At 64.7% G+C, this 224496-nt stretch carries 205 protein-coding genes, 1 pseudogene and 2 riboswitches (2 of these 208 cut by a window edge); of the genes and pseudogenes, 116 read left to right on the top strand and 90 right to left on the bottom strand.

Features of this window, described 5'->3' with window-relative positions:
• Positions 1–156: the 3' portion of a CsbD family protein gene (locus IEI94_RS20775; protein WP_191169112.1), read on the top strand. The gene continues 24 nt to the left of window position 1, outside the view; only the last 156 of its 180 coding nucleotides appear in the window; its start codon lies beyond the left edge, outside the window; its stop codon occupies positions 154–156.
• 73 nt (positions 157–229) lie between these two features.
• Here IEI94_RS20775 and thiC read toward each other — a convergent pair whose 3' ends face one another.
• From thiC to IEI94_RS20760, 3 genes are all read right to left on the bottom strand, one after another.
• Complete coding sequence (gene thiC / locus IEI94_RS20770) at positions 230–2119, bottom strand: phosphomethylpyrimidine synthase ThiC (RefSeq protein ID WP_318153432.1); 1890 nt, start codon at positions 2117–2119, stop codon at positions 230–232.
• An 80-nt stretch (positions 2120–2199) separates the two neighbouring features.
• Positions 2200–2309: riboswitch (TPP riboswitch) on the bottom strand.
• A gap of 221 nt (positions 2310–2530) precedes the next feature.
• Entirely contained in the window at positions 2531–3199 is a 669-nt protein-coding gene (tenA, locus tag IEI94_RS20765) for a thiaminase II (protein WP_191169111.1), read from the bottom strand.
• A gap of 82 nt (positions 3200–3281) precedes the next feature.
• Positions 3282–3416: riboswitch (TPP riboswitch) on the bottom strand.
• A 39-nt stretch (positions 3417–3455) separates the two neighbouring features.
• Positions 3456–4184, bottom strand: coding sequence for a CDP-alcohol phosphatidyltransferase family protein (locus tag IEI94_RS20760; RefSeq protein WP_191169110.1), 729 nt, complete (start codon positions 4182–4184; stop codon positions 3456–3458).
• Between the two features lie 192 nt (positions 4185–4376).
• Between IEI94_RS20760 and IEI94_RS20755 the strand changes: the two genes are divergently transcribed.
• The 5 genes and pseudogenes from IEI94_RS20755 to IEI94_RS22710 all read left to right on the top strand — a co-directional run.
• Entirely contained in the window at positions 4377–5360 is a 984-nt protein-coding gene (locus IEI94_RS20755) for a zinc-dependent alcohol dehydrogenase (RefSeq protein ID WP_191169109.1), read from the top strand.
• A 29-nt stretch (positions 5361–5389) separates the two neighbouring features.
• On the top strand, positions 5390–5788 hold the full coding sequence (locus IEI94_RS20750) for a 6-pyruvoyl trahydropterin synthase family protein (protein WP_191169108.1): 399 nt from the start codon (positions 5390–5392) through the stop codon (positions 5786–5788).
• Positions 5788–6855, top strand: coding sequence for a glycosyltransferase family 4 protein (locus tag IEI94_RS20745; protein ID WP_191169107.1), 1068 nt, complete (start codon positions 5788–5790; stop codon positions 6853–6855). The genes IEI94_RS20750 and IEI94_RS20745 overlap by 1 nt, the downstream gene beginning before the upstream one ends.
• On the top strand, positions 6852–7751 hold the full coding sequence (locus IEI94_RS20740; protein ID WP_191169106.1) for a class I SAM-dependent methyltransferase: 900 nt from the start codon (positions 6852–6854) through the stop codon (positions 7749–7751). Before IEI94_RS20745 ends, IEI94_RS20740 begins: the two co-directional genes overlap by 4 nt.
• A pseudogene (locus IEI94_RS22710) lies at positions 7751–8632 on the top strand (lysylphosphatidylglycerol synthase transmembrane domain-containing protein); the annotation flags it as partial. The gene IEI94_RS20740 and the pseudogene IEI94_RS22710, both read left to right, overlap by 1 nt.
• A gap of 60 nt (positions 8633–8692) precedes the next feature.
• Here IEI94_RS22710 and IEI94_RS20735 read toward each other — a convergent pair.
• Positions 8693–9577: a RibD family protein gene (locus tag IEI94_RS20735; RefSeq protein WP_191169694.1), complete on the bottom strand. Its 885-nt coding sequence runs from the start codon at positions 9575–9577 to the stop codon at positions 8693–8695.
• Positions 9578–9729: 152 nt separating this feature from the next.
• Here IEI94_RS20735 and ribA point away from each other — a divergent pair, with 152 nt between their 5' ends.
• Positions 9730–10866, top strand: coding sequence for a GTP cyclohydrolase II RibA (gene ribA / locus IEI94_RS20730; RefSeq protein ID WP_191169105.1), 1137 nt, complete (start codon positions 9730–9732; stop codon positions 10864–10866).
• A gap of 258 nt (positions 10867–11124) precedes the next feature.
• Here the strand turns inward: ribA and IEI94_RS20725 are convergent, their stop codons facing one another.
• Genes IEI94_RS20725 through IEI94_RS20710 form a run of 4 tightly spaced genes read right to left on the bottom strand, consistent with a single transcriptional unit; the run spans position 11125 to position 16208 of the window.
• Positions 11125–11931, bottom strand: a complete 807-nt coding sequence (locus IEI94_RS20725) for a creatininase family protein (RefSeq protein WP_191169104.1) — start codon at positions 11929–11931, stop codon at positions 11125–11127.
• Positions 11928–12737 (bottom strand): FkbM family methyltransferase, encoded by an 810-nt coding sequence (locus IEI94_RS20720; protein WP_191169103.1) that lies wholly within the window; start codon positions 12735–12737, stop codon positions 11928–11930. The genes IEI94_RS20725 and IEI94_RS20720 overlap by 4 nt, the downstream gene beginning before the upstream one ends.
• On the bottom strand, positions 12737–14659 hold the full coding sequence (gene mdoH / locus IEI94_RS20715) for a glucans biosynthesis glucosyltransferase MdoH (protein ID WP_224750219.1): 1923 nt from the start codon (positions 14657–14659) through the stop codon (positions 12737–12739). The genes IEI94_RS20720 and mdoH overlap by 1 nt, the downstream gene beginning before the upstream one ends.
• Positions 14646–16208 (bottom strand): glucan biosynthesis protein, encoded by a 1563-nt coding sequence (locus IEI94_RS20710; protein ID WP_224750218.1) that lies wholly within the window; start codon positions 16206–16208, stop codon positions 14646–14648. The genes mdoH and IEI94_RS20710 overlap by 14 nt, the downstream gene beginning before the upstream one ends.
• 109 nt (positions 16209–16317) lie before the next feature.
• Here IEI94_RS20710 and IEI94_RS20705 point away from each other — a divergent pair, with 109 nt between their 5' ends.
• Both IEI94_RS20705 and IEI94_RS20700 read left to right on the top strand, forming a co-directional pair.
• Positions 16318–17943, top strand: coding sequence for a sulfatase-like hydrolase/transferase (locus tag IEI94_RS20705; RefSeq protein WP_191169101.1), 1626 nt, complete (start codon positions 16318–16320; stop codon positions 17941–17943).
• A complete protein-coding gene (locus IEI94_RS20700) occupies positions 17940–19385 on the top strand; it encodes a mannose-1-phosphate guanylyltransferase/mannose-6-phosphate isomerase (RefSeq protein ID WP_191169100.1) in 1446 nt (481 codons plus the stop codon). Before IEI94_RS20705 ends, IEI94_RS20700 begins: the two co-directional genes overlap by 4 nt.
• Before the next feature lie 3 nt (positions 19386–19388).
• Here the strand turns inward: IEI94_RS20700 and IEI94_RS20695 are convergent, their stop codons facing one another.
• On the bottom strand, positions 19389–20321 hold the full coding sequence (locus tag IEI94_RS20695; protein WP_191169099.1) for a lysophospholipid acyltransferase family protein: 933 nt from the start codon (positions 20319–20321) through the stop codon (positions 19389–19391).
• A gap of 4 nt (positions 20322–20325) precedes the next feature.
• Positions 20326–20703, bottom strand: coding sequence for a DUF4870 family protein (locus IEI94_RS20690; protein WP_191169098.1), 378 nt, complete (start codon positions 20701–20703; stop codon positions 20326–20328).
• Between the two features lie 79 nt (positions 20704–20782).
• Between IEI94_RS20690 and IEI94_RS20685 the strand changes: the two genes are divergently transcribed.
• The 9 genes from IEI94_RS20685 to IEI94_RS20645 all read left to right on the top strand — a co-directional run bounded on the left by IEI94_RS20685 (position 20783) and on the right by IEI94_RS20645 (position 30183).
• On the top strand, positions 20783–21475 hold the full coding sequence (locus tag IEI94_RS20685) for a class I SAM-dependent methyltransferase (RefSeq protein WP_191169097.1): 693 nt from the start codon (positions 20783–20785) through the stop codon (positions 21473–21475).
• Between the two features lie 21 nt (positions 21476–21496).
• Positions 21497–22627 carry an MlaE family ABC transporter permease gene (locus tag IEI94_RS20680; protein WP_191169096.1) on the top strand — a complete coding sequence of 377 codons (1131 nt, stop codon included), beginning with the start codon at positions 21497–21499 and terminating at the stop codon, positions 22625–22627.
• The gene (locus tag IEI94_RS20675; protein WP_191169095.1) at positions 22627–23439 is read left to right on the top strand and encodes an ABC transporter ATP-binding protein; all 813 of its coding nucleotides are present in this window, start codon (positions 22627–22629) and stop codon (positions 23437–23439) included. Before IEI94_RS20680 ends, IEI94_RS20675 begins: the two co-directional genes overlap by 1 nt.
• 3 nt (positions 23440–23442) lie before the next feature.
• Positions 23443–24384 carry an MlaD family protein gene (locus tag IEI94_RS20670; protein ID WP_191169094.1) on the top strand — a complete coding sequence of 314 codons (942 nt, stop codon included), beginning with the start codon at positions 23443–23445 and terminating at the stop codon, positions 24382–24384.
• On the top strand, positions 24381–24971 hold the full coding sequence (locus tag IEI94_RS20665) for an ABC-type transport auxiliary lipoprotein family protein (protein WP_191169093.1): 591 nt from the start codon (positions 24381–24383) through the stop codon (positions 24969–24971). Before IEI94_RS20670 ends, IEI94_RS20665 begins: the two co-directional genes overlap by 4 nt.
• Positions 24972–24987: 16 nt before the next feature.
• On the top strand, positions 24988–26616 hold the full coding sequence (locus tag IEI94_RS20660) for a BCCT family transporter (RefSeq protein WP_191169092.1): 1629 nt from the start codon (positions 24988–24990) through the stop codon (positions 26614–26616).
• Between the two features lie 195 nt (positions 26617–26811).
• Positions 26812–28218 carry an MFS transporter gene (locus tag IEI94_RS20655; RefSeq protein ID WP_191169091.1) on the top strand — a complete coding sequence of 469 codons (1407 nt, stop codon included), beginning with the start codon at positions 26812–26814 and terminating at the stop codon, positions 28216–28218.
• A 330-nt stretch (positions 28219–28548) separates the two neighbouring features.
• Positions 28549–29397 (top strand): 3-hydroxybutyryl-CoA dehydrogenase, encoded by an 849-nt coding sequence (locus IEI94_RS20650; RefSeq protein WP_191169090.1) that lies wholly within the window; start codon positions 28549–28551, stop codon positions 29395–29397.
• 12 nt (positions 29398–29409) lie between these two features.
• Positions 29410–30183 carry an enoyl-CoA hydratase-related protein gene (locus tag IEI94_RS20645; RefSeq protein WP_191169089.1) on the top strand — a complete coding sequence of 258 codons (774 nt, stop codon included), beginning with the start codon at positions 29410–29412 and terminating at the stop codon, positions 30181–30183.
• Between the two features lie 15 nt (positions 30184–30198).
• Here IEI94_RS20645 and IEI94_RS20640 read toward each other — a convergent pair whose 3' ends face one another.
• The 5 genes from IEI94_RS20640 to IEI94_RS20620 form a co-directional block, all read right to left on the bottom strand.
• Positions 30199–30792, bottom strand: a complete 594-nt coding sequence (locus IEI94_RS20640) for a nucleotidyltransferase family protein (RefSeq protein WP_318153431.1) — start codon at positions 30790–30792, stop codon at positions 30199–30201.
• 22 nt (positions 30793–30814) lie between these two features.
• Positions 30815–31804 (bottom strand): XdhC family protein, encoded by a 990-nt coding sequence (locus IEI94_RS20635; RefSeq protein WP_191169087.1) that lies wholly within the window; start codon positions 31802–31804, stop codon positions 30815–30817.
• Positions 31805–31806: 2 nt separating this feature from the next.
• Complete coding sequence (locus IEI94_RS20630; protein WP_191169086.1) at positions 31807–34125, bottom strand: xanthine dehydrogenase family protein molybdopterin-binding subunit; 2319 nt, start codon at positions 34123–34125, stop codon at positions 31807–31809.
• Entirely contained in the window at positions 34122–34589 is a 468-nt protein-coding gene (locus IEI94_RS20625) for a (2Fe-2S)-binding protein (RefSeq protein WP_191169085.1), read from the bottom strand. Before IEI94_RS20625 ends, IEI94_RS20630 begins: the two co-directional genes overlap by 4 nt.
• Positions 34590–34726: 137 nt before the next feature.
• On the bottom strand, positions 34727–35791 hold the full coding sequence (locus IEI94_RS20620) for an NAD(P)-dependent alcohol dehydrogenase (RefSeq protein WP_191169084.1): 1065 nt from the start codon (positions 35789–35791) through the stop codon (positions 34727–34729).
• A gap of 190 nt (positions 35792–35981) precedes the next feature.
• On the opposite strand from IEI94_RS20620, the gene IEI94_RS20615 reads away from it, so the two are divergent.
• Positions 35982–36884, top strand: a complete 903-nt coding sequence (locus IEI94_RS20615; protein ID WP_191169083.1) for an AraC family transcriptional regulator — start codon at positions 35982–35984, stop codon at positions 36882–36884.
• Between the two features lie 16 nt (positions 36885–36900).
• Here the strand turns inward: IEI94_RS20615 and IEI94_RS20610 are convergent, their stop codons facing one another.
• A complete protein-coding gene (locus tag IEI94_RS20610) occupies positions 36901–37326 on the bottom strand; it encodes a VOC family protein (protein WP_191169082.1) in 426 nt (141 codons plus the stop codon).
• A gap of 102 nt (positions 37327–37428) precedes the next feature.
• Here IEI94_RS20610 and IEI94_RS20605 point away from each other — a divergent pair, with 102 nt between their 5' ends.
• Both IEI94_RS20605 and IEI94_RS20600 read left to right on the top strand, forming a co-directional pair.
• Positions 37429–38313 (top strand): LysR family transcriptional regulator, encoded by an 885-nt coding sequence (locus IEI94_RS20605; RefSeq protein WP_191169081.1) that lies wholly within the window; start codon positions 37429–37431, stop codon positions 38311–38313.
• 65 nt (positions 38314–38378) lie between these two features.
• The gene (locus IEI94_RS20600) at positions 38379–39167 is read left to right on the top strand and encodes an SDR family oxidoreductase (protein WP_191169080.1); all 789 of its coding nucleotides are present in this window, start codon (positions 38379–38381) and stop codon (positions 39165–39167) included.
• Positions 39168–39180: 13 nt separating this feature from the next.
• Here the strand turns inward: IEI94_RS20600 and IEI94_RS20595 are convergent, their stop codons facing one another.
• Complete coding sequence (locus tag IEI94_RS20595) at positions 39181–40074, bottom strand: DMT family transporter (protein WP_191169079.1); 894 nt, start codon at positions 40072–40074, stop codon at positions 39181–39183.
• Between the two features lie 207 nt (positions 40075–40281).
• Here IEI94_RS20595 and IEI94_RS20590 point away from each other — a divergent pair, with 207 nt between their 5' ends.
• A complete protein-coding gene (locus IEI94_RS20590; protein ID WP_224750217.1) occupies positions 40282–41955 on the top strand; it encodes a C69 family dipeptidase in 1674 nt (557 codons plus the stop codon).
• Positions 41956–42043: 88 nt separating this feature from the next.
• Here IEI94_RS20590 and argC read toward each other — a convergent pair whose 3' ends face one another.
• Complete coding sequence (argC, locus tag IEI94_RS20585) at positions 42044–42991, bottom strand: N-acetyl-gamma-glutamyl-phosphate reductase (protein WP_191169078.1); 948 nt, start codon at positions 42989–42991, stop codon at positions 42044–42046.
• A 70-nt stretch (positions 42992–43061) separates the two neighbouring features.
• Positions 43062–43829, bottom strand: a complete 768-nt coding sequence (locus tag IEI94_RS20580; protein WP_191169077.1) for a class I SAM-dependent methyltransferase — start codon at positions 43827–43829, stop codon at positions 43062–43064.
• Between the two features lie 185 nt (positions 43830–44014).
• Between IEI94_RS20580 and IEI94_RS20575 the strand changes: the two genes are divergently transcribed.
• A complete protein-coding gene (locus IEI94_RS20575) occupies positions 44015–45094 on the top strand; it encodes an NAD(P)-dependent alcohol dehydrogenase (protein WP_191169076.1) in 1080 nt (359 codons plus the stop codon).
• Between the two features lie 63 nt (positions 45095–45157).
• Here IEI94_RS20575 and IEI94_RS20570 read toward each other — a convergent pair whose 3' ends face one another.
• From IEI94_RS20570 to IEI94_RS20560, 3 genes are all read right to left on the bottom strand, one after another.
• Positions 45158–46156, bottom strand: a complete 999-nt coding sequence (locus IEI94_RS20570) for an NADP-dependent oxidoreductase (protein ID WP_191169075.1) — start codon at positions 46154–46156, stop codon at positions 45158–45160.
• 178 nt (positions 46157–46334) lie between these two features.
• Positions 46335–47825 (bottom strand): CoA-acylating methylmalonate-semialdehyde dehydrogenase, encoded by a 1491-nt coding sequence (locus tag IEI94_RS20565; protein WP_191169074.1) that lies wholly within the window; start codon positions 47823–47825, stop codon positions 46335–46337.
• Between the two features lie 35 nt (positions 47826–47860).
• Positions 47861–49204, bottom strand: coding sequence for an aspartate aminotransferase family protein (locus IEI94_RS20560; protein ID WP_191169073.1), 1344 nt, complete (start codon positions 49202–49204; stop codon positions 47861–47863).
• 157 nt (positions 49205–49361) lie between these two features.
• Between IEI94_RS20560 and IEI94_RS20555 the strand changes: the two genes are divergently transcribed.
• Positions 49362–50282, top strand: a complete 921-nt coding sequence (locus tag IEI94_RS20555; protein ID WP_191169072.1) for a LysR family transcriptional regulator — start codon at positions 49362–49364, stop codon at positions 50280–50282.
• Positions 50283–50303: 21 nt separating this feature from the next.
• Here IEI94_RS20555 and IEI94_RS20550 read toward each other — a convergent pair whose 3' ends face one another.
• The 4 genes from IEI94_RS20550 to IEI94_RS20535 all read right to left on the bottom strand — a co-directional run bounded on the left by IEI94_RS20550 (position 50304) and on the right by IEI94_RS20535 (position 54509).
• Positions 50304–51359, bottom strand: coding sequence for a DctP family TRAP transporter solute-binding subunit (locus IEI94_RS20550; protein ID WP_191169071.1), 1056 nt, complete (start codon positions 51357–51359; stop codon positions 50304–50306).
• Between the two features lie 40 nt (positions 51360–51399).
• Positions 51400–52686: a TRAP transporter large permease gene (locus IEI94_RS20545; RefSeq protein WP_191169070.1), complete on the bottom strand. Its 1287-nt coding sequence runs from the start codon at positions 52684–52686 to the stop codon at positions 51400–51402.
• Positions 52683–53210 (bottom strand): TRAP transporter small permease, encoded by a 528-nt coding sequence (locus IEI94_RS20540; RefSeq protein WP_191169069.1) that lies wholly within the window; start codon positions 53208–53210, stop codon positions 52683–52685. Before IEI94_RS20540 ends, IEI94_RS20545 begins: the two co-directional genes overlap by 4 nt.
• A 381-nt stretch (positions 53211–53591) precedes the next feature.
• Positions 53592–54509: a MurR/RpiR family transcriptional regulator gene (locus IEI94_RS20535; protein ID WP_191169068.1), complete on the bottom strand. Its 918-nt coding sequence runs from the start codon at positions 54507–54509 to the stop codon at positions 53592–53594.
• 147 nt (positions 54510–54656) lie between these two features.
• Between IEI94_RS20535 and IEI94_RS20530 the strand changes: the two genes are divergently transcribed.
• From IEI94_RS20530 to IEI94_RS20505, 6 genes are all read left to right on the top strand, one after another.
• Complete coding sequence (locus IEI94_RS20530) at positions 54657–55880, top strand: diaminopropionate ammonia-lyase (protein WP_191169067.1); 1224 nt, start codon at positions 54657–54659, stop codon at positions 55878–55880.
• Entirely contained in the window at positions 55873–57102 is a 1230-nt protein-coding gene (locus IEI94_RS20525; protein ID WP_224750216.1) for a Zn-dependent hydrolase, read from the top strand. The genes IEI94_RS20530 and IEI94_RS20525 overlap by 8 nt, the downstream gene beginning before the upstream one ends.
• Before the next feature lie 48 nt (positions 57103–57150).
• Entirely contained in the window at positions 57151–58089 is a 939-nt protein-coding gene (locus IEI94_RS20520; RefSeq protein WP_191169065.1) for an N-carbamoyl-D-amino-acid hydrolase, read from the top strand.
• Positions 58090–58230: 141 nt separating this feature from the next.
• Entirely contained in the window at positions 58231–59004 is a 774-nt protein-coding gene (locus IEI94_RS20515; RefSeq protein ID WP_224750215.1) for a MipA/OmpV family protein, read from the top strand.
• Between the two features lie 24 nt (positions 59005–59028).
• Entirely contained in the window at positions 59029–60018 is a 990-nt protein-coding gene (locus tag IEI94_RS20510; protein WP_224750214.1) for a lipid A deacylase LpxR family protein, read from the top strand.
• 57 nt (positions 60019–60075) lie between these two features.
• Complete coding sequence (locus tag IEI94_RS20505) at positions 60076–60516, top strand: YtoQ family protein (RefSeq protein WP_191169064.1); 441 nt, start codon at positions 60076–60078, stop codon at positions 60514–60516.
• A 9-nt stretch (positions 60517–60525) separates the two neighbouring features.
• Here the strand turns inward: IEI94_RS20505 and IEI94_RS20500 are convergent, their stop codons facing one another.
• From IEI94_RS20500 to IEI94_RS20490, 3 genes are read right to left on the bottom strand one after another with little or no spacing between them, the layout of a single operon-like run.
• The gene (locus IEI94_RS20500) at positions 60526–61179 is read right to left on the bottom strand and encodes a 2OG-Fe(II) oxygenase (RefSeq protein ID WP_191169063.1); all 654 of its coding nucleotides are present in this window, start codon (positions 61177–61179) and stop codon (positions 60526–60528) included.
• Between the two features lie 7 nt (positions 61180–61186).
• Complete coding sequence (locus IEI94_RS20495; RefSeq protein ID WP_191169062.1) at positions 61187–61519, bottom strand: hypothetical protein; 333 nt, start codon at positions 61517–61519, stop codon at positions 61187–61189.
• An 8-nt stretch (positions 61520–61527) separates the two neighbouring features.
• The gene (locus IEI94_RS20490; RefSeq protein WP_191169061.1) at positions 61528–62181 is read right to left on the bottom strand and encodes a CoA pyrophosphatase; all 654 of its coding nucleotides are present in this window, start codon (positions 62179–62181) and stop codon (positions 61528–61530) included.
• Positions 62182–62311: 130 nt separating this feature from the next.
• On the opposite strand from IEI94_RS20490, the gene IEI94_RS20485 reads away from it, so the two are divergent.
• Entirely contained in the window at positions 62312–62869 is a 558-nt protein-coding gene (locus tag IEI94_RS20485) for an NUDIX hydrolase (protein ID WP_191169060.1), read from the top strand.
• A 12-nt stretch (positions 62870–62881) separates the two neighbouring features.
• Here IEI94_RS20485 and speB read toward each other — a convergent pair whose 3' ends face one another.
• From speB to IEI94_RS20455, 6 genes are all read right to left on the bottom strand, one after another.
• On the bottom strand, positions 62882–63862 hold the full coding sequence (gene speB / locus IEI94_RS20480; RefSeq protein ID WP_224750213.1) for an agmatinase: 981 nt from the start codon (positions 63860–63862) through the stop codon (positions 62882–62884).
• Positions 63863–63872: 10 nt separating this feature from the next.
• Entirely contained in the window at positions 63873–64592 is a 720-nt protein-coding gene (locus tag IEI94_RS20475) for a DUF1989 domain-containing protein (protein WP_191169059.1), read from the bottom strand.
• 43 nt (positions 64593–64635) lie between these two features.
• Entirely contained in the window at positions 64636–65466 is an 831-nt protein-coding gene (locus IEI94_RS20470; protein ID WP_224750212.1) for an amino acid ABC transporter ATP-binding protein, read from the bottom strand.
• Entirely contained in the window at positions 65453–66151 is a 699-nt protein-coding gene (locus IEI94_RS20465) for an amino acid ABC transporter permease (RefSeq protein WP_191169058.1), read from the bottom strand. The genes IEI94_RS20470 and IEI94_RS20465 overlap by 14 nt, the downstream gene beginning before the upstream one ends.
• A 23-nt stretch (positions 66152–66174) precedes the next feature.
• Positions 66175–66831, bottom strand: coding sequence for an amino acid ABC transporter permease (locus IEI94_RS20460; RefSeq protein ID WP_191169057.1), 657 nt, complete (start codon positions 66829–66831; stop codon positions 66175–66177).
• A 67-nt stretch (positions 66832–66898) separates the two neighbouring features.
• A complete protein-coding gene (locus tag IEI94_RS20455) occupies positions 66899–67729 on the bottom strand; it encodes a transporter substrate-binding domain-containing protein (RefSeq protein WP_191169056.1) in 831 nt (276 codons plus the stop codon).
• Between the two features lie 159 nt (positions 67730–67888).
• Here IEI94_RS20455 and IEI94_RS20450 point away from each other — a divergent pair, with 159 nt between their 5' ends.
• Positions 67889–68821 (top strand): LysR family transcriptional regulator, encoded by a 933-nt coding sequence (locus IEI94_RS20450; RefSeq protein ID WP_191169055.1) that lies wholly within the window; start codon positions 67889–67891, stop codon positions 68819–68821.
• Position 68822: 1 nt separating this feature from the next.
• On the opposite strand, the gene IEI94_RS20445 is transcribed toward IEI94_RS20450, so the two are convergent.
• Positions 68823–69578, bottom strand: coding sequence for an SDR family NAD(P)-dependent oxidoreductase (locus IEI94_RS20445; RefSeq protein ID WP_191169054.1), 756 nt, complete (start codon positions 69576–69578; stop codon positions 68823–68825).
• Positions 69579–69651: 73 nt separating this feature from the next.
• Between IEI94_RS20445 and IEI94_RS20440 the strand changes: the two genes are divergently transcribed.
• The 11 genes from IEI94_RS20440 to tal all read left to right on the top strand — a co-directional run bounded on the left by IEI94_RS20440 (position 69652) and on the right by tal (position 81303).
• Positions 69652–70650 carry a sugar-binding transcriptional regulator gene (locus IEI94_RS20440; RefSeq protein WP_224750211.1) on the top strand — a complete coding sequence of 333 codons (999 nt, stop codon included), beginning with the start codon at positions 69652–69654 and terminating at the stop codon, positions 70648–70650.
• Positions 70651–70812: 162 nt separating this feature from the next.
• Positions 70813–72123 (top strand): ABC transporter substrate-binding protein, encoded by a 1311-nt coding sequence (locus tag IEI94_RS20435; RefSeq protein WP_191169052.1) that lies wholly within the window; start codon positions 70813–70815, stop codon positions 72121–72123.
• Between the two features lie 61 nt (positions 72124–72184).
• Positions 72185–73072 carry a carbohydrate ABC transporter permease gene (locus IEI94_RS20430; RefSeq protein WP_191169051.1) on the top strand — a complete coding sequence of 296 codons (888 nt, stop codon included), beginning with the start codon at positions 72185–72187 and terminating at the stop codon, positions 73070–73072.
• A gap of 14 nt (positions 73073–73086) precedes the next feature.
• Positions 73087–73905 carry a carbohydrate ABC transporter permease gene (locus IEI94_RS20425; protein ID WP_191169050.1) on the top strand — a complete coding sequence of 273 codons (819 nt, stop codon included), beginning with the start codon at positions 73087–73089 and terminating at the stop codon, positions 73903–73905.
• A gap of 13 nt (positions 73906–73918) precedes the next feature.
• Positions 73919–75082 carry an ABC transporter ATP-binding protein gene (locus IEI94_RS20420; protein ID WP_191169049.1) on the top strand — a complete coding sequence of 388 codons (1164 nt, stop codon included), beginning with the start codon at positions 73919–73921 and terminating at the stop codon, positions 75080–75082.
• A complete protein-coding gene (locus tag IEI94_RS20415) occupies positions 75079–75786 on the top strand; it encodes an HAD family hydrolase (protein WP_191169048.1) in 708 nt (235 codons plus the stop codon). The genes IEI94_RS20420 and IEI94_RS20415 overlap by 4 nt, the downstream gene beginning before the upstream one ends.
• A complete protein-coding gene (locus IEI94_RS20410) occupies positions 75783–76571 on the top strand; it encodes an L-iditol 2-dehydrogenase (RefSeq protein ID WP_191169047.1) in 789 nt (262 codons plus the stop codon). Before IEI94_RS20415 ends, IEI94_RS20410 begins: the two co-directional genes overlap by 4 nt.
• A gap of 97 nt (positions 76572–76668) precedes the next feature.
• Entirely contained in the window at positions 76669–77289 is a 621-nt protein-coding gene (locus IEI94_RS20405; RefSeq protein ID WP_191169046.1) for a nucleoside/nucleotide kinase family protein, read from the top strand.
• Positions 77290–77334: 45 nt separating this feature from the next.
• On the top strand, positions 77335–78822 hold the full coding sequence (locus IEI94_RS20400) for a mannitol dehydrogenase family protein (RefSeq protein WP_191169045.1): 1488 nt from the start codon (positions 77335–77337) through the stop codon (positions 78820–78822).
• The gene (gene xylB / locus IEI94_RS20395; RefSeq protein WP_191169044.1) at positions 78822–80312 is read left to right on the top strand and encodes a xylulokinase; all 1491 of its coding nucleotides are present in this window, start codon (positions 78822–78824) and stop codon (positions 80310–80312) included. The genes IEI94_RS20400 and xylB overlap by 1 nt, the downstream gene beginning before the upstream one ends.
• A gap of 34 nt (positions 80313–80346) precedes the next feature.
• Positions 80347–81303 (top strand): transaldolase, encoded by a 957-nt coding sequence (gene tal / locus IEI94_RS20390; RefSeq protein WP_191169043.1) that lies wholly within the window; start codon positions 80347–80349, stop codon positions 81301–81303.
• Between the two features lie 4 nt (positions 81304–81307).
• Here tal and IEI94_RS20385 read toward each other — a convergent pair whose 3' ends face one another.
• Positions 81308–81619, bottom strand: coding sequence for a YqfO family protein (locus tag IEI94_RS20385; RefSeq protein ID WP_191169042.1), 312 nt, complete (start codon positions 81617–81619; stop codon positions 81308–81310).
• Positions 81620–81745: 126 nt separating this feature from the next.
• Here IEI94_RS20385 and IEI94_RS20380 point away from each other — a divergent pair, with 126 nt between their 5' ends.
• Complete coding sequence (locus IEI94_RS20380; protein ID WP_191169041.1) at positions 81746–82591, top strand: fructosamine kinase family protein; 846 nt, start codon at positions 81746–81748, stop codon at positions 82589–82591.
• Positions 82592–82595: 4 nt separating this feature from the next.
• On the opposite strand, the gene cynS is transcribed toward IEI94_RS20380, so the two are convergent.
• The 4 genes from cynS to IEI94_RS20360 are packed head-to-tail and all read right to left on the bottom strand — an operon-like array spanning position 82596 to position 86269.
• Positions 82596–83036 (bottom strand): cyanase, encoded by a 441-nt coding sequence (gene cynS, locus IEI94_RS20375; protein ID WP_191169040.1) that lies wholly within the window; start codon positions 83034–83036, stop codon positions 82596–82598.
• Positions 83029–83976 (bottom strand): ABC transporter ATP-binding protein, encoded by a 948-nt coding sequence (locus IEI94_RS20370; protein ID WP_191169039.1) that lies wholly within the window; start codon positions 83974–83976, stop codon positions 83029–83031. The genes cynS and IEI94_RS20370 overlap by 8 nt, the downstream gene beginning before the upstream one ends.
• A gap of 16 nt (positions 83977–83992) precedes the next feature.
• Positions 83993–84853, bottom strand: coding sequence for a nitrate ABC transporter permease (ntrB, locus tag IEI94_RS20365; protein ID WP_191169038.1), 861 nt, complete (start codon positions 84851–84853; stop codon positions 83993–83995).
• 3 nt (positions 84854–84856) lie between these two features.
• A complete protein-coding gene (locus IEI94_RS20360; RefSeq protein ID WP_191169037.1) occupies positions 84857–86269 on the bottom strand; it encodes a CmpA/NrtA family ABC transporter substrate-binding protein in 1413 nt (470 codons plus the stop codon).
• A 291-nt stretch (positions 86270–86560) separates the two neighbouring features.
• Between IEI94_RS20360 and IEI94_RS20355 the strand changes: the two genes are divergently transcribed.
• Complete coding sequence (locus tag IEI94_RS20355; RefSeq protein ID WP_191169036.1) at positions 86561–88465, top strand: sigma 54-interacting transcriptional regulator; 1905 nt, start codon at positions 86561–86563, stop codon at positions 88463–88465.
• 273 nt (positions 88466–88738) lie between these two features.
• Here IEI94_RS20355 and IEI94_RS20350 read toward each other — a convergent pair whose 3' ends face one another.
• The 7 genes from IEI94_RS20350 to IEI94_RS20320 all read right to left on the bottom strand — a co-directional run bounded on the left by IEI94_RS20350 (position 88739) and on the right by IEI94_RS20320 (position 99174).
• Entirely contained in the window at positions 88739–89686 is a 948-nt protein-coding gene (locus tag IEI94_RS20350; protein WP_191169035.1) for an alpha/beta fold hydrolase, read from the bottom strand.
• 65 nt (positions 89687–89751) lie between these two features.
• Positions 89752–91362, bottom strand: coding sequence for an ABC transporter ATP-binding protein (locus IEI94_RS20345; protein WP_191169034.1), 1611 nt, complete (start codon positions 91360–91362; stop codon positions 89752–89754).
• Positions 91363–91371: 9 nt separating this feature from the next.
• Positions 91372–92268 (bottom strand): ABC transporter permease, encoded by an 897-nt coding sequence (locus IEI94_RS20340; RefSeq protein ID WP_191169033.1) that lies wholly within the window; start codon positions 92266–92268, stop codon positions 91372–91374.
• Complete coding sequence (gene oppB, locus IEI94_RS20335; protein ID WP_191169032.1) at positions 92258–93184, bottom strand: oligopeptide ABC transporter permease OppB; 927 nt, start codon at positions 93182–93184, stop codon at positions 92258–92260. Before oppB ends, IEI94_RS20340 begins: the two co-directional genes overlap by 11 nt.
• 61 nt (positions 93185–93245) lie before the next feature.
• Entirely contained in the window at positions 93246–94820 is a 1575-nt protein-coding gene (locus tag IEI94_RS20330) for a peptide ABC transporter substrate-binding protein (protein ID WP_191169031.1), read from the bottom strand.
• A gap of 229 nt (positions 94821–95049) precedes the next feature.
• Complete coding sequence (locus IEI94_RS20325; RefSeq protein ID WP_191169030.1) at positions 95050–98112, bottom strand: efflux RND transporter permease subunit; 3063 nt, start codon at positions 98110–98112, stop codon at positions 95050–95052.
• 9 nt (positions 98113–98121) lie between these two features.
• Complete coding sequence (locus tag IEI94_RS20320; protein ID WP_191169029.1) at positions 98122–99174, bottom strand: efflux RND transporter periplasmic adaptor subunit; 1053 nt, start codon at positions 99172–99174, stop codon at positions 98122–98124.
• Positions 99175–99576: 402 nt separating this feature from the next.
• Between IEI94_RS20320 and IEI94_RS20315 the strand changes: the two genes are divergently transcribed.
• The 3 genes from IEI94_RS20315 to IEI94_RS20305 are packed head-to-tail and all read left to right on the top strand — an operon-like array spanning position 99577 to position 105420.
• Positions 99577–100815 (top strand): efflux RND transporter periplasmic adaptor subunit, encoded by a 1239-nt coding sequence (locus IEI94_RS20315; protein ID WP_191169028.1) that lies wholly within the window; start codon positions 99577–99579, stop codon positions 100813–100815.
• Positions 100815–103961 carry an efflux RND transporter permease subunit gene (locus IEI94_RS20310; RefSeq protein ID WP_191169027.1) on the top strand — a complete coding sequence of 1049 codons (3147 nt, stop codon included), beginning with the start codon at positions 100815–100817 and terminating at the stop codon, positions 103959–103961. Before IEI94_RS20315 ends, IEI94_RS20310 begins: the two co-directional genes overlap by 1 nt.
• On the top strand, positions 103954–105420 hold the full coding sequence (locus IEI94_RS20305) for an efflux transporter outer membrane subunit (protein WP_191169026.1): 1467 nt from the start codon (positions 103954–103956) through the stop codon (positions 105418–105420). The genes IEI94_RS20310 and IEI94_RS20305 overlap by 8 nt, the downstream gene beginning before the upstream one ends.
• A gap of 74 nt (positions 105421–105494) precedes the next feature.
• Here IEI94_RS20305 and IEI94_RS20300 read toward each other — a convergent pair whose 3' ends face one another.
• On the bottom strand, positions 105495–106106 hold the full coding sequence (locus tag IEI94_RS20300) for a TetR family transcriptional regulator (RefSeq protein ID WP_191169025.1): 612 nt from the start codon (positions 106104–106106) through the stop codon (positions 105495–105497).
• 164 nt (positions 106107–106270) lie between these two features.
• Between IEI94_RS20300 and IEI94_RS20295 the strand changes: the two genes are divergently transcribed.
• Positions 106271–107302: a succinylglutamate desuccinylase/aspartoacylase family protein gene (locus IEI94_RS20295; protein ID WP_191169024.1), complete on the top strand. Its 1032-nt coding sequence runs from the start codon at positions 106271–106273 to the stop codon at positions 107300–107302.
• A gap of 11 nt (positions 107303–107313) precedes the next feature.
• Here the strand turns inward: IEI94_RS20295 and dusA are convergent, their stop codons facing one another.
• Positions 107314–108270: a tRNA dihydrouridine(20/20a) synthase DusA gene (gene dusA, locus IEI94_RS20290; protein ID WP_412030918.1), complete on the bottom strand. Its 957-nt coding sequence runs from the start codon at positions 108268–108270 to the stop codon at positions 107314–107316.
• 183 nt (positions 108271–108453) lie between these two features.
• Between dusA and IEI94_RS22905 the strand changes: the two genes are divergently transcribed.
• Both IEI94_RS22905 and IEI94_RS20280 read left to right on the top strand, forming a co-directional pair.
• Positions 108454–109530 carry a tyrosine-type recombinase/integrase gene (locus IEI94_RS22905; protein WP_191169022.1) on the top strand — a complete coding sequence of 359 codons (1077 nt, stop codon included), beginning with the start codon at positions 108454–108456 and terminating at the stop codon, positions 109528–109530.
• Positions 109517–110209 (top strand): hypothetical protein, encoded by a 693-nt coding sequence (locus IEI94_RS20280; protein ID WP_191169021.1) that lies wholly within the window; start codon positions 109517–109519, stop codon positions 110207–110209. The genes IEI94_RS22905 and IEI94_RS20280 overlap by 14 nt, the downstream gene beginning before the upstream one ends.
• 162 nt (positions 110210–110371) lie before the next feature.
• Here IEI94_RS20280 and IEI94_RS20275 read toward each other — a convergent pair whose 3' ends face one another.
• The 3 genes from IEI94_RS20275 to IEI94_RS20265 form a co-directional block, all read right to left on the bottom strand.
• Positions 110372–111424: an IS481 family transposase gene (locus IEI94_RS20275; RefSeq protein WP_191169020.1), complete on the bottom strand. Its 1053-nt coding sequence runs from the start codon at positions 111422–111424 to the stop codon at positions 110372–110374.
• A gap of 94 nt (positions 111425–111518) precedes the next feature.
• Positions 111519–112811 carry a Y-family DNA polymerase gene (locus IEI94_RS20270; RefSeq protein WP_191169019.1) on the bottom strand — a complete coding sequence of 431 codons (1293 nt, stop codon included), beginning with the start codon at positions 112809–112811 and terminating at the stop codon, positions 111519–111521.
• A 2-nt stretch (positions 112812–112813) separates the two neighbouring features.
• Entirely contained in the window at positions 112814–113254 is a 441-nt protein-coding gene (locus tag IEI94_RS20265) for a LexA family protein (protein WP_191169018.1), read from the bottom strand.
• 640 nt (positions 113255–113894) lie between these two features.
• On the opposite strand from IEI94_RS20265, the gene IEI94_RS20260 reads away from it, so the two are divergent.
• A complete protein-coding gene (locus IEI94_RS20260; protein ID WP_191169017.1) occupies positions 113895–114482 on the top strand; it encodes a hypothetical protein in 588 nt (195 codons plus the stop codon).
• A 16-nt stretch (positions 114483–114498) separates the two neighbouring features.
• Here the strand turns inward: IEI94_RS20260 and IEI94_RS22700 are convergent, their stop codons facing one another.
• The 6 genes from IEI94_RS22700 to IEI94_RS20230 all read right to left on the bottom strand — a co-directional run bounded on the left by IEI94_RS22700 (position 114499) and on the right by IEI94_RS20230 (position 122829).
• Positions 114499–115095: a helix-turn-helix domain-containing protein gene (locus IEI94_RS22700; RefSeq protein ID WP_224750210.1), complete on the bottom strand. Its 597-nt coding sequence runs from the start codon at positions 115093–115095 to the stop codon at positions 114499–114501.
• Positions 115096–115162: 67 nt separating this feature from the next.
• Positions 115163–116920 (bottom strand): EAL domain-containing protein, encoded by a 1758-nt coding sequence (locus IEI94_RS20250; RefSeq protein WP_191169016.1) that lies wholly within the window; start codon positions 116918–116920, stop codon positions 115163–115165.
• Positions 116921–116927: 7 nt separating this feature from the next.
• On the bottom strand, positions 116928–119531 hold the full coding sequence (locus IEI94_RS20245; protein WP_191169015.1) for a GAF domain-containing protein: 2604 nt from the start codon (positions 119529–119531) through the stop codon (positions 116928–116930).
• 120 nt (positions 119532–119651) lie between these two features.
• The gene (locus tag IEI94_RS20240) at positions 119652–120494 is read right to left on the bottom strand and encodes a carbohydrate ABC transporter permease (RefSeq protein WP_191169014.1); all 843 of its coding nucleotides are present in this window, start codon (positions 120492–120494) and stop codon (positions 119652–119654) included.
• Entirely contained in the window at positions 120491–121381 is an 891-nt protein-coding gene (locus IEI94_RS20235; RefSeq protein ID WP_191169013.1) for a carbohydrate ABC transporter permease, read from the bottom strand. Before IEI94_RS20235 ends, IEI94_RS20240 begins: the two co-directional genes overlap by 4 nt.
• Before the next feature lie 86 nt (positions 121382–121467).
• Positions 121468–122829: an ABC transporter substrate-binding protein gene (locus IEI94_RS20230; RefSeq protein WP_191169012.1), complete on the bottom strand. Its 1362-nt coding sequence runs from the start codon at positions 122827–122829 to the stop codon at positions 121468–121470.
• Positions 122830–123311: 482 nt separating this feature from the next.
• Between IEI94_RS20230 and IEI94_RS20225 the strand changes: the two genes are divergently transcribed.
• A complete protein-coding gene (locus IEI94_RS20225) occupies positions 123312–124397 on the top strand; it encodes an ABC transporter ATP-binding protein (RefSeq protein WP_191169011.1) in 1086 nt (361 codons plus the stop codon).
• On the opposite strand, the gene IEI94_RS20220 is transcribed toward IEI94_RS20225, so the two are convergent.
• The 6 genes from IEI94_RS20220 to edd all read right to left on the bottom strand — a co-directional run bounded on the left by IEI94_RS20220 (position 124394) and on the right by edd (position 131815).
• Entirely contained in the window at positions 124394–125353 is a 960-nt protein-coding gene (locus IEI94_RS20220) for a carbohydrate kinase family protein (RefSeq protein ID WP_191169010.1), read from the bottom strand. The two genes, IEI94_RS20225 and IEI94_RS20220, sit on opposite strands and share 4 nt — an antisense overlap.
• Complete coding sequence (gene pgi / locus IEI94_RS20215) at positions 125350–127008, bottom strand: glucose-6-phosphate isomerase (protein WP_191169009.1); 1659 nt, start codon at positions 127006–127008, stop codon at positions 125350–125352. Before pgi ends, IEI94_RS20220 begins: the two co-directional genes overlap by 4 nt.
• A gap of 120 nt (positions 127009–127128) precedes the next feature.
• Positions 127129–128010 (bottom strand): aldo/keto reductase, encoded by an 882-nt coding sequence (locus tag IEI94_RS20210; RefSeq protein WP_191169008.1) that lies wholly within the window; start codon positions 128008–128010, stop codon positions 127129–127131.
• Positions 128007–128942: a D-hexose-6-phosphate mutarotase gene (locus IEI94_RS20205; RefSeq protein ID WP_191169007.1), complete on the bottom strand. Its 936-nt coding sequence runs from the start codon at positions 128940–128942 to the stop codon at positions 128007–128009. Before IEI94_RS20205 ends, IEI94_RS20210 begins: the two co-directional genes overlap by 4 nt.
• Positions 128943–128956: 14 nt before the next feature.
• Positions 128957–129925 (bottom strand): glucokinase, encoded by a 969-nt coding sequence (gene glk, locus IEI94_RS20200; RefSeq protein ID WP_191169006.1) that lies wholly within the window; start codon positions 129923–129925, stop codon positions 128957–128959.
• Positions 129926–129928: 3 nt separating this feature from the next.
• Positions 129929–131815: a phosphogluconate dehydratase gene (gene edd, locus IEI94_RS20195; RefSeq protein ID WP_191169005.1), complete on the bottom strand. Its 1887-nt coding sequence runs from the start codon at positions 131813–131815 to the stop codon at positions 129929–129931.
• 186 nt (positions 131816–132001) lie between these two features.
• Here edd and gap point away from each other — a divergent pair, with 186 nt between their 5' ends.
• From gap to IEI94_RS20120, 15 genes are all read left to right on the top strand, one after another.
• Positions 132002–133003, top strand: coding sequence for a type I glyceraldehyde-3-phosphate dehydrogenase (gene gap, locus IEI94_RS20190; RefSeq protein ID WP_191169004.1), 1002 nt, complete (start codon positions 132002–132004; stop codon positions 133001–133003).
• Positions 133004–133185: 182 nt separating this feature from the next.
• A complete protein-coding gene (locus IEI94_RS20185; protein ID WP_191169003.1) occupies positions 133186–134352 on the top strand; it encodes a GNAT family N-acetyltransferase in 1167 nt (388 codons plus the stop codon).
• Positions 134353–134428: 76 nt separating this feature from the next.
• The gene (locus tag IEI94_RS20180) at positions 134429–134776 is read left to right on the top strand and encodes a septum formation initiator family protein (protein WP_191169002.1); all 348 of its coding nucleotides are present in this window, start codon (positions 134429–134431) and stop codon (positions 134774–134776) included.
• Positions 134773–135510, top strand: coding sequence for a 2-C-methyl-D-erythritol 4-phosphate cytidylyltransferase (gene ispD / locus IEI94_RS20175; protein WP_191169001.1), 738 nt, complete (start codon positions 134773–134775; stop codon positions 135508–135510). Before IEI94_RS20180 ends, ispD begins: the two co-directional genes overlap by 4 nt.
• Before the next feature lie 2 nt (positions 135511–135512).
• Entirely contained in the window at positions 135513–135998 is a 486-nt protein-coding gene (ispF, locus tag IEI94_RS20170) for a 2-C-methyl-D-erythritol 2,4-cyclodiphosphate synthase (protein WP_318153442.1), read from the top strand.
• Entirely contained in the window at positions 135991–137037 is a 1047-nt protein-coding gene (truD, locus tag IEI94_RS20165) for a tRNA pseudouridine(13) synthase TruD (RefSeq protein ID WP_191168999.1), read from the top strand. The genes ispF and truD overlap by 8 nt, the downstream gene beginning before the upstream one ends.
• A gap of 22 nt (positions 137038–137059) precedes the next feature.
• The gene (gene surE, locus IEI94_RS20160) at positions 137060–137806 is read left to right on the top strand and encodes a 5'/3'-nucleotidase SurE (protein ID WP_191168998.1); all 747 of its coding nucleotides are present in this window, start codon (positions 137060–137062) and stop codon (positions 137804–137806) included.
• Positions 137793–138473: a protein-L-isoaspartate(D-aspartate) O-methyltransferase gene (locus IEI94_RS20155; protein ID WP_191168997.1), complete on the top strand. Its 681-nt coding sequence runs from the start codon at positions 137793–137795 to the stop codon at positions 138471–138473. The genes surE and IEI94_RS20155 overlap by 14 nt, the downstream gene beginning before the upstream one ends.
• Complete coding sequence (locus IEI94_RS20150) at positions 138470–139426, top strand: DUF368 domain-containing protein (protein ID WP_412030917.1); 957 nt, start codon at positions 138470–138472, stop codon at positions 139424–139426. The genes IEI94_RS20155 and IEI94_RS20150 overlap by 4 nt, the downstream gene beginning before the upstream one ends.
• Positions 139419–140612 carry a peptidoglycan DD-metalloendopeptidase family protein gene (locus IEI94_RS20145; RefSeq protein ID WP_191168996.1) on the top strand — a complete coding sequence of 398 codons (1194 nt, stop codon included), beginning with the start codon at positions 139419–139421 and terminating at the stop codon, positions 140610–140612. The genes IEI94_RS20150 and IEI94_RS20145 overlap by 8 nt, the downstream gene beginning before the upstream one ends.
• Positions 140613–140715: 103 nt before the next feature.
• Positions 140716–141696, top strand: a complete 981-nt coding sequence (gene rpoS / locus IEI94_RS20140) for an RNA polymerase sigma factor RpoS (protein ID WP_191168995.1) — start codon at positions 140716–140718, stop codon at positions 141694–141696.
• Positions 141697–141918: 222 nt separating this feature from the next.
• Complete coding sequence (locus IEI94_RS20135) at positions 141919–143382, top strand: TolC family outer membrane protein (protein ID WP_191168994.1); 1464 nt, start codon at positions 141919–141921, stop codon at positions 143380–143382.
• Between the two features lie 136 nt (positions 143383–143518).
• A complete protein-coding gene (gene alr / locus IEI94_RS20130; RefSeq protein ID WP_191168993.1) occupies positions 143519–144619 on the top strand; it encodes an alanine racemase in 1101 nt (366 codons plus the stop codon).
• A 19-nt stretch (positions 144620–144638) separates the two neighbouring features.
• Positions 144639–145553, top strand: a complete 915-nt coding sequence (gene lpxL, locus IEI94_RS20125) for an LpxL/LpxP family Kdo(2)-lipid IV(A) lauroyl/palmitoleoyl acyltransferase (protein WP_191168992.1) — start codon at positions 144639–144641, stop codon at positions 145551–145553.
• A gap of 382 nt (positions 145554–145935) precedes the next feature.
• Positions 145936–146091, top strand: a complete 156-nt coding sequence (locus tag IEI94_RS20120; protein WP_076746934.1) for a DUF1328 domain-containing protein — start codon at positions 145936–145938, stop codon at positions 146089–146091.
• An 84-nt stretch (positions 146092–146175) separates the two neighbouring features.
• Here IEI94_RS20120 and ettA read toward each other — a convergent pair whose 3' ends face one another.
• The 4 genes from ettA to IEI94_RS20100 all read right to left on the bottom strand — a co-directional run bounded on the left by ettA (position 146176) and on the right by IEI94_RS20100 (position 150196).
• Positions 146176–147837: an energy-dependent translational throttle protein EttA gene (ettA, locus tag IEI94_RS20115; RefSeq protein ID WP_191168991.1), complete on the bottom strand. Its 1662-nt coding sequence runs from the start codon at positions 147835–147837 to the stop codon at positions 146176–146178.
• A 112-nt stretch (positions 147838–147949) separates the two neighbouring features.
• Complete coding sequence (locus tag IEI94_RS20110) at positions 147950–148168, bottom strand: PA3496 family putative envelope integrity protein (protein ID WP_191168990.1); 219 nt, start codon at positions 148166–148168, stop codon at positions 147950–147952.
• 174 nt (positions 148169–148342) lie between these two features.
• On the bottom strand, positions 148343–148774 hold the full coding sequence (locus IEI94_RS20105) for a PAS domain-containing protein (protein ID WP_191168989.1): 432 nt from the start codon (positions 148772–148774) through the stop codon (positions 148343–148345).
• A gap of 105 nt (positions 148775–148879) precedes the next feature.
• A complete protein-coding gene (locus IEI94_RS20100) occupies positions 148880–150196 on the bottom strand; it encodes an MFS transporter (protein ID WP_191168988.1) in 1317 nt (438 codons plus the stop codon).
• 56 nt (positions 150197–150252) lie between these two features.
• Between IEI94_RS20100 and IEI94_RS20095 the strand changes: the two genes are divergently transcribed.
• On the top strand, positions 150253–150522 hold the full coding sequence (locus tag IEI94_RS20095; protein ID WP_191168987.1) for a SelT/SelW/SelH family protein: 270 nt from the start codon (positions 150253–150255) through the stop codon (positions 150520–150522).
• 41 nt (positions 150523–150563) lie between these two features.
• On the opposite strand, the gene IEI94_RS20090 is transcribed toward IEI94_RS20095, so the two are convergent.
• The 4 genes from IEI94_RS20090 to IEI94_RS20075 form a co-directional block, all read right to left on the bottom strand.
• A complete protein-coding gene (locus IEI94_RS20090) occupies positions 150564–151457 on the bottom strand; it encodes a DMT family transporter (RefSeq protein WP_191168986.1) in 894 nt (297 codons plus the stop codon).
• Positions 151458–151531: 74 nt separating this feature from the next.
• Complete coding sequence (locus tag IEI94_RS20085) at positions 151532–152218, bottom strand: GntR family transcriptional regulator (RefSeq protein ID WP_191168985.1); 687 nt, start codon at positions 152216–152218, stop codon at positions 151532–151534.
• Between the two features lie 161 nt (positions 152219–152379).
• Positions 152380–153327, bottom strand: coding sequence for a dihydrodipicolinate synthase family protein (locus IEI94_RS20080; RefSeq protein WP_191168984.1), 948 nt, complete (start codon positions 153325–153327; stop codon positions 152380–152382).
• A 117-nt stretch (positions 153328–153444) separates the two neighbouring features.
• Complete coding sequence (locus IEI94_RS20075; protein WP_191168983.1) at positions 153445–154380, bottom strand: 4-hydroxyproline epimerase; 936 nt, start codon at positions 154378–154380, stop codon at positions 153445–153447.
• Positions 154381–154698: 318 nt separating this feature from the next.
• Here IEI94_RS20075 and IEI94_RS20070 point away from each other — a divergent pair, with 318 nt between their 5' ends.
• The 4 genes from IEI94_RS20070 to IEI94_RS20055 all read left to right on the top strand — a co-directional run bounded on the left by IEI94_RS20070 (position 154699) and on the right by IEI94_RS20055 (position 159326).
• Complete coding sequence (locus tag IEI94_RS20070; protein ID WP_191168982.1) at positions 154699–156024, top strand: NAD(P)/FAD-dependent oxidoreductase; 1326 nt, start codon at positions 154699–154701, stop codon at positions 156022–156024.
• A gap of 216 nt (positions 156025–156240) precedes the next feature.
• Positions 156241–157227, top strand: a complete 987-nt coding sequence (locus tag IEI94_RS20065) for a tripartite tricarboxylate transporter substrate binding protein (protein ID WP_191168981.1) — start codon at positions 156241–156243, stop codon at positions 157225–157227.
• 92 nt (positions 157228–157319) lie between these two features.
• On the top strand, positions 157320–158831 hold the full coding sequence (locus IEI94_RS20060; protein ID WP_191168980.1) for a tripartite tricarboxylate transporter permease: 1512 nt from the start codon (positions 157320–157322) through the stop codon (positions 158829–158831).
• Between the two features lie 15 nt (positions 158832–158846).
• Positions 158847–159326 carry a tripartite tricarboxylate transporter TctB family protein gene (locus IEI94_RS20055; protein WP_191168979.1) on the top strand — a complete coding sequence of 160 codons (480 nt, stop codon included), beginning with the start codon at positions 158847–158849 and terminating at the stop codon, positions 159324–159326.
• 45 nt (positions 159327–159371) lie between these two features.
• Here the strand turns inward: IEI94_RS20055 and IEI94_RS20050 are convergent, their stop codons facing one another.
• From IEI94_RS20050 to IEI94_RS20040, 3 genes are all read right to left on the bottom strand, one after another.
• Positions 159372–159707 (bottom strand): type II toxin-antitoxin system RelE/ParE family toxin, encoded by a 336-nt coding sequence (locus IEI94_RS20050; RefSeq protein WP_191168978.1) that lies wholly within the window; start codon positions 159705–159707, stop codon positions 159372–159374.
• Positions 159704–159982: a type II toxin-antitoxin system Phd/YefM family antitoxin gene (locus IEI94_RS20045; RefSeq protein ID WP_191168977.1), complete on the bottom strand. Its 279-nt coding sequence runs from the start codon at positions 159980–159982 to the stop codon at positions 159704–159706. The genes IEI94_RS20050 and IEI94_RS20045 overlap by 4 nt, the downstream gene beginning before the upstream one ends.
• A 62-nt stretch (positions 159983–160044) precedes the next feature.
• Positions 160045–160731, bottom strand: coding sequence for an arylesterase (locus IEI94_RS20040; RefSeq protein ID WP_191168976.1), 687 nt, complete (start codon positions 160729–160731; stop codon positions 160045–160047).
• Here IEI94_RS20040 and IEI94_RS20035 point away from each other — a divergent pair.
• From IEI94_RS20035 to IEI94_RS20020, 4 genes are all read left to right on the top strand, one after another.
• A complete protein-coding gene (locus IEI94_RS20035; protein ID WP_191168975.1) occupies positions 160730–161446 on the top strand; it encodes an ABC transporter ATP-binding protein in 717 nt (238 codons plus the stop codon). The genes IEI94_RS20040 and IEI94_RS20035 overlap by 2 nt on opposite strands.
• Before the next feature lie 47 nt (positions 161447–161493).
• Positions 161494–164013 carry an ABC transporter permease gene (locus IEI94_RS20030; protein ID WP_191169686.1) on the top strand — a complete coding sequence of 840 codons (2520 nt, stop codon included), beginning with the start codon at positions 161494–161496 and terminating at the stop codon, positions 164011–164013.
• 173 nt (positions 164014–164186) lie between these two features.
• The gene (glyA, locus tag IEI94_RS20025; protein ID WP_191168974.1) at positions 164187–165455 is read left to right on the top strand and encodes a serine hydroxymethyltransferase; all 1269 of its coding nucleotides are present in this window, start codon (positions 164187–164189) and stop codon (positions 165453–165455) included.
• A 124-nt stretch (positions 165456–165579) separates the two neighbouring features.
• Positions 165580–167589, top strand: a complete 2010-nt coding sequence (locus IEI94_RS20020) for an adenylate/guanylate cyclase domain-containing protein (RefSeq protein ID WP_318153430.1) — start codon at positions 165580–165582, stop codon at positions 167587–167589.
• A gap of 1 nt (position 167590) precedes the next feature.
• Here the strand turns inward: IEI94_RS20020 and IEI94_RS20015 are convergent, their stop codons facing one another.
• The 5 genes from IEI94_RS20015 to IEI94_RS19995 form a co-directional block, all read right to left on the bottom strand.
• Entirely contained in the window at positions 167591–169171 is a 1581-nt protein-coding gene (locus IEI94_RS20015; protein ID WP_191168973.1) for a FecR domain-containing protein, read from the bottom strand.
• 37 nt (positions 169172–169208) lie between these two features.
• Positions 169209–169859 carry a hypothetical protein gene (locus IEI94_RS20010; RefSeq protein ID WP_191168972.1) on the bottom strand — a complete coding sequence of 217 codons (651 nt, stop codon included), beginning with the start codon at positions 169857–169859 and terminating at the stop codon, positions 169209–169211.
• A 53-nt stretch (positions 169860–169912) separates the two neighbouring features.
• Positions 169913–170524: a tetratricopeptide repeat protein gene (locus tag IEI94_RS20005; protein ID WP_191168971.1), complete on the bottom strand. Its 612-nt coding sequence runs from the start codon at positions 170522–170524 to the stop codon at positions 169913–169915.
• Between the two features lie 117 nt (positions 170525–170641).
• Positions 170642–171403 carry a 3',5'-cyclic-nucleotide phosphodiesterase gene (locus tag IEI94_RS20000; protein WP_191168970.1) on the bottom strand — a complete coding sequence of 254 codons (762 nt, stop codon included), beginning with the start codon at positions 171401–171403 and terminating at the stop codon, positions 170642–170644.
• Positions 171404–171472: 69 nt separating this feature from the next.
• Positions 171473–172165, bottom strand: a complete 693-nt coding sequence (locus IEI94_RS19995; protein ID WP_191168969.1) for a cyclic nucleotide-binding domain-containing protein — start codon at positions 172163–172165, stop codon at positions 171473–171475.
• A gap of 247 nt (positions 172166–172412) precedes the next feature.
• Between IEI94_RS19995 and IEI94_RS19990 the strand changes: the two genes are divergently transcribed.
• The 9 genes from IEI94_RS19990 (at position 172413) to IEI94_RS19950 (ending at position 180615) form a co-directional block, all read left to right on the top strand.
• Complete coding sequence (locus IEI94_RS19990; RefSeq protein ID WP_191168968.1) at positions 172413–173297, top strand: HAD-IIB family hydrolase; 885 nt, start codon at positions 172413–172415, stop codon at positions 173295–173297.
• Complete coding sequence (locus IEI94_RS19985) at positions 173294–174514, top strand: glycosyl transferase (RefSeq protein WP_191168967.1); 1221 nt, start codon at positions 173294–173296, stop codon at positions 174512–174514. The genes IEI94_RS19990 and IEI94_RS19985 overlap by 4 nt, the downstream gene beginning before the upstream one ends.
• A gap of 88 nt (positions 174515–174602) precedes the next feature.
• Complete coding sequence (locus tag IEI94_RS19980; protein WP_191168966.1) at positions 174603–176012, top strand: MBL fold metallo-hydrolase RNA specificity domain-containing protein; 1410 nt, start codon at positions 174603–174605, stop codon at positions 176010–176012.
• Between the two features lie 123 nt (positions 176013–176135).
• Positions 176136–176597 (top strand): hypothetical protein, encoded by a 462-nt coding sequence (locus IEI94_RS19975; protein ID WP_191168965.1) that lies wholly within the window; start codon positions 176136–176138, stop codon positions 176595–176597.
• Between the two features lie 94 nt (positions 176598–176691).
• On the top strand, positions 176692–176883 hold the full coding sequence (locus tag IEI94_RS19970) for a DUF2892 domain-containing protein (protein WP_191169684.1): 192 nt from the start codon (positions 176692–176694) through the stop codon (positions 176881–176883).
• Between the two features lie 182 nt (positions 176884–177065).
• Positions 177066–177947 carry an MBL fold metallo-hydrolase gene (locus tag IEI94_RS19965; protein WP_191168964.1) on the top strand — a complete coding sequence of 294 codons (882 nt, stop codon included), beginning with the start codon at positions 177066–177068 and terminating at the stop codon, positions 177945–177947.
• 9 nt (positions 177948–177956) lie between these two features.
• Positions 177957–179723, top strand: a complete 1767-nt coding sequence (locus tag IEI94_RS19960; RefSeq protein ID WP_191168963.1) for a SulP family inorganic anion transporter — start codon at positions 177957–177959, stop codon at positions 179721–179723.
• Positions 179724–179749: 26 nt separating this feature from the next.
• A complete protein-coding gene (locus IEI94_RS19955; protein ID WP_191168962.1) occupies positions 179750–180214 on the top strand; it encodes a YeeE/YedE family protein in 465 nt (154 codons plus the stop codon).
• Positions 180211–180615 (top strand): DUF6691 family protein, encoded by a 405-nt coding sequence (locus IEI94_RS19950; RefSeq protein WP_191168961.1) that lies wholly within the window; start codon positions 180211–180213, stop codon positions 180613–180615. Before IEI94_RS19955 ends, IEI94_RS19950 begins: the two co-directional genes overlap by 4 nt.
• Before the next feature lie 13 nt (positions 180616–180628).
• Here the strand turns inward: IEI94_RS19950 and dsbG are convergent, their stop codons facing one another.
• A complete protein-coding gene (gene dsbG, locus IEI94_RS19945) occupies positions 180629–181384 on the bottom strand; it encodes a thiol:disulfide interchange protein DsbG (protein ID WP_191168960.1) in 756 nt (251 codons plus the stop codon).
• A gap of 112 nt (positions 181385–181496) precedes the next feature.
• On the opposite strand from dsbG, the gene IEI94_RS19940 reads away from it, so the two are divergent.
• Complete coding sequence (locus IEI94_RS19940; protein WP_224750208.1) at positions 181497–183686, top strand: heavy metal translocating P-type ATPase; 2190 nt, start codon at positions 181497–181499, stop codon at positions 183684–183686.
• On the opposite strand, the gene IEI94_RS19935 is transcribed toward IEI94_RS19940, so the two are convergent.
• Positions 183676–185466 carry a sugar phosphorylase gene (locus tag IEI94_RS19935; protein ID WP_191168959.1) on the bottom strand — a complete coding sequence of 597 codons (1791 nt, stop codon included), beginning with the start codon at positions 185464–185466 and terminating at the stop codon, positions 183676–183678. The two genes, IEI94_RS19940 and IEI94_RS19935, sit on opposite strands and share 11 nt — an antisense overlap.
• A gap of 98 nt (positions 185467–185564) precedes the next feature.
• On the opposite strand from IEI94_RS19935, the gene nrdR reads away from it, so the two are divergent.
• The 12 genes from nrdR to IEI94_RS19875 all read left to right on the top strand — a co-directional run bounded on the left by nrdR (position 185565) and on the right by IEI94_RS19875 (position 198936).
• Positions 185565–186044, top strand: coding sequence for a transcriptional regulator NrdR (nrdR, locus tag IEI94_RS19930; protein ID WP_191168958.1), 480 nt, complete (start codon positions 185565–185567; stop codon positions 186042–186044).
• 18 nt (positions 186045–186062) lie between these two features.
• A complete protein-coding gene (gene ribD / locus IEI94_RS19925) occupies positions 186063–187214 on the top strand; it encodes a bifunctional diaminohydroxyphosphoribosylaminopyrimidine deaminase/5-amino-6-(5-phosphoribosylamino)uracil reductase RibD (protein ID WP_191168957.1) in 1152 nt (383 codons plus the stop codon).
• A gap of 210 nt (positions 187215–187424) precedes the next feature.
• Positions 187425–188576, top strand: a complete 1152-nt coding sequence (ribBA, locus tag IEI94_RS19920) for a bifunctional 3,4-dihydroxy-2-butanone-4-phosphate synthase/GTP cyclohydrolase II (RefSeq protein ID WP_191168956.1) — start codon at positions 187425–187427, stop codon at positions 188574–188576.
• A gap of 63 nt (positions 188577–188639) precedes the next feature.
• Positions 188640–189122, top strand: a complete 483-nt coding sequence (gene ribE, locus IEI94_RS19915; RefSeq protein ID WP_191168955.1) for a 6,7-dimethyl-8-ribityllumazine synthase — start codon at positions 188640–188642, stop codon at positions 189120–189122.
• The gene (gene nusB / locus IEI94_RS19910) at positions 189119–189616 is read left to right on the top strand and encodes a transcription antitermination factor NusB (RefSeq protein WP_191168954.1); all 498 of its coding nucleotides are present in this window, start codon (positions 189119–189121) and stop codon (positions 189614–189616) included. The genes ribE and nusB overlap by 4 nt, the downstream gene beginning before the upstream one ends.
• A gap of 13 nt (positions 189617–189629) precedes the next feature.
• Positions 189630–190577, top strand: coding sequence for a thiamine-phosphate kinase (gene thiL / locus IEI94_RS19905; RefSeq protein ID WP_191168953.1), 948 nt, complete (start codon positions 189630–189632; stop codon positions 190575–190577).
• On the top strand, positions 190574–191047 hold the full coding sequence (locus IEI94_RS19900) for a phosphatidylglycerophosphatase A (protein WP_089657056.1): 474 nt from the start codon (positions 190574–190576) through the stop codon (positions 191045–191047). The genes thiL and IEI94_RS19900 overlap by 4 nt, the downstream gene beginning before the upstream one ends.
• 38 nt (positions 191048–191085) lie before the next feature.
• Positions 191086–192330 carry a DUF945 family protein gene (locus IEI94_RS19895; RefSeq protein ID WP_191168952.1) on the top strand — a complete coding sequence of 415 codons (1245 nt, stop codon included), beginning with the start codon at positions 191086–191088 and terminating at the stop codon, positions 192328–192330.
• A gap of 129 nt (positions 192331–192459) precedes the next feature.
• Complete coding sequence (gene lon, locus IEI94_RS19890) at positions 192460–194883, top strand: endopeptidase La (protein ID WP_191168951.1); 2424 nt, start codon at positions 192460–192462, stop codon at positions 194881–194883.
• A gap of 39 nt (positions 194884–194922) precedes the next feature.
• A complete protein-coding gene (locus tag IEI94_RS19885; RefSeq protein WP_191168950.1) occupies positions 194923–195597 on the top strand; it encodes a hypothetical protein in 675 nt (224 codons plus the stop codon).
• A gap of 125 nt (positions 195598–195722) precedes the next feature.
• Positions 195723–197567, top strand: coding sequence for a dihydroxy-acid dehydratase (ilvD, locus tag IEI94_RS19880; RefSeq protein ID WP_191168949.1), 1845 nt, complete (start codon positions 195723–195725; stop codon positions 197565–197567).
• Positions 197568–197895: 328 nt separating this feature from the next.
• Positions 197896–198936 (top strand): oxidoreductase, encoded by a 1041-nt coding sequence (locus IEI94_RS19875; RefSeq protein WP_191168948.1) that lies wholly within the window; start codon positions 197896–197898, stop codon positions 198934–198936.
• A 7-nt stretch (positions 198937–198943) separates the two neighbouring features.
• On the opposite strand, the gene nudE is transcribed toward IEI94_RS19875, so the two are convergent.
• The gene (gene nudE / locus IEI94_RS19870) at positions 198944–199522 is read right to left on the bottom strand and encodes an ADP compounds hydrolase NudE (protein ID WP_191168947.1); all 579 of its coding nucleotides are present in this window, start codon (positions 199520–199522) and stop codon (positions 198944–198946) included.
• Positions 199523–199613: 91 nt separating this feature from the next.
• Here nudE and yrfG point away from each other — a divergent pair, with 91 nt between their 5' ends.
• The 5 genes from yrfG (at position 199614) to msrB (ending at position 204055) form a co-directional block, all read left to right on the top strand.
• Positions 199614–200279, top strand: a complete 666-nt coding sequence (yrfG, locus tag IEI94_RS19865) for a GMP/IMP nucleotidase (protein ID WP_191168946.1) — start codon at positions 199614–199616, stop codon at positions 200277–200279.
• Positions 200280–200684 carry a ribosome-associated heat shock protein Hsp15 gene (gene hslR / locus IEI94_RS19860; RefSeq protein ID WP_263574651.1) on the top strand — a complete coding sequence of 135 codons (405 nt, stop codon included), beginning with the start codon at positions 200280–200282 and terminating at the stop codon, positions 200682–200684.
• 26 nt (positions 200685–200710) lie between these two features.
• The gene (hslO, locus tag IEI94_RS19855; protein ID WP_191168944.1) at positions 200711–201586 is read left to right on the top strand and encodes an Hsp33 family molecular chaperone HslO; all 876 of its coding nucleotides are present in this window, start codon (positions 200711–200713) and stop codon (positions 201584–201586) included.
• A 250-nt stretch (positions 201587–201836) separates the two neighbouring features.
• Positions 201837–203417, top strand: coding sequence for a phosphoenolpyruvate carboxykinase (locus IEI94_RS19850; protein ID WP_191168943.1), 1581 nt, complete (start codon positions 201837–201839; stop codon positions 203415–203417).
• A 140-nt stretch (positions 203418–203557) separates the two neighbouring features.
• The gene (msrB, locus tag IEI94_RS19845) at positions 203558–204055 is read left to right on the top strand and encodes a peptide-methionine (R)-S-oxide reductase MsrB (RefSeq protein ID WP_191168942.1); all 498 of its coding nucleotides are present in this window, start codon (positions 203558–203560) and stop codon (positions 204053–204055) included.
• Between the two features lie 9 nt (positions 204056–204064).
• Here msrB and IEI94_RS19840 read toward each other — a convergent pair whose 3' ends face one another.
• From IEI94_RS19840 to IEI94_RS19830, 3 genes are read right to left on the bottom strand one after another with little or no spacing between them, the layout of a single operon-like run.
• Complete coding sequence (locus IEI94_RS19840) at positions 204065–205291, bottom strand: MFS transporter (RefSeq protein WP_191168941.1); 1227 nt, start codon at positions 205289–205291, stop codon at positions 204065–204067.
• Positions 205292–205316: 25 nt separating this feature from the next.
• Positions 205317–206957: a thiamine pyrophosphate-binding protein gene (locus IEI94_RS19835; RefSeq protein WP_191168940.1), complete on the bottom strand. Its 1641-nt coding sequence runs from the start codon at positions 206955–206957 to the stop codon at positions 205317–205319.
• Between the two features lie 51 nt (positions 206958–207008).
• On the bottom strand, positions 207009–207791 hold the full coding sequence (locus IEI94_RS19830; protein ID WP_191168939.1) for an SDR family NAD(P)-dependent oxidoreductase: 783 nt from the start codon (positions 207789–207791) through the stop codon (positions 207009–207011).
• A gap of 271 nt (positions 207792–208062) precedes the next feature.
• On the opposite strand from IEI94_RS19830, the gene IEI94_RS19825 reads away from it, so the two are divergent.
• The 4 genes from IEI94_RS19825 (at position 208063) to IEI94_RS19810 (ending at position 212746) form a co-directional block, all read left to right on the top strand.
• On the top strand, positions 208063–209166 hold the full coding sequence (locus IEI94_RS19825) for a tripartite tricarboxylate transporter substrate-binding protein (RefSeq protein WP_191168938.1): 1104 nt from the start codon (positions 208063–208065) through the stop codon (positions 209164–209166).
• Between the two features lie 106 nt (positions 209167–209272).
• Positions 209273–210745: a tripartite tricarboxylate transporter permease gene (locus IEI94_RS19820; RefSeq protein WP_318153429.1), complete on the top strand. Its 1473-nt coding sequence runs from the start codon at positions 209273–209275 to the stop codon at positions 210743–210745.
• Positions 210745–211242 carry a hypothetical protein gene (locus IEI94_RS19815; RefSeq protein ID WP_191168937.1) on the top strand — a complete coding sequence of 166 codons (498 nt, stop codon included), beginning with the start codon at positions 210745–210747 and terminating at the stop codon, positions 211240–211242. The genes IEI94_RS19820 and IEI94_RS19815 overlap by 1 nt, the downstream gene beginning before the upstream one ends.
• 25 nt (positions 211243–211267) lie before the next feature.
• Positions 211268–212746 carry an aldehyde dehydrogenase gene (locus tag IEI94_RS19810; RefSeq protein WP_191168936.1) on the top strand — a complete coding sequence of 493 codons (1479 nt, stop codon included), beginning with the start codon at positions 211268–211270 and terminating at the stop codon, positions 212744–212746.
• An 8-nt stretch (positions 212747–212754) separates the two neighbouring features.
• Here IEI94_RS19810 and IEI94_RS19805 read toward each other — a convergent pair whose 3' ends face one another.
• Positions 212755–213444: a GntR family transcriptional regulator gene (locus IEI94_RS19805; RefSeq protein WP_191168935.1), complete on the bottom strand. Its 690-nt coding sequence runs from the start codon at positions 213442–213444 to the stop codon at positions 212755–212757.
• A 115-nt stretch (positions 213445–213559) separates the two neighbouring features.
• Here IEI94_RS19805 and tcuA point away from each other — a divergent pair, with 115 nt between their 5' ends.
• Both tcuA and tcuB read left to right on the top strand, forming a co-directional pair.
• The gene (tcuA, locus tag IEI94_RS19800; RefSeq protein ID WP_191168934.1) at positions 213560–214984 is read left to right on the top strand and encodes an FAD-dependent tricarballylate dehydrogenase TcuA; all 1425 of its coding nucleotides are present in this window, start codon (positions 213560–213562) and stop codon (positions 214982–214984) included.
• Positions 214971–216080, top strand: a complete 1110-nt coding sequence (gene tcuB / locus IEI94_RS19795) for a tricarballylate utilization 4Fe-4S protein TcuB (RefSeq protein ID WP_191168933.1) — start codon at positions 214971–214973, stop codon at positions 216078–216080. The genes tcuA and tcuB overlap by 14 nt, the downstream gene beginning before the upstream one ends.
• A 168-nt stretch (positions 216081–216248) precedes the next feature.
• On the opposite strand, the gene IEI94_RS19790 is transcribed toward tcuB, so the two are convergent.
• A complete protein-coding gene (locus tag IEI94_RS19790) occupies positions 216249–217109 on the bottom strand; it encodes a LysR substrate-binding domain-containing protein (RefSeq protein ID WP_412030925.1) in 861 nt (286 codons plus the stop codon).
• A gap of 100 nt (positions 217110–217209) precedes the next feature.
• Here IEI94_RS19790 and IEI94_RS19785 point away from each other — a divergent pair, with 100 nt between their 5' ends.
• The 6 genes from IEI94_RS19785 (at position 217210) to rsd (ending at position 223344) form a co-directional block, all read left to right on the top strand.
• Entirely contained in the window at positions 217210–217485 is a 276-nt protein-coding gene (locus IEI94_RS19785) for a DUF1127 domain-containing protein (protein WP_224750207.1), read from the top strand.
• A 69-nt stretch (positions 217486–217554) separates the two neighbouring features.
• A complete protein-coding gene (locus IEI94_RS19780; protein WP_191168931.1) occupies positions 217555–219900 on the top strand; it encodes a Tex family protein in 2346 nt (781 codons plus the stop codon).
• Positions 219901–220055: 155 nt separating this feature from the next.
• Positions 220056–221681 (top strand): glutamate--cysteine ligase, encoded by a 1626-nt coding sequence (gene gshA / locus IEI94_RS19775; protein WP_412030924.1) that lies wholly within the window; start codon positions 220056–220058, stop codon positions 221679–221681.
• A gap of 43 nt (positions 221682–221724) precedes the next feature.
• Positions 221725–222246 (top strand): disulfide bond formation protein B, encoded by a 522-nt coding sequence (locus tag IEI94_RS19770; RefSeq protein ID WP_318153428.1) that lies wholly within the window; start codon positions 221725–221727, stop codon positions 222244–222246.
• A gap of 70 nt (positions 222247–222316) precedes the next feature.
• Complete coding sequence (locus IEI94_RS19765; protein WP_191168928.1) at positions 222317–222742, top strand: hypothetical protein; 426 nt, start codon at positions 222317–222319, stop codon at positions 222740–222742.
• Between the two features lie 98 nt (positions 222743–222840).
• Positions 222841–223344 (top strand): sigma D regulator, encoded by a 504-nt coding sequence (gene rsd, locus IEI94_RS19760; RefSeq protein WP_191168927.1) that lies wholly within the window; start codon positions 222841–222843, stop codon positions 223342–223344.
• Between the two features lie 26 nt (positions 223345–223370).
• Here the strand turns inward: rsd and IEI94_RS19755 are convergent, their stop codons facing one another.
• Positions 223371–224496: the end of an efflux RND transporter permease subunit gene (locus IEI94_RS19755; protein ID WP_191168926.1), read on the bottom strand. Its footprint extends 1943 nt past the window's final position; the window shows 1126 of its 3069 coding nt (coding positions 1944–3069); its start codon lies beyond the right edge, outside the window; its stop codon occupies positions 223371–223373.

Below are 224496 nucleotides of genomic sequence, written 5' to 3'. Positions count from 1 at the left end.
CTCAAGGGGTCTGCGAACAAGGCCGCAGGCAAGGTCAAGGAAGCGACTGGCAAGGCCACCGGCAGTACCGAGACCGAGCTTAAAGGCAAGGCACAGCAGGCCAAGGGCGAGCTGCAGAAGGGCAAGGGCGAGGTCAAGGACAAGCTCAAGAAGTAGTCTGTGCCAGACTTCGCACTCGCGTTGCCAAATCGCAGGGGCCAGTAGGCCCCTGCGTCGTGTCTGGCGCTCGTCATACTTCCTTATAAAGTTCGCCTCCCGTCTTCCTGAACTTCTCCGCCTGCTCTTCCATGCCTTTCATGACGGCTTCCTGATCGCCGTTCAGCCCGTGTTCGTTGGCGTAGTCGCGGACCTCCTGGCTGATCTTCATGGAGCAGAACTTCGGTCCGCACATGGAGCAGAAGTGGGCCACCTTGGCGGAGTCCTTGGGCAGGGTCTCGTCGTGGTACTCCCGGGCGGTATCCGGGTCCAGGCCGAGGTTGAACTGGTCCTCCCAGCGGAACTCGAAGCGCGCCTTGGACAGTGCGTTGTCGCGCCGCTGGGCAGCCGGGTGGCCCTTGGCGAGATCTGCCGCGTGGGCGGCGATCTTGTAGGTGATGATACCGGTCTTGACGTCGTCCTTGTTGGGCAGGCCCAGGTGCTCCTTGGGGGTCACGTAGCAGAGCATGGCGCAGCCGTACCAGCCGATCATGGCGGCGCCGATGCCGGAGGTGATGTGGTCGTAGCCGGGGGCGATATCGGTGACCAGCGGGCCGAGGGTGTAGAAGGGCGCCTCGTCGCAGTACTCCAGCTGCTTCTCCATGTTCTCCTTGACCAGGTGCATGGGCACGTGGCCCGGCCCCTCGATCATCACCTGGACATCATGCTTCCAGGCGATATGGGTCAGCTCACCGAGGGTCTTGAGCTCGGCCATCTGTGCTTCGTCGTTGGCGTCGGCCACCGAACCGGGGCGCAGGCCGTCGCCCAGGGAGAAGGCCACATCGTACTGCTTGCAGATCTCGCAGATCTCCTCGAAGTGGGTATAGAGGAAGCTCTCCCGGTGATGGAACAGGCACCACTTGGCCATGATCGAGCCGCCCCGGGAGACGATGCCGGTGACCCGCTTGGCGGTGAGCGGCACATAGCGCAGCAAGACGCCGGCGTGGATGGTGAAGTAGTCCACGCCCTGTTCGGCTTGCTCGATGAGGGTGTCGCGGAACACCTCCCAGGTGAGGTCCTCGGCCACGCCGTTGACCTTCTCCAGCGCCTGGTAGATGGGCACCGTGCCGATGGGCACCGGGGCGTTGCGGATGATCCACTCGCGGGTCTCGTGGATGTTCTGGCCGGTGGAGAGGTCCATGATGGTATCCGAGCCCCAGCGGATCCCCCAGGTCATCTTGTCGACCTCCTCCTCAATGGAGGAAGTCACCGCCGAGTTGCCCAGGTTGCCGTTAATCTTCACCAGGAAGTTGCGGCCGATGATCATCGGCTCGGACTCGGGGTGGTTGATATTGCAGGGGATGATCGCCCGGCCCGCGGCCACTTCCGCACGCACGAATTCCGGTGTGATCTCCTCCGGCAGCCGGGCGCCGAAGCCTTCGCCCGGGTGCTGGTGCCCCAGTATTCGTTCGACCTCTGCCGTCCCCAGGGCTTGTCTGCGCTGATTTTCCCGAATGGCAATAAACTCCATCTCCGGGGTGATGATTCCCTGTCGGGCGTAGTGCAGCTGGGTGACGTTCTTCCCCGCCTTGGCGCGCCGCGGCGTGCGCTTCAGGTCGAAGCGCAGCTTGGCCAGCATGGGATCGTTGGCGCGGCGCTTGCCATAGTCGGAGGTAGGGCCGTCGAGGAACTCGGTGTCGCCACGCTCCTCGATCCAGGCACGGCGCAGCTCCGGCAGGCCGCGGCGCAGGTCGACGCTGATCGCGGGGTCGGTATAGGGGCCGGAGGTGTCGTAGACCAGCAGCGGCGGGTTCTCCTCATCGGCGCCGGAGGTCTTGGTCGGCGACAGCGAAATCTCGCGGAAGGGTACGCGGATATCGGGCCGCGAGCCTTCGATATGCACCTTGCGCGAGCCGGGTAGCGGCTGGATGGCGGCCTCGTCGACCATGGCGGTCTCGGCCAGAAAATGGGTGGTCTTGCTCATCGCTGTTCTCCCTTGGTCAAGCGTTGTGGTTGTCAGGGAGGACCGCTGGGAAGGACAGGGGCCGCCAGGCGGAGTGCCGTGGCGGCGTGTCGCTTGATCCCTACGCTGGTCCTAGCCAGTTCAGGTTCAACGGGATCCATGCTTGGGCGCATGATCTCAGCCGTCGGTAACGGCACCCCGTCAAGCGTGGTGGTCGGCGATACCGGAGTATCGCGGTGAAGCGTGTCGCCTTGACCAGAGGCGACGCGTGGTTACTGCTCGAAGGCTGGCACGAGGTGAGCCGAGCGCCGGGGACAAGGCGGAGCGAGGGTTTTTTGCCATGGATGGCAAAAGTAGCGCCCAGGGAAGGGTTTACAGCGCCCTCGCGCAGGCTTGTCCCCGGCATAGCTCGGCGATAGCGTGGCCACTGCCTTAGTCCGCACCATCCAGCCCCATCTGCCAGAAGTCGATCTCGAGCCGCGTCGCGTCGCGGAAGATCCGCGTCAGCTCCTCGAAGCGCGCCGGGGTGACGTCGGCCAGGCGCGCATCGAGCCATTCGAGTTCGGCACGCATGGCGGCCTGGAACTCTTCGCCCTCGTACATGGCGATCCAGGCGTCATAGGGGTTGGCATCGCCGCGCAGGGTATCGGGCTGGGCATTGAGCCAGTTGGCGATCTCGCCATAGCCGATCAGGCAGGGGGCGAGCGCCACATGCAGGTCGAGCAGGTCGCCGCGGTTGCCGGTATCCAGCACGTAGCGGGTATAGGCGAGGGTGGCGCGGGCTTCGGGGAGCTCGGCCAGCTGCTGCTCACTGATGCCCCACTCCCGGCAGTAGCCGACGTGCAGCTCGAGCTCGACGTCGACGATCGCCTTCAAGCCTTCATACGCCTGGCGCAGATCGGCCAGGGTCGGGCTCTTGTAGGCGGCCAGCGCATAGGCACGCGCAAAGTGGATCAGAAACAGGTAGTCCTGCTTGAGGTAGTGGCGGAAGGCCTCATCGGCGAGGCGGCCCTGGCCCAACTGACGAACGAAGTCGTGCTCGATATAGGCGCGCCAATCGTCCTGGCAAGCGGCGGTGAGGTCGGTAAAGCGATAGCCCATCTTTCCTCCGGTATCAGATCGGATCCGGAGCGGGCGGGAGGAAGAAAGAGGTGGCCGGGTCAGGTGGCGGGCAGATGCCGCGTCAGGGCCACCGCTTGATCCCTACGCCGGTACGAGCCGGATCAGGTTCTACGGGCCCCGCCGTGATGACTGTTGCACTGCCGTGCGTGTCATATGGCGATCTCAGCCGGTTCCACCGGCACCCCGTCAAGCGATGCCAGGAGTGTAGCAGCCTGCCGGGCTTAACTCTAATCGACTATTTTGCGGCTGGCTTGCCAGCCAGCCAGTGAACATCGAGGGCAAAGGAGAGGCTTAACAGCAGCAGCGCCAGTGCCGTCAGCAGGCTGGCCTGGGCGGCTGACACCGCGGGCAGCAGGGCGATCATCAGGGCGACCACCTGGACGACACACACCGCCTTGCGGCGCAGACTCTCCGGCAGCGGCGCCCGCAGCCAGGGCCACAGATGCCCGCTGACCACGAAGACGTAGCGCATCGCGCCGATCAGCAGCACCCAGCTGCCGACCTTGCCGAGCACCACCAGCGCCAGGCATAGCAGCAGAATAAAGCTGGCGTCCAGTTCCATATCGAAGCGTGCACCAAAGGCGCTGCTGGATCCGGTGCGTCGGGCCACCCAGCCATCGATACCGTCGAGCAGCAGTGCGGCGCCAGCGATAGCGGCGAGCGCAACGGCGTGCTGCTGCCACAGGGCCGGCCACCACAGACTACCAGCGAGCAGCGCGATCAAAGTGCCGCGCAGCAGCGTTACACGGTTAGCCCAGCCAAACCGGCGCAGCTCCCCGGTCCAGGCAGCTGCCACCAGCCCCGCGATGATGAGATAGCTCAGGCCGCTGGTAAGTGCCAGCCACCCCGGTGCGGTCAGCGCATGCTGGGCGAGCTGCGCTAACACCAGCACCACGGCCAGCCCGGCTGCCAGGTCGGCAAAGGGGCGCTGAACGGTGGCGGAGGGAGAGAGTATCCGGCTCATGCTGGTCTCTTATGCGCTATAGCTAAGGGGAGCTGTGTTGTGGAATAGCCATGGCTATTAGGCTAGCTCAGTGCAGCGTCAGTGGCGAAAAATGATGCAAATTTTCCTTCTGGTACATATATTGTACAGATATTGAAACCTTAATGCCTAAAAGGCGTCTTGAGTACAGCGACTCACCACCGGGACCGCGATATGCCTTATACGACCAGCATGGCCTTTTGGACGTTGGCCCCCGGGCACGGGGTACTGCGCAGTCAGCCCCTGGAGGCACCAGGCCCGCAGGATGTGCTGGTCGAAGCGCTTTACAGCGGCGTCAGCAGGGGCACCGAAGCGCTGGTGTTCACCGGCCGAGTGCCGCCCAGTGAGTATCAGCGCATGCGGGCGCCGTTTCAGGAGGGCGATTTCCCCGGCCCGCTGAAATATGGCTACGCCAGCGTCGGGCGGGTGGTCGAGGGGCCAGAGGAGCTGCGTGAACGTAGGGTGTTTTGCCTCTACCCCCATCAGCAGCGCTATGTGGTACCGGCCAGCGCCGTGCATCTGCTGCCCGATGACGTGCCCGCCGAGCGTGCCGTGCTGGCGGCCAATCTCGAAACCGCCATCAACGGCGTGTGGGACGCCGCCCCCGGGCTCGGCGACCGGATCTGCGTGATCGGCGCCGGGGTGGTGGGCGCGCTAGTGGCCTGGCTTTGCGACGGCATTCCCGGCACCCAGGTATGCCTGGTGGACATCGAACCTGGTCGTGCCAGCCTGGCCCAGTCGTTAGGCGTGAACTTTGCCCTCCCCGAGGAGGCACCCCTCGACAACGACCTGGTGATCCATGTCAGTGGTCACCCTGCGGGGCTGGAGACGGCACTGCGTGTGGCCGCACGGGAGGCCACGCTGGTCGAGATGAGCTGGTACGGCGAGCAGCCGGTGGCGCTGTCGTTGGGAGGTGCCTTCCACTCCCAGCGACTAACCCTGCGCTCCAGCCAGGTGGGTGGCATTGCGCCGCAGCGTCAGCCGCGCTGGGACTTTCGGCGTCGCCTGGAGCTCGCGTTGCGTCTGCTGGCCGAGCCGCGCCTGGACGCCCTGATCAGCGGTGAGACGCCGTTTGCGTCGCTGCCTGACGAGATGCCGCGCCTGGTGCAGGGCGGCGGCAGGGTGCTCTGCCACCGAATTCGCTATGCACCGACCTGAACTGATTTGCCCCGATCGAGGAGCCAAGCATGTATCGCCTGACCGTCCGTGACCACTTCATGATCGCCCATAGCTTTCGTGGCGATATCTTCGGCCCCGCCCAGCGTACCCACGGCGCCACCTATGTGGTCGACGTCACTTTCCAGCGCTGCGAGCTGGATGACGACGACCTGATCGTCGATATCGGCCTGGCCAGCGAGACGCTGTCGACCCTGCTGGCAGAATTCAATTTCCATAATCTCGACGACCTGGAGGAGTTTCAGGGACGCAATACCACCACCGAGTTCATGGCGCGGGTGATTTTCGAACGCCTCGCGGCGGCGATTGCCGAAGGGCGCCTGGGCGACAGCGGGCGTGGATTGGAGGCGCTGACGGTAACCCTCCACGAATCGCATATCGCCTGGGCTAGCTACGAGGGGCAGCTGTAATGGCGGCGCCGCACACCCTTTGCCTGATCGTCGCCGGCGATCCCGGTCAGCTGACCGGGGGTTATGTCTACGATGCCCGCATCGTGGCCGCCCTGGAGGCGCGCGGTTGGCAGGTATCGGTGGTGGGACTGGCGGGGCGCTTTCCTGACCCCGATGCCCAGGCTCGAGACGCCCTGGAGACGGCGCTGGCCGCCCAGCCCGACGATAGCCGTGTGGTGATCGACGGCCTGGCCATGGGCGGCCTGCCCGAGGTCGTCCAGGCCCACGCCGAGCGTCTCGATCTCACCGCCCTGGTGCATCACCCGCTGGCCGACGAGACTGGCCTGGATGAGGCCAGCCAAGTGCGGTTTCTGGACAGCGAGGCGCGCGCCCTGGCCGCGGTGGCGAGGGTGATCAGCACCAGCGCCTTTACCGCCCGGCGGCTGCGCGACATGGGGATTGCCACGGCTCAGGTGGTGGAACCTGGCGTCGAGCCGGCGTCGCTGGCGCCCAGCGCCCTCGATCTGGAAGATAGCCAACGCCCCCAGAGGCTGCTGTGCGTGGCCACGCTGACCCCGCGCAAGGGCCACGACCTGCTGGTCGAGGCGCTGGCCGGGCTGGATGCGACTCGCTGGACCTGTGACTGCATCGGCGGACTAGACCGCGACCCGGACCACGCCGCACGCGTGGCCGCCAGCATCGCCGAGCATGGCCTGACGGAGCAGCTGCGGTTGCTCGGCGAACGCGACTCCGAGGCGTTGGACGCTGCCTACCGCAGCGCCGACCTGTTCGTGCTGCCCTCCCACTATGAAGGCTACGGGATGGTGGTCACCGAAGCGCTAGCCCGCGGCCTGCCGGTGATTACCACCACCGGCGGTGCGCTGCGTTTCACCTTGCCGGAGGGGGCTGGCCTGGCGGTAGCGCCTGGCGATGCGTCTGCCCTGCGCGGGGCGCTGCGCAGCTGGCTGAATGATGCCCGTCTGCGGCGGGAACTGCGCCGCGGTGCCATCGCAGCCCGCGAACGGCAGAGCGACTGGCAGGCGGCCGGCGATGCCTTCGCCGCTGCCCTCGGAGCGCCGCATCTATGAATGCCCCTGATAACAGTGCTGTTGGCAGCCGCTTTGCCAGCGACTGGTTGGCGCTTCGCGAGTCTGCCGACCACGCCGCGCGCTGCGCCGAGCTTACCGCCGAAGCGGGCGCCTGGCTGACCCGTATCCGGGCCTCGAACAGCGCGCCGCTGACCCTGGTCGATCTGGGCTGCGGGCGTGCCAGTAATCCCGCCTATCTGGCATCGCGCTTGCCCGGCCCCCAGCGCTGGCGGCTGGTCGATCACGATCCGGCGCTACTGGAGAGCGCTCGCCAGCGGCTGGCAGGCTGCCAAGACGCCGCGGGCAAGTCGCTTGATAGTGAGCGTCGCCAGGTCGATCTGGCCGACGCCAAGGCACTGCCTGGTCTGCTCGATGGCGCCGAGCTGGTGTGCGCCTCGGCGCTGTTGGATCTCTGTTCGGCAGCCTGGATCGAGACGCTGGCCGAGGCCTGCGCGGCTCGCCAATTGGCGGCGCTGTTCACCCTCAGCGTCGATGGCCACTGGCAGTTTATCGATGCCGATGGCGCGCGCCGGGACGCCGAGGATGAGTGGGTGCGCGGTCAGTTCGTTGACCACCAGCGCCGCGACAAGGGGCTCGGTGCCGCGCTGGGCGGTGAGGCCCCGGCGGCGCTGGTCAGTGCCTTCGAGAAGCGTGGTTATCGGATTGCGCGTGCCGTTAGCCCGTGGCAGCTGGCGCCGGGCAGCGACGCGGCATTGACCCTGGGGCAGGCGCTGGTGGCCGGCTGGGCCGCGGCGGCTGTCGAACAGTGCCCTGCTCAGGCGGCGCGTATCGAGGCCTGGCAGCTGGCCCGCCAGCGCGATCTGGCAAACGGGCGCTGCGGGGTCTGGGTTGGTCATGTCGATCTGCTGCTGCTGCCCCCCGGGAGCGACGACTGATGGTCGGCGCCTCGCGGCGGCGCAGCCTGCTGCGCCTGGCGGTCAGCCTGGCGCTGCTGGTCGGTGTTGCGGTGTGGCTGGACGCTGGGGAAGTGGTCGCCGAAGTACAGCGGCTTGCCCCCGGCTGGGTGCTGCTGGCGCTGCTGCTGAGCCTGCCCCAGGTGGTGATCTCGGCGTGGCGCTGGCGCTTTACCGCTTCTCGTCTGGGGGTGGGGCTGAGCTGGCGCCATGCCATCAACGACTACTATCTGGCCAGCTTTCTCAACCAGGTGCTGCCCGGAGCGGTATTGGGTGATGCCACCCGCGCCTGGCGCCACGCCCGTGCCAGCGGCAGGCGCGCGGCGGCCTGGCGCGGGGTACTGATCGAGCGCGCGTCCGGGCAACTGGTACTGGCGGTGGTCACGCTGGCCATTCTGGCGCTGTCGCCGCTGTGGCATACGGCCTTCGGTCGGCTGCTGACCCGCCCCGGCGTGGTCATAGGCGCCGTCGGCGCGCTGGGACTGGCCGTACTCGGCGCCGTGCTGTGGCGGAGGCTGTATCGATCAAACCTCAATATGCCGCTATGGGCCAAGGGGCTGGGTGGCGATGTGCATCGCGCGCTATTCAGCCGGCGTGCCTGGCCGGCGCAGTTGGGAGGCTCGCTGCTGGTGCTGGCGAGCTATGGAGCGATCTTCGTCTGCGCGGCTCGCGCCATCGGCGTCGAGCTGCCGGCCACCACGCTGCTGGCGCTGCTTCCGCCGGTGCTGCTGGCGATGCTGATCCCGCTGTCGGTGGCCGGCTGGGGCTTTCGCGAAGGCGCTGCGGCCCTGGTCTGGCTCGGCGTCGGCTTGCCGCCGGCCCAGGGCGTGGCGGTGTCGGTGAGCTACGGGCTGTTGGTGCTGCTGGCCAGCCTGCCCGGGGCGCTATGCTGGTGGCAGCGTAAGCGCAGCGCGGCGCCTGGCTCAGCCAACGGAGGCTCGCAAGGCGATATCGAAGAGGGTGTCGTCGCCGCAGTCGAAACGCCGCATCGACGGGCGCAGCGCCTGGTCGAGGGTGTCGATGAGCGGCAGCGTCAATCCGGGGCGGCCGGAGCCGATCAGCAGCGGCGCCACCAGCAGATGCAGGCGGTCGACGCAGCCGGCGGCGATAAACTGCGATACGGTCTGGCCGCCGCCCTCGATCAGCACGCGGCGGCAGCCCGCCTGCTGGAGGGCGTCGATCACCGCCTGGGGAGCCACTCGCCCCTCGGCGTCACGCGCCAGCCAGCGCTGGCCGACATGCGCGCCGACGCCGACAGGCGGGGCCATGCCCTCGCCGAGCAGATGCAAGGTGGGCAGCGTCGGGTCCTGAAATACACGCCGCGCGACCGGCACCCGGCCGCGCGGATCGAGCACCACGCGCAGCGGCTGGCGCCCCTCGATGTGGCGCACGTTGAGCTGCGGGTCGTCCTCGTCGGCGGTGCCGGCGCCGACCAGCACTGCGTCGACCAGGGCGCGCAGCCGATGCAGGTGAACCCGGCTCTCGAATCCATTGATGTAGTGGGAGTGACCGCTATGGGTGGCGATACGCCCGTCGAGGCTCTGGCCGAGTTGGGCGATGACCCGCGGTCCACTATCGCAGACCAGCGGCAGCAGGCTGTCGAGCAGGGCCGCGGTGGCGCTGTCCAGGGCCGGCTCGGCATGCCAGTGTCCGCCGCGGTGCAGCGTCAGACGCGCACTATTACGGTGGATGACAAGCTCGGTAACATCCTCCCAGGAGTGGTCGCGCGCCGTCAGCAGCGCCTTCCAGGCGAACGCCAGGTCGGCGTCGTCACGGCGCGGCGTTGGGGGCTTGGCGGCTTCGCTCATGCACGGCCTCTCTCGATCAAAAACGTTTCTTATCATGGGCAGCCCCCTCGGGCGGCACAAGTCCAACGCACCCGCGGCGCCGTCGCGCCCGTATGTCGATTTACTACCCTCAGTGCCATACGCCTACCCGGTTGAGGCGACAAGGAGGCTATATGCCACGCATAGGACATCACGTCGAGCGCGCCATCTTCGATCTACGCCGCGGGGTGCCGGTGGTGCTGCAGGACGCCGACACGGCGACCCTGATTCAGCCGCTGGAGGGGCTGCAGGCAGCGCGGCTGGAGGAGCTGCAGCCGGAAGCTGCGCTGGTGGTCAGCCGGCATCGCCTGGCGGTACTCGGTGCCAGCGCTGACGCCCACCAGGCCGAGGCATTGCGACTGCCGCTGAGCAGCTGCGGACCGCTCGATCTGGCTCGTCTCGAGCGCCTGGCGTTCGGCTCTCAGCCCGAGCCGCGGGTGGCGACACTGGCCCAACCTGCCGATGCTGGCGAGCGCGGTGCCCTGGCGCTGATGCGCCGTGCGCTGCTGATCCCCGCGGCGCTCACCGTCAAGCTGAGCGGAGAGGCGCGTGACGTGGCACAGGCGCGTATCGATAGCGGGGAGTGGCTGAGCGTCGAGGCCGAGGCGGCGATCGGTTGCTTCGACAGTGCGGCGGGGATGCTGACCCGAGTCAGCGATGCGCGGATACCGCTGGCCGACGCGCCAGAGAGCCGCTTTATCCTGTTTCGCGAGCCGGACGGCCTGCGTGAGCATGTGGCGGTGGTCATCGGCCATCGCCGTGACTGGCCGTCGGCGGTACCGCTGCGCCTGCACTCGGCGTGTCTGACCGGTGACCTGTTCGGCAGCCTGCGCTGCGACTGCGGCGAGCAGCTGCGCAACGCGGTGGCGGATATCGAGTCGCTGGGCGGCGGGGTACTGCTCTATCTGGCGCAGGAAGGGCGCGGCATCGGCCTGGCCAACAAGCTGCGCGCCTACACCCTGCAGGATGGTGGCCTGGATACCGTGGACGCCGATCAGGTCCTGGGCTTTGGCGACGACGAGCGCCACTACCGCGCCGCGGTGGATATGCTCGGCGCGCTCGAGATCCAGCGTATCCAGATGTTGACCAATAACCCGCAGAAGATTGTGGCACTGGAGGCGGGCGGCATCGAGGTGGTGGAGCGTCAGGCGCTGTATGGCCAGCTCAACGATCACAACCGTCGCTACCTCAGCGCCAAGGCGGAACGTTCCGGCCATCTGCTGGATGATGTGCTTCACGCCGATACATCACGCTCCTCGGCCTGCAAGTAGCCCCGTTGACTCCCCGGCCCTTTTGCAGATAGCGACAAGGGCGGGGGGGGGCCGTCGAAAGGCCTTCGAGGAGGCGCTGTAAACCCTCCCTGGGCGCTACCGATGCCCTGCTGCACTCTCGCATCCTGCTCCGTTTGCAGGACCGGTGCTGGCCATCCATGGCCAGCCCGTTCGGAGCAGTGCTCCTCACCCCTGGCATCGACACCTCCTCTTCGGCCTTCCCCCGGTCTCCGTTGTCTTGTCAGCCCTGGCTTAGTGCTACTTAGCCCAGCCGGATAGCGATAGCGCCTGGGTCTCGATCACCACCTCGGCCAGGCCCTCGGCGTAGTGCGCCACCAGCCGCTCGCCGAGTGCGGCGTCGGCCAGGGTGGCGTTGCCGGCGACGCCGTCGGCGTGCAGGTCCTCGGCCAGCCAGGCGAAGGCGGCCTCGCCTTCGGGGCCCAGGCGCTTGCCGGCGGCCGCCAGGGACTCCCCGCTCGATGGAGGGTGCCCGGCCAGCGACATCTCGACCTTGTGCGGCGCCAAGTGCAGCATCATGGCGGTTTCCAGGGCGCCACCGTGGAGGCCGTGGCGCAGCTCCTGGGCAGGCAGCCAGTCGCTGGGCGGTGGTGCCAGCCGGGTATAGGTGGCCTTGACCACCAGCATGGCGTGGCGGCGACGCAGGGTCAGTGCAGCGAGATCCATCACTGCCTTGTTGCCGCCGTGGCTATTGAGCAGCAGCAGGCGGCGAATGCCGGCTCGGGCGATGCTGTCGCCGTAGGCTTCGAGGGTGGCGATGGCCAGCGGGGCGGGCAGGCTCAGGGTGCCGGGATAGCTGGCGTGTTCGTCGCTGGCGCCCACCGCGAGGGGTGGCAGGCAGAGGGTGCATACCTTCGCCTGGCGGCGCTGCAGGGCCTCCAGCGTTGCCTGCTGCAGGCCCAGAGCAATATCGAGATCGGTGGAGAGGGGCAGGTGGTGACCGTGCTGCTCGATGGCACCGAGGACCAGAATCGCTACCGGGTCCTCGCCGGCGAGGGCGCCGAGCCGGCAGTGGCTGAGGTCGGCCCAGTGGCAGAGGGTGGTCATGACATCTCTCCGAAGTCTCGGGTGGCCTTGGGCTGAAGGCGCGCATAGAGGTCGCCTGAGGCGAGACCGTCGGCACCGCCTGCCAGCCAGTCGTGAGCCTGGGCGGGGCTGCGCCACTCATCCCAGAGAAACTCGCGACGCTCGCCCTGAATGGCATTGAAGCGGTAATCACCCAGCGCTTCAAGGCGCGTGACGCAGGCCTGGGAGACGTCCAGCGCGCCGGCGACGAACTCCACCGATAGCGCCTCCACCGGCTTGCTAAGACCGCTCAGCACCTCGGCTTCGAAGCCCTCGACGTCGATCTTGATAAAGCGCGGCACGCCGAAACGCTGGATCAATACGTCCAGGGTAGTGACCCTCACGGTGATCCGACGCTCCCAGCGTACCTGTCGAAAGCCGGGGTTGTCGCGCCCGATGCGCTCCCGCCAGCGGCGCGCCAGGGTCGAGACGCTGGGGTTGGCGGCGCTGATGGCAATCTCGGCCTCGCACTCTTCGGGGCCTGCAGCCAGCGGCATCAGCACTAGCCCGCTGCGCTCGCCCATCAGTCGCACCAGCCAACGAAACAGCGCCGGTTGTGGTTCCAGTGCCACCACCTCGGCGCCCAGCGCCTGGAAGGCGGCGGTACGGTCGCCGAGGTGTGCGCCGATATCGAAGGCCAGATCACCGGGGGCCAGGAACTCTTCGTAGAGTCGCTGCAGGCCGCGCTGACGACCGGGGCGCCAATAGACGACCAGCGAGCGAGCGACGCCGAGCAGGGATTTGCCGCGCTCCTGCAGTGATGGCGGGGAGTCGTGAGTGTGCGGCATCAGTGCGGTTCCTTGAGGGGCGGACGCTGTCGTGCGGGTTGCCGGCGACGCCGGCTAAGGCTTTGAGCCGGCATGTCGCCCGGTTGTTCCGGCGGAGCAGTGGCCGCGCCGCTATCGGCCAGCATCGGCGTGGGGCGATGCAGCGCCTGGTCGAGGCGCGTCAGCACCGCGGCGGGAGATACCTCGCTGGGTACCGCCAGCAGTCCAAGCCTCGCCAGCCAGGCGCCAAGGCGACGGTTTCCCGACAGCCTCACCAGCAGCGGGGCGACGATCAGCCCCGCCCATACCGGCGTCAGCCACCAGAAGAAGGCCGGCGTGAACTGGTACATGGCCAGCGCCCAGCCGCCGCCGAGCAGGGTGGCCGCACGGCTGTGGGTAAACGCCTGGCGCCAGGGCACCGGGCGCCCCTCACGTAGCTGCGGATCCCAGCCGACGCTGCGGCCGAGCACAATGCCCAGCACGAAGACGCTGTGGTAGGCCATCATCAGCGGTGCGATCAGGATCGCGTGGAGCATTTCCAGCAGCGCGCTGATGCTCAATCGCCAGCGCCCGCCGAAGGCCGCAGGAGTCTGCCAGAGTGCCAGCAGCAGACCAAACAGCTTGGGCAGCAGCAGCATGGCGGCGGTCAGCGCCAGCAGCGGCATGACCATGGCGCTGGTATCCAGCGGCCAGTCGGGAAACAGCTGGTAGCTGTCGCCGAAGAAGCGCTCGCGGCTGAAGACGTCGAGCATGGCGGCGGCGCTGCTCAGCGCCAGCATCATCACCCATAGCAGCGAGGAGAGATAGGCCAGTGCCCCCATGGCGAAATGCAGGCGGCTGATGGGGTGCAGGCCTGCAGTCGCCAGCAGGCGCAGGTGCTGCAGGTTGCCCTGGGTCCAGCGGCGGTCGCGCTTGGCGTAGTCGAGCAGGTTGCCGGGCAGCTCCTCGAAGCTGTCGTTGAGGCGCACATCGAGCCTCACCCGCCAGCCGCCGCGCCGCAGCAGCGCCGCTTCGACGAAGTCGTGACTCATGATATCGCCGCCCAGCGGTGGGCGGCCTGGCAGCGTCGGCAGCCCGCAGTGAGCCATGAAGGCGCGGGTGCGCAGGATGGCGTTATGGCCCCAGTAGTTGGCGCAGTCGCCCTGCCAGAAGGCCTGGCCGGTGGCCAGCATGGGGCTGTAGAGGGCCGCGGCGAACTGCGTGAATCGCCCGAACAGGGTGGATTGCCGCACCGGGATCGGGACCGTCTGCAGCAGACCCAGGTCGGGCTCGCGCTGCATGGCGCCGATCATCGCGAGCAGGCTCTTGCCGCCCATCAGGCTATCCGCGTCGAGTACTATCAGGTAGTCGTAGCGGTGCCCCCAGCGGCGGCAGAACTCGGCCAGGTTACCGGCCTTGCGCGCGGTGTTGTCGGCGCGACGACGATAGTGCACCTCGAGCCGGCCGGCCAGGCGCTGACGTAGCGCCACCACATGGCGTCGCTCATCGCCGGCGATGGCGTCGTCACGAGTGTCGCTGAGGATGAAGGCTTCGATATGGTCGTCAAGAGCGTGATTGGCGCTGGCCAGCAGATCCTGACAGGTGGCTTCCAGGCCGGCCAGGGCGCGGGCCGGAGATTCGTTGTAGATCGGCATGACCAGCGCGGTGCGCGAGCTCAGCGGCGCGACGACCGGTGGCGTCTGGCGTGCCAGGCTCAACGGGTCGCGTCGGGTCAGGCTAAGCAAAAATCCGATGACAGCGGTCCAGAAGGCCAGGGCGATCCAACCGAAGGTGACGGTGAACAGCCCCAGCACCGCGACCTGCAGCATGCTCAATCCGCCGTCATGGAGGATACGGAACATGGTCGCTACGCCCAGCGCGGTGCTGCCCAGCACCACGCCAGCGAGGCCCAACCGGCGCAGCCACAACAGCGGCTGGCGGGGCGCGGGCTCAGCGTAGCTCATCGGGGTACCAGACATAGCTCCAGGTTTCGCTGATTCGCTGGCCGCGCAGGCTCAGATAGAGGCGCATGTCGGCGGCGCTGCGCCCTTCGGGCTGCACGCGGAAGCTGGCGCGCCAGGTATCGCCATCGGGGAGCTGCTGTACCTGCAGCTGGTGAATCTCGCCGTCGCTGGTGGTGAGCTCGGCGTCCACCGGCTGGCTGGCGTCGAGGCCGGCGAGTTCTCCGCCATGAAAATCGACCATGAACTGTCGGCGGCTGCGCGGTGGCGGGTTGCTCTGGCCGGGGATGGCGGCCCAGCCGGTGCGAGTGCGCACCACGCTGGCGACCTGCTGAGCCTCTGGCTGTGAGCCGAAGGTATGGGTGCGGTAGTGGAAACGCCGCGACTCGCCGGCATTGAGCGGCTCATCCGGTACCCAGTAGGCAACGATGTTGTCGTTGGTTTCGGTGTCGGTGGGGATCTCCACCAGCTCGACGCCGCCGCTGCCCCAGTCGCCGCCCAGCGCCTCGACCCACTGGCTGGGACGACGATCGTAGCGTGCTTCCATATCCAGGTAGGCATCGAAATTGCGCTCACGCTGGGCCAGACCAAAGCCGGAGAGCTCGCCGTCGAGCAGCCGTGAGAAGCGCAAGCGACGCGGATTGGTCAAGGGCCGCCAGATCCACTCGCCGGCGGTGGTGCGCATGGTGAGGCCTTCGGAGTCATGGACGCGTGGCCGAAAGTCATCGGCGGGGTAGGCGCTGGTATCGCCATGGGCAAACATGCTGGTCAACGGCGCCACGCCAAGCTTGTCAACGTCGCGGCGGGCGAACAGGCGGGCGTCGACCTCGACCTCCACATCGCGGCCGGGGCGGATATCGAAGCGGTAGGCGCCGGCCAGCGAAGGGCTGTCGAGCAGCGCCAGCACGCTCATCTCGTTGGCATCATCGTCTGGCTTGACCAGCCAGAACTCGCGAAAGGCGGGAAACTCCTCCCCCTGGGAGCCGCCGGTATCGATGGCCAGCCCGCGGGTGGAGAGGCCGTAGCCTTGGTCTCGGCCGACCAGGCGGAAGTAGCTGGCGCCGAGAAATACCAGGAATTCATCGTCGTAGTCGCCGCGGTTGAGCGGGTAGTGAAGCCGGAAGCCGGCATGGCCGGCGCCGTCGAGGTCGGCCTCGAGCAGGCGTTCGGCGTCGCCGTCGTAGGAGTAATAGTCGCTGGAGAACTCCAGGGGACGGACTTCACCATCTTCGATCAGATTGAGCGTTACCGGCGTCTCGAACAGAAAACCGCTGTGGAACAACTGCACCGAGAACAGACCAGCGTCGCGCCAGATCGCCCGATCACCGCGGAAACGGATCTGGCGGTAAGTGTCATAGTTCAGGTCGCGGAGCGCGGTGGGCAGCTCGCCGCGGCGACTGTCGTGGGGCTCTCCAGCCAGCGTTTCGGCGCGCTCGATCACCGCCTCGAAGTGCTCCTCGGTACTCTGGGCGGCGCTCACCAGCGGCAGCAGGAGTAACCAGCAGGCGCAGCCCAGAGCCACGGTGCGTCCCGTATTTGTCAGGGGAGTCAACGGCGTTTCCTCGCGAAGAGTGATAGTATAAAGCGAGACATAACTTGTACATATTTCAATTACAGTACATGTTTTGGCGGGTCGCCACCATTCAAAAGGATCTGTGCCCATGCGCTGGCTGATCAGCGGTTTGCTACTCAACATCCTAGTGCTGATTCCCCTGTGGTGGCGGTTTACCGAGATCACACCGCGACTGGTGGCCTGGGAGGCCTGGTGGCTGGCGGCGCTGTTCGCGTTGCTGCCGCTGGCCGCCTGGAGTCTCGCCCTGCGCTGGGTGGCGGTGCTGGTGGTACTGTTGGGCGTGCTGGCCGGGCTTGGCGAGGCCGCCGCCCAGATGGCGCTGGGGCGCTCGCTCAACGTCTACCTCGATCTGCCGCTGCTGCGCGCCATCTATCACCTGCTGCAGGGCAATCTCGGCGATCTCGCCGCCGTGGTGGCCATGATCTTGGGCGTGCTGCTGATCGTTGCGGTGGCCTGGGGGCTGCTGCGCATGTTGGCAGCCCTGCTGGCCCGGCCGCAGCGCGGCGTGGCGCGCGGCATCACGCTGGTGGCACTGGCGGTCACCACGCTGCTGGGCGCTCTGGAAATTGCCGGCACCCGGCTGGTATCCGCGGCGCGCACGCCGCTGGTGGACACCTGGCGCTACCAGGCCGAGCAGGTCGTGGTGACCCATCAGGCCCGTCAGGCCTTCAGTGAGCGCCTCGCCGAGTCGCCGAGTCCCGCGCGGCCGCTGCCGGGTCTGGAAGGGCGCGACGTGATCCTGGCCTTCGTCGAGTCCTACGGCGTTGCCGCCGTGGAGGATGATCGCTACTCCCATGTACTGCTGCCGACCCTGGCCGAGATGGAAGAGAGACTGGCCGCGGCCGGGCTGGACGTCGTGTCCGGTGTGCTCGATGCGCCGATTCGCGGCGGCCAGTCATGGCTGGCGCATGCCACGACGCTGAGCGGGCTGTGGATCGACAATCAACTGTGGTATCGGCTGTTGCTCGACAGCGATCAGGCCACCCTGATCGACGACTTTCGTGCTACCGGCCAGCGCACCCAGACGGTGATGCCGGCGATCACCATGCTGTGGCCGGAGGGTGAGGCCTACGGCTTCGACGACATCTATGCCGCCGCCGACATCGACTACGCCGGCCCGCCGCTGCACTGGGTGACCATGCCCGACCAGTTCGTGCTCGACTACTATCAGCGCCAGATTCGCGAGCCGCAGCAGACGCCACTGTTTACCCAGATCGCGCTGATCTCCAGCCATGCCCCCTGGACGCCGATTCTGCCGGTGCTCGAGGAGTGGGAGCTGATCGGTGACGGCAGCCTGTTCGCCCCCTGGGAGCACGCCGGTGACCCGCCCGAGGTGGTGTGGCAGGATATCGAACGTATCCGCGACCACTACGCCTGGTCGGTCGACTATTCGGTCAAGGCCACTGCGCGCTGGGCCGAGTGGGCGGTCGATGACAATACGTTGCTGATCATGCTCGGCGACCATCAGGCCGCACCGCTGATCACCGGTGAGGGCGCCAGCCTCGGCGTGCCGGTGCATATCATCAGCGGTGACCCAGCCCTGTTGGCGCCGTTTCTCGAGCGCGGCTTCGTGCCGGGTACCCAGCCGCCGCCGTCACAGGGCGCGGCGGGGATGGACCGCCTGCGCGGCTGGCTGCACGAGGATTTCGGCGAGCCGGGTGCCGAGTTCGAGCCGCTGGACGACGCTCAACGCCTGCCGGACGCTTCGCCATGAATGAGACATTGACGCCAGTAGTGCTCGCCGGCGGCAGCGGCAGCCGGCTGTGGCCGCTGTCGCGCCAGCACTACCCCAAGCAGTTCCTGGCCCTGGGCGGTCAGGGCGACGATGCCGTGCCGGCCAGCCTGCTGCAGCAGACCCTGAGACGCCTGCATGGCCTGCCTCTGGCACCACCGGTGGTAGTGGGCAGCGAGTCGCACCGCTTTCTGCTCGCCGAACAGCTGCGCGAGGCTGGGGTCGGGGATGCGACCCTGCTGCTCGAGCCGGAGGGGCGCAATACTGCGCCGGCGATCGCCTGTGCGGCCCTGCACGCCCGCCTAGGCGGCGGCGACCCGCTGCTGCTGGTGCTGCCCGCCGATCATCTGATAGAAAATGTATCGTCCTTTCAGGACAGCGTGGCGGCAGCCACGACGCTGGCGGCGGCTGGCGAGCTGGTGACCTTTGGCGTGGTACCCGAATACGCCGAAACCGGCTACGGCTATGTGCAGCGCGGCGAGGCGCTGGGGGCGGCGGGGTATCGGCTGATGCGCTTCGTCGAGAAGCCCGATCGGGCCACCGCCGAGGGTTACCTGGCCAGCGGCGACTACCTGTGGAACAGCGGCATGTTCATGTTTCGCGCCTCGCGCTACCTCGATGAGCTGGCCGCGCGTCATCCAGCAATGCTCGCCGCCTGCCGCGTCGCGGTGGAAGGGGCCCGCGAGGACCTCGATTTCCTGCGCCTCGATGCCGAGGCCTTTCGCCAGAGTCCTGCCGACTCCATCGACTACGCGGTGATGGAGCACGCCAGCCGCGCCGCCGTGGTCCCCCTGGACGCCGGCTGGTCCGATATCGGCGGATTCCAGGCGCTGTGGGAGGCGAGCCCCAAGGACGCCTGCGGCAATGCCGTGCGCGGCGATGTGCAGCTTCACGACTGCAGTGGGCTGCTGGTACACGCCGAGGAGCGTCTGGTCAGTGCGCTGGGGGTCGAGGATCTGGTGATCATCGAGACCCAGGACACGGTGTTGGTGGTGGATCGCCGACGCAGCCAGGAGGTCAAGACGCTGGTCGAGGGGCTGCTGGCGGCGGGGCGCGAGGAGCCCGTGCATCACCCGCGAGTGCACCGGCCCTGGGGAAGCTACCAGGCCATTGAGCGAGGGCAGCGCTATCAGGTCAAGCACATCACGGTGGCGCCCGGGGGGCGGCTATCGCGACAGCTGCACCACCACCGCGCCGAGCACTGGGTGGTGGTCAGCGGCACCGCCCGGGTCTCGCTGGGCGAGCGGGTCTTCATGCTCAGCGAGAATGAGTCGACCTATATCCCTATCGGCGAGCCCCACCGCCTGGAGAACCCCGGCAAGATCCCGCTGGAGCTGATCGAAGTGCAGTCGGGGAGCTACCTGGGCGAGGACGATATTGTGCGTTTTGAGGACAGTTACGGTCGCGACGGCAGCAACAGTTAATACTCAGTAAAGCCGGAATGAGGGGTGGTCGGGATGCCCCTCCTGCTCCTGAATCACCTTGCGGTAGCGCTTGTATTCCCACTGGTACTGGGCTGGTTCCAGGGCAATGGCGGCCTCTACGCAGGCGTTGACGCCGGCCGCCGAGGCGGTTTCGTCGGTCTCATAGACCCGCGCGTCGGCGGCCAGGAAGTGGATTACGAATCCCTTGCCCGGCACCCGCTGCGCCACGCCGGTGACAACCCGCGCCTGAGTGCGGGCGACCAGCTTGGGCAGCAGGGTGGCGGTGTAGGCCAAACGGCCGTAAAAGGGCGCGAAGACGCCGCTGCCCCAGTCTGGCTCCTGATCGGGCAGGATGCCTATCGCTTCGCTGCGCTTGAGCGCCTTGAGCAGCGCTGCCACGCCGCGGGGATTGGTCGGCACCAGGCTGGCGCCCATGCGCTCGCGTCCGTGGCGGATGATCGGGTCGAGGCGCTCGATCTTGGGCGGTTCGTACATGGCGGTGAAGGGGAAGTGGCTGGATAGCCAGAAATTGAGCACCTCCCAGTTGCCGAAGTGGGGCGCCAGCACGATCACCCCGCGACCCTCGGCGCGGGCTTCATCGAGCAGTTCGCGGCCGTGGACGTCAACGATCGAGCGCTCGACGCGGCCCGGTTCGGCCATCCACGCAAAGCCCAGCTCGAGCATGGTAGCGGTGGAGTGGGAGAGACTGTGGCGGGCCAGCTGGCGCCGCTCGGCATCGCTCTGCCCAGGGTAGACCTCGGCCAGGTTGATCTCGGTGACCTCTCGTTCGCGGCGACTGAAGCGGTGGACCAGGGGGCCGGAGATGCTTGCCAGCCGCCATAGCGTGCCCAGATGGCGGCCGGCCAGGCTGCGCCAGAGGCCGGCGATGAGAGTGGCTTGTAGCGACGAGGCGCTGGAGCGTGGCTTGCGGCTCATGATCTCAGAACAGCCAGGTGTCGACGTTATCCGGCGCGTGTTTGGCCTGTAGCGCCTTGATGCCCTTGACGCAGCGGATCACCAGCCACACCACCACCACCAGCCACAGCACGAAGCCGATTGCGATCAGCGTCAGGATGCCGGCCAGCAGGAAATAGACCAGCGAGATCCAGAAGGTGCGGATCTGAAAGCGGTAGTGCTCGTCGAGCCACTCCGGCCCCTTGCCACGGTAAACGTAGGCGATCACCACGCCGATCAGCGAGGTCAGGCCGCCGGTGGCGATCCCCGCCAGGAGCAGCACATAGACCACGATAGGGATGGTGGTGTCCGGCCCGTTGGGCGGCTCGACCGGATTGGGCTCGGGGGTGACGGTGTCATTCATCGGTTCATCCTTGAGGAGTTACCATATGGCCCTTCATGATACCTGCCACAACCGCCGATGACAGCACCGAGCCGCCGCCATGACCGATAGTCCGACCTGCCCGCTGTGTGCTGGTGCAGACTGCACGCACTACCACCGCGACGCGCGGCGCGTCTATCTGCAGTGCCCGCGCTGTGCGCTGATCTTCGTGCCGTCTGCCTTTCATCTGGGGCCGGCGGAGGAGCGCGCGGTCTACGACCAGCACCAGAATTCCCCCCAGGATGCCGGCTACCGGCGTTTTCTATCGCGACTTTTCACACCGCTGTCTGCCAAGCTATCGCCCGGGGCCTGCGGTCTCGACTTCGGCAGCGGCCCGGGGCCGACGCTGTCGGTGATGTTCGAGGAGGCCGGCCATTCGATGGCGATCTACGATCCCTATTACGCGCCGGATACCGCGGTGCTCGCCGACGCGTACGACTTTATTACCGCCACGGAGGTGGTCGAGCATCTATCGGCCCCGGGGCATGAGCTGGCGCGGCTGGTGGGGCTGCTGCGTCCGGGCGGTTGGTTGGGACTGATGACCAAACGCCCGACCAGCCACGCGACCTTCGTCCACTGGCACTATATCCTCGATCCCACCCATGTGAGCTTCTACAGTGACGCAACGTTCACATGGTTGGCCGAGCATCTGGGGATGCAGGTGGAATTTCCGGCAGACGATGTCGTGCTGCTGCACAAGAGTGCGCAGGGGAATAAGCCGGTGCGCTGGGCCGGCATGGTAGAGTGGAAGTAGCTAACGCCTAAAGGAATAGCGATGCAATCGGAAGGCAGTCCAGGGGCACTGCAAGGGGGGGAGAGTGAGGATTCCAAGTCCCTGGTAGCGACCGGCGACTGGACACTGGCCCACTACGCTACGCTGTGTGGAGAAGTCGAGCGCTGGCGAGGCGCCGAGGCCCTTGAGCTCGACCAGGTACTGCGGCTCGACACCGCAGGAGTGGTGCTGTTTGCTCGCCTGCTCGGCGTAGAGCGGTTGAGCGTAGTGGCCGATAGCGATACCTCGCTCAGCGCCGAGCGGCGCGCGCTGCTACGCACGGTGTGCGATGCGCTGGCCAAGGTCGCGCAGCAGCCCGTGGCGCGAGAAACCTCGGCGCTCGCCGACTGTCTGGCGCGTATCGGCCAGGGGGTGCAGCAGCACCTGCAGAACCTCGTCGGCCTGCTCGGCTTTATCGGCCTGACATTGGCCATCGGCGCCCAAGTGGTATGGCGTCCCCGCCGCTGGCGGATCAACGCCCTGATGAGCCAGATTCAGAACACCGGCTTGAATGCGTTGCCGATAGTCGCCCTGCTGACCTTCATGATCGGCGCCGTGGTGGCCTTTCTCGGCGCCACGGTGCTCGAGGCCTTTGGTGCCAGCGTCTACACCGTGGATCTGGTGGCCTACTCCTTTATGCGTGAGTTCGGCGTGCTGCTGGCGGCGATTCTGGTGGCCGGCAGGACCGCCAGCGCCTTTACTGCCCAGATCGGCTCGATGAAGGTCAACGAGGAGATCGATGCGCTGCGCGTCCAGGGCTTCGACCCGGCGGAGTGGCTGATACTGCCGCGGGTGCTTGCGCTGCTGATCACGCTGCCGCTGCTCGCCTTTGTCGGCCTGCTCTCGGGCCTGCTGGGCGGCGGCCTGGTGGCGCTGCTGGCCCTCGAGGTCCCGCTGGGGCGGATCATCGCCATCTATCGCGACGTGCCGCTGCAGCACTTCCTGGTGGGCATGGGCAAGGCGCCGGTGTTTGCGTTTCTGATCGCCGTGATCGGCTGCCGGGAGGGCTTTCGGGTCGGCGGTAGCGCCGAGTCGGTGGGCCAGCACACCACCTCGAGTGTGGTGCAGAGTATCTTCGTGGTGATTCTGGTCGATGCGCTGGCGGCCCTGTTCTTCATGGAGATGGGCTGGTGATGAGCGAACCAAGCGAACGGCCGGCTACGCTGGAGGAAGCGATCATCCAGGTACGGGGGTTGCAGAATCGCTTCGGCGACCACGTGGTGCACGACCAGCTCGACCTGGATGTCATGCGCGGCGAGATCCTGGGCGTGGTAGGCGGCTCCGGCAGCGGCAAGTCGGTACTGCTGAGAAGCATCGTCGGCCTGCTCAAACCCAGCGGTGGCGAGGTGAGGATGCTGGGCGAGCGTCTCGACCAGCTCTCGGAGCGCCAGCGAGTGCTGCTGGAGACCCGCTGTGGCGTGCTCTTCCAGCAAGGCGCGCTGTTCTCGTCGCTGACCGTCACCCAGAACGTGGCGCTGCCGCTGAGCGAGCACCTGAAGCTGCCGCGGGCAGATGCCGAGCACCTGGCTGAGGTCAAGCTGGCGCTGGTCGGGCTGCCACCCCATGCCGGCAAGCTATCGCCATCGGAGCTCTCCGGGGGCATGATCAAGCGCGCCGCCCTGGCCAGGGCGCTGGCCCTGGACCCCGATATCCTGTTTCTCGATGAGCCCACTGCCGGGCTCGACCCGATCGGCGCCGCCGCCTTCGATCAGCTGCTGCTGACGCTGAGAAATGCTTTCGGATTGACGGTCTTCCTGGTGACCCACGACCTGGATACCCTCTACACCGCCTGCGACAGGATCGCCGTCCTCTCCGACAAGAGGGTGCTGGTCGCCGACACTCTGAGCGTCGTCGAACAGACCGATGACGAGTGGATTCGTGACTATTTCCATGGTCCGCGTGGGCGCAGTGCCCAGTCGGCCGCACACTCAGCGAGGGAGGCTTGAGCGATGGAGCCACGTGCCAATCACATCATGATCGGTGGCATTACGCTGCTGCTGATCGCCGCCATCGCCCTGTTTGGCCTATGGCTGGCGAGGTTTGGCGATGAGCGCGAGACGCTGATGATCGATGTGGTCTTCCAGGAGGCGGTGAGCGGCCTCTCCGACGGCAGCCGCGTCGAATATAACGGCCTGCGCGTCGGCTCGGTGAGCCGCCTGCGCCTCGATCCCAGTGACCCGACCCAGGTCATCGCACGCATCACGGTGGCCGCCGATACCCCGGTGACGACCGATACTCAGGCGCGCATCGCCATGACCAATATTACCGGCTCGTCGCATATCCAGTTGAGTACCGACTCCCTGAGTGGGCCGCCGCTAGTGGCCAGAAGGGAAGGTGGGGTGCCGGTAATCATTGCCGAACCGTCGCCGTTTTCACGCCTGCGCACCAACTGGGAAGAGTCCATGGGGGGCGTCAATTCTCTGGTCGACAATATCAATCAGATGTTCTCCGAGGAGAACGTCGGAAGCATTACCTCGATTCTGCACAATGTCGAAGAGGTCAGCCGTTTCGCTGTCGAGCACCAGGAGCAGGCGGGAGTGGCGATGGACAACCTGGCCCAGACCACTGCGTCCGCCAACCGGGCGTTCGAGAGTCTCGACGGCTTGATAGTGGATGCCAACCGGATGTTGGACGTGCATGGCGAAGAAGCGATGCGCAGCGTGTCGGATGCCATGCGGCGGCTCGACGCCGTGATGGCCTCGGTGGATGAAATCATCAATGACAATCGTGGCTCCCTCGAGCAGGGCTTGCAGGGCGTGCATGCCCTGGAACCGGCGATTCGCGATTTTCGCAATGCGGTCAATACGATCGAACGCACCACCCGTCAATTCGATGGCGACCCGGCCGGCTATATGCTGGGACGCGAGCGCTTACCGGAGTTCAATCCATGAGGGCTGTCACCGCTACACTCTGCGTCCTGGCGACGCTGCTGCTCGTCGGCTGTACCGTGTTTCCCGAGCGCGAGCCACGCCAGGTCTATCAGCTGCCCGGCTCGCAGCTCCCGGCAAGCCAGGCGCCTGTCAGCGAGAGGGTGCTGAGGGTAGCCAGGCCCGCCGTGGATGAGGTGCAGGGCGGCACGGACATCGTGGTGGCGCCGGATGCGATCACGCTGCAGAGCTATGGCCAGGCACGCTGGAGTGCCCCGGTGCCGGTGCTGCTGCGCGACCACCTGATGGAGGCCTTCCTGCGTGACGGACGCCTGGCCCGGGTGGTCTCTGACCAGGAGGGCATCTCGGCGGATCTGCAGTTGGGAGGCCAGCTGCGTACCTACCGGATCCAGTATGAGCAGGGCGAACCCTTCGCCATGATCGTGTTCGACGCCCATCTGATCGATCTCTCAGCTAACCGGCTGGTGGGCAGTCAACGCTTCGAGGTGCGCGAGGCGCTCGTGGGGACCTCCGTCGAGCAGGCCGTGATGGCGCTGTGGCGTGCTACCGAGCGGCTCTCCAGCGAGCTGGTCGAGTGGGCTGTCGACTGATAATCAAGGAGCTGTGATGTATCGCCAAGCCACGTCAGGGCTGTTCAAGGGGATGAATGCTCGCGTCACGCTGATCGCCATCATCATGGTAGGGGCCGCCTTGGTGTATGGGGCCTTTTTTACCGAACACCTCTCCGACGTTCTTGACCGTGTGCGCGGCGTAGTGAATCCCTTTCTGGAGTGGTACTACGTCCTGCTCGTCGCATTTCTACTGTTTTTCATGATCTGGCTGGGGGTAGGGCGCTTCAAGAATGTGCGCTTGGGTGGTGATAACGAACAGCCGGAGTTCACCTTTTTTTCGTGGATCTCGATGCTGTTTGCCGCCGGTACCGGCGTGGGCATTCTGTTCTGGGCGGTGGCCCAGCCGATCCTGCAGTTTCAGGAGAACCCCTTTGTCGCCGATGGCATGAGTCCCGAAGCGGCACGGGTAGCGATGCGCCTGACCTACTTCCATTGGGGGCTGAATGGCTGGGCGATCTTCTCGTTCGTGGCGCTGGTACTGGCCTACTTCGCCTATCGCCGCAACCTGCCGCTGACGGTGCGCTCCGGGCTGGAGCCGATTCTGGGTGAGCGCACCCATGGCATATTGGGTGATCTGGTCGACCTGCTGGCGGTGTTCGGTACGGTGTTTGGTATAGCGACCACCCTGGGGCTCGGTGTACAGCAGATGAATGCCGGTCTGGATGCGGTATTCGGGTTGTCGTCGTCGATCACGCTGCAACTGGTGATCACTGCCGTGATCATGAGCGTGGCAACCCTGTCGGTGGTCTCCGGCGTCAAGCGCGGCGTGCGCCTGCTCTCGGAGGCTAACTTCTGGCTGAGTATTGCGGTGGTGATCTTCATGCTGCTGTTCGGCCCGACCCAGTATCTGATTGCCCTTACCATCGAATCCGCCGGCGACTATTTGCAGCACCTGCTGGGCATGACCTTTCACACCAATGCCACCATTGCCGATGGCTGGCAGTCAGAATGGACGGTCTTCTTCTGGGGCTGGTGGCTGGCCTGGTCGCCCTTCGTCGGGATGTTTATCGCCCGCGTCTCCCGGGGGCGTACCTTCCGCGAATTCGTGATGGGCGTACTGCTGGTGCCCACGGTGATTACCATTATCTGGATCGGCCTGTTTGGCGGCACCGCGCTCTATCACGAACTCTTTGGCGCCGGGGGGATCATCCAGGCCGTGGACAATGATGTGGCCACGGCGCTGTTTGCCACGGTGGCGGCCATGGATCTGGGCATGCTGGGCGTTGGCGTCTCGGCAGTGCTGGTGGTGCTGATCGCGACCTACCTGATTACCTCCGCCAATGCCGGAACGCTGGTGATCAATACCATTCTTGCCGGCGGTGATCCCGAGCCGCCCACCGGGCATCGCATCCTTTGGGGCGCTGTACTGGGGGTGCTGACAGCGGTGCTGCTGCTGGCCGGCGGGTTGGAGACCCTGCAGTCCGCGGTGATCATGGCGGCCTTGCCGTTCTCGGTGGTGATAATACTCATGGTGGTAGGGCTGCTCAAGGCGCTGCACGGTGAGCGTTTCGCCGCGCGTACCGGGTCACGTACCGAAGCGCCGCGTGAGCCCTGGGTGGATCTGGATGATGCCGGGATCCAGGCAACGCCGGTGTCGCCGGATGAACGTCACCTGCGCCACTGAGGCGGTCAGATTGGCGCTGGGCCACGCCGATAGAGTGCCACGATGGGCGCCTGCCCAATAGTAGATTGACTTCTCTATCGCCGGGTGTATATTGCCCCGCGTCTCCCTGCGTGCGGATAGCATGGCAGGCGCTCTTCGGCAGGTCCTGCCATTCACTTTTCCCCTGTCGATTCACAAGCCTGTGAGGCTGATTTCATGTCGCGGCAACTGCTCTCCATGGCGCTAGCGCCGCTGCTGGGGTTGTTTATCCTCGGCATCGGCAACGGCTTCCTTGCCACCCTGATTACCCTGCGTCTGGACGATGCCGGCTACTCACCGGTAGTCATCGGCTGGGTCTCCTCGGCCTACTTCATCGGCCTGGCGCTGGGCGCGGTGTTCAACGACCGGCTGTTGCTGCGCATCGGGCATATCCGCGCCTACGGCTGCTTCGCCTCTATCGTCGCGGTTACGGTGCTGCTGCAGGGCCTGTGGCTGGATGCCTACGCCTGGTTCGTGCTGCGTCTGATCGGCGGCTGGGCCACGGTGGGGGTCTATCTGGTCATCGAGAGCTGGCTGCTGACCTCCGGCGAGCAGAAGGTGCGCGGCCGGCTGCTGGCGATGTACATGATCGCGCTCTACGCCGCCGGCGCCATTGGCCAGCTGCTGCTGGGTGTTACCGATGCTGCGGGGGTTACCCAGCCGTTCATGGTAGTGGGCATGCTGGCGGCACTCTCGGTGCTGCCGATGGCGATGATTCCGCGGGTCTCGCCGCTGATCGAGCACGCCGAGCCGCTCTCGCCGTGGCGCCTGATGATCGTCACACCAACCGGGGTGGTGGGCAGCTTCGGCTCGGGCCTGCTGGTGGCGGCGATCTACAGCCTGCTGCCGCTCTATCTGCAGCGGGTGGGCCTGTCGGTCAACCAGATCGGTCAGATGATGGCGGTGGTGATACTGGGGGCCATGCTGCTGCAGTACCCCATCGGCCGCTGGTCGGATCGCCACGACCGCCAGCAGGTACTGATCCTGATCGGCGTGTTCTGCGTGGTGATCTCGGCCGGCATGCTGTGGCTGCCGTTGAATACCTGGCTGCTGGCCGGACTGCTGTTCCTGCTCGGTGGCGGTGTCTTCGCACTCTACCCGGTGGCGGTGAGCCATGCTGCCGACCGCGCGCCGGCCGGCGCCCTGGTGCGTATGAGCCAGGGCCTGCTGCTGATCAACGCACTCGGCTCTACGCTTAGCCCGCCGCTGATCACGCCGGTGATGAGCGCGGTGGGCGACAGCGGCCTGTTCTGGTCGCTGGGCGGGCTGGGGCTGATACTGGTGGCGTTCTTCTGCTGGCGGCGCAGCGTGCGTCCGGCGCCGCTGCCGGTGGCGCCGTTCGCCCCCAGCACGCCGATGACCTCGGTGGGGGCCGAGCTTGGGGTCACCGAAGAGCAAGTGCAGGGGGCCACCGAGCACGAGCATGTCGAGGACCTCTCAGACTGGGTACCTGATATTGACGTGGCCGAGCCGCTGGTGGGCCCGCCCCGTGAGGACGCGGCGCATATCGAGTACTTCGACGTCGATGCCGAAGCCGGCCCTCACGGCGACGACGCCCAAGGGAAATCAGACACGCGGAGCTGAGTGCGTTAGTCGCTCTTTCGTTGCCTCGAAGCGAAGAACGCCGGGGACAGGCCGAAGAGGAGGTTCTACGCCAGGGGTGAGGAGGATTCCTCCGAACGGGCTGGCCATGGATGGCCAGCACCGGTCCTGCAAGCGGAGCAGGATGCGAGAGCGCAGCAGGGCGTAGGTAGCGCCCAGGGAAGGGTTTACAGCGCCTCCTCGTAGGCCTGTCGACGGAGCAGTTCTGAGCGGTGCTGTCTATCTGCGATAGCGCTAATTGGTCGCTGCCTGGGCAAGGCGTTGCAAAGGGCTTATGTTAGGGCCTTATGTGCAGCGCAACAGGAGCGAGTGATGAGCGATATGACGATCGGCGTAGTCGGCGCCGGTACCATGGGCCAGGGGATTGCCCAGGTGGCCATTACCAGCGGTTTCGAGGTCGTGATGTGCGACGTCGCCGAGGCGTCCCTCGAGCGCGGCCAGGCGGCCATCGACAAGCGCCTGGCCAAGCTGGTCGACAAGGAGAAGCTCGATGACGCCGACCGCCAGGCGGCCCTGGCGCGCCTGACGACCACCACGCAGTTGGATGCCCTGGCCGGCTGCCAGGTGATCATCGAGGCGGCCCCGGAGAACCCCGAGCTCAAGGAGCGCCTGTTCCGTGACCTCGACGCCCTGGCGCCAGACGCCATTCTCGCCTCCAACACCTCGTCGCTGTCGCTGACCCGCCTGGCTGCAGTGTGCGAGCGCCCCGAGCGGGTGGTCGGCATGCACTTCTTCAATCCGGTGCCGGTGCTCAAGCTGGTCGAGGTGATCCGCGCCGAACAGACCTCGGATGCCACCGTCGAGGCGGTAGAGGCGCTCGCCGAGCGCCTCGGCAAGACCGCGGTGCTGATCGCCGATGCCCCCGGCTTCGCCGTCAACCGCCTGCTGGTGCCGATGATCAACGAGGCGGCCTTCCTGCTCCAGGATGGCGTGGCCAGCGCCGACGATATCGACGCCAGCATGAAGCTCGGCGCCGCCCACCCGATGGGGCCACTGGCCCTCGCCGACCTGATCGGCCTCGACGTCTGCCTGGCGATCATGGAGGTGCTGCAGCAGGGCTTCGGCGATCCCAAGTACCGCCCCTGCCCGCTGCTGCGGCGGATGGTGGCCGCCGGCTATCTGGGCCGCAAGAGCGGCCGCGGTTTCCATGTCTACCAATAAGCGGAGTGCTCCATGAGTGATGCCCTGATCCAACGCAGCGAGCGCCACGGCCTCGCCTGCCTGACCATCAATCGTCCCAAGGCGCTCAACGCCCTTAACAGCGCGCTGCTCGACGCTCTGGCCGCCGAGCTCGACGCCCTCGAGGCCGAGCCCGACCTGCGCGGGGTGCTGATCACCGGCGCCGGCGACAAGGCCTTCGTGGCGGGAGCCGATATTACCGAGATGCGCGAGCTGAGCGCCGCCCAGGCGCGGGATTTCGCCCAGCGTGGCCTGGCCACCCTGAAGCGCCTCGAGCGGCTACCGGTGCCGGTGGTGGCACTGGTCAACGGCTTCTGCCTGGGCGGCGGCTGCGAACTGGCGCTGGCCTGCGACTGGGCGGTGGCCAGCGACAACGCCATCTTGGGCCAGCCTGAAGTGGCGCTGGGGGTGATCCCCGGCTTCGGCGGTACCCAGCGCCTGCCGCGCCGGGTCGGCCCGGCCATGGCGCTGGATCTGGTTACCACCGGGCGCAAGATCGATGCCCAGGAGGCGCTGCGTATCGGCCTGGTCAACCAGGTGATGCCCCAGGCCGACCTCGACGCCTACGTCGAGCGGCTCGCCAAGCAGCTCAACGGCAACGGCCCCCAGGCGGTGCGCGGCGCCAAGCAGGCGGTCCACGACGGCCACGACCAGGACCTGGATAGCGCCCTGGCGCTGGAGACCGGGCTGTTCGCCCTGGCGTTCGCCGGCGACGAGCAGCGCGAAGGCATGAGCGCCTTCGTCGATAAGCGCAAACCGGACTTCTGATCAGCCGCGAGCCGCCTACCGGCGATCTTGCGGCATAACGCCTTGCAGCTCGGCGGGGGTGTCGATATCGCAGTGAATGCCGCCATCGGCGACGGCGATCTCGCGGTAGCGCGCGGGGTGCTGGCGGATGATCTCGCGGGCGCCCTGGTCGCCGTCCAGCAACGCCAATTCGCGCCACAGCTCCCGCCCGAACAGCACCGGATGACCGGGCCGGCCGGCATGGCGGGGGCGCAGGATGGTCGAGGCGTCGGCCAGGCCCTGTAGTCGCCTCAGTGTGGCGAGCGAGATCGCCGGCATATCGCCAAGCAGCACGGCAGCGGCGGCCACTTCGGCCAGGTCGGGATCGCGGCTCACCGTTGCGATGGCATCGCCGATGCTAGCGCCAAGACCGCGTGCGGCGCGGGGGGCGCGGATGATCGGCGTGGTCATGGCTAGCCCCAGGGCCTGCGGGTCGTCGTCTTCGCGAAGTACCACCCGCATCAGAGGAAAGGCCTGCTGAGCGCGCGCCAGGGTCGCGGCGAGCAGGGTCTGCTCGTCGGTCAGCTGCGCGCGGCGCTTGTCCTGGGCGCCGAAACGCCGCGAATAACCTGCGGCCATAAGGATGGCCACGCATTGTCTGTGGGGAGTCTGCTCAGAGTTCATCGCGCGCCTTGCCGCGCTGCACGCGGAGGATATCGGCCATCACTGCGAGGGCGATCTCCGCGGGGGCCTTGCTGCCCAGGTCGAGTCCGATGGGCATATGCAGGCGGGCGATATCGGCGTCACTCAGGCCGCCGGAGCGGCGCAGGCGCTCGGCGCGCGCCTGGGAGGTGCGCTGCGAGCCCATTACGCCGATATAGAACGCCGGGGTGCGGACTGCCTCGATCAGCGCCAGGTCGTCGATGCGCGGATCATGGGTCAGGGCGACGACGGCAGTGGCGGCGTGGCAGGCGCCGGAGGCGATAAACTGCGACGGCAGTACTCGCTGCCGCTCGATGCCGTCGAGCGCGGTATCGCGATGTGGCTCGTCTCGGGGATCACACACTATCACCTCGAAGCCGAGACTCTGGGCGAAGCGCGCGCAGGCCTCCGAGACCGGCGACAGGCCGGCAATGATCAGGCGTGCCGCGGGGCCGATGCGCAGCTGAACGGTGCGCCGCTGCAGATCGCGCACCACCCGCGGCCCGGTGCCGTCATCGCTCAGGAAGTGGCGGCGTCCATCGTCGAGATCGACGCAGCGCAGCAGCGGGCGCTGCCCCAGCAGGGTGGCGTGGAACACCTCCAGATGGACCAGGGTCTCGGGAGTGGCGGGTAGACGCTCGACCAGCACGTCGAGGATGCCGCCACACGGCAGGACGACATGGGGGGCATGAACGCCGCCGTCCTCGCTGCCGCCGCCGTAGCGCAGGGCGGTCACCGGGGCGTCGAACTCGCCGCGCTGGAGGCGCTCGAGGAAGTCCTCCTCGACGCAGCCGCCGGACAGCGAGCCGACGTGGCGACCGTCGCCGCACACCGCCAGCAGTGCCCCCGGGGCACGCGGCGCAGAGCCGTAGGTGGCGAGCACCGTGCACAGCCATATGCTCTCGCCGTCGCGGGCCCAACTCAGGGCTCGCTCGATCACCTGCAGGTCGAGGTGCTGCATGCTCACCCCGCTAGCTGGTCGCCTACCGGCAGGCGCCGGATGCGCTTGCCGGTAGCGGCGTAGATCGCATTGCACAGCGCCGGTGCTATTGGCGGCAGCCCCGGCTCGCCCACGCCACCCAGCGGCACCTCGGGGTCGTCGTTGATCAGATGCACGCGTATCTCGTGTGGGGTGTGGGAGAGGCGCGGAATCCGGAACTGATGGAAGTTGTCCTGTTCGATGCGCCCCTCGCGGGCGGTGATCTCGCTATGTAGGGCGATGCCGATGCCCATCAGGCAGGAGCCCTCCATCTGTGCGCGAATGCGGTCCGGGTTGATCTGCGGGCCGCAGTCGAAGGCAATATCGGCGCTGTGAATCGTCACCTCGCCGTCATCGTTGACCTCCACGTCGAACACCACGGCGGCATAGGAGGCGAAGCTGTGGTGAACGGCCAGCCCCAGGCCGCGACCCGCAGGGCGTTCACGCTGCCACTCGGCCGCTTCGGTGGCGCTCTCGATCACGCCGCACAGGCGGCCGATATCGATGGGGTAGCGCTCCGGGTCTTCGCCGTAGTTCCAGCTGTCGTTGACGTCGCGGGGATTGATCTGGCGCGCTGGTCCCAGCAGCTCGAGCAGGTAGTCGCGATGATCGCGGTCGGCGGCGGCGGCCATCTCGGCGGTGAAGCTCTGGATGGCGAAGGCGTGGGGCAGGTTGTAGACGGCGCGGAACCAGCCGATGCGCACATGTGCCGAGGCGTCGGGATTCTCCAGGCGCATGGCGGGAATATCGAAGGGCACGGTAGTAAACCCCATGCCGAGTTCGAAGTCCTGCTTGTGCTCCGGATCCGGGGCGAACAGCGAGGCGATGCTCGGCGAGAGGGTGCGGTGACGCCAGCCAATCGCCTTGCCCTCGGCGTCGAGGCCGGCCTCCAGGCGGTCCACCGAGACGGCGTGGAAGTAGGCGTGGTGCAGGTCGTCTTCGCGGGTCCACTGCACGCGCACCGGCTGGCCATCCAACGCCTGGCTCAGGTAGCTCGCCTCGAGCATGAAGTCGGGCTTGGACTTGCGCCCGAAACCGCCCCCCAGCAGGGTGGCATGGACGGTCACGTCCTCGAGGGCGATGCCGAGCTGCTCGGCAATGCCCTCGCGGGCGGCCTGGGGGTGCTGAACCGGGGCCCAGACTTCCGCCTTGCCGTCGACTATCCGGGCCAGCGCCACCGGCGGTTCGATGGGTGCCTGGGCCATATGCGGCATATAGTAGGTCGCCTCCAGGCGCTGCTCGGCCTGGTCCAGGGCGGCGTCGATATCGCCGCGTTCGCGGACCACCCTTCCGGCTGCCGAGGCGGCCTGCTCCAGCGCCTCACGGTAGGCGTCGCTGTCGTAGCTGGCGTTGTCTCCGGCGGCGTCCAGATCCCACTCGATCTCCAGCGCATCGCGCCCCTGAATCGCCGCCCAGGTGTTCTCGGCGATCACTGCCACGCCGCCTAGCGGGGCGAAGCCGGCCGGCTGTCCCACGCCCGGTACCTCGACGACTCGCACCACGCCGGGTATTTCCAGCGCGGCGGTGTCATCGACGCTGGCGAGCTGCGCGCCGTAGACCGGCGGCCGGGCGATCACCGCATAGCGCATGTCGTCGAGATGAACATCGGCGCCGTATAGAGCGCGGCCGGTGACGATATCCTCGCCGTCGATCGCCAGCGGCGCGTCGTCGGTGACGTTTTCCCGGCCGATATAGCGCCACTCGTCCCGTGGCTTGAGAGTCAGGGTGTCACGCTCGGGCACCGGCAGCTGGCTGGCCGCGGCGGCCAGTTCGCCGAAGCCGAGCTCGCGCCCGCTGGGGTCGTGACGGACCACATGCACGCCGGCCTGGCACTCCTCGGCCGGCACCTGCCACTGCTCGGCGGCGGCCTGTTCGAGCATGGTGCGGGCTGCGGCGGCAGCGCGGCGCATCGGGTCGAAGGAGTGGCGCATGCTGCGCGAGCCGTCGGTGTTCTGGTTGCCGTAGGTTTCTTCATCGCCGGGGGCCTGCTCGACGCGGACGCGCGGCCAATCGGCGCCGAGCTCATCGGCGGCGACCATCACCAGGCTGGTGCGGATGCCCTGACCCATCTCGGCACGGTGGTTGACCACGGTGACGGTGCCATCCTCGTCGATACGAATAAAGACGTTGGGGTCGTCGACCCAGCCGTGGGGCATGGCCTCGGCGCCATAGCGCTCCGCTTCGTCGGCGAGCAGCGGCGACCAGCGGGCGGCGATGACCAGAGCGCTGGAGGCGGCCAGCCCCTTGAGCACATGGCGGCGACTGACGTTGGCCAGCAGTAGGGGGTTGCGATGAGTGGTCATGCCTGCTCCTCCCCACGCTCGGCGGCGCGATGGATGGCCTGGCGGATACGCGAGTAGGTCCCGCAGCGGCACAGGTTCCCGTCCATGGCCTCGACGATCTGCTCGTCGCTGGGCGTGGCGGTCTGCTTGAGCAGCGCCGAGGCGCCCATGATCTGGCCGCTCTGGCAGTAGCCGCACTGAGCCACGCCGAGCTCCAGCCAGGCGCGCTGCACGCGGCTGCCGACGGCGTCATCGGCGATCCCTTCGATGGTGGTGATCTCGCGGTTCTGGGCCTGGGAAACCGGGGTGACGCAGGAGCGTACCGCCTCGCCATCAAGATGCACGGTGCAGGCGCCGCACTGGGCGATACCGCAGCCGAACTTGGTGCCGGTCAGTCGCACCACATCGCGCAGCGCCCACAGCAGGGGCATCTGGTCGGGCACGTCGAGCTCGTGCTGCTGACCGTTGATCGTCAGGGTGACCATGGGGCTATCTCCTCACAGCGTCGTTATTATATGGGTCATGGCGGAGTACTTTGCTCCTGCGCATGGGGGTAAGCCAGTCCTGGCAAGGGTAGCCGATGCCCGGCACTACGCCTATTGCCGGGCATCGCTCGGCCCTTTCAGGCAGTCTGGTCAGCCTTCAGGGTGGCCATGTCGATCACGAAGCGGTAGCGCACGTCGCCCTTCTCCATGCGCTCGTATGCCTGGTTGATGTTGTGGATATCGAGCATCTCGATGTCGCAGGTGATGTCGTGCTCGGCGCAGAAGTCGAGCAGTTCCTGGGTCTCGGGGATACCGCCGATCAGCGAGCCGGCCAGCACGCGGCGCTTGAACACCAGGTTGAAGGCTTCAACGGCGGGCTCGATGGGATCGAGCAGCCCCACCAGGATATGGGTGCCGTCGTACTTCAGCGCCGCCAGGTAGGGGTTGAGGTCGTGTTGCACCGGCACGGTGTCGAGCATGAAGTCGTAGGTCTCGGCGACCGCCTCCATCTGTGCCGGGTCGCCGGAGACGACTACATGGTCGGCGCCGTTGCGCTTGGCCTCCTCGACCTTGGCCTCCGAGCGGGTGAAGACCGTGACCTCGGCACCCAGCGCCTTGGCCAGCTTGACGCCCATATGGCCGAGGCCGCCCATGCCGATGACGCCGACCTTGTGGCCGGCCCGCACGCCGTGGTGCCTGAGCGGCGAATAGGTGGTGATACCGGCGCACAGAATCGGTGCCGCGGCCGCCGGGTCGAGGCCCTCGGGCAGTCGCAGCACGAAGTGCTCGCTGACCACGATGCTGTCGGAGTAGCCGCCCTGGGTGAGGGTGCCGTCCTGGCGGTCTTCGCTGCCGTAGGTCATGGTAAAACCGTTGAGGCAGAACTGCTCGACGCCGTCGTGGCAGGCCTGGCAGTCACGGCAAGAGTCGACCATGCAGCCGACACCGACCATGTCGCCGGCCTTGAAGCGCGTCACCTGGTCCCCCACCGCGGTCACGCGACCGACGATCTCGTGGCCGGGCACAATGGGAAAGGTGGTCATGCCCCAGTCGTTGCGGGCGAAGTGCAGGTCGCTGTGGCAGACGCCACAGTAGAGAATCTCGATGGCCACATCGTCGGGACGCGGGGCGCGGCGCTCAAAGCTGAAGGGGGCCAGCGGCTGGTCGTCGGCATAGGCCGCATAGGCGCGGGTCTGGCTCATGTGCATCTCCTCTCGATCGGTCATGCCTCGTGGCGAGGCCATGGCGCCATTATTGGCCCAGGAGGGGTAGGGTACGACCGCCGTTTCTCCGGGGTTTTTGCCTATTTCTCCAGAAAGCCGGTTTTGCATGGCGTAATGCTGCGGAAAATCGGCATAATTTCGTGGTTTCCGACACCGAGAGGAAGGGCTCATGGCGCACCCACAGACGGCATCCGCGGAGCTGGTCGCACTGCTCGCGCCGCTGATCGAGGAAGATGGCTATACCGCCACGCCGCTGCCGGGCGTCTCGCTGATGGCCCTGCATCGTGCCCACGGGCCGACCCCGCTGATCTATGATCCCAGCCTGATCATCGTTGCTCAGGGACACAAGGTCGGCTATCTCGGCGCTCGCGAGATCCACTACGGGCCTGGCCACTACCTGGTTCAGACCCTGCCGCTACCCTTCGAGTGCCTGACGTTGGCCAGCGCCGAGGCGCCGCTGCTCGGGGTGTCGGTGCGTCTGGAGCCGGCGCTGCTCAGCGAGATGGTGGCGGCGATGGGAGATGCGGTGGCGGCGCAGGCGATGGAGGACCCGGTACCCATGGCCTCGGTAGCGATGACCAGCGGTATGCACGGGGCGGTGCTGCGTCTGCTGCAGGCCCTGCATGAGCCTGGCGCGGCGTCGGCCATGGGCGAGGCGCGGGTGCGTGACGTGGTGTTCGAGGCGCTCAAGGGCGAGCAGGGGCCGGCGCTGTGTGCCCTAGTGCAGCACCAGGGCCACTATGCGCGGATCGTGCAGGTGCTGTCGCGGCTGCAGGCGCACTATGCCGAGGAGATCTCGGTGGAAGAGATGGCCCGCCAGGCCAATATGAGCCCCTCGACGTTCCACCAGCACTTCAAGCAGATCGTCCACGCCTCGCCGCTGCAGTACGTCAAGCGGCTGCGGCTGATCAAGGCCCAGCAGCTTTTGGTGCAGGAGGCGTGCAACGTCAATCAGGCCGCGGCGGCGGTGGGCTATCGCAGCGTGTCGCAGTTCAGCCGCGACTACAAACGCTACTTCGGCGCCTCGCCGCTGCAGCATCGCCGCGAGGAGCGTGCGCTGCAGGCGTCCTGACCCGCCGACCTACTTGCTACTTGGCGAACAGCTGGCTCATGTCCTTGAAGGCCTTGAACTCCAGCGCGTTACCGCAGGGGTCGAGCAGGAACATGGTGGCCTGCTCGCCGACCTCGCCCTTGAAGCGCACATAGGGCTCGATCACGAACTCTGTGTTGCGGCTGCGCAGGCGCTCGGCCAGCGCCTCCCACTGATCCCACTCGAGGATGATGCCGAAGTGCGGTACCGGCACGTCGTGGCCGTCCACCGGATTGGTGTGGGCACCCTCCTGGGTGGAGGTCTTGGGGTGCTCGTGAATCACCAACTGGTGGCCGTAGAAGTTGAAGTCGACCCACTGCTCGCTGGAGCGCCCCTCTTCGAGACCGAATACCTCGCCGTAGAAGGTGCGTGCGGCGGGCAGGTCGTGAACGGGGATGGCCAGATGGAAGGGCGAGAGGCTCATGGTCGGCTCCTGTTGGAAATAAAGATCAGTCCACAGCCTAGGAGAGCTGAAGCTATAATAAAATCAATATATTTTTGTATAAAGCACAAAGAGTATTGATCAATGCTTCGTGAGCTGCAGACCTTTATCGCCGTGGCCGAGGCCGGAACCTTTGCCGCCGCCGGAGAGCGTATCGGCCTCACCCAGGCCGCGGTGAGCGCTCAGATGAAGCGCCTGGAGTCGTCCCTCGGCGTTGCGCTGTTCCAACGCCAAGGACGCAATGCCCGGCTCAATGCGCGTGGCCGCCACACCCTGCAGCAGGCCCAGGAGTTGGTGCGGCTATATCGCACCCTGGGCGCCGGCGGCGATGATCAGCAAGCGGCGACCCTGGTCAGCGTCGGCGCCATCGCCTCGGTGCAGCGCGGCCTGCTGCCCGGCGCCCTGGCCCGCTTTCACCGCCACTATCCCGGCTGTCGAACCCGGGTGATGCCGGGGCTGTCGATGCAGCTGGTCGATCTGGTGGATGCCGGTGAACTCGACATGGCGCTCAGCATCCGGCCGCCGTTCTCGCTGCAGAGCGACCTGCGCTGGACGACCCTGGCCCGGGAGCCGTTTCGACTACTGGTGCCCGCGGGGCAGTCAGCTTCAGGCTGGCGTGAGGGGCTCAGCGGCCAGCCCTTCGTGCGTTACGATCGCGCCTCCTTCGGCGGCCGCCAGGTCGAGCGTTTCCTGCGCGAGCAGCGTATCGACGTGCGCGAGGTGTGCGAGGTCGACGAGCTGGAGGCGATCGTCGAGCTGGTCGCCAAGCGCGTCGGCGTGGCGCTGGTGCCGGAAACGGCGGCGCTGCGCCGCTGGCCCGCCGAGGTGCACGCCATCGATCTGGGCGGCGATACCTTCCACCGCGATATCGGGCTGGTGCAGCGCGCCGGCGGCCAGGCCAGCGAGCCGGCCTGGGCGCTGGCCGAGCTGATCGAACAGGCGGTTAGCGCAATGGAGGATTGTCGCTAGGCGGTGTTAAGGGGCAGGCTCGGCTATCGATAGTGTGACACTCATTACCATGACAGGAGAGCAGCATGGATCTAGGCATAGCCGGCCGTTGGGCCATCGTCTGTGCGGCCAGCCAGGGACTGGGGTTCGGCTGCGCCGCAGCGCTGGCCCGCGAGGGCGTCAATTTGGCGATCAATTCACGCGACCCGGAGCGGCTCGAGTCAGCGGCGCAGCGGCTACGGCGGCTCCACCCCGGTATTGAGGTACACAGCGTGGCCGGTGATATCGGCACATCAGAGGTGCGCGATGCGCTGCTCGCCGCCTGCCCGCAGGTGGATATCCTGGTCAACAACAACGGTGGCCCGCCGCCCGGGGACTTCCGCGACTGGCAGCGCGATGACTGGGTCGGGGCGGTGGAGGCCAACATGATCACCCCCATCGAACTGATCAAGGCCTGCGTGGATGGCATGGCCGCGCGCGGCTTCGGGCGGGTGGTCAATATCACCTCGTCGGCGGTCAAGGCGCCCATCGATATCCTCGGACTTTCCAACGGCGCGCGCTGCGGTCTGACCGGCTTCGTCGCCGGCTTGGCCCGCCAGCCCCAGTTGGCCGGCAACAATGTCACCATCAACAACCTGCTGCCAGGCGCCTTCGATACTCAGCGCCTGGCCGGCACCCTCGACAAGGTCGCGGCCGCTTCCGGTGAGCCGCTGGCGGCGGTGCGTGAAAAGCGCGCCCAGGCCATCCCCGCCCAGCGCTTTGGCAGTGCCGATGAGTTTGGCAGCTACTGTGCGTTTCTGTGCAGCGCCCAGGCCAGCTATATCACCGGCCAGAACCTGCTGATTGATGGTGGTAACTACCCGGGTACCTTTTGAGTGATAGCGCCCGTCAGGGCGGCGGCGTCGGTACCGCACGCCGCCTGAACCGCACCATCCGGGTGGCCACGGCGGTGCCGGTCAGGGTGATCGCCATGCCGATCAGGATCTGCATGCTGAGCACCTCGCCGAGCAGCAGAAAGCCCCACAGCAGGGCGCTGACCGGCACCAGAAAGGTCACCGTGGAGGCGGCGGTGGCGCCGGCGCTGGAGAGCAGTCCGAAGTAGAGCAGGAAGGCCACGGTGGTGCTGAACACGGCCAGCGCCAGGGCGTTGGCCCAGGCCAGGCCGCCGATCGGCTCGCTGGGCCATAGCAGCAGGCCGGGGACCAGAAGGATCAGGGCCGACATCGCCGAGCTGCCCGCTGCCAGTACCCGCACCGGCAGGTGTGAGAGGTAGGTCTTGGAGTAGTTGCCGGCGATGCCGTAGCAGAAGGTGGCGCCGAGCACCGCGAGGATAAACCAGCCGTCACCGCCCAGCGCGAAGTCGAGGCGGTTGGCGGAGAGCACGTAGACGCCGGCCAGCGCCAGCGCAAGTCCCAGGTACTGCTGGCGGCGCACCGGGGTGGTGAAAAACAGCGCGCCGATCAGCGCCGTGAAGATCGGTGTGGTGGCATTGATCAGCGACGTAAAACCGGCCTCCAGCCGCGTGGTGGCCAGCGCCAACAGGCTAAAGGGCAGCACGTGGTTGATGAAACCGAGCATGAATAGCTGGCGCTTGTACTGCCATACCAGGCTCAGGTAGCGGGCGCCGAGCAGCAGCGGGATCAGCAGCAGGGCACCGATGCCCATGCGCACCAGCACCAGCGGCACCGGGCCGAATTCCGGCACCGCCACGCGCATGAAGATGAAAGACAGTCCCCACAGCGAGGAGAGCAGCAGCAGGCGCAGGGTATCGGCGGGAGACATGCGACGTCCTTGTGAATCGGTAGCGATCCAGCTTACGACTGCTGCGATGGGAAAGGAAGCGCGCTAACGAATGCGTGTTGCTAAGGTGCTGGTTCTTGGCTTAGCCGATGCATGCTATGGGGCATGATTTGACAAGCCGAGTGGGATTGCTGACGGTAAAAAGCCTGCAGGCCTGTATCGACTAATACCGACAAAGGGAGGTAGCCCATGGGGTTTGAGCGAAGAGGGGGACTCGCCTGGATGGTGTCGTTAGGTGTCATGCTGCCTATTGGCTACGCTCAGGCAGATACGCCTTCCCCCGGCGAGATGGGGCACCCGAATCAGAAAAGTATCGGGATCTATATCGGCAGTGAACTGACCGAGGATGGCAGTACCTATCTGACCGGCTTCGGCCACGAGCCCTCTAGTCACTGGCTCGAGATCATTCCCCGGCAGCAGCATCCGGAGGGGGCGACCTGGCAGGTCGGTGTGACCGATCAGGCGCGCATCCCCGGTGAGCTGATCGATATTCCCCAAGTGTCGACGACCTACAAATACATTTCCTCGAACTATTCCGAGTTTGCCGGTTTCCCGCCACCGCTGACCAATGGTGGGCTGAATGAAAAGGGGGTAGCGGCTCGCGATATCTGGTCGCCATCCCGGCCGGAGCTGGTGGCAATGTCGGAGGAGGCTGCCGAGCAGACGCCCCAGACCGGCCCCCAGTACAGCGATCTGGCCAAGGCCGCGATGGAGAGAGCGTCAAGTGCCCGCGAGGCGGTGGAGATCATTGGTGGCCTGATCGATGAACACGGCTTCTCTACCTATGGTGGCAACTCTCATCTGATTGCCGACGCTGAGGAGGGCTGGGTCTTCATCAACTTTGCCGGTGGCCAGGGGCTATGGGCGGCCGAGCGACTGGGCGCCGATCAAATACGGGTCTCGTATCCGGGATACATCCATGACTTCCCCGCCGACCCCGGTCAGTCTGACGACTACATGGCCTCGGACAATTTTGTCGACTTTGCCATCGAACAGGGCTGGTGGGACGGCGAGGGCGATCATTTCAACGTCCAGGAGACCTATGGCCAAGCGTTTCCCGCCGATGACCCGGGCGACTTTTATCCGGCCTTCTACACCGAGGCGCGTAACCCGCCGGCGCTCGAGAGCGAGCTGGAGGAGATGGGCCCGCTGACACTTGAGGACATGCTGGCCTATGTGCGAGACCCTCGCTGGTCTACCGACTTCAGCGGCTACGGCCAAGTCGCCGAACTGCGCCCCCAGGCCCATCCGGAGTTACAAACCCTGTGGGTAGCGGTGACCAGCGCCATTACCACACCGTTCGTGGGAATCCCGATCGGCGCCGAAGATGTGCCGCCGGAGTTCAAGCAGCATCGCTATATGACCAAGGATGCCGATTCGCACTTTCTGGATCCGGACTACGGCCCCCTGGAGGCGACTCGCTATGCCACCCGCACCTTCAAGCGACTGCTCTATCATACCTGCGAGCATCCTCAAGACTTCCTGCATCCGGTGACCGGTGAGATTGAACGCTTCGAACGCCAGCTGCTGGATGAGCGAGGCGACGTCGAGGCAGAGGCGCTGGCGCTGTTCGAGGCGGGGGACGATGCCCAGGCGCGTGAGTTCATCACCGCACGTATTGCAGAGCATCTACTGGCCAGTCTGGAATTGGGCGAGGACCTGGTACGCGAGGTGGAGCGCCAGACTCGCGAGACTTACGGCATTCGTATGCCCGAAGGTGACGTCGCCGAAGGTGAAACGGCCCCGGCCACCAGCCAGCCGATGGCACGCCATGGCTGGGGGGCGATGATCCACTGCTATGCTGACGAGCTCGATGAGTATCCTCGCCGGCACGGCGACTACGCCGGATCGTCGCTCGATTGATGGGGTAGGCGAACAGCGTGGACCGGCTCCGAGCAGCGGGCCGCGGCCGCAAAGCTCGCGGCCCGACCACACGTCTAGCGAGGGCGGCTTAGGCGTCGAGGCCGATGCTCTCGTCGAGGCCGAGGTGGATATTCATGTTCTGCACTGCGGAGCCCGCCGCGCCCTTGCCGAGATTGTCGAGGCGCGATACCAGACACAGCCGCTCGGCGCTGCCGAATACGAACAGGTCGACGCGGTTGGTCTCGTTGCTGCCCTCGACGTCGAAGAAGCCGCCGTCGAGGTTGGCCATATCGTCGACGCCGTGGACGCGGACGAAGGGCTCGCCGGCGTAGCGCTCACGGTAGGCATCGAGCAGCTGCTCGGCGCTGACCCCGGCTTTGAGGTGCGAGCACTGCAGGGGCACCGTGACCGCCAGCCCCTTGAGGAAGGGACCGACCACCGGTGAAAACACCGGCGGCTGGGCCAGGCGGCCATGCTGCTGCATTTCTGGCAGATGCTTGTGGGCCAGGCCCATGGCGTAGGGGCGCGGCGCCTGCAGCCGGCCATCATGGTCGGCCTCGTAGGTGGCGATCAGCTGCTTGCCGCCGCCGCTGTAGCCGGTCAGCGAGAAGGCCGACAGCGGATAGTCGGCGGGCAGCAGGCCGGCGTCCACCAGCGGGCGCACCAGCAGGATAAAGGCGCTGGCGTGGCAGCCGACGTTGGCGATGCGCTTGCTGGCGCGAATGGCGTCGCGCTGGCCAGGGGCCAGCTCGGGCAGGCCGTAGGCCCAGTCAGGGTCGGTCCGAAAGGCCGTGCTGGCATCGATCAGGCAGGTATCGGGGTTGTCGACCATCGCTGCGGCCTCGCGGGAGGCCGCGTCCGGCAGGCACAGGAAGGCCACGTCGGCGGTATTCAGCAGGCGTGCGCGCTCGACGGGGTCCTTGCGTTTGTCGCTGTCGATGCGCAGCAGTTCGATGTCGCTGCGCGCGTTGAGATACTCGAACAGCCGCAGGCCAGTGGTGCCTTCCTGCCCGTCTACGTAGACCTTGAATGCCATGCCGTGGGGTGCCTCGCTGAGAACCAATCGATAACTAGGGCCAGTATTGTGCGCATTTCGCGCCGCCTTGTCACACCCGGGCGCGCACTCTCAGGCGCACATAGTCGGCGCTCCAGTGGCCGGTGTCATCGCGCAGGCTATGGGCGAGCAGCGTCATGGTGTTCTCCAGAACCGCCTCGCGCACGTCCTCGTCGAGACCGTGCAGGAAGGGGTTGGCGAAGGTCTCGAGCCAACCCGACATGCCGGTAGACAGCGGTGTGGGCCGCGGTATCAGGGCGATCTCCTCGACCCGGAAGCCGGCGTTCTCCAGCAGTTGGCGGTACTCCTCGGCGGTGGGAAAGTACCAGGGGTGGCGGCCGCGGGCGCTGATGCCGCGAAACTGCAGCGAGGCCAGCAGCGCGGTGCAGATGGCGGCGACGTTGCCGTGGCCGCCGAACTCGGCGACGAAACGCCCGCCGGGCTTGAGCGCCCGCTTGACCCCGGCGATCACCGCCTGGGGCTCGAGCATCCAGTGCAGCGCAGCGTTGCTGAAGACGGCGTCGAACTCGTGGTCGAACGGCAGCCGGTGAGCGTCGATCACCTGTGCGGTGATGCCCCGCTCACGGGCAGCCTCGACCATCGCCTCCGAGGCGTCAACGCCAACGATATCGACGCCGAGCTTGGCCAGGCGCTCGCTGAGCGCACCGTCGCCGCAGCCGAGGTCGAGTATGCGCTCGCCGGCCTGCGGGGCCAGCAGCTTGACCACCTCGCTGCCAAGGCTCGGCACGAAGTCGGCGTGGTGGGCGTAGTCAGCAGCATTCCAGTGCTGGCCGGGGGCGTTATGCGGCGGTGTGGTCATGGGCCAGTCTCGTCGGCGGTGTCGTCGAGGCAATATAGCAGTTCCGTGGAAAAGCTGGCTATGGTGGGGGCCCCTTCGACCCCCTCTGCTCTTAACCCCCGGCCTTGATCCAGGACAATAACCGTTGCATGTGGGTGTGGCCTGATGGAGCAGTGCCCTGATCTACCGCGCAGAGGAGTTGCCCCATGCCAGCCATGATGAAAGCCGCTATTTTCGTCGAGCCCGGTCGTATCGAGATCGACGACAAACCGATTCCCGAGATCGGCCCCAACGACGCCCTGATGCGGGTGACCACCACGACCATCTGCGGCACCGACGTGCATATCCTCAAGGGTGAGTATCCGGTGGAGCGCGGCCTGACCATTGGCCATGAGCCGGTGGGGGTGATCGAGAAGCTCGGCGCCAACGTCAAGGGCTACCGCGAAGGGCAGCGGGTGATCGCCGGCGCGATCTGTCCCAGTTTCACCTCCTACGCCTGCCAGGACGGCTGCAGCGCCCAGGACGGCGGCCACCACAGCCACGGTTACAAGCCGATGGGTGGCTGGCGCTTCGGCAACACCATCGACGGTGCCCAGGCCGAGTATCTGCTGGTGCCGGATGCCGAGGCCAACCTCTCGCCGGTACCGGATGGTCTGACCGATGAGCAGGTGCTGATGTGTCCGGATATCATGTCCACCGGCTTCGCCGGGGCGGAGTCCGCCGGGATCAAGATCGGCGATACGGTGGCGGTCTTCGCCCAGGGCCCGATCGGGCTGTGCGCTACCGCCGGAGCGCGGCTGCGCGGTGCGGGCATGATCATTGCAGTGGATGGCGTCGACGAGCGCCTGGCGATGGCCAAGCAGATGGGCGCCGACGTGACCCTGGATTTCCGCAAGGTCGACGTGGTCGAGGAGATCCTCAAGCTTACCGGGGGGCGCGGCGTGGATGCCGCCATCGAGGCGCTCGGCTTGCAGCAGACCTTCGAGTCAGCGCTGCGGGTGCTAAAGCCCGGCGGTACGCTGTCGAGCCTCGGCGTCTACTCCGAGGATCTGACCATTCCGCTGGGGGCCTTTTGCGCCGGCCTCGGCGATCACAAGATCATCACCTCGCTATGCCCCGGCGGCAAGGAGCGCATGCGCCGGCTGATGAGCATTATCGCCGCCGGTCGTCTCGATCTCGGCCCCATGGTCACTCACCGCTATGCGCTGGAGAATATCGTCGAGGCCTACGAGCTGTTTTCCCATCAGCGCGACGGGGTACTCAAGGTGGCGATCCAGGCGGCCTGAGCAGCAAGATGCGGGCGACCCAAGGGCCGCCCGCTGGTATGAGCGTTGCCTGCCGGGTCGTGGTTACAGCTTGACCAGCATCTTGCCGTGGTTGGCGCCCTCGAACAGCTTGAGGAAGGCGTCCGGGGCACTCTCAAGACCGCTCTCGACGGTCTCCTGGTAGTCGATCTCGCCCTTGGCGACTTGGGGGCCGACCTCGTCGAGGAAGCGTGAATACTCATCCCAGTGGTCGAAGACGATAAAGCCCTGCATCTTCGCCCGCCGAATCAGGATCATCGCCAGGTTGCTCGGCCCGGGCTGCGGCGCCTCGGCATTGTAGCGGGCGATCATCCCGCACACCGCGATCCGGGCGCCGACCTTGAGGTTGTTGAGCGCCGCTTCCAGGCAGTCGCCGCCGACGTTCTCGTAGTAGACATCGAAGCCCTCCGGACACGCTTCCTTGAGCGCCTGGCTGAGCTCATCGGCGCTCCTGCCGCGGTAGTTCACCGCGGTGATCCCGTGCTGCTCGAGCCACTCGAGCTTGTCGGCCGCGCCGGCAATACCCACCACCTTGCCGCCTTTGGCCTTGGCAAGCTGCACCGCCAGCGAGCCCACCGCACCACCGGCGGCACTGACCAGCACATTATCGCCGTCGCGCATCTCGGCGATGCGATTGAGGCCAGTCCAGGCGGTCATGCCCGGCATGCCGAGTACGCCAAGATAGGCCTGCTCGGGGACCTCGATGCCGGGCAGTGGCTCGAGCATATCGCCTGGCAACTGAGCGATATCCCGCCAACCGCCCATATGGCGTACCTTGTCGCCCTCGGCGAAGCGGGCATCGCGGGAGGCGGTCACCTCGCCTACTGCCGCCCCCTCGAGGGGGGCGTTGAGCTCGAACGGGTCAATATAGGTCGTCACGCCGCTCATGCGGCCGCGCATATAAGGATCGACCGAAAGCCAGGTGTTGCGTATCCGCACCTCGCCGTCGCCGAGTGGTGGCAGCTCGCGGCTATGCAGCTCGAAGAGGTCGCGGGACGGGGTGCCCTTGGGGTAGTCGTTGATAGTGAAGTAGCGTGATTGCATTCGTGCGCTCCATTGCCGTGAAATGCCAATCCCGCCCAGAGTAGGGCAGGGAGACGCTGAATTCGATGCTAGCGGAGGTGTCGCTTAACCCGTCGCTGATAACAAGACAGCCGAACCGGTCTCCCGGTTCGGCTGTTATCGGCGGCGGTTATCCGTTACTGCCGCTGGTCTGGTCCGTTCACGACGGGAAGGAGAACTGCGCGCCTTCGCGCACCCCTGCAGAGGGCCAGCGCTGGGTGACGGTCTTGCGCTTGGTGTAGAAGCGCACCGCATCCGGCCCGTAGGCGGCCAGGTCGCCAAACAGCGAGCGCTTCCAGCCGCCAAAGCTGTGGTAGGAGACCGGGACCGGCAGCGGCACATTGATGCCGACCATGCCAACCTGAATGTTGTCGCTGAAGTAGCGCGCCGCTTCGCCGTCGCGGGTATAGATGCAGGTGCCGTTGCCATACTCGTGATCGTCGATCAGCTGCATCGCCTCCTGCATGGTGTCGACGCGGACCACCAGCAGCACTGGCCCGAAGATCTCCTCCAGATAGCAGGTCATCTCGGGGGTAACCCGGTCGATCAGTGTGCCGCCGACGTAGAAGCCGTTCTCATGGCCGGGAACCTCGACGCCGCGGCCGTCGACCACGATCTCGGCGCCCTGCTCCTGAGCGCCGGCAATATAGCCACACACCTTTTCCATGTGTGCCTTGGTGATCACCGGGCCGAAGTCGTTATCGCCGTCGTGGTAGGGGCCGACCTTGAGGGTCTGCAGCTGCGCCTGCATCTTGCTGATCAGGGCATCGGCGGCGGCATCGCCCACCGCGACGGCCACCGATAGGGCCATGCAGCGCTCACCGGAGGAGCCGAAGGCGGCGCCGGTCAGCGAGCTGACCACGTTGTCCATGTCGGCATCCGGCATCACGATGGCGTGGTTCTTGGCGCCACCCAGTGCCTGGCAGCGCTTGCCGTTGGCACTAGCGCGGCTGTAGATGTATTCGGCGATGGGGGTAGAGCCGACGAAGCTCACCGCCTTGACCCGGCTGTCGTCGAGCAGGGTGTCGACGGCTTCCTTGTCGCCGTTGACGACGTTGAGCACGCCGGCGGGCAGGCCCGCCTCCAGTGCCAGTTCGGCAATATAGAGCGTGGAGCTGGGGTCGCGCTCGGAGGGCTTGAGCACGAAGGTGTTGCCGGTGGCGATGGCCATGGGGTACATCCACAGCGGCACCATGGCCGGGAAGTTGAACGGGGTGATGCCGGCCACCACGCCCAGCGGCTGAAATTCGCTCCAGGAGTCGATACCGGGCCCGACGTTCTTGCTGTGTTCGCCCTTGAGCAGTTCGGGGACACCGCAGGCGTACTCGACGTTCTCGATGCCGCGCTGCAGCTCGCCCTTGGCATCGTGGACGATCTTGCCGTGCTCTTGACCGATCAGGCGGCAGATCTCGTCGGCGTTATCCTCCAGTAGCTGCTTGAAGCGGTACATGACCCGGGCGCGCTTGGCGGGGGGCGTGTCGCGCCACGCCGGAAAAGCGGCCTCGGCGGCGGCGATGGCCTCTTCGACGGTGGCCTTGCTGGCCAGACTGACCTGGCTGCCCACTTCGCCGGTGGAGGGGTTGAAGATATCCTGGGTGCGACGGCCGTCTGCGACCCGTACCCCGTTGATCAAGTGGCCAAGCGTGGTCATGACAATACCTCTAGCAGAAACGTGTGTAAGTATGTTCAGTCGAGTTCGCCGATGGCATCGCCCAGAACATTCATCAGGCGGTCGATCTCTTCGTGCTCGACGATAAACGGCAGGCCGAGCTGGATGGTGTCGCCGCCGTAGCGCACATAGACACCTTTCTCCCAGCACTTCATGGCGATCTCGAAGGGCCGCCGGGTCGGCTCGCCGGGATAGGGCTCGATCTGCAGGGCGCCGGCCAGGCCGTAGTTACGGATATCGCTGATGTAGCGCGTGCCCTTTAACTCATGCAGGGCCGACTCGAACACCGGGCTCATCTCGCGCACGCGATCGATCAGACGGTCATTCTCGAGCACATCCAGTGCCGCCAGCGCCGCGGCACAGGCCACCGGGTGACCGGAGTAGGTGTAGCCGTGGGGCAGTTCGAGCATGTAGTCAGGCCCGCCCTGCTCCATAAAGGTCTGGTAGATCTCGCCCTGAACGATTACCGCCCCCATGGGCACCGCACCGTTGGTCATCTGCTTGGCAGTGTTCATGATATCCGGCACCACGCCGAATGCATCGGCCCCGGTCATTGCACCCATGCGGCCAAAGCCGGTGATGACCTCATCGAAGATTAGCAGGATGTCGTGGGCATCGCAGATCTCACGCAGGCGTTGCAGGTAGCCGACCGGTGGTGGAATCACTCCGGCCGACCCGGCCATCGGCTCGACGATCACCGCTGCTATGTTGGAGGCATCGTGCAGTGCGATCAACTCCAGCAGCTCCTCGGCGCGTTCGGCGCCGCGCTCCGGCATGCCGCGGGTGAAGGCGTTCTCTGCCAGCAGGGTATGGGGCAGGTGGTCGGCGTCGACCCCCTGACCGAACAGCGCACGGTTGGCGCCGATACCACCCAGACTGATGCCGCCGAAGTTGACGCCGTGATAGCCCTTCATGCGGCCGATCAGTTTGGTCTTGGTGGGCTTGCCCTTCTTGCGCCAGTAGGCGCGGGCGATCTTCAGGGCGGTGTCGGCGCTCTCGGAGCCGGAACCGGTGAAGAAGACGTGGTCGAGCCCTTTGGGGGTCATCTCACGCAGCCGATGGGCCAGTTCGAAGGCCTTGGGGTGGCCGAACTGAAAGGCCGGCGAATAGTCCAGTTCGCCCAGTTGGCGACTTACCGCCTCGGTAATTTCCGGGCGGCAGTGGCCGGCGCCGCAGGTCCAGAGGCCGGAGAGGCCGTCAAAGATCTGGCGCCCCTCGGCGTCGGTGAAGTAGCTGCCCTTGGCGCCGACGATGATCCGCGGGTCGCGCTTGAACTGGCGGTTGCCGGTGTAGGGCATCCAGTAGGCATCCAGCTGCTCTGCGCTTAGCCCGGCGGTGGGCGATAACTCTCGCTGTGACATGACGGTAACCCCTTTTCGTGGCCGCTATTATTGGCATTCTGACTAGCAGCCTAGACCCGGCCGGTGATAAGTTAAATCTAGAAGTTTTTAAGCTTATGCAAGCATATGGTTAACTTTCACCGTGACGGCCATGGCCGTCGAGCGAGAGGCTGAATCGATGTCGCGGCGCAAAGCGGCCCTGAGCGGTCAAGTGAGTGATGCCGATCTGCGCCTGCTGCGGATCTACCGCAAGGTGGTGGAGTGCGGCGGTTTCTCTGCCGCCGAGGTGGAGCTCAATATCAGCCGCGCGGCAATCAGCATGGCCATGAACGACCTGGAGACCCGGCTCGGTCTGCGGCTCTGCCAGCGGGGGCGCAGCGGCTTTTCGCTTACCGATGAAGGGGCTGAGGTGTATGAGGCTGCCCAACGGCTGCTGGCCGCGGTGGAGGGGTTTCGTACCCGGGTCAACGGCCTGCATGCCTGGCTCAAGGGGGAGCTCAATATCGGCATCACCGATAACCTGGTGACCATGCCCGAGATGCATATCACCCATGCCCTGAGCGCCCTCAAGGAGCGCGGACCGGAGGTACATATCCATATCCGCATGATGCCCCCCAGCGAGATCGAACTGGCGGTGCTGGATGGCCGCCTGCATACCGGGGTGATTCCGGCGCTCAAGACCCTGGCCGGGTTGAACTATCTCTCCCTCTACGAGGAGCACTCGCAGCTCTACTGCGCGGCTGAGCATCCGCTGTTCACGGCGGATGCGCTGACCGAGCAGCAGCTGGCCGAGCATGACGCCGTGGTGCCTGCGTATGCGCAGACGCCGGAGGTCAAGGCGCTGCATGAGCCACTCAAGGCCGCCGCTTCGGCCACCGACCGCGAAGGCATCGCCTTCCTGATCCTCTCCGGGCGCTATATCGGCTACCTGCCGACCCACTATGCCGAGCGCTGGGTGCGCGACGGCCGAATGCGACCCCTGCATCCCGAACGCTGGCACTATCTGACCCGCTACTGCGCCATCACTCGCAAGGGAGCGCCCCCCAATCTGGTCATGGAGGGCTATCTGGAGGAGCTGCAGCGACTGATCACGGCGTGATCAGTCGCCGTACTGGTCGATTTACTCTTGAGCTGCGCTGATGGCATCCAGCATGGCGTCGAGCAGGGCGACGCCGTCGTCACCATAGCGATCGACGATCACCTCACGAACGGCGGGCTGGGCGGCCTCGACAAAGGCTTCACGCGCCTCGGGGGTAATGGTATTGACCTCCATGCCTTGAGAGAGCTTGGGCAGGCCGCCATCCGAGGCCTCGATGATCCTCGACATGGCGCGACCGGCATCCACCGCCACCTTGCTGGCCCAGTCGATGATCTGCTGGTGCTCCTCGGACAGACCGTCGTAGAAGTCGTCATTGATCAGCCAGAGATAGGGCGTGATCAGGTGGTTGCTTATGGTCAGGTACTCCTGAACCTCATCGAAGTTGGCAAACGCGGTCTGCTGGATCGGGTTCATCTGGCCATCCGCCACACCGGTCTGCAGGGCGGTATAGACCTCCGACCATGCCAGCGGTGTGGCCCGGGCGCCCAGCGAGTTGATCATCGCCTCATGGGTCGGCAACGTCATGGTGCGGATCCGCAGCCCCTCCATATCGGCAGGCGAGGTGATCGGCCGCTCCGAGTTGGTGAAGTGGAAGAAACCGCCGCTGTCGAGCAGGCCAAGCAGTTTCAGGCCGTCGGTCTCGGCTTCCAGGTCGGCGGCCAGCATCTGGCCGAAGTCGCTGGAAAGGTCGATCACTTCGGTGGCAACCCCGATGTTGGGAAAGGCAAAGGGGATGTCGAAGATACCGATCCGTGGATAGTGCTCGGCGATACCGCCCGCAGAGGAGATCGTGGATTCGACGATGCCCTGGCTGACCTGGTTGATGACGTTGGCATCCTCGCCGAGCTGGCCGGCGGGATACACCTCGATCATGAGTTCACCGTTGCTGGCGGTTTCCACCAGCTGCTTGAACACCGCGGTCATGGCGCCTGAGTTGCTTGCTGTGGCTTCCGGCGGATTGAGGTGGGCGATGCGCATGGTAGTGGCGGCGTGAACTGAAACGCTGGCGAGCAGGGTCAGCGACAGGGTGGCGGTGGCCAGGGCACAGCGTGTGGTAGGGAAGGGGCGAGTTGTCATGCAGGACTCCTTGGATACGAAGGTCCGCCAGGCGCCGGCGCTAGCCGGCCAGCCCGAGCAGACGGGGGACGAACAGGGTGATGGGCTGCCAATAGGCCGCCAGGATCAGCACCAGTAGCTGCACCACGATGAATGGCCACAGCGAACGGGTGATGGATTCGATGCGTTCGCCGGTGACCGAGGCCAGCACGAACAGGCAGGCCCCGACGGGTGGCGTCATCAGCGAGATGGTCAGCGAGAGAATGATGATCATGCCGGCATGCACCGGCTCCATGCCGATCGCCAGGGTCAGTGGTGCCAGCACCGGCGCCAGGATGATCAGCGCGGCGTTGATGTCCATGAACAGCCCGATGAACAGCAGCAGGGCGATGATCATGCCCACCACCACCGCCGGATTCTCGGAGATCGACAGAAAGCCGCTGGCGATCAACTGGGGGATCTGGTTGAAGGTCATCCACCAGCCGAGAATCGATGCCGAAGCGATGATCAGGAAGATCACCCCGGTGATCAGGGTGGTGCGGGCAAGCATCTCGTAGAGGTCGCGCAGGCTGATGTTGCGATAGATCACGCAGCCTACGAACAGCGCGTAGAACACCGCCAGCGCCGCGGCTTCGGTGGGCGTGGTGATGCCGGTGAGAATCGCGGTCAGGATGAACACCGGCAAGATCAACGCCAGCACGCTGTAGCGAAACTCCCTGAGGATACGGGTCAGGCTCGGCCGGCGGTCGTCCTTGGGCAGGTTGAGACGGCGTGCAGTCGCGGCGATCAGGCACATGCAGACCAGGCACAGCAGCAGCCCAGGAATGATTCCCGCGGCGAACAGCCCGGCAATGGAGACCCCCATCAACGAGCCGTAGATGATCGCCAGGGTAGAGGGGGGAATGATCGGGCCGATGATCGAGCCGGCGGCGGTCACGGCACAGGCGTAGGACCCCGAATAGCCGGCCTTCTTCATGGCCGGCACCAAGGTGTTGCCGAAGGCCGCGGCGTCGGCGGTGGCCGAGCCGGTGAGCCCGGCGAACATCACCGAGGCGAGCATGTTGGAGTGGGCCATGCCGCCGCGTAGCCAGCCCACCAGCGCCTGGGCGAAGTTGACCAGGTTCATGGTCAGGCCGGAGCGGTTCATGATCTCGCCGGCAAGAATGAAGAATGGCATGGCCAGAAAGGGGAACAGATTGAGCCCCGAGAAGAAGCGATCCGGCACCATGGAGAGGAAGCCTGTGCCGCCCGTATCGAAGATCCCGATCATGCCGGCGACGCCCAGCACGATGCCGACCGGCATGCCGAGGAACAGCAGAATGAAGAAAGCTGAAGCGACAATGATCATGTGAGAGTCCTTTCCGACGCGTCCAGGGCTGGCCGCGGTGACCTGGCCAGCAGGTCACGGGCAGCGGCCAGTGCGAGCTGTATGCATGCCATGCCCGAGGCGATGGGGATGATCAGGTAGGGGTAGCCCCGGGGAATGCCGAAGATCATGGTGGACTGGTTGAAACCGCGTTCCACATAAGTTAGCCCGTAGAAGAACATGACAGCGAAGAACAGTATGCCGATCAGGTCGAAAGAGAATGCGAGAGTCTTGCGTAGCGTTCTGGGCAGGCGATCGAAGATCACCAGCATGCCGACATGCTGGCGCTTGCAGATGCCGATTGATATTGCCAGCAGGGCAACCCAGATCATCAGGTAGCGTGCCAGCTCCTCGGTGAAGGTCAGGTTCCAGGGCAGCGCGTAGCGGGAAAGAATACCCAACCATACGGTCACTACCAGTACTGCCAGGAGTGCCACGGCACAGCGTTCCACCCAGAGATTGAGAGATTCACTGATGCGAGTGAGTCGGTGGTGAAGGGTGTTCATAGCGAAGGGGAGCTCACGGTGAATTATCTAGGTATCCACATTCAATAAGCGTTCCATTCATGATGTGTGTTCTTTAAAAACAAATAGATAGCTATGATCTATGGAGAGAGTTGTGAGTCGAGTTTTTCTTTAATGGGTTATAATGGTGCAACGATGCACTGATATAATGCTTTAGCTATAAGTGTATTATCCGATGAAGGTTATGAGGAGGTGGAGAGGAGCCAGGGAGGTAATTGAGGTAGTGGAGAGGAAGGGTTTTTACGAATAAGAACGAAGAGTCTGGCGATCAATATTGATTGATCGCCGTAGGTAATCGTGAAGAGTGGTGTTGATTGAAGAGGGAGTTGATCGTGAGGTTTTTGTTGTGTTGTACCTCTTTAGTTACGATTTTGCGCTGGGGACTCGTTGGGAAAGCCAGCTGAAGGCATCAAGCTCATCGAGCTCGTCATGCAGTGTTTCGATTCGTCTCAAGCGTTCCTGCCCCTGGTGTAACTCGTGGTGGAACAGAGAAGTGAACAGCAGGTTTATCACGCTCATGGTGGCCGAATAGCTATCGAAGAGCGATTCTGAACGCACCTGGCAGGCAAAGGTCCAGGTGGCATCACGCGTCGATTCTGTCGCCGAAGGGTCGGTCAGCAACAGGGTGCGAGCACCCTGTTGGCGAGCAATCTCCAGAATGCGCGAGACCATGCCCACGCGACGGCGCATGCCGACCATGATCAGCACGTCCTGCTCGCCGATGTCGACAAGGTCCTCGGCCAGGGTCTGGCCCGATTTCGGCAGCAGGGCCACGTCGGGGCGCACGATCTGCAACTGCCGCTGCAGATAGCTGGCGAGCATATGGCTGTTGCGAAATCCGGCCACATGGACGCGTCTGGCGTGGGCAATGGCGTCCACCGCATCACGCAGGCGATCCGGGCGAATGGCCTCAAGGGTGCCGGTCAGGTTGTGGATCTCCTGACTCAGATGGTCGGCAATCGGCTGGCTCGGCATGCCATCGCCGGACTTTACGCCGGATGAGGTGGCGGATGAGAGATAGACCGGCGACCCCCAGCGTTTGGTCTCTCGTGCCTGCTGGCGGGCCTCATTGAAATCCTTGTATCCGAGACGCTGGAAGAAGCGCGATGCCGCGGCGCGTGATGTGCCGGCTGCCTCTGCCAGTTCGCCGGCACTGTAGGTGGCGATATCTCCGGGAAAGCTCAGCAGCAGGTCGCCCAGACGCTTCTCCGCCGGTGGCAGAGCGTCGTAGTGCACATGAATCCGCGCTTCGAGCGGCTGGGCATCTTGGATCGTGGTCATGTGGCGATGATGCCATCCTCAGAAGAAATTGAAAACCCATTTCCAATCGTTGACAGAATGAAAATAATATTTCAGATTGGATGGCAACTGATCAACCCCGTTCAACCCGCTTTCGGGCCCCGTTTGCGGTCTGCTTCAAGGATGCCCATGCGCCCCCTGATCCTTCACGACAGCGTGCTTCACTTCGCCAACCCGCGTGCCAGGCGCGGGGAGCCGATCGGCCCGCGGCCTCGCGCCGTGCTCACCCAGGACGCGATGATCGCCGCCCGCGACGAGATTCGCCGCTGGCCGGGTTATGCCCCCACGCCGCTGGTGGAGCTCGAAGGTTTGGCAGCGGCGGCCGGGGTCGGCCAGGTATTCTACAAGGACGAGGCCCACCGCTTCACGCTCAACAGCTTCAAGGCGCTGGGCGGTGCCTATGCCGTGCTGCGCCTGCTGTTGTCACGGCTGCCCTCGGGGGTGACCGCCGACGATCTACTGGCGGGGCGCTACCGCGAAGCGGTTGCCGGCATCACGGTCTGTTGTGCCACCGATGGTAACCATGGCCGTTCGGTGGCCTGGGGTGCCCAGCAGTTCGGGGCGCGCTGCGTGATCTATCTGCATGCCACGGTGTCGCAGGGGCGCGAGGAGGCCATTGCCCATTTCGGTGCGGAGGTGCGCCGGGTGGGCGGCAACTACGACGACTCGGTTCGCCAGGCGGCGCGGGATGCCGAGGCGAACGGCTGGTTCGTGGTATCCGATACCTCCTATCCCGGCTATATGACGGTGCCGCGGGATGTGATGCAGGGCTATACGGTGATGATCGATGAGGCGGTGCAGCAGCTCGAGACGCCGCCGACCCACTGCTTCATCCAGGGCGGCGTGGGTGGACTGGCAGCGGCCACCCTGGCCCAGCTCTGGGAGGCCTATGGGACCGAGCGTCCTCGGGTCGTGGTGGTCGAGCCCGAGCGCGCCGCCTGCCTCTATGCCAGCGCCCGTGCCGGCGTGCCCACCGCGGTGGAGGGGGAGCTGGAGACACTGATGGCGGGCCTGGCCTGCGGTGAGGTCTCCCTGCTTGCCTGGGAGGTGCTGGACGAGGGCATCGATGACTTCATGGCCGTCAGCGATGCCGCTGCCGTGGATGCCATGAAGCTGCTGGCCGATGGCGTCGGCGATGATGCCCCGCTGGTGGCGGGCGAGAGTGCGGTGGCCGGCCTTGCCGGGCTGCTGATCGCCCGGCAGAGCCCTGAGCTTAGCCGGGCGCTGGGCCTGGATGGCCAGAGCCGGGTGCTGCTGATCGGCAGTGAGGGCGCCACCGATGAGGCGGTCTATCGGGAACTGGTCGGACGTTCGTCGGCCGAGGTAATCGGGGAGGTACATGCCCATGGGTGATTCACTCACAATCAGTGGCCCGCGTCTGATGGCACGCCTGCAGACTCTTGGCGAGATCGGTGCCTTACCGGGTGGCGGAGTGTGCCGGCTTGCGCTCAGCGAGGAGGATCGCCAGGGGCGCGAGCGCGTCCTGGCCTGGATGCATGACCTGGGGCTCGAGGTCAGCAGCGATGCCATGGGCAACCTGTTCGGTCTTCGCCCCGGCTTGGAGGCGGGCCCACCGGTGATGACCGGCTCGCATATCGACACCGTTCGTACCGGTGGGCTCTACGACGGCAACCTGGGCGTGCTGGCTGGCCTGGAAGCGATCGAGACCCTGAACGATGCCGGTATCACCACCCGCCGTCCGCTGTGCGTGGCTGTCTTCACCAACGAGGAGGGGGCCCGTTTCGCCCCGGACATGATGGGGAGCCTGGTCTACGTCGGCGGCATGCCATTGGAGGAGGCCCTGGCGACCCGGGGCATCGATGGGGAGCGGGTGGGCGACTGCCTGGATGCTATCGACGCCCGCGGCAGCGACCCGGTGGGCGCCCCGGACGTTCATGCCTTCGTGGAACTGCACGTGGAGCAGGGGCCGGTGCTGGAGGAGACCGGCGTGACCCTTGGTGCCGTGGAAAAGGTGCAGGGCATCTCCTGGACGGAGTTCACGTTCACCGGCACCTCCAACCATGCCGGCACCACGCCGATGCGGTTGCGCCACGACGCAGGCTACGCCGCCATGGCTACCGCCACCTTCGTGCGCGAGCTGGTGACCCGCATCGGTGGCGATCAGGTCGGCACCGTGGGCTCGCTGGAGATCGCCCCCAACCTGGTCAATGTGGTGGCCAACCACGCCCGCTTTACCGTGGATCTGCGCAACACCGTCAACCAGCAGCTGGCAATGGCCGAGCAGGAACTGGCCGATTTCGTGGCACGACTGGCGGGGCAGGAAGGCATCCAGGTCGAACGCCGCACCCTGGCGCGCTTCGATCCGGTGCCCTTCGACCCGGCCATGGTGGACCTGGTGGAGAAGCAGGCCCATGCCCTCGGCCACTCGGTGATGCGCATGCCCAGCGGTGCCGGCCACGATGCCCAGATGCTGGCCAGGGTCTGTCCCACCAGCATGATCTTCGTGCCCAGCGTCGGCGGTATCAGCCACAACATCCATGAATTCACCTCGCCTGAAGACCTCGAGGCCGGCGCTAACGTGCTGCTGCAGGTTCTGCTGGCCTTGAGCGAATGACGTCAGGCTGCGTGGCCGTCGTCAGTCCGCTCCCCACAAGGAATTCCCATGAGCCGTAAAGTGATCGTAGGCGCCGCCCAGCTGGGCCCCATTGCCCGCCAGGAGACCCGCCGCCAGGAGACCCGCCGCCAGGCCGTTGCCCGGATGATTGCGCTGATGCGCCAGGCCCATGCGCGTGGCGTGCAACTGGTGGTCTTCCCGGAGCTGGCGCTGACCACCTTCTTCCCGCGCTGGTACTTCGATGACCCGGCGGAGCTGGATGCCTTCTTCGAGCGCGAGATGCCCGGTCCGGAGACCCGGCCGCTGTTCGATACCGCCCGCGAACTGGGTATCGGCTTCTATCTGGGCTATGCCGAGCTGGTCTGGGAAGCGGGGCAGGCGCGCCACTTCAATACCTCGATTCTGGTCGATGGCCGCGGCGACATCGTCGGCAAGTACCGCAAGGTGCACCTGCCCGGGCACCATGAACATGAACCCTGGCGCCCGTTCCAGCATCTCGAGAAGCGCTATTTCGAACCCGGCGATCTGGGGTTTGGCACCTGGCAGGCCTTCGGCGGCACCATGGGGATGGCGTTATGCAACGATCGGCGTTGGCCGGAAACCTACCGCATGCTGGCCCTGCAGGGGACGGAGCTGATGATGCTCGGCTACAACACCCCGATTCACTATCCGCCGGTACCGGCCCATGACCACCTGCAGGGCTTTCACAACCACCTTTGCATGCAGGCCGGCGCCTACCAGAACGGCATGTGGGTGGTGGGCGTCGCCAAGGCGGGCCGGGAGGAGGGCTGCGACCTGCTCGGCCAGAGCTGCATCATCGCCCCTACCGGCGAGATCGTTGCCATGGCCGATACGCTCGAGGATGAACTGATCACCCACGAATGCGACCTGGATCGCACCCGCGAAATCCGCGAGCATATCTTCAATTTTGCGCTTCATCGTCGCCCGGAAACCTACGGCTTGATCACTCAGCCGACGCCTGGTTGAAACCGCCCCTGCCATGGTGGCGCTTTGACCCTCCCGCGTATCCCTCTTGAGCGTAGGGATCTGCCAGCGACTCCGACGTTTGTCTCTTGCATTATTGCTGCACGATTACATACAATCAAAAATGTTTGTAGGCTTGCAAGAATGACCAAGAAAAAGGATATGGCGATGCGCGGATGGTGGCTGGGGCTGGCGGCTGGGCTGGCGGTGACGCCGGCGATGGCGGAGGACTTGTGGCAGGGAAGCGTCGGGGCGGGAGTGCTGGTAACGCCGGAGTATCTGGGCAGCGATGATATGCGCACCCGAGCCTGGCCGTCGCTGGAGCTGCGCTACGGCGATGCGTTCTATTTCAACCCCCGCGAGGGGCTGGGCTGGAACGCCATTCGCGAGGGCAACTGGGTAGTGTCGCCTTATCTCGGCTATACCTTCGGGCGCGATAATCGCGGCGAGCTAGCGGCGTTCGAAGAGGTCGACGGTGGCGCAACGCTCGGCCTGAGGGTGAGCTATGACCAGGGGCCATGGCGCTACAGCCTGTCCGGGGAGTCTGCCGTAACCGGCGACGTCAACGGGTCGGATTGGCAGGCGCGTGCTACCTGGAGAGCGCCCCTCGACGAGCGCACCTTCGTCACCCTTGGCCCCAGTGTCAGCTACTCCAGCGCCAGCTGGACGCGAGCGATGTTCGGCGTCTCCGCCGAGGATAGCGCCCGCTCCGGGCTGACGGCGTATGAGCCCGGCAGCGGCTACCTGCGCTATGGGCTGAGCGGCACCGTCAGCTATGCGCTGACCCCGGCCTGGTCGCTCACCGCCTTGGCAGGCGTCACCTATCTGAGCGGCGACGCCGCCGACAGTCCCATCGTCGACGATGTTGGCGATTCGCTGCAGCCGGTGGTCGGGGCTTTTATCAGCTATCGTTTCTAAGGTTACGTTCTCAAGGATCGAGACATGCTCTACCGTAATGTCATGACCTGGCGCCGCTGGGTCGCGGCCGCTGCATTGGTCACCCTCCCCGGGTTGGCCATGGCCGCCGATGGCATGCTGACCGTCAAGGTCGAGAATGACTTCCTGGCCAGCAGCGATGACGGTCATTTCACCAGTGGCGCTGAGCTCAACTGGGCCTTCGCACCCGACGCGGAGCACTGGAGTCAGCGGGTAGCTGCGCTGTTGCCCGATACGCTGATCGGCCAGGCCGACAGCGTGGCCTACCGGCTGATCCACCAGATCTATACTCCTGACGACATCGAGCAGCGCGCGTTGATCGAGGACGACCGCCCCTATGTCGGGCTGGTATTTGGTGGGGTATCCTTCTACGAGGACGTGGCCCGCGGCGACTGGCGCCAGGCCACTGACCTGCACCTCGACGTGGGCATGGTGGGGCGTTCGTCCCAAGCTGAGCGCATCCAGCGCGAGGCGCACCGTTTCTCGCGCAGCGACCGGCCACGGGGCTGGAATAATCAGCTTGCCGACGAGCCGATCGTCAACGCCGCGCTGCGCCGCCAGTGGTGGCATGAATCGCCGCTGGCCGGCAAGACCCTGGCCCACGGCCCCAGCGCAGGACTGGCGCTGGGCAACCTCTACACCTATGCCAGCGGCGGCTATGGGGTGCGCTTCGGCGATGACGCCGCTGGCATTCCTACGGTCACGCCCAATCCGGGAGGGCGCCAGGCGTTCACGCAGGCGTCGGGCCTGCGCTGGTACCTGTTTGCCAGTATCGAGGGCTACTACATGGCCCACAACCTGACCCTGGACGGCAACACCGTCAAGGGCAGCCACTCGGTGGAGCGCCGCGAGTGGGTCGGCGATCTGGCGGGCGGCGCGGCGTTGGCCTGGGATGCCTGGCAGCTGAGCTATACCGCGGTGCGGCGCAGCCATGAGTTCGAAGGCCAGACCAGCCACGACCTGTTTGGCGCCGTCACTCTGTCGCGGGATTTTTGATCGCCTGCCGCGCTGGGCTATCATGGCCGACCTTTTCGATTTGCCATGGAGCCTCTGATGAGCTTTTACGTCTACCTGTCCGGCGAGATCCACACCGACTGGCGCGATGAGATCCAGCGCGGTGCCGAGGCGCTGGGCCTCGACGTGGTGTTCACCTCGGCGGTGACCGATCACGCCGCCAGCGACGCCGCCGGCGACCATCTGGGCGAGGAGAGCCGCCAGTTCTGGCGCGACCACAAGTCCTCCAAGGTCAATCTGATCCGTACCAAGACCCTGATCGAGCAGAGTGATCTCGTCGTGGTGCGTTTCGGCGACCAGTACAAGCAGTGGAATGCGGCCTTCGACGCTGGCTACTGTGCGGCACTCGGCAAGCCCTACGTGACCCTGCACGCCGAGGAGATCGTGCATCCGCTCAAGGAGGTCGATGCCCAGGCGCTGGCGTGGGCCACTTCCACCGACCAGGTGGTCGAGATACTGCGCTACGTGCTCAAGGCCTGAAGTCAGCGCCTAGCGCGCCGGATCGACGCGACCGCCCAGTGAGGCGTTGCGCCGGAACCAGCCGGCAATGCTGGCCCGTGGCAGGCGGGTCGGCAGCACCTCGTGGGGCACCGATTCGGAGAGGAAGCAGACGAAGGTGCCGGCCTCGGGGCGCACCCGAGTGAGCTCGCGGCTGGCGTCTTCGCCTGAGTAGATGACCATCTCACCGCCAGCGTCGACGGGCCAGTCGGGGTTGAGATAGAGCACCGTGGAGATCATGCGGTTGGCGCGGCCCTGGAAGCTGTCGACATGGGGCTTGTAGAAACTTCCCGGGGGGTAGTGGGCGAAGTGCGCCTCGAACTCGAACAGACCCAGATAGAGCGCCCGGTTGAGGCTCTGCTGCAGCTCGCCCATGGCCGTCAGGTAGCGGCGCTGGGCCAGGCTCTCGCGGTCGAGCCAGTGGATGGCGTCGCCGCGGATATCGCGGCGCAGGTGATGCGCGCTGCCGCGGCCGATACCCGCCGCCGCCAGCGCATCCTGCTCGGCGAGCCGGCACACCTCGGCGTAGAGGGCCTGGCTCAGCTCGGCGTCGATAAACCCCTCGGCCAGGTACCAGCCGCGCTCGACCAGCGCATCGACCATCGGGGTCAGGCGCTGCGGGTCGAAGACGGGCCTGGCGCTCATGCCGTCATCACTCGGGGAAGCCGTGAGCGCGGGCGCGGGCCAGCATCACGCTCTTCTTGTTGCCATAAGCCTTGAGCTGGGCCTGGGTGACGTGCACGCAGTAGGCCTGGCCCTGGCGGGTGGCCATGCCGGCAAACTCTTCGCGGGCGGTCTGGTAGGCCTGTTCCGCCTGCTCGCGGGTGACTACCAGATTGTCGTCGCCGGGGTGACCGTCGATGACGTCCTGAAGATTCTGCAGGTAGAGGGCGCAGCGCATCAGTTGAAAGCCCTTGGCCTTGGTACGCATGAAGAACCATACCAGCGGGGCAGCAATAGCGAGGATAATCAGAACGGCTTGCATTATACGGCTCAATCTTGTCGATGGTGGGGGGTGGGGGGTGTCTGCCGCGGCCCGAGCCGGGGTGGACGATGGCGCAGCGGACCGCCATCCGGTGCGCGGTCGAGGCTCACCGAGCAGCCGAACCCCTCGCTGAGCAGCTCCACCAGCATCATCGCCGAGAGTCCCCAGATCACCTGGCCCTGAGCCTGATAGCTGGGAACGTAGTAGGGGCGGCCGTCGACGGTGATCACGTCGGTGTGGCTGCGACAGTCGTCGAGAAACAGCGCCAGCGGGACTTCGAAGATGGCGTCCAGCTCGTTGGGGTCCGCGATCAGCGGCAGATCGGGCGGAATCAGCCCCACATAGGGGGTGACCTTGAGGCCGTGCAGCGAGACCACTTCGCTGAGCTGACCGAGCAGTTCGACCTGCCCTCGCGGTAGCGCGATCTCCTCTTCGGATTCGCGCAGTGCGGTCTCCAGCAGGTCACGGTCGTGCTCCTCGCGCTTGCCACCGGGGAAGGCTACCTGGCCGCGATGAGTATTGAGGTGGTCGGCGCGCCGGGTGAACAGCAGCGTCGGCTCTTGCCGGTTCACGATCGGGATCAGCACCGCCGCCTCTGGCATGGCAAGCCTCAGGCGTTGAGGATGGTGTGCTTGCAGGCGCTCGCGCAGTTTCTCTAACATGGGGTATCCGCTGGGTTTCATGTGTTGTACCCAGCTCCCGCACAGGCGTCAAGGCATGCTCCGCCCCGGTGGCGGACTACCCTCCCGACCACGCCGCTGCTGGCCTCATCCCGCGCCATCAAGGAGAGCCATGAACTTCTGTAGCCACTGCGGCCATACCGTCCGCTTCGCGATTCCCGAGGGCGACGACCGCCCGCGCTATCTGTGCGATGCCTGCGGCACCATTCACTACCAGAATCCGCGTATCGTCGCCGGTACCCTGCCGGTAATTGGTAGCAAGGTGTTGCTGTGTCGCCGCGCCATCTCGCCGCGCAAAGGCTACTGGACGCTGCCGGCGGGCTATATGGAGAACGCCGAGACCACCGTCGAGGCGGCCGCCCGCGAAACCCGCGAGGAGGCCTGCGCCGAAGTGGCCATTCACGGCCTCTACACCCTGATCAATCTGCCGCATATCAATCAGGTCTATATGATGTTCCGCGCCGATCTCGAGGGCGGTTTCGACGCCGGCCCCGAGAGCCTCGAGGTGGCGCTATTCGAGGAGCACGAAATCCCCTGGGAGGAGCTCGCCTTTCCGACCATCGAACGTACCCTGCGCCACTTCTACCAGGACCGCCGCGACGGCGACTATCCGCTGCATATCAGCGATGTCACCCCCGAGGATCGCGAGCGCTACTTCGGCTCGGCCTGAGAAGGGAGGCGCTCAGGCCGTTGCACGCTGCTCAGCGAGCAGGCACAGCAGTTCATACATCAGGGTGGCGCCGAGCAGGGCGGTATTGCCGCTGGGGTCGAACGGCGGCGCCACCTCCACCACGTCGGCGCCGATCAGCGGCAGGCCGCGAAAACCGCGCACCAGCTGCAGCGCCTGCAGGCTGGTCAGCCCGCCGACTTCCGGGGTCCCGGTGCCCGGCGCGAAGGCCGGATCGACGCTGTCGATATCGAACGACAGATAGACCGGGCCATCACCCACCACCCGCCGTGCTTCGGCGATCACCGCTTCGATGCCCAGCGCATCGACCTCCTCCATGAACATCACCCGCATGCCGCTGGCGTCGGAGTAGTCCCAGCCCTGGGCGGTGTTCTGGGCGCCGCGAATGCCGATCTGCACGGTGCGCTTGGGGTCGATGAGGCCGGCTTCGCAGGCCAGCCGGAAGGGGCCGCCGTGGTGAAATTTCGAACCCTGAAAGTCGTCCCAGGTATCGGTGTGGGCGTCGATCTGGATCAGCCCCACCGGGGCGTCGGCAGCCAGGCCGCGCAGGATCGGGTAGGTCACCGAGTGGTCGCCGCCGGCGCTGAGGGGGATCACGCCGGCCTGGTGAATGGCGCGATAGTGGGTGGCGATGTCGTCGGAGACCCGCCCGAGGTCGTAGATCGAGGAGAAGCGCACGTCGCCGATGTCGGCGATGCGCGCCTGGGCGAAAGGGTCCTGGCGGGTCACGTGGTGGATGCTGCGCATCAGGCTCGACTGGTTGCGTATCTCGCGCGGGCCGAGGCGGGCGCCGGGGCGGTTGCTGACGCCACCGTCGAAGGGAATGCCGACCAGGGCGATATCCAGCGCGTCGAGGCGCTCGGCCAGCGGCGCGCGCAGAAAGGTGGCGATCTCGCGGTAGCGCGGCTCGAGGTGCGGGGCATAGGTTTCGCCGGTGGCGGCGTTGCGGCGGGTGGCGTCGGTCATCTTGGCCATCAGCGTCTCCTCACTCGTGAACTTCGAAGTGAACCTCGACGGGCACACACCCCTCGCCGTTGATGGGGATGATGTCCTGGGGGCAGGACGACATGGCGACGATGCAGTCCATCTCGGCGCGCAGTTCGACATAGTCGCCGGGCTTGGAGACCGGCGGGCACCAGTCGACCTTCATCTGCTCGTTGACCGGGATGTTCATCCACAGATTGAGCGGTTGCGGCACTTCCGGGGCATCGATGCCGATTGCCTTGACCGCCATTCGCAGGTTGTCGGCGCAGTTGTCATGATAGCCCTCGACGCCGAGGGTCATGTAGCGGAACAGGTCGCAGGCTGCCATCAGGGTGTCGTGAACCCCGGGGGAGGTGTCGGCGGTGAGGGTCATGATCGGACGCCGGCGGTTGCTCATCAGCGGGTCGCCGACCTGGGGAATCAGCCCGCTGAGCCAGGCGCGGCCGTGCTCCCAGGACATGAACTCGTTGAGGTTGTCGCTGCTGAAGGCCCAGGTGTCGCAGACCTGGGTGCCGTGGGTATTGATGATGCGGATGATCTGGCCCTTCTTGAGGCGTACCGCGCGGCCGCCGCGGGCTGCCACTTCGTAGCGCTTGCCGAGCACCGGCGTGCCGTCCGGGGAGATCGGCGTCTCGAGGGTGTGATTGTGGCCGCAGGGCTCGCTATTGCTGCGCGGCAGCTGCTCGATCTGGGCGTGGTCGAAATGGGGCTGGGGGCTCATGATGTTCTCCTTGTGATGATCAGCCACCGGTGGCTGAAGTGCGTCAATCGATATGGCGCTCGCGCCAGGTGTTGAGGAACTGCTGGAGTCGCACGCTGTGCGGCGTGCGGAACAGCGTCTCGGGGGAGCCGCTCTCGACGATCCGGCCCTGGTCCATGAATACCACGCGATCGGCGACCTTGGCGGCGAAGCCCATCTCGTGGGTGACGATGGCCATGGTCATGCCGTCCTTGGCGAGACGCTTCATAACATCGAGCACCTCACCGACCAGTTCGGGATCCAGCGCCGAGGTGGGCTCGTCGAAGAACATCACCTGTGGCTTCATGGCCAGCGCACGGGCGATGGCGACGCGCTGCTTCTGGCCACCGGAGAGGCTTTCGGGGAAGTGCCCGGCGCGATCGGTCAGGCCGACCCGCTCGAGCATTGCCATGCCCTCTGCCTCGGCGTCACGGCGGGAAAGGCCGTTGACCAGTCGCAGCGCCTCGGTGACGTTCTCCAGTGCCGTGCGATGCGGCCACAGATGAAAGTGCTGGAAGACCATGCCCACCGGCGCGCGTACCGCGTCGACGCGGGACTCCCTGGCGCGCACGCGCATGCCGCCACGCTCCTCATAGCCGAGCAGCTGGCCGTCGATATGTACGCTGCCGTGGTCGTAGGGCTCGAGAAAGGCCAGGCAGCGCAGCAGGGTCGACTTGCCGGAGCCGGAGGGACCGATCACGCAGACCACCTCAGATTCGTCGAGGCGAAAATCGATGTCGCTCAGCACCTCCAGCTCACCGAAGCGCTTGCTGATGCCGCGGGCCTCGACGATCGGCTCGCCGCGGGTCCGGGGCGAGTCAGCGGTGGGCGTGGTGATAGCGTCAGCCGTTGGCATGAGCGGACTCTCCTTGATGGACAGTGTGGCGCGGTTGGCGGTTGGCCAGGCGCTTCTCCAGGGCATAGCCGCCGCGGGCGATCAGTTCGATGATCATCCAGTAGAGCAGGGCGACGGCCAGGTAGGGCTCGATCACATTGAAGGTCTGGTTGACGATGGTGGTGGCATTCTTGGTCAGGTCGTCCACCGAGATGATCGAGATCAGCGCCGACTCCTTGACCAGGATGATCAGCTGGTTGGTGCCGGGGGGCACGATCAGGCGCAGCATCTGCGGGATCTGGATGCGGGTCAGCGCGTGCCAGGGCGAGATGCCGAGCATGCGCGCCGCCTCGAGCTGGCCCTTGGGAATCGACTTGAAGCCGCCGCGGTAGATTTCGGCGAAATAGCCGGCGCCGTAAAGGCCGATGCCGGTGACGCCGGCGATCTCGGCATCGAGCCGCAGGCCGATACTGGGGCCGCCGTAGTAGAGCAGAAACAGCAGCACCAGCAGCGGCGTGCCGCGGCATATCTCCACATAGCAGGCCACCGGGTAGCCGAAGATTCGCGGGCTGGAGAGTCGCAGCGCGGCCAGCACCAGGCCCAGCGAGAGTGCTACCAGACAGCCCAGGAAACAGATCCAGACGGTGTTCCACAGGCCTTGCAGGATCAGCTCGCGGGTCTCCCAGAGCAGGGCAAGATCAAACATGACGATAGCTCCTCGGGATGTCCCTATTCGGTTGCCAGGCCGCCGGCCATACGGCGTTCCAGATGGGCGCTAATACGAGCCAGCACCAGATTGACCGCCAGATAGAGCACTGCCGCGGCAAGATAGGTCTCGAGCGGCTGGAAGGTGCGCGAAGCGATCTGCTCGCTGACACGCATCAGCTCGGTAACGGCAATCACCGAGATCAACGACGAGTTCTTGAGAATGGTGATGATCTCGTTGGTCAATGGCGGCAGAGTGAGGCGCAACACCTGGGGCATGACGATACGCCGCCGCGTCTGCCAGGCCGAGATGCCGGCCATGCGCGCGGCCTCGATCTGGCCGGCGGGAATATGTGCGATGCCGCTGCGAAATATCTCCGACTGGAAAGCGGTGGTGTTCAGCGTCAGGGTCAGGATGGCGGCGGTGATCGGCGCCACTTCGATGCCGATTTCCGGCAGCAGATAGTAGACCAGCAGCAGCTGCAGCAGGATCGGCGTGCCGCGCCAGAAGCTGCGGTAGAGGCCGCAAGGCCAGCGCACCCAGCGGCTGCGGCTGGTCAGCCCGAAGGCCAGCAGCACGCCGAATAGCAACCCCAGAGCGATGGCCGAGAGCGAGACCACCAGGGTGGTGGTCAGGCCCTTGATCAGCACCGGATAGTGGTTGAGCAGGATCTCGAACATGGGGCACCTAATCGGTCAAACCCGACAGACTCCTGGGAGCGGCCCACGGCCGCTCCTCAGGACGCGATCACTCAGCGGCGGGCAGTTCCAGGGGGACGTCCATGGGTGCACCAAACCACTTTTCCTGCAGCTCGTTCAGGGTGCCGTCCTCATTGAGACGCCGGATCTGCTCGTCCATGAAGGCGTTTAGTGAAGCGCTCTCATCATCGCGGCGGCCGGCCCAGCTGAAATAGACCGGCTCACCGAAGGTGCCGACCACTTCGAAGACGTCGGGGCGAGTCCGCTCGGCCTCAAGCAGGTTGGGCAGGCTGTTGATCACCACGTCGACGCGACCGGTGCCGAGATCGGCGTAAGCCTCATCGACGCCGGTGTAGGTGCGAATGTCGGAAAGCGGCGTACCGGCCTCCTCGAGCTCCGCGGCCAGGGCTTCAAGCGCTTCGAGCTGGGCCGAACCGGCCTGGGCGGCGGCGACCTTGCCGCCGATATCCTCGGGCGAGCCGATCTCCTCTTCGCCGGCGCGCTTGAGGATTGCCATGGTGGCATCGGCGATGGGCGCGCTGAGGTGGTAGCGCTGCATGCGCTCGGGGGTGGCGGTGACCGAGGTGATGACATAGTCAAAGCGCTCACGCTCGAGCCCAGGCAGGATCCCCTGCCACGGCAGGTCCATGCGAATCAGCTCGACGCCTTCGAGCTCAGGCATGATGTATTCCATGAGGTCTGCTGAGTAGCCTACGATCTCGCCATCTTCAATGAACTCATGGGGGGCGTAGCGTGCTTCGGTGCCTACCGTAAAGACACCGTCAGATTTGATACTTTCCAGGAGGTCGGCATGAACGCTGCCGGCCACGAGACCGGAACCCAGGAGCAGGCCGGCGGTAATGGAAGTCATCCGGTTCATGAAGCAGTCCTCTTGTGGTTGAAGCCTTAGGCTCGTTGCACATAGCGCAGCGAAACGTACGGCTTGAGTAAAGCAGAGGACTTACAGCAACAAAATTGTTATCTTTCGATGTATATACCCAGATTTTTGATGTGATTCGCACCAAAGTAGGACATTTTAATGAAGCTTTCTGCGGCGGATCTCAAGAGCCTGTCGGTGTTCCTCGCGGTGGCCGAGCACCGCGGTTTTGCCGGTGCCCAGACCGCGCTGCATATGAGCCAGTCGGCGGTCAGCTTTCATATCCGCGCGCTGGAGGAACGGGTCGGCTTCACGGTCTGTCGTCGCGGGCGACAAGGCTTTGAATTGACCGAGCGGGGCGCGGTCGTGCATGAGCGCGCGAAGTCGCTGCTGGCTTCGGTGGATGACTTCGACAGTGAGATGAGCGAGCTGCGTAGTTCGGTCTACGGCACCCTGCGGCTGGGGGTGGTGGATAACACCATCATGGACGAGGTTCTCGACCTGCAGGGGGTGATCGGCGAATTTCTGCGCAAGAATGCTCGCGCCCGTCTGAACATCACCGTAGGCAGCCCCGACCGACTGATCGGCGAGATCGCCAACGGCGAGGTGCAGCTAGGCATCCTGCCGGAAACTGCGCAGATGGAGGGGCTGCAACATCGTCAGATTTATACCGAGATGCACGGCGTCTACTGTGCGCGCATGCACCCGCTGTTCGAGCGCCCGGCCGAACAATTGAGGGTGGCGGAGATCGTCGAGCACCCCTTCGTGGTCCGCCCCTACGCCAACCTGCAAGAACTGCGCAGCTTTCCCGACGCAACGGTGGGCGCCCATGCCTCCAATATGGAAGCCCAGGCGCTGCTGATCCTCAGCGGCCACTTCATCGGCAACCTGCCGCACTACTACGCTGAACATTGGGTAGCCCGCGGTGAGCTCAAGGCGCTGCTGCCGGAGCAGATCGAGATCGCCTCGCCGTTCTGCGTGGTAACCCGGGCCGGGCGACGCCCGGCGCTGATCGTGCGCAACTTCATTCAGGAGCTGGTATCGCGGCTGTGGCAGCAGTCACATCGGGTCGACGAGGCGCCTCCCGGAGCCTGAGTCACTCCCTTTCGATGCTGAACGGCGACCAGCTCTGGCTGGTGGGCATGATCTCCAGACGATTGATATTGATATGCTCGGGCAGGGTGGCGACGTAGAAGACCTGGGCGGCGATATCCTCGGCCTGCAGCGGATTGGCGCCGGCGTAGAGCTGCTTGGAGGCCTGCTCGTCGCCCTTGGAGCGCACCAGCATGAACTCGGTCTCGGACAGGCCCGGGGCAACGTCGGTAACCCGCACGCCGCTGCCCTTGAGGTCGCAGCGCAGGTTGTAGCTGAACTGCTGCACGAAGGCCTTGGTGGCGCCGTAAACGTGGCTGCCGGGATAGGGGTAGCTGCCGGCGACCGAGCCGATATTGACGATGCTGGCGCCCTTGCCGGTGTCGATCAGCAGCGGCAGCGCGGCGTGGGTGACGTTGACCAGACCGGTGATATTGGTGTCGATCATGGTGTGCCAGTCGTTGAGGTCGACGCGCTGGGCCGGCTCCAATGCCAACGCCAGACCGGCGTTATTGACCAGGCAGGTGATTCCGCGCCATGGGCCCTCGAGGCCATCGATGGTGGCTTTTACCGCCTCGGCATCGCGTACGTCGAGGGGCAGGGTGAGCACCTCGACCTTGCTGCCAAGCTCGGCCTCGAGCTCGGCCAGGCGCTCGCTGCGCCGGCCGGTGAGAATCAACGACCAGCCCGCCTCGGCGAAACGATAGGCGGTGGCGTGGCCGAAACCGGAGGTGGCGCCGGTGATCAGGGCAATAGGCATGCAGGGCTCCTTGATTGAGGTGGTGCGCCAGAGGTGACTGGCACCTTTGGCGCGTTGTGGATACCGATCAGCTTTGTATGATGACGATAATGCTTCCACCGGCCTAGAGGGTAATCGATCCGTGGACAAGTTCGAGGTGAAACTGGATCAAGCGGCTCGCGCCGCCTGGATGTCATATGTCGGTGGCATCACGCAGGACGAGATCGCCAGCCAACTGGGCGTGTCGCGTCCGGGGGTGCAGCGGCTGCTGGCCCTGGCGCGTCAGGAGGGGCTGATCAAGGTGCATATCGATCACCCCATCGCCGCCTGCATGACCCTGGCCAGCGCGATCCGCGAGCGCTTCGGTCTCGACTACTGCGACGTGGTGCCTGCCGAGGCCAGCGCCCCGGAGGGGGCGGCCTATTACCTGGCGGTGGCCGGAGCCGAACGGGTGTCGCGGCTGGTCGAGCGCAGCGATCCGCTGACCCTGTCGCTGGGCACCGGGCGCTCGGTGCGCGCCACGGTGGAGTCGCTGAGCCGCATCGAGCGTCCCCAGCACCGCTTCGTGTCGCTGGTCGGTAACGTTGCCCGGGACGGCTCCTCCAACCGCTACGATGGCGTCATGGTGCTGGCCGACAAGACCGGCGGTCAGCGCTTCCTGCTGCCCTCGCCGGTGGTGGCGAGCACGGTGGAAGAGAAAGCCTCGCTGCAGCAGCAGCCACTGTTTCAGGCCATCACTCAGGTCGCTCTGGAGGCCGAGGCGGCGTTTATCGGGGTCGGTCAGATCGACCGCCAGGCCACACTGTTCCAGGACCACTTCATTTCCGAGGCCGAGCTCGATGAGCTGCTCGGGAGGCAGGCGGTGGGCGAGCTGCTTGGCTGGCCGATGACCGCCGACGGTGACGTGGTGGAGTGTTCGATCACCCGGCGCGTCACCAGTCTGCCGCTGGAGATGTTTCGCGACCAGCCGATCGTCGCGCTAGCCGGCGGGGTCGCCAAGGGGCCGGCAATTCTGGCCGCGCTGCGAGGCGGCTGGCTCAAGGGACTGGTGACCGATCAGCTGGCGGCCCGTCATATCGTCGAACATTTTTGATGCATTGCAGTATGAACGGGCCTGCATAAATGCACCCAAAGTATAAGCCTCCGGGCTTTGCTTTTTTTGGCACCGCATACGATCATTTGATCGATAGATGATCAATTTGATCAAAATGACTTGAGCAGAACAACAATGCCAAGCGTTACCAAGGAGCACTCCATGAAACTCTCCCACGCCTTGCCATTGGCGACCCTGGCGGTGGCGGTCTCGGCCGCCGCCCACGCGCAGGAAATCACCGTCGCCACCGTCAACAACAACGATATGGTGATCATGCAGAGCCTGACCGATGAGTTCGAGCAGGCGCATCCCGGCATTAGCGTCAACTGGGTAGTACTCGAGGAAAACGTGCTGCGCCAGCGTCTGACTACCGATATCGCCACCGGTGGCGGCCAGTTCGATGTGATGACCATCGGCACCTACGAGGCACCGATCTGGGCCGAGCGTGGTTGGCTGGTGCCCCTCGACGACCTCGCCGATGACTACCAGGTCGATGACCTGCTGCGCCCGGTGCGCGAGGGCCTCAGTTACGACGGCACCCTGCACGCGCTGCCGTTCTACGGCGAGAGCTCGATGCTCTACTACCGTACCGACCTGTTCGAAGAGCACGGCATCGAGATGCCCGAGCAACCTACCTGGGATCAAGCCTACGAGTGGGCAAGCCAGATCCACGATCCCGATAACCGCGTCTACGGCATCTGCCTGCGCGGCAAGCCGGGCTGGGGCGAGAACATGGCCTTCGTCTCGACCCTGGTGAATACCTACGGCGGCCGCTGGTTCGACGAGGAGTGGGCCCCCGAGATCAACTCCCCCGAGTGGCAGGAAGCGATAAGCTTCTATGTCGATCTGCTCGGCAACTACGGTCCGCCGGGTGCCAGCTCCAACGGCTTCAACGAGAACCTGGCGCATTTTGCCGGCGGTCGCTGCGGCATGTGGGTCGATGCCACCTCGGCAGCGGGTCGCCTGTTCGATCCCTCGGAGTCGGACGTGGCCGATGTGCTCGGCTTCTCCCAGGCGCCGGTCGCCGAAACCCCCAAGGGCTCGCACTGGCTGTGGTCCTGGTCACTGGCGATCCCCGCCTCCTCGGAAGAGCCGGACGCCGCCGAGCAGTTCATCACCTGGGCAACCTCTCAGGCGTACATCGAACTGGTCGGCGAGACCCAAGGCTGGACCAGCGTGCCGCCGGGCACACGCACCTCGACCTATGAGGACGAGCGCTATATCGAGGCGGCGCCCTTCGCCAGCTTCGTGCTCGAGGCGATGCAGAACGCCGATCCCACTGACTCGACGGCCAAGCCGGTCCCGTATACGGGCGTGCAGTTCGTCGGCATTCCCGAGTTCCAGGCGATTGGCACCCAGGTCGGTCAGTCGATCGCCGCGGCGCTGACCGGGCAGATGCCGGTCGAGCAGGCGCTGGAGTCGGCACAGCGTAGCGCCGAGCGCGCCATGCGTCAGGCGGGCTACTACGATTGATCGCCAGTCGGCCGGGTAATCCCCGGCCGACCTCCGTGTCTCAACTCCGAGTGGTAATACCATGCGTACTCGAACTTCCGGGCGCACCGTAGGCGGCCTGCGTTCGCTGTCGCTGCAAGCGCCTGCGGTCACGCTGCTGCTGATCTGGATGCTGATCCCACTGGGCATGACCCTGTGGTTCTCCTTCCAGCGCTACAACCTGCTGATGCCGGGCATGGAGCAGTTCGCCGGCCTGGAAAACTATCGATATCTACTCTCCGATCCGGCGCTATGGCGGGCCATGGGCAACACCCTGGTGCTGGTGGGTTCGGTGCTGGCGATCTCGGTGATTGGCGGCACCCTGCTGGCGGTGCTCTATCAGCAGGATTTCTTCGGCCGCGGCGTGGCCCGGGTGCTGGCGATCTCACCCTTCTTCATCATGCCCACGGTCAGCGCGCTGGTCTGGCAGAACATGATGATGCACCCGGTCAACGGCGTGCTGGCCTGGTTTCTGGGGCTGTTCGGGCTGCCGGCAATAGACTGGTTCTCCTCCTTCCCGCTGCTGTCGATCATCATCATCGTCGCCTGGCAGTGGCTGCCGTTTGCGCTGCTGATACTGCTCACCGCCATGCAGTCGCTGGACGAGGATCAGGTCGAGGCGGCACGCATGGACGGGGCCGGCCCGGTGGCGGTGTTCTTCTTTATCACCCTGCCGCACCTCAAGCGCGCCATCAGCGTGGTGATCATGATCCAGATGATCTTCCTGCTGACCATCTTCGCCGAGATCTATGTCACCACCTCGGGTGGACCGGGGCTTGCCACCACCAATCTGGCGTATCTGATCTATATCCGCGCACTGCTGGAATTCGACGTGGGGGGTGCCTCCGCCGGCGGGGTCATCGCCATCATCCTGGCCAATATCGTGGCGATCTTCCTGATCCGCATGGTCGCGAAGAACCTCGAAGACTAGCCGAAGGAGCCCTCATGAATACGTCACGCTTACAGCGCTTCATCCTGGCCGTACTGGCCTGGAGCATCACCTTCGTGATCTTCTTCCCGATCCTGTGGATGATCCTCACCGGCTTCAAGACCGAGGCCCAGGCGATCGCCGACCCGACCCTGTTCTTCACCCCGACGCTGGACAGCTACGCCGCGGTGCAGGGCCGCGCCGACTATTTCCGCTTCGCCTATAACAGCGTCTACGTCGCCTTCGGCTCGACCCTGCTGGCGCTGATGATCGGTATTCCGGCGGCCTACTCGATGGCCTTCCTGCCCACCAAGCGCACCAAGGGCACCATGCTGTGGATGCTCTCCACCAAGATGCTGCCGCCGGTGGGCGTACTGGTGCCGATCTATCTGATTTTTCGCGATCTGGGCATGCTCGACACGCGTATCGGCCTGACCGTCATCTACACCCTGATGAACCTGCCGATCGTGATCTGGATGCTCTACACCTTCTTCAAGGATCTGCCCAAGGACATCCTCGAAGCGGGGCGCATGGATGGTGCCAATACCCGCCAGGAGATGCTCTATCTGCTGATCCCGCTGACCCTGCCGGGCATCGCCTCCACCGGTCTGCTGTCGGTGATCCTGAGCTGGAACGAGGCTTTCTGGAGCCTCAACTTGACCAGTTCGCGGGCGGCCCCTCTGACCGCTTACATCGCCTCCTTCTCCAGCCCCGAAGGCCTGTTCTGGGCCAAGCTGTCGGCGGCCTCGACCATGGCGGTCGCACCGATCCTGATCTTCGGCTGGCTCACCCAGAAACAGATGGTACGCGGCCTGACCTTCGGCGCCGTCAAGTAACAGGACTCTTACCATGGCTACCTTACAGATCAAGCAAGTCGTCAAACGTTTCGACGATACCGAGGTGCTCAAGGGCATCGACCTGGAGGTCAACGACCGCGAATTCGTGGTCTTCGTTGGCCCCTCGGGTTGCGGCAAGTCGACCCTGTTGCGGATCATTGCCGGACTCGAAAGTGCCACCACCGGCGATCTGCTCATCGACGGTGAGCGCATCAATGAGGTCGGCCCCGCCGACCGCGGCCTGGCGATGGTGTTCCAGAGCTATGCGCTCTATCCGCATATGACCGTCGAGGACAACATGGGCTTCAGCCTGCGTCTGGCCGGGGTCGGCAAGCAGGCGCGGCGCGAGAAGGTGCTCGAAGCGGCGCGGATCCTGCAGCTCGAGCCGCTGCTCGATCGCAAACCCAAGGCGCTCTCCGGGGGCCAGCGTCAGCGGGTGGCGATCGGCCGCGCCATCGTCCGTAACCCCAGCATCTTCCTGTTCGATGAGCCGCTCTCCAACCTCGATGCGGCGCTGCGGGTGCAAATGCGCATCGAGCTGGCGCGGCTGCACGAAGAGCTCGACGCCACCATGATCTATGTGACCCACGACCAGATCGAAGCCATGACCATGGCCGACAAGATCGTGGTGCTGCAGGGCGGCGAAGTAGAGCAGGTCGGCTCGCCGATGGAACTCTATCACCACCCCTGCAACCGTTTCGTGGCCGGTTTCATCGGCTCGCCGAAGATGAACTTCCTGCCGGTCACGGCCCAGGCGGTGTCTACCAGCGGGGTGCGCGTAGCGCTGCCCGGGGGCGGCACCAGCGAGGTGGCGGTGAACGGCGAGGGCGCCCAGGCGGGCGATGCCCTGGAGTTGGGCATTCGCCCCGAGCACCTGCTGCTCGACGATCAGGGGCCGCTGTCGGGTCAGATCAAGGTCATCGAGCGGCTGGGCGGCCAGACCTCGCTCTACGTCGAGATGGACGACGGCATCATCACCATCACTGCCGACGGTGATGTCACCTATCGCGTTAATGAGCAGGTGAACTTCGGCTTCGAACCCTCCCGGGCACACCTGTTCGACGGCCAGGGGCTGGCCCTGGCGAGTCTGCAGCGCCATCCGCTCTCGGGGCTGGTGCGTCAGGACAGCCGTGAGCGAGTGGAGAATAGCCGTGAGCGCCCCGAGGGCGGCGCATGAGCTCGACGCCGACCCTGATCTTCGACTGCGACGGCGTGCTGGTGGATAGCGAGGCAATCGCCGAGGCGACGCTGATCGAGCTGCTCGGCGAGTGGCTGCCCGACCTGGAGACCGAGACCGTGCTGCGCCAGGCGCTGGGCATGACCACCGCCAATATCCTGCGTCATCTCGAAGCACAGAGCAGCCACCGGCTGCCCACGGATGCCACCCGGCGGGTCGATACTACCATCGAGGGGCGGCTGGCCGAGGAGCTGCAGGCCATGCCCGGGGTTGCGGCGGCGATCAGCGCCATTGCGCTGCCCAAGGCGGTGGTCTCCAACAGCCGCCGCCAGCGGGTGGTGGCCTCGCTGGCCAGCACCGGGCTGGATACGCTGCTCGGCGAGGCGCCGATCTTCACTGCCGATGAGGTCGAGCACCCCAAGCCCGATCCGGCCCTCTACCGGCTGGCCGCTAATCGGCTGGGCGTGGCGGTCGATGCGTGCCTGGTGATCGAGGATAGCGTTGCCGGGGTTACCGCGGCGCATGCCGCGGGCATGACGGTGGTCGGTTTTACCGGCGCCAGTCATATCGAGGCGGGGCAGGCGGCGCGGCTGGAAGCCGCCGGCGCCTGGCGGGTGATCGAGCACATGCAGCAACTGGCCGCTCTGGTCCATGACTGGCAAAGCGCCGTGCCGCGCATCCCCTCAAGGAGACACGAGACATGAAACTCAATCACAAGGTGGCGGTGATCACCGGCGGCGCCCGCGGTATCGGCCTGGCCATCGCCCAGGGCTATCTGGCCGAGGGCGCCAAGCTGGTCATCGCCGATATCGACCAAGTCGCCATCGACGCGGCGCTGGCGACCCTCGATGCCGATGGCCAGGCCGGCACGCGGCTGATGGGGGTGCGCCTCGACGTCTGCGACATCAAGGCCATCGAGGCCATGGTGGCCCAGGTCAGCGAGCGTTTCGGCGGTATCGACATCCTGGTCAATAACGCCGCGCTGTTCGATATGGCCCCGGTGCTGGAGGTGACCGAGGCCAGTTACGACAAGCAGTTCAACGTCAACGTCAGGGGGCTGTTCTTCACCCTGCAGGCGGTCGCCAGGGCGATGGTGGCCCGTGGGCAGGGCGGGGCGATCATCAATATGTCATCCCAGGCGGGGCGCCGCGGCGAGGCACTGGTGAGCATGTACTGTGCCACCAAGGCGGCGGTGATCAGCCTCACCCAGTCCTGTGCCCTGGACCTGATCAAGCACGGCATCCGCGTCAACGGCATCGCGCCCGGGGTGGTCGATACGCCGATGTGGGCGGAGGTCGATGCGCTGTTCGCCCGCTATGAAGGGCGGCCGCCGGGCGAGAAGAAACGCCTGGTCGGCGAGGCGGTGCCCTACGGGCGCATGGGACGGCCCGAGGACTACGTGGGCCCGGCGCTGTTCCTGGCCAGCGACGACAGCGACTACGTGGTCGCCCAGACGCTGAACGTCGACGGCGGCAATTGGATGAGTTGAAACGCAGATATGACAAGACTACGGGACGGCGAGAGTTGCACACAGCACGGCACGAGCGATGATGTCGACTCGCCATACCAGACATGAGGACGTCTTGATGAGTCATTCAACGACAGAAATTGCCCAGGAGATCATCACCGCCGCGGCAGATGCCGAGCGCTTCGTGGTCGCCCTGGCCGGCCCGCCGGGGGCCGGCAAGTCGACGCTCGCCGAGTACCTGTGGCAGGCCATCGACGTCGAACTGCCCGGGGAGGTGGTAGTGGTCCCGATGGATGGCTATCACTTCGACAACGCGGTGCTTGGTGCCGAGCTGATTCCGCACAAGGGTGCGCCGCACACCTTCGACGTGGACGGCTTGCATGCCGATCTGCTGCGCATCCGCCGCGCCGACGCCGCGGTGGCGGTGCCGGTGTTCGACCGTCCCCTCGACCTGGCCCGGGCCGGCGGGCGCATTGTGAGTCTCGCGCACCGCATCATCCTGGTCGAGGGCAACTACCTGCTGCTGGATCAGTCGCCGTGGCGCGACCTGGCACCGCTGTTCGACTTCAGCGTGATGCTGGAGGTCGATGAAGCCGAACTCGAGCGCCGCCTTATCGAGCGCTGGCAGGAGATGGGCCTGGCACCTGCGGCTGCAACCGACAAGGCGCGCAACAAGGACATGCTGAATGCCCGTCTGGTCAAGCGGCATTCGCGAACCGCGGATCTGGTGTGGTGCTGACGCCGGATCTGGTGGGCCGATTTTTTTTGCCACTGGAGATGCCCCATGACAGCCCTCAGCAACAAGACGCTGCACAGCCTGCCCGCCGAGGTAGCCCGCCCACACTATGATCGTGGTGCGGTCACGGCGGGGATCGTGCATATCGGCGTGGGCGGCTTCCACCGCGCCCATCAGGCCATGTACCTGGATGACCTGATGAACCAGGGTGAGGCGCTCGATTGGGGGATCGTCGGGGTCGGGGTGATGCCCGGCGACAAGCGCATGCAGCAGGTGCTGACCGCCCAGGACCACCTCTATACCCTGGTGGTCAAGCACCCCGACGGTCGCCATGAACCGCGGGTGATCGGCAGCATGATCGACTACCTGTTCGCGCCGGACGACCCCGAGGCGGTGATCGAGCGCATGGCCGACCCGGCGATCAGTATCGTCTCGCTGACCGTTACCGAGGGTGGCTACAACTTCCACCCGGTGAGCGGCGAGTTCGACCTCGACAACCCCCAGGTGCAGGCCGATCTGGCCGCGCCGAGCCGGCCGAGCACGACCTTCGGGCTGGTAGTGGAGGCGCTGGTGCGGCGTCGGGCCCAGGGAATTGCGCCCTTCACGGTGATGTCCTGCGACAATATCCAGGGCAATGGCGATGTCGCCAAGCGCATGTTCAGCGCCTATGCCCGGGCCCGCGACGTCGAGCTGGCGGCGTGGCTCGAGGGCGAGGTGGCGTTTCCCAACTCGATGGTCGACCGCATTACGCCGGTGACCGCTCAGTCCGACATCGACGAGCTAGCGGCGCAGTTCGGTGTGGTGGATGCCTGGCCGGTGGTGTGCGAGCCCTTCACCCAGTGGGTGCTGGAGGATCACTTCGCTGCCGGGCGGCCTGCCTTCGAGAAGGCCGGGGTGCAGGTGGTCGAGGACGTCGAGCCCTATGAGCTGATGAAGCTGCGGCTGCTCAACGCCAGCCATCAGGCGCTGTGCTACTTCGGCTATCTGGTCGGTTACCGCTACGCCCACGAGGTGTGCCAGGACCCGCTGTTCGTCGAGTTTCTGCTCGCCTATATGCGTGAGGAGGGCAGCCCGACCCTGGCGCCGGTACCCGGCGTCGATCTCGAAGCGTACCGCCTGACGCTGATCGAGCGCTTCGCCAACCCGCAGATCAAGGACACCCTGGCGCGGCTGTGCGCCGAGAGCTCCGACCGGATTCCCAAGTGGCTGGTACCGGTGATCCGCGAGCAGCTGGCTCGCGGCGGCGAGATCCGCCTCAGCGCGGCGGTGGTGGCAAGCTGGGCGCGCTACGCCGAGGGCCGCGACGAACAGGGCCAGCCCATCGAGGTGGTGGATCGCCTCAAGCTGCCACTGATGGCGCTGGCGGCCAACAACCGTGAACGGCCCAGCGCCTTTATCGAGAACCGCGAGCTGTTCGGCGATCTCTCCGACCAATCGCGATTTCGCGAGGCGTATCTGACGGTGCTGGCATCGCTGCACGAACGCGGCGCACGCGCTACCCTCGAAGCACTGGTTCAGTCGAAAGGGACGGCGTGATGTATATCGGGGTGGATTGCGGAACCCAGAGTACCAAGGTGGTGGTGGTCGACGTGGAGCGTGGCGCGATCCTCGCCGAGGCCAGTCGGCCGCACTCGCTGATCGAGGACGATCACGGCCGTCGCGAGCAGGACCCCGGCGAATGGATCAGCGCCCTGCGCGGCGCCCTCGGCGAGGCGCTAGGCAGTGTCGGGATCGACCCGATGGCGATACGTGCCATCGGCGTTTCCGGTCAGCAGCACGGGCTGGTGGCACTGGACGACAAGGGCGAGCCGGTCTATCCGGCCAAGCTGTGGTGCGATACCGAGACGGCGGCCCATAATGCGGCCCTGGTCGAGCGGCTGGGCGGCGAGGCCGGCTGCCTCGACAAGCTCGGCCTGGTGCTGCAGACCGGTTACACCGCCTCCAAGCTGGCGTGGCTGCGCGAGCGCGAGCCGCAGGCGTATCGACGCATCGAGAGCCTGCTGCTGCCCCACGACTACCTCAATTTTTGGCTCACCGGCGAGCGGGTCACCGAGGCCGGCGACGCCTCGGGCACCGGCTACTTCGACACCCGGGCGCGTGCTTGGCGTGAGGACGTATTCGCCGCCATCGCCCCGGAGCTCGACCCGGACCGAGTGCTGCCGCGGCTGATCGAGGCCAGCGAGCCGGCCGGCACGTTGCGCCCGGCGCTGGCCCGGGAGCTTGGCCTCTCCAGCGACGTGCTGGTCTCCAGCGGTGGCGGCGACAATATGCTCGGCGCCATCGGTACCGGCAATATCACCCCCGGGCTGGTAACCATGAGCCTGGGAACGTCGGGCACGGTGTGTGCCTACTCACCGGCACCGGTGATCGCCGACAGCGCCATGGTCGCCAACTTCTGCTCGAGCACCGGCGGCTGGCTGCCGTTGATCTGCACCATGAACGTCACCTCGGCGACCACCCGAGTGCGTGAGCTGTTCGGGCTCGATCTCGAGACCTTCGGCGAGCGGATCGCCAGCGCTTCGGTGGGCGCCGAAGGGGTCACGGTACTGCCGTTTTTCAACGGCGAACGGGTACCGATGTTGCCTGAAGCCAGCGCCAGCTTTCTCGGCCTGAGCGGTGCCAATGTTACCCAGGCCAACCTGTGCCGCGCGGTGATGGAAGGGGCGACCTTTGGGCTGCGCTACGGCCTGGACCTGTTCGGCTCGCTCACCGAGGGGGCCAGCCAGATCCGCTTGATCGGCGGCGGCGCCAAGAGCCCGGTATGGCGGCAGATGGTCGCCGACGTCACCGCCACGCCGGTGATCTGTCCCGAGGTCACCGATGCGGCGGCGCTGGGCGCGGCGCTGCAGGCCGCCTGGTGCCACCAGCACGCCCACGGGGTGACGCTGGAGGCGCTGTGCACGCGGCTGGTGCATCTCGATGCCGCCTCGGTAGCCGAGCCGGACGCCGGCGCTACGGCGGCGTACCGCGAGGTCTATGCGCGCTACCACCGGGCGCTGGCCGAGCGCCATGGCCTGGCGCCTTGACCCGCTTACTCTCTTGCAGCAGGAGCAATGCCACATGACATTCACGAGCCAACTCGACCATCTCAAACGCCACTCGCTGGTGGTCGCCGACACCGGCGATCTCGAGGCGATCCGCCGCTACCAGCCACACGATGCCACCACCAATCCCTCGCTGCTGCTCAAGGCCTTCGAGCTGCCCGGCTATCAGGACCTGATCGACGCCGAGCTTGCCGCCGTCAAGGCGGAAGGGGGCGCGCAGGAGACGCGTCTTGCCCATGCGGTGGACCGCCTGGCGGTAGCGATCGGCAGCGAGATCAGCGGACTAGTGCCGGGACGTGTCTCCACCGAGGTGGCGGCGCGGCTGTCGTTCGACGAGGAGGCCAGCGTGCGCAAGGCCCACGAGCTGATCGAGCTCTATGACCGGCGCGGCGTGGGCCGTGATCGCGTGCTGATCAAGCTGGCCTCGACCTGGGAGGGTATCCGCGCCGCCGAGCGGCTGGAGCGCGAGGGTATCCAGTGCAACCTGACGCTACTGTTCAGCGATGCCCAGGCTCAGGCCTGCTTCGATGCCGGGGTCTTCCTGGTCTCACCCTTCGTGGGGCGGGTCACCGACTGGTACAAGAACGCGACCGGCCGCGACTACGCGCCCGATGAAGACCCCGGCGTACAGTTCGTGCGTGGCGTCTGCGAACGCGTAGGCCGCGGTGGCTATGACACCGTGGTGATGGGGGCCAGCTTTCGCACCACCGGCCAGGTGCTGGCGCTGGCCGGCTGCCCGCGGCTGACCATCTCGCCGGCGCTGCTCGAGGAGCTGGCGGCGGCGCAAGGCGACGTTGCCCGGGCGGTCGAGATCCCCGCTGCCGGCGAGCGGCCGGCGCCGCTGGATGAGGCCGCCTTCCGCTGGGGGCACAATCAGGACGCCATGGCCAACGACAAGCTGGCCGAGGGCATCCGCCGCTTCCATGAGGACCAGGCCGCGCTGGAAGCGCTGATCGACGAGCGCCTGGCCTGACGACTCAGAGCTCCTCCAGCCGCCATACGTCGTAGGCCGGCTCCTCATAGGGGTGGGCCAGCTTGAGGGCGGCCACGGCGGCTTGGATGACGCCGTCGTCACACACCAGTTCGACCTTGAGCTCCTCGACCTGCTCGAGATCACCGACCCGGCCGATATGCGGGTCGGCGCCGTCCAACGGCCTGAACTGGCCGCGGCCGCGGGTCTCGAAGCAGCACGCCTCGTAGTCGCCGATGCGCCCGGCGCCGGTCTCGAACAGCGCCTCCTTGACCGTCTCGGCGGCATCCAGTGGGACGAAAAACGCCAATTTGTACATGCTCGCGCTCCTGTAGGCTGTTGTACTGTCCTGGCTGCCCTTGTGCCATAGCGGCGGGCGCTTTGCCAGCCACGGGGGAGGCCATGGCATGATGGCGATGAAGCGGCAATATCAAGGGAGAGGATCATGGACGCATCGTTGGAGAGAGTGCTGACGTCGCTGTCGCTGACGCCGCGAGGCGAGCTGAGGCCCATGTCGGGTGGCGATATCGCCGCCGTCTACTGGCTCGACACCGACCAGGGCGCGGTGGTGGTCAAGCGTGACGACGGCCAGCGGCTGGCCGGCGAGGCCGATGGTCTGGAGGCGCTGCGCGCTTCCGGTTGCGGGCTGATAGTGCCCGAGGTGCTGGCTCAGGCGGGGGAGTGGCTGGTCATGGAGGCGCTGCAGCCTTCGCGTCGCGAGGCGGGGGACGCCTTCGCGCTGGGCCAGGGGCTGCGCACGCTGCATGCCGATACCGGCGATGCCCATGGCTGGCCCCACGACAACGCCTGCGGACGCACGCCGCAGCCCAATGCGCCGCTCGCCGACGGGCGGGTGTTTCAGCGCCAGCGGCGACTGCTGCCGCTGGCGGCTGCCTGCCATGAGCGCTGCCTGCTGGATGCCGCCCTGCGCCAGCGCATCGAGACCCTGGCCGACGACCTGGAAAGCTGGCTGCCTGATGCCCCGGCGAGCCTGCTGCACGGTGACCTATGGAGCGGCAACCTGCTCTATACCTCGCGTGGGCCGGCGCTGATCGATCCGGCGGTGTATCGCCACTACCCGGAGGTCGACCTGGCCATGTTGACGCTGTTCGGCTCCCCGGGTGAGGCCTTCTTCGAGGCCTACTGGAACGGCGACGCCCCGGCCGATTGGCCGAGGCGCGAGGCGTTGTTCCAGCTCTATCCGCTGCTCAACCACCTGCTGCTGTTCGGCGGTGGCTATCTTGGCGGGGTCGAGCGAGCGGTGGTGCGGGTCGAAAGTTACCAGGACTAGCTCTTTACCAAGACTTATAGGGCAGGAACTTGCCGTTGAGAGTCAGCAGCACCCGGTCGCCCTTGGGATCCTCGACCTTGTCGACCTCCATGGTGAAGTCGATGGCGCTCATGATGCCGTCGCCGAACCGCTCCTGGACCACATCCTTGAGGGTCTCGCCGTAGACGCCGACCACTTCGTAGAGCCGGTAGATGAACGGGTCCTGGGGGATCGCCTCATCCCAGGCCTTGGTGGGGAAGGCCTTGAGCGCCTCGGCCGCGTCGCTGTCGACGCCAAGCACGTCGCACAGCTTGTGGGCCACCTCGTGGCTGGCACTGTTCATGCCGTAGCAGGCCGAGGCGACCCACACCGGCGACATACCGACGGCGCTGCCGATATCGTCCCAGCTGAGCTGTTTGCGGGCCTTGGCGGCGAGCAGGGTGTGGCGCATTTCGAGCTTATCCATGATGCGTCTCCTTGGGAGTGAAGTTGACGAGCTTGTCGTCGGGTGCGTCCTTGCTGGACGCGCTGGCAGGGGTGGTGGTGTTGGCGTCCTCACCAACGGGATTGACCGACTTGGGGTAGTGCAAGCCGCTGCGATCGAGATCGGCGGGACTCATGGTGGCGGAGCGCTTGACCAGGAACTCCACCAGGTAGTTACGAATCTTGTAGAAATGGGGGTGTTTGACGATCTCCGCACGCTCCCTGGGGCGCGGCAGGTCGATCTCTACCGCCTCGGCGATGCGTGCTTCAGGGCCGTTGGTCATCAGGAAGATGCGATCGGCGAGCAGGATCGCCTCGTCGACGTCGTGGGTGATCATGAATACCGTCTGCTGATCCTTGCTCCAGATCTTGACCAGCTCGTCCTGGATCACCCCGCGGGTCAGGGCGTCGAGGGCGCCGAACGGCTCGTCGAGCAGCAGCAGCTTGGGTTTGGTGGCAAAGGCCCGGGCGATACTCACTCGCTGGCGCATGCCGCCGGAGAGCTGCGCCGGTTTGCGATCCACCACGTCCTTTAGCCCGACCATTTCCAGGTATTCGAGACTGTGCTCGGTGACCCTGGCTTCGTCCCACTCCTTCCAGCGGGCGCGCACGCCGAAGCGCACGTTTTCCAGCGCCGTCAGCCATGGCAGCAGGCTGTAGTTCTGGAACACCACGCCGCGCTCGAGGCCTGGGCCATCGATCTCCTTGCCCTCCATGACCATGGCGCCATCGCTGAACTGATCGAGTCCCGCCAGGGAGTTCATGATCGTCGATTTGCCGCAGCCGGAGTGGCCGATAATGCAGACGAACTCGCCTTTTTCGAGCTGGAAGCTGACGTTCTCGAACACCGTCAGGTCGGGCTCGCCCTTGGCGCCGGGAAAGCGTTTGGCGGCTTGCTGGACTTCTACGAAGGCGTGACTCATGTCTCTCTCCTGAAGGTTATTCCTGGTAGGCGACCAGCTTGGCAACGGCACCGAGGGCCATATCGAGCAGCATGCCTACCACCCCGATCAGCAGGATCGAGAAGATCACGCTGGTCAGGTCGAGGTTGTTCCACTCGTTCCACACGTAGTAGCCGATGCCGGTGCCGCCAACGAGCATCTCGGCGGCCACGATGACCAGCCAGGCAATGCCGATGGAGATGCGCATGCCGGTGAGGATGGTCGGTGCCGCGGCCGGCAGGATCACCTGGAAGGCGGTCTTGAGCGGCGATAGCTCATGGGTGCGCGCCACATTGACCCAGTCCTGTCTGACCCCGGCCACGCCGAAGGCGGTATTGAGCAGCATTGGCCAGATCGAGCAGATGAATATCACGAAGATCGCCGAGGCCTGGGCGTCGCGTATGATGAACAGCGCCAGCGGCATCCAGGCCAGCGGCGAGATCGGTCGCAGCACCTGGATAAAGGGGTTGAGTGCCTTGTAGGCCAGCGGTGACATACCGATCAGAAAGCCGATGGGAATCGCGATCAGCGCCGCGGCGAAGTAGCCGGTCAAGACCCGGAACAGCGAGTAGCCGAGCTGAATGCCGATGCCCTTGTCGTTGGGGCCGGCATCGTAGAACGGATCCGAAAGCTGCTCCCAGGCGCGCACCATGATCGCCGAGGGCGGCGGCACGCCGGCGGTCTCGTCGGCGCCGGCCATCATCTGCTCATACTCGCTGAGCTCGGCGCTGGCACCGCCAAGGATCGGGGCGCGATTAAGGCCCTCCCACAGGCCGACAAGCAGCGCTAGCAGCAGCACCGCAAGGATGCCGGCGCGCACGTTGGTACTGAAGTTCCACTCGGTGGTCGTGCGGTCCATGAGTTAGCTCCTGCGAATATCGAAACTATCGAGATAGGCTTCGGGGTCGGTGTAGTCGAAGGTCTTGCCCATGATCTGGTAGTTGCGCGAGGTCTCTTCAGGGGCGTCGTAGCCCAGTTCGCGCATCACGTCGCCGGCCTCGCTGGCGAGGAACACGTCGCGGGCGACCTGCTGGTAGTCGACGTCGCCGTCGATATAGCCCCAGCGCTTCATCTGAGTCAGGATCCACACCGCCATGGAGTGCCAGGGGAAGGGGTCGAAATCGATGCGGTCTGGGACGTCGCGCACCTCACCCAGGCCGTCGGCGAAACGCCCGGTAAGGACCTGCTCGATGACGTTGACCGGCTGGTTGAGGTAGTTGGTGGGGGCGATGGCTTCGGCAATCTCCGAGCGGTTGGCGGGATCCGAGGAGTACTGGGTAGCATCGATGATCGCCCGCAGCAGCGCACCGTAGGTGTTGGGGTTCTCGCGGGCGAAGGTGGCGCTGGTGGCAAAGGCGCAGCACGGGTGACCGTCCCAGATCTCCTGGGTCAGCAGATGAATGAAGCCGATGCGCTCGTAAACCGCGCGCTGATTGAACGGGTCCGGCGACAGGAAGCCATCGATATTGCCGGCACGCAGGTTGGCGACCATCTCGGGAGGCGGAATCACGCGGATCTGGATGTCCTGGTCGGGATCGAGGCCGTGCTCGGCGACGTAGTAGCGCAGCAGGAAGTTGTGCATCGAGTACTCGAAGGGCACGCCGAAGGTGAAGCCCTTCCACTGCTGCGGGTCGCGCTTGTCCTGGTGGTCGAGGTGCAGCACGATCGCCTGGCCGTTGATGTTCTCGATGGCCGGGGTAATAAAGGAGCGGCGGCTGGAACCGGCACCCAGGCTCATCGCCAGCGGCATTGGCGACAGCATATGCGCCGCATCGAAGGTATCGTTGAGCGAGTTGTCGCGGATCAGTGCCCAGCCGGCGGTCTTGATCACGTTGACGTCGAGGCCATAGCGCTCATAGAAGCCCATCGGGTGGGCCATGATGATCGGCGTGGCGCAGGTGATGGGGATGAAGCCGACGTCCAGTTCGGTCTTCTCCAGCGGGCCGAGGTCCTCCTTGACCGCCGCCTTGATGGCGTCCATCGGGAACAGGCTGGCCAGCGCGGCCGCCACGGTGCCGCCGCCGACCAGTTTCATGAACTGGCGGCGATGCATGTCGCTATGGCCGAACATGCCGCGCACCAGCGCGCTCTCGACCACACGATCCATCATGTCGTCGCTGCTGGCCGGCAGGGCGTCGCGCTTGGCGCTGTCGGAGGCGATGCTTGCAGCGGCGTCGTGGCGGCAGTCGTGGCAGTCGCAGTGGCGGCCATGAATCAGCGACTGGCGATGGTCGAAGGGGTTGCCCAGGCTGTTGTGGTCGTTGTGATCGGTCATGTTGTTGTTCACCTCACGGAAGCAGTGGGACGTCGGGATGCGCCGCAGTGGTGCAGTGTCGGGAGTCACGGCGACGCTATAACAAGCACTGCCAGGGACGTGCCAGTTGCCGCGAGAGAAGGGATAACTCTTTTAATACAGATGGTTAGTAGTGTGTGTTGCGGACTGAAAGAGAGGGGGTGTCAGTGACGATATTTCGGCATTAACGATATTTCGTTGGTTTTTATACGATATTTCGTCACTGGCGTGGGTTTTGTATGGCGTAGGGCATGCGCTACATAGGAGCCCGCCATGACCCTTGCACTGCCACTGCATCAGCGCGTTTTCCAGCAATCGCCCCAGGCCATGCTGGTCATCGATCCCGTAGGCGACCGCCTGCTGGATGCCAATTCCGCCGCCTGCAGCCTGCTGGGAGGCGAGGTCGAAGCGCTCTCGGCACGCCCGTTCAGCCACTGCCTGGGGGCATCGCTGCCGCTGTGGGTGAGTTTTACCGATGAGGTGCTGACCCGCTCGCCGGGTTGGTCGGATGACCTGGTGGTACTCGACCTGGCCCGCCAACCGCACAATGTCGAGGTGTTTGGACAGCGCCTGGATGATGCTCAGACGCTGCTGCTGACCCTGACCGACCGTGACCAGGCCGAACAGCGGCGGGCCAAGGCCGATCTGCGTCGCCAGCACCGCCGCGGCCACGTCGGCTGGGAGCGGGTCGAGCAGGTGTTCGAACGAATCGAGCGCCAGAATCAGCTGATCCTCGGCGCTGCCGGGGAGGGCATCTACGGCCTCGACGCCGAGGGCAAGACCACCTTCGTCAATCCCGCCGCCGAGCGCATCCTGGGCTGGAGCAGTGACGACATGGTCGGCCACGATGCCCACCTGATGTTTCACCATACCCACGCCGACGGCAGCCACTTCCCGGTCCAGCAGTGCCCGATCCACGCCTCGTTCAGCGATGGCCAGGTGCATCGCGTCGACGACGAGGTGTTCTGGCACAAGAACGGCGAGGCGATCCCGGTGGAGTACACCAGCACGCCGATCTTCGAGATGGGGCGACTGGTGGGTGCGGTGGTGCTGTTCCGCGATATCCGCGAGCGCAAGCGGGCCGAGCAGCGGCTGCGCGACGCCCTGGCCGAGGTCGAGTCGCTCAAGCAGCGCCTCGAACTCGAGAACCAGTACCTGCAGGAGGAGATCAAGGCCGAGCTCAACCATCGCGAGATCGTCGGCGAGAGCCCCGCGGTGGCGCAGCTGATTCGTCAGATCGCGCTGGTCGCTCCCACCGATGCCAACGTCCTGATCAGCGGCGAGTCGGGCACCGGCAAGGAGCTGATCGCCCGCGCCATTCACGTCGGCAGTGAGCGCAGCGACCGGCCGCTGATTCGCGTCAACTGTGCAGCGATTCCCCACGATCTGTTCGAGAGCGAGTTCTTCGGCCATGTGAGGGGCGCCTTCACCGGCGCGGTGGGTGACCGGCCGGGGCGCTTCGAGTTGGCCGACGGCGGCACCCTGTTCCTCGACGAGGTGGGCGAGATTCCGCTGGCGCTGCAGAGCAAGCTGCTCAGGGTACTGCAGGATCAGCAGTTCGAGCGGGTCGGCGACAACCTGACCCGCGAAGTCGATGTGAGGGTGATCGCCGCCACCAACCGCGACCTGAGCGAGATGATCGAAGCCGGCGAGTTTCGCGAGGATCTCTACTTCCGCCTCAACGTCTTCCCGATCGAATCGGTGCCGCTGCGCAGCCGCATCGAGGACGTGCCGCTGCTGGCGCGGCACTTCCTGCAGCGAGCCTGCCAGAAGTTCAACAAGCCGGGGGTGCGGATCCCGCCGGCCCAGCTGCAGATCCTGCAGCGCTACCCCTGGCCGGGCAATATCCGCGAGCTGGAGAACGTCATCGAGCGCCAGGTGATCGTCACCCAGGATCGCCGCCTGATGTTCGATGACCTGCTGCTGAGTGAGCCACCCAGCCCTCGCAACGAGCCAACTATCGCGGATATGACCACGAACGACGAGGGGGCTCCGCTGCCGGAGCAGGAGCTCTGCCGCCGCCAGCGCGACAACGCCATCGCCGCCCTGCAACGCTGTAGCGGCAAGGTCTCGGGGCGCAGCGGTGCCGCCGAACTGCTGGGCCTCAAGCCCACCACGCTATTCTCGCGACTGCGCAAGTGGGGCATCGAGCCGCGCGACTATCGCAGCACCCTCTAGGGAAACGCTGAACAAATCGCCGAGCGAGATGAAGCGGCTAGGTTCGTTCCCGACGAACCAACGCACTCCCCACATCCCTGTGGGTCGCAAAGCGCCCGGAGCACAGTACCGAGCGAAGCGACAAACATCCGAAGGATGGCTCCGAAGGAGCGAGAAACCGAAGGTTTCGAGTCAACCGGAGCATATGGGGTATATGTGAGGATCCGCCGGTCCGACGCTTCGGCACCGCGCAACGCAGCGATTCGCTCGTGTAGGCATTTGTGCAGTATTTCCCTAAGGTGACGAGTCGCTGTCCTTGAGGGGCTTATCCCGCCTCGCCCAGGCAAGCAACCGCCGCCACCAACGTTTCAAATAGCGCCCGGGCTGGAGAGGCAGACGTTTGCGGTGGGGGCGGGTGAGAAATGCGGCGATGGGTGCGACCTGGCTATCGCGGTCGAGCATCGGGGCGTGTCCGCAGCCGGGCACTTCCAGGCTAACCAGTGCGGGTTGAACGTCGGCCATCTTCACAAGGCTCTCGGCATCCAGCAACGGCGAGTCGGCACCGCGTATCACCATCAGCGGGCACTGGATGGCTCGCCAGTCTGCCCAGGTGTCCCGGGGTGTGTCGTGGATGAATTGTTCGGCAATGCGGGGGTCGTAATGATAGGTCCAGCTGCCATCAGGCAGGCGCCGTGCGCTGCCAAGTGCCAACTGACGCCAGGCTTCCTCGCTCTCGATGCCGAAACCGGCATAGTGTTCGGTCAGCTCTGCTTGTAACTGGGCGAAGGTGGTGAAACGATGCGGCCTGCCGAAATAGAGGGCCAGTTGCGCGAGACCGTCGGTATTCAACTCGGGGCCCACGTCGTTGAGCACCAAGCGTTCGATACGATGCGCGCTCTCGGCGTCGGCTGCCAGCAGCATACCCAGCAATCCCCCCATGGAGGTGCCGACCCAAGGCACTTTCTCCAGCTCGAAGTGGTCCAGCACGGCCAGCGCCACTCTCTTGTAGCTGCGATAAAGGTAGTCCTGCGCTGGAATGAGCGACCAGCTTGAAAGCCCACGCCCCGGCGTGTCCGGGGCCAGCACCCGCCACTCGGGGCCAAGTGAGCGGGCAAAGCCTTCGAAATCGCCACCGTGGCGTGCCAAGCCATGCCAGACCACCACGGTTCTCGGTGCGTCGGGGTGCCAGATGCGCACGGCTATTTCCATGCTTCCCAGCGGAACCAGCTCCAGTGCATCCATTCAAGCCTCCGTCATGGCACCTATGCTGCTTTGCAGCATAGCCTGTTTTACCTGCCTTTGCTCTATCATGAGGCCTCGTCGAGGAAGGCTGCCCGCATCAGCTCGCGGGTGTAGGTCTCGCGTGGGGAGCGGAACAGCGCCTCGGTCTCGCCCTGCTCTATCACCTCGCCCTGACGCATCACGATCACGCTATCGGCCAGGGCACGCACCACCGCCAGGTCGTGGCTGATAAACAGGTAGGTGAGGCCATGCCTGGCCTGCAGCGTGCGCAGCAGGTCGATCACTGTGGCTTGCACCGAGCGATCCAGCGCCGAGGTGGGTTCATCGAGCAGCAGGAACTCCGGCTTGAGCACCAGCGCACGGGCGATGGCGATACGCTGACGCTGTCCTCCCGAGAACTCGTGGGGATAGCGTTGGCGCATATCGGGATCCAGGGAGACCTCCTCGAGCGCTTCGATAACCCGAGCCACGCGATCACGGCGCGTCAGCAGAGGATAGTGCACGCGCAGGCCTTCGCTGACGATCTCGCCCACCGTCAGACGCGGCGACAGAGATCCGAAGGGGTCCTGGAACACCACCTGCATACGTGAGCGGATCGGGCGCATGGCATTGCCGTCGAGGTGGGTCAGCTCCGTCTCGTCGAAGCGGATATCGCCAGAGCTCTTGAGCAGTCGCAGCAGGGCACGGCCGAGCGTCGACTTGCCTGAGCCCGACTCGCCGACGATACCCACGGTCTGGCCGCGGCGGATATCGAGGTCGATGCCGCGCACCGCCTCGAAATATTCACTGGGGCGAAACAGACGCTTCTTGAGGGGAAAGCGTACCTTTATGTTCCGCGCTTCGAGAAGCAGCGGTTCGCTCTGGGCAACAGGCGCCTTGCGGCCGCTGGGTTCGGCGTCGATCAGCATGCGTGTGTAGGGGTGCTGCGGAGCGCTGAAGAGGGCCTTGGTCGAGGCTGCCTCGACGACCTCGCCGTGGCGCATCACGCAGACCCGGTCGGCGAAGTGACGCACGATCCCCAGGTCGTGGGTGATAAACAGGATCGCCATGCCGTAGCGCTGCTGGAGGTCCTTGAGCAGACGCAGGATCTGCGCCTGCACGGTGACATCGAGTGCGGTGGTCGGCTCGTCAGCAATCAGCAGCTCGGGCTCGCAGGCCAGCGCCATGGCGATCATCACCCGCTGGCGCTGGCCGCCGGAGAGCTCGTAGGGGTAGCTGGCGATGCGCCGCCGCGGCTCGGGTATCCCGACCTGCTCGAATAGCTCGATGACCCGCTCGTCGGCGGCCTTGCCACGCAGTGCGGTGTGCTTCTTGAGCACCTCACGCACCTGAGCGCCGATGCGCTGCAGCGGGTTCAGCGAAGTCATCGGCTCCTGGAAGATCATCGATATCTCGTTGCCGCGGATCTGGCGCATGCGGCGCAGAGGTACGTCGAGCAGCAGCTCTTCGCCCTGCTTGCCGCGCCAGCGAATGGTGCCGCTGGGCTCAGCCAGCTCCGGCAGCAAGCGCATGATCGCCAGCGAGGAGATCGACTTGCCGGAGCCCGACTCCCCCACCAGTGCCAGGGTTTCGCCCGCATGGATATGCAGGTCGAGTCCCTTGACCGCCGAGACGCTGCCCTGCGGTAGCTGGAAGTCGACCTGCAGTCGCTCGATTTCAAGTAAAGGTGCAGTCATCGGGCTACCTCAGCGCGTCTTGGGGTCGAGGGCGTCACGTAGACCGTCGCCCAGAAAGTTGAGACATAGCAGGGTGATGGCCAGGAAGGCGGAGGGCACGAGCAGCATCCAGGGCGCGCTCTGCATGATGTCCTTGCCCTCGCTGATCAGCACCCCCCAACTGGTCATCGGCTCCTGCACGCCGAGGCCGAGGAACGACAGGAAACTCTCCAGCAGGATCACCTTGGGTACCGTCAGGGTGACGTAGACGATCACCGGCCCCAGGGTATTGGGGATCAGGTGACGGGTGACGATGGTGGTGCTCTTGACGCCGAGGGCATGCGCCGCCTCGACGAACTCGCGGCGCTTCAACGCCAGGGTCTGGCCACGCACGATACGCGCCATATCGAGCCACTCTACGGCACCGATGGCGGCATAGATCAGCAGGATGTTGCGGCCGAACACCACCATCAGCAGGATCACCAGGAACATGAAGGGCAGCGAGTACATGATGTCGACGAAGCGCATCATCAGGTTGTCGACGCGGCCGCCCATATAGCCGGCGATGGCGCCGTAGAGTACGCCGATCACCAGCGAGACGAGGGTCGCGACCAGCGCCACCGAGAGCGATATCTGTCCACCGTAGAGGGTGCGGGTGAGCAGGTCGCGGCCGTTGGCATCGGTGCCTGCAAAGTGGCCATCGGTAATGCTGGGGGGCGCGGTGAAGGCGTTCCAGTTGACTTCATTGAGCCCCCATGGCGTCAACCAGGGGCCGGCCACGCAAGCGATGACGATAATGCCCAGCAGATAGAGGCTGACAATGGCGGCGCGGTTCTGCTTGAGTCGCCGCCAAGCCTCGCCGGCCAGACTCTCGCCCGCGGCGTTGCCATCGAGAGGCGTCGTTGTGGGAATCGGTTTAGTTGTCATAGCGAATCTGCGGGTCGAGGGCGGAGTAGAGGAGATCGACGATCAGGTTGACCAGCACGATCAGTGCGCCATAGAACACCACCGTGCCCATCACCAGGGTGTAGTCGCGATTGAGCGCCCCCTGGACGAAGTAGCGGCCGATACCGGGAATGCCGAAGATCTGCTCGATGACCACTGAGCCGGTGATGATGCCGGCGATGGCCGGGCCGAGGTAGGAGGCCACCGGCAACAATGCAGGGCGCAGGGCATGCCCCCAGATCACCTCATGCTCGGCGAGCCCCTTGGCGCGAGCGGTACGGATATACTGGCTGCCGAGCACTTCGATCATGCTGGCGCGCATCATGCGGGCGATATAGGCGATCTGCTGAATCGACAGCGCCACCACCGGCAGCACCATGTTGCGCCAGTGGCCATCGTTCCAGCCGCCTACGGGTAGCCAGGCGAGCAGCACGCCGAACACCAGTGCCAAGAGGGGGGCGATCACGAAGTTGGGCACGGCCACGCCCGCCAGGGCGGTCCCCATGACCATATAGTCGACCGTGGAATTGCGCTTGATGGCGGCGATGATGCCAAGGGGCATGCCGATCAGCAGCGCCAGGCCGATGGCCCACAGGCCGAGCTCGAGACTGACCGGAAAGCCCTGCATGATCAGCTCGGTGACGCTGAAGTCCTTGTAGCGGAAGGAGGGGCCGAAATCGCCTTGCAGCAGGTTGCCCATGTAGAGCAGGTACTGTTTCCACACCGGCTGGTCGAGATGATAGGTGGCCAGCAGGTTGGCCTCGATTTCGGCGGGCAGCTGGCGCTCGCCGTCGAAGGGGCCTCCCGGGGCCATATGCATCAGGAAGAACGACACGGTGATGACGATCAATAGGGTAGGAATGGCCTGTAACAGGCGTTTGAAGACGTAATACAGCATGCAGGTATCCCCAGGCCCCGGGAGTCCAGGGCCTTTTCGATGCATTCAGGAGAAGTGGAGCTCAGTCCTCGAAGGAGACCCAGCGTGAGCGGTGGATATCCTCGATATTGTTCTCCCAGCCCTGTAGCGCTGGGTTCACCAGATTGCGCGAGACGTAGTAGTAGATGGGCAGTACGGCGGCATCGTCGAGCGCCAGGCGCTCGGCTTGGGCCATGATCTCGCCACGCTCGTCGAGGTCCTGGGTGTCGGCGGCCTGAGCCATGAGGGCGTCGAACTCCGGATTGCTGTAAGCGCCATAGTTGTTGGCGACCCCGCTCTCCAGCAGGCTCAGGAAGTTCTGGGCATCGTTGTAGTCGCCGATCCAGCCGGCGCGTCCGACGTCGAAATCGCCCTGGCGCAGATCGGTGTAGTGGACGGCGACCTCGGAGTTGTAGAGGTCGACCTCGACACCGAGTGGCTCCCACATCGCGCCCAGGGCGATGGAGACGCGGCGGTGATCCTCGCTGGTGTTGTAGCGCAGCATCAGCTCCAGCGGGTTATCGGGGCCATAGCCGGCGTCCTGCATGAGCTCACTGGCGCGGGCCATGCGCTCGTCCTGACTCAGCTCGACCCACTCGGGCTGCTGGGGTTCGTAGTGGCTGACGCCGGGGGGCACGAAGCTATAGGCGGGCTCTTCGCCGGTACCGAGAATCTGCTCGGTGATCACTTCGCGACGAGTGGCCAGGCTCAGCGCCTCGCGCACCCGTGGGTCGGCGGTGGGGTGGCCGTCGCGAGAGTTGACCACGAAATAGTAGATGCCGAGGAAAGGGGCTGTCTGGGTAGCGTCGGGGAGGTTGTCCTGCAGCCAGCCGTACTGCTGGGTGGGGAAGTCTCGGGCGACATCGATCTCGCCGGCCCGGAAGCGATTCAAGGCGGTGTTGCGCTCCTCGATGGGGAAGTAGATGACACGATCCAGGGCGACGTCGTCATGGCTGTGATAATGGGCGTTGCGCACCGCTTCGATACGCGTCTGGGACTGCCAGCGTTCCAGGGCGAAGGGGCCATTGGACACCATGTTGCCGGGGCGCGACCAGGCGTCGCCGTGCTCCTCGACCACATGGCGCGGCACCGGATAGGCGGTGTAGTGGGAGAGCTGGTCGAGGAAGTAGGGAGTCGAGCGCTCGAGGGTGATCTGCAGCGTGTGGTCGTCTAGCGCCTCGATGCCCAGCGTCTCGGGATCCGCCTCGCTGGTGTACACCGCTTCGGCATTCTTTACTGGATAGAGCAGATAGGCATAGTCGGCGGCGGTGGCCGGGTTCAGGATGCGCCGGAACGCGAACACGAAATCCTCGGCGCTGACGGGCTCGCCATCTGACCAGCGGGCGTTCTCGCGCAAGTGGAAGGTATAGACGGTGCCATCGTCGGAGATCTCCCAGGACTCGGCCACACCGGGGATGCGTTCGCCGTCCGCGGCTTCGGTGATGAGGCCTTCGAACAGATCGCCGGCCACATCGTTTTCCCAGGTGCCGCTGATCTTGTGTGGATCGAGGGAGGCGGGCTCGCCCATGATGGAGATGCGCAGGGTGTCGGCATATAGCGGGGTAGACAGCAGTCCGAGGGTAATGCAGGCCCCGAGCAGGGCACGTTGCTTAAGCATAGAGGATCTCTCCTTAGCTTGTCGTTGTTGTGAAAAGCAGCGGCAGGATCACTGCCACCGAGTTGCTACTGGTTACTAGACTAGAACATTCGTTTGAATGGAAGTGATATTATTTGTATCTAAAGTAGGATTCATGATGCTGCGTCGCAACCTCAAACACTGCTGGTGCTAGTGCGACGCTGTTTGCTTGAATCGTCGACCGGCCCTCGTGTGGGGCCGGTCGGTGGTGTTACGGGTGGGGAGTCTCGGCCTGGGTTTCATCCTGGCCAATCCGGAACAGCAGCGCATAGAGCACCGGCACGGCGACCAGGGTGAGAATGGAGGCGAAGGCCAGGCCACCCATGATGGTCACCGCCATGCTGTTGAAGAAGGCGTCGGTGAGCAGCGGCAGCATGCCGAGGATTGTAGTGCTGGCGGCCAGGAATACCGGCCGCAGACGACTGACGCTGGCCTCGATCAAGGCGCTGAGGCGCGCCTTGCCCGAGGCGATCTGGTCGTCGATCTCGTCAACCAGCACGATGGCGTTCTTCATCAACATCCCCGACAGGCTGAGCATGCCGAGCAGGGCGGTGAAGGAGAACGGCAGTCCGGTCAGCAGCAGGCCGATGACTACCCCGCATACCGACATCGGAACCACCAGCCAGATGATCAGCGGCTGCCGGAGTTTGCCGAACAGCAGTATCGAGGTCAGCAGCATCACCAGCAGGCTGATGGGCAACTGGGTGGCCAGTGCCGCCTGGGCTTGGCTGGAGTCCTCGTGCTCGCCACCCCACTCCAATTGATAGCCGGGGGGAAGGGGGATGGCTTCGATGTCGTCACGAATGGTGGCCAGGGCGGCGTTGGCGGTGTAACCCTCGGCAGGGTCGGCTTCGGCGGTGAGGGCACGCACCCGGTTGTGGCGCATGATCAGCGCCTCTTCGCTGCGGGTTTCGAAGGCGTCGACGACCTGGGTGATGGGGATGAAGCGCTGTTCAGTACCGCTCCACACCATGCGGTCAGCAAGTGCCGCCACATCGTGACGCTCATCCTCTGGCGGACGGGCAACGATCGGAATGAGATTGTCCCCTTCGCGATAGGTGCCTGCGCGGATACCCGAGGAAGAGAACTGCAGGGTCTGGGCGATATCGTCACGATTGATGCCGGCGATGCGGGCGCGCTCTTCGTTGATCGCCGGCGCGACAACCAGCTCCTGCTCACGCCAGCTGTGACGCACGTCGATCAGTGCTGGCGCATCCCGCATGCGCCGCTGCGCCTCCTCGCTCAGTTCGCGCAGTACCTGCGGGTCATGGCCCTTGAACCGCGCCTCGATCTTGGCGCCGTCACCGGGGCCGAACTGCAGCCGCTGGGTGCGGACTTCGGCCTCTGGATAGGCGTCGCTCAGCTCACGGTAGATGGTGCGGTCGAGTTCGGGAATCTTGTCGAGGCTTTCGGCGCGAATGATGAACTGGGCATAGGCGGGGTTGGGTTGTTCCGGCGCGTAGGTCAGCATGAAGCGTGTTGCCCCCTGGCCGATGAAGCTCGAGACCGACTCGACACCTTCCTGAGCCTGCAGGTAGCGGTCGATCTCGATGGCATCGCGCTCAGTGGCTCGAATGTCGCTGCCCTGGGGCAGGCTGTAGTTGACATAGAAGAGTGGCGTATTCGAGTCGGGAAAGAACGACTGTGGAATGGCGCCAAAGGCCCACATGCAGGTGCCGGTGACGATCACCAGCGCCGAGATGGTCAGCGTTCGGGCGCGTAGCGCCAGCCCCAGGCATTTCCGGTACAGGCGGTAGACCTTGCCGCGGTAAGGGTCGCGCTCGCTGCTCTCGACGCGGTTCAGCAAGTAGTAGCCGAACAGCGGGGTGACGGTGATGGCAAGCAGCCAGCTGAGCAGCAGTGACACCAGAATCACCATGAACAGCGAGAACATGAACTCGCCGGTGACGTCATCCGACAGGCCGATGCCGGAGAAGGCCATGATGCCGATCACGGTGGCACCAAGCAGAGGCAGCTGGGTGCGCTTGGCGGCCTTGCTTGCGGCCTCCCTGGCCGATAACCCGCGCTTGATGTTGATCAGCATGCCCTCGGCGACGACGATGGCATTATCGACCAGCATGCCCATGGCGATGATCAGCGCACCCAGCGAGATGCGCTCCATCTCGAGCCCGAAGAGGCCCATGAACAGCAGGGTGCCGAGTACCGTCAGCAGTAGCGTGGAGCCGACCACCACGCCGACGCGCCAGCCCATGAACAGGCAGAGCACGCCGATCACGATGGCCACCGACATGGCGAGATTGATCAGGAAGTCGTTGATGGCATCGTCGACGACGCGGTGCTGTTCATAGATCGGTGACAGCTCCACGCCCAGCGGGATGCGCTCCTCCAGGCCATCGAGATGGGCCTCGACGGCGGCGCCCACCTCGATGATGTTCTCGGTCTCGATACCCGCCACCGCCAGCGTGAAGGCCTGCTCTCCGTTGTGACGTATCAGGTGGTTGGGCACTTCCGTGGGCTGGCGGTAGACGTTGGCGATGTCCACCAGCGAGATCTGTTCGGTCGTGCCTGGGCGCCCGACGCGAAGCGCCTCGATATTCTCCACGCTGTCCACCTGGGAACGGGCCACGATGCGCACATGGCGGTCATCGACGCGCAGTGAACCGGCATCTTCGACGCTGTTTTCGGTCTGGATGGTATTGACGAGCTGGTCGACGGGAATGCCTAGCGTCGTCAGGCGCTCGTTGGGGATATCGATATAGAGGGTTTCGTCGCGCACGCCGGCGGTCGTCACCCGCGCCACGCCCGGCACGGTGAGCAGCTCGCGCTGCAAGAAACGCGCGATATCGCTGATCTCATGCTCGTTGTAGCCGTCGGCGGTGACGGCATAGAACAGGCCATAGACCTCGCCGAAGTCGTCATTGACCTGCGATGCCGAGGCGCCATCCGGCAGCTGGCCCTGGGCGTCATTGACCTTGCGCCGCAGTTCGTCCCAGATCTGCGGCAGCTCGTGGCCGCGATAGGTGGACTTGACCTCGACCTCGATCTCGGAGCGCCCGGGCATCGAGGTCGACTCGATGACATCGATCTGCTGCATCTCCTGGATCGCACGCTCGAGTCGCTCGGTGACCTCCTCCTCGACCTCTTGGGCGGTAGCACCGGCGTATTGGGTGGTGATGATGGCGTTGGGAATGGTGAACGAGGGATCCTCGAGCTTGCCCACGCTATTGAAGCCCCACAAGCCGCCCAGCAGACAGACGGTGACGATCAGCCAGGTATAGAGGGGCCTGTCGATGGCGTATCTAGCGATATCCATATCGCGCTCCTAGAGTGCGTCTTGCATGGGTCTGACACGCATGCCATCGCGCAGCGCATGCACCCCGGCGGCGACGATGGTGTCACCGGCATCGAGTCCCGACAGCACGGCGATGCGGCTGCCCTGAATCTCGCCGACCACCACCGGCTGCGGGTGTACCGTGCCGTCCTCTTCGGCGTAGCGCCAGACCCGGAAGTCGCCGGCGTTGTCCTTGGCAACAGCGCTGACGGGAATGCTCACGCCGGGCAGTTCGACGACCTCCCGCGGCGTCACGCTGACGCTGGCGGTCATCCCCGGCAGAGCGATCACGGCGTCCTGGTCCTGGAAGGCCAGCGATACCTCGTAGGTCTGAGCGACCTCATCGGGCTCGGTGACGTGCTCGCGATAGACCAGCGGCAGTCGCTGGCCGGGCATCGATACCAGCTGCGCGTCGATGTCGAAGCGCTCCGGCTCGTCGATATAGCGGATCAGCCCTTCGGGGATATTGATTCTGACCCGGAGTTCGCCGATATCCTGCACCCGCACGATCTCCGTGTTGGGCTGCACATTGGTGTGGTTATCGACCATGCGGCGGGTAATCAGGGCGTCGAAGGGCGCTTCGATCACGCTGTAGGAGAGCTCCTGGCGGGCGTTGTCGAGCTGCACCTCGGTCAACGCATACTGTGTCTCGGCTTCCTCGAAGACCGAGCGCGACACGGCATTTTGTTCGAGCAGGTTACGCTGGCGTGACAGCGTGCTGGTGGCCTGCCGATGCTCGGCTTCGGCGCGGCGTTCGGCCAGTTGATAGTCGGTGGGGTCGAGCCGGGCAATCATCTCACCCTGGGGAATCACGGTGCCGGGCGTGGCCGGAAGTTCACTCAACTGACCGCCGACCCGAAAGGACAAGTCGACCGTCTGGCGAGCATCCACTCGGCCCACGAAGCGCCGACTGAGCGGCTGCTGTGCCGAGGTGGCGTCGACCAGCTTGACGACCCGAGCGCTATCGGCGGGCGTGTCCTGTTCTCCGCCGCAGCCGGACAAGCCCAGCGTGACGATCAGCATGAGTCTGCAGGCGGATCTCATCACTACCTCCTTGTAGATGCCATGGTCGAGCGTAAGCGCCAATATGGCAGTGTTAATTCAAACGTTTGTACCGTCGGGAGTTCCGCATCCCCCCGGCAGAGAGCCAGGGCAGCGGGGATCAGGTGTGTTGCATCGATTCAAAACATTCGTGATTGTATGTTAGCGTCGGCCAAGTTTCCAGCTATGCTGTGCTGCATTGCATCAATGCGCAGGTCAGACAGCGCTGGATCGACGCTTGACCTCAACATTGGTTGAGGTATTAGCCTTGCCCGCGTTGCGCTGTCCACGTTTCTCGAGTGGGCGCAAGACTTCCATACATACATGAATGTAACTATAATGCGCACCTTTCCAGGTGACTCGAGGGATGGAGTCGCTGACACGTTTCACACTTGGAGGCACCTCATGCAACCGGCATTCCGAGCGGGCGCAACCCCGATGCGAATCCTGCTATTGGCAGGCCTGATGAGCGTTGGCCTGACCGCCTGCGGTCAGAATGGTGAGGATGAGGGGCCTCCAGGTGGAGGAGCAGACGGCCAGCCGCCGACCACGGTGTCGGTGGTAAGCGTCGAGCCGCGCGATATCGAGGTGGTACAGGAGTATGCCGGGCGCGCTCGCGGGTCGCGTGCCGTTGAGGTGCGGGCCCGGGTCGAGGGTATTCTCGAGGAGCGTCTGTACACCGAAGGGCAGGTAGTCGACGAGGGGGATGCGCTGTTTCGCATTGACCCGGAGCCTTACCAGATCGCCCTGCGCCGCGCCGAGGCCGAGCGTGCCAATGCCCAGGCCGATCTCAATCAGGCGCGCCGTGAGTGGCAGCGGATCTCGTCGCTGTTCGAGCAGAATGCTGTCAGCGAGCGCGAGCGGGATACCGCGCTGTCGGGGCGCGAGCTGGCTGAGGCGCGCTATGCGCTGGCGGAAGCCGGCGTCGCTGATGCCGAGCTCAACCTCGACTATACCGAGGTTACCGCGCCGCTGGCCGGGGTGACCGGCCTCGAAAGCTTCCCCGAAGGCAGTCTTATCGAGCGCGGCACCCTGCTGACCAGTGTGACGCAGCAGGATCCGATTCATGTGCGCTTCTCGCTGCCGGAGAATGACGCTGCCCTGCAGCGCACCGCGCGCCGGGCGATGGCCGCCAACGGCGATGAGTCGCCGCGTCAGGCGACACTGATACTGCCTGACGGCAGCGACTACGGTGAGACTGGCCAGGTCGACTTCACTGACAGCACCATCGATCCGCGTACCGGCAGCGTCTCGGCGCGGGCGGTGTTCTCCAACGCCGATGGTGAGGTGGTTCCCGGTCAATTCGTACGCGTGAGAGTGGTGGTGCAGACCCTCGAAGATGCCTTCCTGATTCCGCCCCAGGCGGTGGGGCAGGGCAGCGAGGGGCCGCAGGTGTTCGTGGTCGACGACGAGGATAAGGCGCGTTCGCGCACCGTGCAGCTGGGGGCGGTGCAGCAGGGTCAACAGATCGTCATCGACGGCCTCGAGGCCGGTGACCGCGTGGTGGTCAACGGCCAGGTTGCCTTGCGGGACGGCATGGATGTGTCGGCGTCTGAGGTCGAAGACGACGAGGAAGCCGCTGAAGAAGCCGAGCAATCGGCATTCGACGCCGAACAGCAAGTCCCCGATGACGAGGAGGCGTGATGCTAAGGTTCTTCATTGACCGGCCGATCTTCGCCTCGGTCATCTCCATCGTCATCGTGCTGGCCGGCCTTGCCGCACTGCGCGCGCTGCCGGTGGAGCAGTATCCTGATGTAGTACCGCCGCAGATCGTGGTGCAGGCAAACTATCCCGGTGCCAGCGCCGAGGTGCTGGCCGAATCGGTGGCGGCGCCGCTGGAGCAGGAGATCAACGGCGTCGATGACATGATCTACATGGAATCGAGTGCCACTGACGCCGGCAGCCTGCAGATTACCGTCTCCTTCGAGATGGGCACCGACCCTGACCAGGCGGCGATCAACGTCAACAACCGCGTGCAGGCCGGCCTGGCGCGAGTGCCGCAGCAGGTCCGCGACCAGGGCGTGAGGGTCGAGGCGCGCTCGACCAATATCCTGATGGTACCGGTGATGTACTCGCCGGATGGTAGCCAGGACCCGCTGTTCATCTCCAACTATGCGCTGCTCAACGTGCTCGATGAGCTGGTGCGGATTCCTGGGGTCGGTGATGCCTCGCTGTTCGGCGCCCAGGACTACTCGATGCGGGTGTGGCTCTCCCCGGACAAGCTGTCGCAGTTCGATCTCACCCCGTCTGACGTGGCCGCGGCGATTCGCGAACAGAATGCCCAGTTTGCCGCCGGCCAGCTGGGCGCCGAGCCTTCGGTGGATGACCAGGCGTTTACCTTCACGGTGACCACCCGCGGTCAGCTCTCCGACCCGGAAGAGTTCGAGAACATCATCCTGCGCGCCGACGAGGATGGCGGCAGCCTGCGCCTGGGCGATGTGGCCCGCGCTGAGCTGGGCTCTCAAAACTACGCTTTTACCGCCACCTACAACGGCCAGAACGCCGTACCCATGGGCATCTACCTGCAGCCTGGCGCCAATGCCCTGGAGACCGCCGACGCGGTGCGCGATGCGCTGGACGAGATATCCGAGAGGTTCCCGGAAGGGGTCGAATACACGATTCCCTACGACACTACCGAGTTCGTCGAGATATCGATCCAGGAGGTGTTCATCACCCTGCTGATCGCGGTGGCGCTGGTAGTCGTGGTGACCTTCCTATTCCTGCAGCATCTGCGCGCCACGCTGATTCCGGTGGCGGCGATTCCGGTGTCGCTGATCGGTACCTTCGCCGGCATGCTGGCGCTGGGCTTCTCGGTCAATCTGCTGACCCTGTTCGGGTTGGTGCTGTCGATCGGCATCGTGGTCGATAATGCCATTATCGTGCTCGAGAACGTCGACCGCCTGATGCGCGAGAAGGGCCTGCAGGCGCGCGAAGCGTCGATCCAGACCATGCAGCAAGTATCCGGGGCGGTGCTCTCCTCGACCCTGGTGCTGGTCGCGGTATTCGCGCCGGTGACCTTCCTTGGCGGCCTGACCGGCGAGCTCTACCGTCAGTTCGCCGTCACCATCGCCATCTCGGTGGTGGTCTCCGGGGTGGTGGCCCTGACCCTGACTCCGGCGATGTGTGCGCTGCTGCTGGATGGTCAGAAGCACAAGGTGGCCAAGCCCTTCCAGCTCTTCAACCGCGGCTTCGACAAGTTCACCAGCGGCTTTGCCTGGTTGGTCAACAAGCTGCTGCGCCATGCGCTGATCGGCTGCGTGCTGTTCATCGGGGTGCTGGCCGCGACGCTGTTCTCGATGAGCCGCATGGCCCCCGGCCTGGTGCCCCAGGAGGACCAGGGCGTGGCACTGGTGGTCTACCAGCTGCCGGCGGTATCCGCGCTGTCGCGTACCGAAAGTGTGCGTGACCGGGTCTCGGCGATGCTCACGGACATGGACGAGGTCGATCAGTTCACCAGCTTCGCCGGTTTTGACATCATCGCCGGTTCGCTGCGTAGCAATACCGGGGTCGGCTTCGCCAACCTCGCCGATTGGAGCGAGCGTACCGGTGAAGGCCAGGACGCGGCTTCACTGGCGGGTCGGATCATGGGCATGGGGGCGGGCATCCCCGATGCCAACGTGCTGGCCTTTACGCCCCCGCCGATCCAGGGCCTGTCGTTGACCGGCGGCGTCGAGGGCTATCTTGAGGTGCGCGGTGACAGCACTCCGGACGAGATCGCCGAGCTGGCTCAGCGGCTGGCCGCTGCCGCCAATGAGCGCCCTGAGCTGGTCAATGCGCGGACTACCCTGGATACCAACATTCCGCGTTTCAACGCCGAGGTCGATCGCGAAAAGGCGCGCGCCATGGGCGTGCCGATCAATCAGATCTTCGAGACCATGCAGAGCACCTTCGGCTCGCTGTACGTCAACGACTTCACCCTGGCCGGGCGCAACTGGCAGGTGAATCTGCAGTCGGAAGCGGAGTTCCGCGGTCAGCCGGAGGATCTCAACAAGGTGTTCGTGCGCTCCGACAGTGGCGAGATGCTGCCACTGTCGACGCTGGTAACGCTGGAGCGCCAGCCGGGGCCGGACATCATCAACCGCTTTAACGTCAACAGCGCGGCCAAATTCCTCGCCGACGCCGCGCCGGGCTATACCACCGGTCAGGCCAAGGAGGCTATGGATGCGGTGGCCGCCGAGGTGCTCACCGACGGTGACAGCTCGCTGGGCTGGACCGGCGAGGCTTATCAGCTCGATGCCGCGGCGGGGGCTGGCGGCTTGGCCTTCGGCCTGGGGCTGGTGATGGTATTCCTGATCCTGGCTGCCCAGTATGAGCGCTGGACGCTGCCGCTGGCGGTGGCCTCGGCGGTGCCGTTCGGGGTGCTGGGCGCCTCGCTGGCGGCGATGCTGCGCGGCTTCCCCAATGACATCTATTTCCAGGTGGGGCTGCTGGTACTGATCGGTCTGGCGGCCAAGAACGCCATCCTGATCGTCGAGTTTGCGGCGCAGAACCGTCGCGCCGGAATGTCCTCCTTCGATGCCGCCCTGTCTGCCGCCAGGCAGCGTTTCCGGGCCATCATCATGACCGCGCTGACCTTTATCATCGGCACCCTGCCGCTGGTGTTTGCCAGCGGTGCGGGGGCAGCCAGTCGTCAGGAGATCGGTACCGTGGTGGTAGGGGGCATGATCTTCGCCAGTACACTGGCGCTGCTGTTCGTGCCACTCTTCTATAAATTGATGGATGATCTGGGCTCGCGTGGCCGTGAGCGTCGTGCCCAGCGTCTCGAGCAGGGAGAGCAGAAGCATGTCTGATCCCAATCTCGCGTCAACCCGGTGCATCACGCGCCTGGCGGTGCCGCTGGTCTTCGCCGCCGTGCTGGCTGGCTGCGCCGTGGGGCCCGACTATCGGGCCCCGGACATCGCCCTGCCCGACGAGTGGCCTGAACATGTGCTGCTGGCCGAGGAGGAGCGCAGTGAGTGGCGTCACTGGTGGCGCCAGTTCGAGGACCCGCGGCTCGACGCGCTGGTCGAACGGGCCGCCGCCGAGAACCTGGATATTCGCCTGCAGCTGGCGCGGATTCAGGAGGCGCGGGCGCAGCTGGGCCTGTCACGGGCCGAGCAGTTGCCTTCGGTGGGTGCTCAGGCCGAGGCCTCCCGCGACCGCACGCCGGCGACCGCCTCACCATTGGGCGTCGAGTCCACCGCCAATACCTTCTCTGTGGCTGGCCAACTGAGCTACGAGATCGACCTGTGGGGGCGCCTTGCGCGCGAGCGTGAGGCCTCCGAGGCGCTGCTCGAGGAGAGCGTGTTTGCCCACGATGCGGTGCGCCTCAATGTGATCACCGATGTGGTGGCGACCTACTTCGACCTCAAGAGCGCCGAGCAGCAGCGGCGGATTACCGAGAGCACCCTGGAGTCACGGGAGGAGACCTTCCGTCTCGAGCAGATTCGCTTCGACTCCGGTGAAACCGATGAGCTGGCGCTGCGCCAGGCACAGTCGGAGCTCGAGACCACTCGCGCCCAGCTACCGGCACAGGTGCAGCGTGTGCGTTCTCTGGAAGGCGCACTAGCGGCGCTGGTGGGGCTCTCGCCGGCGGAGCTGTTCGATGAGCTCGACTTCGGTGACACTCGCCTCGACGATATCGCGTTGCCCACCGGTGTCCCCAGCATGCTGCCGTCGACTCTGCTCGAGCGGCGACCGGACATCCGCTCCGCCGAGGCTGGGTTGGTCGCCGCCAGTGCCGGCATCGGCATCGCCGAGGCCAGCCGACTGCCGAGCCTCAATCTCAGCGGGCTGCTCGGCACCGCTGCCGGCGACGCCAGTGATCTGTTCACCTCTGCAGCCCAGACTTGGGGGCTGGGGGCCACGGTAATGGGGCCGATCTTCGATTTCGGCCGTTCCCGCTCGCGTGTCGACACTGCTGAAGCGCTGGCCGAGCAGGCCGAGGCGCAGTATCTGGCGACCGTGAATCTGGCCTTCAACGAAGTGCGCGATGCCCTGGTCAGCTACGAGACCAGCGGCGACCGGGTCGAGGCGACCCGCGAGCAGGTCGAGGCGATCCGTCGCACCCAGGAGCTCGCTGAGGTGCGCTATCGCGAGGGCTTTGTCGGCTTTATCGAGGTGCTCGATGCTCAGCGCGCGCTGCTCTCCGCCGAGCTGGCGCTGGCCGAGGCGGTGCGCGACCGACTGACCGCGACCGCCACGCTATTCAAGGCGCTGGGCGGTGGCTGGGAGAGCGATCTTCCCGGTGAGCAGCCTGCCGACGTGTAATGTGCCGGCTAACGTAGCAGCGGAATGCAGCGGGCCGCCCCTTGGGGCGGCCCGCTGCTATGTATGGAGGAGGGTTAGCGTCGCATCATGTGCAGCAGGGTTCCCAATAGTTCCTCGCCGCGCTCGCGGATCGAGTAGCGCTCAGGGTCACGCAGCCAGTCGTGGAAAAGGCCGCCGAGGGTTGCCTGGAGCATGCGTGCGGCCGTCTCGGGAGAGAGGTCGTCGCGCAGCTGACCGAGTTCATGGGCGCGCTGCAGCTGTGCGCAGAACTCCTGGTAGCACTCCTGGGCTAGCCGGTTCTGCATCTCCAGCGGATTGATATCGCTGAAGAACTCGCAGCGGTGCAGAAGAATTGAGTGAACACGGTGACTGCGTGGCTGTTCGAGCCGCGTGAAACCGTTGTTGAGGGCGAGGCGCAGTGCATCGAGAGGTTCGTCGAGGAGGTGGGGGTTGTGCAGGGTATCGACGAGCTCTTCGAATGGCATGCGCACGCGCTCTATCAGGGCCATGAAGAGGTCGGCCTTGTTCTTGAAGTGCCAATAGAGGGCGCCGCGGGTCATCCCGGCGTGGCGGGCGATCTGCTCGAGCGAAGTGCGCGCCACGCCGTGTTCAAAGAAGACATCCTCGGCGGCATCCAGGAGGGCTTCACGGGTGGCTTCTGCTTCGGCTTTGGTTCGTCTGGCCATGTAGCGGCGTTCTCGCAACGGTTACGTTCGTGAAACGATTATACCCCAATGCCAGCTTACTTACATTCATGACTGTATACTTATGGTCCACCTCAACATAATTCGCCAAGCGCCACCCAGCACGGTATAACAGGCCGCATCGTTTCCCCGCACAGGATAGTGGTATGGCTCGCGCGCCCTTTGAGATTGCCGGTACCCACGTGGCGCCCGGTGACCGGCTACAGATCGACGTGCCGGTGGCCCGGCTGTATACCCATGCGCCACTGCATATTCCTGTCGAGGTGGTGCATGGCCGCCAGGCCGGACCGGTGCTGCTGGTGTGTGGGGGCATTCACGGTGACGAGATCAACGGCGTCGAGATCGTGCGCCGTCTGCTGCGCTCCAAGCAGCTGCGGCGATTGCGCGGTACGCTAATTGCCGCGCCGATCGTCAACGTGTTCGGCTTCGTTCAGCACACCCGCTACCTTCCCGACCGTCGTGACCTCAACCGCTGCTTTCCGGGTAGCGAGTCGGGCTCGCTGGGCGGCCGGGTGGCGGCGCTGTTCCGCGAGCAGATCGTCGATCACGCCACCCATATCATCGACCTGCATACCGGGGCGATTCATCGCACCAACCTGCCGCAGATCCGTGCTCAGCTGAAGACTCACCCCGAGACCGAGGCCATGGCCGAGGCGTTTGGCGCGCCGGTAATTCTCAATGCCGAGCTGCGCGAGGGTAGCCTGCGCCACTATGCTCAGAACCGTGGGGTACCGGTGCTGACCTACGAGGCCGGTGAAGCGCTTCGCTTCGACGAGTGGGCCATCGCCCCAGGGGTGCGCGGTGTGCTGCGGGTGATGCGGCGCATCGGCATGCTGACGGGCGAGCATCGCCGGCGCACGCCGGCGCCTGCTGAGGTGGCCAACGGCTCGGGCTGGGCGCGGGCGCCGATCGACGGAATCCTGCGGCCGCGAGTGCGGCTGGGCGCGCGGGTGGCCAAGGGCGAGGTGCTGGGCCTGGTGGCGGATCCGTTCGGCAATGCCGAAGATGAAGTGCTGGCACCGGCTGATGGCATCGTGATCGGCATGAGCAACCTGCCGCTGGCCAACGAGGGAGAGGCGCTGTTCCACGTCGCGCGTTTCGACGCTATCGAAGAGGCCGAGAACGCGGTGGAGTCGTTCCAGTCCGACTATGACCCCCAGCCGTTACCGGCCAAGTAAACGCCTTGGGCTCAGGCGCTGAGCGCGGTGGGTTCCGGTACCAGGCTCAGGGCGTCATCGAACACCCGCAGGCAGGCGCCGTCGAGGTGGCCGTGCTCGGAGAGATGGCGACGGAAGCGGCGGCCCCCCGGCTGGCCCTGGAACAGCCCCAGCAGATGCCGGGTGACGTGGTTGAGCTTGGCGCCTTGCGCCAGGCGCCGGGCGATATAGGGGCGGAACGCCCGGGCCGCCGCATGGCGGCTGCTTGCGGGGCCCGGCTCGCCGTATAGCGCCTCGTCCACGCCGGCCAGCAGCCAAGGATTCTGGTACGCCTCGCGGCCGACCATGACACTATCCACCCGCGTCAGGTGCTCGCGGCATGCCTCCAGGGTCTTGATTCCACCGTTGATGCCGATATGCAGCTCGGGGTGCTGCTGCTTGAGGCGCTCTACCCGCGGGTAGTTGAGTGGCGGCACATCGCGGTTCTCCTTGGGCGAGAGACCCTGCAGCCACGCCTTGCGCGCGTGGACGATAAACACCTCGCAGCCGGCATCCGCCACCGTGGCAATAAAGCGCGCCAGATCGGCGTCCTCGTCCTGGTTGTCGATGCCGATCCGGCACTTGACCGTGACCGGAATCGAGACCGCCGCCTGCATCGCCTTGATCGCCGCCGCCACTGTGTGCGGGTGCCCCATCAGGCAGGCACCGATCATATTGTTCTGCACACGGTCGCTGGGGCAGCCGACGTTGAGATTGACCTCGTCATAGCCCCACGCCTCGGCCATCGCCGCGCACTCGGCCAGCTCGCCGGCGTCGCTGCCGCCCAGCTGCAGCGCCAGCGGGTGCTCCACCTCGTTATAGCCGAGAAAGCGCTCACGCGGGCTGCCGTGGATCAGCGCCCCGGTGGTGACCATCTCGGTGTAGAGCAGCGCACGACGCGTCAGCGTCCGCGCAAAGGCGCGGTAGTCGCGGGTCGTCCAATCCATCATAGGCGCGACGGAGAATGTCCTGTCCAGCGCAGGGCGCGTGATGTCAGTATCCATGCGGGTTGTGGCGTTTGGCTTGTCAGTCATAGCTGTTCATATTTACAGTAGTTTTGCGTAGTATTACACCATGCGTTGGTACTTTTTTGGTACCCGGCGCGACTTCAATTTGGTACCAGGAGAGGACTGGTGGCAACGATCCGCAAGCGTAGAAAGAAGGACGGCAGTTTCTCATACATTGCGCAGGTGCGCATGACCAGGGGAGGACACCGCCACGCGGAGTCGCGTGCCTTTCCGAAGAAAGCGATGGCCGAGGAGTGGGCCAAGCGCCGCGAGCTTGAGCTGATGCAGCCCGGCGGTATTCTGACAGCCAAGTGGCGTGATGTGTCCCTGCAAGATGCCTTCGAACGCTACCTTCATGAGTTCGCCCAAAACGCTGGACGCAGCAAGCGTGCGACGATCGAGCAGTTGAAGCGCTTCCCGATCGCCAGGGTGCAGATCACCGAGCTGACCAGTCAGCAGATCGTTGAGCATGGTTTGATGCGCAGCAACAGCGGGATCAAGCCGGCTACCATCAACCAGGACATCGTGTGGTTGGGCATCATTCTGAAGACGGCCGTGGCAGCTTGGAAAATGCCGGTGAACCTCAGTGAGTTCGAGGCGGCTAAGCTATTGCTGCGCTCGAAGGGCTTGATCGGTAAATCGAAGTCGCGAAATCGGCGGCCGACGCAGGCGGAGATCGAGCGGCTGCGTGCCTACTTCCAGCGCTCCCAGCGCATCCGGCCGAGCGCAATCATCCCCATGGAAGACATCATGGACTTCGCTATTGTCTCCTCGAGACGCCAAGAGGAGATTACCCGGCTGCTGTGGTCCGACCTCGACGAGCAGGCCTCGACCTGCTGGGTGCGAGATGCCAAGCACCCAAGGCAGAAGTGGGGCAACCACAAGCGCTTTAAGCTCACGGCTGATGCGATGGTCATCATCCAGCGACAGCCCAGGGCAAAAGGGGAAGACAGGATTTTCCCTTATAATGCTTCGTCGATCGGCACCAGGTGGCGGGCGGCCACGGCCGCCAGCGGCATCGACGATCTGCGCTTTCACGATCTGCGCCATGAAGCGACCTCGCGATTGTTTGAGGCTGGGTACGAGATTGTTGAGGTCCAGCAGTTCACTCTGCATGAAAGTTGGGATATGTTGAAACGCTATACACACTTAAAACCAGAAGCATTGAAACTTAAAGGGAACCATAATCATGAATGCACATGATATGTTAATCTCTCTAGCTCCTGTGTTGTCGGGTCTGGTGACAGGTGCCGTAGCTCTATTAGTACTTTGGAGGACAAATCTCTCAAATGAACGGAGAACTGAGAGACAGATTATTCATGATGATCGGGTAAGAAGTAGAGATCTAAAGAGTACGATTTATGCTCAAGCCCTAGAAGCAATAGACGAGTGTTTTGGATTGTTAACTAATTTACATAAAGAACATAGTCTCGAGGGAAGTGGTCCTGACGATTTTTGCCAGAAAAAAATGATTTGCTTGGCTAGGATTCCCTTGGTTGCAGATGAGGAAATACACCTGGTAGCTACTAGTGTTCGAAAAGAATTAATAATGTGCGGATTTAATATTTATAATTATGCCGTTCCAATCCATGAAATGTATGATGAAATTAATGAAATTAAAAAAGATTTTGATAGGAATAGATCTGATCTGGCAGAGATAAGAAATGCACGAAATTTATCTGGTGCTACCGGTGTTGTGGACTGGCGTGTAAATATTAGGGAAGATGAATTGTTAAACAGGTTGAAAGTCGTGAGGGAGCGGCAAGAAAAATATGTAAAGGAGTACCTTGAGAAAATAGATGAAATGCTTGTCGAGCCTATTAAAAAAAGAAATAACCTTGTGGCTCTTATGCGGAGTGATGTTGAGTTAGGTTATAAGTGAATGTATCCGGTTGCTATTTCTAGCAACCGGGAAAGTTTAGCTGTTAATTTTGTGCCAGTTTTTTCTAGCCTCTTTTTTCTTTGTATCCAGATATTCAGCGAGATCCACTGCGTGTACAGTGATGGTAATCACCTGACACATGCCCCCGTGGGGCCTCTATAGTTAAGCAGTGTTCTCTACCGTTTTCCTGGTCTCCTTCTTCGCCGCTTTCGGGAGTCCTTTCTTGAAGACGGCATAGGGTGTCATCCCCTTCATGTTGCGGCCTTGGTGGGGGCGCTTGGTGTTGTAGATGATCAGGTAGTCATCCAGATCCGTCTGCATCTCTTCCAGGGCTTCGTACCACTTGGTGCGGCCCTGGATGCGAAAGTGCTCGTCTAGGAGCGTGCGGTGCAGCCGCTCGACGAACCCGTTGCTCTGCGGCCGGCGCACTTTGGTCGTACGGTGCTCGATCTCTTCGAGCTGGAGGAATAGCTCATACGGGTGATGATCCTTGCGCCCGCAGAACTCTCGGCCATTGTCGCTGAGCACTGTGCTGATCCTGGCATTGTGTGACTCGAAGAAGGGCAGCACGTCATTGTTGAGTACATGGACTGCCGTGACAGGCAGTTTGTTGGTGTACAGTCGGCCCCAAGCATAGCGGCTGAAGCAATCGATGACCGACTGTAGGTAGACCTTGCCAACGCCTTTGAGCGTGCCGACGAAGAAAGTGTCGACGGCGACCAGCTCACCAGTGTGGTGGACCTCGATATGGCGCTCGCGGAACTCAGGACTGAAGCGCTCTAGGTGACGCACCTGATCATCGGTCAGCTCGATCTTCTGCTCGCGTGTGGCCCGTTCGAGGCGCAGGAGGCGCTCATGGCGCGTCAGCAAATCATGGCGCCCCCACACACCTCTGACGCCCGTAGAGCTCACCTGAATGCCACGTAGAGCCAGTTCTTGAGCCACTCGAACAGGGCCGTGGGTAGGGAAGGCCAGGCTGTGCTCGAGAATAGCGGTTTCGATCTCTTCGTTGACGCGATTGGGGTGTGGTCCCCGTGGCCCAGGGAGCTTGTCGATTAGCCCCTCAGAGCCGAAGGTTTGATAGTTGCGACGGATCTCATAGAACTGCTGTCGGGAGTAGCCCATCACCTTGCAGGCCTTGCTAACGTTCTGCAGGTCCTTGGCCAGTTCTAGGAGACTGAGCTTGCGTCGTGCTACCTTTTCTTCGGTGGTCATAGTCGTTTCCTCATGGTGTTACAGACGAGCGTCAGACACTCGTTCTATAACCCACGGGGAGCACTATGGCCACTTCGCTTTCAATGGCCGACTGTCAGGTGAATACCGTCACATCACAGTTTATGGTCTTAATTTCTTCCCATCGTGTTGTAAATCTATTGGAGCGCTTAGCACAACGCAAATGCCACGCAGCTCCAGGACTGGGCGTACCGAGTTTGACGGTGCCTCGGCCCATCTTCTTGTTTAGATCATCCAGCGTGGCCATCAACTTATGGCTACGCTCGCGCTGGGCTTCGTTTTGTGGGGTGTCGAGTAGCGAGAGCTGCTGCCGGTTGGCGTCGACCAGGTCGAGCAGCATGACACCGGCTTTCATGAACTGGTAGTTGGGCCGGTAGATCTCGTTGAGCGCGTGGCTGGTGGCGTGGAGTATCTCGCGGCTGTCGTCGGTGGGTCGTTCCAGCTCCACAACCACGCTGGGAGAGTACTGTGGTAGGTCCGGCCGGTGGCGGTTGGTCTTGAGGAAGACCATCACGGCGCGGGCGAGACTGTCCTGGCTGCGGAGTTTCTCGGCGCTGCGCTGGCCGTGCTGGCGTATGGCTTCGTGGATCTCGGCCTTGTTGCCGGTGAGGCGCCCAAAGCTGCGCGAGGTCATGATGCGCTGGCGTGGCTCGGTGGGGTCGTTCATGTCGATGGCGGGTATGCCCTGGAGCTCGAGCACGGTGCGCTCTAGGGTGGTGCTGAATTTGCGCTTGATGGCCTTGTGGTCCTGCTGGGCCAGGTCCCAGGCGGTGCGCAGGCCCATGACAGCGAGACGCTCACGCAGCCGGCCGCCTACACCCCAGATGTCGTCGAGGGGCGTGCGCTGGAGGATCCCTTTCATCTCAGCGGTGCCGGCGTTGAGCACGCAGACGCCGCCGTAGCCGTCGATTTTCTTAGCAGCACGGTTGGCGAGCTTTGAGAGCGTGCGAGTCGGTGCGATACCCACACAGACAGGGATGCCGGTGTATTGCCGCACCTTGTGATGCACGTCCCGAGCGTGCTCCAGCAGCGCGCTCGGGGTGAAGCCTTCAAAGTGGGCGAACATCTCGTCGATGGAGTAGGGCTCCACCTCGGGGGTGAACTCCTCAAGCACGGCTTGCACCCGGCGGCTCAGGTCACCGTAAAGCTCATAGTTAGATGACAGCAGATGGATCTGCCCGCTGCGCACCAGGTGCTGCAGCTGGAAGGCAGGAGCACCCATCTCGACCAGTGGTTTGATCTCGTTGCTGCGGGCGATGACGCAGCCGTCGTTGTTGGACATGATGCCGACCGGGCGGCCGTTGAGGCGAGGGTTAAAGGCGCGCTCGCATGAGACGTAGAAGTTGTTGCAGTCGATCAGTCCGATCATGGCTACACCTGGAATTCGTGAATGACGGAGCGGACGACGCCCCACACCTGGCAGTCCAGGTCGGTAAGGGCGATGGGCTGGTAGCGCTGATTTCCTGAGCAGAGGTAGGGGCGCTGGCCTAGCAGTTGATAGCGTTTAACGGTGATCTCGCCCTCGACCAGGGCGACGAGGATGTGGCCGGGGCGTGGGTCTAGCGAACGATCTACGACCAGAGTGTCGCCGTCGTAGATACCGAAGGCCTCCATGCTGTCGCCGGTGACGCTCATGAAAAATGTGCTGGCGGGACGTTTGATGAGGTGTTCGTTGAGGTCAAGCGTGCGGCCCTCGTAGTCCTGTGCCGGGCTTGGAAAGCCGGATAGCCCGGCGCGGCCCAAGGCCAGCGGGTGGGGCAGGGCCAGGTGCGGCGGTGCTATGTGAGCGCAATAGGGGATGTTGGGATGCATGGTTAGGTGCCTCTTGCTAGATGCTGATGTTTTATACAGTATTGGCCTGTGCCGCTGCCACAGGTAAGCGCTAATGGAGCAACGGCAGGTGATGGACTGGTAAGAGGGGGAGCTGATGCGAGTGAACTACCTGGGGCCATTCGTGGGCGACATCCATCCGGCGGTGAAGGGGAAGAGCCGACGACGGTACCCATCCAGTTGCTACCTGGTAGAGGTGAGCGACGAAGCTGGCATTTACCGTCATGGTCGCAAAGGGTGAGGTCGAACTCGATCTGTGCGGCGCCGTCGCGGAAACAGCGCGACCTGCGACGTGGGCCAATGAAAATTAGTCTACTAGGTGTTGATGTCTGTATAGGTATGGTATAAATTTAGAGGCGTGACACATGGGTCACACCTTGTGACTGGCACGACTCACTCTCCCGTCTGGGGTCGTACCAGCCACCGATGCAGCTCCCGTCTGCATCTTTCGACAGAGTAGTCCGTTGTATGCCCCCTACCCCGGGGGCTTTTTTTTGTGTTGGTATTAGCTCTGAACCCCATCCGGTTGAGGCCCTCCAATGCACCAATGTTAGGCGTTGGCGGTGTGTCCATGGCCGACAGGTGGTAGGGTTTGCACAGGATGCATTGTGGGAGGATACGCATGACGCTGCAGCGAGCTGTTCAGGTAATTGGGGTGGTACTGATGGCGCTCGTACTGCTGGGATGTGGCAGTGATGGCGATAATGACAACGGCGGGGCCGTTGTCGAAGAACAGGACGCCGCGGAGGACACCGCAGAGGTCGAGGAGCCCGAGGCTGCCCCCGCGGTAGAGGTGATGAATGAGGCTGTTGAGATCGAAACCGATGCGCGTCTGGATAACCGCCGTCAGATGCAGATCAGCGGTGTCACCAACCTGCCCGAAGGGACGCAGCTGCAAATAGTGGTAGAGCGCGAGTCGAGCCGGGTTCGCTGGCGTTCGAGTGCCAATGTCAGTGCCGAGGGCAGTTTCGAGGCCGGCCCGTTTGGCCCCGGCAGCGGGTTACCCGATGGCACCTACCTGATCGAGGTCAACATGCCGCCGGCCAACGTGCAACCAGCATCAATACGCGAGCGCATCGGTGAACGTGGCGAGCATCTCGAGGGCGAGCTGGTACGCGAGGCCAATCACGGCTTGGGCAATGAGGTGCGCTATCGCTCTCAGGTCGAACTGGGCGATCAGCGCAGCATTCGCTACATCGACGGTAGCTAGTGAGGAGGGGGATCCTTCAGGTGGCCTGCAGCTGCCAGCGGGCCTGAAACTTGCCATAGAGACGCAGGCTGGCATCGGCCGTGGCGGCCTGGTCGAGAGATTGGCCGTCGCACAGCAGTAGCAGCTCGCCCGTCGGCCCTTGTTGCACATGACGAACCAGCAGAGACTGCTGGTACTCGAGCAGATAGAGCCCCGGGCGCTGAAAGGTGGTGAGCGGGGTGATGGCAGCCAGGTCCCCCGGTGCAAGGAATTCGATATTCTCGCCTTCACCGGGTGTCAGCAGATAGCAATCCGCACCGAGATGGGCATCGCCAAGCAGGTTGTCCGGTAGGCTGACGTGCTGGCGAGGATGAGGGTGCCAGGGCGCCGGCGGCGTGGTTGTCAGGGTAAACACCTGGGCCGTTTCGGGGGAGCGTTCGCTGAGCAGTTCATCCAGCGGACAGCCGAACGCATTGGCCAGTGCAACCAGTCGCTCATGGCCGATCTGCTTGATGGCACCCGACTCCCAGTAGGAGATGGTGACGTCGGATACGCCGACCAATCTCGCCAGCGCGGCCTTGTTGAGGCCGGCCTTGAGTCGTAGTTGCTTGATTCTGGGCCCGAGAGCTTGCATACCGGTATCCATCGCTGAGTGGCCAATGATGCTCGACCAAGCGCCAGCTTCGGGCAACGCAGCATCGTCAACGTTGCAGTAACGCTTGGTTGTCTTGTTGACCACAATACCAGTCGGCGAATTCCTCGGCAGGCATGGGCCGAGAGAAATAATATCCCTGTGCGACCTCACAGCCCATTCCCGCGAGCATGGTGGCCTGGCCGGCACGCTCGATCCCTTCGGCTACCACATCGCAACCAAAGCCGTGTGCCATGGCGATGACGGTGGCGGCCAGATTGCGATTCTCGGCGCTATTTTCGAGATCATTGACGAAGGCACGGTCGATTTTTAGCGTGGCGACCGGCAGTGTCCTGAGATAGGCCAATGAGGAGTAGCCGGTGCCGAAATCATCAATGGCGACCTTGATGCCAGCGCTGGCCAGCTGCGTGAGCAGATGTCTGGCCAGGCTGACGTCGTGCATCAAGCCTGATTCGGTAACCTCGAGGCTGAGACGCTGCGTTGGCAGGCTGAGTGCCTCGAAGCGGGTCAGCAGTCGGTCGGCGAAGTCTCGTCGTCCGAGCTGGCGAGCGGCGATATTGACGGCGATCTCGAACCCTGCATGAGCATTTGGTAGATCCTGCCAGGCGGCCGCCTGTCGCATCGCCTCGTCGATCACCCAGTCGCCGATAGCGAGAATATCGCCGCTGGCCTCGGCCAGCGGAATGAATTCGGCCGGCGAGATGGCGCCCAGTATAGGGTGTTGCCAGCGTAGCAGCGCTTCGGCGCCAACGGTTCTGCCGCTGGCCAGATCGACCTTGGGCTGATAGACGAGCTGCAGCTCGCCACGGTGCGCCGCGCCCTTTAGGGCTTGCTGCAGTCGCAAGCGTTGTAGCTGAGATTCTTCCAGCGCCGGACTGTGGCTGCGAATACGCAGCCCCGGTGGGGTGGTAGGCAGGGCCAGCGCGGCCATATGGACCAGTCGCTCCGGATCGACGCCACGCTGGGTGCAGTAGCTGATGCCGATGCGCGCTTCTATCCTGAGCAGCAGTTCGTCGAGGGAGAGATCCTCATCGAGTAGCGCCAGCAAGCGCTCGGCGAGTCCTTGAAGTGCGGCCTCCGAACGGGGCGTGGGGTCCACGACCAGGAATTCGCTGCCGCCCCATAGGCCGATGCGCTGGGGGGCATTGAGTTCGGCGTTGAACCGACGTCCGACCTGGCGCAGGATCGCCTCAGAGGTGCTGTAGCCGTGCAGGCGAATGATGTCGTCGAGGCCATCGAGACTAACGAACAGCAAGCCGACTGCCTGGTGGGCAATGCTGCTGTCACGCAGTAACTTCAGCAGGCCGCGGCGGTTGGGTAGCTGGGTGATGGGGTCGGTGCGCGACTGCTGCTCAATGGCCTGAGTGCGCTTGGCCACTAGCCGCTCGAGCGCTTCGGCCTGTTTGTCGCGTACCTCGTAGCGGTGCTGGACGGAGAGAATATTGCGAATCCGTTGTAGCACCTCGTCGTGCTTGAACGGTTTGGTCAGGAAGTCGCGAGCCCCAAGGTCGAGGGCGCGGTAACGGGTTTCGTGGTCGACCTGGGCGGTGAGCACGATCACTGGCGGAACATGGTCGCCGTAGGCCTTCCGCAGCTGCTCTATCACGGCATGGCCGCTGAGGTAGGGCATACGGATATCCAGCAGGATCAGGTCCGGCTTACAGGCCTCACAGCTGGCCAGTACCTGGCGTGGATCGGTGAGTCCCTCGAGGTTGTCGAAACCATGATCGTCGAGCAGGTCGAGCAGCATCTCGACGTTGATGGGGTTGTCGTCGACGACCAGCAGGCGCTTGCTCTCTACGTGCATGGGGCGATTATTCCTGACGCGGGGCGGTGGCGCTGAGCTGCCGCGCGATTTCTTGACTCAGCTGTTCGAGGTCGAGGGGCTTGGTCAGATAGGCGGCGAAGCCGACATGCAGCGCACGGCGGATGTCCGATGCATGGACGCTGGCCGATACCGCGACAACCGGAATGCCTTGGGTGGGCGCATGTCGTTGCAGCTGCCGATACGCCTCGAAACCGCTCATGCCCGGCAGGTCGATGTCCATCAGGATCAATGCCGGTGGTCGGCCGCGTGTTATTTCGAGGCCGATTTCGGCAGAGGGGGCAGTCATCAACTCCAGATCGGGACGTTCGTGAAAGACGTCGGTCATCAGCCGCTGATTGGCCGGATTGTCCTCAATATACAGCACTCGGCGGCGGGTGCTGGCCGCGACCTCGTGATCGGCGTCGCCACCGCTATCGGATGAGTCGGCAGTATGCGGTGCAGTGCTGATTGGCAGCTCGAACCAGAAACGGCTGCCTTCGCCCGGCGTGCTCTCGACGCCCAGCGCACCGTTCATGCGCTCGACCAGTTCCTTGGTCAGCGCCAAGCCGATGCCGGTGCCCTCGATAGTGGAGTTTTCGGCATCGAGTCGGTTGAAGGGCTCGAACAGCTCTTTCTGCCGCTCTTGAGCAACACCGATACCGGTGTCGCTGACGATCACGCGGAGACGCTGGTCATGTGGTTCGATGGAGATATCTACCCGCCCGCCCGGATGGTTGTACTTGATCGCATTGGAGAGCAGGTTGAGCAACACTTGCTTGACCCGGGTGTAGTCGGCTCGCACCGCAAGGGTGCTGTTGGCAGTCGGCGAGTCGAGGGTAATGCCAATCGTCTCGGCGGAGGCGTCGAGGATTTCGATGGCGTCCTTTATCACGTCGTCGATGAGGATGTCTTCCAGCGACAGATGCAAGTGTCCCGCCTCGATCTTGGCCAGGTCCAGCACCTCGTTGATCAGGCTGAGCAGGTGGTTGCCGCTATTCTGGATCTGTACGACCTGGCGCAGCTGGCGCTCGTTGAGGGTTGATTTGCGGCCGTTGGCGAGCAGTTGGGCAAAGCCGATGATGGCATTGAGCGGCGTGCGCAGCTCATGGCTCATCGACGACAGGAATTCGCTCTTGGCACGGTTGGCTTGCTCAGCCTGGTCGCGGGCCTGGGAGAGCTCCTGAGTATGCCGATAGAGGTTGATCAGTAGCGAACAGGTGGCGGTGAAAGGCTGCAGCCATTCGAGCGTCTCTCGGCTGTAGTCGCTGCGCCCATTGGCGATGGCATACATGCCGATGACCTTGTCGCCATCGAAGATCGGTACACCGAGATAGTTATGTAGCGCCGGGTGGCCAGGAGGAAAGCCGCCACGATGGGGGTGGTGGGGCAGATCGTTGGTAAGCACTGTCTCGCCGTAGGCGAAGACTCGGCCAAGCAGGGTGTCGGGCCGGGTCAACAGCATGTCCCCGGAGCGCAGCTTTTCCATTAGCTGGCGTGACTCGTCGCTCCACGACAGGTCGGTAATGGCGTGTATCTTGAGCGCTGGCGCCTGGCGCTTGGGCAAGACCTCGCCGATCAGTGCATAGTCGCTGTCGGTGAGTTCACGTAGCGCTTCCATCAGGAATGTCCACAGACGGTCGCCTGAAATCAGCGCCTGGTAGTCGGTGATGCCCTGATGCAGGATCTTGAGCAGCGACGCTTGGCGGTGAGCCTCGGTGATGTCGTGGGCGATGCTTATCACCCCGCTGGGCTGATCCCGGTCGTCGTAGAGAGGCGACTTGGTGATCTCGAAGCGGCGACCGTCAATCGGCAATAGCGTGACACGCTGCGTGTTGTTCTCGGCCATGACCCTGATATCGGTGTCGCGCAGCATGTCCACCACCTGCCGGGGCAGGTAGTGTGCGATATCGAAGTTCCCGCGCTGCTCCGGCGATAGCGACTCCACCAGTGCGCGGTAGTCTTGCGGTGTGATGCCTAGCAGCTGATAGCAGGCCTGGTTGGCGACCAGATAGCGGCCGCTACTGTCGCAGGCATAGATGGGGTCGCGACTGCCTTGCAGAATCGAGCTCAACAGCCCCGACAGCTGCTGACTGCGGCGCTGCTGCTCGCGCTCCTGGTGGCGCAGGGCGTGCAATCGTAGCAATTCTTCTGCCTGGGTCGCCAGGCGCGCCAAACGGCGCTGCTGGGCGATATCCAGACCACGCGGTCGGGAGTCGATCAGGCACAGGGTTCCCACTACCTGGCCGTCCAGGGGACGCAGTGGGAAGCCGGCATAGAAGCGAATGAACGGCTCGCCGGTCACCAGCGGATTGTCGGCAAAATCGGGGTGCTCGAGGGTATCCTCGATGATCAGTGGCGCATTGGCTGCCACCGCATGACCGCACAACGAGATATCCCGGGGCGTTTCGCGGCTACCAAGGCCGCGGCACGACTTGAACCACTGTCGCTGTTCGTCAACCAGTGACACCAGGGCAATCGGTACGTTGAAGAGATCGCGGGCCAGGTCGGTGAGATTGTCGAAGCCCTCGTCGTCGGGGGTGTCCAGCACCGCGAGGGCATGCAGGGCGCCGAGTCGCAGCGCTTCGTCTTCGGGGGGTTCTGGCGGGCGCATGGCCTCTCCTGTCGACTCTCCCGGTCGGCCGATGAGGCCGACCCTTACGCTGGATCGCGCAGCGTAGTAGGAGATATCGACAGTTTACCGTAATTCTTTATCCCTTCGGACGCCTCTTTCTCAGCCCTTGACCGCACCGGCGGTCATGCCGGAAACGATATAGCGATTGGCCAGCAGGGCGAAGATGATGACCGGCAGCACGATCAGGCTAGCATAGGCGGCGATAACGCCATACTGAGCACCGGCTTCGACGCCACCCATGAAGCGGGTAATCCCCACCGTCAGGGGTTGCGCATCACTGCCGGCCAGGAAGAGCGCGAACAGGTATTCGTTCCACGACATGATGAATACCAGGATTGCCAAGGCGTTGAGTCCGGGGCGCACCACCGGCAGCGAGATGCTCCAGAACAGCCGCCACGGGCTGCAGCCGTCGACGATTGCCGCCTCTTCCATCTCCTTCGGCACGTTCTCGAAGAAGCCGACCATCATCCAGGTGGCGAAGGGGATGTGAATCGACAAGTGTGCCAGAAGCAGCCCGATTCGCGAGCCAGACAGCCCCAGGTTGACGAAGATCAGAAACAGCGGCAGCGCCAGCACCACATGGGGCAGGAAGCGCATCGCCAGTACCGCGAACGACAGACTCGAGCGTACCTTGGGTCGCAGTTTGGTCAATCCATAGGCCATGGGCACGCAGACCACCACCGAGATGATCACCGCGGCCACGGAGATGAACAGGCTGTTGCGGAAGAAGAACCAGAAGTCACCGGCACTAAAGGCCACCGCAAAGTTGTTGAGGGTGAAGTCCTGCATGGTCAGCAAGGCTAGCGGTGAGCGGAACATGGCCGTTTCGTTGAAGGCGGCCGCCAGCAGCACCACTGGGGGGAGCAGGGCGACGACCAGCCACAGCGAGAGGCCAGCGTACTGGCCGCCGAGCAGCAGGCGAGACTTTTGCCGATCATTCATTGGCTGGCCTCCTTGTTGACCTTGTAGACCTTGATATAGAGCCAGGCGACCACGGCCATGATCATGAACATGGTGAAGGCAATGGTATTGGCCATGCCCATGTCCTGATTGGCGATGCCGCGGTTGTAGGCGAGTATGCTCAGCACAGTGGTCGAGCGCCCGGGGCCGCCGCCGGTCATGGTGAAGACCATGTCGAACTCGCGGAAAGCGCTGGTCATGATGATGATCGAGACGAACAGGATATGGGCGCGGATCATCGGCAGCACCACATGCCACAGCGTCTGGAAGGGACCGGCACCGTCGACGCGTGCGGCTTCATAGAGTTCGTCGGGGATGGTGGTCAAGGCGGCGTAGAACACCAGGATCGCCATCGGAGTGAGATGCCAGGCGTTGGTCAGGGCGGTGGCGAACAGCGCCGTGGAACGGTCGGTAAGCCAGTACGGACCGCTTACGCCGAAGAAGCCGAGGACCTGGTTGATGACACCGAAATCGGGCTCCCACATGAACAGACGCCAGGTGATACCCACGATGACCGGCGTCATGACGAACGGCATCAGGAACAGCGCCATCCAGCCGGCCTTGAAACGGATCCGCTTGCCGCTGAGCAGGAAGGCCACCAGCATTCCGACCACCAGGCAACCCAGGGTGTTGGCCAGGGTAAACAGCGCCGTGACGCGCACCGAGTTGATGAACAGCGGGTCGCTCAAGGCATAGGCATAGTTCTCCAGCCCGACGAACCACTGATTACCGAAATCGTAGAGGAATACGTCATGCAGGCTGAAACGAAAGGCGATCGCCAAGGGAAAGACGACAATCAGCAGCATGGCGATCAGGCCTGGTAATACGAAGTACCAGCCCCGTGTATAGCGGTTGAGACTGTTATGCATGGAACTTGCCTCGAGGGAAAAAAGGAAACAGGGGGCAGGCTAGCGCAGGCCGGCGCGCAGGGCGCCGGCCTGTTAGCCGCTCGATCTCAGTCGAGGTAGCCGGCGCGACGGAAGGTGCGCTCCATATTCCTTACCCAGCGGTCCTGAGCCTGTTCAGGCGTCATGTCGCCGCTCAGCACGTCGGTGGCAAAGTCGACGGTGCCCTGCCACATCACGGTGCCGTATTCGGGGATCCCCTGGCGGACGAAGACCTGCTCGAGCACCTGCTCATAGGCGGGCAGGAAGGCGTCGTAGTGATCTTCGAGCCCACGCAGCTCCTCGCTCGAGAAGTGCGCTTCACGTGAGAACTGCTGAGTCAGCTTGCCCCACTCGATCTCGTTGTCCTGAAGCATCCATTTCAGGAACTTGAAGGCCTCTTCCGCGTTCGGCGTGTCGAGGATAAAGACCCCACCACCGCCGAGGAATGGCACACCCTGCTCATAGCCCTTGAGGTTGCCCTCGTACATCGGCAGCGGGCGGTAGTGGACATTGCCAGCAGCGACGCCGCTCGGGTCCTCCACGGTACCCAGCCCCTGCGGCCACATGGTGGCCATGGCCAGCCGACCGTCACGGAAGTAACTCAGGCCCTCGAGGAAGTCCCAGTTGCGCGCGGCCCGCGGGGCCACGTCGTTGGCGAGATCGACAAACAGCTCCGCGGCTTCGACCAGAATCGGATTGTCGAGATCGGTCTGATACTCCTCGTTCCAGCCTTCGAGTCCGGTGGAGTAGAGCATGACGATGAAGCTACGCGCCACGCCACTGCCTGAGCCCAGCGCATCGGCCCAGCCGTAGAGATCATGTTCAAGCACTTCACCGGCCACTGTCTCGCCGGCCTCACGAGTGAAGAACTCGGCGACCTCGTAGAGCTCCTGCCAGGTATTGGGAACCTCCAGTGCGCGCCCGTATGCCTCCTCGAAAGCCGCCTGCTCCTCGGGATGCTCGAAGAAGTCTTCGCGGGCAATCAGCATCGGTGCCGCTGGCGTAGTGGGGAGTGCAATGATCTCGCCGGGGCGGGCGTCGCTTTCCATGTGTGAGCGTCGGATCAGCTCGGGGTAGGCATCGAGATCGAAGCCGTGCTCCTCGATATAGGGCGTCAGGTCAACGACATGGTCGCGAAAGGTGCCGAACCAGCCGGGGCTGTGGTAGCCCATGTCCCACCGCCCGGTACCGCCGATGGCTTCGATGGACATGCGATCGCGCAACTGGTCGGGGGGCAGGATCTCGCCCTCGATGCGAACACCGGTCTGGCGCTCGTACTCCGGGGCAAAGTGCTCGATGACGGCATCGGCTTCCTCGCCGGGGTGGAGTGCCCAGCGAATGGTGATGTCGTCGGCGAGTGCCGGGGCCAAGCCGCCACTCGCGGCGACCAGGCCGGCGCTGGCCAGGGTGAAGAGGCGTGTTCTGGTCATCTACTGTTCTCCCTGTGTCACGATGAGTGGTTGATGTGTTTCTGCATCGCGATTCGGTGGATGATTGTTATGAGTGTCAGGCGACTATCCGCCAGTAACGGCGAGAGGATTAGCTCGCTGATTAGCCAGCTTGCACTCAACATAGCCGAAAGGGAGAATCGTGTCACCTAAGTGGCAAAAAATGCGCTAAGGTTAGGGAAAGCGCGCTCAGGCGTGTTGTGCATTGCGATGCGGGTTGATGCAGTACAAAGGCTCAAAAGGGCATGAGGATTTTTTATAACGTCATGATATTTAGTGGTTTTTATAAATAAAGGAAGGTGTGTTTTGCGCCGGACAATCAGGATGTCATACACAAGAAAGAATAAATAAATAATACTAAAGGTTAACCGGATGTCTGGGCTCTGGGCATCCAATAAGGTGACATTTTGGGGCGACACTACCTTTGCAAAGCTAAATTTATACCAAAGTAGGATATAACAAGTATGGCAACCATATCTCTCGATAACGTGGAAAAATCTTTCGGTGAAACCCGCGTCATACATGGGGTCGATATCGACATTGCCGATGGCGAGTTCGTGATCCTCGTCGGCCCGTCTGGATGCGGCAAGTCAACGCTGTTGCGCATGATTGCGGGGCTAGAGTCGGTGACGGCCGGGGATGTGCGTATTGGCGACAAGGTCGTCAACGACATGCCCCCCAAGGCGCGCGACATCGCCATGGTTTTCCAGAGCTATGCGCTCTACCCCCATATGACGGTGGCCGAGAACATGGGCTTCTCGCTCAAGCTGTCGAAGGTCGACAAAGCCAAGATCGCCGAGCGGGTGCAGGCGGCCTCGGATATCCTCGACCTGGGGCCCTACCTGAAGCGCTATCCGCGGGAGCTCTCCGGCGGGCAGAGACAGCGAGTGGCCATGGGGCGCGCCATCGTGCGTGACCCGCAGGTGTTCCTGTTCGATGAGCCGCTGTCAAACCTCGATGCCAAGCTGCGCGTCTCGATGCGCACCGAGATCAAGGAGCTGCATCAGCGCCTCAAGACCACCACGGTCTACGTTACCCACGACCAGGTAGAGGCCATGACCATGGCCGACAAGATCGTGGTGATGCATGACGGCGTGGTGCAGCAGATGGGCACCCCCCTGGAGCTCTACGACACGCCGGCGAACTTGTTCGTTGCCAGCTTCATCGGCTCGCCGGGGATGAACCTGATCAAGGGCCGTATCGGCGATGATCGGCGCTTCGCGGTCGACGGCGGCGGCGAGCTGGCGCTGGGGGAGGTGCGCGAGGGCTGGGCGTCACGTCAGGCGGTACTCGGCGTACGCCCGGAGAACCTGACTCTGGTAGAGCAGGGGCTGCCGGCCAAGGTGGTCTCCATCGAGCCCACCGGCGCTGAGATCCATGTCGTCGTGCGACTCGGTGAGCAGGACATTACGGTGGTCTTCCGCGAGCGTCACCCGCTGTCACCAGGGGATACCATTCAGCTCGCCGTCGACTCGGAGCACGTTCACCTGTTCGATCCGCAAAGCGGCAGGCGCCTGGAAGACCTCGAGCGCTTCCAGGCTGCCTCCTAACTGCGCAGCGCCTCGAGGTCCTGGCGTGTCGGCAGGGCGGCATAGGCGCCTGGGCGGGTCACCGCATGGGCGCCGCAGCGGCAGGCCACTTCGAGCTGCTGCCGTAGCCGGTCCTGATCCTGCCACCAGGCGTCATCCTGAGTCTCGGCGAGCATCGCCAACAGGCCGCCGATAAAGGCGTCACCACCAGCGGTGGTATCGACCGCCTGGACCTGTGGCGGCGTCACCACTAGGCGCTGCCCGGCACTGAATGCCTCGACATTGCCCGGGCCGTCGGTGATCACGGCCAGTTTGACGCCGGCGGCCAGTCGCTCGTTTAGCCAGGCGTCGGCGGGGTGGTCGGCGCGCAGGTAGTCGAGCTCGTCGCGGGACAGCTTGATCAGTTGGGCACGGTCGAGCAACTGGGTGACCAGGCTGATATCGGCGCTGCCCGTCTCCCACAGGCTGTGGCGCAGGTTGGCATCGACGCTGACCAGGGCGCCGACCTTGGCCGCCATGTCGGCCATTGCCAGGGTGGTGTCGGCGATCTCGGGCTCGGTGAGGCTGTTGGTGCAGACATGCACGATGGCGGGGTCGGCGAAGACCCCCGGTGGCAGATGCTCGAGGCGATAGAGCAGGTCGGCAGCGGGGGGGCGGTAGAAGTCGAAGGTGCGCTCTCCCGCGGCATCCCGGGACACGAAGGCCAGCGCCGTGCGCGCCGCGCGGGTGCGCACCACGCCGCTGGTGTCGACGCCGTGGGCAGCCAGCTCGCCGGCCAGAAAATCACCGAAGTAATCGGCGCCCAGCATGCCCAGGAAGCGGCTCGGCACGCCCAGCCGCGCGCAGGCCACCGCGACGTTGGCGGGGGCGCCGCCAGCGTAGGGAGTAAAGGTTTCCGCGGTGCCGTCATCGGCGTCGCCGAGGCGGCTGGAGAGCATGTCGACGAGCGCTTCACCGAAGGTGATGATGGGCATCATGAGGAGGCCTCCTGTTTGCCACGCTTGCCTTTGGCCTTGCCCTTGGCGGGGCTGGCGTGATCGGGAAAGTGTCCGCGGACCAGCTGCAGCAGCCCCTGGGTCGAGGCGTCGAAATCGCTGGCATTGGTATCGATGCGCTCGCTGATCTCGCCGGCGATGCGCTTGCCGAGCTGCACGCCCCACTGGTCGAAGGAGTTGATGTTCCAGATCACCCCCTGGACGAACACCTTGTGCTCATAGAGCGCGATCAGTGCGCCGAGATTTCTGGGCGTCAGTTCATCCAGCAGCAGGGTGCTCGACGGGCGATTGCCGGGGCAGCTGAAGGGGTCGTGGCTGTGCTCCCGGGTGTCGCCCTGGCTGCCCTCCATAAAGGCGTTGGCCTGGGCCAGCATATTGGTCAGCAGTGCGAAGTGATGGTCTTCGAAGCCAGGCTCGGGTTTGAGCGAGGCGATGAAGTCGATGGGGACGTAGCGGGTGCCCTGGTGCAGCAGCTGGAAGAAGGCATGCTGGCCGTTGGAGCCGGTCTGGCCCCAGACGATCGGCCCGGTCTTGTAGTTGACCGGATGGCCGAAGATATCCACCGACTTGCCGTTGGACTCCATGTCGAGCTGCTGCAGGAATGACGGCAACTGATGCAGCGCCTGGTCGTAGGGCACGATGGCTTGAGTCTCGGCGCCGACGAAGTTGATGTACCAGATGCCGATCAGTGCCATCAGGACCGGCATGTTCTCGGCAAAGGGGGCCTCGATAAAGTGGCGATCCATTTCATGGGCCCCCTCGAGCAGCTCCATGAAGCCCTCGAAGCCGATCGACAGGGCGATGGGCAGGCCGATGGAGGACCACATCGAGTAGCGGCCACCCACCCAGGCCCAGAACTCGAAGACATTCTCCTCGCGGATACCGAACGCCATCGCCGCACGGCGGTTGGTCGAGGCGGCGATGAAGTGGGCGCCGACATCGGCGTCTTCGCCGGCATTGTCGAGGAACCAGCGCCGCGCGCTCTTGGCGTTGAGCAGCGTCTCCTGGGTGGAGAAGGTCTTGGTCGAGACGATGAACAGGGTGGTCGCCGGGTCGAGGCGGCTGAGCACCTTCTGGATATGAGTGCCGTCGACGTTGGAGACGAAGTGGAAGCTGAGCTCCGGATGGCGGTACTTGAGGAGTGCCCGCACGGCCATGTTAGGGCCGAGGTCCGAGCCGCCGATGCCGATGTTGACCACGTCCTTGATGCGCTTGCCGCTATAGCCCTTCCACTCGCCGCTGCGCACCTCCTCAGAGAAACGCTTGATCTGCTCCCGGGTGCGCTGAATCTCGGGCATGACGTCCTGGCCGTCGACGTAGACCGGCTCGTCGCCGAGGTTGCGCAGCGCGGTGTGCAGCACTGGGCGGTCCTCGGTAACGTTGATGATATCGCCGGAGAACATTTGCGCTCGGCGCTGCACCAGCGCCGAGTGGTCGGCCAGCTCGAGCAGCTTGGCGAGCACCTGCTCGGAGACCTGATGCTTGGAGTAGTCGAGGAACAGACCGCCGACCCGCAGGCTCATCTTCTCGAAGCGCTGCGGATCGGCGCGGAAGTAGTCGCGTATGCGGTCGTCGCGAGTGTGCTGGTGGAGCCGTTCTAGGGCCTGCCAGGTCACACTTCGGGTCAGTTGGAACATGCGTGTCTCCTGTTGTTGTAGGTGTGGCTAAGCGGTTCAGCGGATAACCCGATGTGACCAAGAGTGAATCGAGTCAGCTTGGGTGTCTGTAGGGATTACCCCCATCTCGCGGCGAGCCGCTCAGGCGACTCGCTCGCTGCGCGCCTCCTCGAGCAGGGCGTACCAGGTGCTACGCTCCAGGGTGAGCTTGGCGCCGTTCTTGAGCTCCTCGATGCGCTCGCCGCGCAGGGTGCCGATCACCGGCACCGGCGAGCCGGGCAGGGCGCGTAGCCAGGCCAGAGCGAGGCCGGCAGCGCTGGTCTCGAACTGTGGTGATAGCCGTGACAGGCACTCGCCGAGTACGTCCTCGAACACCACTCCACCGCCTAGCGGCGACCACGCCAGGGGCCGCAGGCCGTCGCGGCTCAGGGCATCGAACAGGCCGTCGAACAGCGGCTCTGGATGGGCCAGCGACAGCTGCAGTTGATGGCAGGTCAGGCGGTGGCGCATGGCGCCTTGCAGGCGACGCCACTGCTCGGGCAGAAAATTGGAGACGCCCACAGCCCCCAGCTTGCCGGCGTCGATGGCCGCATCCAGGGCGTTGGCGGTGGCCTCGACGTCCATCAGCGGGTCGGGGCGGTGGAGCAGAAAGTGGTCGAGGCGTGCCACGCCAAGCCGGTTCAGAGAAGCGTCGATGGCGGCATTCAGATAGGCCGGTGAGCTGTCGTAGTGCTTGACGCCGTAGCTGGACGGGTCGCGTCTGGGGGTGACGATGCCGGCCTTGGTGACTACCTTGACCCGGCTGGCGAGACTCGGGCGCGTGCGAAGTGCGGCGCCGAACAGCGTCTCGGCGCGCTGGTCACCGTAGATATCGGCGTGGTCGAACCAGTTCAGGCCCTGATCGAGGCGCGCCTCGATCCAGTCGGCCAATCGCTCGGGGGCGTGCAGCTCCTCACGCTCATGCAGGCGCATCATGCCGAGCAGGAAGGGGGCATCGATCTGCGGGGCGTCAGGGGTGTTCATGGCTGCTCCTCCACGCTAAGCGTCGTACCCAGCAGGTGCTGGGCGCCGGGCACCAGCCACACCGGATCGAGGCGAGTGCAAGCGGCCTCGATGCACAGGAAGTGGCGACTGGCTGCGGTGGGCGTGTCGTCCGGCAGGGCGGTGTCGGGATGCCAAACCACCGTGGAGTCGCTGCCCTGTTTGGCGACACGCAGACACCGGCTGCCGTCGTCGAGCACCACTTCGCGGTTGGAGTGGTAGATGCGGTCCAGCGCGCCGCGTACGCCGAGCTCGCCCTGCTGTTCGCGCTCGGCAAAGCCGGCCAGCTTGTCCAGGTAGCGGGCGCCGGCCAGCCCCTCGACGCGACACCGCTGGACATCGCCGACGGCAAGATAGCTGTGCAGCGCGGCGCTGAACTTGATTGGCGTCTCGCCGCGGTGTTCGGTGATCAGCTCGACGTGCAGGCGCTGGGCATTGGCCTGGATCACCGCCCGCGGCGCCAGTTGGCTGTGCAGGCGTTCGGACGGCGAAAGGTGCAGCTCGACGCCACCCTCATGGTCATCCACGGCTTCCAGCGTCCAATCGGCCTTGCGCGCCGGACCATGCATCGGCCCCGAGCGGTCTGGTGACTCATCGGCGGTATGTTCGTCGGCAAACCACGGCCAGCACAGCGGAATGCCGCCGCGAATTGCTCCGGGCAGATCCTGTGGGGTGGGCGTTACCCATAGCCAGCCCCCAGCGACCATGTCCTCGGGTGCCGCTGTCGCGTCGAGCGTAGAAGCGTCTGCAGCTGGCGCGGGCGCCGGTAAATAGTGAAGCACCTGAGCTCCCTGCAGCGAGACCGCCAGCTCGCCCCAGGGCTCATTGGCCAGCCACACCTCGCGGCCGGCCCATTCGGCGCGGCGCTGGCCGCGGGTATCGTCGAGCAGTGCACGCAGCGACTCGGGGATCATGCCACCTCCATCAGTCATTCCACTTCGGGATTGTGCAGGGCCTCGGCTGCGCCCAGCAAACCGGTCCAGGGCGCGGTGACGACCCGCACCGGAATCTCGGCATTGTAGGCGTTCATGCGTCCCTTGTCGGCAAAGGCCTCGGCGAAGCGGCTACGCGGCACCCAATCGAGCAGACGCGGCAGGATGCCGCCGCACAGATAGACGCCACCGCGGGCACCCAGGGTAAGGGTGGCGTCGCCGCAGACGTCGCCGAGAATCTTGAGGAAGCGCTTGACGGTGTCTGCGGCAATCGCATCGCCCTGGTTGGCCGCTGCAGTGACCTCGGCAGGCGAGGCGTAGCGCGGTGTGGAACCCTTCAGCGAACAGTGTGCAGCGTAGAGATCGGCCAGCCCCTGGCCGCACAAGATACGCTCCACCGACACCCGACCATAGCGATTGCGGAAATAGCGCAGCAGATTCTGCTCGCGCTCGTCGGTGGGTGCGAAAGTGACGTGGCCGCCTTCGGCGGGCAGCGGAATCCAGGCCTGACGGCCGGGCACCAGCCCGGCCACGCCGAGACCGGTGCCGGGACCGATGACCAGGCGCGCGGCCTGGGGTGCGGCCTGGCCTGGCTTGATGCTGACCAGTTCGTCGTCGCCGACATGGGGAACACCAAGGGCCTGAGCGGTGAAGTCGTTGAGGGTCTTGAACAGCGTCAGGTCGAGGGCCGACTGCACCTCATGCTTGGCGAAATCCCAGTGGTTGTTGGTCATGCGGACGCGCTCGCCGTGCACCGGGCAGGCGAATGCCAGGCACGCCTCCCGTGGAGCCAGTTCGCCGTGGTGCTCGACCTGTGCCAGATAGTCGCGCACCGCTTCCACCAGCCCCGGGTAGTCGGCGCAGGGCAGGCTGAGAATATGCTGGGGCTCGAATGTTCCCGGCGTCACCAGCGCGAAGCGGGCGTTGGTTCCGCCGATATCACCAATCAAGGCCGGTCGCGGCATGGCTCAGGCATCCTCTTCGTGGATCTGTTCGATCTGGCGTGCCAGGTCGTCGGCCTCGAAGCCGCCGAACACGCCGGCGCCCTCCTCGGCGCGCATCGCCAGGTGACGGAAGCCGCCGAACAGCTCACGGCCGAGGCCCACGTGGTAGTGATCGAGATCGCCGATGCGCCGTTCACGGTTGGCCCACTCGCCAGCGGCGAGCTTGACCTCGAGGGTGCCGGCGTCGGCATCGAGGCGCACGATATCGCCGTCGCGCAACTTGGCCAGGGGGCCGCCGTCGAGCGCCTCGGGGCTGATATGAATGGCCGCCGGGACCTTGCCCGAGGCGCCGGACATCCGGCCGTCGGTGACCAGTGCCACCTGATAGCCGCGGTCCTGCAGCACGCCCAGGTAGGGTGTCAGCTTGTGCAGCTCGGGCATGCCGTTGGCCTTTGGGCCCTGGAAACGCACCACGGCGATCACGTCGCGGTCGAGCTCCCCCGCCTCGAAGGCACCCTTGAGGTCATTCTGGTCCTCGAAGATCTTGATCGGCGCTTCGACCACGCGGTGCTCCGGCTTGACCGCGGAGATCTTGATCACGCCACGGCCCAGATTGCCCTCTAGCACGGTGAGGCCGCCGGTGGCGGCGAACGGCTTGGCCACCGAGGCCAGCACCTCGCTGTCGAGACTCTGCTCGGGTCCTTCGCGCCACACCAGCTTGCCATCCTCGAGGAACGGCTCCTGGGTGTAGGCGGTCATGTCGGTACCGAACACGCTGGGGATGTCGGTATGAATCAGCCCGGCACCGATCAGCTCACGGAACAGCAGGCTCATGCCGCCGGCGGCCTGGAAGTGATTGATATCGGCCTGACCGTTGGGATAGACCTGCATCAGGCTCGGGGTTACCGCCGAGAGTTCGGTGAAGTCGTTCCAATCGATGGTGATACCCGCGGCGGCGGCCATCGCCACCAGATGCAGGGTGTGGTTGGTGGAGCCGCCGGAGGCCAGCAGGCCGACGATGGCGTTGACGATGGCGCGCTCGTCGATCTGCTTGTAGAACGGCCGATACTCGCCGCCTGGCTCGCTGTTGCGGATCGCCTGCTCGGTGGCGAAGCGGGTCAGCGCTTCGCGCATCTCGGTGCCGGGGTTGACGAAGGAGGTGCCGGGCAGGTGCAGCCCCATCATCTCCATCATCAGCTGATTGGAGTTGGCAGTGCCGTAGAAGGTGCAGGTGCCGGGACTGTGGTAGGACTCTGACTCCGCCTCGAGCAGCGCATCGCGGCCGACCTTGCCTTCGGCGAACAGCTGGCGTACCCGCGCCTTCTCCTTGTTGGGCAGGCCGCTGGGCATTGGGCCTGCAGGCACGAACATCGCCGGCAGATGGCCGAAGCGCGCCGCGCCGATGAACAGTCCCGGCACGATCTTGTCACATACGCCGAGGTAGAGCGCCGCATCGAACATGTTGTGGGACAACCCCACGGCGGTGGCCATGGCGATCACGTCGCGGGAGAACAGCGACAGCTCCATGCCCGGCTGGCCCTGGGTCACACCGTCGCACATCGCCGGTACGCCACCGGCAAACTGGGCGGTGGAGCCCATGGCACGAGCGGCTGCCTTGATGGTTTCGGGGAAAGTCTCGAGCGGCTGGTGCGCCGAGAGCATGTCGTTATAAGACGAAATAATCCCCAGGTTGGCGCTGTTCATCAGCTTGAGCTGGTCCTTGTCCTGGGCGCCGCAGGCGGCAAAGCCGTGGGCCAGGTTGCCGCAGGAGAGTTCGCCGCGATGCACGCCGCGGCGGTGCTGGTCGGCCATGCGCTGTTCGTAGAGCGCCCGGCGCTCGGCCGAGCGCTCGCGAATACGGGCGGTGACACGGCTGACCGTGGCATTGAGAGACGGCGCTGAAGGGGCCATGAGCAACCTCGCTAGTACGGTGAATGGTGCAATGTTGGTAAATTTAGCAAAAAAAGGCCTTGAATGTCGTCATCCTTTGGGCCAAATTAGCTTTCAGACGTAATATAGTTCCAAGTTGGATCTTTTCTACACTCAAACAGACAGCGGATAACAGCTGCTACCGATCAGACGCACGAGGATGCCGCCATGACGTTACGTATTGCCATCAACGGGTTCGGCCGCATTGGCCGCAACGTGGTCCGCGCGCTATACGAAAACGGCTTTCGCCAGCAGGTTCAGGTGGTTGCCATCAACGATCTGGGCGCGCCGTCGCTCAACGCTCACTTGCTCAAGCATGACACCGTTCATGGTCATTTTCCTTTCGCCGTCGACCATGACGAAGAGAGCCTGAGTATCGACGGCGATCGCATTCATATCCTCTCCGAGCGGGATCCGGCGCAGCTGCCGTGGCAGCGTCTCCAGGTTGATCTGGTAATGGAATGTACGGGGCTGTTCACCAAGCGCGATGACGCCGCCAAGCACCTTGCTGCCGGTGCTGGTCAGGTGTTGATCTCGGCGCCCAGCCCCGACGCCGATGCCACGGTGGTGTATGGCGTCAACCACGACGTCCTGACCGCCGACCATAAGGTAGTCTCCAACGCCTCCTGCACCACCAACTGCCTGGCGCCGGTGGCCAAGGCGCTCAACGATGCGGTGGGCATCGAAAACGGCCTGATGACCACGGTGCACGCCTATACCAACGATCAGAATCTGTCAGATGTTTACCACAGCGACCCCTATCGGGCGCGCAGTGCGACCCATTCGATGATTCCCACCAAGACCGGTGCCGCCGCGGCAGTGGGCCTGGTGTTGCCGGAGCTGGCGGGCAAGTTTGACGGCCTGGCCGTTCGTGTGCCGCTGATCAACGTGTCGCTGGTCGACCTGGTGTTCACCGCCGGGCGCGACACAAGCAAGGAGGAGATCAACCAGATCGTCGCCAAGGCGGCGGAAGACTCCAAGGTGCTGGCGGTCAATGCCGAGCCGCTGGTCTCCATCGACTTCAACCACGACCCCAACTCTTCGACCTTCGACGCCAACCATACCCGCGTCAATGGTCGGCTGGTCAAGGTGATGGCCTGGTACGACAACGAGTGGGGCTTCTCCAACCGTATGCTGGATACCGCGCTGGCCATGGCCGCGGCGCGCTGATCCGCCCCGCGTAGCGATATCATGCCGGCGCGGCCGCATCGCGCACTCACGGCTCCGCTCGCGCGGTTACGCCGGCATGATGTCCTACTTCTGCTCGCCACAGGGGCGCCATCAGGCGCCCCTGTGGCGTTTGTGCTGTGGCGGGGTATGCTGGGTGAGAACGCCATCACTGCGAGACGCGCATGACCCATCTCGAACCTCCCCCCATCGCATCGACGCTACAGGTGCGCGAGGTAAGCTCGACAGCTGATGTGCCGCAGGAGGATTGGAACGCCCTGGTCGGCGATGACCACCCCTTTCTGCGTCATGAGTTTCTCGATGCTCTGGAATCCAGCGGCGCGGTGGAAGCATCGAGCGGCTGGGTGCCGCGCCATCTGACGCTATGGCAGGGCGCGCGGCTGGTGGGCATGCTGCCACACTATGACAAGTATCACTCCCGCGGTGAGTATGTGTTCGACTGGGCCTGGGCGGATGCCTGGGAGCGGGCCGGTGGCGCCTACTACCCCAAGGGCCTGTCGGCGATCCCCTTTACGCCGGCGCCGGGGCCACGCATGGCGCTGGCCGATCACGTCGATCCGTCATCTGCGGCGAGCGCCTTTGCCGCGGCCCTCAAGCCCCAGGCGCGCTCCAGCTGGCACCTGCTGTTCGCCGAGCCCGACCAGGTAGACGCCTGGCAGGCCGCCTGGCCGACCCTGCTGACGCGCCACGGCGTGCAGTTTCAGTGGCAGGATTGCGGCTTCGGTGATTTCGACGGTTTCCTGGCCGCCATGACAACCAAGCGGCGCAAGGCGATTCGCCGCGAACGGCGGCTGGTCGCCGAGCAGGGCCTCACTCTGCAGCGCCTGGTGGGGACACAGATCGACGCTGAGGCGCTGGACCACTTCTATCGCTGCTACTGCATCACCTACCTCGAGCGCGGCCAGCAGCCCTATCTTTCCCACGACTTCTTTCGGCGCCTGAGGGAGACGATGCCCGAGGCGCTGGTGCTGATTCAGGCCAGGATCGAGGACAAGCCGGTGGCGGCGGCGTTCTGTCTGCAGGGTGCGCGCACCCTGTATGGCCGCTATTGGGGCAGCGAGGTCGTCGCCGACTGCCTGCACTTCGAGGCCTGCTACTACCAGGGCATCGAGCACTGCCTGGCCCACGGCCTGACGCGCTTCGATCCCGGCACCCAGGGCGAGCACAAGCTGAGCCGCGGCTTTGCGCCGGTGGCGCTGCGCTCGCTGCACCATATCGCCGACCCGCAGCTGCGCCAGGCCGTGGCGCGCTTCTGCGACGACGAGCGCCGCCACGTCGAGGCCTACCGTCAACATGCCGCCGAGTCGCTGCCATTCAAGGTGTTGTCCTGAGCAGCGCTTGCGGGTCGCGATGGTAGCGGCGTTGGTGGCATAATGCCGGCCATCATTTATGCGACAGGAAGTCCCCATGCTCAAGTGGCTCGCCATCGTGCTGATTGGCCTGATTGCGCTGCTGCAGTACCAGCTGTGGTTCGGCGATGGCGGCGTGGCTGAGCTGGCCGATATTCGCGCCCGCGCCGATGCGCTGGAGGAGCAGAACGTGCCACTGCGGGCGCGCAATGCGCGGCTCGCCGCCGAGGTCATCGACCTGCAGACCGGCCTCGACGCCATCGAGGAGCGCGGCCGCAGCGATATCGGCATGGTGCGCGCCGACGAACAGTTCTTCTGGGTGCCGGGGGTGGTGGCGGAGAGCGCCATCGTCGAGCAGCGCGCCCTGCAGTCGGCCACCCAGGCCGGCGAGGAGCCTGCGCCATGAGCCGACTATGGCTGATCGTGCCGGCCGCCGGCGTGGGGCGGCGCATGCAAGCGGAGTGCCCCAAACAGTACCTGCCGCTGGCGGGTCGTACCGTATTGGCCCAGTCCCTGGTACGACTACACACGGCGTTTCCTGCCGCCACGCTGTGTTTATGCTTGGCCCAGGATGACACTGAGTTCGACGCTGACGCGGTACCCTTCGACGACTGGCGGCGCATCGATGGCGGCGCAGAACGTGCCGACTCGGTGGCCGCGGCGCTTGCGGCGATTGCCGCCGAGGCGGCGGATGACGACCTGGTGCTGGTGCATGATGCCGCCCGCCCCTGTGTGGCGCCGGACGATCTCGCCCGGCTTCTGGCAGCGGTGAGCGCAGAGCCCGACGGCGCGCTGCTGGCGGTACCGGTAGCCGACACCATGAAGCGCGCCGCGGCCGATGGCCGGGTCGCGGGCACAGAACTCCGTGACGGGCTGTGGCATGCGCTGACGCCCCAGGGCGCAAGGTTCGCTCTGCTGTACGACGCCTATCGTGCGGCCAGCGCTCGGGGCCTGGCCCTTACCGACGAGGCCTCGGCGCTAGAAGCGATGGGGCACGCGCCGCAGCTGGTGGCGGGGCGCCGCGACAATCTCAAGATCACTCATCCCGACGACCTGGCGCTAGCCGAGCTGATCCTCGCCGCCCAGGCCGGGTCCTCGGACAGTCCGCCCACGGCGGCGCAACACAAGGCGCTGACATGACCCTGCGTATCGGCCACGGCTTCGATGTCCATCGCTTCGGCGACGGCGATCATCTGACCATCGGTGGGGTGCGTCTGCCCTTCGAGCACGGCTTCGTTGCCCACTCCGACGGCGACGTATTGCTGCATGCGATCAGTGACGCGCTGCTCGGTGCCTGCGCCTTGGGCGACATCGGTCGCCACTTTCCCGACACCGATCCAGCCTTCGCCGGCGCCGACAGCCGCGACCTGCTGCGCCAGGTCGTGGGCCAGGTGCGCGAGGCCGGCTATCGGGTCGGAAATCTAGATGCCACGCTGATGGCCCAGGCGCCGAAGATGGCACCGCATGTCGCGGACATGGCCGCTAATATCGCCGAGGATCTCGGGGTCGAGCCTGGAGCGGTCAACGTCAAGGCCACCACCACCGAGCGGCTCGGCTTCACCGGCCGCGGCGAGGGGATCGCCGCCGAGGCGGTGGTACTGCTGATGGCTGGCGCTGACCATGAGTGAACCCTGGCCACCGGCCTGGCCGCGGATGCTCGAGGCTGAGTTCGGCCCCCCGCCACAGGGCGAGTACCGTGCCACCGCCGAGGACTTCCGCGTCGAGGAGTGCCTCGACTTCACGCCTGAAGGCGAGGGTGAACACCTCTGGCTGTGGGTCGAAAAGCGCGATCTCAGTACCTTGGAGCTGGTGCGGCGCCTGGCGCGAGCCTGTGAGGTTACACCGCGTGATATCGGTTACGCCGGCATGAAGGATCGCCTGGCGGTGACCCGGCAGTGGCTCTCTGTGCACCTGCCCGGGCGCCAGGCGCCCGATGACCTCGCCGAGCGGCTGGCCGATACCCCGGTGACGCTGCTCGACCAGCAGCGTCACCCGCGCAAGCTCAAGCGCGGGGTACACCGAGCCAACCGCTTTACGCTGCGCCTGAGCGGTGCCGTGGTGGACGACCCACAGCTCGAGGCGCGCTGGCAGCGGCTAGTCGAAGGCGGTGTGCCTAACTACTTCGGTCCCCAGCGCTTCGGGCATGAGGGGCGCAACCTCTCCAAGGCGCGGGCGATTCTCGCCAAGGGGTGGCGCAAACGCGACGACCGTGAGGGCATGCTGCTCTCCACCGCGCGCAGCTACCTGTTCAACCAACTGCTGGCGCGGCGCATGGCGGCCGGGGATTGGGCTACGCCGGTGGACGGCGAACTGCTGGTACTCGATGGGACCGCCAGCCAATTTGCCAGCAAAGTCGTCGATGCCGAGCTGCTCGAGCGTGCGCGACAGCTCGACGTGCACCCCAGCGGGGCGCTATGGGGCACCGGTGAGGCGGCGACCAGCGCTGCGGCGCTGGCCCATGAGCTGGCGATTATCGCGGCGGAGCCTGAGCTTGCCGAGGGGCTGGTGCGCGCGGGAGTGCGCATGGGGCGCCGCCCGCTGCGGGTGAGGCTGGCAGACCCCAGGCTGTCACACGATGACGGGGCGCTGACGCTGAAATATTCGCTACCGCGGGGCGCCTTTGCCACGGCGGTGCTGCGTGAGCTGATTAGCCATCCGACCCTTTGACCATCGCCTGCGGGAGACTGAAATGCGCAAACTGTTACTGTCCAACGATGACGGCGTCCACGCCCCGGGCCTGCTTGCCCTCTATGAGTCGCTGAGCCCGCACGCTCGGCTGCGCGTAGTGGCGCCTGACCGCGACAAGAGCGGGGCCAGCAACTCGCTGACCCTGACTCGGCCGCTGGCACTCAGCGCCATGGAGAACGGCTTCTACAGCGTCGATGGTACGCCTGCCGACTGCGTCTATCTCGGCGTCAACGGCGTGTGGGACGACAAGCCGGATCTCGTGATCTCGGGAATCAACCACGGCGGCAACCTGGGCGACGATGTGCTTTACTCGGGCACCGTGGCGGCGGCCATGGAGGGGCGCAACCTGGGCATGACGGCGATCGCCATGTCGCTGGTCGGCACCCGCCACTTCGAGACCGCTGGGCGGGTCGCCGCGAGCCTGATTGGCGGCGCGGAGCAGCTGTCGTTGCCGCCGCGCAGCCTGCTCAACGTCAATGTACCGGATTTGCCGTGGGACGAGATCCGCGGCTTCAAAGTGACTCGACTGGGCTTTCGCGGCCCTGCTGCGCGGCCGATGAAGGTTCAGGATCCGCGTGGTCGTGAACGCTACTGGATTGCGGCAGCGGGCGAGAATGCCGATGATGGACCGGATACCGATTTTGCCGCCGTCGAGGCAGGCTATGTATCGATTACGCCGCTGCAGACGGATTTGACTCGGCACGCGGCACGCGAAGACGTTCAAGGCTGGTTGGATGCACTCACCTGATTTGAGTCAAGACAGACTGCGCGGGGTCGGTATGACCTCGCAGCGCACCCGCGACCGGCTGGTAGCGCGACTGGCGGCTGCCGGCATCGATGATCTCGAGGTGCTCGAGGTGATCGGTCGTGAGCCGCGCCACCTGTTTCTCGATGAGGCCCTGGCGCATCGTGCCTATGAAGATACCGCGCTGCCCATCGGCCATGCCCAGACGCTGTCGCAGCCGTGGATGGTGGCGCGGATGACCGAGCTGATGGTAGCCGAGGCGCCCCAGCGGGTGCTGGAGATAGGCACCGGCTCCGGCTATCAGACACTGATCCTGTCGCGGCTGGTACCGCTGGTGTGGTCGGTGGAGCGTATCCGCGCCCTGCATCAGCGCGCTGCCCAGCGGCTGCGCTGGCTGCACGCCGACAACGTTCGTCTGCGCCTTGCTGACGGCGGCCATGGCTGGCCCGAGGCGGCGCCCTATGATGCCATTCTGCTCACCGCCTGTGCCAGCGAACTGCCCGAAGCGCTGCTGGCCCAACTGGCCGATGGCGGCATCCTGATTGCTCCGCTCGAAGCGCCCGACGGCCGCCAATGGCTGACTCGTGTGCGTCGTCGCGGGGCACGATTCGATTATCAGCGGCTCGAAGGGGTACGTTTCGTGCCGCTGCTAGAAGGAGTTATTCGTTGAAGCGTTATACCTCAGTGTTTCTCAAGGGCGCCGGCATGGGGGCGGCCGATGCGGTTCCCGGCGTGTCCGGCGGCACCATCGCCTTCGTTACCGGCATCTACGAGGAGCTGATCCACTCGATCAAGCAGTTCGGCCCCAGTGCCTTCGTTGCCTGGCGACGCGGTGGCATGAGCATGCTCGTGACGCACCTCAACCTGAGCTTTGTGATTCCATTGGTACTGGGCATCGCGGCGAGCCTGTTCAGCATCGCACACCTGGTGGTGTGGTTGATGGAGGAGCAGCCGGTGCTGCTCGATGCCTTCTTCTTCGGCCTGGTGGCGGCTTCCGCCTGGGTGGTAAGTCGCAGCCTGCCAGATTGGCGGCTGTGGCATATTCTGCCGCTGGTGGCGGGACTACTGTTGGCCAAGGCGCTGCCGGCACTGATGCCGCTGATCAATCTGCTCGGCGCCGACTACCTGATGCTGGTGGTCGGCGGGGCGATTGCCATCAGCGCCATGCTGCTGCCCGGCGTGTCGGGCAGCTTCCTGCTGCTGACCATGGGCCTGTACGGTCCGGTGATGGCCGGCATCAGGGGGTTCGATCTGACCCTGATCCTGCAGTTCGGCGCCGGCTGTGCGCTGGGATTGTTCTTCTTTTCACGGTTACTTTCATGGCTGCTGCATGGCTATCACACTGCCACGCTGCAGCTGCTGATCGGTTTCATTCTCGGCTCACTGCCGCTGCTGTGGCCGTGGCGTGAGCTGGTCAGCTACCGGCTGGGGCCGGACGAGCAGATGATTCCGCTGGACTACCGCTATCTGCTGCCCGGCGACTATGCCGTGCTCACCGGTGGTTCGGCACAATTGATCCCCGCGCTGGCCTTGATGCTGGCGGGGTTGTTATTGGTGCTGGCGATCAGCCGTGGGAACCAGGCCCCGGCGCGCCGGCATGAGGAGGAAGGTTCCGATGCGTAAGGCTTTATTGGTATCTGCCGTGACCCTGGCCATGACCGGCTGTGCGGCACAGCAGGGGGGAGACACGCAGCGTGTGCAGGTGCGCGACCTGACCATGAGTCGCGAGCAGTCGCCTGCCAGTCAGTACACCGTTGAAGCCGGCGATACCCTCTACGGGATCGCCTGGCGTCATGATATGGACTTTCGCGAGCTGGCCCAGCTCAACGATATCGGCCCTCCCTACCGGCTGCAGCCGGGCCAGGAGCTACGGCTGGCAGAGGGCGCGCAAGTGGCCTCCAGCAGTGACGCTGAACGTCAGCGGGGCGCCCAGGTCACAGGGGCCGTCGACGTCGATCAACAGGATGGCGATCTGAGCTGGCTGGCGCCGGACGAGGAAACCATCGAGCGTAACCGGCGTCTCACCGCGCAGCCGCTGGAGGATTCCGGTACCAGCGCCGAGGCCCTCGGAGGTGCGGCCCTGGCAGGCGCCGACGAGGCGCCCAGCGATGCGCCAGGACCGCTGTTCGATTACTCGACTCCCGGCGCCGACGGTAGCTTGAGCGAACGCGATCAGGCCGAACGTGAGGCGCTGGCGCGAGAACAGGCTGAGCGAGAGCAGGCCGAACGCGATGCCGCGCCCAGCGAGGTGGCCGTGGCGGCCAGCGAAGAGGCTCAGCCCGAGCCCGACGAGGCGCCGCGGGTCAGTGACACACAGCCGTCATCGACGGTCAGCGATACTCAGGACAGCGACTCTGCCGATGCCGGCGCTGCCGTGGCGGGCCAGGCCGAGAGCGCATCCAGCGAGCGCAGTCAGCGCAGCTATACGCCGGTGGACGAGGTCGACTGGCAGTGGCCGGCGGAGGGTGAGTTGATCGGCCGTTTCGGCGAGGGCGAGAGCATCACCGCCGGCATTGATATCGGCGGACAAAAGGGGCAACCTGTCAAGGCAGCAGGTCCCGGCATCGTGGTTTACGCAGGCAGTGGCGTGCGCGGCTATGGCAACCTGATTCTCCTCAAGCACAACGATGAGTATTTGAGTGCCTATGCCCATAACGACACCCTTAGCGTGGCTGAAAATGACGTGGTGGATGCCGGTGAAGTGATTGCCACCATGGGCGACACCGATGCCGATAGCGTTAAACTGCACTTCGAGGTACGCCGCAATGGCCAGCCTCAGGACCCCCTGGAGTATTTGCCATCGCGCTGATGTCGATGGCCCGTGGTACAACAACAACAGTCAGCGGCGGCTCACGTACGTGATGCCCGATGAGTCGCCGGCATGATCGGGCAGTGCACAACGGGGTAGTGATATGAGCATGATCGAACAGGAGCTTCAGGACGTCGACAACGCCGACATCGAGATCGTCGATGACGCGATTGGCGACGAGGAAGAGAACAGTGCCAAGGAAGAGCAGGAGTTCGAAAAGGCCCTCAACCGGGAGGAGAATACCTATCACCACAGCCTCGACGCGACGCAGATCTATCTCAATGAAATCGGCTTCTCGCCGCTGCTGACCCCCGAAGAAGAAGTTCACTACGGCCGTCTTGCCCAGGCAGGTGATCCTGCTGGCCGGTCGCGAATGATCGAATCCAACCTGCGGCTGGTGGTCAAGATAGCCCGCCGCTATCTCAACCGTGGCCTGTCGCTGCTTGACCTGATCGAAGAGGGCAACCTCGGCTTGATTCGGGCGGTAGAGAAGTTTGACCCCGAGCGCGGTTTTCGCTTCTCGACCTACGCCACCTGGTGGATTCGCCAGACCATCGAGCGGGCGCTGATGAACCAGACGCGTACCATCCGCCTGCCGATCCACGTGGTCAAGGAACTCAATATCTATCTGCGCGCCGCCCGCGAGCTGACCCAGAAGCTCGATCATGAGGCTACCGCCGAGGAGATCGCCGACTTCCTCGACAAGCCGGTGGCCACGGTCAAGAAGATGCTGGGACTCAACGAACGGGTCTCCTCGGTGGATTACCCGATGGGCGGTGAAAGCGACAAGCCGCTGATCGAGACGCTGACCGATGATAACGATCTGGGTCCCGAGTCATCGCTTGTCGACGGTGACGTCAAGCAGCACGTCGACGAGTGGCTGGCCGAGCTCACCGATAAGCAGATGGAGGTGGTAGTGCGCCGCTTTGGCCTTCGCGGTCACGAAGCGGCAACCCTAGAGGAGGTCGGCGAAGAGATCGGCCTGACCCGCGAGCGGGTGCGCCAGATCCAGGTCGAGGCGCTCAAGAAGCTGCGCCGCATGCTGGAGAAGCGGGGGTTATCACTGGATGCCATCTTCGAGTGAGAGGCTGGTGCGATGTTGGCCATGAAGGCAACGCGGGCGGCCCAGGCCGCCCGCGTTGCACGTTATTTGCACCTCGCTGGGAGATGATGATTGCCTGTCCTGGGAGGGTGTTTACAAAAGTCATGGCCGAGCGCAGTAATTTGTAAATACTCTCTGAGGCAGTGCCTCATTACTGCAGGTAGATTGGCGCCCGCGCCGCTGAATGACTTTATGAGTACCGCCATGTCACCCAATCGCTCTTCGCTGTTTCCTGCCCGCCGCTGGCTGGTTCTGTTCATTGGTTTCGCCGCCGCCCCGGCCCACGCTACTGACCTGCTCACCGTGGCTCGCGATGCGCTGGCCAACGATGCCGGGCTCGCGTCGGCGCGGGCCGAATTGCAGCGGGTCGGCGAAGGTCGCGAGGTTGAACGTGGCGGCCTGCTACCGCAGCTTAGTGCCGGTTCCAGCCTGACCCACAATCGCACCTACTCGACTCAGGGGCGTGGTGCTCAAGTGGGCGACCCTGCCGGCCCCGGCGATGGCTTGATAGTTGATGATGAGCAGGACTTCAACTCTCTGAACCTGAGTCTGGATGCCAGCCAGGCGCTGTATGATGCCAGCCGCTTCGCCCAGTTGGAACGCGCCGAGCGACTCACCGGCCAGCAGGCACTGTCGCTCGAGGTCGCCGAACAGCAGCTGCTGTTCGATGTGGCCAGCGCCTATTTCGAGATCCTGCGGGCGGCCGATATTCTCGAGGCGCGGCGTGCTCAGGAGATCGCCATCAGTCGTCAGCTCGAGCAGGCCGAGGAGCGTTTCGAGGTCGGTCTTACGGCGATCACCGACGTGTTCGAGGCTCAGGCGTCATTCGATCTGGCGCGTGCCCAACGAATCGCTGCCGAGAATGCTCTGCAGATCAGCTTCGAGGCCTTGGAGCGACTCACCGACCAGCGCTATGCCAGCATTGATGGCCTCTCCGACGAGCTGCCCGTCGAGCCCCCTACGCCCGCCGAGCGCAACGCCTGGGTCGAGATGGCGATGCTCAACAGTCCCATGTTGATGATGGCCGAAGCCGGTATCGAGGTGGCGCGCAGCGACCTGGATATTGCCCGGGCCGGCCGCCAGCCGACCCTCGAAGCGTTTGCCAACTACCAGTATTCGGATACCGACCGCAGCGGGGTAACCGGCTACAATTCCGACAGTCAGTTGGGCCTGCGTGCCAGCGTGCCGCTCTACACTGGCGGTGCCACCAGCGCCCAGATTCGCCAGAACACCTTCGGCCTGGAGGTGAGTCAGTACGACTTCGAGGCCCAACGTCGCGATACCGTGCAGCAGGTGCGCTCGCTGTATACCCAAGTCAGCAACGACGTGGAAACCGTCGAGGCGCGGCGCCAGGCGATCGCCTCCAATCAGAGCGCGCTGGACGCGACGCGTTCCGGCTATGAGGTCGGCACGCGCAATATCGTCGATGTGCTCAACGCCGAGCAGAATCTGTTCAACGCCATTTCCGACTATGCCGAAGCACGCTATGACTATGTGCTGGGTCTGCTTGAGCTGCGCCAGCAGTCCGGCACCCTAGACGGTGAGGCAATACAGAGTGTGAATCAATGGCTCGATGCCGACCAGGGCATCTCACTCGATCTGCCGGATGAGGCGGGTGGCACTGACCCGGCGATGAATATTGGTGCGCGGCCGACGCCGCCATCGTAAGTGATATTTCTTGTAATGCTTAAAAAATCGAGATGATGGCGCCATATTTTAATAAAAATATGGCGTTTTTATCCGTGTAATTGTTGGGTGAATGCTAAATAATCATGGCGCCCATTTTCATGCATTGGAGTCTTCGATGGCCCGTCCGCTGATCGCTGACATCGATCTCGACGCGCTGCGTCATAACTACTGCCTGGCGCGGGATCTGGCGCCACGCAGCCGCGCCATTGCGGTGCTCAAGGCCGATGCCTACGGCCATGGCCTAGTGCCATGTGCCAGGGCGCTGTCGAGTGTGGCACCAGCGCTGGCGGTGGCCTGCATCGAGGAGGCCGAGACGCTGCGCGCAGCGGGCATCGAGACCCCGATCATGCTGCTCGAGGGCTTCTTCGAGGCCGCTGAGCTGGAACGTATTGACGCTCTCGGACTGTGGACCGCGGTGCACAGTCCCTGGCAGGTGGATGCGCTACTCGCTTACCGGCCTGCCCAGCCACTGACGGTATGGCTCAAGGTGGATTCAGGCATGCACCGGCTGGGTTTTCCGCTCGAGCAGCTGGCTGAGCACTGGGCGCGCCTGGCGGCGGCCGGTGATCGTGTACGCGATTTGCACCTGATGAGCCATTTCGCCACTGCCGACAGCCTCGATCCTGGCTATTTTCAGTACCAGTTGGGCATGCTGAATGCGCTGGCCAGTGAGCTCGGTGCGCCAACTTGCCTGGCCAACTCACCTGCGACGCTGGCCTGGCCCGAGGCACACGGCGCCTGGAATCGGCCCGGCGTGATGCTATATGGCAGCGATCCGCTCGAGGCGGCCAGTGAGGCGAGTCGTCGCCTGGCGCCGGTGATGACGCTGCGCTCCGAGATCATTGCTGTGCGCGAGCTGGAGGCCGGTGAGCCGGTGGGCTATGGCGGTCGCTGGCGGGCGCCGCGGCGGTCGAAGATCGCTGTGGTGGCCGCCGGCTATGGCGATGGCTATGACCGCCATGCGGAGGATGGCACCCCGGTACTGGTCGATGGCCAGCGTTGTGCCATCGCTGGCAAGGTATCGATGGATATGCTCACGGTAGATGTCACGCACATTCCCGAGGCCGACATTGGCAGCGAGGTGGTGCTTTGGGGGAGGGCGAGCAACGGTACACTGCTGTCGGTGGATGAGGTGGCGCGCCACTGTTCAACGATCAGCTATACCCTGCTTACCGGGGTGCTGCCGAGGGTCCCCAGACGGTATCATGGGGGCTGATTTCAGCAACGAGACCACCATGTCCAAGGATGCTCCCTCGTCATTTCTTCATCCGCGCTATTGGGGTGCGGGGCTTGCCATCGGCCTGATGCGTGTTGGTGCCTGGCTGCCGTGGCGGCTCAAGCTGGCCGTAGGGCGCTCCATCGGCCGGCTGGCGTGGCGCCTTGCCAAGCGCCGTCGGTGCATCACCGAGACCAATATCGCGCTGTGCTTTCCCGAGCTCGATGCGTCGGCGCAGCGCAAACTGGTTCGCGAAACCTTTCTGGCCAACGGTATCGGTATCCTCGAGACCGCCACCGGCTGGTGCCGCGATCCGGAGCATTTACGCCATCGGGTCACCTTCAAGGGCCAGGAACATATGGCCAGGGTGCAGGCCGAGGGCAAGGGCGCGCTGATCATCGGTGTACACTTCTCGACCCTCGATCTCGGCGGCGCGCTGCACTCGTTGTTCTTCCCCGCCGACGTGGTCTATCGTCCGCACAACAACGCGCTGTTTGAGCGTTTCATGACCCGTGCCCGCAAGCGTATCTTTGGTACCGCCATCGATCGCCACGATCTGCGCGGGGTAGTGCGGCGGATCAAGGCCGGGCACCACGTCTGGTACTCGCCGGATCAGGATTTCGGCCGCGATGTCAGCGTCTTCGCGCCGTTCTTCGGCGTCGATGCTGCCTCCATCAAGTTGACGGCCAAGATCGCCCGTATGACCGGCGCGCCGGTGATGCCGTTGATGTTTCATCGTAACCCGGACAATCGCACCTATACCCTGGAGTACCTGCCGCCGCTGGAGAACTTCCCCAGCGGCGACGAGGTCGCCGACGCGGCGCGTATCAATGCCTTTATCGAAGGCGCGATTCGCAAGCATCCCGAGCAGTATCTATGGCTGCACCGGCGTTTCAAGACCCGCCCTGAGGGCGAGCCATCGCTGTATTCGTAGCCGATTGGACAACGGGCTCAGCGGCATCGCTCGGCACTGACCTGGCGGTAGGCCTATGAGGAGGCGCTGTAAACCCATCCCTGGGCGCTACCTTGCGCCCTGCTGCGCTCTCGCATCCTGCTCCGCTTGCAGGGCCGGTGCTGGCCATCCATGGCCAGCCCGTTCGGAGCATGCTCCTCACCCATGGCGCAAACCTCCTCTTCGCCCTACCGCCAGCGTCCCTCGCTGTTAGCAACTGCATCAGCCTATTGGCCAACGACGTGGACTTGACGTGTCGGTCAATTCGGACAAGGCTGGTAGGGAAAGCCGACAAGGCGTCGGCCTGTGTAAGCCGGGTTGCGGTAGAGATCCGGAGATTCGATAACCGAGGAAAGGAGTTCCCATGCTTGGCAACGCCATGCTGTTTCTTATCATTGCCGTGATCGCTGCCGTCCTGGGCTTCAGCGGCATCGCCGGGGTCGCATCGACCATTGCGCAGATCCTGTTCGTGCTGTTCCTGGTGCTGTTCGTGGTCTCGCTGATTCGCGGACGACGCTGACCTTTGACCGAGTGGTCTTCTCAATAGGCCATAATGCGCAAGGCCCCGCCAATGGCGGGGCCTTGCGCGTTTCAGCGGAAGGGATCAGGCGTCGATACGCTTGTACTTCATGCGCTTGGGCGTGTCGTTACCCACCCGCTGCCGGTGATCCTCTTCGTACTCCTGGTAGTTGCCCTCGAAGAACACCACCTCCGAGTCGCCTTCGAAGGCCAGGATGTGAGTGGCCACCCGGTCGAGGAACCAGCGGTCGTGGGAGATGATCATGGCGCAGCCGGGGAAGGCCAGCAGGGCCTCTTCGAGTGCCCGCAGGGTCTCGATATCGAGGTCGTTGGACGGCTCATCTAGCAGCAGCACATTGGCGCCCTGCTTGAGGGTCTGGGCCAACTGCAGGCGACCGCGCTCACCGCCAGAGAGGTCCTTGAGGAACTTCTGCTGGTCGTTGCCCTTGAAGTTGAAGCGACCCACGTAGGCGCGTGACGATACCTCGTAGCCGTTGATATTGAGAATGTCCTGGCCGCCGGAGACCGCTTCCCACACCGTCTGCTTGTCGTCGAGGGCATCACGCAACTGCTCGACGTAGGCGATGTCGACGGTATCGCCGAGCACGACCTCACCGGCATCGGGTGATTCGATGCCTTTGATCAGCTTGAACAGCGTCGACTTACCGGCCCCATTGCCGCCGACGATGCCGACGATGGCGCCCTTGGGCACGGTGAACGAGAGATCCTGGTAGAGCAGCTTGTCATCGAAGCGCTTGCTCACTCCGTGGAACTCGATGACCTTGTCGCCGAGGCGCGGGCCGGGCGGAATGTAGATCTCGTTGGTCTCGTTACGCTTCTGGAAGTCGCCTGACTGCATCTCCTCGAAGCGGTTGAGGCGCGCCTTGCTCTTGGCCTGGCGGCCCTTTGCATTGGAGCGCACCCACTCCAGCTCCTGCCTGATCGCCTTCTGACGCGAGGCCTCCTGCTTGGCCTCCTGCTCGAGGCGCTTCTCCTTGGATTCCAGCCACTGCGAGTAGTTGCCCTCGAAGGGGATGCCGTGGCCACGGTCGAGCTCGAGGATCCAGCCGGCGACATTGTCGAGGAAGTAGCGGTCGTGGGTGATCGCCACCACGGTGCCGGAGTAGTCGTGCAGGAAGCGTTCCAGCCAGGCCACCGACTCGGCGTCGAGGTGGTTGGTAGGCTCGTCGAGCAGCAGCATGTCGGGGTTCGACAGCAGCAGGCGGCACAGCGCTACACGGCGCCGTTCGCCCCCGGACAGGTTGCCGACCTTGGCCTCCCAGGGCGGCAGGCGCAGTGCTTCGGCGGCCACATCGAGCTTACGCTCGATGTTATGCGCATCGGCGGCTTCGATCAGGTTCTCGAGGCGCGCCTGCTCGCTGGCCAGGGCATCGAAGTCGGCGTCTGGCTCGGCATAGGCGGCGTAGACGGCGTCGAGCTTCTCCTGGGCCTGCTTGATCTCGCCCAGCGCTTCCTCGACGGTCTCGCGAACGTTCTTTTCGTCGTCGAGTTCCGGCTCCTGTGGCAGGTAGCCGATATTGATGCCCGGCATCGGCCGGGCTTCACCGTTGTGCTCGGTGTCGACCCCGGCCATGATGCGTAGCAGGGTCGACTTGCCCGAACCATTGAGGCCGAGTACGCCAATCTTGGCGCCAGGGAAGAAGGAGAGCGAGATATCCTTGAGGATCTCGCGCTTGGGGGGCACGACCTTGCCCACCCGGTTCATGGTGTAGACGTATTGCGCCATGGGATTCCATCTAGGTTACGGGGTTTCAGTGGCCACGATGATAGTGGCCGGGGCGACGAATGGCCAGTTTATGCCTCACACTCCCGTCCTGAACCGCCGTCGATGTTTGGCGCTACTCCTCTTCGTCGTCGAGCAGCCAGTCGTCCTCGATAGCACGCTTGAGACGGCGCTCCTCGAGCAGGCTTTCGACTTGGCGGCGGGCGCGCAGGGTGTCTGCTCGCGAGGAGCTGCGGGTGCGGCCCTCCTGCTCGGGAGGGAAACTGTCATCGTTGACGGCGTCGAAGAAATCCTGCTCGTCGCTAAGAGTATTGGCGAGATGATCTCGGCTCATGCGATGTCCTCCCATGACCGGTCGAAAGATCGATAGGGCTATCGAGTGATAGCGGCCAACGGCAGCGTAGGCTGCCATCAGAATGCCTCGGCATCCTGATGGCCTTATAGCCTTGACGGCGGGGGAGATACAAGAGGGGGCGCGAATTTTTTTCGCAGGACGGGTGTGCGGGCCTCAGCGGCCCTGCTCGGCGCGTAGCCGTTCGACTTCCAGCTGCGCCTCGACGCGCTCGGTGACGTCCTTCTGAACGCCGATATAATAGGTCAGCTGGTCGGCGTCGTCGAAGACCGGGGTGATCGACAGCTCGTTCCAGAACAGCGTGCCGTCCTTGCGATAGTTGCGCAGCACCTCACGGCACGGGCGGCCTTCGGACAGCGCCTGGCGAATGTTGTCGAGGCCGGGCTGATCGCGGTCATCGTTCTGTAGAAAGCGGCAGTCGCGATACAGTATCTCGTCGGCGCTGTAGCCGGTCAGGCGCTCAAAGCCCTGATTCACATAGATCAGGATGTTTTCGTCACCCTCCTGTTCGGCCACCACGATGCCATCTTCCGAGGCATCGACAATGCGTTCCAGCAGGGCTGGGCTGATCATGGACGGTCTTTTCATGCGCGCGCGTTCCTGTCGTACCCTGATTCGTTAACCTTCGTCTGGCTACATAATGGCCAGACGTGGCTGCCATTTCAATGTGTTGCCGTTTTATATGGGCCTGGCTTACTGCTCGACCTCGGGCAATCGATGCGCGCTGGCCGCGGCGCCAAGCGCGCTGAGAGCCAGTATGACCAGCAGCGCGGTAGTGCCCAGCCACTGGGCCAGCGCGCCGATGACGCCGCCAATGGCGAGCATCAGCGCACCGGTGAGGGTATTCGAGAGTGCCACGTAGAGCGCCCGTTTGTCCTGTCCGGCCATATCCACCAGGTAGGTCTTGCGCCCCAGGCGCACACCGGCATGGACCACCACCAGCAGCCCATAGCCCAGCGCATAGGGCCATACCGTCTCGCTCCAGCCGCTTGGCAGCCAGGCGACCGCGGCTACCAGCAGGCAGCACAGCGTGGTTCCCAGACCGGCATCGCGCATAACCTGCCGGCTCGAGGCGTCGGCGCGCTTGCCCCAGATGGGGCTCGCCAGCATGCCGGCGAGCCCCGAAATGACGATCAGAAGTCCCAGGCCACCAAGCTGGGTGCCGCTCTGCTGCTGGCCAAGCAGCGCGATATAGGGAAGTGCCAGCGCACTGGAGAGGAGCAGGGCGCGGGCCATGTTGAAATGCAGGAAGGCGCGGTCGTCACGCATCAAACGCAGCCCCAGCTTGATGCTGTCCCAGGCGTTCTCGCCTCCCTCCACCGCTCCTGGCACCTCGGTAATACGCGCGGCACACAGCGCATTCAGCGCCCAGCCGAGCGCTGCTACCCCCAGCAGCAACGCCAGAGCCAGTTCGCCGGGGCGCTCATCGAACAGCATCAACACCCCGCCGGCAAGGAGAGTGACGGCGCCTGCTACGCTGCCACTCCAGCCCATCAGGGTGCCGCGGCGCTGCTTGCTGATGGTCTTGCCTAGCACATCCTTGGTAGCAATCGATGACAGGCCGCGAGCCAGCGATAGGGCCACCAGCGCCGCCAGCACCAGGCCGCCACCCAGCCCTCCGGCACCGAACAGCGCCAGTAGCGCCAGCAGCAGAGCGGCCACGGCCTGCAGCGCACCGCCGAGTACCCAGGCCCATTTGCGCTGCGGCTTGAGGCGGATAAACCCGGCCACGAACAGCTGCGGTAGCAGCGAGCCCGACTCGCGGATCGGCACCAGCAGACCCACCATCCATAGCGGGGCACCGATGACCCCCAGCAGCCACGGCAGCACCAGCCTGGCGCTGGCCAGCTCGTCAGCCAGCTTATTGCCCAGCGCCGCGAGCAGATGCAGGAAGAAGTTGCGCGGCTGCTCATGGCACGCCTCATCGGGGATATCCCTGCACATGCGGCTATCGTCATCGCCGGTCAGCCATTCGAAGAGGCGGGTCTGGCTGATGTCGGTGGCGGCCATGTGGGCTCCTTGGCTGGTATCATCGGATCTTTCATTGTTGCGACAGGACAGCCGCGATGTCACGCATCCGTATCCACTACTGTACCCAGTGCCAATGGCTGCTACGCAGCGCCTGGCTGGCCCAGGAGCTGCTCTCGACCTTTGGCGAGGCCCTCGACGAGGTGGCGCTGGTACCGAGTCACGGCGGTTACTTCGAGATTTTCTATAACGACGAATCGATCTGGGAGCGTAAGCACGAAGGCGGTTTTCCCGACAGCAAGCAGCTCAAGCAGCGCGTCCGCGACCGCCTGGACCCCGAGCGTGATCTGGGCCATATCGATCGCTGAGTGCTTTCAGCAGCGGCTGGGTAGTGCCGGATAGGCGCTGCTCAGGACGCTCCCTGGGTTCGATTTGAGATGGGTTGAAACTGTTGAAAAGCCAGTCCGGCGAGGATAAGCGCGAGACCGACGGGCGTTGAGGGCAGTAGCGCCTCTCCCAGCATCAGGAACAGAATGAGCAGCGAGATTGGCGGTGCCAAGAAAATCAAGCAGGATATTTTCGCTGTACGGGTGGTTTTATTCATGGCGCTTTGCCAAAGCAGGAACGCTAGCCCCATTTCAAAAAGACCGACGTAGATACCTGCCGAGATCCCCGCCAAGGGCAGGTTTCGCCAGTCCGAAAACAGCAGGACTAGCAGCGTTAATACGGGCACTGCGATGCTGAAATTCTGCCACTGGGCTAGCAGGGCAGGGCGCTTGTCGCGCGTGTTCATCAGCCAGTAGAAGGCCCACAGCAGAGTCGAGAGCAGCGCCATCCCGACGCCCAGCGCATCCGAGAAACGCATTCCTAGCAGGTCTCCACGGGTCGCAATCACCAGCACCCCGCTATAGGCGATCAGACCGGCCAGCACATCGTAGCGTGTCAGGCGATGGCCAAGAATCGGCACCGCCAATAGGGCCATGGTCAGCGCCCAGGTGTAGTTCAACGCCATGGCTTCCTGGCCAGGCAGTCGGTCATAGGCAATCAGCAGGATCAGGTAGTAGGCCACAGGATTCATGAGGCCGGCCCACAGGGCGGTTCGCCAGCGAGTGGTTGCCGCTTCGCGCAGCGTGCCTCGCTGCCACAGCAGTCCAGTCATCAGCAGCCAAGAGACACAAGCGGCAATCCATACCAGTTCCAGCGGTGTGAGATAGCCCAGGGCGACTTTGAAGGCCGTGGCCACCGTCGACCACAGCAGCACCGCCCCCAGCCCGAGCAGGAGGGCTTGCCGGTCAGTGTTCATCTTGCCTCCCATAGCGCTACTCAATGCCAATATTTGTGCACTCTCATCGCGCCAATGTTGTACGGAATATTGCTTCAGCGAGTGTCAGGCACGGCCTGTTGCTGTGCCTCGGCGCGCCCCTCGAGTATCGACACGATACCCTCGCAGGCCTCCAGAATATGGGTTTCTAGCAGCTGGCACGCTTGCTCCACTCGACCTTCTCGGGAGAGATTCAGAAGGGTGTGGTGCTCTCGCTCGGCCTTTTCGATTTTCTGGGTATAGAGCAGCTGCATGCGGATATAGCGGTCCGACTTGGTGTTTAACTGGCTGATGATCGTCATCGTTTCCGGCAAGTCGGCAGGAGCATACAGTGCTTGATGGAAGGCGAAATTATAATCGCTCCAATTATCAATCTGTCCTCTTGAGTCCAGTGCCGCATCGTATTGACGCAAAATACTCTCAGCGTTGTTGAGATCCTCTTCGGAAAGATTTGGGATAGCGTGTTTCAATATGTACGTCTCGAGCAGTACGCGCAGCTCGAAAAGCTCGCGGATCTTGGCGACGGAGAGCTCGGTCGTGAAAGCGCCACGATGGGCGTGAAACTCCACCAGCCCTTCCGACTCCAGGGCCAGTAGTGCCTCTCGTACGGGTATCCTGCTGACGTCGTAATCCTTGGCCAAGGCATCCTGGCGCAGCTGTGACCCACCAGGAAACTCCCCTCCGAGAATGCGCTTGCGGAGATCGTTAGCAACGAACTGTGCGCGTGTTTTATAAGCCGGCATAGCCTCGATCCGCTCAAAATGTGTAATTGCACACTGTATACAAACCGCGGGGAATATTCATTATTCCGTCGCGACGCCGGCAGCCGTGCCGCTACTCGAGGCCCCTTCGGTCGGGCTGCACCAGGGCCTCTCGCTATTGGTAGCCAATAACAGCATGCCACTCAGGCGGCATCGAGAGAGGTAGACCACTGTGTATACCACTTACGAAACAGTGCGTACTGCGTTTCGACATAGTTGCGCTGGGCGTCACTCAAGGCGTCGGTGGCGTTGAAGTGCAGGGCATATTCGTGATCGCCGTTAAGCACCATGAGATGCTTGTAATAGAGCACCAGATCCGCTCCTTCATCAAAGGACGACAGCACGCCCATTGCTGCATCGAGCTCCTGTGCCAGGCGGCGCGCTTTGACATCCCCCTGGGCGGCTTGCTGACTCAATGACACGAGGTGCAATACCTCACGGGGCAAGGCGTTGCCGATACCGGTGATCGCGCCCGTCGCACCGCAGTTGACGAAACCGTGGAACACCGTGGTGTCGACACCTACCATAAGCGTGATGTCTTCGTCTCTCGAGGTGATGTTTTCCGCTGCGTAGCGCAGATCGTCGGCTCCCCCGAACTCCTTGAAACCGATCAGGTTTGGGTGCTCCTGACGCAGCGCAAAGAACAGTTCGGCGCGGGTGGCGAAACCGTAGTAGGGGCTATTGTAGATGACGGCCGGCAGCACTGGAGCCGCCTCCAGAATGGCGGAGAAGTGGGCTTTCTGGGCCTCGGCCGAGGTACCCCGTGACAAGACGCGGGGGATCACCATCAAACCCTGTGCGCCCACCTTGGCGGCATGGGCGGCGTGAGAGACGGCTTCCCTGGAATTGACGGCGCCGGTGCCGACGATGGTGGGAATTCCCGCGGCGACCAGTCGAGCCACCCCTTCCTGTCGCTCGGCCTCGGTCAACAGCGGCCAGTCACCCATGGAACCGCAGTACACCACGCCGCTCATGCCGATATCGACTAGCTCGCGGCCTTTGGCGACGAGGGCATCGAAATCCGGCTTACGATCCTCGGTACAGGGGGTCATCAGGGCGGGTATGCAGCCGGTGAAAATATTCTCGCTCATCGTGGTTCCTTTATAGTTAGACAAATCGATCTCTGCTGTTGGCCGGCCCCGGGAATGCCCCCTGGAGCGCAGTCGCGATACGCTGTGGGACGGGGCAGGCCGGATCGCCAGTGGCGGTCATGATGCTGTTATTCCCCAGGCGAAGGGGTCCTGCTTATCGACAAATAGCGTGGTGTCGGCGCTCAGATAGGCCCGCCCCTTGATATAGGGGCGAATGGCATCTCCCTCCCACTGGTAATGCGCCTCGAAGAGACTGCCGGTAATGCTGGCCTGCACCCAGGGGGTATCGGGTGCCAGCTTGCCATCGGCGGCCAGGCAGGCCAGCTTGGCACTGGTGCCCGTACCACAGGGCGATCGGTCGTAGGCCTTGCCGGGGCACAGCACGAAGTTGCGGCTATCCGCCACATCGTCATCGGCAAATAGCTCGACATGGTCGATCAGGGCGCCGCCCTCGCCGCTGATCGATTGGGCCTCTAGTGCCTGGCGTATCGCCCAGCTAAAGGCCGTCAGTGCCTCGACGTTCTTCAGTGCCAGAGAGTAGTCGTGCTCTTCGACCAGGAAGAACCAGTTGCCGCCCCAGGCGATATCACCGTGAATGAGGCCATATCCGGGCACCTCAACGGGTACCCGTTGCCGATACCGATAGGCGACCACATTACGCACGGTGACTGCGCCATCTTCATGGAGCGTTGCGCTGACGGGGCCCACAGGCGTGTCGATGATATGTGCGCCTGGTGCGATCCGGTCGAGATGGTAGAGCGATACCACCAGACCGATGATGCCGTGGCCACACATCCCTAAATAGCCGCTGTTGTTGAAGAAGATCACACCGCAGGTGGCGCCCGCCGACTCCGGCTCGCAGTAGAGAGCGCCGACGAGCACGTCATGCCCACGGGGCTCGAGCATGCAGGCTCGCCGCCACTCATCGTGGGAGTGGCGCAGCGTGTCCAGCTTTTCCCCCAGCGAGGCGCCGGCGAGGGCGGGGAAGCCCTCGATGACAAGCCGTGTAGGCTCCCCACCCGTATGCGAATCGATGGCACGCAGGCGTTTCATGTGCCGCTCCTGTCTGCTGTTGTCGTCATTGCCCAGGGTAGGCCTCTCGCTATCGATGAGAGTATGCCTTCCAATGTTTTATATTTTATACAATCTGCGGAGCATATTGTGAAGCCCCTCTCTGAAATGGATGCGCCGCGGGTCTATGCGGCTACGTCTTCTCTGTACTGGCCCCAGTGCGCAGACCTGGCGGCTAGCGTTGCCTGGTTGGAACGCTCATCTGCCTACGAGACATATAGACGTTGGTCGTAGGGAGTTGCTAGGATAAATTATATAATTTATACAATCTTCGAGTGGCACTTCAACTGAGTAGAGACCATGACCCAGGCGTACCCCGATCCAGCAACTTCTATCCAGGCGCGATCCCTGTCGGCGGCTGGCTTCGACGATGCCGACATCGCGGTGGTTGGAGCGGGTGTGATTGGCACTGCCTGTGCCCTCGAGTTAGCCCGTAAGGGATTTCGAGTGCGGGTGCTGGATAGCGATGCACCGGGGATGGGGGCCTCATTTGGCAATGCGGGGCATATGGCCACGGAGCAGGTCTTTCCCATCGCCGATGCCTCTCTGTTGACGCGGATTCCGGGGATGCTGATGGACCCCACGGGGCCATTGCGGCTGGATTGGCGCTACCTGCCAAGGTCCATACCCTGGCTGGTGAGGTTGCTTTGGAACCTGCGCCCCTCTCCCTACCAGGCCAGCGTGGCGGGGATTCGGGCGCTTAACGAAGTGAGCCTGGCAACGTGGAAGACGCTGTTAACGAGTATCGATAAGACCTGGCTGCTAAGGCATGAGGGCTCTCTACTGGTGCACGAGAGCGAGGCGACTGCCGGCGAGCTTGCCCATGCAATGGGCCGTTTCTCTGCCCAAGGCGTGGCCTGCGAACGACTCAGTGGTGATGGGGTGCGGCAACTGGCCCCTTCGCTAACCGCAAATATCCGCGGAGGCCTGCTGTTCCCCGAGACTGGCCATGTGATGGATCCCCACCAGGTGGTAAAGGACCTGGCTAAGGCCGCCGAGGCGATCGGGGTGCGTTTTTCTCGTGCCGAGGTAACGGGGGGGCAGGCGAGTGACGTCGGCATTCGCCTGCAGACGAGCGGCGGCGTGCTGGAGGTGCCGAGGGTGCTGGTGGCGGCAGGCGCCCATTCGGCGTCGCTGGTGGCCTCGCTGACCGGAGTGCGGGTGCCGCTGGATACCGAGCGTGGATATCACTTGATGCTGCCTCGCGAGGGTGGCCGGCTGCCGATGGCGGTCACCTCGCTGGAGCGGCGTTTCATCATGACCCCGCTGGCAGAGGGGTTGCGACTGGCAGGCACCGTGGAGTTCGCCGGCCTCCAGCGACCACCACGCATGGAGCGCGCCTGGCGGCTTCGGCAATTGGCCGAGGGAATGTTCTCTCAGCCCCTCGACGAGGCGGAGGCGACACCCTGGATGGGATTTCGTCCTTCGCTCCCCGATTCGTTACCCATTATCGATCGGGCAGGGCCTGAGGATAGGGTGTTGCTGGCTTTCGGGCATCACCATCTTGGGCTGACCCAGGCAGCCGTCACCGCGCGTTTGATCGGCCAGTTTACATCGCTTGAACACGAGACGTTGGAGCCTGGATTGCCGTCGCCAAGGCCTTACCGGTTGGCGCGTTTCGCCTGAGTTAGCCCACGGATCAGAGGGGCTATCAGCGTAGGAATTGCTCAGCGATTCAATGAGCTTGGGAGCATCGAACGAGCCGCCAAGCAGAGGCTTGCATACCGCCAGTGTTTCGTTTAGCTTCATTCTCGTAGATTGTATAAAATATATTTGATTGCTACTTTTGCAGTCAGCAGTGCTGGCAGTACTTATCTGAGACAAGAACAAGGAGATACGTAGATGTTAATGCAGCGGAAGAGGTTGGTAGCAGGGCTTGCAGCAGCCGCGTTCGGCGTTGCCGTTGGCCCGATCATGGCCAGCGACACTAACGGTGATTCACCGCTAGGCGATAGCCCCATTCGTTTGCTCATTCCCTTCGGGCCGGGTGGCGGCTCCGATATGACGGCCCGTGTGCTCACGGCCACTGCACCGGAATTCTGCGGTCCGCGTATCGACGTCGTCAGCATGAGCGGGGCGGCGGGGCTTGAAGCGGTCAACCACGTCATGAATGCAGAATCGGATGGTCATACTCTGCTGGTGACTGACTATGGCCCCATCGTGACCTCTGGCTACGTCGATGATGTGGAGTGGTCTCATGACGACTGGGATCCCGTCATGCTGTTCACCGAGTGGCTGCCCACGGTGTATACCCGTGCCGATCACGAGATCGACAGCATCGAGGATTGGGTGGAGCAGCTCGAGGCGGAGCCGAATTCTGTCACCTTCGCCCATGCGGCGCCTCTCGGTATCGTGCACTTGCCGCTGATTCTCTTCGAGATGGAGACGGGGCTGGAGAATCGCCATATTCCCACCTCGGGCGGCGGCGAGACCCGCAGTATGGTGATGGGGGGACACGTCGATCTTGGCATGACGCTGCCGGCCAGCATCGCGTCTGAGGTCGAGGAGGGCACGCTGAAGGCGCTGGGTACCTTTGCCGATGAGCGTGCCGATGTACTGCCTGATGTGCCGACCTTCAAGGAGGCGGGCTACGACGTGTCGCTGCCAGCCTGGCTGATGATCTTCGCCAAGGAGGATGTGCCCCAGGAAACCAAGGAATTTCTACAAGATTGCTTTATGGAAGCACTGGCGACGCCCACTGCCGAATCAATGAGCGAGCGCACAAACGCGGGCATCGATCCGCGTGGCATGGAAGCATCTGCTGACCTCTACCACAACACGGTAGAGATGGTGGGAAGCATCCTGCGCGAGATTGGCGAGATCGATTAAACATAACAGTAGGTCGGGGAGCGGCAGCAACTCAGCTGCCGCTTCTTGTACATCTGCACGATCTCTCTCAATAGTATTTGCCGGAGTCTTCCATGCTTGAAGCGCTTACGGATGCCCTGTTACTGGCGCTGGATCCCTCGGTACTGATGTTTGTGGCGCTGGGCATTCTGCTAGGTATTACCCTGGGCGCTATACCGGGCCTCAGCGGTGACATGGCCATCGCTCTTTTACTGCCCACCGTGTTCTACCTCGAGCCAGCCTCTGCGCTGGGCCTGCTCGTAGGAATATATAAGGGCGGAATGTTCGGGGGCTCCATCTCAGGGATAACCTTCGGGGTTCCAGGAACCCCAGGGGCTGCCGCTACGACGATCGACGGCTATCAGGCCAAGCTGAAGGGTAAGCCCAATCGTGCATTGCACACTGCGCTGTACTCTTCCGTCGCCGGCGATAGCTCCAGCGACCTGATCCTGATCTTCATTGCACTGCCATTAGCCGCCGTCGCGCTGAAGTTTGGGCCCGTCGAGTTCTTTGCCCTCTATGCTTTTTCCCTGTTGCTGATCTCGGCGCTGACTCGGGGTCAACTGGCTAAAGGGGTGGCGGCCTGTGCGCTGGGTATTCTGCTCTCCATGATTGGTCGAGACCCTATCGGTGGCTCACTGCGCATGACCTTTGGCATTCCCGAATTGGCGGGAGGACTTAGCCTTATCCCGGTACTGGTCGGCATCTTTGCGGTGTCGGAGTTGATCGTGCAGGTCTCCAAGGCATGGGCTGCCAAGTCGCGCGCCATCGTCGAGGATGCCAAGGAAAAGTCCAAGATGTTCAGCGACTATGATGCCGCCGCTGACAAGCTGCCATTCCGCGACTTTCTCAAACTCTGGAAGGCGACCGCCATCGGCACGGGTACCGGGACCCTGATCGGGGCACTGCCCGGCGCAGGATCCTCGCTAGCAGCCTTTATCAGCTATGGTCTTGCCCAGCGCTTCTCGCGCAATGGCGAGGAGTTCGGTAAGGGGTCCATGGAAGGGGTAGCCAGTGCCGAGGCGGGTAACAGTGCCACCTCGGGTTCAACCCTGATCCCGCTATTCGCCTTCGGCATACCGGGCAGTGCCACGGCGGCGCTGTTTGGCGCCGCCTTTATCCTGATGGGGATGACGCCGGGCCCCAATATGGTGCGTGACCACTCGGATGTGATCTATGCGCTATTTATCATTCTTATCTATGCCAACCTGGTCAACTTGCTGATGGGCAAAGTACTACTGCCATACTATTCCAAGATGTCGATGGTACAGCCGCGTATCCTGCTCCCTATCGTCTTCTGTCTAGCGATCTTTGGCACTTATGCCGCTGGCAACTCCCTGATTGACGTGTGGGTGCTGCTGGGGGCTGGCCTGCTCGGCGTGGTGCTGCGTCTTTATGGCTTCCCGCTGGCACCGCTTATCCTGGGGTTCATCGTCGGGCCGGGCGCCGAACGGGCGCTGCGCCAGTCACTGCTGATTGGCGGCGAGTGGTCCTATCTATTTTCAAGCCCGATCGCTATCGGCTTCTATACCACTGCCTTGGGGTTGATCTTAGTGTTCACGTTGCTACTGCGAAACAAGGCGTAAGCCGGGAGGAATATGATGTCATCGATATTGCGTAATCCTCTCCGTTACCAGGACTTCTACGTAGGGGCGGTGATGATCGCTATTGCTGCCGCTGGCCTGTTGGATATCACCTACGGCAACTGGCGAACCGGACAGACCATGGGGCCGCAGGCGTTTCCGCAGGTCGCCTATATCGCGATCATGATGGCGGGGGGGCTGGTGGCAGCTAATGCCTGCATTGGCAAGCATGATGCCAGGCAGGAGGATATGCTCAGCGTGCTAGTGACCGCTGTGGTGATGGTGTCAGGGGGTGTGCTGCTGTTCCTGCTGGCGGGTCGGTTGGGGTTTACGGTCGCCCTTGCCTTGGCGCTGGTGGTGGGCTCCTCACTGCTCACTCGGGAGCCCCTGCGGCACTGGAAAACCACCATCCTGCTGCCCATTGTGGCAGCAGTGATCATGTATGTTCTGTTCGTGCAGTTGATTCGGATTCCGCTCCCCGGCGGCTTACTTTTTTGATTGGCATTGGTAGCGGGTTCGAGCGGCTGCAGATGTCGCGACTGTTTAGCAGAGCAGCTGATACTCGAACAGCAGCTGCTTGAAGTCCTGGCGCTGATGGGCGAACAAATAAATGGATACCTGCTGCTGCTCGGGCCAGTGGCGATAGATAACGCGATAGCCGTCGATCAGTAGCTCGCGATAGTGGCCAATGCCGAGTTCCAGCGCCAAGCGACACACCGGGTAAGTATGGGGCTGGGTGGAGAGACGTTCGACCGCTGTGGTGATGAGTCGCAGGGAAGTGGCCTCCACCTGCTCCAAGGGGAGGTTCAGCTCGTCGAGCAAGAAGTTTTCACAGTGTTCGAGGGAGGCGTCAGCCGTCTCTTCGATCGTCACTTTCACTTCAAAGGCCGTTCCATCGCCTCGCCGCGTCTACTGGCGTGGCGAGCCCTGACTTTTTCCATGAATTCATCGGCGCTCATCGTCTTGCCCTCCTCGCGGCTCTTCTCGCCTAGGCTCAGCAGCTTGAGCAAGGCAATGGCCTGCTCGCGCCGCTCGTGAGCGGCAAAAGACTCCACAACGTAGGTGGGCTTGCCTTTCTGAGTGATCACCAGCGGCTCCTGCACATCGAGGGTGGCCGCATTCTGCTTTAGGTAGCTAATGGTTTCGGTGCGCATCTCCGATATCCTGAGCAGTGACAGTTGGTCCAAATATAGACCACAAATGGGCCGTCTGCCACTTACTGAGGGGTTTCCTGCCACTGCTCCAGCCAGCGCTCCAGCTTGGGCCAGACGTTATCGAGGATGATCGGCTGGGCGTCGGCGGTGGGGTGGATACCGTCGGACTGCATCAGACCCTCTTCCAGGGCCACGCCCTCCAGCAGGAACGGCACCAGGGCGACGTCGTACTCCTCGGCGAGGCCGTGGTAAATGCCGGTAAAGGCATCGCGATAGGCCTGCCCGTAGTTGGGCGGGATGTCGATGCCCAGCAGTAGTATCTCGGCATCGGCGGCCTGGCTCGCTTCGATCATGCTGGCCAGGTTCTGCTGCATCTGCTGCGGTGGCAGACCGCGCAGGCCATCATTACCACCCAGTTCCAATAGCACCAACTGCGGTTCATGCTGTCCCAACAGGTCGGGCAGTCGCTGGGCGCCGCCGGCGGTGGTTTCGCCGCTGATGCTGGCATTGACCACACGCACCTCGCCATCGAGACGCTCATTGAGCAGGGACACCCAGCCCTCCTCCTGTTCGATGCCGTAGGCCGCGCTGAGGCTGTCGCCGACCACCAGCAGGGTGGGCGGTGAGTCGGCATGAGCCGCCGGCCATGCGATGATGGCCGCAATACCTATTGCGCCAGCGATCAGCGTGCGCGCCACGCGTTGCCCCAGGTCACCAGTCAATCTCAGCACAGGGAAACCGCTTGTCATGTCAGACTCCTTGAAGACGGATGCTTCCGCGATTCTACACGCCCGAGGCTTGGGCAAGCAGGTCACCAGCGGCGACAAGCCGCTGACCATTCTGAGTGATCTTGCCCTCGAAGTGTTCCCCGGCGAGACACTGGCGATCCTCGGCGCCAGCGGTGCCGGCAAGTCGACCCTGTTGGGGCTGCTGGCCGGGCTCGATCAGCCCACCAGCGGCGAGCTGACGCTGTTTGGCGAAGCGCTGTCGAGTCTCGACGAGGATGGCCGTGCCCAGCTGCGGGCCGGCCGCGTCGGCTTCGTGTTCCAGAATTTTCAGCTGCTGCCGACCCTGACCGCGTTGGAGAACGTGCTGCTGCCGCTGGAGCTGGCGCCGTTGACGGACAGCGAACAGCGCGGCCGCGACTGGTTGACCCGGGTCGGCCTGGGCGAACGTCTCAGCCATCTGCCCAAGCAGCTCTCCGGCGGCGAGCAGCAGCGGGTGGCGGTGGCGCGCGCCTTCGTCACCGACCCCCAACTGGTGTTTGCCGACGAGCCTACCGGCAATCTCGACCCGACCACCGGCAAGCGCATCATCGATCTGCTGTTCGCGCTCAACCGCGAGGCCGGCACCACCCTGGTGCTGGTCACCCACGACCACGCCCTGGCGCGGCGTTGCGACCGCTGTCTGCGTCTCGACGCGGGCCAGCTCACCCCCCTGGTGCTTGACGAGGTCGAGGCATGAGCAGTCTGGCAGATACTTCCCCGCTGGCGACCCGACAGGCCAGCGGGATGAACGCGGTGCGCTGGTCGCTGCGCGGCATGCGAAGGGACCTGCGTGCCGCCGACGTGCGTGCGCTATTCGTGGCCCTGGCCCTGGCGGTGGCGGCCTCGACCATGATCGGTTTCTTCCTGGACCGTCTCGAGCGCGGCCTGGAGCGCCAGGCCGGTCAGCTGCTCGGCGGCGACCTGGTGCTCGAGCAGGGCCGGCCCTTCGATGACGCCCTGCGCCAGCTGCTAGAAGAGAACGACCTGACCGTCAGCGAGCAGGTCGGCATGGTCTCCATGGTTAGCGTCGAGGAGGCCTTCCAGCCCGCCAGTCTCAAGGTGATCGATGACCGCTATCCGCTCTACGGCGAGGCCCACGTCGACTTCGGCGAGGGCGTCGAGCAGGTCGCCCATGGCCCGTCAGCCGGGCAGACGTGGCTGGCGCCGCGCCTGGCGCAGCTGCTTGAGGTCGAGGTCGGCGATCGGGTCCAGGTCGGCCAGATAGATCTCGAGGTGACCGGCTTGATCGAGCGCGAGCCCGATCAGTCCGGGGGCTTTGCCAACTTCAACCCGCGCCTGATGATGCATCAGGCGGATGCCGAGGCCAGCGGCCTGGTGCAGCCCGGCTCGCGCATCGAGTTCTCGCTGCTCGCCCGCGGTGCCCCGGCGGCGGTGGACGCGGTGACGCCGCGGCTGCGCGACTTGACCGCCGAGGGCGTGGAGATTCTCGATGTGCGCCGCGACCGCCCCCAGCTCGGCAATGCGCTGGGCCGCGCCGAACAGTATCTGAGCCTGGCCGGTCTCGCCGCGGTGCTGCTGGCCGGGGTGGCGGTGGCCATGGCCACACGCCGCTATGTCGACCGCCACCTGGATACGGCCGCACTGCTGCGCTGTTTTGGTGCCACCCAGCGCCAGCTGACCCGGCTGTTCGCCCTGCAGCTGCTGTGGCTGGCGCTGGCGGCCTCGCTGGTGGGCGCGCTGCTGGGCCTCGCCGGTCAGGCCGGGCTACTGTGGCTGCTTACCGCCTTTCTGCCCATCGAGTTACCGCCGCCGGGACCGCTGCCGCTGCTGCTTGGCGTGCTCACCGCGCTGGCGGTGCTGGCCGGTTTTGCCGGACCCACGCTGCTACGCCTCAAGCGCGTCAGCGCGCTCAAGGTACTGCGCCGCGAGCTCGACCCGTTGCCCGCCTCGGCGTGGCTGGTGGTGGCCGTGGCCAGCCTGGTCTTTGGCGGCCTGCTGTGGCTCTACTCCGGTGACCCGCAGCTTGCCTTCGGGCTGCTGATCGGCGGCCTGATCATGCTGGTGGTGCTATGGGGGCTCGGCACGCTGTTGCTGGGCGGCGTCCTGCGTATCGCTTCGCGTCTGCCCCAGGGCGGCGCCAAACGCCAGGCGCTACGCCTGGGTGCCCAGCAGTTGGCGCGCCGGCGCAGCGCCAGCCTCGGCCAGCTGCTGGCGTTCTCGGTGACCTTCGCCGCCATGGCGATGATCGCCCTGGTGCGCGGCGACCTGTTGAGCACCTGGCAGGATCAGCTACCGGAGGACACCCCCAACTACTTCGCCATCAATATCCAGCCCGGGGAGCGCGACGCCTTTATCGACACCCTCGACGATGCTGTCGACGAGCGCACCACCCTCTATCCTATGGTGCGCGGGCGGATCTCGGCGATCAACGACCAGACGCCGCGTGATGCGGTGCCCGCCGACGCCCGCGGCGATGGCTCGCTGCGCCGCGAGCTCAACCTCACCTGGCGTGAGACGCTACCCGACGGCAATCGACTGGTCGCCGGTCAGTGGTTCGATGCCGGGCCTGGCGTAGGCGAGGGGCGGGTGCCGATCTCGGTGGAGGATGGCCTCGCCGAGCGACTCGGCCTGTCGCTGGGCGACACCATGACTTTCAGCATCGGCGGCGACGAGATCGTCGGTGAGCTCACCAGTCTGCGCAACCTCGACTGGGACAGCTTCCGGCCCAACTTCTTCGTGATCTTCCCGCCCGAGGTGCTGGAGCGCTACGGCCACAGCTATATCACCGCCTTCCATCTGGACCGTGACCGCGACGACATCAGTCGTGCCCTGGTGCGCGAATTCCCCGGCGTCTCGCTGCTCAACGTCGAGGCGATCCTCGGCCAGGTGCGTGAGCTGCTGACCCAGGTGACCCGCGCGGTGGAGTTCGTGCTCGGCTTCGTGCTGCTGGCGGGGATCAGCGTGCTGTATGCCGCACTCACCGCCAGCCGCCCGACCCGCGCCCATGAAAGCGGCCTGCTGCGGGTATTTGGAGCCGGCGACCGCTTGATCTCGCGGGTCCAGGGCGCCGAGTTCGCGCTGCTCGGCTTTGCCAGCGGCCTGATGGGGGCGCTGCTGGCCGAGCTGGCCGCGGCGGGGGTCTATCTCGCCTGGTTCGACCTCGCCCCGCGGATCCACTGGGGACTGTGGCTTACGCTGCCGCTGGGTGGTGCCCTGGTGATCGGCGTGATTGGCCATGCGCTGTCGCGCGGCGTGCGGCGGCAGACCCCGATGCAGAGCCTGGGGCTGCTGGGCGAGGCGTGAGGAAACACAATCTGTTCAGCGTTTCCTAGCCGCGCATTTAGTTTGGCTAAAGCCAAAGTGAGAAATACTCGGGCAGGCATGACCCCCTTTCATGTGAAAGGGGGCAGGGCCTGCGGTATCATGTGTCCCTTGAATTTCTCCTATCGTTCGCCCCCGATTGAGGACCCACGACGATGTTCAGCCGTGATATGACCATTGCCGGTTTCGATGATGCCCTGCTCGATGCGATGCAGAAAGAAGTCGCTCGCCAGGAAGCGCACATCGAGCTGATCGCCTCCGAGAACTACGCCAGCCCCCGGGTCATGGAGGCCCAGGGTAGCCAGCTGACCAACAAGTATGCGGAAGGCTATCCCGGCAAGCGCTACTATGGCGGCTGTGAATACGTCGACATCGTCGAGCAGCTGGCCATCGACTACGCCAAGGAGCTGTTCGCTGCCAGCTACGCCAATGTTCAGCCGCACTCCGGCTCCCAGGCCAACGGCGCGGTCTTCCAGGCCCTGGTCAAGCCTGGCGATACCATCCTCGGCATGAGCCTCGACGCCGGCGGTCACCTGACTCACGGTGCCAAGCCGAACTTCTCCGGCAAGCACTACGACGCCGTGCAGTATGGCCTGGGCGAAGACGGGTTGATCGACTACGCGGAAGTGGCGCGTCTGGCCCGCGAGCACCAGCCGAAGATGATCATCGCCGGCTTCTCGGCCTACTCCCAGATCATCGACTGGGCCAAGTTCCGCGAGATCGCCGACGAAGTGGGCGCCTATCTGCTGGTCGATATGGCCCACGTCGCTGGTCTGGTGGCTGCCGGTGTCTACCCGACGCCGCTGCCCCACGCCCATGTGGTTACCACCACGACCCACAAGACCCTGCGCGGCCCCCGCGGCGGCCTGATCCTCTCTGCAGAGAACAATCCCGAGATCGAGAAGAAGCTGCAGTCGGCAGTGTTCCCGGGTGGTCAGGGCGGTCCGCTTGAGCACGTTATCGCGGCCAAGGCGATCTGCTTCAAGGAGGCCATGGAGCCGGGCTTCAAGACCTACCAGCAGCAGGTGGTCAAGAACGCTCAGGCGATGGCCGGGGTGTTTATCGAGCGCGGCTACGACGTGGTTTCCGGCGGCACCGAAGATCACCTCTTCCTGCTCTCGCTGGTCAAGCAGGGCCTGACCGGCAAGGACGCCGATGCCGCACTGGGCCGTGCCCATATCACCGTCAACAAGAATGCCGTGCCTGGCGACCCGCAGAGTCCGTTCGTGACCTCGGGGCTGCGTATCGGCACCCCGGCGGTGACCACCCGCGGCTTTGGCGAGGGCGAGTGTGGTGACCTGGCCGGCTGGATCTGCGACATCCTCGATGTGATGGCCAAGGGCGAGAGCAGCGAAGGCATCGAGGCCGAGGTCAAGGCCAAGGTCGAGACGGTGTGTGCTCGCCTGCCGGTGTATCGCGACTAGGCGATGTTCTGCTTCGACATAGCATGACCAAGCGCTCCGCCCCGGCGGGGCGCTTTTGGTTTGTCGACCCCCGCGGTAGGCTGAGTGGACAGCGTTCAACATGCATCGGGATCCAGGGGGGAGTGTGGCAGGCACGCGTGGGCAAGGGGCGATGGACCGTCGCTGGCGCCTCTGGCAGCGCCTAGGTGGCGCGCTGCTGGTGGCGCTGGTAGTAGCGGCATCGCTGGAGTTGCTGCCCTGGAAGTTGCTCGAGCGGCTCGAGTGGCAGGCCTATGACCAGCGGGTGCGCCTCGACCTGATCGGCACTCAAGATCCAGCGCTGAAGATCATCGATATCGACGAGCGCAGCCTGCAGGCGCTGGGCCAGTGGCCATGGCCGCGCACGCTGCTGGCGGAGCTGGTCGAGACGCTGTTCGAGGAGCATGACGCCGCCTTGCTGGGCGTGGATGTGGTCTTCGCCGAGCCTGAGGCGTCGCTGTGGGCGAGTCACTGGGAGCAGCTGCGCGAGCAGTACCCTGCGCTCGAGGAGGCGCCTCCGCCCGACGATGGCGACCAGCGCCTGGCCGAGACGCTGGCCGGCTACCCGGTGGTGCTGGGCTACTATTTCCAGTCCGATGCCTCGGCGCAGGAGCTGGCCTCCAGCGGTGCACTGCCGGATCCGCTGACCCTGTCCGCGGATTACGCCCTGCCACTTCCCGAGCCTGGCCGCTTCACCGGCAACCTTGAGGTACTGCAGCAGGCGGCCATGGGCGGGGGGTTCTTCGACAACCCCCGCGTCGACGCCGACGGCGTCTATCGCCGCATGTCGATGCTGCAGTGGTGGCAGGGGGAGACATATCCGGCGCTGCCGCTGGCCATGCTGCTGACCCTGCTGGGTGACCCAGAGGTGGCGCCGGTGGTCGCCGAGGGCGCAGGCCAAGCCCAGCTCGAGGCCCTTGAAGTAGGCGGCTTCGAGATTCCCGTAGATGGTCAGGGGGCGGCGCTGGTGCCCTGGTATGGACCGCGCGGGCATTTTGACTACGTCTCGGCCGTGGACGTGCTGGAGGGGGAGCTAGAGCCCGGCGAACTGGCCGGGGCGACCCTGATCCTCGGTGCCTCGGCGCCGGGCCTGATGGATCTTCGCGCGACCCCGGTGGGGGCAGTGTTCCCCGGCCCGGAGATCCATCTGAGCCTGCTGGCCGGCATGCTGCACCAATCGTTCATGGCCGAGCCGCCCTGGGTGGCCGGCGCCGAACTGGTCACACTGTTAGCCCTCGGGGCACTGATGGTGGTGGTGTATCCGCTACTCGGTGCGCCGTGGCTGATGGCGCTTAGCCTGGGACTGCTGGCGCTAAGCCTGGGCGGCAACTGGTGGGCCTGGCAACAGGGGCTGGTGCTGCCGGTGGCGGGGCTGCTGGTGCTGCTGGTGCTGCAGCTGGTATGGCACCTGAGCGCCAACCTGCTGCGCAGCCATCGCCACAAGCAGTGGGTGGCGGCGCGCTTCGGTCAGTACGTCCCGCCGGCGCTGGTCGATGACATGGTAGAGAGCGACGAGGAGTTCGGGCTCGCCGGGGAAGAGCGTGAGTTGACCGTACTGTTCTCGGACATGCGTGATTTCACGGCCTTCTCCGAGTCGCTGCCACCGCGCGAGCTGACCGAGGTGATGAACCGCCTGCTGACACCACTGACCGCTGCTATCCATAAGCATGGCGGCACCATCGACAAGTACATGGGCGATGCGGTGATGGCCTTCTGGGGGGCGCCGCTGCACGATCCCGATCACGCCGACCACGCCCTGCACGGGGCCTGGGCGATGCGTGAGGCGCTGGAGGAGGTCAACCGCGAGCTGAGGGCCGAGGGCAAGCCGCCGCTGTCGATGGGTATCGGTCTCAACAGCGGCGAAATGAGCGTCGGCAATATGGGCTCGCGCTTCCGCATGGCCTATACGGTGATGGGCGACAACGTCAATATTGGCTCGCGCCTCGAAGGGCTGACCAAGGAGTACGGCGTTGACCTGATCGTCAGCGAGTCGGTGGTGGCCAGGGCGCCCAACTGGGCCTTTCGGCGGCTGGACCGGGTCCGGGTCAAGGGCCGCGAGCAGCCGCTATGGATCTACGAGCCGCTGGGCTCTGCCGCTTCCCCGGATACCGACTAGCTCAGTTGCCACGCTCGAAGACGCCGCCGCCACTGAAGATAGCGTCCTCGTTCCAGGCCTCGATAATCGCCATGATGGCCTCGGCCTCCTCCCCGGCATAGCGGCCGGTAAGGCTGCCGCCGTCGAACTCTCCGGTGCCTGTGAGCGGTATATCATTCAAACTAAAGCCATCGCTGGTTTCAGATCCTCCTTCCAGCGTTCCCATGCCATCTTCCAGACTCAGGAATACATCAATCATCTGATTTCCAAATAGTGATTGCAGTTGTATTCCACCCGATTCGATACGGATGGGCTCCTGCTCGCCGGCGAGGTCGACCAAGGCCGTACCGTCCCGCCAGGCAAAGTTGATGGCTTCGAACTCCACCCCAAACCCTTCCTGCAGGCTGTCGGGCAGGGTATCGCTGATCGGAGTTTCCGGGCTGGCGCTGACGAAGGCCAGCGATTCGGCCAGCGGCATATCGTCGTCGGGGAGCGGAGTGCCAGCGTTCCAGTAGCCCCAGGTGATCTCGCCCTCGTCCAGCGCGTAGCTGCCCAGCCCTTCGGGGGCAACATTCTGCTCGTAGAGATCTCCCAGGCGACCGGCACTATCGCTTGCGCTGAGCAGCGTGTCGCTGTCGCGTGGATCATGGTCGATCCAGTCCGGCTCGGGCTCGGGTTCTGGCTCCGGCTCCGGCTCCGGCTCCGGCTCGGGTTCTGGCTCTGGTTCTGGTTCTGGCTCGGGCTCTGGCTCTGGTTCGGGCTCGTCAGGCTCGTCGAGGTCGTCGTGCTCGGGTGTTGCTGGTGTTGGTCGGTCCTCTGTCACCGCGGCGTCAAGCTGTCGGTACAGATCATCGTGGATTGCCCCTGCGTTGCTGAGCCAGTTGAAGGCGACGGTATCCAGCAGGGGCGTGCTCGCAGCGTCTTCGGGACCGCCCGGCACGATATTACCGATCTGGCTGAACAGCGCGCTGGCCTCCGGGCGCATCTGCGGGGCCTGGTCGGGGGCGGCGGTGAAGAAGACGTCGCCGGGGCGTGCCAGGCGGGTGCCGGCATCGGTGATGATCGCCACCAGCCCACTTTCGACCTTGAGATAGGTGCCGGGCTCTGCGCCGGGCAGCGGAGCATAGCCCTGTTCGGGGATATGCAGCGCCGCCAGGCTGGTGCCGCGGATACCGAGGGTCGCCACCGGGGTGTCGTGGTTGACATTCTCGGGACTGGCCTGGCCGATCGCGCCGGTAATGACGCGCATGGCGCCACGGGCCAACTCGGTGCGCTGTTCGCCCTCTCCCTCTTCGTCGTCTTGCTGGTACTCGGTGAGGGTGAACTGGCTGTCGGGCTTGATGGCCTGGGTGCCGCCGTCCTGGTAGCGAATCTGCACGCTGGCGGCAGGGCCTGTCTCGATGCTGTCGCCGGGGAAGAGATCGTCGCCGCGGCTGGCGCTCAGGCGCTCATTGTCGCGGGTGATCTGGGCATCGCCATGCACGAACATCAACTGCCCGGCAGGGGTCTCGGCTAGCGCCGGCGGGCTGAAAAGCGCAATCAACAGTGCGCCGCCGAGGCCTGAGGCGAGGGGCAAGGCTAGCGAGCGAGGAGTGTGGTCCATGATGTATCACCTTGAAGACGGCTGTCGGGTCGTGACGTCAGAACAGGTAGCTGAGACCCAGACGAGCCTGTAGTCGGTGGCTATCGAAGAAATCGATGCTCGAGTAGCGCCGCTCGTAGTCCGCCGCGGCGTGCAGCAGCCAGTCGCGGTCGAGCTGCAGATACCAGGCGACGCTGGCTTCCCAGCTGCGGTCGTGCCGCGAGGCAGGCGTGAAGTCGTTGTAGAGTGCGAAGCCATCGTCCTGGTAGCGGCGCCAGCGATGGTCGAGGTCGAGGCGCCACTGCTGACGGAGCCCGACGGGGATGTCGATGCCCACCCCGAGCCGAAGGTGGTCGAGATCACCGCCGTCTCGCTGGCGCTGATCGGCATGGCTGCTGGCCCACTCGCGTTCGGCGAGACCGCTGACGCGCAGTGCCCAGCCATCCTGGGGGACCCGCAGCTCGATCCCGAGCCCGCCGCTGTGGTGGTCGTTCAAGGCATTCTGCTCGAAGCGGTTGTCGTACCAGTGGCCGTGCCAGCGAAGCCGACTATCTTCGCCCAGCGGATGCTGATACTCGCCGACCACCCCCCAGCGGGTCAGTAGCCTACTGAAGTCGGTATCCTGCCAGGCCCGCAGGGTGTCCAGCGACAGCGTCAATTGGCGCTCGGCGTCGAGGTCGTACCCCCAGCCCAGGCGACCCTGGAACACCGAAAGATTGTAGGGCTGGACCTCCTCGCGCTGGTAATAACGGCTCTGCGCTCCTACCTCGAACAGCAGACGCTGTCGTCGCTCAGTGGCTGGCTGCCGCGGTAGTGGCCGGCGAGGCGCTGGAAGTGGCTTGACCGTTGCACCAGCTCGATGCTGTCGGCTTCATCGACCAGCGGCCGTAGTGCCTCCGGAATCAACTGGTTGGGATCGATCAGGAAGCGGCTGGGAAAGCGCTGGGCATTGCTGTCGTAGCCGGTCTCGATCATCAGCCGTGCCTGGTGTCGGGGGCCCGAGTCGCGCTGCCGTTGTTCGTCGATGGCGTGCTGATAGCGCCGCATGGCCTGACGAGCCCGAGCGGGCGGGTCGAGGGTCCCGAGTATCTCCAGCTCACGCTCGGCGGCATCGATCTGGCCGAGCCGCAGGTAGGCACCCGCTCGCTCCATGCGTGCCGCGGCGTGCTGTGGCTCGGCGCGAATTACCCGTTCCAGCGCCAGCAGCGCCTCGCTGGGATGGCCGGCACGCAGCGCCGCGACCCCCAGCCAGTAGTCGAACTCGGGGGTGCCGGCATGCTGGTGATCGAGCTGACTCAGCTGCTCATAGGCCGCATCTGGGGCATCGGCTTCGAGCTGTTGTCGCGCCTCGGTCAGTGGCGCTTGGTACGCCATCGCCGCTGGCCCCCCAAGGCTAGCGACCAGGGAAGCAAGCGGCAGCAGGACGCTGGGGGGAGGGCGAAAGACAGGGAAAGGTTGAAATGGCATAGGCATGTCGTTGTTGTGGTGAGTTCATAGGCACTGCCATTGATCCTCCTGCAGTACCGCGCCGAGTTCGGCAATGACGTCCTGGCGATATATCGGCTTCAAGTGTGTGATCCACAGCTGGCCTGGGCGCTGTGCCAGGCTCGCCAATAGCTGCGCCACCAGCGCCGGAGTCATGTGCCCCGACTGGCGTGCCAGCGCGAGGTGGCGGTCTGGGAAGGCACACTCCAGCATCAGGATGTCGATCGCGCCGCAGGCGTCGAGGCTATCGACGACACTGGGCTCGTAGGTGGTGTCGCCGCTGAACACGAAAGATGTCCCGGGCGACACGACCTGAAAACCGCAGGCAGGCACTCGATGCTTGACCGCAATGGGCGTGATCGTCAGCGTGCCATCCGCGTTTAAGGGGATCCTTTGCCCAAGCGTCAGCGGTGCGAAACGCAGTACCGGCTGCTCCGCGCTGGGCAGAGTGCCGAAATCCGGCCACAGCTGCTGGTTGAACAGGTGTCGCTGCAGCACATCGATGACCGCCGGCAGCGCATGCACGGTCAGCGCCCTGTTGTTGCTGACGAGCCGTTCGTAGAGGCTGTCGACCAGCAGTGGCAGGCCGGCGACATGGTCCAGGTGCGCATGGCTGAGGAACACATGCTGTATGGCGCTTGCCTCGTCGATGGACAGGTGCGCCAGGCCGGTACCGGCATCCAGCAGAGTCGTCTGGTCAATGAGAATGGCCGTTGTGGCGCTGCTGTCACCTAACCCGCCGCTGGCGCCTAATACACGTATTTTCATTGTTTAGCATTCCGTTACATCATCATATCGGGAAAGCACATTCAAGGGACGATGGCATGATGAGAGCGTTCAGCGGGTCAGCTTTCTGGCCATGTCGGCACCGAGCACGCCCTGCATGGCGTCCTTGAGGCGCGGGTCGCGCTGATAGAGTGCTTCTAGATCGCGGCGTCGCCAAACCAGATAGTCGACCGGGCTCTTGGTCACCACGCTGGCGCTGGCGGGCTTGCCGGTGACGAAACTCATCTCGCCGGCGAAATCGCCTGGCCGCAACGTCGCGCGATGCTGACCGCCGGCGTATACCTCTGCCTCACCGTCGAGCAGTAGAATCAGCTGGTCGAGGGACTGGTCCTGCTCGATCAGTGCCGCGTCTGGTGGGCAGTATTCACGCTGGGTGGGCCGCAACACCTTGAGCATTTCTCGCGGCGACAGCATGCGGAAGGTGTGCTGATGAAGCCAGCGCTGGTCGTCGTCGAGGGCTACCGGTCGTCGTGCCAGCAGCAGCACGGTGAGGTTGAAGGCATTGATGACGATAAAGGCGAGCTGCCAGCCAAGTGCCGAGTAGAGCGGCGTCTCGAGAAAATAGAAGTAGGGCAGCGTGCTTAGCGCGGCGAGAATGGTGATGGCCCGCAGATAGGCCATATCGCGCACGATATAAGCAAGACAGAACAGTAGATTGGCAAAAAAGAATAGACCGGTGGTCATGGTAGCACCGTCCTCTGGCAGTGGCCCGAGCATCACGATGCGGATGCTTGTGTGTCGCATGCTACCCACGCCGCGAGCCATCAGGGCAAGTTTTCAACGCTTGCCATAGCAGCGAAGCGCCGCACCGTCGTGGTGCTTATGGCTGACCGATATGGGTGCATGGTGGGCGTTGTGGTGCCGACGCAGAAGGTGGCATCGGGCGATGAGCATGATGAGACCTGCTTATGACGCAAGTTGGCACGCTGCGTGCTACGGTCACCAATAATGCGCGAATGCGCGCACTCCCTTGCATGCCAGCAGGTGCCGTATGAATCACGCTCCCGTGTCCCCGCCACGCCTGGTCTTCACCGATCTCGACGGCTCACTGCTCGACCACGACAGCTATGACTGGTCGCCGGCCAAGCCCTGGTTGGCGCGCCTCGCGGCGGCGGGCGTCACAGTGATTCCGGTCACCAGCAAGACCCGCGCCGAGCTGCTCTCGCTGCGTCTCGATCTGGGGCTGGCCAAGAGCCCGTTTATCGCCGAGAACGGGGCGGTGATCGGTCTGCCTTCATCCTGGCAGCACGCTCGACTGGATCGCGACCCTGCCGATCCACACGGTCTGGTGATCAAGACGCCGGGGCTGGACATCGGCTTTATCCGCACCCGATTGGGCGTGATTCGTGAGCGCCTCGGAGTGAGCTTTCAGGGGATGGGCGATATGCGTCTGGAAGACATCATCGCGCATACCGGCTTGTCGGAACCGGCGGCTCGACAGGCGCGAGTGCGGGAGGGCAGCGAGCCACTGATCTGGCAGGACGACGACGCGGCCCTCGAACGCTTTCGCCGTGCACTGGCCGATGATGGCCTGCGCCTGACTCGCGGCGGACGTTTCTGGCATGTGATGGGCGAGGTGCACAAGGGCGCCTCGGTGGGGTGGCTGATCGAGCGTTTCACGGCGCTGCGCGGTACCCAGCCGCTTACTCTGGGGCTGGGCGATGGGCCTAACGATGTGCCGATGCTCGAAGCGGTGGCGCAAGCGGTGCTGATTCCCGGCCATCACGGCCAGCGCGTCGAGGTCGTCAATCCGATGCTTTATCGCGCCGTGGCTGACGGTCCGGCGGGCTGGGCCGAAGGGCTTGCATACTGGTGGGGTGACGAGATTCCCGAGGCCGTCGGTGACGGCGTGAATGGCAAGGAGCGCGAGCGATGAGCGATTTCTATCAGAACGGTATCATCACCAATTTTCATAACCTGACCCAACGCCCGGTGGAGGCGCTGGAGGCCGACCTGGTGCGTTTCTCGATGCGCCGGCCAATGGGGCTGATCCTGCCCTCACTCTACTCCGAGCTCGAGGGGCCGGCGCTGTCGCATATCGTCGACGAGCTGGCCAAGGTGCCGTATCTCTCGGAGATCGTGATCGGCCTGGATCGCGCTGATCGCGAGCAGTTCCTGCATGCCCGGGAGTTCTTCTCGAGGCTGCCGCAGCACCACCGCATCCTGTGGAATGATGGCCCACGGCTCAGGGCTCTCGACGAGGAGCTGGCCGCCGAGAATATCTCACCCCAGGAGCCGGGCAAGGGCCGCAACGTGTGGTTCTGCTCGGGCTATATTCAGGCCTCGCGGCGCGCCGAAGCGGTAGCGCTGCACGACTGCGACATCGTCACTTATGATCGCAGTCTGCTGGCGCGGCTGATCTATCCGGTGGCGCACCCCCAGTTCAACTACGAGTTCTGCAAGGGCTACTACTCGCGTATCGCTGACGGCAAGCTCAATGGCCGTGTGGCGCGCCTGATGGTCACGCCCTTGATCCGTGCGCTGAAGAAGATCTATGGCCCGCTGCCCTATCTCGACTACCTGGACAGCTACCGCTATCCGCTCTCCGGTGAATTCTCGATGCGCGCCGATGTGCTTGACGGAATCCGCATTCCCAGCGACTGGGGGCTTGAAATTGGCGTACTCTCCGAGGTGCACCGCAACTACTCCACCAAGCGGCTGTGTCAGGTGGATATCGCCGATATCTACGACCACAAGCACCAGCCGGTCTCGGAGGAGGATCCTTCAGGCGGCCTCAATCGAATGAGCCTGGATATCGCCAAGGCGCTGTATCGCAAGCTCGCCACCCTCGGCGTACAGATCAGCGCCGAGAGTTTCCGCACCATCAAGGCCACCTACTATCGCATCGCCCTCGACCTTATCGAGGCTTACGACAACGATGCCATGATGAACGGCTTGAAGCTCGACCGGCACAGCGAAGAGCAGGCGGTGGAGCTGTTTGCCAGCAATATCATGGAGGCCGGCGCGGCGTTTCTCGACAACCCTCGCGACAAGCCGTTCATTCCCAGTTGGAACCGCGTGCAGGCGGCGATCCCCGACCTGCTCGAGCGCATGCATGCCGCGGTGGAGCTCGACAACCAGGGCAAGGTGTAAGGCCTGACGCAACGGCTGCACTAGATCAACGCCGGTCCGCGAGATCTCGCATATGCTGGAGGTATCACCCTTCAGTGCGAGAGTCTCCATGGCCAGTCTGACGTTTCTCGGTGCAGTCGGTGAGGTCACCGGCTCGCGCTATCTGCTCGAATACTACGGCGCAGGCCGTGAACACCGCTGGCTGCTGGAGTGTGGCTTGCATCAAGGCGGGCCTGACGCTGATCGTGCCAACACCGAGCCATTTGGAAAGCTGGCCAGCGAGCTCGACGGGGTGGTGCTCTCCCACGGCCATCTCGACCATGCCGGGCTGCTGCCCAAGCTGGTGCGTGAAGGCTTCAACGGCCCCATTCACTGCGCCAGCGATACTGCCGAGCTGCTGGACATCATGCTGCGCGATGCCGCCTTCGTGATGGCCAAGGACATCGAGTGGGACAACAGGTGGCGGCGCAAGGCCGGCAAACCGCTGCTCGAGCCGCTCTACGAACTCGATGACGTCGAACGTACCCTGACGCTTTGTGTGCCCCACGACTATGGGCAGATGGTGTCACTGGGAGGGGACGCCAGCCTGGTGTTTCGCGATGCCGGGCATATCCTCGGCTCGGCGATCGTCGAACTCGGGGTGCCCGCCGGCGGGCGCCAGCGCCGTCTGGTGTTCTCTGGTGATCTGGGCAACTCCGAGTCGGTGTTGATGCACCCTGCCGAGAAACTGCGCGATGCCGATGTGGTACTGATGGAGAGTACCTATGGCGATCGCAACCATCGTCCGCTCAGCGAGACCCTGGAGGAGTTTGCCGAGATCCTCGAGGAGGCCCATGCCGCCGGGGGCAACGTACTGATTCCTGCCTTCGCGGTGGGGCGCACCCAGGAAGTGCTCTACCACCTCAGCGCGCTCTACCATCAGGGGCGCCTCAAGCAGCAGCGGATCTTTCTCGATAGCCCCATGGCGATTCGTGTTACCGAGCTCTATGCGCGCAAGAAGGCGGCGCTCAACCGAGACGACCTCAAGGTGCTCAACGTCGCCGCCCAGGGAGACCCCAGTCAGTACCTGCCGGGGCTGCGCCTGACCCGCACAATGGAAGAGTCGATGGCCATCAATCGCATCCATGGCGGTGCCATCATCATTGCCGGTGCCGGGATGTGCAACGGGGGGAGAATACTTCACCACTTCCGCTACAACCTTGCCAAGCCCAGTACCAGAGTGGTGATCGTTGGCTTTCAGGCCGCCGGCACCCTGGGGCGCGCCCTGGTCGACGGCGCCGAGCGCGTCAAGGTACTGGGCGAAGAGCTGACGGTGAAAGCGCGGATCCATACGCTGGGCGGTTTTTCGGCCCATGCGGGTCAGCGCGAGCTGATCGGCTGGATCGGCGCCTTTCGCAATACGCCCCGCGTTTATCTGGTGCACGGCGAGCCCGGTGCCCAGCAGCAGCTTCAGGCGGCACTGGTGGATAGCGGGATCCGGGCGGAGGTGCCCACCTACGGCGACTGCATCACGCTCTAACCGTCGCCAGCTTCGCTTGACCCAGATCAAGCTGCGGCGTTTTACCTCATGTCTTGAGGCGTCCTCTGCGCTACGCTGATAACTCGATTTCGGGTTATTAAGTTAGAGGAAAAAGTTATGAAAATGAGTGGAATATCATGCATGGCCTCGGCCATTGCTGCGACCGCCCTGATCTTGTCACCGCTGGCCATGGCCGAGGAGCACGCCAACGGCGATGACGCCTATGCCGAACGCGCCCTGGTGATCCTGACCAGCGACTCCCTGCAGACACAGGGCATGGCGATGATCCTGGCCAACGCCATGCGCGAGCAGGGCACCACCCCGCACATCCTGCTCTGCGACGCTGCTGGCGAACTGGCCATCGACGGCTATGAGAGCGAGACCGAGCTTGGGCCCCGCGGCGTCAAGCCCGAAGGCCTCATGCAGATGATGATGGGCGAAGGGGCGGGGGTGGATGTCTGCGCCATCTATCTGCCCAACAGCGAGTACGGCGAGGATGACCTGCGCGACGGGGTAGGGGTGGCCACCCCGGGCGCCATGGCCGAGATGATGCGCGACCCGGCTATTCCGGTCTTTAGCTTCTGAGTTTCTGAACCCATTCGTCGCTGGTATCGATGCCGGCTGCCTTCAAGGTAGCCGGTGCGTTGCCGTTCGGCGCTGAAGGAGAGTCATGATGAACATCAAGAGTAACGTGGGCGGTGTCGACAAGATTGCCCGGATCGTGGTCGGTGTGCTGCTGATCCTGCTGGCTCTGACCGGCACCATTGGCGCCTGGGGCTGGATCGGCGTGCTGCCGCTGGCCACCGGGGTGTTCAACGTCTGCCCGGCCTACAGTCTGCTGGGCATCAATACCTGCAAGGTCGACAAGTAAGGCTGCATGGCTATTCCTCGCCATGTCGCCAGGCGCCCGTGCCCCTTTCAGGTCGCGGGCGCCTGGCTATCGGGATGTATGAAGCCATGTCTTCATATTCAAAACAAATATAACGTTAGAACATAATTTGCCCTATACTGACGTCATCTTCGATACCCCGACTTCGATGGAGGCCGCTTCCCATGCCCAATACGAACGCGCCCCGGCCACTCGTGACCCACTTTTTCGACGAGCCCACCAACACCTTCAGCTATGTGGTGCAGGATCCCGAAGGCAAGTCCTGCGCCATCCTCGATTCGGTGCTCGACTTCGACTACGCAGCCGGGCGCACCGATGTGCGCTCCGCCGACGAGATCATCGCCTTCGTGCGCGATAACGGTCTGGAAGTGGAGTGGATCCTCGAGACCCACGTCCACGCCGACCACCTCTCGGCCGCGCCCTACCTGCACGAGCAACTGGGCGGCAAGACCGGCATCGGCGCCAGGATCACCGTGGTGCAGGATGTCTTCGGCAAGGCGTTCAACGCCGGCACCGAGTTCGCCCGGGACGGCAGCCAGTTCGACCATCTCTTCGAGGAGGGCGATACCTTCGCCATTGGCAACCTGGAAGGGCGGGTGCTGCACACGCCGGGCCACACCCCGGCCTGCCTGACCTATGTAATCGGCGACGCTGCCTTCGTTGGCGATACCCTCTTCATGCCCGACTACGGCACCGCCCGCTGCGACTTTCCCGGCGGCGATGCGCGCACCCTGTATCGCTCCATCCATAAGGTGCTGGCCCTGCCGGAGGAGACGCGGCTGTTCCTGTGCCACGACTATAAGGCGCCGGGTCGCGAGGAGTACCAGCATGAAACCAGCGTCGCCGAACAGCGTGCGCATAACGTCCACGTCCACCAGGGCATCAGCGAGGAGGCGTTCGTCAAGATGCGAACCGAGCGCGACGCCACCCTCGGCATGCCTCGGCTGATCATCCCGTCGGTGCAGGTCAATATGCGCGCCGGAGAGATGCCGCCAGCCGAAAACAATGGCCAGATCTACCTCAAGGTCCCGATCAACACCTTCTGAGGGCGTCCCGTGATTCTTAAGCGCTACCTGCCCATCCTGCAGTGGCTGCCCGGCTATGGTCGCGCCACTCTGAGCAGTGATCTGCTGGCGGCGCTGATCGTCACCATCATGCTGATTCCGCAGTCGCTGGCTTACGCCATGCTGGCAGGGCTGCCGCCGGAGGTGGGGCTCTACGCCAGTATTGTGCCGCTGCTGATCTACGCGCTGTTTGGGACCAGCCGCACCCTGGCGGTGGGGCCTGTAGCAGTCGTGTCGCTGATGACCGCGGCGGCGGTGAGCCAGGTCGCCCCCCAGGGGACGCCTGAGTATCTTGGCGCGGCGCTGGTGCTGGCGCTGATGTCCGGGTTGATCCTGACACTGATGGGCGTGGCGCGGCTGGGCTTTCTGGCCAACTTCCTCAGCCATCCGGTGATTTCCGGCTTTATCACCGCCACCGGATTGATTATCGCTGCCGGTCAGCTACGCCATCTGCTCGGGGTGGAGGCCGGCGGCCAGCATCTGCTGGCGGTGCTGGTCGGTCTGGCCAGTCAACTGGGGGCGACCCATCTGCCGACACTGGCGATCGGGCTGGGCGTGCTGCTGTTCCTGTGCGCGGCGCGGCGCTGGCTCAAGCCGGCCCTGGTCGCGCTCGGCGTGGCAGCACGGCCGGCAGACATGCTGACCAAGGCGGCACCGATTGTTGCCGTGGCGGTGACCACGCTGGCTACCTGGGGGCTCGGCCTCGACCAGCGCGGCGTCGCCGTGGTGGGTGCGGTGCCGGCGGGTTTGCCGCCGCTGACGCTGCCGGGGTTCGACAGCGGTCTGTGGAGCCAGCTATTCATGGGCGCGCTGCTGATCAGCGTGGTCGGCTTCGTGGAGTCGGTCTCGGTGGGTCAGACCCTGGCCGCCAAGCGGCGCCAGCGAATCGACCCCGACCAGGAGCTGGTGGGGCTGGGCACCTCCAATATCGCGGCGTCGTTCACCGGCGGCATGCCGGTCACCGGCGGCTTCGCCCGCTCGGTGGTGAATTTCGACGCCGGCGCCGAGACCCCGGCGGCGGGGGCCTTCACTGCGCTGGGCATTGCGCTGGCGGCACTGCTGTTCACCCCGCTGATCGCCTACCTGCCCATCGCCACCTTGGCGGCGACCATCATCGTGGCGGTGCTGACGCTGGTTGATATGCCGGCCATCAAGCGCACCTGGAACTACTCCCGCAGCGATGCCACGGCGATGCTGGCAACCATCGCCGTAACTCTGGGCCATGGAGTGGAGAGCGGCATCCTGGTTGGGGTGGGACTGTCGCTGGTGCTGCATCTCTACCGCACCAGCCGCCCCCACAGCGCCGTGGTGGGTCGCATGCCGGGCACCGAGCACTTTCGCAACGTGCAGCGTCATCAGGTCGAGACAGACGAGCGCCTGGCGATTCTGCGCGTCGATGAGAGCCTCTACTTCGCCAATGCGCGCTATCTGGAGGACACCGTGATGGCGCTCGCCGTGCGGCGGCCCGAGCTCGAGCACCTGGTGCTGGCCTGCCAGGCGGTCAACGGGATCGATGCCTCGGCGCTGGAGAGTCTCGAAGCGATCAATGCACGGCTGCAGGATGCCGGCGTGAGGCTGCACCTGGCCGAGGTCAAGGGACCGGTGATGGACCGCCTCAAGCACACCGCCTTCTGCCGCGAGCTGAGCGGCGAGGTATTCCTCAGCACCTTCGACGCCTGGCGGGCGCTGCACGGCGACGCGGTCTCGGTGTCGCGGCAGCCGGCGGCCAATGAGGCGTCACCGCTCAACGAGCGCTAATACGATAGATATCAGAGGAGATGAAAATGGATTGGATGGCGAGCCTGCAGGGGCTGGTGGGAGGCGTGTTGATCGGCCTCTCGGCGGTGTGGCTGATGGCCACCATGGGGCGCATCGCGGGTATCAGCGGCATTCTGTCGAGCCTGATCTGGGCGCGCCCAAAGGGCGATAGCGCCTGGCGGCTGACCTTTCTGCTCGGCCTGATCAGTGGGCCGCTGCTGGTGATGGCGCTGGGCGGCGGCCTGGGCAACGTGGCCGCTGGCGCGCCGGGCGCGGTGATCGGCGAACCTGCCGGCGGCGTGGCGCTGATGCTGCTGGCGGGTCTGCTGGTGGGCGTGGGCACCGGGCTGGGTAGCGGCTGCACCAGCGGGCATGGAGTCTGCGGCCTGGCGCGGCTCTCGCCGCGCTCGCTGCTGGCGACCCTGACCTTCCTGATAGCGGCGATCGTGACCGTCTATATGGTGCGTCATGTGATCGGAGGTGGAGCATGAAGGCGCTCGCAGGCTACGTCGCCGGGCTGCTGTTCGGGCTTGGTCTGGCGATATCCGGAATGACCGATCCGGCGCGGGTGCTGGGCTTTCTCGACCTGGCCGGTGCCTGGGATCCGACCCTGATGTTCGTGCTCGGTGGTGCCGTGGTGACCACTTTCATCGGCTATCGGTTGGCATGGGCGCGGGGGCGGCCGCTGTTCGAGGCGAGCTTTCAGCTGCCCACCCGCCGCGACCTGGATGCCCGGCTGCTCGGCGGCGCGGCGCTGTTCGGCATCGGCTGGGGGCTCTCCGGCTACTGCCCGGGGCCGGCGGTGGCCTCCATCGCCGGACTGTCGCTGCCGCTCGTCGCCATGTTGGGAGCCATGGTGGCCGGCTGGTATTTGGCTCGGCGAATGGGCTAAGGCGCTGCGCGTCTCAGGGGCGCGGCGCGCCAAAAATTACCGCCAGCTCGTCCTCTTCCGGCAGGCCGTGGGCCATCTGCAGGCCGCGCTCGCCCTGGTAGACCATGCTCGGGGTGGCCATCAGGCCGAAGCTCTCCATCAGCTGGTGATTGTCGAACAGCGCCTCCTCCAGATCGCGGGGCAGGGTCTCGAGTCGCGGCGTCTCCTCGCCGCGATGATGGGCGAGCAGTGCCGCGCTGGGGTCGTCGGCGGCCAGCAGTGAAATGGCCGTGCGCGGACTGTCGCGATCCATCAGCCCGACCATCACGTGGCGCAGCTGCACCTCGCCGGCTTCGACCCAGGGACGCGCCTTGTCAAACAGGCGCTGGCAGTAGGGGCAGTAGGGGTCGGTAAACACATAGACCATACGCTCGGCCGCGGCATCGCCTTCGGCGATCCAGGCGCTCTGTTCGAGCATCGCCAGGCTTTCGCCATCCTCCTCGCCACGAATCACCTCGTCGAGCATCGGCCGGCTCAGGTCGTTGCCGTCGGCGTCCTGCAGGGTGCCGACAATCACATGCTCGCCGTCGGGCAGCAGGTAGGCGGCCAGCTCATGACCCTGATAGCTGCCGGCGTAGCCGGTCATGCCCCCCAGGGCCTCGAACTCCCCGTGGATGGTCATGCCCTGGGCCTCGAGGGCAGCGATCGGTGCCGGCCAGTCGTTGGCCAGGACGCTGGCGGGCAGCAGGGCGAGTAGAACGGCAGACAGGCGTGCGTGAAGCGGGGGCATGAGGCATCCTCGTGGGTCTCTGCGCTCAGACTGCCACGCCCGGGGCATTCTGCCCAGCGTCTTAGACGCGGTACGCTGACGCATATCTCGGATCGATTCGCCAAGGACGGCCATGCCTGACTCCTCCCATTCGGCACGCAACGGTGACACGGCGCTCTACTCGCTGCACGGCATGTGGTGTACCAGCTGTGCCCAGGCGGTGGAGAGCGTACTGGCACGCCATGCCGGCGTGCTGCGTGCCAGCGTCAACTACGCCACCGCCACCGTGCACCTCAGTGGCGACGCCGAGGCGATTGCCCTGGAGCGATTGGCGCCGCGGGTGCGCCGCCTGGGCTATCGGCTGGTGCCCCTCGAGGCGGCCCAGGACGCCGAGAGTCGCCTCGAGGCCGAGAGCCGGCGTCTGACGCTGCGCCTGGCGGTGGGCGCCAGCTTCGGCATGTGGACCATGCTCGCCTCGCTGCTGATCTATGCCGGTGCGCTCCCCGGGCCGCGCCTTGAATTCGTGCTGGCGCTGGTCTCCGGCGCCTTCGCGGTGCCGGTGGTGAGCTATGCCGGCTGGCCCTTCTATCGCGCGGGGTGGCGTACCCTGCGCGCCGGCCGCCCAGGCATGGATGCGCTGATCAGTCTGGGGGTGCTGGGGGCAGTACTGGTCTCGGTATGGCTGCTGTGGCGCGGCTCGGCGGAGGTCTATTTCGATACCGCGGTGATGCTGATTCTGCTGCTGCTGGTGGGGCGCCTGGTCGAGACCTTCTGTCGCTACCGCGGCCTGCGGGCGCTGTCGCGGCTCTACCCGCGGATCAGCGAGGTCACGGTGCTGGACGGCGAGACGCCGCGGTCGCGGGCGCTGAACGAGGTGGCTCCCGGGGAGCGTATCCGCATCGACGCCGGTGGCCTGTTACCGCTGGACGGTGCACTGGAGAGCGACCAGGTCTGGCTCGATCTGTCGCCGCTCAACGGCGAGGCACGCCCGGTAAGCCGCCACCGTGGCGCGGCGCTGCAGGCGGGCAGCCGCAACCTGGGCGAGGTGATCACCCTGGTGGTCACGGCGCGAGCCGGCGAGGGCTACCTGGACCGATTGCACCGCCAGATGCTCGAACTGCATGCGCGCAAGGGCGAGCTTCAGCGCCTGGCCGACCGCTTCGCCGCCTGGCTCAGTCCGCTGGCCGTGGTGCTGGCGCTGGCGACGCTGGTGGCGCTGCTGCTCGGCGGCGTAGTGGTAGAAGAGGCCGTGGTGCGGGCGCTATCGGTGCTGGTAGTGGCCTGCCCCTGCGCGGTGGGGCTGGCGATCCCGCTGGCCAATCTCGCCGCCGGCAGTCAGGCGCTGCGCCGCGGCGTGGTGTTTCGCGACCTGGCGGCCTTCGAGTCGCTGGGCCAGGTGCGCAGCGCCGCCTTCGACAAGACCGGCACCCTGACCCGAGGCGAGGCCGAGCTGGCCGAGTGCCGGCCAGCGCCTGGGGTCACCGAGGAGACCCTGTTGACGCTGGCCGCCCAGGCGGAGTGGGGCAGCGAGCATCCATTGGGGGTGGCGCTGCGCCAGGCCGCGCATCGGCGTGGTCTGGCCGTGGGCGAGGCGCCTTGCCAGAGTGTCGAGGTGGCAGGCGGTGGGCGGCGGATAGTGCTGGAAGATGGCACCCGGCTGTGGGTCGGCGAGCCGGCCTGGCTGGCCGCCGAGCTGGGCTCTCCTCCAGCGGCGGATAGCGGCGATGAACAGCGGGCTGGCAGCCGGGTGGCAGTGGCCCGCGACGGCGAGTGGCTCGGCGAGCTGACCCTGCGCGACTGCCCCGATGCCGGGGCGCTGGCGCCCCTGGCTGAGCTGCGCCGTGCCGGCATGACGCTGGCGCTGATCAGCGGTGATCACGCCGCAGAGGTTGCGTCGGTGGGAGAGGCGGCCGGCTTTGCCCGCCGTGAATGCTTCGCCGGCCAGGCCCCGGAGGCCAAGGCGCGGCTGGTGGATCGCCTGCCACGGCCATCGCTGTTCGTCGGTGATGGCGTCAACGATGTGCTGGCGTTGGCCACGGCCGACGTAGGGATTGCCCCGCTGGGTGCCAGCCAGCCGGCCCGTGACGGTGCGGCGGTGCAGCTGCTCGAGCCGGGGGTGGCGGGGGTGGTGGATGCCTGGCGCACGGCGCGCCAGGCGCGGCGCATCATGCGCCAGAATTTGCTGCTCTCGGCGGGCTACAACCTGGTGGCGTTGGGGCTGGTGGTGTGGATGCCGATTCCGCCGCTGGTGGCGGTGCTGGCGATGGCGGCGAGCTCGCTCTCGGTCACCGCCAACGCCTCACGCCTGGGGCTCAGCGACTGACCAGCCACAGGCTGCGATAAGGGCCAAGCTCGTTGGGCGGAGTGGGGCAGGCGGCATCCTCGAGCAGATCGTGCCAATCGTGCTCGTCGAGGGCTGGAAGCGCCAGCGGCTGGCGCTTGTCGGTGACGTTGTAGATCGCCAGCAGCCGCCGGCCGTCGGCCAGCGGGCCGCGCTGGATGGCCAGCAGGCTGGTCGGCGTATCGATCACTTCCTGGGCCGCGTCGGGGTGAAAGCAGGGCTCGCCGCGGCGAATGTCGAGGCGCCGCTTGAGCGCCAGGAAAGCCTCCCGGGTTGGCGTATTGCGGCTGTCGAGCAGCTCATTGAGCACCCCCATGTCCCACTGACGGCGATTGATCGAGCGCAGCTGGCCGCTACGCTCGATGCCCTCATGGTCGTTGAGGGTCGCGGTCAGCGAGTGCAGGTACAGGGCAGGGATTCCCTGTAGCGCCAGCATCAGGTGCTGGCTGCACAGGAAACGCTCGATCTGCCAGGGGTCGGGGCCGCGACGGGTGCCCTTGAGCGCCTCGAAATAGGTGATATTGATCTCGTAGGGCGAGTCCTTGCCGTCGGCATTGGCCTTCATGCTGACGAAGCCGCCGAAGCGGTGCATCAGCTCCAGCAGCGCCTCCACCTCGTGGGGCGGCAGCAGCCCCTCCAGGGCGCGTACGCCGATGCCGTCGTGACTGGCGGTGAAGTTGAGGTAGCTGCAGCCGGCGGGCAGCGTGGGAAGACTGCGCAACCAGTTGGCCAGGGTGCTGGCATCACCGCTGGTCAGGGTGTGGACCAGCAGCGGTGGCAGGGTGAACTGGTAGACCAGATGCGCCTCGTCAGGTGTCTCGCCGCGTTCCAATCCGCCATCTTCGAGCCGCTCGAGGCCAAAGTAGCTGAGGTTCTCGCGGTGCGGCACGTTGGTTTCGGTGACCAACAGGGTGCCTGGCGCCACATGATCGAGTATGCCGCGCAGCAGGCGCACGATGGCGTGGGTCTGGGGCAGGTGGATACACGGCGTGCCGACCTCTTTCCACAGGAAGGCGATGGCGTCGAGGCGGATGATCCGCGCGCCCTGTTCGACGTAGAACAGCAGGATGCCGATAAACTCCAGCAGCACATCGGGGTTGGCGAAATTGAGATCGATCTGGTCCTCTGAGAAGGTCGCCCATAGATAGCGGGTGCCGCGACGGGTGGCCACCGGCACCAGCAGCGGCGAGTTACGCGGCCGCACCACCTGGGAGAGGTCGGTATCGGGATCCATTTCGATAAAGTAGTCGCGGCCCGGCTGGCTGCCGGCCAGGTAGTCGACGAACCATAGTGATTCGCGGGAGACATGGTTGATCACCAGGTCGACCATCAGATCGCGGTGGCCCGCCAGACGTCGAATGTGCGACCAGTCGCCTAGCGCCGGATTGACCTCGCGATAGTGGATCACCGAGAAGCCGTCGTCACTGCTCCAGGGGAAGAACGGCAGCACATGCACGCCGCTGAAGGTATCGCCGAGCCGCTGTTCGAGGAACTCGTCGAGCACCGCCAGCGGCGGGCGATCGCCGTCGAGCAGGGTGTCGCCGTAGGTGATCAGCCACTGGTCGCGTTCACTCCAGAGGGGCCGGCCGGCGCCGGGGCGCTCGCGCAATGCCTCACGATGGTGCGCCAGCAGGGTGGTCAGGCGTCGCAGCACCTCGCTGGCGCGGGGGCCGTAGACCTCGCCAAGGCGAGCGCTGGCCAGTGCGGTGAAGGCCGCGGGATCGAGGGGCTCGAGCGCAGTGAGGGGCGTCGGCGAGCTCATGGCATCTCTCCTTGAAGGGGCGTCTCTCTTCAGCTTAATGCAGAAGGCGTGCCAAGCGCTTACACTACGGCAACCATTCCGACGCCGGAACCGATCCCATGCACTGTCCCTTCTGCGGAACGCACGACACTAAGGTCACCGACTCGCGGTTGGTCGCCGAAGGCGATCAGGTGCGCCGTCGTCGCCAGTGCGCCGCATGCGGCGAGCGTTTCACCACCTATGAAACCGCCGAGCTGGTGATGCCGCGGGTGATCAAGGCCGATGGTTCCCGCGAGACCTTCGATGAGCGCAAGCTGCGCGCCGGTATGCTGCGGGCGCTGGAGAAGCGCCCGGTCAGCGCCGAGTCGATCGAGGCCGCGGTGGAGCGTATCCGTCAGCGTCTGCGCGCCCGCGGCGAGCGTGAGGTGGCAGCGCTGGACGTCGGAGAAGAGGTAATGCAGGCGCTCAAGCGCCTCGATCAGGTGGCTTACATCCGCTTCGCCTCGGTGTATCGCCGCTTTCAGGACCTCGATGAGTTTCGCGCCGAGATCGATCGCCTGGCTCAGGAGCCCTCGTTCTCGCCAAACGATGATACTTGATCTGTACACGGATGACGCATGCCCAAAGCGACTGCCGAGACCTGGATGGCCCGCGCCCTGACCCTGGCGCGGCGCGGCCTTTACACCACTGATCCCAATCCCCGCGTGGGCTGCGTGCTGGTCAAGCAGCGCCGCATCGTGGGGGAGGGCTTTCACGCCCGAGCCGGTGAGCCGCATGCCGAAGTACATGCACTGCGTGCCGCCGGCGATGATGCGCGAGGCGCCACGGCCTATGTGACCCTGGAGCCCTGCTCCCATCACGGTCGTACCGGTCCCTGTGCCGAGGCGCTGGCAGCCGCCGGAGTCACGCGCGTGGTGGCCGCCATGCAGGACCCCAACCCCCAGGTGGCCGGCCGCGGCCTGGCGATCCTGCGCGAGGCCGGGGTCGAGGTCGAGTGTGGGCTGATGGAGGAGCAGGCGCGGGCGCTCAACCCCGGCTTTATCCTGCGCATGACCCGTCACCGCCCCTTCGTGCGGCTGAAGATGGCGACCAGCCTCGACGGGCGCACGGCGATGCGCTCTGGCGAGTCGCAGTGGATCACGGGACCGCGGGCGCGAACCGAGGTGCAGCGGCTGCGGGCGCGCTCCAGCGCGGTGATCAGCGGCGTCGAGTCGATCATCTTCGATAATTCGCGCCTCACCGTGCGCGCCTCGCAGCTCGACCTCGACGATGCCGACGCGATCGCCGCGCGTCAGCCGCTGCGGGTCATCGTCGACTCGCGGCTGCGTCTGCCCCAGGCGGCGGCCTGTCTGCGTGAGCCGGGCCGCACTCTGGTCGCCACCTGCAGCCACGACGCCGAGCGCCGCGCGCGACTCGAGGCGGCGGGGGCCGAGGTGCTGGTGTTGGCCTCGGGCATCGAGGGGCGCGTCGATCTGGAAGCGCTGCTGCACTATCTGGCCGATCAGGAGCAGGCCAATGAGGTGCTGGTGGAGACCGGTGCTACCCTGGCCGGTGCGATGCTCGATGCCGAGCTGGTCGACGAGATCCAGCTGTTTATGGCGCCGACCCTGCTGGGCGGCGAGGCGCGGCCGCTGTTCAGCCTGCCGGGGCTCGAGACCATGGCCCAGCAGCGGGCGCTGGATATTCTCGATATCCGCGCGGTGGGCCGCGACTGGCGGATTACCGCCCGCCCACAACGTCGTGGCCTGACAAACACCGCTCGGAACTGATTGGGTGGCAAACCTCCTCTTCGGCTTGCCCCCGGCGTCCTCGCTCAGAGGCCCTGGGCGCTGCTCTCCACTAGCGCCCGAGGTGCTATCTACTGGCGCCCGACGCCGCGCCAAGGTACCCTGAGCGCCGATTCAAAATGGGCGTTGCTGTCCGAGCGTTCATCCGCCGCAGCAGTGCGGCGCCCATGGGCATAGCGATTTGGAGTTTGCATGGCTAAGGCTTCACAGGATTCCAGCGCCGACCGGGCGACTGGCATGGCGTCGATTGCTGAGCTGATCGAGGATATCCGTCAGGGCAAGATGGTGATCCTGATGGACGACGAGGATCGCGAGAATGAGGGCGATGTGATCATGGCCGCCGAAAAGGTCCAGGCCGAGCACATCAACTTCATGGCTCGTCATGCGCGCGGCCTGATCTGCCTGCCGATGACCCGTGAGCGCTGCCAGCGGCTCAAGTTGCCGCTGATGGTCAGCGACAACGGCTCCGGCTTCGGCACCAAGTTCACGCTCTCCATCGAAGCCGCCGAGGGCGTCTCCACGGGTATCTCCGCCGCCGACCGCGCGCGCACCGTTCAGGCCGCGGTGGCCCGCGATGCCAAGGCCGAGGATATCGTCCAACCGGGCCATATCTTCCCGCTGATGGCCGAGCCTGGCGGCGTGCTGCGCCGCGCCGGCCACACCGAGGCGGCCTGCGACCTGGCGGCGATGGCGGGACTCGACCCCAGCGGCGTGATCTGCGAAGTCATGAACGACGACGGCAGCATGGCGCGGCGCCCCGAACTCGAGCGCTTCGCCGCCGAGCACGACCTCAAGATCGGTACCATCGCCGACCTCATCCACTACCGTATTCACAACGAACAGACCATCGACCACGTCGAGTCGACCCAGGTCCAGACCAGCGTCGGCGAGTTCGATCTGCACGTGTTCCGCGACGGCATCCAGGGTGTCCACCACCTGGCGTTGGTCAAGGGGCGTCCGTCGCCGGAGATACCCACTACCGTTCGCGTGCACCTGGCGGACGTGATGCGTGACCTGCTGTGCCTGCAGAAGGGCGACACGCCGAGCTGGAGCGCCAGCGGCGCCATCGCCGAAGTGGCTCGCGCCGAGGCCGGGGTCTTCGTGCTGCTTAACGATGGCCGCCCGCGCCAGGATTTTCTCGACTATCTTGAGGTGTTTCTCGAGCGCCGCCGCCAGCCGCGTGGCAGCGAGTCCGACGGCGCGGGTAACTACCTGACCATCGGTACCGGTTCGCAGATCCTGCGTCATCTTGGCGTTGGCAAGATGCGCCTGCTCAGCTCGCCGTGGAAGTTCTCGGCGCTGTCGGGTTTTGATCTTGAAGTGGTCGAACGGCTGGACCCCTAGTCACTGTCTCAAACGCTGGCAGGTTTCAATTTCAGCAGTATCGTTTATAGCAGGAATCAGAGCATGCAACCGATCTCCCAAGTCGAAGGCAACTTCACCGACGTCGATGGCCGCTACGTGATCGTGGTCGGACGCTTCAACCACCACGTGGTGGACAGCCTGGTCGAGGGCGCCGTCGACAGCCTGGTACGTCACGGTGTGGACGCCGAGCATATCGATATCGTCCATGTGCCGGGCGCCTGGGAGCTGCCGCTGGCGGTCAAGCGTGCGCTCAAGGTCATCAAACCGGATGCGGTGATCGCGCTGGGCGCGGTAATCCGTGGTGGCACGCCGCATTTCGAGTATGTGGCCGGCGGCTGCAACGCGGCGCTGGGTAACCTGCAACTGGAGTTCGATACCCCGGTGGCCAATGGCGTGCTGACCGTCAACACCATCGAGCAGGCCATCGAGCGCGCCGGTACCAAGGCTGGCAACAAGGGCGCCGAGGCGGCCATGGCGGCGATGGAGATGGTCTCGCTGCTCAAGCACTTCGGAGGTGATGCATGAAGGAGTCGCGTCGCGCTCCCTCGGCGGCGCAGCAGGCCCGCCATGCGGCCCGTGAGCTGGCCGTGCAGGGGCTCTATCAGTGGCAGATGACCGGCAAGTCGATCACCGCCGTGGAAGCCGAGTTTCGCGGTCAGGTTGCCGATGACGACCTCGAGGATCACGAGAACTGGGCCAAGGTCATGGAAATCGCCGATCTGGCACTGTTCCATGAACTGCTGCATAACGTGGTACGTTTCCGTGACGATCTCGACGCGGCCATTACGCCGCTGCTAGACCGCCGTCTCCAGGAGCTTGATCCCATCGAGCTGGCGATCCTGCGCCTGGGGGCCTACGAACTCTCCCGCCGCCTCGAGGTACCCTACCGCGCGGTGATCAACGAGGGGGTCGAGCTGGCCAAGTCGTTCGGCGCCACCGATGGCCACAAGTACGTCAACGGCATTCTCGACAAGCTCGCCGCGCGGCTTCGCTACGCCGAGGTCAGCGCGCGTCGCTGATTTGCTCACCCAGATGCTTAGCGAATTCGAGCTCATTGCCCGTCATTTCGCGCGCTCGCCCCGGGCCGAGGCCCACGGCGTGGCGCTGGGCGTGGGCGATGACTGCGCGTTACTGACCCCGAGTCCTGGCTGCCAGTTGGCGGTCAGTGTCGATACCTCAGTGGCCGAGGTGCATTTCCCCGCCAACGCGCCGCCGGCGGCCATCGGCCATCGCGCTCTGGCGGTGGCCTTGAGTGACCTTGCCGCGATGGGGGCGACGCCGCGCTGGTGCCTGATGGCGCTGACCCTGCCCGAGGTCGACGATGCCTGGCTCGGCGAGTTTGCAGCGGGATTCCATGCCCTGTGTGCCGAGAGCGATGTGACCCTGGTGGGCGGCGACGTGACCCGTGGCAGCCTGGCCATCAGCGTGACCGTGCATGGTGAGGTGCCGCTCGGGGCGGCGCTTACCCGGCATGCGGCGCGCCCCGGCGAAGTGCTGGCGGTGACCGGCACACTCGGCGCGGCGCACGCCGGGCTCAAGGCCTGGCAGACGGGCGAGCGCGACCTGGCGCAGCCCTTGCTGGCGAGCTATCTGCTACCCCAGCCGCGGCTCGCGGCCGGGCTTGCGCTGCGCGATCTGGCCAGTGCCGCGATCGATCTTTCCGACGGTTTGTTGCCCGATCTCGGCCATCTGTGTGAGGCCTCGGGGGTTGGCGCCGACCTCGATGCCGCGGCGCTGCCGCTGGCCGACGGCTTGGTCGCGGCGCTGGGCGAAGAGGGGGCTCGGCAGGCAGCGCTGGCCGGTGGCGATGACTACGAGCTGCTGGTTAGCCTGCCCCGGGCAGCGCTGGACGAGGCCCATCGGCGACTCGCCGAGATCGGCGTGGCCCTGACCGCTATCGGCACCTGCAGTGCGACGCCGGGGATTCGCGGTGTGGCCGCGGTCGATGGCTGGCAGCACTTCTCGGGAGGTAAGCCATGAACCGCGCCCCCGCCAGCGTCTGGCGACGCCCTACCCACTTTCTGGCCTTCGGTCTCGGCAGTGGCACCGTGCCCTGGGCGCCAGGCACCTTCGGGACACTGGCGGCGATTCCCTTCTATTGGCTGATGTCGGAACTGCCGCTCTCCTGGTACATGCTGATCATCCTCGCCACCTTCATCATCGGCGTATGGCTGTGTGAAGTGACCTCACGGGATCTCGGTGTCCATGACCACTCCGGCATCGTCTGGGACGAATTCGTCGGCTACTGGATCACCATGGCGGCGGTGCCGTTCTCCTGGGAAGCGGCGCTGTGGGGCTTTATCGTGTTCCGTGTCTTCGACGTCTTCAAACCCTGGCCGATTCGCTGGGCCGACCGCCGTGTGGCAGGCGGTTTCGGGATCATGATCGATGATGTGCTGGCCGGCATCTATGCTTGGAGTACTATTCATCTGTGGCTGTGGCTGCACTGAAGCTGCCGGCCTGAACGCCCTGAATATCGAGGAGTATCATGCGCAAGGGACGCCTGCTGGTTAGCGTAGTGGTTCTGCTGGGGGCCGGTTATCTGGTCGCCCAGGCCTATTCCAGTGCCATTTTCGAACGTGAGCTGTCGCGCGCGCTCGATGATCTCGACGCGCGTGGCGACCTGCACGTGCAGCGCGACGAACTCGAACGTGGCTGGTTCGTGTCGCGGGGCGAGGTTCAGCTCACCGCGCTGCTCGACGACTGGCAGCTGTCGCTGCCCTATATCGCCCATCACGGCCTGCTGGCCACGCGCATCGAGGGGGAACTGCAGCTGCAGCTCGACGGCGACGAGGACACTCTGTTCGGCGAACGTCTACCGGCCAGCCCGCCGCGCTGGCACGGCGAGTATCAGACCCTGTCGCAGACCTTCGAGGGGCGCCTGGACATGGCGCCTTTCGAGTTTTCCGACGAGCGGGGCGACGTTGACTTCGCGGGCCTGGCCCTGCGTGTCAGCGGCGAACACGGTGATCTGGCGCTGACCGGCAGCGTGGCGCCATGGAGCCTAAGCGTTGACGGTGAGCGGCTCGAGGTTGGCCCGCTGCAGCTCGACAGCCAGTACCGCTATGGCGATGACGACTTCCTGCAGCGCGATGAGCTGCAGCTCGCCTATCTGCGCTTGACCCAGGCCAACGGGCCCGAGATCGCGCTGCAGGCGCTGGGTTACCGTGGCGAGGTGCGCCTGGGTAGCGACGAGCTGACCCTGGCGGGCCGGCTGTCGCTGGGTGAGATGACCCTGGCCGAACAACCGGCGCTGTCCGGCGAGCTGGCACTGGGTGTGTCGCGCCTCAACGCCGATGCGGTGCGCACCCTCAGCCGAGAGCTGCAGACGGCACTGGCCGCTCGCGATAGCCAGGCGCCCCTTGATGCCACAGAAGCCGAGGCGCTGGCCATGAGCCTCGAACCCTACGTGCTGGCGACGCTGGTCGATTCGCCGCGATTGACCATCGAGCCGCTGCGCGTCGAGAGCCCGATGTTCGGCGTCGATGCCCATGTCGAAGGTGACCTGGTCTTCGATGGTGACGATATCGACAGCTTGTCGCTGGCCGATCTCGAGGTGGCTGCCGACGCCAATCCCTGGCTGGCGCGGCTCGACGGCCACTTCGTATGGCGTGACCTGCCGCGCTTCGTGGCGCTGCAGCTGGGACTGCCGCTGGATACCCAGGATCTCGAGATTCGCGTCGAGGCTGGCGAGCTGTCGATCAACGGTGAGCCGCTGCCGCCGCTCTGGTAGTCTTCCGGCGGCGGCAGATCGGGCCTCTCGGCGCCGCTGCGGCGTCGGGTCGCGCTTGAAGTTTACCCGCCTCGCCCGCATCCCTGTTGGCAACAGGGTAATTGCCCTTGGCTGCCAACAGGATGCACGATGAGCGAACGCGACGATCTACACGACGTTATCTTCGACACCGCCTCCCACGCGACCCCTGAGTCGGGCGACGAGGCGCCGCATCACGGGGCCGTGGTGCCGGCCCGCGATACGCTGCCCGAGCGACTCTATCTGCTGCCGATTCATAATCGGCCGTTTTTCCCCGCACAGGTCCAGCCGCTGGTCATTCACCGGCCGCGCTGGGAAGAGACCATCAAGCGTGTGGGCAATACCCCCCACCACTCCGTGGGTCTGGCCTTTGTCGGCGACGCCGGCGTCGACGAGCTGGGGCATGAGAACTTTCCCGAGATCGGCACTGCGGTGCGCATGCACAAGGTCCAGGGCGAGGACGAGCAGATCCAGTTCATTGCCCAGGGCATGCGCCGCTTCAAGATCCAGCGCTGGCTGTCGAAGACGCCACCCTACCTGGTCGAGGTCAGCTACCCCAAGGAACCGATCGACGCCGAGGAGGATGAAGCGCGGGCCTATGCCATGGCGCTGATCAACGGCATCAAGGAGTTGCTGCCGATCAATCCGCTCTACGGCGAGGAGCTCAAGCACTACCTCAACCGTTTCAGTCCCCACGAGCCGGGCCCGCTGTCGGATTTCGCCGCGGCCATCACCTCGGCCAAGGGGCCGGAGTTGCAGGAGATCCTCGAGACGCTGCCGGTGATGGCGCGGATGCAGAAGGTGCTGCCGCTGCTGCATAAGGAGATCGAGGTCGCTCAGCTGCAGAGCGAGATCAGCGAGCAGGTCAACGCCCAGATGCAGGAGCGCCAGCGCGAGTTCTTCCTGCGTGAGCAGCTCAAGGTCATCCAGCGCGAGCTGGGCATCTCCAAGGATGACCGCGAGAATGACGTCGACACCTTTCGCAAGCGCCTGGTCGATCTGCACGTCCCCGAGCGGGTGCAGTCACGTATCGACGACGAGCTCGACAAGCTCTCGGTGCTCGAGACCGGCTCCCCCGAGTACGGTACCACCCGCAACTATCTCGACTGGCTGACGTCGCTGCCGTGGGGTATCACCAGCCAGGACCAGCTCGATCTGAGCCATGCTCGCCAGGTGCTCGATCGCGACCACGATGGCCTGGCCGATGTTAAGGAGCGGATCGTCGAGTTTCTCGCCGAGGGCACCTTCAAGGGCGACGTCGGTGGGTCGATTCTGCTGCTGGTTGGGCCGCCCGGGGTGGGCAAGACATCTGTAGGTCGTTCGATTGCCGAGGCGCTGGGCCGCGAATTCTACCGCTTCTCGGTGGGGGGCATGCGCGACGAGGCCGAAATCAAGGGCCACCGCCGCACCTACGTCGGCGCCATGCCCGGCAAGCTGGTTCAGGCCCTCAAGGAGGTCGAGGTCCAGAATCCGGTGATCATGCTCGACGAGATCGACAAGATGGGCCAGTCCTTCCAGGGCGACCCTGCCTCGGCACTGCTCGAGGTACTCGATCCGGAGCAGAACGTCGACTTCCTCGACCACTACCTCGACGTACGCATGGATCTCTCCAAGGTGCTGTTCGTATGTACCGCCAATACCCTGGATGCGATCCCGCCGGCGCTGCTTGACCGCATGGAGCAGATTCGCCTCTCCGGCTATATCGCCGAGGAGAAGCTGGCCATCGCCAAGCATCACCTGTGGCCCAAGCTTCTCAAGCGCGACAAGATTGCCAAGAAGTGCATCAACCTCACCGAGGCGGCGCTCAAGCAAGTGATCGAGGGCTATGCCCGCGAGGCGGGGGTGCGTCAGTTGGAGAAGCAGCTGCATCGCATCGTGCGCAAGGCTGCGGTCAAGCTGCTCGAGAATGGGCAGCAGTCGGTCAAGGTCTCGGTCAACAACCTCGAGGAGTTCCTCGGCGCACCGCTGTTCCGCAAGGAGCAGGTGCTCAGGGGCGAGGGCGTGGTTACCGGCCTGGCCTGGACATCGATGGGCGGCGCCACCCTGCCCATCGAGGCCGGCAAGGTGCACGCCCTGGATCGTGGCTTCAAGCTCACCGGTCAGCTCGGCGACGTGATGAAGGAGTCGGCCAATATCGCCTACAGCTATGTGCAGGGGCACCTAGCCGAATATGGCGCCGACGGCGACTTCTTCAATGACGCCTTCATTCATGTGCATGTGCCTGAGGGCGCCACGCCCAAGGATGGCCCTTCGGCGGGAATCAGCATCACCACTGCGCTGCTGTCGCTGGCGCGTCATCAGGCCATCGATCGCCAGCTGGCGATGACCGGCGAGCTGACTCTCACCGGCCAGGTGCTGCCGGTGGGGGGGATCCGCGAGAAGGTGATTGCGGCGAGGCGCAGCGACATCTTCGAGGTGATCCTGCCCGAGGCCAACCGCCGCGACTTCGAGGAGCTGCCCGACTATCTCAAGAGCGGGGTGACCGTGCATTTTGCCGGCCACTACCGCGACGTTGCCAAGGTGGTATTCGGCTGACCGGGCGCGCTGCGTCCACCCCCTACATAACGAGATCGCATGGCAAAATTTGCAGAAATCGGCCGGGCTGCCATTCCCGGTCAGGGCACTGAACTCCGGCTGCTGCAGCGCAATGACGAGTTCTCGATCCGTATCGTCGGCCAGCCCGGTGACCTGATGAATAGCCGCCTGCACGGCTCCGAGGATGCACTGGCCGAACTGGCCTGTGAGGGGCTCGCGGCCCGGTCAGACGCGCGGGTCTTGGTCGGGGGCCTGGGCATGGGCTTTACCCTCGCCGCGGCCCTGGCTGCACTGGGGCGTGACGCCGAGGTGGTGGTCGCCGAGCTGGTGCCGGAGGTGGTGGAGTGGAACCGAGGCCCGCTGGGCCAGGCGGCCGGGCGACCGCTGGACGACCCGCGTACCCGTGTCCATGTCGGCGACGTGGCGGCCCTGATGCGCGATTCTCCCGGCGGCTTCGATGCCATCATGCTGGATATCGACAACGGCCCCGAAGGCATGACCCGCAAGGACAACGACCGGGTCTACTCGCCGCGCGGGCTGGAGAGTGCCCAGCGCGCGTTGCGCCAGGATGGCGTGCTGGCGGTGTGGTCGGCGGGGCGCGACGCCGGTTTCAGCGAGCGTCTCAAGCGGGTCGGCTTCAGCGTCACCGAGCATCAGGTGCGGGCGCATAAGCCGGGGAAAGGGGCGCGGCATGTGATCTGGCTCGGCTACTAGGGAGCGAAGCGGCAGTAGCGCGCTTTCTGCGCTCATGACAAAATTGTCGCACGACTTCCTATCAAGACCGCCGGTCGCCCGCCCAGCGCGGGTGGCCCCAGGCGGCATCGACGCTAGAGGACAGCATGCCCGAGTATCGTTCGCGTACCACCACCGCCGGCCGTAACATGGCCGGCGCCCGCGCCCTGTGGCGCGCCACCGGTATGAAGGATGACGACTTCCACAAGCCGATCATCGCGGTGGCCAACTCCTTTACCCAGTTCGTGCCGGGGCATGTGCACCTCAAGGACATGGGGCAGCTGGTGGCGCGCGAGATCGAGAAGGCCGGCGGGGTGGCCAAGGAGTTCAACACCATCGCCGTGGACGACGGCATCGCCATGGGCCACGACGGCATGCTCTATTCGCTGCCCAGTCGCGACCTGATCGCCGACAGCGTCGAGTATATGGTCAATGCCCACTGCGCCGATGCGCTGGTGTGCATCTCCAACTGCGACAAGATCACCCCGGGGATGCTCAACGCCGCGATGCGTCTCAATATCCCGGTGATCTTCGTCTCCGGCGGCCCCATGGAGGCCGGCAAGACCAAGCTGCTCGACCACGGCATCGACCTGATCGACGCCATGATCTACGCCGCCGACGACAAGTACAGCGACGAGGAGATCGACGAGATCGAGCGCAGCGCCTGCCCCACCTGCGGCAGCTGCTCCGGCATGTTTACCGCCAACTCGATGAACTGCCTGATGGAAGCGCTGGGCCTGGCGCTGCCGGGCAACGGCACCGTGCTGGCCACTCATGCCGATCGCCGCCGACTGTTCGAGGAGGCGGGCCATCGCATCGTCGAGCTGGCCAAGCGCGTCTACGAGGGCGACGAGGCGCACCTGCTGCCCCGGGCCATCGGCTCCAAGGCGGCGTTCAAGAACGCCATGACCCTGGACATCGCCATGGGCGGTTCCACCAACACCATCCTGCATCTGCTGGCCGCCGCTCAGGAGGCCGAGGTGGACTTCACCATGGCCGACATCGACCGCCTGTCGCGGGAGGTGCCGCAGCTCTGCAAGCTGGCGCCCAACACCCAGCAGTACCATATCGAGGATTGCCATCGCGCTGGCGGGATCATGGCGATTCTTGGCGAGCTCGACCGTGCCGGGGTGCTGGATACCCGCGTGCCCACCGTTTATGGCGACACCCTCAAGGCGGCGCTGGACGAGTGGGACATCATGCGTAACCCCAGCCCCGAGGTGGTGGAGTTCTTCAAGGCCGGCCCCGGCGGAATACCGACCCAGACCGCCTTCTCCCAGGCCGCGCGCTGGCCGAGTCTCGACGGCGATCGCGTCAGCGGCTGTATCCGCGATCTCGAGCACGCCTTCTCCCACGAAGGCGGCCTGGCGGTGCTGTTCGGCAATATCGCCGTGGACGGCTGCGTGGTGAAGACCGCCGGCGTCGACGACTCCATTCTCGTGTTCGAGGGCCCGGCCCACGTGGTCGAGTCCCAGGATCAGGCGGTGGAGCACGTGCTGGGCGGGCTGGTGAAGCCCGGCGAAGTGGTGGTGGTGCGCTACGAAGGACCGCGCGGCGGTCCCGGTATGCAGGAGATGCTCTACCCGACCTCCTATCTCAAGTCCAAGGGGCTCGGCAAGGTGTGCGCACTGATGACCGACGGGCGTTTCTCCGGTGGCAGCTCTGGCCTGTCGATCGGCCACGTCTCGCCGGAAGCCGCTGCGGGGGGCGCCATCGGTTTGATCGAGAGCGGCGATATCATCCACATCGATATCCCCAAGCGGGCGATCAACGTCAAGCTCAGCGATGCCGAGCTGGCGGCGCGCCGCGAGGCCGAGGAAGCCCGTGGCAAGGACGCCTGGAAGCCGCGCATTCAGCGCAACCGCAAGGTCTCGGCGGCGCTCAAGGCGTATGCGCTGCTGGCTACCTCAGCGGACAAGGGCGCGGTGCGCGATCTTTCCAAGCTGGATTGAGGCGCACCAACCAAAAACTGCGAGCCCCCGCCTGGAAGCGGGGGCTCGAAGTGTGGTCAGTGACGGATCACGCCGCCTTGTCCATCGGTACGTCTTGCTCGGTCAGTGCCTCGAGCTGGCACTCCAGCGCATACCAGGTCTCGAGTAGCGCTAGACTCTCTTCTGAACAGCACATGCGTTTGCCTCCTTGGGTAGGTCCGTGGGGTGACGGGGTTGCAAACGGCACCTTTAGTATGGACCCCTATACCAAGGTCGATATGACCTTTCTTTGACCGTTTCATGATATGCGTCACGCCATATCGTCATAAGCCATAGACAAGGAGTGCCCATGCCGCACGATGTCAATGTCGCCGTAGTCGGCTTCGGTTTCGCCAGCCAGACCTTCCATGTACCGCTTATCCTGGCGACCCCCGGCCTGACGTTGGTAGCAGTCTCGTCGAGCGATGCCGCCAAGGTCGCGGCGGCACTGCCCGATGTGGCCGTAGCCGCGACGCCGCAGGCGCTGCTTGCCCGCGAGGACATCGATCTGGTGGTGATCCCGACCCCCAACGAGACCCATTTCCCGCTGGCCAAGGCGGCGCTGGCGGCAGGCAAGCACGTGGTGCTCGACAAGCCGTTCACGGTGACCCTGGCCGAGGCCAAGAACCTCAAGAGCCTGGCCGACAATGCCGGGCGGCGACTGTCGGTATTTCACAATCGACGTTGGGATAGCGATTTTTTGACCCTCAAGGCGCTGCTGGGCAGCGGCGAATTGGGGCGAGTCGTGAGCCTCGAGTCGCGCTTCGACCGTTTCCGTCCCGAGGTCCGTGATCGCTGGCGCGAGAAGCCGCGCCCCGGCGGCGGCATCTGGTACGACCTGGGTCCCCATCTGCTCGATCAGGCCTGTGAGCTGTTCGGCATGCCGCGGGCCATTCAGCTCAATCTGGCGCGTCAGCGTGACGACGCCAGCGTCGAGGATGATTTTCTATGTCTGCTCGATTATCCGGGCTGCCGGGTCAGCCTGGCCGCCAGCGCTCTGGTCGCCGCAGAGACGCCGCGCTTTCGCGTTCATGGCACCCGCGGCAGCTACGTGAAATACGGCCTCGATCCCCAGGAGGCGCGCCTCAAGGCCGGCGAGACGCCGGCGCAGAACTGGGGCGTGGACGCTCGCGATGGGCTGCTGAGTCTTGTCGATGACGCTTCGGGTGAGCTTCGCGAGTCGACACACGCCACGTTAGCGGGCGACTACCTGGCCTACTATCGTGGCGTGGCCGAAGCGCTGGGTGGTGGCGGCAACATGCCGGTCAGCGTAGAGGATGCGATCCGCTCGATGCGGCTGCTCGAGGCGGGGCTCGATAGCCACCGCCAGGGGCGCTGGGTCAGCCTCTAAGGGGCTGCTACCACAAATCAAGCCCCTCGCGGCGATCACGCATGAGGTCGCGGGCGATATAGAGCGCGGCGATGGCGCGCGCTTCATGGAAGTCGTCGCGGGCCAGCAGCGCGGGCAGCTCGTCGATGGCGTGGGTCTCGACGATCAGCGGCTCCGGCTCGTCGCCAGGCAGGCGCTGCGGATAGAGGTCGCTGGCCAGCATCACCTGCATGCGGTGGCGCATGTAGTTGGGCGCCAGCGACAGTTCGGCCAGCGGCTCGATGCGATTGGCGCCGAAGCCGCACTCCTCCATCAGCTCGCGGTTGGCGGCGCCGACGATGTCTTCGCCCGGATCGACCAGCCCCTTGGGCAGCGTCAATATATAGTCGTCGAAGCCCGCGGCGTACTCGCGAATCAGCAGCACGTGGTCGGGGTCGGGCATGGCGACGATCATCACCGCGCCGTGGTCGCTGCCCATCAGGCGCTCGAAGATGCGCTCTTCACCGTTGGAAAACCGGAGTTCGAGCTGCTCGACGGTGAACAGTCGGCTACGGGCGACCTCCTGGCGTGACAGGATGTGAGGCTTTTGCGGGTAGGGTGCTGACATGGTGTCTCCTGGCAGGCCGGGTTGGGCCGTGTCTCGGCCGGTGGGTTCGCGTACAATACCACTCTCGATTCACCACTGCGGAGCCCTGAGCATGATCGACTGGCGGGCCATCGACACCGTGCTGCTGGATATGGACGGTACGCTGCTGGATTTGCACTTCGACAGCCACTTCTGGCTCGAACATCTGCCGCGTCGCTATGCCGAGCTGCATCGTCTCGACGCCGCTGCCCAGGACGCGCTCAAGGCGCGCATCATCGGCGAGCAGGGCACGCTCAACTGGTACAGCCTGAGCTACTGGAGCGACGAGCTTAACGTCGATATCGTCGCCCTCAAGCGTGAAATACAGCACCTCATCGGCTTGCGCAGCGACGCCCTGGACTTTCTCAAGTGGCTCAAGCGCGCCCATCCGCGAGTGGTATTGGCGACCAACGCCGATCGCGCCAGCCTGGGCCTCAAGCTGCCGCTGACCGGCCTCGAGGAGTATCTCGATGCGATCGTCTCCTCGGCGGATCTTGGCGTCGCCAAGGAGGCGCAGGAATTCTGGTTCGAGCTGCAGGAGGTCGAGCCCTTCGATCCGGCGCGCACCCTGTTCATCGATGACAATCCCCACGTGCTGGAAAGCGCCCGCGAGTACGGTATTCGTCATCTGCTGGGCATCAAGCAGCCCGACAGCAGCCGTCCCGAAAAGGCGCTCAAGGAGTTTATTGCCCTCGACCGCTTTGCCACCATTCTGCCCGATGAGCGGCCGCCCCACTGAATGACGGAGAGCGCCATGGATAACGTTCGACTCGACAAGTGGCTGTGGGCCGCGCGCTTCTTCAAGACCCGCCAGCTGGCCAAGAAGGCTATCGAGGGCGGCAAGGTGCACTACAATGGCGCCCGCGCCAAGACCAGCAAGGCGGTGGAGCTCGGCGCCTTGGTCAGAGTGCCCCAGGGGTGGGACATTCTCGAGGTCGAGGTGGTGGCGCTCTCCGGCCAGCGCCGTGGCGCCCCGGAGGCCCGCGAGCTCTACCGTGAAACCGCCGACAGCGTGGCGCGTCGGCAGCGCGAAGCCGAGGCGCGCCGGCTCACCAACCAGGCCATGCAGCATCCCCTCAAGCGGCCGGACAAGAAGCAGCGCCGCGAGATTACCCGTTTTCAGCGCCGCCAGGGCGACGACTGACCGTTTTCTGTTGACCCGAGAGACCCATGACCGACCAGATTCAGCGTTTTCTCTTCGATGGTACCAATGTGCGTGGCGAGATCGTGCAGCTCGAGCGCGCCTATCAGGAGGTGCTCGACCGCCACGCTTACCCGCAGGCGGTGAGTCGCCAGCTGGGTGAGCTGCTGGCCGCAGTGGCGCTACTCACCGAAACCGTCAAGCTCGACGGTACCCTGAGCATCGAGGTGCGCGGCAACGGTCCCCTCGAACTGCTGATGGCGGAGTCCCATTCGGGCGGCGATATGCGCGCCATTGCGCGGGTCGCTGAGGGACAGGCTCTGCCCGCCGATGATGCCGGTTTCCGCGAGCTGCTGGGGGCCGGGCGCATCGTGATCACCCTCGACCCCCGCGAGGGCAAGCGCTATCAGGGCATCGTCGAACTCTCGGCAGATAGCCTGGGCGGCTGTCTCGAGGCCTACTTCAGTCAGTCGGAGCAGTTGCCGACCCGGCTGTGGCTGGCCGCCAACGGTAGCCGGACTGCCGGGCTGCTGCTCCAGCAGCTACCCGACGACGCCAACCATCAGGACGCCGATGCCTGGGAGCGCAGCGTTCATCTGGCTGCGACCCTGCAGGACGATGAGCTGCTGGGGCTCGACGCCGAGACGCTACTGTTTCGTCTCTACCACGAGGAGCAGGCGCGTGTATTTCCGCCCAAGCCGCTGCAGTTCGGCTGTAACTGTTCGCGGGAGCGCATTGCCCAGGCGCTCTATAGCCTCGGTGCCGAGGAGCTGCGGCAGATCCTCGACGAGCAGCAGGCCATCGATACCCAGTGCCACTTCTGCCATACCCGCTACCACTTCGGCGCCGCCGAGATCGAAGCGCTGATCGAGGCTCCCGATGCCCCGCCGCCGACGCTGCACTGAGTATCTCTTCCCGACGTTTCGTAGTTAACGTAACTCGCGCCATGTAGTAGTAAAACTACAAGAAATGCCGCGAAATGCGTCGTTTGCTACAAGAAATGTTTTTGCCATAATGGCCGCCCCTTTGACGCGATCGCCCGCCGCCCCACCAGAAACGAGCCCACTCGTTCACCGGCGAGCCATCAGGCACTCAGTGCGTCGTCAGACGCCCGGCTAACGAGAGAGAAGCGGCCGCAAGGCCCAGGACACCAACATGACCACGACCCAAGCCGCACCCGCGCGCCAGCCCTCCGCTACGCCCACGCGCCACACCAATCTCAGCCATGCTGAACTAACCGAGCTGGCGGTCAAGCGTGGAGAAGGGCGGCTTGCCGCCAACGGCGCCCTGGTAGTCAATACCGGCAAGCGCACCGGGCGTTCCACCGCCGATCGCTTTATCGTCGACGAGCCCTCCACGCGCGACCAGATCGAGTGGGGCAGCGTCAACCGGCCGTTCAGCGCCGACGCCTTCGAGCCTCTGTGGCAGCGCGTCGACGCCTATCTCGCCGAGCGCGAGCACTTTGTGTCCGAGCTGCACGTGGGTGCCGATCCGCAGCACTACCTGCCGATCCGTACCGTGACCGAGACCGCCTGGCACAACCTGTTCGGCCGCACCATGTTCGTGCGTCCCGAGGCCTACAACCCTGCCCGCAAGGAGGAGTGGACCATCCTCAACGCCCCGGGGTTTGTCTGCGACCCGGCGCGTGACGGCACCCACTCCGAAGCCTCGGTGATCATCGACTTCGCCGGCCGGCGAGTGCTGATCGCCGGCATGCACTACGCCGGCGAGATGAAGAAGGCGATGTTCTCGGTACAGAACTTCCTGCTGCCGGACTCCGACGTGCTGCCCATGCACTGTTCGGCCAACGTCGGCGAGGATGGCGAGACCACGCTGTTCTTTGGCCTCTCCGGTACCGGCAAGACTACCCTGTCAGCCGATCCGGGGCGCTATCTGATCGGCGACGACGAGCACGGCTGGGGCGAGGGCACGGTGTTCAACATGGAGGGCGGCTGCTATGCCAAGTGCATCGACCTCTCGGAGAAGAACGAGCCGGTGATCTGGCAGGCGATCAAGTTTGGCGCGGTGCTCGAGAACGTGGTGCTCGACGACCGCCGCGAGCCCAACTACGCCGACGACAGCCTGACTCAGAACTCACGCGCGGCTTATCCGCTCGAGCACGTCGCCAAGCGGGTCGCCGAGAATCGTGCCGGCGAGCCCAGCGCGATCATCTTCCTGACCTGTGACATGTCGGGCGTGCTGCCGCCGGTCTCGGTGCTCTCCAAGGAAGCCGCGGCTTACCACTTCCTGTCGGGCTACACCGCCAAGGTCGGCTCCACCGAGATGGGCTCCTCGTCAGGCCTCGCTGCGACCTTCTCGACCTGCTTTGGCGCGCCCTTCTTCCCGCGCCCGGCTCGCGAGTATGCCGACCTGCTGATCAAGCGCGTCGACGCTTACGACTCCCAGGTCTATCTGGTCAACACCGGCTGGACCGGCGGCGCCTACGGCCAGGGCGGTACGCGCTTCTCGATTCCTACTACCCGCGCCATCATCAGCGCCATTCAGTCCGGCGTACTGCGCGATGCCGAGACGCGTACCGTCGATGGACTCAATCTCGCCGTACCGTTGGCGGTGCCTGGCGTCGACTCCAGCCTGCTCGATCCGAGCCAGACCTGGGACGACAAGGTTGCCTACCAGCGCCAGATGCAGGACCTGGTGGCCAAGTTCGTCGACAACTTCAAGAAGTTCGCCGGCGTCGACGCGGCGATCATTGCCGCCGGTCCGCGTCTGGACTGAACCTTGCCATTGTGCTGAACCCCCTGGGTAGGGGAGGGTCTTATCGGGGGGAGGCGCCATGTGCCTCCCCCCGATGCATATGGCCATATAAGCATCCATTCGGGCGTATGCGACGTACTCACTTAGTCAAGGAGTAGCGAATGAAGCGACGTCAATTCATGGGATGGTTGGGGGCCGGAGGACTGGCCGGTCTGATGCCCGGGATGGCGCTGGGGCGGCCCAAGCCAGACCTCGAGCCGGCGCCGGGGCTGGAGACGCTGGAGCTCAGCGACGCTGAGTGGCGCGAGCGCTTGACGCCCGAGCAGTACGAGATTCTGCGCGACCATGGCACCGAGCCGGCCTTTTCGAGCCCGCTGGACAAGGAGTGGGGCGATGGCGAGTACCGCTGCGCCGGCTGCGACCTGGTGCTGTTTACCAGTGACATGAAGTACGACTCGAAAACCGGCTGGCCGAGTTTCTTCGAGCACGTCGAAGGCCATCTGCTGACCCAGGTCGACTACTTCCTGTTCTTCCCGCGAACCGAGTACCACTGCGCGCGCTGCAAGGGCCACCAGGGCCATGTGTTCGACGATGGCCCCGATCCCACCGGGCTGCGCTGGTGCAACAATGGGTTGGCATTGCGCTTCGTCGCTGCTTGATCTAAACCGCTAGGTATAGCGCCGCGCATTGGCCATTTCGGCGCGCTCGAAGGCCGGGCGCAGGCGCACCACGACCACCAGCACCGCCAATAGCGCGGCACCGGCCAGCAGGAACGTCAGGGTGAAGCCGACCAGCTCGGCAATTACCCCGAGCACCAGCGGCGCCAGTACCTGCGCGCCACGATTGCCCATCAGCCGCATGCCCAGGGCGCTGGAGCGCTGCTCTGGTTGGACGTGCTCGGCGAGGATTACCATCGACAGCGGCTGTGAAATACCTGAGCCAAGGCCGACCAGAATCGCCAGGAAGGCCAGCGCTGCCACACTGCCGGTCATGCCGGTCCACATCAGCCCCATGGCCACCGCCGCCAGCGAGGCAATCATGGTCCTGGCGCGCCCGCCCAGAGCCTGAATGACCTGCGGCATGACCGGGCGAATCACCATCGCTGCCAGCGCCCTGAGGCTGACCAGTATCCCGATCAGCGTGGCAGAGAAGGTCAACTCCTCGAGATAGACCGGCAGGAAGGCGGCATGCGCGCCAAGCGCAAATAGTACCGCCACGGTCACCGCAATCGACATCTGCACGCCGATGTTGTCGCGCAGCAGCGAGGCCTGGGCGCGGTAGCCGAGTAGCGATCGCGGCGTGGCGTGACCGCGGCGGGCATTGCCGACGAAGTAGCAGGAGCTCACCAGGCTGATCGCCGGGATGACGCCGATGGTGGCGAAGACCCAGGCCATCGACAGGGTATCGATCATGTAGCCGGCGAGCAGCGGACCGATCAGCTGGCCGCCGGACAGGCACATGGTGTACCAGCCGAAGTAGCGCTCCAGTGCGCGGCCGCGGCCCAGTCCGGCGACCACCGACTGGGCGGCAATCACCATCACCACGTGGGCCAGGCCGATGGTGATCTGCGTTGCCACCAGCCCGCCGAAGGTCGGGGAGGCGAGGCTCAACCAGGGGCCGAGCATCATGCCGATGGCGCCGATAAAGAATACCTTCTGCGGCCCGACCCGAGTCACGATGCCGCCCAGCGGGATCGCGAAGACCAGCGGCAGCAGATAGGGCGCCGAGAGGATTATCCCCACCACCGACGGGCTGGCGCCGAGCTCCAGCGCTCTCAGCGGTACCGCCAGCAGCAGCATGGTCTGGGACACGAAGACGCTGGTCAGGCCGATGCAGACCATCACCAGGTTGCGGATGGCGCTGCGGTCTGGGGCTGGGCTCGGGCTATCGTCCATGACGCTCCTTGATGAATGGCGGCACTCAGGCCTTAAACAGCACCGGCGCCAGATGGTGCTTATCGATCATTACATCGACCACGGCCGGGCCGTCGGCGGCAAAGGCGCGCTGCATGGCGGCTTCCAGATCGCCGGGGCGGGTGACCTGCTCACCATGGGCGCCGAACGCGCGGGCCAGAACGCCGAAGTCGGGGTTCTGATAGTCGACGGCGAAATGCCGGCCGTCGTAGTGGGCATCCTGGAAGGCGCGTTCGTTGCCGAGTCCCTGGTCGTTGATCACCACCGCGACCAGCTTGATCTTCTCGCGCACCGCGGTTTCCAGCTCGCCGATGTTGCACATGAAGCCCATGTCGCCCTGTACCGCCAGTACCGGCACATCAGGCCGGGCCAGTGCCGCCCCCAGTGCGGTGGGGAAGCCGGCGCCGACCGCCGCCCAGTTGTCGATGAACATGTAGGTGTCCGGGGCGTAGCTGACAAAGTGCTGGCGCGCGTGTTTACCGGCATTGCCAGCATCGACCACCATGATACCGCCTTTGGGCAGGGTGCGTCTGAGCACGTCGGCCACAAACGGCGGCTGAATCGGCTCGGCGTGGGGGTCGATCAGCGCCTGGCGCTCCTCTTCCCAGCGCGCCACTTCGGCGCCGACGTCGACCCAGTTCCATTGCTGGCCGTCGAGACGGCCGCTGAGGCCGGCCACAAAGCTCGAGGTGCTGCCCACCGCGGCGACATCTACCGGAAACACCGTGCCGATCGGGTCGACGCTGGCCGCCTGGTGGATGAGGGTGGCGTCCTCACGAATCAGGCCGTGCTTGAAGGTCGTCGAGAACAGATCCATGCGCGCACCGACAGCGATGATCACGTCGGCCTGCTTGACCACCCGATTGGCGCTGTTCCAGCCGTTACGGCCCAGCGGACCAACGGCCAAGGGATGCGAGGTGGGGAAGGCGTCGGGGCTGAACTGCAGCGGCGCGACTGGAATATTGTGCTGCTCGGCAAAGGCGATCAGAGCGCCGCTGGCACGCTCGCGCAGCACGCCGCTGCCGGCGAGAATCACCGGTCGCTCGGCCTTGGTCAGCAGCGCGGCGGCCTGGTCGAGGCAGCTGCCGGCGACGTCGGGCAGCACGCTGGCGCGGTACTGCTCGGGAGACTGCTCCTCGGCGTCGACGTCGGCGCGGTAGATGGCGGTGGAGGCTTCCAGGTGAACCGGTCCCGGTGGCTCGGCCAGCGCGGTACGAAATGCCTTGCGCAGCGCTTCCTGGGCCTTTGTTGGACCGGTGATGGAGTAGGCCCACTTGGTGATCGGCTTGAAGAAGGTGATCTGGTCCATCTCCTGGCTGGCGTCCTTCTCGCGCAGCCACTCCTCCTGCAGGCCGTTGATGCCGATCACCGGTACATTGCCGCGATAGGCGGCGCCGAAGGGGGTGGCCATGTTGGTCACCCCGGGACCCTCGGTGGCGGTTACCACCGCAGGGCGCTGGCCGGCGCGGGCATAGCCATAGGCCATGAAGGCAGCACCCTGCTCGTGGCGGGTGAGAATGAAGCGTATCTCCGGGGTCTCGCGAATTACATCGAGCAGGGCCAGATTCTGGGTCCCGGGTATACCGAATACATGGGTGACGCCCTCGCGGCGCAGGCCATCAATCAGGGTTTGGGCAACACTTGGCATGGCGTGTCTCCTTTGACGTTATTGTTGGTAAAGGGTGATGGATCATCACAGTTAGACAGTGGCACCGCGGCCGCCGTCGACGTTGAGGCTGGCACCGGTCACATAGCCGGCCCGCGGCGAGGCCAGGAACACGATGGCGTTGGCCACGTCCCTGGCATCGCCAAGCCGGCCTAACGGAATGGCTTGTCCCTGGCGAGTCGAGTAGGCCTCCCAGCTGAGCTCCGGGGCTTCACGCTGCCAGCGCCGCTCGACCTGTGCCGAGCGTACCCGGCCAAGGCATACGGTATTGACGCGAATGCCCTGTGCACCGAGTTCGTTGGCCAAGGATTTCGTCAGCGCAATGCCGGCCGCGCGGGTCGCCGAGGTGGGCAGGGTATTGGCCGGCGGCGCCTTGCCCGACACCGTGGTGACGTTGATGATCGCCGCCGCCGGGGAGGCGGCCAGGTGCGGCAGGGCTGCGCGAATACCGCGCACCGCGCCCATCAGCTTGAGTTCGATGTCGGCCTGCCAGAGAGCGTCGTCGGCCTCGATGAAGGGGCCTGAGGCACTGCTGCCGGCATTGTTGATCAGGATGTCCAGGCCGCCCAGCGCCTCGACGGTACGTGCCACGGCTGCAGCGGGTCCGTCGGGACTGGATATGTCGGCAACGATTGTCAGCGGGCGCTGGCCGGTGCGCTCGGCGATGCGCTCGGCGGCTTCCTTCAGCGGCGCCTCGCGGCGCGCCACCAGCGCCACCCGGGCGCCCTCCTCGGCGAGCAGCAGCGCTGTCTCGAAGCCAATTCCCTGGCTGGCGCCGGTCACCAGCGCCACCTTATTCGTGAGTACCATGTCCATGCGGATTGCTCCTCTAGTTGGGGGTCGCGGGCGCTGTAGAAGTCGTCGACGCACTGTATGCAAACGTCTACGTTGTAATACAGTTAACAAGAGCTTGCAGAAATCGCTCTCTACGACCAATGCAATATGGCCGATGCGGGCCGCGTTTCCTTACTATTGCATATCACTGAGCCCAATTGCATACTCAAGTACACAATAACAGCAAGTGGCGGAAGCGGCAGTCTGTATCAGTGTCGTCCGCCAGTCGGAAACCCACACGGGAGTTCATAATATGAATAACGCCAGACACCACGCCTCACGCTTTGCTCGTCATTCCCTCAGCCTGGCAGTGGCTGCCGGCCTGACGGTAGGGGTGGCGGCCAACAGCCATGCAGAGCTGACCGGTTTCTACGAAGGCGAGACCCTCGAGATTCTCACCCCTTGGGCACCCGGCGGCGGGGCCGATACCTGGGGGCGCTTTAGTGCTGCGACCATTGGTCCTTTCCTGGGCGACGACGTCAGCGTTCAGGTGATCAATCGGCCTGGCGCGGGGGGCGTCCAGGGCACCAACGAATTCGAGCTGCGCACCGCCAGCGACGGCATGACCGTGATGCTGCAGAGTGCCGGTCAGGTCTTCCCGTTCATGTACGGCTCCGGTGCGGTGCGCTATGACTTCCGCGATTATGAACCGATCGTTGCCATGGCCCAGGGTGGGGTGATCTATGCCCGTGCCGATCTGGGCGTCGAGGAGCCGCTTGACCTGTGGGACGTCGACGAGCTGATCTACGGAGAGGTATCGCCCCAGGCGATCGGCTCGATGGCACTGGCCGCCTTTGCACTACTTGACCTGCCCCACGACGCCATCTTTGGCTATGAGAGCCGCGGACCGACCCGCCTGGCGCTGGAGCAGGGCGAGACCAACCTCGACTTCCAGACCACCAGTGCCTACGTCTCCAACGTCGAGCCGCTGGTCGAAGAGGGCACGGCGGTGCCGCTGTTCAGCCTCGGCATCATCGATACCGACGGCGAACTGGTGCGCGATCCGGCTTTCCCGGACATGCCCACCGTGGCCGAAGTCTACGAGGAGCGTCACGGCGAAGCGCCGTCCGGCGTGGCCTGGGACGCCTATCGCGCGGTGCTGTCGGCAGGCAGCATCAAGATGCTATGGGCCAAGGCCGATGCGCCGGAGGATTCGATCAATGACCTGCGCTACGCCTTCGAGCAGGCGCGCCAGGACGAGGACTTCATTGCCGAGTCCGAAGAGGCTAACGGCCCCTACGAGTGGCTGGTGGGCGACGACGCCTATACCGCCATGAGTGCCACCTTGGAGATTTCCGACGAAGCGCTCGACTATCTGCGTGCCACCTTCAAGGAGCGTTACGACGCCGACCTCTGAGGTCGTTGGGGGAGGGCTTTGAAGCCCTCCCCGTGTCGTATCCGGATGCGCTGTGGAGTATCTGCAGCCGCACCCTTCAACTCTCCGCAGATAGGAGCTCGACGCCGTGTTAGCCGCTGCGTTTGATGCCCTGACGCTGGTCCTCGATCCGTCCCGTCTGGTGTTCATGCTATTGGGCATCAGCGTTGGGCTGGTCGTGGGTATTCTCCCCGGTCTGGGGGGCGTCGTGGGTATGTCTCTATTATTGCCGTTCGTCTACGGCATGGATCCGCACGCTGCGACGGCGATGCTGATCGGCATGGCGGCGGTGATCGCCACCGCTGACACCTTCCCCAGTATTCTGATCGGGGTGCCCGGATCGGCGGGTTCCCAGGCGACCATCCTCGATGGCTACCCGATGGCCCAGCAGGGCAAGGCGGGACGTGCCCTGAGTGCGGCTTTCAGCGCCTCGCTTATCGGCGGCCTGGTCGGTGCGCTGGTGCTGTTCGCCATCTTGCCCATCGCACGGCCGCTGGTGCTGGCATTCCAGTCACCGCATCTCTTCATGCTCACCGTGCTCGGGCTGTGCGTGGTCGGTCTGCTGGCTGGCAAGTATCCGTTCCGCGGCATTCTCGCTACCCTGCTCGGCATCATGATCGCCATGCTCGGTTCGGCTCCCTCAACGGTGACCTTTCGCTTCGTCGGCGACAGCGTCTATCTGATGGACGGTATTCCGCTGGCGATCCTGGCCATGGGGCTGTTCGCGGTACCCGAGATCATCGACCTGCTGGCCGACAACCGCGCCGTCTCCAAGGTCAAGGAGGTCTCCAGTGGCTGGAAAGATGGGGTACGCGACACCTTTCGCAACCGCTGGCTGGTGTTACGCTCGGCGGCCCTCGGGGTCGCGGTAGGGGCAATCCCCGGCCTTGGTGGTTCGGTGGTTGACTGGCTCTCCTATGGCCAGGCGGTGCAGAGCGCCAAGGACAAGAGCGGCTTCGGCAAGGGGGACGTGCGCGGGGTGATCGCGCCGGAGAGCTCCAACAACGCCAAGGAGGGGGGCTCGCTGATCCCCACCATGCTGTTCGGCATCCCCGGCAGTGGCACTACCGCCGTGCTGCTCGGCGGCCTGATCCTGCTGGGCATCCAGCCCGGCCCGTCGATGCTGACCTCGGACCTGTCGATTACCCTGACCATCGTCTGGACCCTGGCGCTGGCCAACGTGGTGGGCGCCTTCGCCTGCTTCCTGCTGTCGCGGCCCATCGCCCGGCTCAGCACCATTCCGGCTTCCAAGTTCGCGCCTTTCCTGCTGATCGTGATGCTGGTCGGCGCCTACCAGAATACCAACCAGTGGGGCGATCTGATCGCCTTCATCGTCATCGGCATGCTCGGCTGGCTGCTCAAGACCTACGACTGGCCGCGGGCGCCGGTGCTGATCGGTTTCGTGCTGGCGCCGAGTATCGAGCGCTATCTGACCATATCGGCGTCACGTTACGGCTGGTCTTGGCTGGCTGACCCCATGGTGATCGTCATCGGCGTGCTGGCGGTCGGTGTGGTGGTGGCCGGTGTGCGTGCCAAACGCAAGGGACTGGGAGAAACCTGATGTCACAGCGACTACGTGAAGAGCTGCTGTTCATGGCGGTGATAGTCGGCTTGATGATAGCGGCCCTCTACATGTCCGCCGGCTACCCCTTCAATGCGCGGCTGATGCCACAGGTCGTGGCGATCGCCGTACTGGTGCTGCTCAGCGTGGAGGGCGTACTGACCGTGCGCCGTTCCCGCGCATCACGCGCCAGCGGTGATGCCGAGGCGGGCGGTGAGCACATCGGAGATACCGGCAACGAGCCTGTCTGGGGCGCCAAGTTCAGACGCAGTGCGCCCTATATGGCTTGGCTGGCGGCGCTCTACCTGGGCATTTACCTGATTGGCCTGATGGCCTCGGCGGCGATTTTCACTGCTGCTTTCTGCCGCCTGGTCGGCAAGATGAGCTGGCTCGCCACACTGATCGGTACCGCACTATTGATGGCGGCGCTGTTCGGGCTCACGGAAGCGTTCAACATGCGCTGGCCGGTGGGCTATTTCTTCGATCCGTTCCGCTGACCCCTACTTTCTGGAGGAACACCACGTGGCAAACCGCTATCAGCTCTATATCGGCGGCGCCTGGCGGGATGCCGCCGGTGGCGCCACCTTTCCTGCCATCAATCCGGTCAACCAGCAACCCTGGGCCGACCTTCCCCAGGCCGGCGTCGAGGACGTCGACGCTGCAGTGGAAGCGGCACGTGAGGCCTTCGACGGCGGCTGGAAAGAGACCAATGGCTTGACCCGCGCGACACTGATGCATCGGCTGGCCGACCTGCTCGAGGCTGACGCCGAGCGTATGGCCCAGCTCGAGACCACCGACAACGGCAAGGTGATCCGCGAGACCCGTGTGCAAATGCGCTTCGCGGCGCGCAACTACCGCTATTTTGCCGGCTGGGCCGACAAGCTCCACGGCGAGAGCATTCCGCTGGACCGTCCCGAGCTGGTCGATTTCACCACCCGCGAGCCGCGTGGCGTGGCAGCCCTGATCACCTCCTGGAACTCGCCCATGGCGATCCTCGCCAACAAGCTGGCGCCTGCCCTGGCGGCGGGCTGCACGGTGGTGATCAAGCCCTCGGAGATGGCTAGCGTCACCACCCTGGCTTTCGCAGAGCTATGTGAAAAGGCAGGTTTCCCGGCAGGTGTGGTCAACGTGGTGACTGGCGACGGTAGCGTCGGCGCGGCACTCACCGGCCACCCGGGCATCGATCTGATCAGCTTCACCGGCGGCACCGCCACCGGCAAGGCGATCTCGCGGGTGGCCGCCGAGCACCTGACACCGGTGACCCTGGAGTTGGGCGGCAAGTCGGCCAATATCGTGTTTGCCGATGCCGACCTCGAGCAGGCAGTCACCGGTGCGGTGGCGGGGATCTTTGCCGCTGCCGGCCAGACCTGCATTGCGGGTTCGCGGCTACTGGTACAGCGCGAAATCTACGACCAGGTGGTGGCGCAGGTGTGTGAGCGTGCTCGGGCGATCCGCGTGGGCAACCCCCGCGACGAGGCCACCGAGATGGGGCCGGTGGCCACCCAGGCGCAGCATCAGCGGGTGCTGGCCTTCATCGCCCGGGCCTGCGAGCAGGGCGCCACGCTTGCCGTGGGCGGCAGGGTGCCGGAAGGCGACGTCTACTCCCGCGGTTATTTCGTCCAGCCCACGGTGTTCACCGAGGTGGCGGCGGATGCCGAACTGGCCCAGGAAGAGGTGTTCGGGCCGGTGCTGGCGATCATTCCCTTCGATAGCGAAGAACAGGCCATCGCCATTGCCAATGGCACCGCCTACGGCCTGGTCGCCGGCCTGTGGACGCAGAACCTGGCTCGGGCGCACCGCGTGGCCAGGCGTCTCGAGGTGGGGGGCGTGTGGGTCAACACCTACCGCACCAGCGCCGCCCAGGCACCGTTCGGCGGCGTCAAGGCCAGTGGCATCGGCCGCGAGCGGGGCCTGCATGCGCTGGATGAATATCTCGAGATCAAGAACCTGATGATCGACCTGTCGAGCGAGGCTCGGGACCCCTTCGCGATTCGCACCTAGGCCTGGGGCTAGTCGTCGTAGCTCTCGAAGAAGGCCTCGAGTCGCACCTTGTAGGCCTCGCGGATATGAGCACGAGCATGGCGCTCGGCGGCCTCCGGGTCGCGGTTCTCGAGGGCGTCGATGATCGCCCGATGCTCGTTGCGGGCGGCCTCGTCGCGGCCCGGTTTGGCCAGGGTACTGCGGCCCAGCAGCATCATCGATTCCTGCAGCGAGTGCAGCATCTTGAGCAGGTAGCGGTTGTGGCCGCAGCGATACAGGGTGCTGTGGAACAGCTTGTTGTTCTTGACCAGGTCACGGGTCTCCGTGAGGCGCGCATCGCGCTCGCTGATCTCGCGCAGAAAGGCGATCTCGACCTCCGAGGCGTGCTGTGCGGCGAGGCCTGCAGCGGTGCCTTCCAGCACCTCGCGCATGGCATACAGCTCGCTGATCATGCCGTGATCGAGCTCGGTGATGATGGTGCCGCGGGCCGGGTCGTTGGCGACTAGCCCCTCGAGTTGCAGGCGGTTGAGCGCCTCACGTACCGGGGTGCGGCTGAGGCCGATGCGTTCGGCCAGTTCAACCTCGCGAATGCGCGTACCGGGCGGCAGGCTGCCCTCCTTGATGGCGTCGATGATAAAGCGATACGCCTGTTCGCTGCGCGGCTCGCCGCGCTGGTTGGCCTCCGTTGTGGCGCTCTTGCGTGGCTTGCGCTCTGCCATGGCTTGCGGGCCTCGAATTGTATTGATGGGTTTTGGCCATGGTATGCCAGGGAACACGACTTGTCATTTTGAACACTAGTGGATACATTTGTATTTATTTGGGCGAGGAATCACGATGCTGTCATCGACTGGAGAGCGACTCAGCGAGGCCGATCTGACGAACCACGACGTGCTGGTGATCGGTGGCGGTAATGCCGCGCTGTGCGCCGCACTGTCGGCCCGCGAGGAGGGCGCCAGCGTGCTGCTGCTGGAGAGCGCGCCGCACAAGTGGCGGGGCGGCAACAGCATTCACACCCGTAACCTGCGCTGCATGCATCGCGAGCCCACCGATGTGTTGAGCGACGCCTATCTCGAAGACGAGTTCTTTGACGACGTATGGCGGGTCACCGGCGGCATCACCAACGAGGCCCTGGCGCGGCATGTGATTCGCGCCTCGGAAACCTGCGCCGACTGGATGAAGCGCTACGGCGTGCGCTTTCAGCCGTCGCTGGGCGGCACCCTGCACCTGGGGCGCACCAATGCCTTCTTTCTGGGCGGCGGCAAGGCGCTGCTAAACACCTACTATCAGGCCGCCGAGCGGCTCGGAGTGACGATCCTCTACGAGGCCGAGGCCGAGAAGCTGGTATTCGACGGCAATCGCTTCGACCACGCGCTGGTCAACTACAACGGGTCGCCGCGCAAGGTCAGTGCCAAGGCGGTGGTGATCGCCTCGGGCGGCTTCGAGTCCAATCAGGAGTGGCTGGAAGAGGCCTGGGGGGAGGTGTCGCGCAACTTCCTTATCCGCGGCACGCGCTTCAATCAGGGCAAGATGCTGCGCGCGCTGATCGACAACGGCGCCAAGGTGATTGGCGACCCGACCCAGGGCCATGCGGTGGCGATAGACGCCCGGGCGCCCAAGTACGACGGCGGAATCGTCACCCGTGTCGACTGCGTGTCACTGGGCATTGTCGTCAACCGCGATGGCGAGCGTTTCTACGACGAGGGCGAGGACTTCTGGCCCAAGCGCTATGCCATCTGGGGGCGGCTGATTGCCAAGCAGCCGGGGCAGGTGGGCTATTCGATTACCGACACCAAGGCCCAGGGGCGCTTCATGCCCTCGGTCTTCCCCCCCGAGCAGGCCGATACGCTCGAGGAGCTGGCGCTCAAGCTCGAGCTTCCGGTCGAGGCGGTACTCAAGACCGTGGACGACTTCAATGCCGCGGTGCAGCCCGGCAACTTCGATCACAGCGTGCTCGACGACTGCCACACCCAGGGCGTTACGCCCGAGAAGACCCACTGGGCGCAGCGTATCGACGAGCCGCCGTTCTACGGCTATCCGCTGCGTACCGGCATCACCTTCACCTACCTGGGCGCTGAAGTCGACGCCAAGGCCCGTATGTACATGGACAGCGGCGAGCTGGCCGATAACGTCTTCCTGGCCGGCGAGATCATGGCCGGCAACATTCTCGGACAGGGCTACGTCGCCGGCTTCGGCATGACCATCGGCACCGTATTTGGCCGTATCGCAGGCACAGAGGCAGGCAGCTATGCAAAAGATTGAGGCACTGATCGAGGAAACCCGCAACAACATGACGATCTGCAATGCCTGCCGGTATTGCGAGGGGTTCTGCCCGGTATTTCCGGCCATGGAACGGCGTCGCGCCTTCACCCCCGAAGATCTCAAGTACCTGGCCAACCTGTGCCACAACTGCGGTGAGTGCTACTACGCTTGCCAGTACGCACCGCCCCACGAGTTTGCGGTCAACGTGCCGCAGTCGATGGCCAAGCTGCGCGTCGAGTCCTATCGCCAGTACGCCTGGCCGGGACCGCTGGCACGCCTGTTCGACCGCAACGGTCTGCTTGCCGCTCTGGCGCTGGCAGTGGGAGTGACGCTGATCCTGCTGATTGCCATCGCCCTCAATGGCGGCCTGGCGGCGCTTGTCACCACGCAGCATGGCGGCGACTTCTATGCCCTGATGCCGCACAACGTGATGGTGGTGACCTTCGGCTCGGTGTCGCTGTTCGTGCTGCTGGCGCTGATAATGGGGATGGTGCGTTTCTGGCGCGAGAGTGGTGAAGGTGCGGCCGGGCTAGGCGATACGCAGAGCTGGCGGCAGGCGCTCAAGGAGACCTTTTCTCTCAAGCATCTCCACGGCCAGAACGAAGTCGGCTGCACCTACCCCGACGCCTACCACTCTCACTGGCGGCGGCGCTTCCACCACTTCACCTTCTATGGCTTCATGCTCAGCTTCGCGGCGACGGTTACCGGCACCATTTACCACTACGTATTTGGATGGCAGGCACCCTACGATTTCACCAGTCTGCCCAAGCTGTTCGGCACCCTGGGGGGCATCGGGCTGCTGATCGGCCCTGCGGGGCTGCTGTACCTCAAGCTGGTGCGCGACCAGAACACCGCCGACGTGCGCCAGATGGGCATGGACGTGGCCTTTATCGCGCTGCTGTGGCTGACCGGCTTTACCGGCCTGGCACTGATGCTGCTGCGCGAGACCTCGGCGATGGGGGTAATGCTGGTGGTGCATCTCGGGGTCGTCATGGCGCTGTTCATCACCATGCCCTACGGCAAGTTCGTTCACGGTCTCTATCGCCTGCTGGCGGTCTATCGCAACGCCCTGGAGCGCAATCGCGCCGGCCGCTAGAGGAGCAGCAGTTGCGCGCCTCCTATGGAAACGCTGAACAAATCGCCGAGCGAGATGAAGCGCAAGGCGCACGGAGCACAGGAACCGGAGCATATGGGGTATATGTGAGGATTCCGCGCACCGCGTAACGCAGCGATTCGCTCGTGTAGGCATTTGTGCAGTGTTTACCTATAGTTTGAAGCCCTCGGCAATATACTGAGCCAACCCTTCCACCGCCGGGGAGGGGGTGTCCGAGGCCCGAAGCAGCACAATGGAGGCGTCGGGCAGGGCAGGGAAACCGTCCGTTGCGTCGAGGATGCGCATGTTTGGCGTCACCAGACTCTTCATCCACGCCGATACGGCAAGCCCTGCCCCGACCACGGCCTGCAGCGTTGCCAGGCTGGGGCTGCTGTAGGCGATGCGATATGAGAGGCCGACCCGACTCAGGGCATTGCAGGCGTGGCGTCGACAGAAACAGGGCTCCTCGAACAGCGCCAGCGGCAGGGGAGACTGTTGATGCGTCGTATGCGAACCCGCCACCACCCATACCGTTTGATCCTGCAGCAGGATCTCGCCGATCTCGTGGCCCACCTCGCGGGTCACGATGCTCAGGTCGAGCTGGCCCTTGTGGCGGTTGATCAGCTCAGAGGAGGGCGCGCACTGCACCTCGACGTCCACCAGTGGCCAGTGATGCGAGAAGGACTTGAGGATACCCGGCAAGAAACGCATCACGTAGTCGTCGGGCACGCCGAGCTTCACCTTGCCGACCATGTCCGGCTGGCGCAGCATGGTGAGCGCTTCCCCATGCAGGTCGAGGATGCGCCGCGCGTAGCCGAGGAGGGTAGTGCCCTCGCTGGTCAGCAGCATCCGGCGTCCCTGCCGTTCGAACAGCTGGCGCTGAATCACATCCTTTTCAAGGCGCTTGATCTGCATGCTCACGGCGGATTGCGTGCGATTCACCGCCTTGGCGGCGTGGGTCACTCCACCGTGGTCGACGATGGCCACAAAAGTGCGCAGCAGTTCGTGATCGATTGTCTGGAGCATCTGCAGCTCGCATCAGTTTAGTTGATGGCGTGTATCATAAGTATTCGTTGGATTGATTCTATCCGCTGCCCGACACTTTCTCCACACCCACCAGGAGGAAGTTTCGATGACAACGGAATCGACCTGCCCCGCGGCTCCCACGAGCCAGTGCTGCTCCAATCGCACGGTGGCGCCCGCTGCCACAGCGCGGCAGCGACTGCGGTTTGTTATCGGGCTATGGCGCTGGGCGCGCCGCATGGACCGGCTCGTCCAGCTGCGTCGTGAGCGCAGCCAGCTGCGTGAGCTCAGCGATGACGCGCTGCGCGATATCGGCCTGACGCGCCGCGAGGCTGACCGCGAAAGCCGTCGCCCCTATTGGGACGACAGCGGCTGGCGGCGCTGAAGCAGGGCGGCGGGGCGATGATTATGGTACCTTGACGCGATTCTCTGGAAGCTGATTGCCAAGGATTTCATGGACGCATACGCCGCTATTATCGCCCGCCTCGCCGACGAGCTCGGCGTTCGCCCGCAGCAGGTTTCGGCCACGGTGGAACTGCTCGATGGCGGGGCCACCGTGCCCTTCATTTCGCGCTATCGCAAGGAGGTCACCGGTGGCCTCGACGATACCCAACTGCGCCAGCTCGATGAACGTCTCATCTACCTGCGCGAGCTCGAGGAGCGCCGCGCCACGGTGCTTGCTGCCATCGACGAGCAGGGCAAGCTCGACGCCGACCTCAAGCGTCAGATCGAGGCCGCCGAGACCAAGCAGCGCCTCGAAGATCTCTACCTGCCCTACCGCAAGAAGCGCCGCACCAAGGCGCAGATCGCCCGCGAAGCGGGCCTCGAGCCGCTAGCCGACGCGCTGCTCACCGACCCGAGCCTGGATCCGCAGGCCGAGGCCAGCCGCTATCTGCGCCCCGCCGAGGGTGAAACGCCGGCCGTCGAGGACGCCAAGGCGGCGCTGGACGGCGCCAAGCAGATACTCATGGAGCGCTTCGCCGAGGAGGCTGAGCTGGTCGGCAAGCTGCGCGAGCGGCTGTGGGCCGAGGGTCAGCTCAGTTCGAGGGTGATCGCCGGCCAGGAGCAGCAGGGCGCCAAGTTCTCCGACTACTTCGAACACGACGAAGCGCTGGCCAAGACCCCGTCGCATCGCGCTCTGGCAATGTTCCGCGGGCGCAACGAGGGCGTGCTGTCGCTGGCCATCAAGCTGCCCGGCGAGGATGAGGCGCCGCTGCATCCGGCCCAGGTCGCCATCGCCAAGCACGTCGGCATCAGCGACCAGGGGCGTGCCGCCGACAAGTGGCTCGCCGAGGTGGTGCGCTGGACCTGGCGGGTCAAGCTCTACACCCATCTCGAGACCGAGCTGATGGGGCGCTTGCGCGAGCGCGCCGAGCTCGAGGCGATCGATGTCTTCGCCGCCAACCTCAAGGATCTGCTGCTGGCGGCGCCGGCCGGCCCCAAGCCGACCCTGGCCCTCGACCCCGGCCTGCGTACCGGCTGCAAGGTGGCGGTGGTCGATGCCACCGGCCAGTTCCTCGAACACGCCACCATCTACCCCCACGCGCCGCAGAAGCGCTGGGACGAAGCGCTGGCGGTGCTCGCCAAGCTGGTCGAGCGGCACGCCGTCGAACTGATCGCAGTGGGCAACGGCACTGCCAGCCGTGAAACCGACAAGCTGGCCGCTGAGCTGATCAAGCGGCTCGCGCCGCGTCGGCTGGCCAAGGTCATGGTCAGCGAGGCCGGCGCCTCGGTCTATTCCGCCTCGGAGTACGCCGCTCGGGAGTTCCCCGACCTCGACGTTACCATCCGCGGTGCGGTGTCCATCGCCCGGCGCCTGCAGGACCCGCTCGGCGAGCTGGTCAAGATCGAACCCAAGTCGATCGGTGTCGGCCAGTATCAGCACGACGTCTCCCAGGTGCAGCTGTCACGCAGCCTGGAAGCGGTGATCGAGGACTGCGTCAACGCCGTGGGCGTCGATCTCAACATGGCCTCCACGGCGCTGCTGTCGCGGGTCTCCGGGCTCAACCTGGGGCTGGCCGAGAACATCGTCGCGCGGCGTAACGCCGACGGCGCCTTCCACAGCCGCCGGGCCCTGCTCGAGGTGAGTCGGCTGGGCCCCAAGACCTTCGAGCAGTGTGCCGGTTTCCTGCGCATCATGGACGGCGACAACCCCCTCGATGCCAGCGCCGTGCACCCCGAGGCCTATCCGCTGGTGGAGCGCATCGCCGAGCGCAGCGGGCGCTCGTTGGGCGGCCTGATCGGCGACAGCGCCACTCTCAAGGCGCTCAAGCCGGCGGACTTCGCCGATGAGCGCTTCGGGGTACCCACCGTCAGCGATATCCTCAAGGAGCTCGACAAGCCGGGGCGCGATCCGCGGCCCGAGTTCAAGGCCGCCGAACTTCGCGATGGCGTCGAGACGCTCAAGGATCTCGAGGTGGGCATGCTGCTCGAAGGCACCGTGACCAACGTTACCCACTTCGGGGCCTTCGTCGATGTTGGCGTGCACCAGGATGGTCTGGTGCATATTTCCGCGCTTTCCCACAAGTTCGTCGAGGATCCGCGCTCGGTGGTCAAGGCCGGTGACATCGTCAAGGTCAAGGTGATGAGCGTCGATCTGGAGCGCGCCCGCATCGGGCTGAGCATGCGCCTCGACGACCAGCCCGGCGAGCAGACCAGCCAGGGCGCGCGCCAGGCGCGCAGCGACAAGCCCAGCCGCAAACGCGAGTCACGGCCGGCGCAGCAGGGAGGTGACAGCAGCAGCGGGCAGGTCGGCGCCCTGGGGGCGGCGCTGTTGCAGGCACGCCGCAAGGACAAGTAGTGCCCGTGTGACAAAACACCTTTCACGCTTAGTGCCTTGAAAGGACTCGGCCAGGCACCATAATGTGTCACTTATGCGAGCGTCGCGGTGTTGCCCGACGCTCGTACCGTTTCATCAGCGAAGAGGGGCCGGGCCCCATCCTTCCATGCCATGGGGTGTTCACCTTGTCCGAGCCACTCGCTTCCGTCATCGCCCGGCTCAAGGCGCCGGCCCAGCAGGGTCAGATCGGCCGCCTGCGTCGCGGCATCGAAAAAGAGGGGCTGCGGGTCGATCCCGCCGGCCGCATCGCCCAGACGCCGCACCCCCACGCGCTGGGCTCGAAGCTGACCCATCCGCACGTCACGACTGACTACTCTGAAGCGCTGCTCGAGTACATCACGCCGGTCTACTGCAAGCCCCACGATGCGCTGGCGTTTCTCGGCGACCTGCACCGCTTCAGCTATCACTACCTGGGGGAGGAGCTGATCTGGCCGGCCAGCATGCCGGCGCGGCTCAATGGTAACGCCAGCGTGCCGATCGCCGACTACGGCAGCTCCAATATCGGCACCATGAAGCACGTCTACCGCAAGGGCCTCGACGTCCGCTACGGACGCATCATGCAGGCCATCGCCGGGGTGCATTATAACGTGTCGCTCCCCGACGACCTGTGGCCGCTGCTGCGCGAGATCGACCCTCAGGCGTCGGACACCGCCGCCTCGTCGGACGCCGACTACCGCTCGAGCCGCTACTTCGGCCTGATTCGCCACTTCCGCCGTAACAGCTGGCTGCTGATGTACCTGTTCGGCGCCTCGCCGGCAATCGACCGCAGCTTTCTGGACGGCAAGCCGGCACCCGATTGGCTCGAGGCGCACGGCTCCGATACCCTGCTGTCACCCTATGCCACCACGCTGCGCATGTCGGGGCTTGGCTACCAGAACAAGGTGCAGGAGCAGCTCAAGATCTGCTTCAACTCGCTGTCGAACTACGTCGGTACCCTGCGCCATGCGATTTCCACGCCCTGGCCCCCCTACCAGGCGCTGGGCGTCAATCAAGGCGACACCTGGCAGCAACTCAACGCCAACATCCTGCAGATCGAGAACGAGTACTACAGCGACATCCGCCCCAAGCGGGTGACCCGTCACAACGAGACCCCCAGCCAGGCCCTCGAGGCGCGCGGCGTGGAGTATATCGAGGTGCGCTGCCTCGACCTCAACCCCCTGCTGCCGCTGGGCGTGGACGCTGCCCAGATGTATTTTCTGGACACCTTCCTGATGTGGTGCCTGCTCTCCGACAGTCCATGGATCCCGGATGACGAGTGCGATCACCTCGATGACAACCGTCGCCTGGTGGTGGAGCGCGGGCGCGACCCGGCGATGCGCCTGAACATCGGTGGCGAACTGCGCTCGGTGCCCGAACGAGGGCATGAGATATTCACCGAACTCGAGGCGGTGGCCGAGCTGCTCGATATCCTGGAGGAGGGCAGCCCGCACAGCGACGCGGTGCGCGGACTGGCACCGCTGCTCGATGACCCCTCGTTGACGCCGTCGGGACGCGTCATGGCGCGGCTTAAGGAGACCCAGCAGAGCTTCGCCGAGGTGATGCTGGCGCTGGCCCGCGAGCAGGCCGAGCAGTTCCGCCGCGAGCCAATGGATGCCGCGCACCGCGCGCTGCTCGATGAGTTGATCGAGACCTCGCATCGCCAGCAGGGGGAAATCGAAGCGGGCGATGAGGAGCGCTTCGGCGCCTTCCTGGAGGGCTATTTCACCCGCGCCCGTGAACCCCGAGCGGCGCGAGCCGTCTGAGTCAGCGCCACTCGATCATCAACGTGACTTCAAGGACATGCGTGTGACCTCAACTCTCAAGGCGCTGTCGCCGCGCCAGTGGAGCCTCGCGGGGCTCGCCTTCTGCGCGCTGATGATGGCCGTGGCGCTGCTGCTCGAGCACGCGGCGGGGCTCGAGCCCTGCCCGCTGTGTATCTTTCAGCGCGTTGCGGTGCTCGCTGCAGCGGCGGTATTGCTGGTGGCGGCGCTGCATAATCCCCGCGCTGCCGGCCTTATCGTGTATGCCGCTCTGGGGCTGGTCGCGGTGGTGGGGGGTATCGGGGTGGCCTGGCGTCATCTGTGGCTGCAGTCGCTGCCGGCGGATCAGGTGCCGACCTGTGGGCCGGGGCTCGACTACATGATGGATATCCTGCCGTGGCGCGACGTGGTGTCGAGGGTGCTGTCGGGCTCCGGCGAGTGTGCCGAGATCGATTTCCTGTTTCTGGGGATCTCGCTGCCGGGCTGGACGCTGATCGGTTTCGTGGTGCTGGCTATCGCGCCCTTGGCGATGCTGGTGCGCGGCATTCAGGCGGTGCGCGGCGGCTGAAATATGCTACCGTTTCGGCACCTCACCTACGGGTGATCTTTTTCGGCAACCCAGCTACAAGGAATCTGGTATGCGCCTTCTGACCCTTCCCCTGATACTGTTCGTGATGCTGCTCGTGGCCGGCTGTTCGACCACTGCCATGCAGCAGGAGCGTGCCACCGAGCTGCGCCCTGGTCAGGTCTACCATGGCCAGCTAGCCTCTGGTTCGCGACTGTTCCGCTTTACCCTGGATCGGCCCACCAGCGTAGTGCTGAGTGCCACCACGCCGGTCATGCGCAGCTTGCCGGGTGGCTATAACGGTCGCCTGATGGACGCTGACGGCCAGGTGCTGGCCGAGGATCGTGACAGCGGCGAGCGCTTCAACTTCCGCATCGCCGAGCGGCTCGAGGCGGGTACCTACTACCTCGAAATGCGCCAGCCCCAGGCCTGCAGTTCCCGGCTCTGCCCGAACGAGAACATGTCGTTCACGCTCAACTTCCGCGTCGATCGCGGCTGAGGAAAAACTTGCCTGAAGGAGGATTGACACGACTCGCCAGTCGCGCGAGTCTGTCAGTCCGCCCTGTTGGCGGGTCAGGCTGTGCAAGGGAGGCGCCCATGCTGGAAGATTGCAAGACGGCCCTGGAACGCTGGGGAGGTGTGCATCGGCTGATCGACCGCTGGCTCGACCAGCGCCGAGAAATGCTGGTGAGCTTCGTCGAGCTGCAGGAAGCTTGCGATGCCGAACTCGAGGCGGTCACCAAGGTGCAGATCGATGCCTTCAGCGAGCTGCTGATGGACTACATCAGCGCCGGTCACTTCGAGATCTATCCGCAGCTTCGGGAAGAGGCGACGGCCTTCAACGACGATGAAGCGCTGGTGATCGCCGACCGTCTGCTCGAGCGCCTCGACATGTCCACCGAGCTGGTGCTCTCCTTCGATGATGACTACTCGTCGCCGGTCAAGTGCCAGCACCATCTGGGGCGCTTGCCAGCCTGGCTGGATCGGCTCGCCAAGGGCCTCACCGAGCGCTTCGCCCTCGAAGACCAGCTGATCGGTCGCCTGCATGCGGCGCACTCACCGCCGCCCGGCGCCGAAGCCAGCCTGCGCGCCACGTCCTAACCCTTCCCCGATATCGCGGTGACCTCTCATCTTCTGGATGAGAGTTTGCCCCCCAGCACCAACATGCACGGCGTCAACAGCAGCGTCAGGGCAGTGGCGAAGGTCAGGCCGCCGGCGATGGCGCTGGAGAGCTGTGTCCACCACTGGGTCGAGGGCGCGCCGATGCCCAGGCTTGGCGCGAACAGATTGACGTTGATTCCCAGCACCATCGGCAGCAGCCCCAGCACCGTAGTGATGGCCGTCAGCAGTACCGGTCGCAGTCTCAGTCCGCCCGCCTCCAGGGCCGCTTCAGGGCTGCTCAGCCCATCGCGACGCAGCTGGTTGTAGGTGTCGATCAGTACGATATTGTTGTTCACCACGATCCCCGCCAGGGCGATGATGCCCATCCCCACCATGACGATGCCGAACGGCTGGCCGTTGACCAGCAGGCCGATCAACACCCCGGCGGTGGAGAACACGATCGCCGAGAGCACTAATGCGGCCTGGTAGAGGCTGTTGAACTGGGTCACCAGAATCAGCGTCATCAGGAAGATCGCTATCAGGAAGGCGCTGACCAGGAACTGCGCGGTCTCCTGCTGATCCTCCTGTTCGCCGGCAACATTGACAATCACGCCGTCGGGGAGTGTCTGCATGGCGTCGCCGAGTGCCTGTAGGCGCTCGGCTGGCTGAGCCCCGGCTGCGACATCGGCCTCCAGGGTGATCGCGCGACGACCGTCGATACGCTGCAGGCTGCCGACCTTGGGTGCTGGCGTCAGCTCGACGAAGTGGCTCATCGGCACCTGGCCGCGCTCGGTGTGGATGGTCATGGCCCGGAGCTGATCCAGCGAGCGTCGCGCCTCCGGCAGGCGCACGCGGATATCGACCTCATCGGTGACCTCGGCGGGACGGTAGCTGGCCACCTGCAGGCCGGTGGTAATCAGCTGTACTGCGCTGCCTACCGTTGCCACGTCGGCGCCGAAACGGGCGGCGGCCTCGCGGTCGACCTCGATGCGCCACTCCACCCCGGGCAGGCTGCGGTTGTCCTCGATATCGCGGAAGCCGCCGAGGTCATTCATGGCAGCGCGCAGTTCGTCCACCGCCTGGTCGGTGAGGGTGGGATCCTGAGCGCTGACTTCGAGCACGATCGGCTTGCCGCCGGCAGGGCCCTGCTCC

Source organism: Halomonas sp. ML-15, assembly GCF_014779595.1.
Classification (GTDB): domain Bacteria; phylum Pseudomonadota; class Gammaproteobacteria; order Pseudomonadales; family Halomonadaceae; genus Franzmannia.
Note: the sequence above shows the minus strand (reverse complement) of the source record. Positions and strands in the feature narration are given on the sequence as shown.

Excerpts from the sequence above, each read along its gene's own strand:
- IEI94_RS20465 (WP_191169058.1), bottom strand. The coding sequence starts at position 66,151 with ATGTTTGATCTTGCCCTGCTCTGGGAGACCCGCGAGCTGATCCTGCAA.
- IEI94_RS20550 (WP_191169071.1), bottom strand. The coding sequence starts at position 51,359 with ATGACAACTCGCCCCTTCCCTACCACACGCTGTGCCCTGGCCACCGCC.
- IEI94_RS20405 (WP_191169046.1), top strand. The coding sequence starts at position 76,669 with ATGAGTCATTCAACGACAGAAATTGCCCAGGAGATCATCACCGCCGCG.
- IEI94_RS20645 (WP_191169089.1), top strand. The coding sequence starts at position 29,410 with ATGAGTGATGCCCTGATCCAACGCAGCGAGCGCCACGGCCTCGCCTGC.
- IEI94_RS20620 (WP_191169084.1), bottom strand. The coding sequence starts at position 35,791 with ATGAGCCAGACCCGCGCCTATGCGGCCTATGCCGACGACCAGCCGCTG.
- IEI94_RS19940 (WP_224750208.1), top strand. The coding sequence starts at position 181,497 with ATGCCTGACTCCTCCCATTCGGCACGCAACGGTGACACGGCGCTCTAC.
- hslR (WP_263574651.1), top strand. The coding sequence starts at position 200,280 with ATGACGGAGAGCGCCATGGATAACGTTCGACTCGACAAGTGGCTGTGG.
- gap (WP_191169004.1), top strand. The coding sequence starts at position 132,002 with ATGACGTTACGTATTGCCATCAACGGGTTCGGCCGCATTGGCCGCAAC.
- IEI94_RS19965 (WP_191168964.1), top strand. The coding sequence starts at position 177,066 with ATGCCCAATACGAACGCGCCCCGGCCACTCGTGACCCACTTTTTCGAC.
- IEI94_RS19815 (WP_191168937.1), top strand. The coding sequence starts at position 210,745 with ATGTCACAGCGACTACGTGAAGAGCTGCTGTTCATGGCGGTGATAGTC.
- IEI94_RS20145 (WP_191168996.1), top strand. The coding sequence starts at position 139,419 with ATGCGTAAGGCTTTATTGGTATCTGCCGTGACCCTGGCCATGACCGGC.
- rpoS (WP_191168995.1), top strand. The coding sequence starts at position 140,716 with ATGAGCATGATCGAACAGGAGCTTCAGGACGTCGACAACGCCGACATC.
- IEI94_RS20505 (WP_191169064.1), top strand. The coding sequence starts at position 60,076 with ATGAGCTTTTACGTCTACCTGTCCGGCGAGATCCACACCGACTGGCGC.
- IEI94_RS19975 (WP_191168965.1), top strand. The coding sequence starts at position 176,136 with ATGAGTGGAATATCATGCATGGCCTCGGCCATTGCTGCGACCGCCCTG.
- speB (WP_224750213.1), bottom strand. The coding sequence starts at position 63,862 with ATGGCCAAGATGACCGACGCCACCCGCCGCAACGCCGCCACCGGCGAA.
- glk (WP_191169006.1), bottom strand. The coding sequence starts at position 129,925 with ATGCCGCGACCGGCCTTGATTGGTGATATCGGCGGAACCAACGCCCGC.
- IEI94_RS20065 (WP_191168981.1), top strand. The coding sequence starts at position 156,241 with ATGTTAATGCAGCGGAAGAGGTTGGTAGCAGGGCTTGCAGCAGCCGCG.
- IEI94_RS20270 (WP_191169019.1), bottom strand. The coding sequence starts at position 112,811 with ATGATCGGACTGATCGACTGCAACAACTTCTACGTCTCATGCGAGCGC.
- pgi (WP_191169009.1), bottom strand. The coding sequence starts at position 127,008 with ATGTTCCAACTGACCCGAAGTGTGACCTGGCAGGCCCTAGAACGGCTC.
- nudE (WP_191168947.1), bottom strand. The coding sequence starts at position 199,522 with ATGTCAGCACCCTACCCGCAAAAGCCTCACATCCTGTCACGCCAGGAG.
- IEI94_RS20000 (WP_191168970.1), bottom strand. The coding sequence starts at position 171,403 with ATGAAAATACGTGTATTAGGCGCCAGCGGCGGGTTAGGTGACAGCAGC.
- IEI94_RS20675 (WP_191169095.1), top strand. The coding sequence starts at position 22,627 with ATGAGCGAACCAAGCGAACGGCCGGCTACGCTGGAGGAAGCGATCATC.
- IEI94_RS19885 (WP_191168950.1), top strand. The coding sequence starts at position 194,923 with ATGGCAAAATTTGCAGAAATCGGCCGGGCTGCCATTCCCGGTCAGGGC.
- nusB (WP_191168954.1), top strand. The coding sequence starts at position 189,119 with ATGAAGGAGTCGCGTCGCGCTCCCTCGGCGGCGCAGCAGGCCCGCCAT.
- IEI94_RS20655 (WP_191169091.1), top strand. The coding sequence starts at position 26,812 with ATGTCGCGGCAACTGCTCTCCATGGCGCTAGCGCCGCTGCTGGGGTTG.
- IEI94_RS20515 (WP_224750215.1), top strand. The coding sequence starts at position 58,231 with ATGACCAAGAAAAAGGATATGGCGATGCGCGGATGGTGGCTGGGGCTG.
- IEI94_RS20630 (WP_191169086.1), bottom strand. The coding sequence starts at position 34,125 with ATGACCACTCATCGCAACCCCCTACTGCTGGCCAACGTCAGTCGCCGC.
- IEI94_RS19955 (WP_191168962.1), top strand. The coding sequence starts at position 179,750 with ATGGATTGGATGGCGAGCCTGCAGGGGCTGGTGGGAGGCGTGTTGATC.
- IEI94_RS20135 (WP_191168994.1), top strand. The coding sequence starts at position 141,919 with ATGTCACCCAATCGCTCTTCGCTGTTTCCTGCCCGCCGCTGGCTGGTT.
- IEI94_RS20545 (WP_191169070.1), bottom strand. The coding sequence starts at position 52,686 with ATGATCATTGTCGCTTCAGCTTTCTTCATTCTGCTGTTCCTCGGCATG.
- IEI94_RS20430 (WP_191169051.1), top strand. The coding sequence starts at position 72,185 with ATGCGTACTCGAACTTCCGGGCGCACCGTAGGCGGCCTGCGTTCGCTG.
- tcuB (WP_191168933.1), top strand. The coding sequence starts at position 214,971 with ATGCAAAAGATTGAGGCACTGATCGAGGAAACCCGCAACAACATGACG.
- IEI94_RS20080 (WP_191168984.1), bottom strand. The coding sequence starts at position 153,327 with ATGAGCGAGAATATTTTCACCGGCTGCATACCCGCCCTGATGACCCCC.
- IEI94_RS20220 (WP_191169010.1), bottom strand. The coding sequence starts at position 125,353 with ATGATGCCCATCATCACCTTCGGTGAAGCGCTCGTCGACATGCTCTCC.
- yrfG (WP_191168946.1), top strand. The coding sequence starts at position 199,614 with ATGATCGACTGGCGGGCCATCGACACCGTGCTGCTGGATATGGACGGT.
- IEI94_RS19780 (WP_191168931.1), top strand. The coding sequence starts at position 217,555 with ATGGACGCATACGCCGCTATTATCGCCCGCCTCGCCGACGAGCTCGGC.
- IEI94_RS20275 (WP_191169020.1), bottom strand. The coding sequence starts at position 111,424 with ATGACCACCGAAGAAAAGGTAGCACGACGCAAGCTCAGTCTCCTAGAA.
- IEI94_RS20625 (WP_191169085.1), bottom strand. The coding sequence starts at position 34,589 with ATGGTCACCCTGACGATCAACGGTCAGCAGCACGAGCTCGACGTGCCC.
- IEI94_RS20230 (WP_191169012.1), bottom strand. The coding sequence starts at position 122,829 with ATGACCAGAACACGCCTCTTCACCCTGGCCAGCGCCGGCCTGGTCGCC.
- IEI94_RS20445 (WP_191169054.1), bottom strand. The coding sequence starts at position 69,578 with ATGCCTATTGCCCTGATCACCGGCGCCACCTCCGGTTTCGGCCACGCC.
- IEI94_RS20500 (WP_191169063.1), bottom strand. The coding sequence starts at position 61,179 with ATGAGCGCCAGGCCCGTCTTCGACCCGCAGCGCCTGACCCCGATGGTC.
- oppB (WP_191169032.1), bottom strand. The coding sequence starts at position 93,184 with ATGCTGTATTACGTCTTCAAACGCCTGTTACAGGCCATTCCTACCCTA.
- IEI94_RS20410 (WP_191169047.1), top strand. The coding sequence starts at position 75,783 with ATGAAACTCAATCACAAGGTGGCGGTGATCACCGGCGGCGCCCGCGGT.
- IEI94_RS20600 (WP_191169080.1), top strand. The coding sequence starts at position 38,379 with ATGGATCTAGGCATAGCCGGCCGTTGGGCCATCGTCTGTGCGGCCAGC.
- tal (WP_191169043.1), top strand. The coding sequence starts at position 80,347 with ATGACATTCACGAGCCAACTCGACCATCTCAAACGCCACTCGCTGGTG.
- IEI94_RS20745 (WP_191169107.1), top strand. The coding sequence starts at position 5,788 with ATGGCGGCGCCGCACACCCTTTGCCTGATCGTCGCCGGCGATCCCGGT.
- IEI94_RS20095 (WP_191168987.1), top strand. The coding sequence starts at position 150,253 with ATGTCACGCATCCGTATCCACTACTGTACCCAGTGCCAATGGCTGCTA.
- IEI94_RS20720 (WP_191169103.1), bottom strand. The coding sequence starts at position 12,737 with ATGCCGCACACTCACGACTCCCCGCCATCACTGCAGGAGCGCGGCAAA.
- msrB (WP_191168942.1), top strand. The coding sequence starts at position 203,558 with ATGAAGCGACGTCAATTCATGGGATGGTTGGGGGCCGGAGGACTGGCC.
- IEI94_RS20450 (WP_191169055.1), top strand. The coding sequence starts at position 67,889 with ATGAAGCTTTCTGCGGCGGATCTCAAGAGCCTGTCGGTGTTCCTCGCG.
- IEI94_RS20595 (WP_191169079.1), bottom strand. The coding sequence starts at position 40,074 with ATGTCTCCCGCCGATACCCTGCGCCTGCTGCTGCTCTCCTCGCTGTGG.
- IEI94_RS20695 (WP_191169099.1), bottom strand. The coding sequence starts at position 20,321 with ATGAGCCGCAAGCCACGCTCCAGCGCCTCGTCGCTACAAGCCACTCTC.
- IEI94_RS20740 (WP_191169106.1), top strand. The coding sequence starts at position 6,852 with ATGAATGCCCCTGATAACAGTGCTGTTGGCAGCCGCTTTGCCAGCGAC.
- IEI94_RS19995 (WP_191168969.1), bottom strand. The coding sequence starts at position 172,165 with ATGCGACACACAAGCATCCGCATCGTGATGCTCGGGCCACTGCCAGAG.
- IEI94_RS20650 (WP_191169090.1), top strand. The coding sequence starts at position 28,549 with ATGAGCGATATGACGATCGGCGTAGTCGGCGCCGGTACCATGGGCCAG.
- IEI94_RS20685 (WP_191169097.1), top strand. The coding sequence starts at position 20,783 with ATGACCGATAGTCCGACCTGCCCGCTGTGTGCTGGTGCAGACTGCACG.
- IEI94_RS20295 (WP_191169024.1), top strand. The coding sequence starts at position 106,271 with ATGGCTCGCGCGCCCTTTGAGATTGCCGGTACCCACGTGGCGCCCGGT.
- alr (WP_191168993.1), top strand. The coding sequence starts at position 143,519 with ATGGCCCGTCCGCTGATCGCTGACATCGATCTCGACGCGCTGCGTCAT.
- IEI94_RS20660 (WP_191169092.1), top strand. The coding sequence starts at position 24,988 with ATGTATCGCCAAGCCACGTCAGGGCTGTTCAAGGGGATGAATGCTCGC.
- IEI94_RS20155 (WP_191168997.1), top strand. The coding sequence starts at position 137,793 with ATGCACTCACCTGATTTGAGTCAAGACAGACTGCGCGGGGTCGGTATG.
- IEI94_RS19785 (WP_224750207.1), top strand. The coding sequence starts at position 217,210 with ATGACAACGGAATCGACCTGCCCCGCGGCTCCCACGAGCCAGTGCTGC.
- IEI94_RS20235 (WP_191169013.1), bottom strand. The coding sequence starts at position 121,381 with ATGCATAACAGTCTCAACCGCTATACACGGGGCTGGTACTTCGTATTA.
- dusA (WP_412030918.1), bottom strand. The coding sequence starts at position 108,270 with ATGATGGATTGGACGACCCGCGACTACCGCGCCTTTGCGCGGACGCTG.
- IEI94_RS20670 (WP_191169094.1), top strand. The coding sequence starts at position 23,443 with ATGGAGCCACGTGCCAATCACATCATGATCGGTGGCATTACGCTGCTG.
- IEI94_RS20030 (WP_191169686.1), top strand. The coding sequence starts at position 161,494 with ATGAACGCGGTGCGCTGGTCGCTGCGCGGCATGCGAAGGGACCTGCGT.
- IEI94_RS20315 (WP_191169028.1), top strand. The coding sequence starts at position 99,577 with ATGCAACCGGCATTCCGAGCGGGCGCAACCCCGATGCGAATCCTGCTA.
- IEI94_RS20535 (WP_191169068.1), bottom strand. The coding sequence starts at position 54,509 with ATGACCACGATCCAAGATGCCCAGCCGCTCGAAGCGCGGATTCATGTG.
- IEI94_RS20240 (WP_191169014.1), bottom strand. The coding sequence starts at position 120,494 with ATGAATGATCGGCAAAAGTCTCGCCTGCTGCTCGGCGGCCAGTACGCT.
- lon (WP_191168951.1), top strand. The coding sequence starts at position 192,460 with ATGAGCGAACGCGACGATCTACACGACGTTATCTTCGACACCGCCTCC.
- ntrB (WP_191169038.1), bottom strand. The coding sequence starts at position 84,853 with ATGGACCGCACGACCACCGAGTGGAACTTCAGTACCAACGTGCGCGCC.
- IEI94_RS20185 (WP_191169003.1), top strand. The coding sequence starts at position 133,186 with ATGACCCATCTCGAACCTCCCCCCATCGCATCGACGCTACAGGTGCGC.
- IEI94_RS22700 (WP_224750210.1), bottom strand. The coding sequence starts at position 115,095 with ATGCAAGCTCTCGGGCCCAGAATCAAGCAACTACGACTCAAGGCCGGC.
- IEI94_RS20470 (WP_224750212.1), bottom strand. The coding sequence starts at position 65,466 with ATGCCAACGGCTGACGCTATCACCACGCCCACCGCTGACTCGCCCCGG.
- IEI94_RS19985 (WP_191168967.1), top strand. The coding sequence starts at position 173,294 with ATGAGCGATTTCTATCAGAACGGTATCATCACCAATTTTCATAACCTG.
- tenA (WP_191169111.1), bottom strand. The coding sequence starts at position 3,199 with ATGGGCTATCGCTTTACCGACCTCACCGCCGCTTGCCAGGACGATTGG.
- IEI94_RS20565 (WP_191169074.1), bottom strand. The coding sequence starts at position 47,825 with ATGACCACGCTTGGCCACTTGATCAACGGGGTACGGGTCGCAGACGGC.
- IEI94_RS20340 (WP_191169033.1), bottom strand. The coding sequence starts at position 92,268 with ATGACAACTAAACCGATTCCCACAACGACGCCTCTCGATGGCAACGCC.
- ettA (WP_191168991.1), bottom strand. The coding sequence starts at position 147,837 with ATGGCGCAATACGTCTACACCATGAACCGGGTGGGCAAGGTCGTGCCC.
- IEI94_RS20040 (WP_191168976.1), bottom strand. The coding sequence starts at position 160,731 with ATGACAAGCGGTTTCCCTGTGCTGAGATTGACTGGTGACCTGGGGCAA.
- IEI94_RS20345 (WP_191169034.1), bottom strand. The coding sequence starts at position 91,362 with ATGACTGCACCTTTACTTGAAATCGAGCGACTGCAGGTCGACTTCCAG.
- IEI94_RS20280 (WP_191169021.1), top strand. The coding sequence starts at position 109,517 with ATGAATGCACATGATATGTTAATCTCTCTAGCTCCTGTGTTGTCGGGT.
- IEI94_RS20555 (WP_191169072.1), top strand. The coding sequence starts at position 49,362 with ATGTCGCGGCGCAAAGCGGCCCTGAGCGGTCAAGTGAGTGATGCCGAT.
- IEI94_RS20355 (WP_191169036.1), top strand. The coding sequence starts at position 86,561 with ATGACCCTTGCACTGCCACTGCATCAGCGCGTTTTCCAGCAATCGCCC.
- IEI94_RS20320 (WP_191169029.1), bottom strand. The coding sequence starts at position 99,174 with ATGAGATCCGCCTGCAGACTCATGCTGATCGTCACGCTGGGCTTGTCC.
- IEI94_RS20110 (WP_191168990.1), bottom strand. The coding sequence starts at position 148,168 with ATGAGCCGAGATCATCTCGCCAATACTCTTAGCGACGAGCAGGATTTC.
- IEI94_RS19875 (WP_191168948.1), top strand. The coding sequence starts at position 197,896 with ATGCCGCACGATGTCAATGTCGCCGTAGTCGGCTTCGGTTTCGCCAGC.
- IEI94_RS19805 (WP_191168935.1), bottom strand. The coding sequence starts at position 213,444 with ATGGCAGAGCGCAAGCCACGCAAGAGCGCCACAACGGAGGCCAACCAG.
- IEI94_RS20750 (WP_191169108.1), top strand. The coding sequence starts at position 5,390 with ATGTATCGCCTGACCGTCCGTGACCACTTCATGATCGCCCATAGCTTT.
- IEI94_RS20635 (WP_191169087.1), bottom strand. The coding sequence starts at position 31,804 with ATGCAGCACCTCGACCTGCAGGTGATCGAGCGAGCCCTGAGTTGGGCC.
- IEI94_RS20380 (WP_191169041.1), top strand. The coding sequence starts at position 81,746 with ATGGACGCATCGTTGGAGAGAGTGCTGACGTCGCTGTCGCTGACGCCG.
- IEI94_RS20420 (WP_191169049.1), top strand. The coding sequence starts at position 73,919 with ATGGCTACCTTACAGATCAAGCAAGTCGTCAAACGTTTCGACGATACC.
- IEI94_RS20300 (WP_191169025.1), bottom strand. The coding sequence starts at position 106,106 with ATGGCCAGACGAACCAAAGCCGAAGCAGAAGCCACCCGTGAAGCCCTC.
- IEI94_RS20755 (WP_191169109.1), top strand. The coding sequence starts at position 4,377 with ATGCCTTATACGACCAGCATGGCCTTTTGGACGTTGGCCCCCGGGCAC.
- edd (WP_191169005.1), bottom strand. The coding sequence starts at position 131,815 with ATGGCCCCTTCAGCGCCGTCTCTCAATGCCACGGTCAGCCGTGTCACC.
- IEI94_RS20510 (WP_224750214.1), top strand. The coding sequence starts at position 59,029 with ATGCTCTACCGTAATGTCATGACCTGGCGCCGCTGGGTCGCGGCCGCT.
- IEI94_RS20250 (WP_191169016.1), bottom strand. The coding sequence starts at position 116,920 with ATGCACGTAGAGAGCAAGCGCCTGCTGGTCGTCGACGACAACCCCATC.
- IEI94_RS20310 (WP_191169027.1), top strand. The coding sequence starts at position 100,815 with ATGCTAAGGTTCTTCATTGACCGGCCGATCTTCGCCTCGGTCATCTCC.
- IEI94_RS20460 (WP_191169057.1), bottom strand. The coding sequence starts at position 66,831 with ATGTTCGAGATCCTGCTCAACCACTATCCGGTGCTGATCAAGGGCCTG.
- IEI94_RS20705 (WP_191169101.1), top strand. The coding sequence starts at position 16,318 with ATGCGCTGGCTGATCAGCGGTTTGCTACTCAACATCCTAGTGCTGATT.
- IEI94_RS19935 (WP_191168959.1), bottom strand. The coding sequence starts at position 185,466 with ATGAGCTCGCCGACGCCCCTCACTGCGCTCGAGCCCCTCGATCCCGCG.
- surE (WP_191168998.1), top strand. The coding sequence starts at position 137,060 with ATGCGCAAACTGTTACTGTCCAACGATGACGGCGTCCACGCCCCGGGC.
- IEI94_RS20015 (WP_191168973.1), bottom strand. The coding sequence starts at position 169,171 with ATGGACCACACTCCTCGCTCGCTAGCCTTGCCCCTCGCCTCAGGCCTC.
- IEI94_RS20590 (WP_224750217.1), top strand. The coding sequence starts at position 40,282 with ATGGGGTTTGAGCGAAGAGGGGGACTCGCCTGGATGGTGTCGTTAGGT.
- IEI94_RS20475 (WP_191169059.1), bottom strand. The coding sequence starts at position 64,592 with ATGAGCCCCCAGCCCCATTTCGACCACGCCCAGATCGAGCAGCTGCCG.
- IEI94_RS20540 (WP_191169069.1), bottom strand. The coding sequence starts at position 53,210 with ATGAACACCCTTCACCACCGACTCACTCGCATCAGTGAATCTCTCAAT.
- IEI94_RS20495 (WP_191169062.1), bottom strand. The coding sequence starts at position 61,519 with ATGCAAGCCGTTCTGATTATCCTCGCTATTGCTGCCCCGCTGGTATGG.
- ribD (WP_191168957.1), top strand. The coding sequence starts at position 186,063 with ATGCCCAAAGCGACTGCCGAGACCTGGATGGCCCGCGCCCTGACCCTG.
- IEI94_RS20680 (WP_191169096.1), top strand. The coding sequence starts at position 21,497 with ATGCAATCGGAAGGCAGTCCAGGGGCACTGCAAGGGGGGGAGAGTGAG.
- IEI94_RS20260 (WP_191169017.1), top strand. The coding sequence starts at position 113,895 with ATGACGCTGCAGCGAGCTGTTCAGGTAATTGGGGTGGTACTGATGGCG.
- ilvD (WP_191168949.1), top strand. The coding sequence starts at position 195,723 with ATGCCCGAGTATCGTTCGCGTACCACCACCGCCGGCCGTAACATGGCC.
- IEI94_RS20105 (WP_191168989.1), bottom strand. The coding sequence starts at position 148,774 with ATGAAAAGACCGTCCATGATCAGCCCAGCCCTGCTGGAACGCATTGTC.
- IEI94_RS19825 (WP_191168938.1), top strand. The coding sequence starts at position 208,063 with ATGAATAACGCCAGACACCACGCCTCACGCTTTGCTCGTCATTCCCTC.
- IEI94_RS19840 (WP_191168941.1), bottom strand. The coding sequence starts at position 205,291 with ATGGACGATAGCCCGAGCCCAGCCCCAGACCGCAGCGCCATCCGCAAC.
- IEI94_RS20045 (WP_191168977.1), bottom strand. The coding sequence starts at position 159,982 with ATGCGCACCGAAACCATTAGCTACCTAAAGCAGAATGCGGCCACCCTC.
- IEI94_RS20735 (WP_191169694.1), bottom strand. The coding sequence starts at position 9,577 with ATGAGCGAAGCCGCCAAGCCCCCAACGCCGCGCCGTGACGACGCCGAC.
- IEI94_RS20060 (WP_191168980.1), top strand. The coding sequence starts at position 157,320 with ATGCTTGAAGCGCTTACGGATGCCCTGTTACTGGCGCTGGATCCCTCG.
- IEI94_RS20560 (WP_191169073.1), bottom strand. The coding sequence starts at position 49,204 with ATGTCACAGCGAGAGTTATCGCCCACCGCCGGGCTAAGCGCAGAGCAG.
- IEI94_RS20530 (WP_191169067.1), top strand. The coding sequence starts at position 54,657 with ATGCGCCCCCTGATCCTTCACGACAGCGTGCTTCACTTCGCCAACCCG.
- truD (WP_191168999.1), top strand. The coding sequence starts at position 135,991 with ATGAGTGAACCCTGGCCACCGGCCTGGCCGCGGATGCTCGAGGCTGAG.
- xylB (WP_191169044.1), top strand. The coding sequence starts at position 78,822 with ATGTATATCGGGGTGGATTGCGGAACCCAGAGTACCAAGGTGGTGGTG.
- IEI94_RS20425 (WP_191169050.1), top strand. The coding sequence starts at position 73,087 with ATGAATACGTCACGCTTACAGCGCTTCATCCTGGCCGTACTGGCCTGG.
- IEI94_RS20205 (WP_191169007.1), bottom strand. The coding sequence starts at position 128,942 with ATGATCCCCGAGTCGCTGCGTGCACTGCTCGACGATACCCGCGGCCAG.
- IEI94_RS20490 (WP_191169061.1), bottom strand. The coding sequence starts at position 62,181 with ATGTTAGAGAAACTGCGCGAGCGCCTGCAAGCACACCATCCTCAACGC.
- IEI94_RS20305 (WP_191169026.1), top strand. The coding sequence starts at position 103,954 with ATGTCTGATCCCAATCTCGCGTCAACCCGGTGCATCACGCGCCTGGCG.
- hslO (WP_191168944.1), top strand. The coding sequence starts at position 200,711 with ATGACCGACCAGATTCAGCGTTTTCTCTTCGATGGTACCAATGTGCGT.
- IEI94_RS20665 (WP_191169093.1), top strand. The coding sequence starts at position 24,381 with ATGAGGGCTGTCACCGCTACACTCTGCGTCCTGGCGACGCTGCTGCTC.
- lpxL (WP_191168992.1), top strand. The coding sequence starts at position 144,639 with ATGTCCAAGGATGCTCCCTCGTCATTTCTTCATCCGCGCTATTGGGGT.
- ribBA (WP_191168956.1), top strand. The coding sequence starts at position 187,425 with ATGGCTAAGGCTTCACAGGATTCCAGCGCCGACCGGGCGACTGGCATG.
- IEI94_RS20120 (WP_076746934.1), top strand. The coding sequence starts at position 145,936 with ATGCTTGGCAACGCCATGCTGTTTCTTATCATTGCCGTGATCGCTGCC.
- thiC (WP_318153432.1), bottom strand. The coding sequence starts at position 2,119 with ATGAGCAAGACCACCCATTTTCTGGCCGAGACCGCCATGGTCGACGAG.
- IEI94_RS20245 (WP_191169015.1), bottom strand. The coding sequence starts at position 119,531 with ATGCGCCCGCCAGAACCCCCCGAAGACGAAGCGCTGCGACTCGGCGCC.
- dsbG (WP_191168960.1), bottom strand. The coding sequence starts at position 181,384 with ATGCCCCCGCTTCACGCACGCCTGTCTGCCGTTCTACTCGCCCTGCTG.
- IEI94_RS19850 (WP_191168943.1), top strand. The coding sequence starts at position 201,837 with ATGACCACGACCCAAGCCGCACCCGCGCGCCAGCCCTCCGCTACGCCC.
- argC (WP_191169078.1), bottom strand. The coding sequence starts at position 42,991 with ATGGCATTCAAGGTCTACGTAGACGGGCAGGAAGGCACCACTGGCCTG.
- IEI94_RS20485 (WP_191169060.1), top strand. The coding sequence starts at position 62,312 with ATGAACTTCTGTAGCCACTGCGGCCATACCGTCCGCTTCGCGATTCCC.
- ispD (WP_191169001.1), top strand. The coding sequence starts at position 134,773 with ATGAGCCGACTATGGCTGATCGTGCCGGCCGCCGGCGTGGGGCGGCGC.
- IEI94_RS19830 (WP_191168939.1), bottom strand. The coding sequence starts at position 207,791 with ATGGACATGGTACTCACGAATAAGGTGGCGCTGGTGACCGGCGCCAGC.
- thiL (WP_191168953.1), top strand. The coding sequence starts at position 189,630 with ATGCTTAGCGAATTCGAGCTCATTGCCCGTCATTTCGCGCGCTCGCCC.
- IEI94_RS20350 (WP_191169035.1), bottom strand. The coding sequence starts at position 89,686 with ATGGATGCACTGGAGCTGGTTCCGCTGGGAAGCATGGAAATAGCCGTG.
- rsd (WP_191168927.1), top strand. The coding sequence starts at position 222,841 with ATGCTGGAAGATTGCAAGACGGCCCTGGAACGCTGGGGAGGTGTGCAT.
- IEI94_RS20325 (WP_191169030.1), bottom strand. The coding sequence starts at position 98,112 with ATGGATATCGCTAGATACGCCATCGACAGGCCCCTCTATACCTGGCTG.
- IEI94_RS20760 (WP_191169110.1), bottom strand. The coding sequence starts at position 4,184 with ATGAGCCGGATACTCTCTCCCTCCGCCACCGTTCAGCGCCCCTTTGCC.
- IEI94_RS20005 (WP_191168971.1), bottom strand. The coding sequence starts at position 170,524 with ATGGCGTACCAAGCGCCACTGACCGAGGCGCGACAACAGCTCGAAGCC.
- cynS (WP_191169040.1), bottom strand. The coding sequence starts at position 83,036 with ATGGATAAGCTCGAAATGCGCCACACCCTGCTCGCCGCCAAGGCCCGC.
- IEI94_RS19765 (WP_191168928.1), top strand. The coding sequence starts at position 222,317 with ATGCGCCTTCTGACCCTTCCCCTGATACTGTTCGTGATGCTGCTCGTG.
- IEI94_RS20085 (WP_191168985.1), bottom strand. The coding sequence starts at position 152,218 with ATGCCGGCTTATAAAACACGCGCACAGTTCGTTGCTAACGATCTCCGC.
- IEI94_RS20265 (WP_191169018.1), bottom strand. The coding sequence starts at position 113,254 with ATGCATCCCAACATCCCCTATTGCGCTCACATAGCACCGCCGCACCTG.
- IEI94_RS20690 (WP_191169098.1), bottom strand. The coding sequence starts at position 20,703 with ATGAATGACACCGTCACCCCCGAGCCCAATCCGGTCGAGCCGCCCAAC.
- IEI94_RS20180 (WP_191169002.1), top strand. The coding sequence starts at position 134,429 with ATGCTCAAGTGGCTCGCCATCGTGCTGATTGGCCTGATTGCGCTGCTG.
- IEI94_RS20520 (WP_191169065.1), top strand. The coding sequence starts at position 57,151 with ATGAGCCGTAAAGTGATCGTAGGCGCCGCCCAGCTGGGCCCCATTGCC.
- IEI94_RS20385 (WP_191169042.1), bottom strand. The coding sequence starts at position 81,619 with ATGTACAAATTGGCGTTTTTCGTCCCACTGGATGCCGCCGAGACGGTC.
- IEI94_RS20035 (WP_191168975.1), top strand. The coding sequence starts at position 160,730 with ATGTCAGACTCCTTGAAGACGGATGCTTCCGCGATTCTACACGCCCGA.
- IEI94_RS20210 (WP_191169008.1), bottom strand. The coding sequence starts at position 128,010 with ATGAACACCCCTGACGCCCCGCAGATCGATGCCCCCTTCCTGCTCGGC.
- IEI94_RS20580 (WP_191169077.1), bottom strand. The coding sequence starts at position 43,829 with ATGACCACACCGCCGCATAACGCCCCCGGCCAGCACTGGAATGCTGCT.
- IEI94_RS20360 (WP_191169037.1), bottom strand. The coding sequence starts at position 86,269 with ATGACCGATCACAACGACCACAACAGCCTGGGCAACCCCTTCGACCAT.
- IEI94_RS19895 (WP_191168952.1), top strand. The coding sequence starts at position 191,086 with ATGCGCAAGGGACGCCTGCTGGTTAGCGTAGTGGTTCTGCTGGGGGCC.
- IEI94_RS20090 (WP_191168986.1), bottom strand. The coding sequence starts at position 151,457 with ATGAACACTGACCGGCAAGCCCTCCTGCTCGGGCTGGGGGCGGTGCTG.
- IEI94_RS20525 (WP_224750216.1), top strand. The coding sequence starts at position 55,873 with ATGGGTGATTCACTCACAATCAGTGGCCCGCGTCTGATGGCACGCCTG.
- IEI94_RS20700 (WP_191169100.1), top strand. The coding sequence starts at position 17,940 with ATGAATGAGACATTGACGCCAGTAGTGCTCGCCGGCGGCAGCGGCAGC.
- IEI94_RS19990 (WP_191168968.1), top strand. The coding sequence starts at position 172,413 with ATGAATCACGCTCCCGTGTCCCCGCCACGCCTGGTCTTCACCGATCTC.
- IEI94_RS20570 (WP_191169075.1), bottom strand. The coding sequence starts at position 46,156 with ATGCAATCACGCTACTTCACTATCAACGACTACCCCAAGGGCACCCCG.
- IEI94_RS20055 (WP_191168979.1), top strand. The coding sequence starts at position 158,847 with ATGTCATCGATATTGCGTAATCCTCTCCGTTACCAGGACTTCTACGTA.
- IEI94_RS20725 (WP_191169104.1), bottom strand. The coding sequence starts at position 11,931 with ATGACCACCCTCTGCCACTGGGCCGACCTCAGCCACTGCCGGCTCGGC.
- glyA (WP_191168974.1), top strand. The coding sequence starts at position 164,187 with ATGTTCAGCCGTGATATGACCATTGCCGGTTTCGATGATGCCCTGCTC.
- IEI94_RS20435 (WP_191169052.1), top strand. The coding sequence starts at position 70,813 with ATGAAACTCTCCCACGCCTTGCCATTGGCGACCCTGGCGGTGGCGGTC.
- IEI94_RS20605 (WP_191169081.1), top strand. The coding sequence starts at position 37,429 with ATGCTTCGTGAGCTGCAGACCTTTATCGCCGTGGCCGAGGCCGGAACC.
- IEI94_RS20330 (WP_191169031.1), bottom strand. The coding sequence starts at position 94,820 with ATGCTTAAGCAACGTGCCCTGCTCGGGGCCTGCATTACCCTCGGACTG.
- IEI94_RS19980 (WP_191168966.1), top strand. The coding sequence starts at position 174,603 with ATGGCCAGTCTGACGTTTCTCGGTGCAGTCGGTGAGGTCACCGGCTCG.
- IEI94_RS20100 (WP_191168988.1), bottom strand. The coding sequence starts at position 150,196 with ATGGCCGCCACCGACATCAGCCAGACCCGCCTCTTCGAATGGCTGACC.
- nrdR (WP_191168958.1), top strand. The coding sequence starts at position 185,565 with ATGCACTGTCCCTTCTGCGGAACGCACGACACTAAGGTCACCGACTCG.
- IEI94_RS20455 (WP_191169056.1), bottom strand. The coding sequence starts at position 67,729 with ATGAACCGGATGACTTCCATTACCGCCGGCCTGCTCCTGGGTTCCGGT.
- tcuA (WP_191168934.1), top strand. The coding sequence starts at position 213,560 with ATGCTGTCATCGACTGGAGAGCGACTCAGCGAGGCCGATCTGACGAAC.
- IEI94_RS20225 (WP_191169011.1), top strand. The coding sequence starts at position 123,312 with ATGGCAACCATATCTCTCGATAACGTGGAAAAATCTTTCGGTGAAACC.
- ribE (WP_191168955.1), top strand. The coding sequence starts at position 188,640 with ATGCAACCGATCTCCCAAGTCGAAGGCAACTTCACCGACGTCGATGGC.
- IEI94_RS19950 (WP_191168961.1), top strand. The coding sequence starts at position 180,211 with ATGAAGGCGCTCGCAGGCTACGTCGCCGGGCTGCTGTTCGGGCTTGGT.
- IEI94_RS19900 (WP_089657056.1), top strand. The coding sequence starts at position 190,574 with ATGAACCGCGCCCCCGCCAGCGTCTGGCGACGCCCTACCCACTTTCTG.
- IEI94_RS20610 (WP_191169082.1), bottom strand. The coding sequence starts at position 37,326 with ATGAGCCTCTCGCCCTTCCATCTGGCCATCCCCGTTCACGACCTGCCC.
- IEI94_RS20415 (WP_191169048.1), top strand. The coding sequence starts at position 75,079 with ATGAGCTCGACGCCGACCCTGATCTTCGACTGCGACGGCGTGCTGGTG.
- IEI94_RS20075 (WP_191168983.1), bottom strand. The coding sequence starts at position 154,380 with ATGAAACGCCTGCGTGCCATCGATTCGCATACGGGTGGGGAGCCTACA.
- IEI94_RS20575 (WP_191169076.1), top strand. The coding sequence starts at position 44,015 with ATGCCAGCCATGATGAAAGCCGCTATTTTCGTCGAGCCCGGTCGTATC.
- mdoH (WP_224750219.1), bottom strand. The coding sequence starts at position 14,659 with ATGAGCTACGCTGAGCCCGCGCCCCGCCAGCCGCTGTTGTGGCTGCGC.
- IEI94_RS19835 (WP_191168940.1), bottom strand. The coding sequence starts at position 206,957 with ATGCCAAGTGTTGCCCAAACCCTGATTGATGGCCTGCGCCGCGAGGGC.
- IEI94_RS20070 (WP_191168982.1), top strand. The coding sequence starts at position 154,699 with ATGACCCAGGCGTACCCCGATCCAGCAACTTCTATCCAGGCGCGATCC.
- IEI94_RS20615 (WP_191169083.1), top strand. The coding sequence starts at position 35,982 with ATGGCGCACCCACAGACGGCATCCGCGGAGCTGGTCGCACTGCTCGCG.
- IEI94_RS20400 (WP_191169045.1), top strand. The coding sequence starts at position 77,335 with ATGACAGCCCTCAGCAACAAGACGCTGCACAGCCTGCCCGCCGAGGTA.
- ribA (WP_191169105.1), top strand. The coding sequence starts at position 9,730 with ATGCCACGCATAGGACATCACGTCGAGCGCGCCATCTTCGATCTACGC.
- IEI94_RS20370 (WP_191169039.1), bottom strand. The coding sequence starts at position 83,976 with ATGAGTCACGCCTTCGTAGAAGTCCAGCAAGCCGCCAAACGCTTTCCC.